Source organism: Vibrio sp. RE88 (genome assembly GCF_013113835.1).
GTDB lineage: Bacteria > Pseudomonadota > Gammaproteobacteria > Enterobacterales > Vibrionaceae > Vibrio.
On record NZ_VTYQ01000007.1, the window covers coordinates 57,672 to 288,357 of the forward strand.

Consider the following 230,686-nt stretch of genomic DNA (forward strand, 5'->3'; position numbering starts at 1 on the left):
TGAATGGTTCGCGATTTCCATTTGATTTAATCACGCGAGGCATCACCAGCTCAGCGGTTTCGAATGTGGTAAAGCGTTCGCTACAAGCTAGACACTGCCTGCGACGGCGAACCTGATGACCATCAGCCACCAGACGAGAATCGATCACTTTCGTGTCATTCTCAGAGCAAAAAGGACAATGCATATCACCTCCATAATATACTCAAACAACCTCTGCGCTTAACGCACATTGATAGAACCAATAAAGAGATTTTGTTCTATGCAAATATCAACGAGAATCCCTTTTAGGATAAGTTGTTAACGCGCAAACGAAGTCACTTGAGTATATCGCAGCTAGTGTAGCGGATTTGGTAAAGTGAAGAAAAGCAAAAGGGGCGAAATCGCCCCTTTTTCATATCGGAATACTGAGTTTTGTTAACTACGCGGTAGGTAGTTAGCCTTTCCTACCCATTTATAGCTGGTAAGCTCTTCTAACCCCATTGGGCCACGAGCATGCAGCTTCTGTGTCGATACAGCAACCTCAGCACCTAAGCCGAACTGCGCGCCATCGGTAAATCGAGTAGAAGCGTTAACATACACAGCCGCAGACCCCACTGAATTGATGAACAGCTCTGAATTTACCAGACTGTTCGTCATAATTGCATCAGAGTGGCTGGCATTATGGACTCGCATATGATCGATAGCTTGTTTGACATCCTTAACCACTTTGACACCTAAGGTGTAGCTGAGCCATTCTGTATCAAAGTCCCCTTCGCCACTATCACGTATCTGCTTAGCGTTAGCCATCAAAGCCTTTGCTTGAGGCTCTGCAACAAAGGTGACTTTCTCTTCCATACGAGCTTTCAACATTGGCAGAAACTCGGCTGCGACAGCTTCATGAACCAATAAAGTATCCAGCGCATTACAAGCCGAAGGACGCTGCACTTTCGCGTTTTCGACGACTTCTAGAGATTTCTGGAGATCAGCACTCTCATCGACAAATACATGGCTGATACCAAAGCCGCCAATAATGACAGGGATCGTGCTGTTTTCTTTACACATTTTGTGAAGACCAGCACCACCACGCGGAATGATCATGTCAACGTAGTCATCCAGCTTAAGCAGCTGAGAAACCAACTCTCGATCCGGCTTCTCAATATACTGAACCGATGCTGCAGGCAGCTCGGCTTTAGCAAGCGCAGACTGAATAACCTTGACCAGCTCCATATTGGAGAAAAATGTCTCTTTACCACCGCGGAGGATGCTTGCGTTACCCGTTTTCAAACACAAGGCTGCAATATCAATAGTCACGTTCGGGCGTGCTTCGTAGATGACGCCAACAACCCCTAATGGCACTCGACGGCGAGACAGAGACATGCCGTTTTCTAGGACTTTACTATCAATTTCGCTACCGACAGGATCGTTAAGGCTAATCACGTTACGTACGTCATTGGCAATTCCCGACAAACGAGCTTCGTTAAGCAGCAGGCGATCAAGTAGCGCTTCTGTCAGACCTGCTTCACGACCCAGTTCAATATCTTTCGCATTCGCCGCCAAAATCGTGTCTGCGTTGGCTTCAAGTTCGTCGGCGATGATCGCTAACGCTTGGTTTTTTTGCGCCGTTGATGCTGTTGCCAGTTGGAAAGCTGCGTCTTTGGCAGCTTGACCCATAGAAATCAGTTCCACTATCTTTCCCTCAATTATTCCTGAATTACGACCATATCGTCACGGTGCAGCACTTCGCTGCCATAGTCGTAACCCAAAATTCCTAAAATATCTTTACTGTGCTTACCAATTATCTTGGTCATGTCTTGGCTGGAGTAACTGGAAATCCCGCGCGCCACCAAAGCGCCGCTCTGATCAGTCACACGTACCACCTCACCTCGGGCGAATTCACCACTCACGTGAGTTACTCCCTTAGCCAGCAGACTGCTGCCTTTATCGATGACTGCTTTTACCGCTCCGTCATCAATGACAATATCACCTGACGCGGCTGGCCCAGCCAGAATCCAGCGTTTGCGACTTTCGAGCGCTTCTTCAATTGGCAGAAAGCGCGTACCTTGCGGTTCTTCACCTAATGAGTCGAATACCACATTAGGTGCGCTACCAGCTGCGATGATCACTTCAATTCCAGCTCGTCGAGCAATATCCGCCGCCTGAAGTTTGGTTGCCATCCCGCCAGTACCCAGCGTTGTGCCACTACCTCCAGCGATTTTGCGTAGCGTGTCATCAATGGTTTTTACTTCTTTGATCAATTCAGCATTTGGGTCTTTGCGCGGATCAGCGGTAAATAGCCCTTTCTGATCTGTCAGTAGGAGCAATTTGTCTGCGCCACAAAGAATGCCGACTAAGGCTGATAAATTATCGTTATCGCCCACTTTGATTTCACTGGTCGCTACCGCGTCATTTTCATTCACAATAGGAATGATGTCATTGTCGACCAAAGCATTGATGGTATCGCGGGCATTAAGAAAGCGTTCTCTGTCTTCCATGTCTGCACGAGTCAGCAGCATCTGACCAATTTTAATTCCGTAGATGCCGAACAGGGCTTCCCAGGTTTGAATCAATTGGCTCTGCCCCACCGCAGCCAATAGCTGCTTATTGGCCATAGAGTTGGGCAGTGCGGGGTAACCTAGGTGCTCTCGGCCAGCCGCAATTGCGCCAGACGATACCATGACCACAGAGTGGCCCAGTTTCTTCAGCTCAGCACACTGGCGCGCCAACTCAACCATGTGAGCGCGATCTAACGCCAATGTCCCACCAGTTAATACACTGGTACCCAGTTTCACAACCACAGTTTGGCGCTGTGTTGTGTTTCCGCATTCTTGATTCATTGTCTCTCTGCTATGAAATTAAAAGTCATCACCCATTGCTCTGGTTTGCATAGCAACACGCAGTAGCAGCAAAATGGTTATCAGACCTGATGTTTTAACAATCAAAGCATAAATTCACAAGCAGAAAAGGCGCCGTGAGGCGCCTTTTTCGTGGATAAAATAGATAGTGGAATAAATTTAGACGAACTCAACAGATTCTTTGTGCAAATCTAGCGTCATATCAAATTGTGTCTGTAGGGTTTCAATCAGCTTTTGATGAAAGCCTTCTTGGGTACGGTTAACTTCTTCAATGGCTTTTTTCGGTAACTTCTCGTCCACCCAATCCCCTTTAACATCATAGAGGCCTGTGCGGTAACGAGCAGCGAATGTCTGCCCTTCTTGTTCCAGCTCTAACCACCACCCCCAGAACTCTCTTTCTTCCGGCGATTTTTTGTCATTCACACAGACAGAAAGGCAATCAAACAAGTAACGACCTTCTTCACTTTGTGATTCTCTCAGATATGGGCCAATGGCCTTTAACGTAGACATCAAGCGGTAATGAGTTGGACTTTTTGGCTGTTCAGACATAATGAATCTCCATATTCAATATCTGTAATGATTATTCGTTGTAATTATGACGAGCAAATAAACAGGACTACTTAGTTTGGGTATTGCCCTTATATGAGTCTTGCCTAATTTATTAGATTTGTCATCTAATTAGCTCGCCCTCCAACCACTTAATCGCCAAATCGAGGGATTGCTCATATCCTTGTGTAATTGTTTTTGCACTGATTTTCTTCGCTTTTCCGTAATCACTAAACAAGGCAACCAGCTGGTTATCACTGTAGGGTGAAACGGGATCGCTTTCGAGGCTCATTGCCAGAATAGGCACCTTAGTTTTTCGGTTTGATAAAATGCCCTGAACCTTAAGCGACCAAGCCATCAACTGGCCCGCCAAACTGTTGACGTCTACCGCGTTCTTCCCTAAGCGCGACGCTAAAACATCAAGGTACATTTTCGGCATTTTCTTCAGCTTCTCCGGCGAAGAAAGCACATCATGAATCGGTGCACCTAAGCTGACACACGCCTTAATCTTGTCTGGCTCCATAAAAGACAGCCTGACTAGCGCATTGCCACCAAACCGGAACCCAATCAGCCCCACCCTATGGTGATCAACCCAAGGAATGTTAAACAGTTCGTTCAATACGGCCTGATGGAGGCAAGAGGTATCTTCCGTTAGTGTCCAATGGCTGCTGTGCCCAACTGAGGGCATATCGACAGTCAACATTGCGATGTCTTTCTTCGCTAAATGGTCACGGAACAACTTCCACATGTCGGTTTGTAAGCTGTCTAGCCCCGCACTGACCATGACCACAGGTTGCGGCTTATCGGTTTTAGTCAAATGAAGATGGGCAATTATGCGTTTATTCTGGTAGGGAACTTCTATCTGCTTAACGATGTATTTTGTTTTCTTGGACGCTTCCGTATAAGCATTGCTGGCAAGAACCTGAGCCTGAGTCGCCAAGTTATCATTCTTTAGATGCGGGTAACCGGCAATGCTAAAACATAAAGAAGCGTTAAACAGTTCATCCGCGGCCTCCTCACCCTTCAATTCATTTGAACGCTTGTGGTGAAGCATACCCAGCTTGGTCCACTCGTAAGTCCAGTTACCACTGTGATAACCCATTACGGTATCCAGCCACTCGTCGTGAGTACGTGAATGCTTTGAGGAGGCAATCTTTGCCAGAACCGCTTCGACTTCAATAGGATCTAAACCTTGCCATGCCCACTGCATTCGACGCAGGTTTCGATACCATTTAAAGCCATCTTGTTCGCGCTTTTCATCCAGCATCGACTGGCTGCTGGGCATGTATTGCGTCAGTGCGGAGGTTTCTCTGGCTTGTTTATGATTGGTGAACAGGGTTTCGGAGAGGTTTTTGCTCACTTCTTCAGACATAAGGAGGCCTAGTTAGAATAATTTTCTACATTGTATACCTGTCACGATGTAAAAGGCAGGCCAGAGTCAAGGTTCACTGGATTAGTTCACGAAAAGTGATGATAGGAAAATAGAAAAAAGAGAGGCAACATTGGGAAACTACAACAGGCAAATGACAGCCCAATAAAAAATGACCCATTAAGGGCCATTTCTCGTTTACTCAATAATCCAGTGAGGATTATTTTTGCTTGCGATTGATCGGCTCAGCGTACTGAATCGACATATCCCAAGGCTGCTCGATCCAAGTCTCCTGCGCGATATCAACCACGTAGTCATCAAGAAGAGCGGCGCCAGATGGTTTCGCACATACCGCAATCAGTTTTGCTTTCGGGTACAGCTCACGCAGCTTACGAGCGGTATCACCACTGTCTACCAAATCTTCAACGATTAAGTAGCCTTCACCGTCACCTTCTGGTGCTTTCAATACGCTCATATCACGTTGGTGATCGTGGTCGTAACTAGAGATACAAATAGTATCAACGTAACGAATACCCAGTTCACGAGCCAGAATTGCACCTGGAACAAGACCACCACGACTTACCGCCCAGATACCTTTCCACTGCTCTGCTGGCATTTGCTGCTCAGCAAGCTCACGACAATAACTGTGCATTTGATCCCAAGTAATAATGAATTTCTTACTCATTGTTCTAAACCTAATAATAAAAAGTTGAGGGCCAGTTCATTCAACTCAACGTAGAACGCACTACCCCTTGATGAAGCTCTTTAAGCAACAATGTACTTGAAGATAAAGATGGCCGACATTACCCACACACTGAGGGAAACATCACGACCTTTACCACTGAATAATTTGATAGCCGCGTAAGCGATGAAACCAAGAGAAATACCTTCCGCAATAGAGAAAGTCAGAGGCATCAGCAAACACGTCACAACAACAGGCGCCGCTTCTGTCAGGTCTCGCCAGTCAATGCTCACCAAGCCAGAAAGCATCAGAATCGCAACATAAAATAGCGCACCAGCCGTCGCATATGCTGGGATCATACCAGCCAATGGCGAGAAGAATAGAGCAAGTAGGAACAAAATACCAACCACAACAGCGGTTAGACCTGTACGGCCACCAGCGGCAACACCGGATACACTCTCAATGTAAGAAGTCGTGTTTGACGTACCCAACAGAGCACCTACCGAAGTAGCGGTTGAGTCCGCAAGAAGAGCTTTATTCAGGCGAGGAATTTTACCATCTTTATCCATCAGACCCGCTTTTTGAGACACACCCACTAGCGTGCCAGCAGTATCAAATAAGTCGACGAAAAGGAAAGCAAAAACCACTGAAATCATACCGATCTCAAATACTGCAGAAAAATCCAACTGCATGAAGGTCGGAGCAATGCTTGGTGGTGTTGACATGATGCCACCCCACTGCACATCACCAAACGCCAAACCTAAGCCAGTGACCGCCAAAATAGCGATCATCACCGCGCCTTTTACGCCACGATGAACCAGTGCAATAGTCAGGAAGAAGCCAATTGAAGCTAGTACTGCAGGTAATGAAGTAATCGAGCCAAGAGAAACAAGCGTCGCTGGGTTATCAACCACAATGCCTGCATTCTTTAACGCGATAAATGCTAAGAACAAGCCAATACCCGCCGAGATACCCGTGCGCAAAGAAAGTGGGATGGAGTTTATGATCCACTCTCGAATCTTAAACACACTCAATAGGATGAATAGCACACCGGATACAAATACTGCTGCTAGAGCAACTTGCCATGTATAGCCCATACCCAGAACTACGGCGTAGGTGAAAAAGGCGTTCAGACCCATTCCCGGTGCCTGAGCGATTGGGTAGTTAGCGACAAAACCCATGATGAAACAGCCGATAGCCGCTGCCAGACAGGTCGCCACAAAGACAGCTCCACGATCCATACCTGCATCAGCCAAAATAGCCGGGTTTACAAAGATGATGTAAGCCATGGTAAGGAAGGTTGTCATACCGGCTATGATCTCAGTTTTTACATTCGTGCCGTGTTCACTGAGCTTGAATATTTTTTCGAACATAATCGAATTCCAAAGGGTAAAAGTAAACGGTTGCGTAATCGATTGGCGGGATTATAGAGTCTACAAATGGCAAATTCCAGATAGAATTAGGACTCTAATCAATATTTCTATCTGTAAAACTCTGTCTCAAACACCCCACCTTAGTGAACATTAGTAAAAAATCCCCTAAGTTCAATAAATAACGTTGGTGTATCTCAGAGTTTGTGAAAGGTGATTTTTTCGACCATGTAGCAAACTTACATCGAAGAAAAAGCCCCGAAATGGGATTGGATATGTGTTTATGCGAATAAAAAGAAGCAAAGCTGATGAGAATAGAGAAATCATGCCATTGCAGCAGATCTTTTCAGCAGATAAAAAAACGCCACTCAAATTGAGTGGCGGTTGAATCATGTCAGCAAATTAGGAGCTGTAATAAAATTCCAATTATAGGGGTGAACAAACTTGTTCGAGAGTCACAAGCTCGGAATTAGTAACCGAAGCTCGTTGGGTATGCAAAATTGCCAGTGTAAACAGAGTTGTTTATCCAGAATGTTGCACTTGGTAAACCTTTCATAACTATCACCTTCTAAATCAATGAAAACAGATAACAAATATTGATTTCTCGGTTCCTTGGAGGCGACAAATCGGACTCATCCTTTGAGCATTTTCTCTTCGCTTTCGAAGTTGGTTACTAATATACCCCAAAGAAAATTAATTACAACAACAAAAGTGACAAAAGTCACATAAATTTCAAAAAATGACTTAAATCAAATGAATTTGGTAATTAAATTACAGGGAATATCAATTCCAATATTAATTTTATTACACTCAATAAGAACTTAGTCTCACATAGAAAAATCATTGAATCTAGGTTCTGTGATGACAGCGAAACATTTCGTTTCTGCTTTTACTACTACCTAACCTTAGGTAGTGCTATTCTGTGCCTCTCTACCCAATAGGTCAGATTTGGTTTTTTGTTCTGTTTAATTGACACAATTGCCTAACAAGATCTGGCATTATTATGATTAAGGAGTCATCCGTGTCTGAATTCCATTCTGAAATCAGCAACTTATCACCTGCACCATTATGGCAGTTTTTCGATAAGATCTGCTCTATCCCTCACCCTTCTAAACATGAAGAAGCGCTCGCTCAATACATTGTGGGCTGGGCGACTGAGCAAGGCCTAGATGTCCGTCGCGATCCGACGGGCAATGTTTTCATTAAAAAGCCAGCAACACCTGGCATGGAAAACAAGAAAGGCGTAGTTCTTCAAGCACACATCGATATGGTGCCGCAAAAGAATGAAGACACGGATCATGACTTCACTAAAGATCCTATCCAACCTTATATAGACGGCGAATGGGTAACCGCAAAAGGCACCACTCTAGGTGCAGACAACGGTATGGGTATGGCGTCTTGCCTAGCAGTGCTAGCATCTACCGATATCAAACACGGCCCGATTGAAGTGCTTCTGACTATTGATGAAGAAGCAGGTATGACAGGTGCCTTTGGCCTGGAAGCTGGCTGGTTAGAAGGTGAGGTTCTGCTAAACACCGACTCTGAGCAAGAAGGCGAAGTCTACATGGGCTGTGCGGGCGGTATTGATGGCGAAATGACGTTCGACATCAAGCGCGAAGCGATCCCTGCGGGCTACGTAACTCGTCAGCTAGTATTGAAAGGTCTGAAAGGCGGCCACTCTGGTTGTGATATCCATACTGGTCGTGGTAACGCGAACAAACTTGTCGCTCGTTTCCTAGCAGGTCACGCACAAGAGCTGGATCTACGTCTGGTTGAATTCCGTGGCGGTAGCCTGCGTAATGCAATTCCACGTGAAGCATTCGTGACTGTCGCAATCCCTGCTGAAAATGAAGCTAAGCTGGCTGAACTATTCAACTTCTACACTGACTTGCTGAAGCGGGAGTTAGGAAAAGTAGAAACAGACATCGTTTCATTCAACGAAGCCATCGAAACCAGCGAGCAAGTACTGGCCATCGCTGATCAGCAACGTTTTATCGCTGCCCTGAATGCTTGTCCTAACGGCGTGATCCGCATGAGTGACGAGATCGAAGGCGTGGTAGAAACATCTCTGAACGTGGGCGTTGTGACCACAGAGAGCGATAAGATCAACGTACTTTGCCTAGTTCGTTCATTGATTGACTCAGGTCGTCATCAAGTTGAAAGCATGCTGACATCCGTAGCGGAGCTGGCAGGAGCTAAGATTGTTTTCTCTGGCGCATACCCAGGCTGGAAACCAGATGCAGACTCTGAAATCATGGCTATCTTCCGTGATATGTACGAAGGCATATACGGCCATAAGCCAAACATCATGGTCATTCATGCTGGTCTAGAGTGTGGCCTGTTTAAAGAACCGTACCCGAACATGGACATGGTTTCTTTTGGTCCAACGATCAAATTCCCACACTCGCCAGACGAGAAAGTGAAAATCGACACGGTTGCTCTATTCTGGGATCAAATGGTCGCGCTATTGGAAGCGATTCCTGAGAAAGCTTAACCCGCTCGTCCTATAGAAAAACTAGTCAAAAGCCAGCGGGAAACCGCTGGCTTTTTTGTTATCGACTTTGATAATCAATTTTTGTCGTCACGGTGAAATTAATTCGTTAGTCACCCTCAACTCTCGCTGATACAGTCGCCGCCGTTGAAGCGCCATAGGCAATCCATCTTGCCCACTTCAACCCCTATAACAGATACACGCTATCCGTTATATCGGGGGATGCTCGGTTCTCAGAGCATCTTGATTACTTTCTCAATGTAAATGAAATGCAATGAACGAAAAACTGCTAGTGGGCTGGCGAGAAACCCTGAGCCTTCCTGAGTTAGGTATAGAAAAGATCAAGGCAAAAATTGATACCGGAGCCAGAACTTCGTGTCTGCACACATTCAAAGTCGAGAGTTTCCATAAGGATGCTGAGCTATGGGTCAGATTCTGGATTCATCCTTTGCAGCGTGATAACTCACAAGAGGTAGTGTGCGAAGCAAAAGTCATCGACCAACGTGTTGTGCGCGATTCTGGAGGCCATGAGGAAACACGTTATGTAATTGAATCGACAATCCGACTCGGTCAGCAAAGTTGGAAAGCGGAGTTGACGTTAACCAATCGTGAAAACATGGCATTTCGCATGTTGTTAGGCCGTACTGCAATGCACCATCGCATGCTTGTCGACCCTGTTAAATCGTTTTTAGTCCCCTTCGAGGAAAACCAACAATGAAAATCGGTATTCTGTCTCGCAACGCCAATCTGTACTCAACCAAGCGTTTGATCGAAGCGTGTCAGAAACGTGGTCACGAAGTAAAAGTGATCGACGCGCTACGCTGCTATATGAACATTAACTCGGATAAACCTGAGATTCACTTTAAAGGCGAAGAGTTATCGGGGTTCGATGCAATTATTCCACGTATTGGTGCATCCGTGACTTTTTACGGCACAGCTGTACTGCGACAATTTGAAATGATGGGGGTTTACCCAGTCAACGAGTCAGTGGCTATTACGCGCTCGCGCGACAAACTGCGTTCTATGCAGTTACTGTCTCGTAAAGGCATAGGCATGCCGGTTACCGGATTTGCTAGCAAACCCGATGATGTCAAAGACTTACTAGACATGGTCGGCGGAGCTCCAGTCGTGATCAAATTGCTTGAAGGCACTCAAGGCATTGGCGTGGTGTTAGCTGAAACACGTAAAGCAGCAGAAAGTGTTGTCGAGGCTTTCATGGGACTGAAAGCCAACATCATGGTTCAGGAGTACATTAAGGAAGCTGGTGGTGCTGACATTCGATGCTTTGTGATTGGTGATAAAGTGATCGCGGCAATGAAGCGTCAGGGCGCAGAAGGTGAGTTCCGTTCTAATCTGCACCGCGGTGGCAGCGCGTCACTCATCAAAATAACCCCAGAAGAACGTCGTACTGCGATTGCTGCGGCAAAAGTCATGGGGCTCAACGTTGCTGGAGTGGATCTACTAAGATCGGAACGGGGCCCTTTGGTGATGGAAGTCAACTCTTCACCAGGTTTAGAAGGTATTGAAGCAGCAACAGGCAAAGACATTGCAGGCATGATCGTCGAGTTTATCGAGAAAAATGCCTCAACCAAAAGGACTAGAACTCGTGGCAAAGGCTAAGATCAATCGCGTGTTTGACATTCTCGGCGAGCAAATCTCGCCGGGACAAAGAAAGGTGGTAGAGCTAGAGTCAGCAAAACTCTATACCCACTCTCCTTTGTCGATCCCAATCGAAGTCATCAATGGGAAATTTGCAGGGCCAACGCTGATGGTTAATGCCGCCATCCATGGTGATGAACTCAATGGCGTGGAGATAGTCCGTCAGTTAATCAACACCATTGATGCACAAAAACTAAAAGGCACTGTGATCGCAGTGCCTATCGTTAACGTGTTTGGCTTTATTCATAAATCACGTTATTTGCCAGATAGGCGTGACCTGAACCGCTGTTTTCCCGGCAGCGACAAAGGCTCACTGGCTTCTCGAATGGCAAGTGCTTTCTTCAATCAGGTGGCAAAACGTTGTGACTATATACTCGACTTACATACTGGCGCGATTCATCGCACTAACTTACCGCAGATTCGGGCGGACTTAAGCAATCCTGAAACACTGCGAATTGCACAGGCCTTTGCCACCCCTGTCATTGTTGATGCTCCTTTAAGAGATGGCTCACTGCGCAGTGAGGCCGAGCGTCTGGGGATCCCAGTGCTGACTTACGAAGCAGGAGAAGCACTGCGATTTGAGCCTATTTGCATCAATGCCGGTTTTATTGGCGTGAAACGTGTGATGCAAGCCATTGGCATGTTACGACCAGGCCGTAAAAAGCTTCCAGAGCCCGTGATCGCCAAGTCCACCAGTTGGATACGAGCGGAAAGCGACGGGATTCTGCGTACTGTAGTGACACTGGGTGAAAAAGTAGCGAAAGGCCAAACGTTAGCCTTCATAAGCGCCCCGCTGGGACACAGTGAGATTGAGCTTAAAGCCCATAAGGGCGGCATTGTGATTGGCCAACAAACTCTTCCCTTAGTCAATGAAGGGGATGCCGTGTTTCATTTGGCTTATTTTGTCGAAGATGACCAACAAGTGGAGCAGGTTGTAGAAGAGTTTATTGAAGAAGTTATCGACGCCGATCTGGAACCGCTGACAACAGGTCAAATTCAATCTTCAACCTAAGCAAAAAAACCGCTTACACCTTTTATGATGTAAGCGGTTTTCTCTTCAAGTATCGACTTTCAAGTTGATTAACCGAAAGACGCCCAGATCACCGTGGTAACCAATACAGGGCAGACAAATTTCACGTAAGCAGGCCAGAGCTTTCCAAACCAGCCTTGCGTAAATTCTGGGTAGCCATGCTCAAGTTCTTTGATTTTCGAGTGACGATTCCACACCCAACCACCAAACAAACAGAAGAGTAACGCTGCAGCAGGTTGAAGGTACTGGGTTGCGACGGTTGCGACCAAGCCAAACAAAGCACCAAAATTAAACACGATCACGAGACTCAACAGGGCAATTAAACCACCAAGCACCCAGCTTGTGGTACTGCGTTTAGTGTTAAAGCGCTCCCCCACCAGCGCGACCGGACACTCCAACATAGAGATGGAAGAAGTCAGTGCCGCAATCGTCAGCAGTAGGAAGAACACAATCGCAAATAGCTGGCCTAATAAACCAAGGCTATCAAACATCAAAGGCAATACGGTGAAAACCAAGGTATCTGAGCTGAGCAGAGAACCATCCTCAGCATAGATCTGCACGCCTTTCTGCATCGCTACAAACATCGCTGGCATAACCACCAAACCTGCGATAAACGCAACCGCGGTATCGACCAGAGTCACGTTCATCGCCATTTTCGGTAAATTCTCTTTCCTGCTGAGGTAAGAACCGTAGATCAGCATAGAACAGCCACCAATGGTCAGAGAAAAGAAGCCCTGCCCCATAGCAGCGAGAATCAATTTGCGATCCATCACCTTGTCAAAATCAGGGACAAGATAATGCTTAAGTCCTTCCATCGCACCGGATTGAGTCATGATATAGATGAACAACAAACCAAATAGAACGAACAAAGCAGGCATAAGGCGCGTTGACCATTTTTCGATGCCTTGTTTCACCCCGCCCTGCACGATGAGAATCGTCAGCACGTAGAAAACAACAGTACCAAACAGGTTACGCTCAACACTGAATCCCTTAAACCAGGCACTTGCGGCTTGCATACCTATCACATCAGCCACAGCACCAAGCAAAAAGCAGATCAGCCAGCCGCCTACAATGCTGTAAAACGCCAACACAGCGCTGGGCACACTTAAACCTATCCATCCTACAAGCCCACCGACTTTTTTCGCCAGAGGATTAGCGGTGAGAGAGCGCATGCTATCCACGGGGTTAGCCTGACCATGACGACCTATCGCCATTTCGACCACCAGCATTGGAAACGCCACCACCAAAATCATCACCAGATAAACCAGCAAAAATGCCCCGCCACCATTACTGGCAGCTTGAGTTGGGAAGCCCCAAATGTTACCTAAACCAACCGCAGCACCAGCTGCCGCCAGAATAAAGCCTAAACGAGAGCCAAAGTGCTCACGTGTTTGAAAATTGTCTGCTTGTGCCATACCGCTTAACTTGCACCCATAAACTAGTTGACTAGTACAATATTACAAAACTCTTATTCACTCCAGCTATGAGGTTATTAAGCAACCAGAATAAGGCAAATAAATAGGAAATTAAGCTGTAAATTAATTCATACAAAGAATTTTTAACTAACCAGTAAGCAAAAATTGAAGCGTGAAGTGCGCCGAACAACCAATGTAATGAAAGAATCCTACCAATTTTCACCGTGATATCCGACGAATAAAATCTAAATAATCATTAAGTTAGCGAGCAAAGTTCAGCATTTTCGCTATTGGTTATGAGTTGGTTTACTAAATCCATGAAGGAGAGAAAAATGGGTTCAAATCTGCTCAGAGGCGCCATCATCGCGGCGCTAGGGCTAAGCTACCAAGCGCACGCCTATGATTGTGCTGGCTTGGCGGTTTGGGATAGCACTGCGGTCTACACATCCGGAGATCTAGTTCAGACATCCAACCATGCTTATCAAGCCAGTCATTGGACACAAGGCAATGACCCCGTCAGCAACTCCGGTGATTGGGAAGCATGGAAAGACCTTGGACAATGTGACACTGGCGGTGGTAACGCAGCTCCAGAGGTATCCATATCTTCTCCTGTCAATAACGCCGAGATCCCCGAAGGCACAGTCACCACGATACAGGCTTCCGCCAGTGATAGCGATGGCAGCATCGCTCAAGTGGCCTTCCTGGTTGATGGCCAGAACATCGCGACGGTCACACAAGCGCCTTATCAAACAGATTGGACGGCGGTCGCAGGTGCGACCACCATTTCCGTTATTGCCACTGACAATGAAAACGCAACATCAGAAACGCAGATTGCAATCAGTGTCACCTTAGCTGGCGAGCCTATTCCTCCTTCTGTCGCTTTAACCAGCCCTTCAGGCAGCGAGCAATTGACGGAAGGCGACCTTCTCACATTAAGCGCAAATGCCTCCGACACAGATGGTAGCGTTGATAAAGTTGAATTTTTTGTCGATGGACAATTGATTGCCAGCGATACGTCTGCACCTTACGAAACCACGTGGACCTCAGTCAGTGGCACTCATAACTTCAAGGCCAAAGCCACAGACAACGACAACCAGACGACTTCAACACAAGAAGTATCGCTGGTTGTAGCCAGCAACGCATCAGGTGGCTGTGCAGGACTACCGACTTATACCGCAGGTACCAGCTACAGTGCAGGTCAGCTAGTACAGAACCATAATCAAAAATACCGTTGTGACATTGCTGGTTGGTGTTCTTCAGCCTCAGCTTGGGCATATGAGCCAGGACAAGGAGACTATTGGGATGAAGCCTGGACGGGGTTAGGCGCTTGTGCCGCTCCACCGGCGGTAACCATCACTAGCCCTAGTGACAGTCAAATATTGCTTGCAGGCAGCACAGTCAATTTCGCTGCTGACGCTTCGGATACTGATGGGACAGTAAGCCAAATCGAATTCTTCGCAGGCAGTAACAGCCTCGGTGTGGTGACACAGCCACCTTACGCAGTAAGTTGGACAGCGACTCAGGTTGGCCTAAATAGCCTCAAAGCCGTCGCGACAGACAATGAAAACAACACGGGCGAAGCGACGGTTTCGGTAACAGTCAGTGACCAAGACTTAGTGGTTGCATTGACATCGCCAGCACCGGGCCAAACCGTCGGGTTAGGTAAATCGGTCCAGTTTACCGCCGATGCAACATCGCTGTCTGCCAGCGTATCGCAGGTCGATTTCTTAGTGAACGGAGCGATTGTCGGTACAGATACCACTGCACCATACAGCTATAACTGGACTGCAGGTGCGGTAGGTAGCTATACCGTTGCGGCTAAAGCCACAGACTCGGCCAGCAGCGTAGTGACGTCCGATGCTGCGACGATTTCTGTCGTGGAGCAGACAGAAAAAACGCACAAGCTGATCGGATATTGGCATAACTTCGTCAACGGTGCAGGTTGCCCAATGCGATTGGCGGATATGTCGGACGCTTGGGATGTTATCGACATTGCATTTGCCGAGAATGATCGCAACAGCGATGGTACCGTCCACTTTAACCTTTACTCTGGTGATATCCATAGCAGTTGTGCTGCACTTGACCCAACGCAGTTCAAACAAGACATGGCAGCGCTACAAGCTAAAGGTAAAAAGTTTGTCCTTTCTCTTGGTGGTGCAGAAGGCACGATTACACTCAATACTGATCAGGATGAGGCCAACTTTGTCTCCAGCTTGACTGACATCATCAAAGAATGGGGTTTCGATGGTCTTGATGTCGACTTAGAGAGTGGTTCTAATCTGGTTCATGGCTCGCAAATTCAGGCACGCTTAGGCCGAGCACTACTGCAAATCGAGCAAAACATGGGTGGGGATATGTACCTGACTATGGCGCCAGAACACCCTTATGTTCAAGGCGGATTCGTGGCTTACAGTGGCATTTGGGGGGCGTACATTCCGGTCATTAATGACACACGCAGTACACTAGACCTTCTCCACGTACAGCTTTACAACAATGGCGGCCTGCCAAATCCTTACACGCAAGGTAGCGCTGCTGAAGGTTCTGTCGATATGATGGTTGCCCAATCTAAGATGCTAATTGAAGGTTTTGAGCTGGCAGATGGCACTCAGTTTGCGCCGCTTCGAGATGATCAAGTCGCTATCGGCTTGCCATCAGGTCCTAGCTCAGCGAACTCAGGGCAAGCACCGACTCAGAACATTCTTGATGCATTGGATTGTCTGACTAAAGGCACCAGCTGTGGCTCAGTTATTCCTGCCTTTAACTATCCTAATTATGCGGGTGTGATGACCTGGTCGATTAACTGGGATGAGCACGATGGCTTCATCTTCTCAGGTCCTGTCGGCGACAAGCTGACCCAGATGAATAACAGCCAATAAAAAAGAAGAGCGCCATTTGGCGCTCTTCTCTTATCGGGAGTTAAATAGTGAAAATCTGATAATCTTTTAGCTGTGGAATTTTCTTATGCAATTCCTGCTCTTGCTCAGCCATATTATCAAGTGAGTCACAGAATTCCTGACTCTGTTTCTCCACGTCAACGGAGTGTTCTTCAAGTCTTTTTGCTATTCGCTCTTTCAGCTCACTCATAGTGTCTGCCATTTCTGTCAAGTTCAGACCGCCTTCCGCTTTCATTTTTTCCGACATCGCATTGAATGCGCTGGTGATGAACTCTTCATTGAACAGCTTCTTCGCGCTTTCAAAATCTTCCGCCCACGTTTCGCGCAGTGAGCCAAAGCTGTCCGCTGGTAAAACCAAATCGCCATTCTGGTAATAACGGGCTTCAATATCAGCGTAAAACTGCTGCATGGAGGCTTTCACACTATCAAAAGCTTCCGGTGCATCGAAACTTTGGCCAACATCATCAATAATGTCGTTCGCCAAAGCCAGACCATCTTGAGCAATCTGCTTTGCTCGTGGCAAGTAATCATTTAAATTGCTGCGATAGTCAGCGATCGCTTGCTGCTGTGACGCATCTAAAGGAATGACCTCACCATGAATAGTCAAGGTGTTATCGGCATTCACGATCGCACTGTCACCACTGACTTGATGGATCTCTAACGTCTCACCATTGATGCGGATATCATTTTTCAAATCGACCTGACACTGAGCTGCGTATACCTGACTCGCCATCAGTAACGGGATGGTCATTAGTACTCGTTTCATTTTAATCTCACCGTATTGACTCTTCGCTACCCTAACAAAAACTCAACGCTCTTGCGTCAAATTATTGTATCTACCTCATAGCTAAAGGTGGTTGTCGCGACCTGATACTCTACTTCATCCCCCATAGACTTCCCTTTCATAGCAAAGCCAAGTGGTGAATCGAACGTGACTAACATGACTTCTTGTTGCTGATGCTGGACTTTCAAACCACCCGCGCAAGGCGCAACAAAAAACCATCGACGGTTATCCTCAAGATCAATCAAAGAAACCAGACTACCAAGGGTTATTCGCTCTGAATGCTGTGGTAGTTGAAGATGAGTCATGACATCCAGATCTCGCTCGCATTCCTGTACACGCATCGCCTGACCGTGAGCAAGGTAGGATGCCTCCAGCGCCAAAGTATCATATTTGTGCTCTGGAACAGTTTCTTCATCAGTGGCAGATTCAATCGCACGTTGAGTAGCACTGTTGGCCACTTCAAGAGAGTGTTGCATCGCAGTCAATATGGTTTGCAGTAACTCCGATTTATTCATACTAAAATCATGTTCCTTCCCGTCTAATCCCTCTAGAATACTACGTCAGGCACTCTCGTCATACTGGTAACAGGCAAATGCAAACATCAGGCAACCAAGATAAAATCCACGCTACATTACGCACCGCTTTCGGCTTTGAGCAACTCAGAGACGGGCAATATCAAGTAATAGATAAGGTTTTGGACGGCAAGTCCTGTGCGGCTATTTTCCCGACTGGCTCAGGAAAATCTCTTTGTTATCAGCTATCTGCTTTATGTTTACCACACCTGACCTTAGTCATTTCTCCTCTACTAGCATTGATGAAAGATCAGCTCGAATTCCTGCACAGCAAAGGGATAGCAGCAGCCTCTCTCAACTCCAGCCAAAGCAAGGAAGAAGCCCAACGGATCATGGCACAAGTGCGTAATGGTGATGTGAAGATCTTAATGGTGTCTGTCGAACGACTGAAAAACGAGCGTTTTCGTCACTTTTTATCTCAGCTCAGTATCTCGCAATTGGTTGTCGATGAAGCACACTGTATCTCAGAATGGGGGCACAATTTTCGCCCTGACTACCTAAAGCTTCCTCAGTTTCAACAAGAACTCGCGATTCCTCAAGTTCTCCTTTTAACCGCGACGGCAACGCAAGCGGTATTGGATGACATGAGTAAGAAATTCAGCATAGCGCCGCATGACATTACCGTCACTGGGTTTTATCGACCTAATCTGGACATTTCAGTCATGCCCTGTTCGCAAACGGAAAAAGATGACGCCTTGTTATCGGTCATCAGCCAAGCTCCAAAGTTACCTACCATTGTTTACGTAACTCAACAGAACAGTGCCGAGCGTATTGCCAAGTTATTAGCCGAACAAGGCGTTAAAGCAGCGGCTTATCACGCGGGACTAGACAGTGAAACCCGAGAACGAATTCAGCAGAACTTTATGTCTGGTCAGACAGATTGCATTGCCGCTACCATCGCTTTTGGTATGGGAGTAGATAAATCGGATATCCGCCGAGTGATTCATTTTGATTTACCTAAATCAATTGAAAACTACGCGCAAGAAATTGGCCGAGCAGGTCGAGACGGACAAACTTCACAATGCATTTTGCTCGCCAACGAGGATGGTGTGTGTACGTTGGAAAACTTTGTCTACGGCGATACTCCTGAATACGATGAAATCTATAACGTCATTCAGCAAGCCGTTTCGTCAGAGCAAAACTGGGAAGTGGTGATCTCTCGCCTCTCATCTGACAGCAATATTCGTCAGTTGCCACTGAAAACATTGCTCGTGTACATGGAGATGGCTAAGGTCATCACCGCCCAATACAGTTACTTCGCCGATTATCGCTTCAAATTCATTAGGCCTAAGCAGGATATTATTGAACACTTCGATGGCGAGAGGCGCCAATTCAGTGAAGCGCTGTTTCACTGTTCACCGCAAGCCAGACTCTGGTGTCAGGTTGATTTTGACGCTCTGTGGCAGAGCTACCAAGGCGAGCGCTCGCGTGCTGTCGCCGCACTGGATTATTTCCACCAAAATGGATGGATTGAGCTGGAAAGCAAGTTAATGACCGAAGTGTATCGGATCAGCCCACCTCAACAATCTATCGAAGACCTCAGTGAGCAGCTTTGGCAACTGTTTAACAACAAAGAGCGCAGTGACGTCGAGCGTATTCACAACCTGTTAGCGTTGTTCAAATCCAAACACTGTTTGAGTAAGGCGTTAGCAAACTACTTCTCTGACAGCCAAGCCCCTGAACAGTGTGGTCACTGCAGCGTATGTCGTGGAGAACAACATGCTTGGCCAGATGCGCTAAACCCACAGCTAGAACGCCAGCAGATTGCTGACTGGTTGGCGCCTCTACAAGGTAAATCCGCCTCACCATTATCCAACAACCTCAAAACGAAGTTCCTGTGCGGTATTGCTACCCCTTGGTTTACCAAAGTCAAAGCACGCAGCTTAACAGGGTTTGGCAAACTCAGTGACCATCCATATCAGCAAGTACTGAGAGAGGTTGAAGCACTTTAGTTGACGTCAGAAAAAGCTTAGCTGCTTGGTTTGCTCTTCAGGCTTAAGCATCACGTTTAAGCCTAATAGCCGGATTTCTCGCCCTTGTTGGCGTTTAAGAATATCACGCAGTAAATCTTTGAAGTAATCCAGTTCAAGTTCAGGGTGTATGTGTTCAATCGTCGTGAGCTGGAAGTCCGCAAACTTGAGTTTGATGCCCTGTTTGATAATGGCTTTCTCAGGAGAGGCTTTTATCAGCCGTGTTTCCAGCTCAGGAAAGAGCTTATGTTCAATCACCTGCCAACACTCGTCATAAGTACTGATGTTTTCACTGAAAGTTCGCTCAACGCCGACGGATTTTCGTTCACGCTCAATGACCACCTCTCGCCGGTCAATACCATGGCTCTTTTTCCACAGAGAGGCGCCTAATCGGCCAAAACGCAATAACAGTTCACGGTAATCACTGGTTTTGACATCCTCACAGAGGTAGAAGCCCGCCTGATGCAATTTTTCTAAGCTCACCTTCCCCACACCGGGAATTTTTTCTAGTGGCAGCTTATCAACAACCTGCTGGACTTTGTCCGGAGGTATCACGTACTGCCCATTGGGCTTATTCATATCCGAAGCGACTTTTGCTAGAAATTTTACCGGAGCGACACCAGCCGACGCTGTCAGTTGAAGTTCATTAAAAATATCTCGCCGGATGGCTTCTGCAATTAACGTCGCTGAGCCCTGACACTGCTCAGAATCTGTCACGTCCAAAAAGGCTTCATCCAAGGACAAGGGCTCAATCAATGTTGTATAGCGGGAGAAAATCTCACGAATATGCTGAGAGGTCTGTTTGTACACTTGCATACGCCCCGGGACGACCAGCAGTTGAGGACACAATTTTAACGCCTGCCCAGTAGGCATCGCGCTGCGGATGCCAAACTTTCTCGCTTCATAGTTGCAAGTGCTTAGAACGCCACGTTGTTTTTCATGCCCACCAACGGCCAGTGGCCGCCCACGATAGCTCGGGTTATCACGTATCTCCACCGCCGCATAAAAGCAGTCCATATCAACATGAATGATCTTTCTTACTTTTTCGTCGGACATAATTACACACATAAACTGTACATAAACACAGTATAGCTTTTATCCCTCCACTCGCCAACTGTGGCACGTAAAGCAAAACTTTTTTCCGCGTTTCTAATAGAACTATCAAAATATGCAGTTATTATTAATTTATAAGTTGCGATAAGGAGGACTCAGGTGAACCATAAAGTGTTGGTGGTCGAAGACAGCCGTGCTTATCGCAACTATTTGACACAGCAGTTGACCACTATTGGCTGTGATGTCATTGGATGTGAATCATACGCAGAGACTCAACAAGCGCTAGATGAGCATCGCAATTTCCATTTTGCCGTGCTCGATTACTGCCTGCCTGACGCACAGGATGGTGAAGTCATTGATCTTGTTCTTGATAATAAACAAAAGGTTATCGTACTTACAGCAACCTTTAGCGACAAGATACGCGAACGTTTTATCGCCAAAGGTGTGATGGATTATCTACTCAAAGACAGTATGGCTTCTGTCTCGTATCTGCTGCCGTTGGCAACGCGATTGATGAACAACGTCAATCATCATGCTTTGGTAGTTGATGACTCTCCAACTGTTCGAAAGCATGTTACGCAACTGCTTGAACACCAATACATTCGTACAACTCAAGCGCAAAACGGCTCGGACGCACTGCATAAACTCGCGGAAACTCCAGACATAACCTTCATCATTACCGACCACGATATGCCCAGCAAAGACGGTATTGTAATGACGCGAGAGATTAGGCAAATGTACGATAAGAATAGCCTAGCCATATTAGGGCTATCGGGCAGTGGCGACAGAACGCTGACTGCTAGGTTTCTAAAAGCTGGCGCCAATGACTTTTTGCACAAGCCATTTAACCAAGAAGAATTTTTTTGCCGAGTCAATCAACTCCTTGATATGAAAGAAGCTACTGACGAATTGTACAAGCTGGCTAATCAGGATACCTTGACTGGTCTTTGGAATCGTCGCTTTCTTTTCAATCAATCTTGCACTGAAGGCAGTGCCAGATACATCGCTATGTTGGATATCGACCACTTTAAATCCGTCAACGATACCTTCGGTCATGATGGCGGAGATGCGGCGCTTAAAACCATCGCCAATATATTAAAAATCTACTTTCCAGAAGATGTGGTGGTGCGCTTTGGGGGGGAGGAGTTTTGCGTGCAGTCATACGCAACACTGGATGAGTTTGTCACTCGCCTAGAAAAAATGCGTCAGAGAATAGAGAGTTCGATCATTAAGCATAATGGTCAAGACATCACGCTGACGATCAGTATTGGTGTATGCAGTTTAGAAGGTACCTTGGAACAACAAATTAAATTGGCTGACGATTGTCTTTATGTCGCCAAAGAACAAGGGCGCAATCAAATCATCGCGACAGAATAAACAAAGCCCAGAGTGAACTCTGGGCTTTGTATTTGATTAGGCAATACGGTCTTTTTCCCATGCCGCCAGTTTTTCCTCACGGGCTGCAAGCTTTTCTGCCCTTAAGGCTTCGCGGGCTTCTCGCTTTTTACGTGCATCACATGGTTCAGGGCAATTACACACCTTGTCGACACCCACAGCACCAAGACCACCACAACTGCCTTTTACCACTTTCTTCTGGAAAATGTAGCCGACAGACATGGCTGCGATAACGGCAATAAAAATGCCGAAAGTAATCAGAAATGTACTCATAATAACATGCTCACTTGATATTATTTGTTCATAAATGGCTTATACGCTTCCGATGCCATTTCTTTAAATCCATCTTCGGTTTTAACGATCATAAACACAGGGATATTATTCTCGTTGGCTATCTTCATTCCCTGCTCTTCGCCAAGTACCATCAATCCTGTCGCTAGACCATCAGCAGTCATCGACGATTTGTCTAGCACCGTCACAGACACAACTTTATGACGGATTGGTTTTCCTGTCTTAGGGTTAATGATGTGCGAGTAACGTACACCATCACGCTCAAAATAGATACGATAATCACCAGAAGTCGCAACGGCCATGTCCCCCGGCTCGATAATCTCCTGTACAGCACGTTCGTCCGTAGATGGTTTTTCTATCGCGATACGCCATTTCACGCCTTCACGATTGATGCCTTTAAGGCGCATTTCACCACCCACTTCCACCATGTAATTTTGAATGCCTTGTGATTGAATATAGTCCGCAACGACGTCTACCCCCCAACCTTTTGCAATTGTTGAAAGATCAACATACAGATTTGGGATGTCTTTAGTCAGTTGATTACCTTCTACAGTCAAATGCTGAATACCGGTATTGGCCTTACGCGCGGCCAGTTCTTCATCTGTTGGCACCACTTCAGGGCGCGCTTCAGGTCCAAAGCCCCATAAATTAACCAGCGGCCCAACCGTGACATCTAAAGCGCCTAAAGTAAGACCGTTCAAACGAATAGCTTCTTTCACAACCGTGGCAGTTTGTGGTGACACTTCGAATGGCGTTGATGTCTGGTTTTGATTGAAACGACTCAATTCGGAATCTTTACGGTAAGTCGACATCTGGTCATTCACTTCTTCCAGCAAGCGGTCAACTTCTTTCTGTAGGGCCTCAGGCGATGGGATACCCTCAGATTCTATGTATTTGATGTTGTAAGTTGTGCCCATTGTCGGGCCACTTAGGTGAATCTGTTCTACTGGCTTTTCACAGCCAGCAAGAACCAATAGAGAAGCAAATGCAACAAGCCACTTTTTCACTTGTTAGACTCCTTATAAGAGAAACGGAAATAGCACATGACTCTGTTTAAGAGCACATCGACTATGGCCATTTAAAAAATTAACAGCAGGAAAAAACAATGGCTGACTCTTACGAGTCAGCCATATATTTCAATCACTTAGGGAAATTAACCACCAAAGTCATCGAGTAGGATGTTTTCATCCTCAACACCAAGATCTTTTAGCATGCCGATTACAGCCGCGTTCATCATTGGTGGACCACACATGTAGTACTCACAATCTTCAGGCGCTTCGTGGTCCTTCAGGTAGTTTTCGTACAGTACGTTGTGGATGAAACCAGTGTAACCATCCCAGTTATCTTCAGGCATTGGATCAGATAGAGCACAGTGCCATACGAAGTTGTCGTTTTCCGCTTGTAGGCCGTCGAAATCTTCTACATAGAACATTTCGCGCTTAGAACGAGCACCGTACCAGAATGACATCTTACGAGAAGATTTCAGACGCTTAAGCTGGTCAAAGATATGTGAACGCATCGGCGCCATACCTGCACCACCACCAACGAATACCATTTCGTTGTCAGTGTCTTTCGCGAAGAACTCACCAAATGGACCAGAAATCGTACACTTATCGCCTTCTTTTAGTGACCAGATATACGAAGACATGATGCCTGGTGGTACGTCTGGGTTGTTTGGTGGCGGTGTAGCGATACGGACGTTCAGCATGATGATGCCTTCTTCTTCCGGATAGTTCGCCATTGAGTAAGCACGGATAGTCTCTTCGTTTACCTTAGACTCGTAACGGAACAGGTTGAACTTGTCCCAGTCTTCACGGTATTCCTCAGGGATATCGTAATCAGCGTATTTCACGTGGTGAACTGGTGCTTCAATCTGGATGTAACCACCAGCACGGAAAGGTACTGATTCGCCATCTGGGATCTGAAGCTTAAGCTCTTTGATGAATGTTGCCTTGTTATCGTTAGAGATAACTGAACATTCCCACTTCTTAACACCGAAGATTTCTTCTGGAAGTTCGATGTCCATGTCAGTTTTCACTGCCACCTGACATGCTAGACGCTCACCTTCACGTGCTTCACCTTTAGTAATATGGTCAAGCTCGGTCGGTAGAATGTCACCACCACCAGATTTAACTTTTACGCGACACTGGCCACAAGAGCCACCGCCACCACAAGCAGAAGATACGAATACACCAGCACCTGCTAGAGCACTCAGTAGCTTGCTACCTGGTTGTGAAACGATCGCTTTCTCAGGATCGCCGTTCACAGAAATTGTAATGTCACCTGTTGGTACAAGCTTAGACTTAGCGAAAAGAATCACTAGTACTAGCGCAAGTACGATCAGAGTAAACATCACTACACCAAGAATAATGTCCATTGACTATTCCTTAATTGTTGCGGTTTACCCGACTTACAGTTGAACACCAGAGAAAGACATAAAGCCCAACGCCATAAGACCTACACTGATAAAGGTGATACCAAGACCACGCAGACCAGGAGGCACGTCAGAGTACTTCATCTTCTCACGGATACCTGCAAGAGCAACGATTGCTAGCATCCAACCCACACCAGAGCCGAAACCGTAAACAACAGATTCAGCAAAGTTGTAGTCACGTTGTACCATGAAAGATACACCACCGAAGATTGCACAGTTTACTGTGATCAACGGTAGGAAGATGCCCAGCGCGTTGTACAGAGGTGGGAAGAAACGGTCTAACACCATCTCTAGAATCTGTACTAGTGCTGCAATTACACCGATAAAGGTGATGAAGTTTAGGAAGCTAAGATCCACACCTTCAACTAAAGCGTTTTCTTTCAGTACAAGGTTGTAAACCAAATTGTTAACCGGAACTGCGATAGTCAGTACCACAACAACAGCTACACCCAGACCGAAAGACGTCTTAACTTTCTTAGATACCGCAAGGAATGTACACATACCTAAGAAGAAAGACAGAGCCATGTTTTCGATGAAAATCGATTTAACTAATAGACTAATGTAATGTTCCATGACGCCCTTACTCCTTCGCTTCTACTTGTTCTGGTTTCAGAATACGGATTACCCAGATAAGGAAGCCGATTAGGAAGAATGCAGACGGTGCTAGAAGCATCAGACCGTTTGGCTGATACCAACCACCATTGCTCACTAGAGGTAGAACTTCCATGCCAAATAGTTTGCCAGAGCCAAATAGCTCACGGAAGAAACCAACAGTGATAAGAACGAAACCGTAACCAAGACCGTTACCAATACCATCAATTAGAGATGGTACAGGTGCAGACTTCATAGCGAATGCTTCAGCACGACCCATTACGATACAGTTCGTAATGATCAGGCCTACGAATACCGATAGCTGCTTAGAGATATCGTATAGGTATGCTTTCAGCACTTGGTCTACCACGATTACTAGTGACGCGATGATCGCCATTTGGACGATAATACGCACACTATTAGGAATGTGGTTACGGATTAGAGATACAGAGAAGTTTGACAGCGCAGTTACAAACGTTACCGCTAGTGTCATTACGAATGCTGTCTCTAGTTTAGTTGTTACTGCAAGAGCAGAACATACACCAAGAACCTGTAGCGCGATTGGGTTGTTATCCAACACCGGCGCCATAATGCTCTTTTTAATGTTTTGTGCGCTAGACATTAGTTCAGACCTCCGTCACGAACTTTTGCTAGGAACGGACCAAAGCCCATATCGCCTAACCAGAAGTCGAATGTACCTTGAACACCGTTACCAGTTAGTGTTGCACCTGAAAGGCCGTCGATACCATGCTCTGAACCTTCTGGAGCGCCACCTTTAACAATCTTGATTGCTGGCTTGTGGTTGTCGTCAAACAATTTCTTACCGACCCACTGAGCACGCCATGTTGGGTTCTCAACTTCACCACCAAGTCCAGGTGTTTCACCTTGCTCGTAGTAAGTGATACCAGACACAGTGTTACCATCAGTTTCGACTGCAACAAATGCGTACATCATAGACCATAGACCAGTACCATGAACTGGCAGGATAACTTTAGACACGTCATTGCCGTCTTTGACTAGGTATACAACACCTGTGTTAGCACGACGGATGATTTTCGCCTTGTCTTCTTCACCAGTTAGTTTCACTGACTCTGAAGGGTCTTTGGCTGCTTTGCGCTGATCGTAGTTTTGAGCTGTAGAACCATCTGCCGCTTCTTCAACAAAGTCACCAGTGTTGAAGTCAACCAGACGAGGCTCAATGTACTCAGCGAATAGATCAGTGACTTTTTTACCAGCAGTATCGATACCAGCAACTTCAATAATCTTAGTTTGCTTATCCAGTACCGCGTTAGCTTTTTGCTGATCACGTAGACCTACGGCTGCTGTTGATACGATGATTGAACAAACAAGGCTCAACCCGATAACAACACCCAGCGTCTTTTTAATGCTGTCGTTATTACTTGCCATAGCGTGCTTGTCTCCGCTTGATGTTCTTCTCGATAACTACATGGTCGAACAGAGGTGCAAATAGGTTCGCGAATAGAATCGCCAGCATCATACCTTCTGGGTAGGCTGGGTTAACTACTCGGATTAGTACACACATCACGCCGATTAGCGCGCCGTACCACCATTTACCTTTGTTAGTAAATGAAGCAGATACAGGGTCTGTTGCCATAAAGAACATACCGAACGCAAAACCACCTAAAACTAGGTGCCAGTGCCATGGCATGTTGAACAATGGGTTAGTATCAGAGCCGATAACGTTGAACAGCGTCGCGGTTGCAATCATACCCATCATCACACCAGCAATGATGCGCCACGAAGCGATTCGCATGTAAACGATCATCGCTGCACCAATCATTAGCGCTAGCGTTGATACTTCACCGATTGAACCTGGGATGTTACCTATAAACGCGTCCATCCAAGTGATCGGAGCACCTGTTACTGTGTTAACAAGAGCACCGTTACCACCTTGAGCCCATTGGCTAAGCGCAGTAGCGCCTGAGAAGCCGTCAGCAGCAGTCCAAACTACGTCACCCGAGATTTGAGCCGGGTAAGCGAAGAATAGGAAAGCACGACCAGCCAGTGCAGGGTTTAGGAAGTTACGACCTGTACCACCAAAGATCTCTTTCGCTACCACAACACCGAATGTGATACCTAGAGCCGCTTGCCATAGAGGCAGCGTTGGCGGAACAATTAGCGCGAACAAGATAGAAGTAACAAAGAAGCCTTCGTTAACTTCGTGCTTACGCACCATACAGAACAACACTTCCCAGAAACCACCAACAATAAACACCGTGGCGTAAATCGGTAGGAAGTAGGTCGCACCCAGTAGCATCTTAGTGCCAACCCCTGCATCGGCTGCAATGGTGCCGCCAAGCATTTCGGTTAGCCAGTAATGCCAGTTACCTGCGATAACTGCTGCTAGCTGTTCGCCAGCATACATGTGGTTAAGTGCTGCAATAGCTTGGCCACCTGCGTTGTACATACCCCAGAACATTGCTGGGAATACCGCGAACCAAACCATGATCATGATACGTTTTAGGTCAACGCTATCACGAACGTGCGAGCTTTTCTTTGTGATAAGACCTGGCGTGTAGAAAACTGTTGCTACAGCTTCGTACAGGGCAAACCATTTTTCATGTTTACCGCCAGGCTCAAAATGATGCTCGATGTCTTCAAGAAACTTTTTAAGAGCCATGAAAATTACCCTTCCTTCTCGATCTTATCTAGGCATTCACGAAGTAACGCACCGTACTCGTATTTGCCCGGACATACAAAGGTACACAATGCTAGATCTTCTTCATCCAGTTCTAGCGCACCCAGTGCTTGAGCACTGTCAACGTCGCCTGCACATAGATCACGAAGTAGCAGAGTTGGTTCCATATCCAATGGCAGTACGCGTTCATAGTTGCCAATCGGCACCATTGAACGATCACTACCATTCGTGGTTGTTGTCATGTTGAACAACTGACCTTTGAAGATATGACCAAGGAAAGCACGGGTTACCGAGAACTTGTTCTTACCAGGCATCGCCCAGCCAAACAGTTCTTTGTCACGACCTTCACGTAATACAGAAACCTGTACGTGGTAACGACCTAGGTAAGCGTGAGGACCAGTTGCATGAGTACCTGTCAGTACTGAACCAGAAATCACACGAACTTCACCTGGCATTAACTCACTGTCCGTCAAATCTTCTAGGTTTGCACCTTGAGTTGTACGAACTAGACGAGGGTTGTTCACTACTGGGCCAGCCAGAGATACAACACGATCCGTGTAAAGTTCACCAGTTAGGAACAACTTACCGAACGCAATAACGTCTTGGTAGTTGATGCTCCACGCCACGTTTTCTGCATTTACCGGGTATAGGAAATGCATGTGGGTGCCAGCTAGACCTGCTGGGTGAGGGCCATCAAAAACATGCTCTTCAACATTTGGCTGAGAAGAACGAGGTAGACTGGTACCAGATTTACATACGTAAACCTTACCGTCTGTTAGAGTTGAAAGCACATCTAAACCAGCAACGAACGCATCTTGCTGTTCATTGATGACCAACTCAGGCTGAGCTGCCAACGGATTAGTATCCATTGCAGTTACAAAAATAGCCTGTGTTGAAGACTCAATTGCTGGAACCTTGCTAAACGGACGAGTACGTAAAGCTGTCCAAAGACCTGAATCAACAAGCTGAGTTTTAACCGCGGTACGGTCAAGACCTGCTAATTGGCCGGCTTCAAACTTATCGAACGTTACCTGCTCCTCACCTGCCACTTCAATCACTACAGATTGAAGGACACGTTTAGCGCCACGGTTAACCTCGATCACTTTACCGCTTGCTGGTGAAGTAAATTTCACACCTGGGTTCTTTTTGTCTTCAAAAAGAACTTGGGCTTTCTTTACTTCATCGCCTACGCGAACATGCATAGTAGGACGCATGCCAACGTACTCTTCGCCAAGCAAGGCGACTTTCTTGATGGTCTTACCATCATTAATCACCTGGGTAGGAGTTCCTGCGATAGGAAGGTCCAGACCCTTCTTTATTGTAATCATACGCACTTGCACTACTTTTATCGGGAAAAAGATTCTTTGATTGCGTAACTTTTAGACACGACACTAGTGTCCGGTTTTGGCGCAGTTTAAAACACCAAAATCGCAACATCCTATTAAAAACCTCGCTACAAATTTAGTCGAGATTTATCAGGTGCGATAGTCTATCATCTTTTTAGAAGTCTATGCCATGACCAATGAAGGGAATCAGATAGATATTTCGAAGGATTTGAGTTTAAAAGGCTAAGTATTGGTCATAAGTTTGAACCATCGCACAATCACCAATAACCCTATATTTTTTGGTGTTTTTAATTATTCACATTGTGAAACATTTCTGGTTAAAACTAATTCAGCTGTTTATTTGTTTCTACATTGTTAACGTCTACTTAAATCGCAGCCAATAAAAAAGGCAGCAAACGCCACCTCTTTTCTTTCAACTATTTGGAGCCGCCTAAACACATTGGGCTATCTGGTGCCAACTCATTCTGCTCTTTCCACTCCGATGGCGTGTATGTGTGCATCGACAAAGCATGAATATGGTTAGCGAGTTCATCAGCCAGCACCTGATTAACCTGACGATGGCGCCCAATCAGGCGTTGACCTTCAAATTTGTCACTGACCACCACCACTTTAAAATGACTTTCCGAACCCGCTGGAACATTGTGCATGTAACTTTCGTTTAGCACGTTAAGAAATTCAGGCTCGAAGTGCTCCTGAAGTTTAGTTTCAATCACTTCTTGTAGCATTGTGTATCACCATCTAAATATGAACAGCATGAAAGAACAGATAATAATCGTCTTACACGTAAAGCAAAAGGTTTTAGTTTTCACACGCCCTACCTTCTGCGACAATTTACGTCATGAATTTGTCCAAGTGTTCCAAATATGAAAACTGAACTTGTGCTCCATGAGCGCACCTTAACTTTGCATCGATTCCCTCAACGCAATAATGAAACTCTTCAGGCCTGGGATGCTGGCGATGAATACCTTATTAATCATATAGAAGAACTTGGTCTCACTGGCAAACACATTCTGATTCTAAATGACAGTTTTGGCGCGTTGAGCTGTTGGTTGTCAGAGAAACATCAGGTCACTATGATGAGCGATTCCTACATTGCTCATCAAGGAACACTCTCCAACCTCAAACGTAACCACTGCAGTGATATCACCTTGCTTCACACCATGGATGAGATTCCACAAGGTGTGGATTGCGTTTTGATGCAAATCCCGCGAAACAACCGCCACTTAGTATGGCAGTTGAGTCAGTTAAGACAAAGGCTTGACGTTTCGGTACCAGTGATTGCGGTAAACAAAGCTAAAGAGATTCATACTTCTACATTAAATCTATTTGAAAAGTACCTCGGTACGACAACCACATCTCTAGCATGGAAAAAACATCGTCTGGTTTTCTCTCAGGCTAATAGCACGACGAATGTTACCGTCGATCCCACCACTCGCTGGAGTATCGACGAACACGGCTTTATGCTCGACAACCTACCCAATGTCTATTCAGGTGAAAAGCTGGATCAGGGTGCGAGATTTATGCTTGAGCACTTGCCTAAAAATCTCGGCGGTGAAAAGGTGGTGGACCTTGGATGTGGCAACGGTGTGCTGTCCGTAAAGATGGGGTTGTTGAATCCAGACATACAACTTACTTGTGTCGATGAAAGCTTTATGGCCGTTGAATCAGCCAAGAGAAACTTAACCCGCACACTTGGCAAAGACCGAAAAATTGAGTGTATTCCCAACAACTGCTTGGACGGATTTGAAAACGCCAGCGCTGATATCGTGGTATGTAACCCGCCTTTCCATCAGCAGCAAGCCATTACCGATCATATCGCATGGCAGATGTTCTGTGATGCAAAGCATGTTCTCAGCAACGGTGGGCAATTATTAGTTATCGGTAACCGTCACCTCGGCTACGATGTGAAGTTATCTAAGCTATTTGGAAAATCGAACGTAAAACTTGTCGCTTCAAATAAGAAATTTGTTATTTTACAAGCAACTAAATAGTTCACTATCATGTCTCTAATACGTATAGAGTTACGATTAAAGGAAATTACAATGAGAAAATTGGTTCTAGCCGCGTCAATGGCCTTACTTACTGCGTGTGCCGCACCGCAACAAGAACAGATCAACTTTATGCCTCAGCCAGTTCTGAGCAATAGCGACATCGTAAAAGACGCAAGTTTCACTCTGACAAGTAAAGACGTACGTTCAGCTCAATATGTCGCACTAATAGATAGCGGCCGTTCAAACATCGAGCCAATTCATTCTAAGCAAAATGTGCGTATTGCAATTGAAAACGCATTGCTGGAACAGTTCCAATCTCAAGGTTTCCGCAGCACTGTTAACAGTGAAAATTCAGTAAAGATTGAAGTGCAAGAAGCATTGGTTTCCGTCAAACACTCAGTGATGGAAAACGAGATGGATGGAAAAGTCGTCCTTGAAGTCACAGCAGAGACTCCTCAAGGTAAGCTAGTTAAGACTTACACAGGTACAGCGAAACGTACAGGCGCTTTAAGTGCTTCAAACGAAGAAATCGAAATCGTGCTTAATGATGTGATTAATCTGGTTCTGAAAGAAGTCGCCAGCGACCGTGAATTGAAGAATTACATGCAGGAGCGCTTCTAATGTGGAAAGTTGCTATTGCCTCACTGGCGTTAGTCAGCAATCTGGTATTTGCAGGCCCTAAAGTCGAATTTGAAACTACACTAGGTGCATTTACGATTGAACTCAATCAGGAAAAAGCCCCAGTAACAGTGGAGAACTTCCTTAAGTATGTCAAAGACGGCAGCTATGTGGGTACCCAGTTCCACCGAGTGATTCCGGGCTTTATGGCGCAAGGCGGTGGTTTTGATCAAGATATGAAGCAAAAACCAACTTACGCGCCTATTGAAAATGAAGCCTCTAATGGCCTGAAGAATGAAACGGCCACCGTTGCAATGGCAAGAACTAATAACCCTAACTCTGCAACGCGCCAATTCTTTATCAACTATGTCGATAACAATTTTCTTGATTACGACCAGCGCCCGCCGGGTTACGCCGTGTTCGGTAAAGTCACCAAGGGTTTCGACGTAGTGCAACAAATGGCGAAAAAGCGCACCAAAACAGTCGGTCGCTACCGTGACGTTCCAGCAACACCTATAGTTGTGACGAAAGTGACTTTACTCCCATAATCTAAAAAGGCTCCTACTTATCCAGTTGGAGCCTTTTCAATTCAACCTATTTTCCCTAACTTAACACTCACTATAAAACGAACAAGGAAGACTTTATGTCTGCCAACTCTCCTTCAATGTCTTGGCTAGAAACGATTCGTAGTTATTATGATAAACGCCTGCTATGGGTGTTTATGCTGGGTTGCTCGAGTGGCTTTCCATGGGTTTTGATCGGCTCCAACATGTCTGGTTGGCTAAAGGATGCTGGCTTAACGCGCGCTGCGATTGGCTACTTCGGCAGTGTTTTCGCGGTTTACGCGATTAATTTCTTGTGGGCACCACTCGTGGATCGGGTCAAACTTCCAGTTCTACACGCAGTACTAGGTCAACGCCGTAGTTGGATTTTTTTCTGTCAGTCACTGGTGCTGGTCAGCACTTTGTTTATTGCAGGTGTCGACCCGTCACAAAACTTGATGTTCACATCGATGTTGGCTCTGGGGATTGCAATTGCATCTGCCACTCAGGATATCGCCATCGATGCATTCCGTATCGATACTTTCCCTAAATCCGATTCATCCAAGCTACCTCAAGCCTCAGCAATGGCGGTGATTGGCTGGTGGACTGGCTATTCACTACCGGGTTACGTTGCCTTCATCAATGCAGATTCCATCGGTTGGAACGGTGTTTACTATGGAATGGCGGCTATCGTCGGCATTTTGATGCTGTTTACTCTGCTAGTTGGTGAACCAACAACCAATCGTGAAGCACTGCAACAACAAGCGGAAGCTCGCCACAACAAAATCGTCGGTTCTAAAACAGCATCTTGGATAAGCGTAACTGTGGTTGAGCCTTTCCTCGACTTCTTTAAACGCAATGGCGTCAAAGTCGCAATAACTCTATTGCTGTTCGTCTTCCTGTTTAAGATTGGTGAAGCCTTCTTAGGTAGAATGTCCATCGCCTTCTATAAAGAAGTTGGCTTTAGCAATGAACAAATCGGCTATTACTCTAAGTTGATTGGATGGGGAGCAACCATACTCTTCACCTTAGTAGGCAGCATGTTTAACGTTCGCTTTGGCATCGTACGCGGCTTAATGATCGGCGGTATCGCAATGGCGGGCAGTAACTTAATGTTTGCTTGGATTGCCTCTGTTGGGCCAAGTGAGCACTTGTTCCTCGCTACAATTATCGTCGATAACTTTACAACAGCATTCTCAACTGTTGCGTTTGTTTCCTTCCTCACGGTACTCACAGGCCAGGCCTTCTCCGCAACGCAATATGCCTTGCTGGCTTCTCTGGGGAATTTTGGGCGAACAACGTTAGCTTCATTCAGTGGAGAGCTGGTTGACTTCCTGAACGATTGGTCGCTGTTCTTTATCATCACTTCACTAATGGTCATTCCAAGCTTAATTATGCTCTATTCACTGCGTCATTACTTCACCGACCTTTTGAATAAAGCCAAAGAGCGAGATGAAGAAGAAGCAAAAGAAGTCAAATCCTCGTAAAAAAGAAAGGCTTGGCAAATGCCAAGCCTTTTTACTTTAAAGTCATTCTTATGGATACATACCTTTACCAAATAGGTTAAAGATACGCGCAACACCTTGGGTGAAAATCATTGGTTCTGTCAACACGGTAAGACACAAACAGTCCTCTCCTTTTTGCGTGTAAGGACTGTGTTTAATTGAAGCGTCTTTAACGAGGTAATCCCCTGCTTCATAATGACCGTCTTCATCACTAAACCCACCATGCAGTATCAATGTAGACTCGACTCCCTTGTGCGTATGCTGAGGTATCTTCACATCTTCTGAAATGTACATTAGATTCACTCTAACGCTATCGCCAATGTCGATTGGTGCACTATATACCTTGCCGCCATAGCTTTTCCAATCTCCTAACTTGTCTCGGAATCGAGATAGAGAAAGTGGCAACTGAAATGTTTTACCGTTGACTTCAATGCTTGTTGGTTTTCTGATTGGTCGGGCGCTTTCTGGAGCAGGTTCAGTCTGCAAGATATCGTTCAACATATCGTCGAAGTTGTTATCATCGAAAGCAACAAGCGACACTAACGCTTCACCATAACGACTCTCCAGCTCTTGGACCTGTTTTTTACAAGTAGGGCAGCTCTCCAAATGAGTGGCAACAGTAAAACCATCGACTGCATCCAGGCTGCCTTCAACATAAGCCTGTAACATATGCTGGTTTGGATGATAGCTCATAACCTTTCTACCTCTATTGAATGACGCAACTTCTCAACTGCAAGTCTCAGCCTAGATTTCACTGTTCCGACTGGAATATCGTACATATCCGCTACCTGCTGATGTGGAAGTTCCTCCAGATATACTGCTTGAACAACTTTTTTCTGGGCGTCAGGAAGGACATCTAAAAATTTTACGACCTGATCCTTAAGCATTTCTTGTTCAGGCGCATAGTGCTCAACTAAGTCTGGCGGACAGTAATCGTTTGGCCATATATCTTCAGAATGGATGTGTAAATCTTTACCACGCTGCTTTCGAAGAGTATCGAAACATAGGTTACGAGCAATTGTATAGATCCAAGTCGACAGCGAACTTTTCGAGCCATCGAATAGATGACTTTTTTGCCATACCGTCGTCATTGTTTCTTGCACTAGCTCTAACGCCACTTGCTCGTTACCCATGTGCTTGTAGGTAAACTGTTTCAAACGTGGTGCAAAATGCCTGAAGACCAACGCGTAAGATGATTTGTCTTTATCTTTAACTTTCTCCATACAGAGCAGCCAGTCTTGTTTTGCAAAAGATTCCGTGTCCGTAGAAGCCATGTTCAGGTCCTTGTCAGCACTTTTGGATTTTTACGTACGAAAGAAGTGAATGGATCACTCTGTAAGTTTAGCTTTCAATCGATCGAGAGAGAAATTCTATTGCTTCATTGCAATCTTTTTGTCTCAGGAGAAAATCAAACTGATGCTGAGGAACGGGAAGTAGCTCAAGCCAACGCTGGCTCACCCAGCTTGCATCGTCAAAGAAGCGTTGGTCGTACAATTCTCCAAGTTGAGGGAACTGCTTGTAAACGGTACGCAATTGATCGCTCAAATATTTGTGCTGCTCAGACAATCGAGAAAATTCCCAGCTTGTCCGCCATTCGACACGCGCTTTTCGCAACCCATCGAATTCCGTTCTAACTCTCTTTATTTCAAAGCATCTAAGTCCAACAACTGTCACCCCTAAAAACCCGTCTTCCAGCAATTCAAAGTCGACTATCTTAGCTAGCGATCCAACCGACGACAGTCGAGGAATGGAGGACAACTCATCATGCTCAACTAAGCATATACCGAACGTACCATCGGACAGACTCGCTTCTTTTATTAGTCTTTTGTACCTAGGCTCAAAAATTCGGAGCTTCATTTTCCCTTCAGGGAGAAGAATTGAACCTAGAGGAAACAGCATAATCTCAGACACTATTAATCACCCTTAATCAGTTTAAAATTAATTACGTGAAAAGTGAGAGTTCGATCAATCACCAAACGTGTTGATTATTTGACAAGCATAAAAATCAGCGCAAGCGCTTGCGTAAACGATACCCATATCACTTTCTGTGCAAAAAAATTATAGTTCCGTTACATTCCTGAAAAATGATCGTTAATGAGATCTCAGTCACTAGTTTTATGTATTTTTACACTCCGTATCACTATTAATTGAGATTTTTATCGTTATTATGCGCTCCAGTAAAAGCACAACACAGATTGTGCAACAACGGCTATATGAATAAGTTTTGGTATTGAATAAACATAGAGAGTCCCACTATGCGTAAATCACTTTTAGCTCTTGGTGTTGTAGCAGCAATGTCTGCACCTGCGATGGCAGCTGATTACTCCGACGGCGATATCCACAAGAACGATTACAAATGGATGCAGTTCAACCTAATGGGTGCATTCAACGAAAAACCAGGTAACTCAACGCACGATTACCTTGAAATGGAATTTGGTGGTCGCTCTGGTCTATTCGACCTATACGGCTACGTAGACGTATTTAACCTAACTTCAGATCCAGGCAGCGACAAAGCTGGGAAAGAAAAGATCTTTATGAAGTTTGCACCGCGTATGTCTCTAGATGCACTTACTGGTAAAGACCTATCTTTCGGTCCTGTTCAAGAGCTATACGTTTCTACACTTATGGAATGGGGCGGTAACTCAGGTGTAAACACTCAGAAAGCAGGTATTGGCTCTGACGTAAACGTTCCATGGTTTGGCAAAGTCGGCCTGAACCTATACGGTACTTACGATTCGAACAAAAAAGACTGGAATGGTTTTCAAGTTTCGACCAACTGGTTCAAGCCTTTCTACTTCTTCGAAAATGGTTCATTCATTTCTTACCAAGGTTACATTGATTACCAATTTGGCATGAAGAGTGAGTACTCTACGTCAAAAACTGGCGGTGCAATGTTTAACGGTATCTACTGGCACTCAGATCGCTTTGCTGTTGGTTACGGCCTAAAACTTTACCAAGATGTTTATGGTATCGAAGACACTCCGGGCTTCCGTTCATCAGGTGCAACTAACTACCTAGCGGTTACTTACAAGTTCTAAGCCACTAAAAGAACTTCATTGCCTTCAAAATGGTACCTTCGGGTACCATTTTTTATTTGCTTTCGCCCAAACGGTGATTATCCTTGTGGGAAATTATCTGTTTGGCAAATCAGTGTGAATATCGTCATTCTTGGCCCCGGTGCTATTGGTACGCTATGGGCAACTAAACTCTCGCTTTCAGGTCACAATATCGCTGTGTGGTCTACCTCAACAGATCGCCATCTGAGTCTACGGCTTGATGAATTACAGACGATTCAATTCGATAACCGAAATATCGCTTCTATTGAGCAGGCTGACTTATTGCTAGTCACAGTAAAAGCGTGGCAAGTTGAGAACGCACTTGAGCCATTAAAAGCGCATATTGCTCAAGAAACCATGATTACCCTGATGCACAATGGCATGGGGACCGCAGACTGGGTTTACGATACTTTTCCTGGCAACCCTTTGCTCCTTGCGACAACCACTCATGGCGCCTATAAGCCCACTAAACACCAAGTCATCCACACTGGCTTGGGCTTAACCCAAATAGGTGGTGTCAATCGTTCGGGGAAACAATGCCACTTTCTCCAACCAGTTTTGCAGCATGCGCTTCCAGAAGTCACTTGGTGTGACAATATTGAGCATGCTTTATGGTCTAAGCTGGCCGTCAACTGCGCAATCAACCCCTTAACGGCTATTTTCCAAGTTAAGAACGGTGAGTTGGCTTCCGAGCAATATAAAAACCAACTTACCAATGTCATCGAAGAAGTCTTTCAAGTAATGAGCGCCTGCTCCATCCCTGTCGAGAAGTCCACGTTGGAATCGACGGTTCAGCAAGTGATCAGTGCCACTGCCGAAAACTTCTCTTCAATGAGGCAAGACATTCACTATCAACGCAAAACTGAAATTGATTTTATTACCGGTTACTTGCTGAAACAGGCTAAAATTCACAATATTCAAGCCCCTGAAAATCAAGCTCTCTATACCCAGATCCATCACATCGAACAAAGCTGGAAATCACAATGAATAAAAAAGTACTGGTCCCGATTGCACCGGGTACGGAAGAAATGGAAGCCGTCACCATCATCGACATGATGGTACGAGCTGGCTACGACGTGACTGTGGCCAGTGCTGATTTTGCTGGCCAACTGACAATGAAAGCTTCCAGAGGCGTTACGCTCACTGCTGATTGTAAACTCGTCGATATCGCCGATGACGAATTCGATGCAGTGATCTTGCCTGGTGGCGTTGGCGGAGCGGAAACCTTTCGCGACAGCACGGTGTTAGTTGAGATTGTTCGCCAACAAATGTACGAAGGGAAGCTGGTTGCTGCGATATGCGCCGCACCAGCGTTGGTACTGGCTCACCATAAGCTTTACCCTGACGCTTTAATGACCTGCCATCCTAGTTTTGAATCTCATATCAGTAAGGAAAATTGGCGAGTTAAACGCGTCACTTACGATATTAATCACAACTTGTTGACCAGCCAAGGCCCCGGTACTGCACTAGAATTTGCGATGGAAATCATCATTAACCTTTCAGGAAAAGAACACGCTTGGACGGTTGCCGAACCTATGGTGACGATCCCAACCCTGCAATATCACAAGCTGGGTGGCCTTGAGTCATGCTAGATGTTCATGCCATCCGTTCACAGTTTCCTGCATTAACTCAAAACGTTAATGGGGAACAACTGGTGTATCTCGATAGTGCAGCGACGACACAAAAACCTGATTGCGTTATCAATGCGATTTCAGACTACTATCGCTCTCAAAACGCCAATGTTCATCGTGGTAGTCACAGTCTGACTGCACAAGCAACCAGCCACTTTGAAACCGCTCGTCAAACCGTCGCAACCTTCATCGGCGCGGAGAGCAGTAAAGAAATCATCTGGACACGCGGAGCGACAGAAGCGCTTAACCTAATCGCACAAACCCATGCTCGTAACACACTACAGCCCGGTGATGAAATGCTGGTTAGTGAAATGGAACACCACGCCAATATCGTACCTTGGCAAATCGTTGCAGAGCAGACTGGAGCAAAAGTCATCAAAGTGCCAATGACCGACGATTGCCAATGGGATATGAAGGCGTTTTCAGCTTTGCTATCCGATAAAACCAAACTGGTGTCGCTGGCTCATATCACCAACGTGACGGGAACACGTCTACCGATTGAGTCGGTGATAGCTCAAGCGCATCAAGTCGGAGCGACAGTAGTTGTCGATGGTGCTCAAGGCATTGTTCATGAAGCTGTTGACGTAAAAACGTTAGATGCGGACTTTTATGTTTTCTCTGGTCATAAACTCTACGCACCTGCGGGTATTGGCGTTTTATATGGAAAATTGTCGCTGCTTGATGCTATGCCTCCGTGGCACGGCGGAGGGAAAATGGTCGAAAAGGTGTCGTTTTCTGGAACCACTTTCAGCGAATTGCCTGGCAAGTTCGAGGCTGGCACACCCAATGTGGCAGGTGCGATTGCCTTAGCCACGGCGATAAACTGGTATCAGAGTTTTGAGCATACCGATGTAGAGAGTCATATTCATAGTCTGGTTCAGGACGCTTATCAAAGACTATCTAAAATCGAAGACATTAGAGTGTTAGGCTATCAAGCCAATGCTTCTGTGCTGTCGTTTATCATTGATGGTGTGCACCACCAAGATCTCGCAACATTACTTGATCAACAAGGCGTTGCCGTTCGTGCTGGTCACCACTGTGCTCACCCTCTAATGGACGCACTGGGAGTTAAAGGCACCGTGCGCGCTTCCTTTGCCATCTACAATACACAGCAAGACGTGGACAGGCTGATCGCCGCCGTAGAGAAAGCCGCGGATATGCTTTAGTAAGAAATAGAAAAGGGTTGACGATAAACGCCAACCCTTTTTAAAAGACTATAAATATAATCCGAGCTTAAAGTTCGTCAAAGGCCTCAATCGCTTCTGATAACTTCTTCACGCCGTGAATCTGCATTCCCTGAATACCGCCTTTAGGCATATTTGCAGCCGGAACGATGGCCTTTTTAAAGCCATGTTTAAATGCTTCATTCAGCCTTTCCTGCCCGCTAGGTACCGGACGAATCTCGCCGGCAAGACCCACTTCACCAAAAACCACTACGTCTTTTGGTAGTGCTCTATCTCTGAAGCTGGATAGCAGTGCCATCACCAAAGCTAAATCGGCACTGGTTTCCGTTACTTTAACCCCGCCTACTACATTCACAAACACATCCTGATCCGCCATCTGCAGACCACCATGTTTATGTAAAACGGCCAACAGCAGCGACAGTCGATTTTGTTCAAGGCCAACCGCTACACGTCTTGGGTTTGCCAACTGGGAGTAATCCACCAGTGCCTGAATTTCCACCAGCAGTGGACGAGTGCCTTCCCAAACCACCATAACGGAGCTGCCTGAGGTCTCTTCTTCCCCACGGGAGAGAAAAATAGCCGAAGGGTTACTGACTTCTTTCAGCCCCTGCCCTGTCATGGCAAACACGCCCAACTCATTCACAGCACCGAAACGGTTCTTATGACTACGAAGCGTTCTGAACCTGCTATCAGTACCGCCATCAAGCAGCACTGAACAGTCGATGATGTGCTCAAGCACTTTAGGCCCAGCCAACGTGCCGTCTTTGGTTACGTGGCCAACAATGAACACCGCGACATTGTTTTGCTTAGCATAGCGGGTTAGCGCAGTCGCTGACTCTCTTACTTGCGCCACACTGCCCGGCGAAGATTGAACATCCGCCACATGCATCACCTGAATCGAGTCAATCACCAAAATCTTAGGCTGTTCTTTTTCTGCAATCTGGCAAATACGATCAACATTGGTTTCTGAAAGCATTTTCAGATTGTCTTTAGGCAACCCCAGACGGGAAGCCCGCATCGCGACCTGCTGAAGCGATTCCTCACCGGTGACATACAAAGTCGGCATCTGAGATGCTAAATAACACATTGTCTGTAGCAACAGCGTCGATTTACCTGCACCAGGATTACCACCGATCAAAATCGCCGCTCCGGGTACAACCCCTCCACCTAAAACTCGGTCAAGCTCTTTAAAGCCGCTGGTAAAACGTGGAACTTCCTGTAAATCTATCTCGGATAAGGTTTGAACCTGAGTTTCACCCGAGTTTCCTGCGTAGCCAGTCAGTCGCTCATTTCTCGCCGCTGCAGGGGATGCAGCCAACCTGACTTCACTAATCGTATTCCATGCGCCACAAGCATTACATTGTCCCTGCCATCGCGGAAAATCCGCGCCACAGTCGTTACATACGTATGCTCTTTTTGCCTTTGCCATATCACCTCGGACCTGTATTTGTGACAATGCAGTTATCATTCGTCACCTATTCACCTTGATTCGGTGTAACATATCATTAAAGATCTTTATATCAAGGCCGATATTCAGAGTAAGGGACAAGCTAACAAAAATATATGCAGCAGCCAGAGATTTTATCTTTAGCAGAACGACTGATTCCTGCTTACAACTCCGATGATTTTGAATACCTTCTCGCCCAAATGACCGAAGGAGAGGCGCCATCGGTCAAAATTCTGGTTAAGATGGAACTTAACCGCGTGATGGCTCCCTGCACCAAAAGTGTTGATCTGCGCGGGCGCGTCAAGGGTGAATGCCGCGAATACGAGCTGGATGGTGTTAAACACTGGCTAGACGACGTAGCTTTTAATGCCTACCACAAAAATACCCGTAAGTTTGGCGGCTATACCGAAGGGGTTTGGGAAGCCTTGTGTAACACCCATAACAACTTCCGAGTCATGCAGAAGCGTGGCAAGCCACAGGGTATTGAGTTTTCAGAAAAAAGCACGGCCTACGACGTTGAAGCAATTAACTTAGGCTACGACCTTAAGAGACGTGAAAACCGCCTCAAGCTTTCCTCTCAAATAGAATTTCAGGTCAATAAAGACCAATTAGTCCACGCAACAACCGTGGATATCTCCCCGTCTGGCGCCAAATTTAAAGTCCCTTCTGCCTTTAGCTACAAGCTGGGTGAAATCATTGCCGTTCGCTTTGTTGAACTCGCAAGAAACAGCGAAGTCGAAGGATTGGATACACCGATTAACTACCGAATTGTCGGCATCGATGAGTCTTACGAGAACGATGCAGTGAAATACCTACGTCTGCTCAAACTTGATGAGTCGACGGTTGTTGAAGAGGTTATCGAAGATCAACTTAAAAATGATAGCCAGCGTTCTCGTCACGATAATCAAGACAAAGTCATCCGCGCCCGTTCAAGGGGGTATGAGCATACCTTCCTGAAACACACCTGCAATTTACCCGTGTTCTTCAGCGGCAATGAGCTCAAGCTGGCGTTGATGACTGAAAACAACCAACCTATCTGGCAGTACTGGCAGGATGAACGCAACCAACAAGCCCTGACGACCTTGTTTAACAAAGAAAGAATCGAGCATCTGACTAAGCCGGGCATGCGTGGCAGTAACAACGTGTTTTATTCGTTCACTCATGAACATCAGGGAAAAACCTTATTCTTCTCGATGATGATGCCAGAAGCCACCCGCCAAGTGCGTCAACTTTTCTGGCATGTGGGGGCGAAAAAAGAAAGCTGGCGCGCATTCCGCCTGCATGTTTTTGAGTTGTCAGACAGCGAACGAAGCGAGTTAGCCAATCACTCCACTGAGCTGGATTTTGACACCAAAACCTTGACTCATTGCGGTATCTTGCAGGAGCTTTCAACAGAGGCTACCAATCAGGATTATCTGTTAACGGAAAAACCTCGCTTGCCAAGTAGCGAATTAAATCGCTTCCGTCATGTTCGTAACCCAGAAAACAATCCGGTTTGCCTCTATTTCGATGCAAAGTCTCGCCGTAAAGAGCCCCGCTATCAGTTCCGCTCTCCTTTAGAACTCACAACCAGCGACAACACGGTTCACACCGGAGTCACGCTGGATATCTCTAAGCGCGGTATCAGTCTTGCGCTAACCTCGCCATGCGCGTTAAAAGCGGGTCATACTTGTAAGGTTAACTTCAAAGAGCTGAGCCTTTACGACAAGAAACTGCCGCTGGACAGCGTCCCTTATGATGTAATTAGAATCTCTCCGGGAGGGAAACGTCTGCAATTGGTGATGCTTGAAGATAGCAATACCATGCGTACTATCGCTTTCTTTGGTCGTCTAATCGAGCATAACCAAGACAAACTTATCGCTAAGAAAGAGTTACTGCCAAGCAATCTGTTGCTCGAAGGGCTACATGACATACTCTTGGATAAAATTGTCAGCTCACCAATTTTCGTCGAAAAGCGGGGTAAAAACCTCAAGCCTCGAGTTATTGGGGTCAACTTCCCTCTAGCTCCGCACTTAGTCGTATTGGCAAAGCTTGGACAGGAAGAGAACTTTTCTCTGGAACCTATCTATAAAGGCCACACCAATACCTTGCTGGCGCAGCCGATGCGTCGTATTGATGGTGCACAGCCAAAATTTCAGGAAGTCTATTTGTCGACCACTCAATTTGGTACACGCATTCAGTCATATGAGTCTAAATTGGTGAGTGAGTTTGATTCTCTCAAAGAGCGAGTGGCGTTTATTAAAAATGCTCAGTCTATGGGGGAATTTTATGCCCTGCGAGTATGCAGTGCCCCGGTATTCGACCCTATGAGCGCCCTGCTGCAAGAAGATATTAAAGAGCTGGCGCCAATCAGTATGCATCAGGCGAGAAGTTTGGAAAAAGAGATTAACGGCATTATGGGCTACGGCGAAATTACCGACATTACGGAAGAAGTGTTGATTCGTCTTGAACTGACTAAATAGAAAAGCGAGGGTATACCCTCGCTTTTTTGTGTTTGTTATGGTGTGGGCTTGAAGCTTATCTTCTTCTGTTTCACCAATGCCGCGGAAAGAATACACAACACGCCACCCAGCCCAGAATATCGCACCGCGGTTTGCGCCTGCTGCTCTACCTTAGGTTTAGCGTGATAAGCAATACCTAAACCAGCAGCTGACATCATAACGAGATCGTTCGCCCCATCTCCAACTGCAATGGTATTGTGTGGTTCAATCTCATATTGCTCCGCCAGCTCTTCAAGAATATCCGCTTTGGTTTGTGCAGAAACCACATCACCCAGTACCTTACCAGTCAGCTTACCGTCAATGATTTCCAGCTGATTGGATTGAGCATGGTCGAGCTTCAACGTCTCCTTGAGGTAGTCGGAGAAATAAGTAAAGCCGCCAGAAGCGATCGCCGTTTTCCAGCCAAACTGATGCAAAGTATGCACAAGTTCAAGCAGGTCTGGTATCAGAGGAAGCTCATGTCGGACACTGGATAAAATGCTTTCATCTGCACCGGCCAGCGCCGCTACTCGTTGACGCAGACTTTGTTCAAAGTCGAGCTCACCCTGCATGGCTCGCTCGGTTACTTCGGAGACTTCTTCACCCACACCAGCTAGCTTAGCGATTTCATCAATACACTCGATCTGAATGGCGGTCGAGTCCATATCCATCACGATCAAGCCAGGTTTCGATAGATCTGGCAGATCATTCAGCGGGGCATAATCAAGTTCAATACCTTGAAGAATTTTCTCGTGTTCCGCTGTCAACTCACCTTGCATCAGCGCCACTTCATATTGACCAACCTTCCACACGTCAACGACTGCGTTATAGTAGCCCGTAAAAAAGTCGATATCTTCAAACTGCTTTGGCGACAAGTATTCCGCAAACACAATCCAATTTGCTTTGGCTTTATCGAAGTTGTTCGCTAAGCGCGCTTCTGGTAGTCGGTTATAAAGTGAAGTATGCCTTTGAATAGAAAGAGTCTTAAACGTTTCCATGTAAATTATTCCTAAAAAATCTCCTCACACGTTAACCTATTGCAATTTAGCTGCGCAAGTATCAATATGCTCTATAGCAAAATTAACCTCGGTTTGGGTGTGTATGGAATCCTCTCTGTTTTCATTTCGTATGGCCTTAAGAGCACTCGCCATTCTTTCCCTGATTGCTATGGTGGCGGTCATAGGTGTCAACAGCGTTAAAATTACAAAAAGTAATGAGCAGATTCAGAAAAATCAGCTGGAAACGCTGATTAAAATTCTGGTATCCCAAGCCTCATTGTCAGCTGGCGATATGATCGTCAATCAAGATCAGGAACGGTTATTGAAACTGACTAACCAGTTGGCTCAGGATAATTTGGTATTTGATGCCACCATTTATGATGCGGAAGGTATTCGTTTAGCATCAAGTGACAAAGGCAAAAGTGTACGTGAAATTCTTGGCTTAGATACTCCGCTTGAAACCGCTCGGATCGGCAAGCAGCAACTGGTCGAACCGATCATGCACGATAACGCAGTTCTAGGTTTTGTACGCATTACTTTTGAAACAGGTAAAGTGACTGCGTTTTCTGATCATTATTACCGCAAGAGCGATCGTTACATGTATACCATGGTTGGGATGAGTTTTATTGCGGGTTTATTACTTGCGGTCGTCATCCGTCGCAAGCCAAAGAAAAAAGGTGAAAACCTGTTGTTAAAAGATATATAGAGCGATAAAGAAAGGGTTGACGCATTAGGTCAACCCTTTTTTATGTTTGCAAGGTCTGGCTAGCTCAGATGGCCAACAGCATCTTACGCTTCGTCACCAAGTAGTACTGAGTCTAGGGCAACGATCATCATGTCATTGAACGTCGTCTGACGCTCGTCCGACGTAGTCTGCTCACCCGTTTTGATGTGATCAGATACAGTACAGATAGTCAGTGCTTTCGCACCGTACTCGGCACAAACGCCGTAGATACCCGCCGCTTCCATTTCAACACCAACGATACCGTACTTGTCCATCACATCGAACATCTCTGGATCTGGCGTATAGAATAGTTCCGCGGAAAACAGGTTACCGACTTTCACTTCAATACCACGTGCTTTCGCTGCCTCTTCGGCTGCGCGAACCATTTTATAATCAGCAATTGCAGCAAAGTCATGACCTTTAAAGCGAATGCGGTTCACTTTAGAGTCAGTACAAGCGCCCATACCAATCACAACATCACGTACTTTGATGTCTTCGCTCACTGCACCACAGCTACCTACACGGATGATTTTCTTCACACCGTAGTCTTTGATTAGCTCAGTGGCGTAGATTGAACAAGATGGGATACCCATGCCGTGGCCCATCACAGACACTTTACGACCTTTGTAAGTCCCTGTGAAACCGAACATATTACGCACATCACAGACCTGAACGACATCTTCTAGGAAGGTTTCTGCAATGTACTTCGCGCGTAGCGGGTCACCCGGCATAAGAACGACATCTGCGAATGCATCCGTTTCAGCATTAATATGTGGAGTTGCCATGTCTGTTAATTCCTTAACTAAGTTAAACGTTGTCAGAGAGGCGCTTGCCTCTCTAACTGTCTCATTACAAAAAGTTTTTACCGTAATCCATTGGTGAGGTACCAAAGTACGTTGCCAATGATTGACCGATGTCAGCAAAAGATTCACGCAAGCCCAGAGAACCAGCAGGCACTTTCTGACCATAAACAATCACAGGGATGTGTTCACGTGTGTGGTCAGTACCCGGCCAAGTCGGGTCACAGCCGTGGTCGGCCGTCAGGATAAGAACATCATCCTCTTCCATCAGTTCCATCACTTCATGGATACGACCATCGAAATACTCAAGCGCAGCAGCATAGCCTGCAACGTCACGACGGTGACCATAAGCAGAATCGAAATCAACAAAGTTAGTGAAGACGATTGTATTGTCACCTGCTTCTTTGATTGCCTCTTTTGTCGCTTCAAAGAGTGCTGGAATGCCTGTTGCTTTAGTATTCTTGGTGATACCACAACCAGCGTAAATGTCAGAGATCTTACCGATCGAGTGAACTTCACCGCCTTTCTCTTCAACAAGCTTCTGTAGAATCGTCGCTGAAGGTGGCTCAACAGACAGATCGCGGCGATTACCAGTACGCTCGAATTGACCTTTACCCGGACCAATGAATGGACGGGCGATAACGCGGCCGATGTTGTAGTCTTCCAGCTCTTCACGTGCGATCTGACAAAGCTCAAGCAAACGATCTAAGCCGAAGGTTTCTTCATGACAAGCAATCTGGAATACCGAGTCCGCCGACGTATAGAAGATAGGTTGACCTGTCTTCATGTGCTCTTCACCAAGATCATCCAATACCTGGGTGCCTGATGCATGACAGTTACCAAGGAAACCGTCTAAACCAGCACGCTCAAGAATGCGATCCGTCAGCTCTTTCGGGAAGCTGTTGGCTTTGTCGGTAAAGTAGCCCCAGTCAAACAGAACCGGAACACCAGCAATTTCCCAGTGACCTGACGGCGTGTCTTTACCAGAAGACAGCTCAGCAGCATGACCGTAAGCACCGATGATTTCCGCTTCAGTATCTAAACCCGGCGCAAAGCGACCCGTTGACTCTTTGTGGGCCATTGCTAAGCCAAGCTTTGACAAGTTAGGCAATGTCAGTGGACCTTTACGATCAGCGTTATCCGCCAAGCCTTGATCACATTGATCTGCGATATGACCCAGAGTGTCTGAGCCAACATCACCAAATTTCTCAGCGTCTGCTGTCTCACCGATTCCAAATGAATCCAGTACTAATATAAATGCTCTTTTCATTGCTCTTCCTCAGGCCCACCGGTAATCTTTTTTTATATGGCGGGCCTTAGTGTAATTTTTGATTAAACGTCTTCTGCGCGGATCTGACGATAAACTTCAGGCGTTGGCGTATATTCACCACCGATAGTGATAGCCTGCTTAAGCGCTTCAGCCGCTTCAAGCCATTGCTCTTCACTACGGGCGTGAATCACAGCCAGTGGTTTGTCACTCGATGCTTTTTCACCAAGGCGGATAAACCCGTCAAAACCCACTGCATAGTCAATTTCGTCTGTTGCCACACGGCGACCGCCACCCATGGAAACAACCGCCATACCGATTGCACGAGTGTCCATTGCCGATACAACACCGTCTTCATCAGCGAAGACTGGTTTGATGATTTCTGCTTTTTCTAGGTAGTTGTCGTAGCTTTCTACAAAATCAGCCGGGCCACCTAAGCCTGCGACCATCTTGCCAAAGCACTGAGCAGCTTTACCGTTATCCAGAACTTCCATCAGTTTCGCGCGTGCATCTTCTGTGTCGTCAGCCAGTTTAGCCAACACCAACATTTCGGCACATGACGCCATCGTAACTTCAAGTAAACGAGAGTTGCGGTATTCACCTGTCAGGAACTGAACCGCTTCACGTACTTCTACTGCGTTACCCGCAGAAGAAGCCAGAACTTGGTTCATGTCAGTCAAAATAGCCGTTGTCTTGGTACCGGCACCGTTTGCTACTGCTACGATAGATTTAGCAAGCTCTTCAGATGCTTCATAGGTTGGCATGAATGCGCCTGAACCCACTTTGACATCCATAACCAATGACTCAAGACCAGCAGCCAGTTTCTTAGACAAGATTGAAGCCGTGATCAGTGAAATGTTGTCAACCGTTGCGGTAATGTCGCGGGTTGCGTAAACACGTTTATCGGCTGGCGCTAAGTCGCCTGTTTGACCAATGATGGCAACACCTGCGTCTTTCGTAACATCACCAAACACTTCATTGGTTGGTGTGATGTTGTAGCCCGGAATCGACTCCAGCTTATCTAGCGTACCGCCTGTATGGCCAAGGCCACGACCAGAGATCATTGGAACGAAACCGCCACATGCCGCAACCATTGGGCCAAGCATCAGCGAGGTCACGTCACCAACACCACCGGTTGAATGCTTATCTACAATTGGGCCGCCGAATTCTTTATGGCTCCAGTCGATAACCATACCGGAATCACGCATCGCACACGTCAGTGCAATACGCTCTGGCATTGTCATTTCATTGAAAAAGATAGCCATCGCAAATGCTGCGATTTGACCTTCAGAAACGGTGTTTTTAGCCACACCTTGGATAAAGAAATTAATTTCGTCGGCAGTCAGGACTTCGCCGTCGCGTTTTTTGCGAATGATTTCTTGAGGTAAATACATTAGAGCCTCCCACGCTAAAAGTAGCGGTGGTTGTAAGGTAAAGAGGTATTGTGGAGCAGCGATTCGCTACCCCACCAAACAGACTTAGTGATTGCTTACTCTAAACATTTGGCGTTGCAGCTAGGCGACAAATAAGTTCATTCCTATGAGCATAGGTTTTCTATGTGATTAGGATGAACTTATGCAGTCAACAACGCTGAAGCGTCAAATATGACGAGTAAATTAGTACGCTGCAGGGTCTGCAGTTTCGTCTGTTACTTCTAATGTATTTAGTAGGTTAGTTAGCAGGCTTGACGCACCAAAGCGGTAATGACGAGCGTCTACCCAGTTGTCGCCCAAAATCTCATCAGCCATTGCTAGGTACGCTGCTGCATCTTCAGCCGTGCGCACACCACCTGCTGGTTTGAAACCAACAGATGCTGCAACATCCATATCACGAATCACTTCTAGCATCATGCGTGCATATTCAGGTGTTGCATTGACTGGCACTTTACCCGTTGAAGTCTTAATGAAATCAGCGCCTGCTTTGATTGAAATTTCAGAAGCTTTCTTAATTAGTGCTTCTTCTTTCAGCTCACCGGTTTCGATGATGACTTTCAGAAGAATGTCGCCACACGCTGCTTTACATTGCTTAACTAGCTCGAAGCCCACTTCCTCGTTACCTGCCATTAGAGCACGGTATGGGAATACAACGTCCACTTCATCTGCACCGTAAGCAACGGCCGCTTTCGTTTCAGCAACAGCGATATCAATATCGTCATTACCGTGTGGGAAGTTCGTTACTGTTGCAATACGAACGTCTGGTGTACCTTGCTCGCGAAGTGTCTTCTTAGCAATAGGAATAAAGCGAGGGTAAATACAGATCGCAGCTGTGTTACCGACAGCTGATTTTGCGTCATGACATAGTGAGATCACTTTTGCATCAGTGTCATCATCATTTAGCGTAGTAAGATCCATAAGTTTAAGTGCACGTAGTGCTGCTGCTTTTAAATCGCTCATTTCTATCTCCGATCAATATTCATAAAAGTATCTGCTCAACCCAGTGTGGGTTGCGCAGTCATTAATGAACGGACTTGGTTCCCTGAAGACTTAGGAACAAACAGCGAATTTGCCCCCAATTGCTATCCTTGTCACCGCACAGTACCAGTTTGGTCTATGGCACAACAATCTGCGATTGCGGTGTCTAACGGTATCTGTAGCCAATTGCCCAATGTACAGGCAACGCTACAACCAACGCCAATCATACTCCTTGTATTAACAGGCGCTAGCTAAAAACTTCTCAATAATCCATTGATAAGTTACGCCACCAAGCTCAATCCTAACAACGCCGGCACACCAAAATACTGGTGAAATGGGCATGGATAGCTTAATAGCAGAAAACAGGACTCCAACGACTAAGCCCGTGAGGGCTGCGAGGAAAACTCCATTCATGAGTTTTACCCTACTCTCTATATTTACATACATTATAGATATTCGTCGCAGAACTGTAGTGGCTCATAGAGCGCAAACGGTTTGTATCTCAAAAAAGATTCCGTGCAACGTTTGTTCAATCTTCATGACCGACAAACGCTATGAATCCAGTTGTCTGAATCCACTCCAGACTCATCTCGAATCAAGCCAAACACTCAACCTGCTTGTATTCGAGCCTTTCCCTGCCAAGAGCCTACTAACAGGCTTAGGAAGCAATAATCAGGGAAAGAAAAACAAAAAAGCCCCGTAGCACACAAACGTGTGTCTACGGGGCTTTTTAAAACGGCGTCTATATAATCTTTCGCTTACTTAATTAGAAAGATAGGAAGAAGCCAGCGATTGTCGCCGCCATTAGGTTAGATAGCGTACCAGCACAAACCGCTTTAACACCCATACGAGCGATGTCGTGACGACGGTTTGGAGCTAGACCACCTAGACCACCTAGTAGAATCGCAATAGAAGAAAGGTTTGCGAAACCACATAGAGCGAACGAGATAATAGCGGCTGTCTTAGTAGACATTACTTCACCCGTTGCTGGGACAACTTGTGCTGCGTCACCAACGTAAGGTACGAAGTTTAGGTAAGCTACGAATTCGTTAACAACCAGTTTCTGACCGATGAACGAGCCAGCAAGCGTTGCTTCTTCCCATGGCACACCGATTAGGAATGCTAGAGGCGAGAAGATGTAGCCTAGTAGAATTTCAAGAGTTAGCTCAGGCATACCGAACCAACCGCCAACGCCACCTAGGATACCGTTAATAAGTGCGATTAGACCGATGAACGCTAGTAGCATTGCACCAACGTTTAGAGCAAGCTGTAGACCAACAGAAGCACCACCAGCCGCTGCATCGATAACGTTAGCAGGCTTGTCGTCGCCACCGTCGATGTCGCCACCTAGCTCTTCATCTGGAGCGTCAGTTTCTGGCTTGATGATCTTAGCGAATAGTAGACCACCAGGTGCTGCCATGAATGATGCAGCAACTAGGTACTCTAGAGGAACACCCATAGAAGCGTAACCAGCTAGTACACCACCAGCAACAGAGGCAAGACCACCACACATTACAGCGAATAGCTCAGATTGCGTCATCTTAGGAACAAACGGACGAACCACTAGAGGTGCTTCAGTTTGACCTACGAAAATGTTCGCTGCTGCAGACATTGATTCCGCACGTGAAGTGCCAAGTGCTTTCTGTAGACCACCACCAAGAATCTTGATTACCCACTGCATAACACCTACGTAATAAAGTACAGAGATAAGTGCAGAGAAGAAGATTAGCGTTGGAAGTACCTGGAACGCGAAAATGAAGCCAATACCGTCAACTGAGAAGTTAACTAGGCTGCCAAATAGAAAACCAGTACCGTCTTTACCGTAGTCGATTACATTCTGTACGCCAGCAGAGAAGCCAGCTAGAAGGTCACGACCCCATGGTACGTAAAGAACGAAACCACCGATGATGAATTGGATAGCAAATGCGCCACCCACAGTTCTTAGATTGATAGCTTTGCGGTTATCAGACAGTAGTAATGCAATTCCTAGCAATACTGCCATACCGACTAGGCTCATAAACAGGCTCATAGTTTATGATTTCCTTATATGTTATTTGTTGGCGTGTTACAAAATGGAGCTCTAAAGCGGAGGCAATTATACTCATCCGTCCAATGATAAAGTAATGCTGCCTTCACAGTTTCTAATAAGATTCATCATGCGTTCACTCATTTACGTGAAGGAGATCACTCTTCTTCATTCTGTAACTCATAAAAAGAACATTTTCTTTAGAAACTATTCACAAATACCGAACGCCGAATTGCTATTTTTCCAAACGTTTTCAGCAATCGTTTGCTCAGTAATACCCTTCAGTTTTGCAAGGCAGGACAAGGTTTGAGCTAACATTTCCGGATGATTAGGTTTGCCTTGATGACCATAAAGGGGCATGTCAGGTGCATCCGTTTCCAGCACAATACATTCAAGAGGTAAATCTATCACCGCTTGGCGCGTTTTCTGGGCTCTTGGGTAAGTTATAACGCCCCCAATACCAATATAAAAACCCAACTCGACAAACTGCATTGCCTGCTGATAGCTCCCCGAAAAGCCATGTAAAACCCCACCGTAAGGAAATTTATGGCGCTTCAGCAACTGAAGAACCGAATTGTGGGTTTTTCTCGCGTGAAGGATTAGCGGCAACTTGAGTGTTTTCGCCAGTTCAATCTGAGCAATAAACACCTGTCGTTGTATCTCTTCGTCAACATCGACCATCGCATCTAAGCCACATTCACCAATAGCTTTACAACGTTCAAGCTTTGTTTCAAACAAAGCGCGTAACTCTGGTAAATGCTGCTGGCTGGCTGCCGTTAGAAAATAGGGGTGCATCCCCAGCGCAATATAAAGAGATGAATATGAAGAAGACAGTGAGATTAATTGCTGCCAATTGGAGGGGCCAATGGCCGGAATCATGAACCGCTCAACACCTGTTCGCTTGGCCCGTTGAAGTTGAGCAGGGAAATCATCGGAAAAAGGGGGGAAATCGAAATGGCAATGGGTATCAAAAAGGCGCATTATCGCTGCGCCTTTTTATTGGATAGAGAAGCTTGATGAACGGGGTCTGTGCGATAAGGAACACAGCTGCGTTTATTCTCCGGTGTCAGCCCCATCGACTGACACCACGCATCGTATCGCGCAATCCACTGTTTAAACCAAGCTAGCATCTGTTGATTCCTTTATTGCTCTTCGCGTTTAAAGACCAATTCGGTCGGTGAAGACTCATCCTCAACAAAATAATAGCCTGCCGTGTCAAACTTAGTCAGATCCGCGACGCTCTCGATACGATTCTCAATGATGTAGCGCGCCATCATGCCACGCGCTTTCTTCGCATAGAAGCTGATCACCTTGTACTGACCATTTTTGCAATCTTTGAAAATTGGCGTAATCACCTGAGCATCCAGCGATTTTGGTTTTACGGCTTTAAAGTACTCGTTTGAAGCCAGGTTAATCAGAACATTATCACCTTGTTCTACAATGGCTTGATTAATCTTGTCAGTAATCACATTACCCCAGAACTGATACAGGTTACTGCCTTTTTCATTGGCAAGTTTCGTCCCCATTTCCAGACGGTAAGGCTGCATCAAATCAAGCGGTTTAAGTAGACCATATAAACCAGACAACATGCGTAAGTGCTGTTGAGCATAATCAAAGTCATCGTCCGACAAACTTTGTGCGTCTAAGCCCGTGTACACATCGCCTTTAAAAGCCAGAATCGCTTGGCGTGAGTTCTCCGTCGTAAACGTCTCACTCCACTCCTGAAAACGACCAACGTTCAGGTCAGCGATCTTATCACTGACTTTCATCAAGCTCGCGACATCGGCAGGCGTCAGCTTACGGCACACATCAATCAGTTGTTTTGAGTACTCGATCAGTTCTGGCTGAGTAAATTTCTCTGTGGCCAGTGGTGATTCGTAATCTAAGGTTTTCGCTGGTGAAACGACGATTAGCATGGCTTTACTCTATCCGTTCTGTTTTTGTTGGCTATAGGTTACAAAAAAAGCCATGCAATGTCTGCATGGCTTTTTGAATCGTTTTAATAGGCAAAAGTTATAACCTAAATAATTGGAGCTGTAGCTAGGCGGCAATTCAATTCAGCCCTATGAGCATAGTTTTCCCTATGTGATTAGGGCGGCCGGCGCTCCGGGGAATTTATGCGGCCAACGACGCTACGGCTTCAAGAAAGACGGTTATATTAATCTTTTTTGCTCTGATCCCAGATACCATCCTCAAGCTGAGATTTCAGCTCAGGAAAATCGTTCGAATCAAATGTTGGCACTTTGCCTTCTTTTAACTGACGGTTGTAATCTTTTGCCAGTTTAATCACGATGCCAGAAAGCAGCAGGATCGCCACCAAGTTGACAATCGCCATCATGCCCATGGAGACATCTGCCAGCGCCCAAACGATAGGTAGTGACGCAACGGCACCAAACATCACCATCGCCAGTACAACCAGACGGAACACGCCTAGACCTGCTTTATGGTTATGCTCAAGGAAAATAAGGTTTGTTTCCGCGTATGAGTAGTTGGCAATGATAGACGTAAAGGCGAAGAAGAAAATCGCCACAGCAACAAAGATACCGCCCCACGAACCCACCTGAGAGCTCAACGCTGCTTGAGTCAGCTCAATACCCGTGATCTCACCATGCGGTACGTATTCACCGGACATCAGGATAATCGCCACCGTCGCTGAACAGATCACGATAGTGTCCATAAACACACCTAACATCTGAACATAGCCCTGAGACGCAGGGTGTGGCGGATAAGGTGTTGCTGATGCTGCTGCGTTTGGCGCGGAACCCATACCAGCTTCGTTTGAGAACAGGCCGCGTTTGATGCCGTTAATCATTGCCTGGGCAATTGCGTAACCTAGACCACCCGCCGCTGCTTCTTGCAGACCAAAGGCACTCTTGAAGATCAAGCTCAGCACCGCTGGCAGCTTGTCGATATTCATAAACATAACGAACAGCGCCAGTATTAGGTAAAGCAGTGCCATCGCAGGAACAATCATTTCTGCTACGCGAGCGATACGCTTGATACCACCAAAGATAACCACAGCAGATAACAAAACAACGGCAATACCAACATAGGTTTCATCCCAACCAAATGCCGTATTCATTGCACCAGCAATTGAGTTAGCTTGAACCGCGTTAAATACCAAACCAAAAGCGATGATCAGGAAGATTGAGAACAATACGCCCATCCAGCGCATGCCCAAACCTTTCTCCATGTAGTACGCAGGACCACCACGGTAGTTACCGTCATCATCTTTGGTTTTGTATAACTGCGCCAATGTACTCTCGGCAAACGACGTTGCCATACCCAGCATGGCGATCAGCCACATCCAGAAAATTGCACCTGGGCCACCAGCCGTCAGAGCAACAGCAACACCCGCCATGTTACCTGTACCCACACGGGCAGCTAGGCTAGTACACAAAGCTTGGAATGATGAGATACCTGCTTTATCCGCTTTACGGCTGTTCTTAAGTACCGAAAACATGTGGCCAAAATGGCGGAACTGGATAAAGCCCAGTCTGAATGTGAAGTACACACCGACACCGACTAGGAGATAAACAAGAATAGAGCCCCAAAGTAGGTCATTCATCAAATTAATTAAATCTGTCATAAGATCCTCGTAGTGAGTTTTCGCTGATCTCTGCTTCCCAGCCTTCCATCCAGTTGCAAACCAAGTGTCAATTCTGCTTAGTATTATTGTGTAATTATTGTGCAACTCAGATATGTAAAACGCGCCTCATGCTTCCATTTTACGTACCAGCGTATTTTTTGACGGGCGGATAATGCAGTCAAGAATATCAAAAATCAATATGCAACCCAATTAATATTATTGTTATTTTTCACTATAAAATCACCATTAGTTAACACAAAAAAGAACATAAAAACCACAAATACAGAACATTAACATCAAAATTTAACAACAATACAGAACAGGCAACTCCATATGAAATGACATAGCCTCAAATATTTGACACTCCTTTGTCACCAAGGACTGAGGGAAGAGTTTGCCCAGACATTCAAATTGCAAAATCAGTTACTCAACTACTCTAAATAAATCTAATTGCATAGCAAAACGAACCGCTGATTTTTCACACACCGCGTTAACATTCATTTTTTCAGAATTTAATCGTTTTCGGTAAGTCGTTCGAACAAAAAAACACCAATCAACGCCCATTTTTCTGTGAAGCAAAGTCTAAAACAGCGTGAAAACTTCATTAAATCGTAACAAATGAGAAACGAATCAAAGTTACTCTCCAAACGGAATGGTATTTAAACAGTACCCCTTCAAAGAGTAATAATTAAAAGAGGTAGCTTATGGAAGGCTTAAACTTTGAAGAAATCATGGAAATGGATTTTCCAAAAACTCGGGCAACACGCTCTAAACCTGCAAAGCGTAAATGGCGAGAAATCGAAGCAATAAAGGATAGGCAGAGGCTTCAACGCGAATTAAAAGATATGGACATCGGATTCGACGATATCGACAACCTAGATTACTGACATTAAAAAAGAGGCGCTTATGCGCCTCTTTTTGTTTACCGATATCTAGGGTGTCAGACACACTCTTGATCGACTTGCCTAATGCGTTGCGCTAATTGCTGATACTGCTCAGCAATGGTGTCACCAAAAACAGGGTCGTCTTCCGTGACGCTCCAACGTTTTTCGACGGCTTGCCAATCGTGCAAAGTGAATCTCTTATTAATGAGAGGCAATATGGACTGCTCTTCAAGATCTAAGTGACGTTTTTGCGTCAGGATAAAATCTTCGAGTTGCTGTACAAACAGGTCTTGAGGGACTACTGCATCTTGGAGGATCATATCGACGGTATCGAGAAAAGAATGAGTCCGTTGCGATAGTGCCTCATGCTCAAGTTCAAGATTTTCGATATCCGTGTGATGGCCGTAATGCTCTAAGTAATAGTGGTAGAGAATATCCTCTTTAGGGTGATGGACACGCTCAGAGTGGTGAGCCAGATAGTCCACTATTTCTCTCACCAAGCTGTAATTGATGGTCTGTTCTTTCTTTAGTAAGGCAATCTTTTGCCTCAATACTGCCAGCAACCGAACCATGTAACCGTGCTCTCGCCGTATCCTTTCAATCATCATAGCGCTTCTCCTTTAACACCTACTTTTAGTAAGTGTATATAAGAAGCACCATTCAAGTCTTGATATTGCTCGAAAATTGAGCAATTAACTTCAGAGAAGGCTACACACTGACCTGAGCGGGAAGATGCCAGTCGATCGTTGGTTTACCTTGTGATTTAAGAATTTGATTTGCTTGAGAAAAGTGCCCACAACCGAAGAATCCACGATGCGCTGACAACGGGGAAGGATGTGGCGCAGCTAATACATGGTGCTTATTGCGATCGATAAAACGCCCTTTCTTTTGCGCATGAGAGCCCCAAAGCAAAAACACCACGCCAGACTGATGCTGATTAACCGCTTCAATGACTTTGTCGGTAAAGGCTTCCCAACCAGTTTTGGAATGCGAATGGGCTTTTCCCTGTTCGACCGTAAGAACAGTGTTGAGTAACAGAACACCTTGCTCAGCCCAGCTTTGAAGGTAACCATGCGCCGGAATCTGAAAACCATCAATGTCCTGTGCTAACTCTTTATACATATTGACTAAAGAGGGAGGAGTCTTGATACCTGGTAAAACAGAGAAACACAGACCATGAGCCTGTCGAGGGCCGTGATAAGGATCCTGTCCCAGAATCACGACTTTCACATCATTGAACTCAGTCGCCCGAAAGGCATTAAACACATCTTTTGCCGGGGGAAAGATCGCTTTACCTGCTGCCCTTTCCGATTCAACAAAATTTAACGTCTGCTGAAAATAGTCCTGCTGCTTTTCAGCCCCAATGACGTCTTGCCATGTCAGTGATGGGGTCATGTTTTGTTCCTTCTGCTATTTACGCTCAAGCAATTGTCGCAAAAAGTCATGAAGGAACAAAGCGATAAAGTGAACTAGCTTTTTTGTGGAATCCGATAATGCCCCTGCCCCGTCACATGGCGATTAGGAACAGGAAGGCGTGTCGAGCGAGCGGTAGTGTAAAAAGAAGTGTAAGGCATAGTGGCATCCTTGTTTGTCTGAGTACCTACACTCACTATGAAAAATTAGTGCCACTTTTAAACAGTCAGACCAGTTCCTTGAGCTGTGTAACATGGTGCTGACGTATAAACTCAATTTCGTCAGGCCAGCTTTCCGGCTCTATTGTTTCTAGAATCAATGGGATACGGTCGAATCGAGGATCTTTGGCGATATACTCAAAACATGCCCAACCAATTTCTCCTTTGCCTAATGCGTGGTGGCGATCGACCTTCCCACCTAGGGCAATCTTTGAATCATTAATGTGCATTGCCCTTAAGTAATGCATACCAACAACACGATCAAATTCAGCAAAAGTCGCCTCACAAGCATCAAAACTGGTCAGGTCATATCCAGCTGCGAAGGTATGGCAGGTATCAATGCAGACACCAACTCGAGATTTATCTTCAACCTGTTCGATGATCTCCGCGAGATGTTCAAATCGCCAACCTAAATTGGTGCCCTGACCTGCGGTATTTTCTATCACCGCTATTACGTTTGGTACGGATTGGTGGGCAAGGTTGATCGACTCAGCGATTCGAGCTAAGCACTCCTTCTCAGAGACCTTTTTTAAGTGACTCCCTGGGTGGAAATTTAGCAATGTCAGCCCAAGCTGATGGCAACGATGCATTTCATCTATAAATGCAGCTCGGGACTTCTCAAGCTTCTCTTCCTCTGGAGCACCAAGATTAATCAAATACGAATCGTGTGGGAGGATCTGCTCAGCAGTAAAACCTAGCTTGATACAGTTAGATTTAAATGCAGCGATAGTTTTTTCATCAAGCGGTTTGGCGTTCCACTGACGCTGATTTTTAGTAAATAGGGCAAACGCATTTGCGCCTATCTCTTTTGCCCTCAATGGTGCTTGATCAACACCACCTGCTGCGGAAACGTGAGCACCGATGAATTTATTACCGTACGAATTTTCTAACATTGTTGCTTTATCACTTTTGACTTTCAGTATGCGGCACGAATTACAACAAGTTATCAGTTTCATCTCAATAGCAATGCTCGAAATGTAGTTATTTTACAACAAAATGAGCATCATTAAATTCAATCCACATCTTGAGAAGTAGACACATGGTATTGCCATATAACCCATCATTGACTTACATCAAGATTCCAACTTCTTATAAATCAATATTATATGTAGTTAATTGACTTACATCAAAACCCCACAACTCAATTCGGGTTATATAATACTCAGCTCGACGAGATTCGGAAATTAACACCAATAAAACCACTAATGTGGATAGGAGACTGTGATGATTCAAGGCATTCAAATTACTAAAGCGGCAAACGATGCACTACTGAACTCTATTTGGTTACTTGATAGTGAGAAAAACGAGGCACGCTGTGTGGCTGCCAACTCAGGTTTTGAAACTGACCAAGTTGTAGCAATCAACGAACTTGGCGAATACGAAAGCCGCGAAGTTGCTATCGAGGCAGCACCTCGCATCGAAGGTGGTCAACACCTAAACGTAAACGTGTTAAAGCGTGAAACTCTAGAAGATGCGGTTGCAAACCCTGAGAAATACCCTCAGCTAACCATTCGTGTATCTGGTTACGCAGTACGTTTCAATTCTCTGACTACCGAGCAGCAGCGAGACGTCATTGCGCGTACATTTACTGAATCTCTATAATTCACTGAATGGTACATTGAACATGACGACGGCGCCTTAGTGGCGCCGTTTTTTGTGGCGGTAAAAAGAAGCAGTGCAGAAGGAAGTTTTTTCCGTTACATTGATTGACCCATTCCTAGTTTTCATCAGTAGCTATGTTACTTGAAGGCATCGAAACTTTATTGGTTCTTAGTAAAGCGAAAACCATGAGCCGAACTGGCAGCTTGCTGTATATCAGTCAATCAGCAGTCAGTAAACGAATCGCCAATCTGGAAAAAAAACTCGGCAAGAAATTGATCGAACCTTCTGGCCGTTCAATCAAACTAACGCCCGATGGACAGGCTCTTATTAACAATATCGGCCCTTCTTTTAATGAGCTTCGAGGTCTTATCTATGAACAACAAGAGTTGGAAGATACCTCCCTCATCAAACTCGATAGCTCAAAGTCTTTGATTGCAGGGTACTTGGGCAAGACCATCGGCGACTACATTAAAAGCGACCAATACATTACCATCACGACCAACCACACACCTCGCATTGTAGAACATGTTCAGTCTGGCAAAGCGACGCTGGGCCTCTGTGCGGGTTTACTGCCAGCCCACCATGGTTTGATGGCCTTTCATTTATTCGATGAGCCTTTCGCTATCGTCAACGACACACCGTTGAAGCAATTACCCGACAAGATCATCACCAACGATTTGACCAATCCGGCCAACAGCTACCAACTCATCACACTGGAAAAGCTCGGTATCAAGCCAATCATGGAAATGGATGCTTACACCGCTGCTGCTCAGTTAGCATTAGGTGGGACAGCACCAGCGTTGATCCCTCACTCAATCATTAAAGCGCTCAATATCCCTGACAAACACTGCTTTCATTTCAGCCAGTTACAGCACCTAATCCGACCTATCCATATTTGTGTTAGACAAAGTGTCTATCAGTCACCTCGGGTTAAAAAGCTGATAGCAACCATTGTTGATGCTGTTCCCAAAGCAGTTTAAATGCCATCGCCATCGACATTACGATCACCAAAGGACGGATCCATTTTTGGCCTTTGGTCACGACCACTTTCGCTCCCATACGAGCCCCAAAGAACCCACCGACCGCCATCACCAACCCTAACTCCCAAATCGGCAACCCTGCCAGAACAAAAAACAGTAACGCAGCGATGTTAGAGGTAAAGTTCAGCACCTTAGTACGAGCGGTCGCATCGACCAGTGAAAAATGCCCAATGGCAACAAAACACACAGTAAAAATAGAGCCTGTCCCTGGGCCAAAGAAGCCATCATAAAACCCAACCCCACCGCCTACGGACAAAGCAAACATCACTTCTGACAGCTTGGCTTGCCCCGAGTGTTGTTTCGTTTTCGGCATCAGTAAGAAGTAAAGCGAGATTGCCACAAGAAGAATGGGAATAAGACTGGTCAGGGTACTCGCGTCAATATACTGTACTGCTTCTGCGCCAATCGCCGAACCGATGAAAGTACACAAGATAGCTAAGCGCATCTCTTTAATACTGACAATGCCGTTGCGCACGAAATACCAGCTAGCAGAAAAACTCCCAAACGAGCTTTGCAACTTGTTTGTGGCTAAAGCTTGAGTCGGGGGAACACCCGCCGCCAGTAACGCAGGCAGCGTTAATAACCCACCGCCACCAGCCATGGCATCGATAAAGCCTGCAGCAGTAGCAACAAAGAAAAGTATGGTCAGTATTTCGAGAGAGATTTCCATGACGTTTGTCTAAACAGCGAAACAGTGGCCATAACCATAACACTGACCTTTCCAGTCGGATAAGGAAAGCATCGATATTGACCTATTCCATTTTTTCATCATTCTAATACACAGCATAAAAAAGCCCGCTCAGAAGAGCGGGCAATGAGGTTGTCATATAGGCTCTGTTGCGAGCCTACTGGTTTTTATTACGCTTCGTTCTGTGCCACTTTAGCGTGTAGCTCTTGAACTGAAGTCACTGACGTTTTAGCGTCAGCAGTGTGAGCCATACATACAGCAAATGCTGCATTCAGTGTCGTTGTGTAGTTCACTTTCTCAGCCAGCGCACCACGACGTAGTACTTTTGAATCCTCAATCGCTTGGCGACCTGCTGCCGTGTTGACGATGTAGGTGTACTCGTTGTTCTTGATACGGTCAAGAATATGAGGGCGACCTTCGTGCACCTTGTTCACTAGACGTGGGTTAATACCCGCTTCACCTAGAATGACTGCAGTACCGTGCGTTGCATCCAGTTGGTAACCAAGCTTCGTTAGCTTAGACGCCAGGTCTACTACACGCTGTTTGTCGCCTTCACGAACAGACAGTAGTGCGCGACCACCTTCTGGGTAAACTGCGCCACAACCGAGTTCCGCTTTCGCGTAAGCTTCTGCGAACGTTGCACCTACACCCATTACCTCACCAGTAGAGCGCATTTCTGGACCTAACAGTGGGTCAACACCAGGGAACTTGTTGAACGGAAGTACCACTTCTTTCACTGAGTAGTAAGGTGGGATAATTTCTTTAGTAAAGCCCTGAGACTCTAATGATTGACCCGCCATCACACGTGCAGCGATTTTCGCTAGTGGAGCACCCGTTGCTTTAGATACGAATGGTACGGTACGAGCAGCACGCGGGTTTACTTCAATTAGGTAAACTTCGTTATCTTTGACAGCGAACTGAGTATTCATCAGGCCGCGTACACCAAGTTCGAAAGCTAGCTTCTCAACTTGCTCACGCATCTTATCTTGGATTTCCTGACTTAGTGTGTAAGCAGGTAATGAACATGCCGAGTCACCAGAGTGAACACCCGCTTGCTCGATGTGCTCCATGATACCGCCGATAACTACGCGCTCACCGTCACAGATAGCATCGATATCAACTTCAGTTGCGTCGTCTAGGAAACGGTCCAGAAGCACTGGTGACTCGTTCGACACGCTCACCGCTTCGTTAAAGTAACGACGTAGGTCTTGCTCGTCGTATACGATTTCCATTGCACGACCACCGAGTACGTATGAAGGACGTACAACCAGCGGGAAGCCAATTTCTTTCGATTTCTCAACCGCTTGCTCGATTGTCGTTACGGTCGCGTTTTCTGGCTGTAGAAGACCTAGGCGGTCAACGGCAGCTTGGAAACGCTCACGGTCTTCAGCGCGGTCGATGGCATCAGGGCTGGTACCTATGATTGGTACACCTGCTGCTTCTAGAGCACGAGCCAGCTTAAGTGGGGTTTGACCACCGTACTGAACGATAACGCCTTTTGGCTTCTCAACACGTACGATTGAAAGCACATCTTCAAGTGTAACTGGTTCGAAGTACAGACGGTCTGATGTGTCATAGTCAGTAGAAACTGTCTCAGGGTTACAGTTCACCATGATAGTTTCATAACCATCTTCACGCAGTGCTAGTGACGCGTGTACACAACAGTAGTCAAATTCAATACCCTGGCCGATACGGTTTGGACCACCACCAAGAACCATGATCTTGTCTTTGTCAGTTGGCTGCGCTTCACACTCTTCATCATAAGATGAGTACATGTAAGCCGTATCAGAAGAGAACTCAGCCGCACAGGTATCTACACGCTTGTACACTGGGTGAATGTCGTACTGGTCACGTAGACGACGGATCTCACTTTCAGACACACCAAGAATTGAAGATAGACGAGCGTCAGAGAAACCTTTGCGTTTCATCTTGCGCAATACATCTTGAGTTAGACCAGCGAAACCACCGGCTTTAACTTGGTTTTCTAGGTTAACCAACTCTTCAATTTGAACTAGGAACCAGCGGTCAATTGCAGTCAGGTTGAATACGCCATCGACAGACATACCAGCACGGAATGCGTCTGCGATGTACCAGATACGCTCTGCACCCGCTTCTTTTAATTCGTGACGAATTGTTGTGAGTGCGTCAGGCGCATCCAAATCAACCATTTCGTCAAAACCATTTACGCCTACTTCAAGGCCGCGCAGTGCTTTTTGTAGCGATTCTTGTTGGTTACGACCGATAGCCATAACCTCACCAACTGACTTCATCTGAGTTGTCAGACGGTCGTTAGCACCTGCAAATTTCTCGAAGTTAAAGCGAGGAATCTTAGTTACTACGTAGTCGATAGTTGGTTCGAATGATGCCGGAGTCGCGCCCCCCGTGATGTCGTTTTGTAGCTCATCCAGAGTGAAACCAACGGCCAGTTTCGCTGCAATCTTAGCGATTGGGAAACCTGTTGCTTTAGAAGCAAGCGCAGAAGAGCGAGATACACGTGGGTTCATCTCGATGATAACCATACGGCCATCTTTCGGGTTAATACCAAACTGTACGTTTGAACCACCCGTCTCAACACCGATTTCACGCAGTACCGCTAGCGATGCGTTACGCATCAGCTGGTACTCTTTGTCGGTCAGAGTCTGTGCCGGTGCGACTGTGATCGAGTCACCCGTGTGGATGCCCATTGGGTCGAAGTTTTCGATAGCACATACGATGATACAGTTGTCCGCTTTGTCGCGAACCACTTCCATCTCATACTCTTTCCAACCGATGAGTGATTCATCGATGAGAAGTTCATTAGTTGGCGACAGGTCCAGACCGCGACGACAGATCTCTTCGAACTCTTCTTTGTTATACGCGATACCGCCACCAGTACCACCCATAGTGAAAGATGGGCGAATGATACATGGGAAGCCAACCATATCGAGCACTTTGTAAGCTTCTTCCATCGTCTTAGCCGTATCCGCACGCGGACACTCTAGGCCAATCGACTTCATTGCTTTATCGAAGCGAGAACGATCTTCGGCTTTATCGATAGCATCGGCCGTTGCACCGATCATCTCTACGCCAAACTCTTCGAGGACACCGTGCTTCTCAAGATCCAAAGCACAGTTAAGTGCCGTCTGACCACCCATAGTAGGCAGGACAGCATCTGGACGCTCTTTCTCAATGATCTTACGCACAACTTCCCATTGAATTGGCTCGATGTAAGTGGCATCCGCCATTTCTGGGTCCGTCATGATCGTCGCAGGGTTCGAGTTAACCAGAATGACTCGATAACCTTCTTCACGCAGTGCTTTACACGCTTGAGCGCCAGAGTAGTCAAACTCACATGCCTGACCGATAACAATCGGGCCTGCACCTAGAATTAGAATACTTTTTAAATCAGTACGTTTTGGCATTCTCTACTACTCCGAATTAAGCGCTGTGTTGTTTGATTAGTTCGATAAAGTGGTCAAATAGCGGCGCTGCGTCATGCGGACCAGGGCTCGCTTCTGGGTGACCTTGGAAGCTGAATGCTGGCTTGTCTGTACGGTGAATACCTTGTAGAGAGCCATCAAATAGTGATACGTGCGTTGCGCGCAGGTTCTCAGGCAGCGTTGCTTCATCTGCAGCAAAACCGTGGTTCTGAGAAGTAATCATCACAACGTTACGCTCTAGGTCCTTAACTGGGTGGTTCGCACCGTGGTGGCCAAATTTCATCTTAACGGTTTGCGCGCCAGACGCTAGCGCAAGGATTTGGTGACCTAAACAGATACCAAAGATTGGCAAACCTTTTTCCAAGAACACTTTGGTCGCTTCGATAGCGTAAGTACATGGTTCAGGGTCACCAGGGCCGTTTGATAAGAACACACCGTCTGGGTTAAGTGCCAAAACTTCTTCTGCACTGGTTTCAGCAGGAACCACTGTTAAGCGGCAACCTCGGTCAACAAGCATACGCAGGATGTTTCGTTTTGCACCGAAGTCATAGGCAACAACGTGATATGGCAATTCGCTGTCGTCTTGCGCCTCAGGAAGTCCACCTTCGAGCGTCCACGAACCTTGTTTCCATTGATACGCTTCTTTTGTTGTAACTTCTTTCGCAAGGTCCATACCTTTTAGGCCAGGGAATTCTTTCGCTTTAGCTAGCGCTAGAGCCTCGTCTAAGTTGTTACCCGCAACGATACAACCGTTCTGTGCACCTTTTTCACGCAGAATGCGAGTTAGCTTGCGCGTATCAATATCAGCGATGCCAACGATGTTTTGCGATTTAAGGTAATCGGAAAGGGATTGTTCGTTACGGAAGTTAGAAGCGATGAGAGGGAGATCGCGAATCACAAGGCCTTGTGCATGAATGGAAGAGGATTCTTCGTCTTCGGAATTGGTTCCGGTATTGCCTATGTGAGGATAAGTAAGTGTGACGATTTGCTGGGAATAGGAAGGATCAGTGAGGATTTCTTGGTACCCCGTCATCGAGGTATTAAAAACAACTTCACCAACGGACGACCCATCTGCTCCAATGGAAACTCCGCGGAACACTGTCCCATCTTCTAGGACTAACAGTGCTGATTTACTCAAGACAACCTCCAGAATAAAAATGCAAAAATAATAAATTAAACTGCAAACTTGCCTTCCTTCACGCAATAAAAAAGCGCTTTCAGGTTATTTAGACAAATTGGCGGTATTCTAATGAGGTGATAAAGAAGTGTCAACAGAGACGCGAAAATAAATTTAACATTTAGAGCAGTTAAAACCAAAAATGTTTTTAGATGGCTAAAATATACAGTTTAGTTCCACTAACAAGGAGATAAGGTGAACAATTTATGAAATGGAGTATTTTCAACATATCTGAGATCACAGTTTTTATTATCATTTTCGCGCAAACGTTGAACAACACACAGTTACCACAACTTTTAAGCAACTAAACAAAAATCCACACAGAAACAACCAAAACAAGCAATAAACTTAGATGCAGATATCGTACTTCAACTAGTTTATTGGATTGCCAATTTGAGCCAGATACAAAAAGCGCCGGGCAAGCCCAGCGCATAATTATTTATTTTTAGTTTCTAGCTTCACTTTAATACTAAGAAGCCGGGCAAATCCCTTCAAACTAAAGCTCGTTTAGACCCAATACATCTGTCATAGTGTAAAAGCCCGCTGGCTTCTCATTGAGCCAAACCGCTGCCTTAATTGCACCATTAGCAAAAGTCATACGATCTGTGGCTTTATGGGTCACTTCCACACGTTCGCCAATATCAGCAAACATTGCAGTATGTTCACCAATGATGTCACCGGCGCGGATGGTCGCGAAGCCAATTTCATCTTTAGTACGCTCACCTGTGATACCTTCACGTGCGTAGACCGCCACATCACTTAGCTTATTGCCCATAGCATCAGCAATTGCTTCTCCCATACCAATTGCAGTGCCTGATGGGGCATCTACTTTATGACGATGGTGTGCTTCAACAATTTCAATATCGCAGTAATCCCCCATCACCTTGGCGGCTTTTTCGAGGAGCTTAAAGACTAGGTTTACCCCCACAGAGTAGTTTGGTGCCATAACCACAGGTACGTGCTGAGCAAACGCATCAATTTGTTCACGCTCTTGCTCGGTAAAGCCTGTCGTACCAATAATAATGCCCTTTGCGTGCTGCTTGCAGAGCTCTAGGTTGGCAAGCGTGCTTGAGGGTGCAGTAAAGTCTACGATCACATCAAAGTTCTCGATGTCTTTTGCTAGATCATCAGTCAGTACGATGTCAAACTTCCCTTCACCACACAGTTCACCAATATCCACACCGACTAAAGATGACTCTGGTCTCTCGGAGCCTGCACCTACCTGAGCCTGCTGGTTCAAATAAGTGGCTTTAACTAAGTTTCGGCCCATACGGCCCGCAGCTCCTGCAATTGCAATACGTACCATTGCATCTCTCCATTATTATCATTACTTGTGCTTAGTGGATTAAAACTACCAACATTAAGCACTGCTGGCTAGGGTCGGATGATCTTTCATGACTAAATTTTTCTCAAAACGATCAACCCTTAGCTATCTCTATGCAAACTCGTTCATCACGCGACGTAAAATAGGCATGTTAGCTTCTGGGAATGCATAGTCAGCAAGCTCAGGTACTGGAACCCAGACCCCTTGTTGCCCTTCTTTACCATAAGGAGTGTTGTCAAATCTGGTCACGCTGATGAAATCAAACTTGAGTGATTTTTCTGGGTAGTCGTACTCAAGGTGCTCAAACAAACTCTGCTCTGTCACCTGAATTCCGACTTCTTCATCCAGCTCACGAACAATCGCTTGCTCTATGGTTTCACCCGATTCTACTTTGCCACCAGGAAACTCCCAGAAGCCTCCTTTATGCTTGTCGTCTGGCCTTTTGGTAATGAACACTTCCGACTGGTCGGAATTAAAAATGATGGCAGCAACAATATGAATACGTTTCATAGTAATTTTCCTTAAAAAAAGAGCCGCCTAAGCGACTCTTTACTTTTCATTGACGATTTCAAATTAGCTGTTAATTTGACCGTGGCATTGTTTGTACTTCTTACCGCTACCGCAAGGGCATGGCTCATTTCGACCAACTTTGCGTTCTTCACGAACCATAGGCTGATGTGCTCCGTCATTACTCTCTTCGTCAGAAAGCTGATTCTCAGCTGATGCATGTTGAGCTTGAGCACGACGAGCCGCTTCTTCCGCTTGGGCACGGCGCTGTGCTTCCATACGCTCAACTTCTTCTTGCTGTTGAACTCGTACTTTCGACAGAATAGTAATGACATCTGACTTAAGCGCATCTAGAAGACCTTCAAACAGCTCAAACGACTCACGCTTGTACTCTTGTTTCGGGTTCTTCTGCGCGTAGCCACGTAGGTGGATGCCTTGACGCAAATGATCCATTGCTGCCAAGTGCTCTTTCCAAAGCGTATCCAGCGTTTGTAGCATGACGGATTTTTCAAAGTTACGCAGAACCTGCTCACCCACCACCGCTTCTTTCTCTTTGTAGACAGCGATTGAGGTTTCAAGGATTTTCTCGCGCAGTGCTTCTTCATACAGCTTGTCGTCTTCTTCGAGCCACTGTTTAACTGGCGCATCCAGATCGAAGTCGTTTTTCAGACGCTCTTGAAGCCCTTCTACATCCCACATATCTTCCAGAGATTGTGGTGGAATGTACTCATCAATCACAGCGCTGATTACATCAGCACGGTTTTGCTCAATCATTTCACTGATGTCTTCAACACTCATCAGTTCATCACGAAGCTCGTAAACCACTTTACGTTGATCGTTCGCTACATCATCGTATTCAAGCAGTTGTTTACGGATATCGAAGTTACGGCCTTCCACCTTACGTTGTGCTTTTTCGATGGAGCGAGATAGCATCTTAGATTCAATCGCTTCTCCTTCTTCCATACCACTCTGGATAAGGCTGGCCATGCGATCAGACGTAAAGATTCGTAATAGTGAGTCTTCCATTGATAGATAGAAACGCGAAGAACCTGCATCACCCTGACGACCTGAACGGCCTCGTAGCTGGTTATCAATACGGCGAGATTCGTGACGTTCAGTACCGATGATGTGCAGGCCACCGGCCTCAAGAACTTTATCGTGTACTTCTTTCCAATCTGCTTTGATGGCTTCGATCTGCTCTTGCGTTGGATTCTGCATTGAATCCACTTTCGCCTGCCAGCTTCCGCCTAACACAATATCAGTACCACGACCTGCCATGTTCGTAGCGATTGTCACCGCGCCCGGCGTACCCGCTTCTGCAACAATTTCCGCTTCACGCTCGTGGAATTTAGCGTTCAAGACGTTGTGTTTGATCTTCGCTTTTTTCAGTGCGTTGGACAGCAATTCAGACTTTTCGATCGAAACCGTACCCACTAGAGAAGGTTGGCCTTTTGCGACACGCTCTTTGATATCTTCAATGATCGCATTGAATTTATCCGCTTCAGTACGATAAACCACATCTGGCATATCGTTACGAATCATTGGTTTGTTGGTTGGGATAACTACCGTTTCAAGACCATAAATAGACTGGAATTCAAACGCTTCCGTATCCGCAGTACCCGTCATACCTGATAATTTTTCGTATAAACGGAAGAAGTTCTGGAATGTAATAGATGCGAGCGTTTGGTTTTCGTTCTGGATCTTCACGCCTTCTTTAGCTTCAACCGCTTGGTGAAGACCTTCTGACCAACGACGACCAGGCATAGTACGGCCAGTATGTTCGTCAACGATCACCACTTCGCCATCTTCATTGACGATGTAGTCAACGTTCTTTTCAAACAGAACATGCGCACGTAGAGCTGCATTTACGTGATGTAACAGGCTAATGTTTGCCGGAGAATATAGCGTATCCCCTTCTTCCATTAGACCATTCTTGATCATCAGCTCTTCAACGAATTCTTGACCAGTCTCTGTCAGGTGGACCTGCTTCGACTTTTCATCAACCGTGTAGTGACCATCACCACGATACTCTTCTGAGTCTTCCTGATCTTGTTTCTGAAGATGTGGAATAAGGGTATTGATACGCGTGTATAGTTCAGAACTGTCTTCTGCTGGGCCTGAGATAATCAAAGGTGTACGTGCTTCATCGATAAGAATCGAGTCAACTTCATCCACTACCGCAAAGAAGCGAGCACGCTGTACACGATCCTCAGCACGGAAGGCCATGTTATCGCGCAGGTAATCAAAACCAAACTCATTGTTGGTTCCGTATAGAATATCTGCTAGGTAAGCTTGTTTCTTTTCTGGTGGTGGCATATTTGGCACGTTTACGCCAACTGTCATGCCAAGGAATTCGAAAAGAGGACGGTTTGTCTCTGCGTCACGCTTTGCTAGGTAGTCGTTCACGGTAACAACGTGAACACCCTTTCCTGCAAGAGCATTGAGATAAGCTGGCAATGTCGCTGTCAGAGTTTTACCTTCACCAGTACGCATTTCAGCAATCTGACCAGCATTAAGCACCATACCACCAATAAGCTGAACATCGAAGTGGCGCATACCATAGACACGCTTTGATGCTTCACGTACTGTCGCAAACGCTTCTGGTAATAGTTTATCTAGGGTCTCACCCTGTTCAAGACGCTGGCGGAACTCAACCGTTTTGGCTTTCAATTCTTCATCAGAAAGCGCTTCGAAGGTTGGCTCATAATTATTAATTTCTTTTACAATTTTTCTAAGGCGACGTAACGTGCGGTCGTTGCGACTGCCAATTACCTTTGTCAGTAGCTTAGTTATCATTTGCTATGCATCTCTCTTTACTTAGATCGGGCCCGATCTACATTCTATGCCTTCAGTCTCTAACAGTTTTGAACTAAGAATACTGAGATAAATCACTTTACTCAGATATTGCGATGAGAACTATAGATTTCAAGGCTTAAGTGGCGGTTAGTTTAAGGAATTTTGCCTCTAACGACCAATAACAAGGTGATTTGTTTGAAGCATTCTTTATTTTTGTTCGTTATATGATGGATGTTTATCCGCTGAGAATAAAAATATGCCCGTCAAACCGGATATATTTGTCGATTGGACCTAAAAACTCATTGTGATCGGCGAGATCTTTTCAGCCGTTCTGGGCAGATCTTTGCCACGCGGCAAACGGCGAAAACAAAAAAACCAGGCTTTCGCCTGGCTTTTTAAATTTTTTGCTTTTTACGCTACAACCATACTTGGTTCTGCGAAAGCGACTGGTGAAACCGCTTCTTCTTCAAACGTTACCCACTCCCACGCTTCTTGATCTGCTAGAACAGAACGCAACAGTTGGTTGTTTAAACCATGGCCAGATTTAAACGCACGGAACTCACCAATGATTGGGTGGCCACACATGTAAAGGTCACCAATAGCATCCAATACTTTATGAGTTACAAATTCGTTTTCGAATCGCAGACCTTCTTCATTAAGAATACGGTATTCATCTAATACGATAGCGTTATCAAAACTACCGCCTAACACCAAATTCTGAGATTGTAGGTATTCGATATCACGCATAAAGCCAAAGGTGCGAGCTCGAGAGATTTCCTTCACAAAGCCTTGTGAAGAGAAGTCAAACAATAAATGCTGCTCGTCAGCGTCAATCGCTGGGTGATTGAATTCGATTTCAAAGTCCATGCGGAAGCCGTTGAATGGAACAAACTCAGCCCACTTATCATCGTCTTCAAAGCGTACAGGCTTTTTAATACGAATAAATCGCTTCGGCGCGTTTTGCTCTTCAATTCCTGCTTGCTGAAGAAGGAAAACAAAAGGGCTAGCACTACCATCCATGATTGGAATCTCAGGGGCGTCTACTTCAACAATAATGTTGTCCACGCCCATACCAGCAAGTGCGGCATTTAAGTGTTCAACCGTTGAAATACGCACACCTTCATCGTTAACCAATGCGGTACAAAGCATAGTGTCACGAACGGATTCAGGATCTGCTGGAAAGTCGACAGGTGGATTTACATCCGTACGGCGGTAAATAATACCTGTGTTTGCAGCCGCTGGGCGAAGAGTAAGTGTCACTTTACGACCAGAGTGGAGACCCACACCAGTTGTTTTCACCATTTCTTTCAGAGTACGTTGTCTGATCATCTGCTTGCCTCAGTACTAATTGCTACAAAACACGGTCAATAAGCAATATTGACCGCGAATCGTACCATAATTTTGAACAGTGTCAAATTATGATTTAATTTTAGTCAGCCTGACGACGTAAGAATGCTGGAATATCTAGATACCCAGTGTCCTTATCAGCTTTCGGTGCAGCACTTTGTTGACCAGCACCAGAGCTCGAAGGAGCAGAACTTGTCGGCTGAGGAGTCACCTGAGGTTTCTCTTGCAAACTTGGTGCCGGTTTTTCTTCCACTTTATTGACAGCTGGCTGCTGAGTAGGTGCTGCTGGCTGAGTTTGTGGTTGAGCAACAGAGGCTACTTTCGTTTTTCCACCCGCCACCAATGTGATGTCCGGTTTCTTCTCTGTGCCAATACCAGTCGCAACAACAGTCACACGGATTTCATCAGCCATATCAGGATCTAACGAAGTACCAATAACAACTGTAGCATTATCTGAAGCAAATGCTTTCACTGTATTACCGACTGTTTCAAACTCATCCAGACGCATATCAAGACCAGCTGTAATGTTAACCAGAACACCACGAGCACCAGCGAGATCGATATCTTCTAGAAGTGGGCTTGAGATAGCCATCTCAGCTGCTTCTTCAGCACGGTCTTCGCCTTTGGCAACGCCGCTACCCATCATTGCATGACCCATTTCCGACATAACGGTACGAACATCCGCAAAGTCGACGTTAATCATGCCAGGACGAGTAATAAGCTCTGCAATACCTTGGACTGCATTCTTAAGTACGTCATTCGCGCTAGCAAAAGCTTCAAGTAGAGTGATACCACGACCCAGTACTTTCAGTAGCTTTTCGTTAGGAATCGTAATTAATGAGTCTACATGTTTAGATAGCTCTTCAATTCCTTGCTCAGCAAAAGCCAAACGCTTTTTGCCTTCAAAGCTAAATGGCTTAGTGACAACAGCGACAGTAAGAATGCCCAGCTCTTTTGCTACTTCTGCAATAACTGGAGCAGCTCCTGTACCTGTACCGCCACCCATGCCAGCTGCGATAAATACCATATCGGCACCATCGAGCTCTTCTTTAATTCTATCTCGATCTTCGAGAGCAGCGTCACGCCCAACCTGAGGGTTAGCGCCTGCACCCAGACCTTTGGTCATGTCACCACCAATCTGGATTACGCTATTAACGCTTGTTTTACGAAGCGCTTGCGCATCAGTGTTGATGCTAATGAACTCCACGCCTTCGATGGATTCACGTACCATGTGTTCAACGGCATTACCACCACCGCCACCAACCCCAACGACTTTAATTACTGCGTCGTCAGACATTTCCATCATCGGTTCAAACATGTGTTATCTCCGTTTATCCTGCTGCTCAGGTTAAAATTCTTTTTGTATCCAGTTACGCAAGCGTCCAAATAATGTCGTTACAGATTGGCGTTTCGGCTCATTGTATTCTGCATCGTCATTGATTTGGCTGTCTCTTGCATAATGAAGTAAACCCACCGCCGTCGAGTGATACGGCTCTTTTACATAATCTGTTAGCCCACTAACCTCAAGAGGCTTGCCGACTCGCACTTGATTGCGGAATACGCGTTCCGCACACTCTACCAACCCTTCAATCTGTGCAGCACCACCAGTCAGTACCACACCAGCTGCAAGGTGATGTTTAATCCCTTCTTCACGCAACTTTCCCTGAACGGTATCGATAGTTTGGTTAACTAGTCCCATCAACTCAGTATAACGAGGTTCAATCACCTCAGACAAAGTTTGTCTTTGTAAACTGCGCGATGGTCGACCTCCCACACTAGGAACGTTAACCGTGTCATCCTTGCTGACCAGCTCACTGAGAGCACAGCCATATTTAACTTTTATTTCTTCAGCATCACTGACTGGCGTACCAAAGGCAAAGGCAATATCACTTGTTACCGCATTACCTGCATAGGAAAAGACTTCCGTATGCCTCAGTGCACCACCCGTCCAAATCGATACATCCATAGTGCCAGCACCGATATCGACAACGCAAACACCCAGTTCACGTTCATCTTCAGTGATCACAGCATTACTCGCTGCTAAACCAGAATAAACCAGATGCTCAACTTTCAAACCGCAACGTTCAACAGCTTTGATAATGTTTCTTGCCATGTCATTGTGGCAGGAGATCAAATGCACGCTAACTTCCATCCTTACTCCTGATAAACCTAGCGGATTTTTAATCCCTTCTTGGTAATCAATCGTAAATTCTTGTGGAATTACATGCAGAATGCGCTGTTCGTCACCTATTTTGATAGATTTAGCAGTATGAATCGCACGGTCCATATCTTCTTGAGAAACTTCTTCGTCAGAAATAGTTCCCATGCCTTTTTCTATACGGCTAGCAATATGTCTACCAGAGATAGAAATAAATACATTACTGATTTGGCACTCTGCCATCAGTTCAGCTTGGTCAACGGCTCGTTGGACCGATTTCACTACCGACTCAAGGTCGTTAACACCACCTTTGTCCATGCCACGAGAAGGACTACTTCCAGCGCCAATAATATTTATCTGACCATCAGGCAATACTTCTCCAACCAGAGCCGATACGGTTGCAGTGCCTATATCAAGACCAACAATAATGTTGTCATCAGCGGTCTTAGTCATCTGTACTCTCTTGTTCTAACTCTTGCTCAGGGAACCAACCAACTGAGGCTCCCGTATCATACCTGAGGTCAATATAGCTGACTCTTTGCGAGTCACTACCTAAGTTTTTGTATAAAGAGAGGAATCTTTCCACCCTCTCTTCTAAAGATTCTTTGCCCAGCTCAAGTCGGATACCGTTATCAAGAATGATTTGCCAAGCTCTGCGATCATTTAGCAGCAGCGAGGAGATCTTCAGATTCAGCGCTGCAAACTCCGGGCTAATTTTTCGCCAAACCGCCAGTACTTCCTGACTTGTTTCAGCTGGGCCATAGAGCTTTACGCGCTCTTCTGACAACTTGCCAATATCACCGTTAAACACTCGTCCCTGACTATTTAGCAGCTCGTTTCCATTCCAGATAGCGACAGCTTTATATTCAGTTAGGAATACTTTCACAGTATCGGGCCATTGCTTGCGAATTGAAGCATGAGAAACCCAAGGGATCGCTTCAACCGTATCTTGGAGCACCTTTACGTCCTGAGACATAAAGGTCCCAACATGCTGCAATGTAGCAAAGGCACGTTGCACATCCAGAGCTGAAACGTACTTCAACTCTCCTTCAAGGACGATTTTGGAAAGCGGTAAACGCTGGTCATCCCACATCCAAGACAAAGTAGAGTGGAGGATTGAGCCTATCAACAGCAAAACCACCAGCAAAAATGCACCACCCAAGGTATGCTTTTTAACTAGTGGTGAATCAGTAAAACGACGGCTTTCATTTAATGCGCTTTCAATCAAGTCCGTTGTCCCTGCTAGTCGCTCGCAACTCTAATCCCTATCTCATTTTTCGTAAAAAAGGCAAAAGCAATTACTTTAACCTTCGGATTATACTGGCGTCATTGAAAGTATCAAACACTGAAATTGAGAAATCGCACTTTAATTGCATTAATTCGTTCAAATAATCGAAATCTCACGTTTTCAATCACGCCTTATGCATCTTATCGATATTTAACTCAAAAGCAGCCAATTGCTTTGCTACTTTGCCAATATCACCAGCACCTTGAGTTAAAACTAAGTCACCATCTTGCAAAACATTCGCTAAAACAGAGGGTAAGGTAGCGCTATCTGAAACAAAAATAGGATCAATTTTGCCTCGGCTACGAATGGTTCGGCATAGTGCCCGTCCATCAGCACCAGCAATTGGCTTTTCGCCCGCTGAGTAGACATCGAGCATTAACAACACATCAACTTGCTCTAGTACATTGGCGAAATCATCATATAAATCACGAGTTCGGCTGTAGCGGTGTGGCTGGAATATCATAACGAGTCGTTTATCTTGCCATCCGTTGCGAGCAGCATGAATGGTCACATCCACTTCGGTAGGATGATGACCGTAGTCATCGACCAACATGGCACTGCCATTACCTGTGTCAAACTCGCCTAGGTGATCAAAACGACGTCCTGTGCCTTGCGTGCCTGCCATCGCACGTAAGATAGACTCATCGTCAATATCGTCTTCTGTCGCAACCGCAATGGCTGCTGCAGCATTCAGCGCGTTGTGTCGGCCAGGGATATTCAAGGTGATATCGAGATTCGCACGCCCCTGACGTACCACAGTAAATTTGCCTTGCTGTCCTTCTTGGCGATAATTTTCAATTCGCACATCAGCATCTTCCGCAAAGCCATACGTAATCACTTGGCGGCTGATACGAGGAATGAGCTCACGAACCACCGGGTCGTCAATACACACAATCGCCTGTCCATAGAACGGCAAGTTATGCAGAAAATCGATAAAGGTTTGCTTCAGCGTTTCAAAATCACCACCATAGGTATCCATATGATCCGCTTCAATGTTGGTCACAATGCTTACCATCGGCTGCAAGTGAAGGAAAGAAGCATCACTTTCATCTGCTTCAGCAATCAGAATACGGCTAGAGCCCAAGCGAGCATTAGTCCCAGCACTTTTAACTAGGCCGCCATTGACAAACGTTGGGTCAAGCTCCGCTTCTGAGTAAATCTGTGTCACAAGGGCCGTTGTAGTGGTTTTGCCATGTGTACCCGCAACCGCAATTCCATGCCTGAAACGCATCAGCTCCGCCAACATTTCCGCTCGGCGGACAACAGGAACTCGCGCCGCTCTTGCCGCTTTAATCTCAGGATTTTCTTCATTGATGGCCGTCGAGACAACCACAACACTGGCTTGCTGCACATTGTTTTCAGCATGACCAATAAAGATCGTCGCCCCTTTTTTAGCTAACCGCTCTGTGACAGGGTTTTCTGCTAAGTCAGAACCGGTAATTTGGTAACCTTCATTAAGTAGGACCTCGGCAATCCCACTCATTCCTGCGCCACCGATGCCGATGAAATGGATACATTTAACTCGGCGCATTTCTGGCACCATGGCGCGAATTTGCGCTAAGTCTTGAGTATGTTGAATTGTCATGAATCTTTCTCGTTATTTCGTTAGCGCTATGATGGCATCAGCCACTTTAGTATCCGCGTCTAATTTTGCTACCGCTCGTGCTTTGTTCGCCATTTCAAGCAGCTTAGTTCGATCTAATTGCTGAATCTGATCCACCAACTTATCGACGGTCAAATCTGGCTGCTCGATCATTTTCGCCGCGCCACACTCCACTAAATGATCAGCGTTCAACGCTTGTTGCCTGTCTTTGTGCATAAAGGGGATAAATACCGCGCCGATACCTGCAGCAGACACTTCAGAGACGGTTAAAGCACCGGAACGACAAACGATGAGATCTGCCCATGCGTAAGCCTCTGCGACATTATCGATAAACTCTGTTGTGTCAGCCTTATCTACACCAGCCGTTTGATATGCCGCTGACACGTCAATCTGATTATTTTTGCCGGCTTGATGGCGTACTTCGTATCCTTCACCAAGTTTCGACATTGCTTCTGGCATGGTGCGGTTGAGAATTTGCGCGCCTTGGCTCCCCCCCATCACTAGGATGCGGATTGTGTCTTTGCGCTCGGCCATTCTTTGTTCTGGTTCAGACAAAGCAACAACATCTTCACGAACAGGGTTTCCGACCACCTCAGCGCTGGGAAAAGCACCGGGAAACGCTTGAAAAACCTTCGATGCGATACGGGATAACCACTGGTTGGTTAATCCTGCCACCGCATTTTGCTCATGCAGAACAACCGGAACCCCTAGCATCTTAGCCGCGATACCGCCGGGGCCGCTGACGTACCCGCCCATACCGAGTACAGCATCAGGCTGCCATTGCTGCATATGTTTCTTTGCTTGCAGTATAGCATTCGCAATTTGAAACGGTGCTTTGATAAGGCGACTCAGCCCTTGACCACGTAATCCTTTGACTTTAATAAAGTCAATGTCGATACCGTGCTTAGGTACCAGTTCCGCTTCCATACGATCAGCAGTGCCCAGCCAACGGATTTCCCATCCTTGTTGCTGAAGCTTCTTGGCAACCGCCAAACCCGGAAATACGTGACCACCGGTACCTCCGGCCATCACCATTAATCTCTTATTCTTTTTCATCTTCATCTTTCTGTTGCAGCTCGCTATGCGATGCGATCAATCGACATTCATGATCGATCCGGAGCAATATAGCAACGGCAGTCGACATTATAATCAGACTAGAACCACCGTAGCTAATCAAAGGCAGCGTTAGGCCTTTCGTCGGCACCATACCGGCCGCCGCGCCTACGTTGACCAAAGTCTGAAAAGCAAACCAAATCCCAATACCAAATGCGAGGTACCCGCCAAACAATAAATCATGATCAAACGCTTTTCGCCCAATCAAAATCGCTTTGACCACCAGACTAAATATCAGTATTAACACCAATACCACGCCGACAAAGCCAAGCTCTTCGGCTAATACGGCAAAGACAAAGTCTGTATGCGCTTCAGGCAAGTATTCTAATTTTTGAATAGAGTTACCTAGCCCCTGACCAAACCACTCTCCGCGACCAAAAGCCATCAGTGACTGAGTCAACTGGTAACCGCTACCAAACGGGTCTTCCCAAGGATCAAGAAATGACGTCACACGGCGCATTCGGTAAGGTTCGACCAAGATAAGGCCGACAACCGAGGCAATCCCGACTACCATCAATGCCAAGAACTGGGTGAGCTTGGCCCCAGCAATAAACAACATACCGAACAAGGTCACCAACATAACGATGACAGTACCTAGATCGGGTTGAAGCAGTAGCAAACTTGCTAAGGTTCCAAATACAATAATGGGCTTAATAAAACCGCCAAAGAAGCTAGAGCGCACTTCTTCATGCTTACGTACCAAATAGCCCGACATGAAAATGAATAGTGACAGTTTGGCGACTTCAGCAGGCTGAAGGTTAAACAGCCCGAGAGGTATCCAGCGCGAAGCACCGTTCACCGATTTACCCGCAACAAGTACCACGACAAGCAGGAAAAACGACAGCCCAAGTAATAAAGTACTGTACTGCGACCATTTCTTCAGTGGCACCTGGAGGATCACACTTGCCGTCGATAACGCTAACACTAAAAATATCGCGTGGCGGAACATAAAGTGGAAAGGTTGATCAGTTAAGCGCGAACTGATTGGAAACGAAGCGGATGTCACCATGACTAAGCCCGTCAACATCAATCCTAAAGATATCCACACCAGTTGACGGTCGAATAAAGCCTCTGGTGACGAAGTGGTCATCCAGTGTTTAGTATTCGCTAGCAAGTGTCGTATCTGCATTCCCGTTGGCTTATCTACGCATAATGTGTGGCTAGCGCAGTGAAAGCATCGCCGCGCACCATAAAGTTCTTAAATTGGTCAAAGCTGGCACAAGCTGGAGATAACATAATCATGTCACCGGCTTCCATTCTTGGGCTGGCCCATTTCACTATGTCTTCCATAGTCTCGAAACGTTTTGCATCGCGGTGCAAAGGAAGAAACTTGTCGCCATCAGCACCAAAGCAGCATAGCTGGACATCCAATTGGTCCAAAGAGGGCTGTAACTCTAAAAAATCAGCGCCTTTACCATCTCCGCCAACCAACAAGTAGAGTTTACCGGAGAGTGATAAGCCTGACAGCGCAGCTAAAGTGCTCGCTACATTGGTTGCTTTCGAGTCATTGACCCATTTAACACCGTTATTATCCGCAACCACCTGACATCGATGTGTCAGACCGTTGTAAGACTTAAGTGCATCTATTCCAAGAGAAACATCAACACCTGCTTGTTCGAGTAGAGCGAGTACGACCAGCGCATTAGCAACATTATGTCTTCCTACTAGGCTTAGCTCGTCAGACGCCAATATTTTTGCATCTTGGTGACACAAGTACTCTCTTCCCTCCACTACTTTGACATGGAAGTCGCAACTTTTTTCTAGGCTAAATTCGACTAGAGGGGCATCTTTCTTATCTGGGTAGGTCGCAGGATCATCTGCATTGACAATGCACGCCTGTGCCTGCTCAAAAATGCGAAGCTTTGCCTGACGGTATCCTTCCATATCGTCATAACGATCCATATGATCTTCCGATAAATTCAGGAATGCCGCGGCTTTTAGAGAAAGGCTAGAAGTGGTTTCTAGTTGGAAGCTGGAGAGTTCGAGCACATATAACTCAGCATCTTGATCCAGCAGATCCAGCGCAGGCACTCCGATATTGCCGCCAATCGCTGTCTTCACGCCAGCAGCATTGGCGACGACACCCGTCAGGTCCGTAACCGTGCTTTTCCCATTCGAACCAGTAATGGCCACAACTGGCTTATCCACCTGCCAAGCAAACAGCTCGATGTCTCCAACCACTTGTACGCCTGCGTTGAGCGCTTGTTGAATTTCAGTAGTAGCAAGCGCGATGCCTGGGTTCGCCACCACTAAATCCGCATTTAGCAACCAGTCGCTATTCCAGCCGCCAGCATGTAGCTCAACACTTTGAGGTAGAGCTTCGCTTCCCGGTGGATTTTCACGGGTATCGATGACGCGAATGGTGAGGTTGTAAGGCAATTTTGCTAAGTATTTAACGACTGAGAGCCCGGTAATACCGAGCCCTACAACGACAACACTCTCTATGTTCTGCCAACGATCCATAGTCAAATTCCGTTTTCCTTAACGTACTTTCAGTGTTGCTAAACCAACCAAAACCAGAACAATGGAAATAACCCAAAAACGCACTATCACACGAGGCTCAGGCCAACCTTTCAGCTCATAGTGATGGTGAATAGGCGCCATACGGAAAATACGTTGACCACGTAACTTGTAGGAACCAACCTGAAGAATCACCGACAGGGTTTCCATCACAAATACACCGCCCATGATCACCAACACAAACTCTTGACGAACAAGGACTGCAATTGTGCCCAGTGCGCCGCCTAGGGCAAGTGAACCAACATCGCCCATAAAGACTTGGGCTGGATAGGTGTTAAACCATAAGAATCCTAAACCCGCACCGACTATTGCCGTACAGACGACCACCAGCTCGGAAGCATGAGGGACATAAGGAATGTGCAGGTAGTTGGCGAAGTTAACATTACCTGTTGCCCAAGCAATCGCCGCAAAGCCTGCCGCCACCAAGACTGTTGGCATAATGGCCAAACCATCAAGACCATCGGTCAAGTTAACCGCATTACTGGTACCGACAATAACGAAGTAAGTTAATACAATGTACATCAGGCCAAGCTGAGGCATGATGTCTTTAAAGAAAGGCACAACCAGTTGAGTCGCCGAGGTGTCTTTACCATGTGCATACAAAGCAAACGCCACAACCAAAGCAATCGCCGATTGCCAGAAATATTTCCAACGCGCGATCAGACCATCGGTATTTTTGCGCACGACTTTTCGATAATCATCAACAAAACCGACAGCACCATAGCCAATCAGGACAGCCAGCACCGCCCAAACGTAAGGATTGGAAAGATCGGTCCAAAGTAAAACGGTCGTTACTATCGCCGTCAGGATCATGATCCCCCCCATTGTCGGGGTACCACGCTTACTAAAGTGTGACTCTGGACCTTCGTTACGTACGACCTGACCGATTTGCAGCATCTGCAAACGACGGATCATGCGTGGCCCCATCCATAACGATATGCCTAATGCGGTCAAAACACTTACGATGGCACGAAACGATAGGTACTCGAACAAACGGAAGAATGAAAAGTATGGCTGTAGAAGCTCTGCAAGCCAAATGATCATGTATACATCTCCTTCAAAGCAGCGGCGATCTTGCTCATTCCTGCACTATTTGCCCCTTTTACAAGTAATGTATGAGGGCCTGTTTGCTGGTTGAGCTGCTGCTCAATAAACTCAATCATATGGTCATGAGTATCAAAGTGCATTCCCTGACAAACGTCGCTGATCGCTTTAGTATCAGCGCCAAAGGTAAGCACATGTTCAAATTTAAATGGGGCAGCATGTTCACCGACTTGGCGATGAAGTGCAAGACTTTCTTCCCCCAACTCAGCCATATTGCCTAAAACAAGCCAACGTACTCCACCAAAGCTATTCAGCAGATCTGCAGCCGCTTTCATAGCCGGAACACTGGCATTATAACTGTCGTCAATCAGTCTTATGCTATCGGTTAGGTCGACAGTTTCAACTCGACCTTTCACTTTTGATAAGTTGGCGAGGCCAGAGGCGATCATTTCTGGTGTTGCACCCAATTCCAGTGACAACGCCGTCGCCGCCAATGCATTCGATACATTGTGTTGACCAATAATGCCAAGTTTGACGTCGAAAGACGTCTCTGGCATTTGGATGGTAAAAGACGCTTCACCATTCACGTTAAGTGTTACATTACGCGCATTATATTCCGCACTGTTATCAGACAGTGAAAATGTCTTCACTGTTTTGTCAGACAGCACCTCTCGCCAGTATTCTCCACCATTGCTGTCTAGGTTTACAATCGCGACAGAACCAGGTTTAAGCCCCTGATAAATTTCACCTTTAGCACGTTTAACGCCATCCATTGAGCCGAAGCCTTCCAAGTGCGCTGCCGCAACGTTATTAACCAATGCGACATCCGGGTTAACCAGTTGCGTCGTATAAGCGATCTCTCCAACATGGTTGGCGCCGAGCTCAATGACTGCAAAGTCATCTTCTGGTTGAGAACGCAACAGAGTCAGTGGAACACCGATATCATTGTTAAAGTTGCCAGCGGTATACAACACTTGGCCTTTCTGAGTCATGATACTAGCGACCATCTCTTTCACTGTGGTTTTGCCACAGCTCCCCGTAATCGCAACGGTTGGCGTTTGACACACTTGATGAACAAACTGGCCCAACTTACCCAGTGCGACTTTGGTATCTTCGACTAATAGCTGAGGCACCTTAGCGTCAACCGCTTTGCTGACCAACAAAGCGCTCGCTCCAGCCGCAGCAGCCTGTCCTGCAAAGTCATGGGCATCAAATCGCTCACCCACCAATGCGACAAACAGAGACCCCGACTCAATCGTTCTAGTATCCGTCGAGACAGATTCAATAGCGGTATCATCACCGATAAGTTGGGCATCCAGTACATCAACAAGCTGAGACAGCATCAGAGTAATCATAATGTTAGCTCCAGAAGTCGTTGGGCGGATTCTCGATCAGAGTAATGAACTGTTTCATTAGCCAGCACTTGGTAATCTTCATGGCCTTTACCAGCGAGCAAAATAATATCGTCGCCGTTACTGTGCTTTAGTGCATGTGCCAAAGCGTTATAGCGGTCATGTTCAACAATGGCATTTTCAGGTGAAGCCATGCCCGCAAGCATATCTTTTACTATCGCAGACGGCGATTCGCTACGAGGGTTATCATCGGTCAGGATCACCACGTCAGCTAACCTTTCGCCGATAGAAGCCATCATCGGGCGCTTACCTGTGTCTCTATCCCCACCACAACCAAATATGGCCCAAAGTCGTCCATTACAATGGACTTTCAGAGCTGATAGCGCTTTTTCCAATGCATCTGGTGTATGGGCATAATCCACCACGACCTTGGCTTTGCCTTGTGCATGAAACAGTTCCATACGTCCCAAAACTGGTTTAAGTTGGCTGGCACTTTCAACCAATATTTGCTTATCGATACCCAGTGACAACAAGGCAGCAAAAGCCACCAGCACATTGCTAGCGTTGAACTCTCCGATCAAAGGAACGGTAAAACGACCATCACCATACTGACCAGAAAAGCTCAGGGTAATACCCGCTTCAGAATATTGAACTTGTGTAGCGAAGACCCCTTTGCCCGTTTGAATCGGAGACAAAGAAACAGGAATACAATCATCAAGCAGTTCAACCCACGATGCACCGACCACATCATCAATATTGATCACCGCTTTAGCGCAATCATGCGCGGTAAACAGTGATAGTTTAGCTCGGGCGTATTCTTCCATCGTGCCATGATAATCAAGATGATCACGACTCAGGTTTGAGAACACCCCTACCGAAAAGCTGAGAGCCTTAACTCTATTTTGCACGAGGCCATGAGAGGAAATTTCCATCGCCGTGTATTGTGCGCCTTGGTCTTCTAATTCAGACAAGGTTTGCTGAATTTCAAGCGCATTACCTGTGGTGTTCAACGCAGGCGTCAACGACTCAAGAAAGCCATTGCCTGTTGTGCCTAATACAGCTGCGCGCTGGCCGGATAACTCCAACCACTGAGCAATCAATTGTGTGATGGTGGTTTTGCCATTGGTTCCAGTCACTGCGATCAACTGGTTATGGCTGAGTGGTTGCAAACGACTCGCCAGTTGAGACAGCTTCTGGTTCAGACCCGCAATATAAACTACAGGAACGCCTTCTAGCTGCTCAACTTTGCCATGCACGTTTTGTTCATCTGCTTCAGCGATAATCGCGTTCGCACCTTGCTGAATTGCAGCATGAATAAATTGTCGACCATCTACCGTATGGCCTTTAATCGCAACAAACGTCGAGCCCGTCTTTATTTTACGGCTATCGAGCTCTAGCCTTTGAATAGCAACATCATTGCCGACTTGGTGTGAAAGAGATACCCAAGGTGCAAGCAGATGAGTCAGTGTGAGTTCTTTGGACATTTAACGTCTCACTTATTCTTCTTTAAATCGGTTTTCATCAGGCGCTACATTCAATATCTGTAGTGTGCCTTTTAAAATCTCGGAAAACACAGGGCCAGCAACCGAACCACCGTAATAGTTATCCCCTTGTGGTTCGTTGACTACCACCACTACAGCAACTCGTGGATTACTCACAGGGGCAACACCTGCTGTATAAGCGAAGTATTCATCGCCATAACCACCCGCGATTGCTTTACGAGAAGTACCTGTTTTTGCCGCCACACGATAACCTGGAACCGCGGCCTTGGTCGCGGTGCCGCCTGGCTGAGTCACGGTTTCCAACATGTTCAGCACCATATGGGCATTATTTTCGTCAATCACCTGACGTGACAAGTCTTGCTGATTGTTTTCGATAATGTGAATCGGTTGGTATTTACCGTAGTTGCCTAGCGTCGCATAAGCATGTGCCAGTTGAAGAGGCGTAATTGTCAGACCATAACCGAACGCTAAGGTCGCAATCTCAAACTTAGACCAGCGACGTCGGTTGGGGAATATTCCCGGGGTTTCACCTACTAAGTTAAGCCCGGACATTTCACCAAATCCGACCGAACTGTACATACCAAGTAAGGCTTCTAAAGGCATGTCGAGCGCCAGCTTAGCGACACCAATGTTACTCGATTTCTTCAATATGGTAGTTAGATCCGCCTTCCCTACTTTGGATGTATCACGTACTCTCTGACCACCGATTGGCATAATGCCATTGCCAGTATCAATGACGGTGTCTTTATCCGCGACACCGTTATCCAGTGCAGCTAAGACAACAAAAGGTTTCACCGTTGAGCCAGGTTCAAACGCATCGGTGATGGCTCGGTTTCTCATTTTTGCCGATTGAAGGTCAGAACGGTTATTTGGGTTGTAAGACGGCGCGTTAACCATAGCTAGCACAGCGCCGGTTTTCACATCCAATATTACCGCAGTGCCCGAGGTAGCTCGGTAATCCGCCACGGCTTGCTTGATAGAACGATAGGCAATGGCCTGAATACGCTGATCAATTGTCAGCTCGAGCGGTTTGCCTTCTTCTCGCTCTTCCAATGAAATGTTTTCAACAACTCGACCATATCTGTCTTTACGGATAATGCGTTTACCTGCTTCACCCGTTAGCCATTTATCATAGCTACGTTCAACACCTTCTAATCCGTGCCCATCAATTCCTGTCACACCGACTAAGTGAGCACTAACCTCACCTGTCGGGTAATAGCGGCGAGATTCCGCTTTCAACCCAACACCTGCGAGCTTAAGCTCGCGGATATAGTTGGCCATTGCAGGGCTAACTTGGCGCTGAAGATAGACAAAACGGCGGGATTTATTGCTGCGGATTTTGTCGACCATTTCTTTACGATCGAGACCAAGTACATCAGCCAGCGCATACCAGCGATCCATATTAGCAAAGCCATTGCGTTTAAAGATGGTCGCAGGGTCTGCCCACACCGCTTCTACGGGCACACTGACCGCCAACGGCTCACCATTGCGATCGGAAACAATCCCTCGTGCAGAGTGAATGGTTTTTGCGCGGACGGAACGCAAGTCCCCTTGCTGGATCAGGTTATCGGGCTCAACGATCTGGATGTAAGCAATGCGGATGACCAGCGCAGCGAAAGCACTGAAGACAAAAAATAAAACCAGATAAAAACGCCAGCGGATCAAGCTCGGCGGCTCAACAACCGCTTTTTTCTTAGGCGCAGAGGAGGCTTTGTTTTTACTCATGGGAGATCAATCACCACTTCTTTATCTGAGTCCGGGCGCTTCATTTGCAGTTCGTCTTTAGCAATTTCTTGCACTCGGCTATGCTCAGCCAATGCCGTTTCCTCAATCAACAAGTTGCGCCACTCGTTATCCAGCCGTTCACGTTCCTGCAAGGCTTGATCTTTTTCGGTAATGGCCTGTCGCGTGTGGTGTGTGGTGAAAACCACTCCCATGGCTGATGCAAAGATCAAAATCAGCACCAGCAAAGGCACTCGCCCCACAGTAAGTAGGTCGAGAGCGATCAATTTGGCGAGATTAGGAGTGGGTTTGCTCATTACTATTAAAGTTTTTCCGCAATTCGTAGCACAGAGCTGCGAGAGCGAGTATTAATGTCAACTTCTTGCTTGGAAGGCTTAATCGCTTTACCGATCGGCTTTAAGTTAGCGCTGCCCAGTGCTTTAATTTGCGCTTCCGTCATTGGAATACCATGAGGCACTTCAGGGCCTTTGCTCTCTTTGCGAATAAAACGCTTCACCATGCGATCTTCAAGGGAGTGGAAACTGATCACGGACAAACGACCTTCCGGAGCCAAAATACTGGCTGCGCCTTTCAACGCGGTGTCGATTTCTTCCAACTCACTGTTGATGTAAATACGGAACGCCTGGAATGAACGCGTGGCTGGGTGCTTTTTCTCTTTAAAACTCTTTGGCGCCGCGTCAGAAATAAGTTTTGCAAGCTGACCTGTACGCGTCAGCGGCTCGTTTTCTTCATTTTCACGGTAAGCAATTATCGCTTTAGCAATGCGACGAGCATGCTTATCTTCACCAAACTCACGGATAACCCATGTGATGTCATCAAGATCGGCTTCCATCAGCCACTGCGAGACAGGAATACCCGATGTCGGATCCATACGCATATCCAGTGGGCCATCTTTCATAAAACTGAAGCCACGTTCGGCATCATCAAGCTGAGGAGAGGAAACACCAAGATCAAGCAAGACACCATCGACTTGGCCGACTAAACCTCTTTCTTCTGCATACTTAGCCATGCCGGAGAAAGGGCCGTGAATAATCGTAAATCTAGGGTCATCGATCGTTTGAGCTTCAGCAATGGCTTGCGGATCGCGATCAATACTGAAAAGGCGACCATGTTCACCCAGTTGGGAAAGAATTTGGCGACTGTGACCACCACGACCAAAGGTTCCGTCAATGTAGGTACCATCAGGCTTAATCGCTAAGCCATCGATAGACTCATGCAGTAATACAGAAATGTGCTTAAATTCTTCGGTCATGATTTTTTATCTCGCTCTCGCACCGACGCGCTCAAACTCTCCAGTGTACTGATTTAGAAGGTGATCGCCACCCATAGCGAACTGGAACACGTGATATTGCGCTAAGTTTAGTGCTTGCAGAATTAATTTCGTCAATAAAAAGCAAAAAACCCATCATAACGCTGAGGTTACGATGGGTCTCGAATAGGTGGAGCCGACATGTAAGCCGGGTTCTGTTCCGCTTGCGCGGTGGTAGCCATTCGTCTAGGCCAGCAATCGCTCACTGGCTCGAGCAACCTACCCGCTTCCTTACGCGAGCAACGCAATGTGGAAGCCTATTTGGTCTTGCTCCGGGTGGAGTTTACCCTGCAACGAACTGTTGCCAGTCGTCCGGTGCGCTCTTACCGCACCCTTTCACCCTTACCTGTGCTCTTACGAGCCATCGGCGGTCTTCTCTCTGCTGCACTTGTCGTAGGCTTGCGCCCCCCAGGCGTTACCTGGCACCCTGCTCTATGGAGCCCGGACTTTCCTCCCCTTCATCAGTCTCCCCAGCACAAGGCTAAAGGACATCAATGAAGCAGCGACTACCCAGTCAACTCCGAGGCGGATTGTATAGAGATTGAATCAAAGTGTCTAGCGAGATCACAGATTTGCTGTAAACGAGAGACTGAGTGGTGAAGAAATACACAGAAGAGCAACAAAACACAGAGTCGAGGTTACTTTCTCCAGACTCTATCATCTAGATTCACCTTCTTAATCGAGGTTATCTAATCCCCACTTATACAGCGCATTTTTTTTGAGGTTGTAGATTTCAGCAGCCATGGCAGCGGCTTTCTTTAATGGTAACTCTTTCGTCAAAATAGCCAGCGTGCGAGTCGCTTCTTCAGGTAGAGAGTCCATTGCAGCGGCGCGGTAACCATGAATCAGCAGTGCCATCTCACCTCTTTGTTGATTTTCGTCTGCTTTTACCCACTCAATCAATTCGCCAAGCGGTAAGCCCTGAATGGTTTCAAAGGTTTTCGTGAGCTCACGAGCGAGTACAACCTCACGCTCTGGGCCGAGAATATCCAGCATATCCTCGAGAGAGTCGACGATACGATGTGGAGATTCATAAAAGATACAAGTACGTTCTGCCTTTGCAATCTCAAGAAATTTATCTTTTCGACCCTTACTTTTCGCTGGCAGAAACCCTTCAAAGCTAAATCGGTCAGAAGGCAAACCAGACGCACTTAACGCAGTAATCACAGCACACGCGCCAGGAAGTGGCACAACTTTAACCCCAGCCTGACGACATTTTGTGACCAGATGATACCCTGGGTCACTGATTAATGGCGTTCCTGCATCTGAAACTAGGGCAATTGAGTGCCCAGCTAACAGTTTCTCAACCAAAACTTGCGCTTTTTGCTGCTCATTATGATCATGTAGTGCAAAAGTTTTGGTCGGAATGCCAAAATGAGACAGCAATTTGCCAGTATGACGCGTATCTTCGGCAGCTATCAGATCAACATTTGTTAAAACGTCGAGCGCTCGTTGAGTGATATCACCTAAATTGCCAATTGGAGTCGGGACAATATAGAGAGTTGGGACCTCAGTTGGTAAGGTTTTGTTATCTGTCATTTGTTTACCATCACTTCAACGATTAATATAGACACAATTTTATACGGAATTAGTTAATAACTCATGGCCATGAAAAACCAAAAGCGACTCAGTGTAACACGCTTACTGACTCCTGTAGCCCTTGCTGTCACACTGGCGGCCTGTTCTACTGCACCTTCAACACCGACTTATGTTGATATTACGCTTGACCCTAACCAGTCCATGCAGACTTACCTAATGCGTGCAGACAGCAGTGAAGGCAGTATTCAGAGTGATTGGTTAATCATGGCTTTAAAAGCCGCCATTGAATCAAATGATATCACTCAGGCTGAATTGTTAATAAAGCGACTCGGCCGACAAAACTTAGCCCAACTGCAGCAAGCAGAATGGCAACTGGCGCGTGCTGATGTGTTAATGAAACAAGAGAAATACGAAGAGGCACTCAGCAAACTTAACTTCAAGCCATCGTGGAATTTGGCCGATGAACAGTGGAAAGACTACCATCAGACACGAGCAAAACTCCTGACTCAACAAGGCCAGTTTTTCGAAGCAGCTCGCGAACTGACTAAATCATCAGAGTATGTTGACCAAGCAGAACAAGAAGTTATCGCTCAGGGTGTGTGGAGTAACCTCAATCAGTACAGTCAGTACCAAATTACCCAATATTCAGCTGAGCCGAATGAGGCCATCCTTGACGGTTGGTTGCAGCTAGCGATATACACAAAAACCTTATCTAGCAACATTCCTCAGCTGAAAAACACCCTAGAGAAGTGGCTAGAAGAAAATCCAGATCACCCGGCAGCAGCTTATACTCCGCAAGCGATTAGCGATATTCTCTCTCTCGAAATTGTCAAACCTGTCAGTACGGCTTTACTCCTGCCTTTATCCGGTAAGTTCGCCAAACAAGCTCAGTTGATTCGTGACGGCTTCATCTTAGAAATGATGAACGATACGCAACGTGATGAGAATGCCAACCTGACTGTGATCGACACCAACACTGTGACACCAGAGCAGCTGGAGCAAACTTTAGTAGAGAAAAACATCGACTTTGTCGTTGGCCCACTGATTAAAAGTAACATCGAAAAGCTACAGCAAGCACAAGCGAGCTTTTCGCGCCCACTGCCTACCTTAGCGTTAAACATTCCAGATGACCTGGAAGCGGGCAATAACACTTGCTATTTGGCGCTCTCACCAGAGCAAGAAGTTGCTCAGGCGGCAAAACACCTATTTGCTCAAGGATATCGCTACCCGCTAATTCTCGCTCCACAAGGCAGGCTTGGCACCCGTGTTGTTGAAGCCTTCGAAGGGGAATGGAAGAAATACAGTAAAGATAAAGTCGCGGTGAATCTATTTGGCGACAAACGCCAGCTTCAACGTGATATCAATAAAGTCTTTGGCTTACAAGAAAGCCAGCAGCATATCGCCCAGATGGAATCACTACTTGATATACCTCTCGAAAGCCAACCGCGCAGCCGTCGCGATATTGATGCAGTATACATAGTGGCAGGTAGTTCAGAGCTAACACTGATCAAGCCATTTATAGAAGTAGCAGTGAACCCAGATACCGCACCACCTAAACTGTTCTCAAACTCACGCAGTAACAGTGGCCGCCAGCAATATGAAGACCTCACAGGCGTGATGTACAGTGACATCCCGCTATTAATACAGCCAAATGCAGCATTGGAAGCGCAAATGGAGCAATTGTGGCCGAAAGATTCTAATGCAGAGAAACGCCTTCAAGCGCTAGGTATGGATGCATACCTGCTAATGGAACAATTGCCACAAATGAAAGTTGTCCAAGGCCATACTTTGCAGGGCAACACTGGTGTACTGAGCATCAACGAAGACTGCGTAGTACAACGAGAAATCAGCTGGGCCGAACATGGTGTGGCTAAGTAAACGCCAAAGTGGTGAACACTACGAAACTTTGGCGGAGCAATACCTCATCCGCCAAGGCCTGTCACCGATTGAGCGAAACTTCCATTCCAAAGGCGGTGAACTCGATCTTATAATGCAGGAAGGCTCGACCATAGTGTTTGTTGAAGTACGTTACCGCTCAAACCAACACTATGGCCACGCTGCAGAAACGGTTACCCAAAGCAAAATGCACAAGCTCATCAAAACAGCCAACGTCTGGTTGATGAAACAGGGTAAGTCCGCACACACAACCGATTTTCGATTTGACTTGGTGGCCATGCATCAGCAAGGTAAGCAAATCGAGTGGATAAAAAACGCAATAACTCAAGGATAATCAATGCTAGACAGCATTAAAGACAGCTTTACAGAAAGTATTCAGATTCAAATTGCCGCCGCAGAAGCTCTGCCAGATGCGATTACCCACGCCGCACAGGCCATGGTCGCCAGCCTACTCAATGGGAATAAGATCTTATGCTGCGGTAACGGTGGCTCTTCCTCTAATGCACAACAGTTTGTCTCGTGTCTGCTCAACCGCTTTGAAACCGAACGTCCAAGCCTACCTGCAATGGCGTTAACGGCCGACAATACCACCCTGACTGCGGTAGCCAATGATTACCATTATGAGGAAATCTTCTCAAAACAGGTCAGAGCTTTTGGCCAAACAGGAGATATCTTGCTGGCTATATCGACCAGTGGTAACAGTAAAAACATCATCAAAGCCATGGAAGCAGCCGTGACGCGCGATATGACGATCATTGCCTTCACAGGTAAGGATGGCGGCGAGATGGCGGGTTTACTGGGAGAAAACGATGTGGAAATTCGGATACCATCTCACAGAACGGCGAGAATTCATGAAGTGCATATGGTGACTCTACACTGCTTATGCGATCTTATCGATCAAGTATTGTTCCCAGCTCACGAAGAGTAAGTTATGAAACACCTTAAAGCTTTTGTCATAACCTGTATGCTACTCAGCACAACTGGCTGTGCAGGTTTGTTTGTTGCTGGCGCAGCAACGACCGTCAATGTTGTCACCGACACCCGCACGACACAAGAGATGTGGGATGACAACAATATCGAGTTTGAAGTGGCAGGCTTAGCGAATAAGCCACCTTTTCAGCGGGAGGTCAGAATTACCGCCAGTTCCTACGACGGCACAGTGGTACTAATGGGCCAAGCAAGTAATCAGGATCTGCTCAACCAGTTTGTCGCTAAAACCAAAGAGCTGAAAGGCGTAGAGACAATTCATAATCAAGTCCGTATTAAAGCTCCACTATCTGTTGGTCAAATCAGTCATGACAGCTGGATCACAACCAAAGTGAAATCCGCCTTACTCACAAATGGTGAGCTTAATGGCATTAAAGTGAAAGTGATTACAGAAGACAAAGAAGTCTTCTTGCTGGGCTATGTATCTCCTGAACAAGCGGATATTGCCGTGGATGTTGCACGTAACATATCCGGAGTCAAACAAGTCATCAAAGCATTTCAAACTGGAAGCTAGTCACTTCTCAAGGCACAAAAAAAGCAGCGAATTCGCTGCTTTTTTGTTTATTTGACTACTCGCAAACTTGGACGACCTTTCGGCCTTGGCGGCTCATCATCTGGAGTCGGTTCGTCATCATCAGATTCTGTCGCTAATGACAGGCCTGATTCTTCTTCTAACAAATCTTCGACATCCGCCATGTCTTCTTCTTCGAAGTCATCCATGTAAGCATCTTCTGGCTCAAACATCGTACCTGCACCGTTCTCACGGGCGTAGATGGCTTGCACGGCATACAATGGAACAATGACAGAGTGAGGACGACCTGAGAAGCGAGCACTAAATGTAATCGCTTCGTTGCCTAACTCTAAATTACCCACAGCTCGAGGAGCAATATTAAGAATAATCTGACCATCCTGAACAAACTCAACCGGCACGCGAACACCAGGAAGAGTAGCAGCTACGACTAAATGCGGAGTTAAGTCGTTGTCCACCAGCCAATCATAAAAAGCACGAAGCATGTATGGTCGGCGTGGTGTCATTTTTTCTATGTCCATTTCGCTTCCAATTAGCGACTCAGACGCATTTCACGTTCAGCTTCTGTCAAAGAGGCTAGGAAAGAATCACGCTCAAATACGCGGTTCATGTAAACCTTCAGCTCTTTAGAACCAGGACCGACAAGCTCGATACCTAGCTGAGGCAAACGCCACAATAGCGGAGCTAAATAACAGTCGATCAGACTGAATTCTTCGCTCATGAAGTATTCAAATTCAGCAAAAACCGGACCTAGAGTAAGAAGGTCGTTGCGTAACTTGTTGCGTGCAGCTTCTGCTTCTTCAGCATTGCCTTTGACAACTTTCTCTGCCAGTGAATACCAGTTTTTCTCAATACGGTAAATCATCAGACGGCTGTTACCACGAGCAACTGGGTATACAGGCATCAAAGGTGGATGTGGGAAACGCTCATCCAAGTATTCCATGATAATTTTTGAGTCGTAAAGGGCAAGCTCACGATCTACCAAAGTAGGTACTGATTTATATGGGTTCAGTTCAATCAGTTCAGCAGGAAGATTTGCTTCGTCGACCAATTCAACTTCAACACTTACGCCTTTCTCAGCCAGAACAATACGTACCTGATGGCTATACATATCAGATGCACTTGAAAATAGAGTCATCACAGAACGTTTATTGGCAGCTACAGCCATGGAGCCCTCCAGCACACTTACAGATATAAAAAATAATGGAGGCTAAGCCTCCATTATCAACAATAAAATTGGGAATTAGCACAGCATGATAGCACAATTAGTGCACATCACGCCAATACTCTTTCTTGAGCAGAACAACCACGATAGTGAAGATAACGAGGAATGCCATTACCCACCAACCTAGTGCATGACGCTCTAGTTTCACAGGGTCACCCGAGTATTCTAGGAAGTTCACCAAATCACGAACTGCATCGTCGTACTCTTCTTGGTTCAACTCACCAGTGCCATCACTTTCAACACCAACCACAACTTTATGCTCTTCGCCTTCTACGACTTGAGTCTCGTAAACCGGCTTAGGAATGCCCTGAAGCTCTTCCAATACGTGCGGCATACCAACACTTGGGAAAACAACATTGTTCACTCCAAACGGACGAGATGGGTCCTCATAGAAAGAACGCAAGTATGTGTATAGCCAGTCAGAACCACGAACACGGGCAACTAGTGTTAGATCTGGTGGTGTTGCACCAAACCATTTCGCTGCTGATTTGTCCGGGATGGCATTTTCCATCAGATCACCAACTTTCGCATTAGGATCGAAAATCAGGTTTTCTTTTAGCAACTCAACTGGAATACCGATATCACGAGCAACACGCTCGTAACGTTGATACTGCGCTGAGTGACAGCCGAAACAGTAGTTCATGAACAGCTTGGCACCATTTTGCAGTGAAGCTTGGTCACTTAGGTCGTTGTTTGCTTTATCAAGCGGTACATTTGCGCCCGCTGCCATTGCCAGAGAAGGCAGCATTGCAAACAAAATTACAATCCATTTTTTCATTTGAATGTCACCCTTTCTGGTAGTGGCTTAGTCGCTTCGTTCTTGCTGTAGAAGTACAGCAGTACGAAGAACATGAAGTAAGCTAAGCTGAAGATCTGAGCTAATAGCGTATATGTTGGTGTTGCTGGTAGCGCACCAAGAACACCTAGCGCAATAAAGCTGATCGTAAACTGGATGATATTGAATAAATGGAACTTACTGCGGTAGCGGTAAGAACGAACCTTACAACGGTCTAGCCATGGTAGAACAAACAACACGACAATAGACGCGCCCATCGCGATAACACCTAGTAACTTATCAGGAACGGCACGTAGAATCGCGTAGAACGGTGTGAAGTACCATACTGGAGCAATGTGCTCTGGTGTTTTCAGTGGGTTAGCGGCTTCAAAGTTAGGCGGCTCAAGGAAGTATCCACCCATTTCTGGGTTAAAGAACAACACGTAACAGAACAGGAATAGGAAACCTGCTACACCAACCATATCCTTCACCGTACCGTAAGGATGGAAAGGAATAGAGTCAATGATGTCGTATTTCTTCGTATAATCCTTATGGAATGGGAACTGAGTTTTGTAGTCATCGCCCATCGAACCTTTAGGTAGCTTAGTTTCGATACCGTCTGGGTTGTTAGAACCTACTTCATGCAGTGCCAAGACGTGCAAAACGATAAGCAGCAGAAGTACGATAGGAAGTGCGATAACATGCAGTGCAAAGAAACGGTTCAGGGTAGCGCCTGAGATCACGTAGTCACCACGAATCCATAGCGTTAGGTCATCACCAATAACAGGAATTGCACCAAACAGTGAAATGATTACCTGTGCACCCCAGTAAGACATCTGACCCCATGGAAGTAGGTAGCCCATGAAAGCTTCAGCCATCAACACAAGGAAGATAAGCATACCGAAGATCCACAGCAGCTCACGAGGCTTCTGATAAGAGCCGTAGATCAAGCCACGGAACATGTGCAGGTAAACCACAACGAAGAACGCAGACGCGCCCGTTGAGTGCATATAACGGAGTAGCCAACCGTACTCTACGTCGCGCATGATGTATTCGATTGAAGCAAACGCGCCATCGCCAGATGGAACGTAGTTCATTGTCAGCCAGATACCTGTCAGAATCTGGTTAACCAACACAAGCATTGCTAGTGAGCCAAACAGATACCAAAAGTTAAAGTTCTTCGGCATCGGATATTCAGAAAGGTGCTTCTTGTACGCATTCATTGCGGGTATGCGTTTTTCTACCCAATCAAGTAGAGCTTGCATTATGCCTCCCCTTCTTCGTCAACACCGATGATAATCTTAGTATCACTGAGATACATGTGCTTTGGAACAACCAGGTTTAGTGGAGCAGGTACACCTTGGAACACACGACCAGCCATATCAAACTTAGAGCCGTGACAAGGACAGAAGAAACCTGATTTAACACCCTGAACCTGTTCACTAAAACTGTCTGGTAAATAAGTCGGTGAACAACCAAGGTGGGTACAGATACCTACAGCAACAAAGTACTCAGGCTTGATGGAACGGTAGGCATTTTGAGCATATGCTGGTTGCTGCTCTTCGCCTGATGCTGGGTCACGAAGCTGACCGTCGATATTTTTCAGCGCGTCTACGATCGATTGTGCACGACGGACAACCCATACAGGTTTACCACGCCATTCGACACGAACCATCTGCCCTTCTTCAAGTTTACCGATGTCAACTTCAACAGGGGCACCCGCAGCTTTTGCTTTCTCACTTGGGTTCCAAGATTTAATAAAAGGAACGGCGACAGCAGCTGCTCCGAGACCACCCACAACCGCGGTTGTAGCTGTCAAGAAACGTCTGCGACCGTTATTTAAAGGCGCATTGCTCATCCAAACATTCTCCCATTTGCTCCTTTTGGATTATTGTTATTCCGCTTAAAGAGCATGGCTAACAAAATACGAATTTAGTTGTATTTATTTGATGGCAAATGATAAATAAAACCCTACTTTTTGACAAGATAAAGCTACCTTTTTGTAACAATCGTGAAGTAAATCGCCTATGAGGTCACAAAAGGGGAATAAGTAATATAAAAGTTCGCGAAACTGGTCTGGGAGAAGGGATTTTTTTGCGTAGAAAAACAAAAAGCCTGGCATGAAGCCAGGCTTTTGGGACCACATTCCGGTGAAAACACCGAAGGCCAATCTTTTCGAAAAAAGATTAACGCTTAGAGAACTGTGGACGACGACGTGCTTTACGTAGACCAACTTTCTTACGTTCAACGCAACGAGCGTCACGAGTAACGTAACCAGCTGCACGTAGAGTAGGACGTAGAGACTCATCGTATTCCATTAGAGCGCGAGTGATACCGTGACGGATAGCACCTGCTTGACCAGAAATACCGCCACCTTTAACAGTAACGTATAGGTCTAGTTTCTCAGTTAGTTCAACTAGCTCTAGAGGCTGTTTAACAACCATACGAGAAGTTGGACGACCGAAGTACTCATCAAGGCTACGCTTGTTGATTACGATGTTGCCGCTGCCTGGTTTAATGAAAACACGTGCAGCTGAGCTTTTGCGACGGCCAGTGCCGTAGTATTGATTCTCTGCCATTTTCGAAATCCCCGATTAGATGTCTAGTACTTGTGGTTGTTGAGCAACATGGTTGTGCTCAGCACCAGCGTAAACTTTCAGCTTACGGTACATAGCACGGCCTAGAGGACCACGTGGTAGCATACCTTTAACTGCTAGCTCAAGCGCCATCTCTGGCTTACGATCAATTAGCTTCTCGAAGCTGATTGATTTTAGGCCGCCAGGGAATTCAGTGTGACGGTAGTAAATCTTACCTTTAGCTTTGTTACCAGTTACAGTAACTTTCTCCGCGTTTACAACGATGATGTAATCACCAGTGTCAACGTGTGGAGTGTACTCAGCTTTGTGTTTGCCACGTAGGCGAGATGCAATTTCACTTGCTAGACGACCAAGAGTTTTACCTTCAGCGTCTACAACGTACCAGTCGCGTTTTACAGTTTCTGGTTTAGCAACGAAAGTTTTCATGCTAATAATAACCCGTTAATTTAAATTTACACTTCAGGAGCATTGCTCCCACTGACTAAGAGCCCAGTCATCACCCCTTCGAGTGGTTGGCACTCTCGACCCTAGATCCGCTATGGATTTGGTCTGCAGTAACGGTGGGTCGCAGGATTATAGAGAAGTCAGTTGAAAAAATCACCTCTTTTTGGGTAAAAAGTTTAATTTTTTTTTACTCCTCGTAGAAACACTCAAGCCCTTATGCCAAATGCTCTTTCGCCAGATAATCATGGCTTTGCATTTCTATCAATCGAGACTGACAACGTTTAAATTCAAACTCAAGCTGCCCTTGCGTGTATAACTCTTCTAATGCCACTTCCGCTGAAATAATTAATTTGACATTTCGCTCATAGAATTCATCCACCAGCGCAATGAAACGACGAGCCGCATCATCGATTGTCCGCCCCATTTGCTGGACGTCTGCGAGCAACACCGTATTGTAGATCCGTGATAACTCAATATAGTCATTCTGACTTCTGGCCGATTGACATAACTGGGCAAAGGTGGCGTGTAATACCCCTTCGTAAGAATTGACGACCTCTATCTGGCGATGATTAATTTCAATGCTTTTTTCACCTTGCTTGTTTTCACCAACCAGTTGTTCAAAGTAGTGGCACAGATTGGTATTAGCCTGCTTATCCAGAGGAAAATGGTAAATTTCTGCTTGCTCCAACGTTCTGAGACGGTAATCGATGCCGCTATCGACATTCAATATCAGGCAATTAGCGTTAATTAAATCAATAGCAGGCAAAAAGCGCGCTCTTTGTAAACCATTTCGGTAAAGATCTTGAGGTGGAATATTAGACGTAGCAACCAGCACCACGCCACGTTTGAATAACGCTTGGAACAAGGTGCCTAAAATCATCGCATCAGTAATATCTGATACAAAAAACTCATCAAAGCAGATAATTTCCGCTTCCGATTTAAATTTATCCGCCACTAACTCGAGAGGGTCATTCACATCCCCCAGCGCATTCAATTCATCATGCACCCGATACATAAATCGGTGGAAGTGTACGCGCATCTTTTTGTCGCTGGGCAAAGCTTCAAAAAAGGTATCCATTAAATACGTTTTTCCACGCCCTACCCCGCCCCAAAAGTACAGCCCTTTGGGCGCAGCGGGCAACGATGCTTTTTTACCAAACCAACTCTTCCACCCGGTGACAGGCTCGACCGAGGTGTTTATGTATTGAATAAATTCATGGTAGAGATTATCCAAAGCTCTCACCGCTTGAAGCTGTGCTTCATCTTGTTGAAAGCCATGTTCTTTTACATCTTTTGTATAGATCTCTAAGGGTGTCATCACTTCACTCACGTGCTATAGAAGGATTGAAACTGCTATGCAGAGCACACGCATTTTTCTTTATCGTCTCGAATTCTCATAGTAACATGTCCGATGAGCATGTGTAACCGACCGGTAAAAAACATGTTAAATAACAATGATAAGGAGCGAATATGCCTTGGATTTATGCCCTCGTAGGTTTGCTTGTTGGCGCTGTTTTAGGAATCATCATCTCGCGCATTACCACTCCGGGATACAAAAAACAGAAGACCATCCAGAAAGACTTGGAAACCGCCAAATTCGAGCTTGAGCAACAAAAACAAGATCTTGCTGATCACTTTGCTCAGACAGCCGAAATGTTAGATTCACTGGGTAAGGAATACACTAAGCTTTACCAACACATGACGAAAACGTCTGCAGAATTGTTGCCAAACATTCCTGAGCAAGACAATCCGTTCAATAAAAAAGTCGCTGAGCAATCTCAAACAGAAGAACCTGCTGAGCCTGAACAACCATCAGCGGTGCTAAGCGAAGCACCTAAAGATTACGCGTCAGGTGCAACAGGCATGTTAGCTGAAGAGAAAAAAGAAGTACTCAACTCAGCACAAGCGGTGACCGCTAAAGCGTCGTAACTCTATTTTACCTCTTGGTGAACTTTGCAAAGGTTTTTGAGTCATAACTCCCATAAGCGTCGATTGATTTCTTATTTTTCAAACAAATATTGAATCTCAGGCCTTAACTTAACTAGGAGTTATCAGATGAAAAAACCTTTGCTTGCTTTAACCGTCCTGTCCTTAAGCTTAAGTTCAATCATCACCCCCATACAAGCCACAGCGGCCCTTCCTCTGTCTGTAGATGGAGAGCAATTGCCTAGCCTCGCCCCTATGCTAGAAACAGTCACCCCTGCGGTGGTGAGTATTTCTGTAGAAGGCACTCAGGTATCCAAACAACGCATTCCTGAGCAGTTCCGTTTCTTCTTCGGTCCTGAATTTCCGACCGAGCAGTTGCAAGAACGTCCATTCCGAGGACTCGGTTCAGGTGTTATCGTCAATGCAGATAAAGGCTATATAGTCACTAACTACCATGTCATCAATGGCGCGGAAAAAATTCGCGTGAAACTGCATGATGGCCGTGAGTACGATGCTGAGCTAGTTGGCGGAGACCAGATGTCAGATGTGGCTCTGTTGAAGCTTGAGAAAGCCAAAAACTTAACGGAAATTAAGATTGCAGATTCCGATGCATTACGTGTCGGCGACTTTGCTGTCGCGATTGGTAACCCATTCGGTTTAGGCCAAACGGTGACTTCAGGGATTGTCTCTGCGTTAGGTCGAAGTGGTTTGAATATCGAAAACTTCGAGAACTTCATCCAGACCGATGCTGCGATTAACAGTGGTAACTCGGGCGGTGCTCTAGTTAACCTAAAAGGTGAACTGATTGGTATTAATACCGCGATTCTAGGACCTAACGGCGGTAACGTTGGCATCGGTTTCGCGATTCCATCCAATATGATGACTAACCTAACCGCACAAATCTTAGAGTTTGGTGAAGTTAAACGCGGTATGCTGGGTGTGCAAGGCGGTGAAATCACTTCTGAGCTTGCAGAAGCGCTCGGCTATGAGTCAAGCAAGGGGGCTTTTGTTAGCCAAGTAGTTCCGGACAGCGCAGCAGACAAAGCAGGTCTTAAAGCTGGTGACGTGATTGTATCAGTCAACGGCAAAGATATTCACTCGTTCAGTGAGCTGCGAGCCAAGGTTGCGACACTCGGTGCTGGCAAGAAGGTCTCACTCGGCATTATCCGTGATGGTAAGAAAGAGAGCTTTGACGTCACTCTAGGTGAGCAGCAAAATGTGAAAGCGTCAGCAGATAAACTGCATGAAGGTCTATCGGGTGCAGAGCTGACCAACACCACCTCAAATGATTCCGTGCAAGGCGTGAAAGTCGCTTCCGTTGAGAAAGGGTCGAAAGCCGAAGCTTATCAACTGGCGAAAGGCGATATCATCATTGGTGTGAACCGCAAACGAGTCAAAAATCTTGCAGAGTTTAGAAAAGTGCTTGAGAAACAACCTGGCGTACTGGCTCTGAATATTCAACGTGGTGAACGTACCATTTATCTAGTCGTGCGTTAAAAACGCGAGGTCAATGTCAAAGGATGGTAGGATCTCCTGCCGTCCTTTTGTTATTTTCTCATCTAATGCTATTCTTTCGCCACTTGTCTGAATTTTGAAGTGGTTAGGAAGATATGCTGCAATTCTTATTGCGTTCAATAGGTTTAGGGTTGGCGACAGCTGCGTTGTTGCTATTAGCTATCCCCTCTCTGCGTTCCACTATTCTTCCTCAGAATTTCCGCGACGAAATCAACATCACTTCAGCACAAGAAATCTCATTTAATAGTGCAGTCCGCAAAGCCGCCCCTGCAGTGGTGAATATCTATAGCCGAAAGTACAAAGAAGATGATCGCTCAAAGCTACTGACTCAAGGGCTAGGCTCAGGCGTGATCGTCAGTGATAAAGGCTATATCATTACCAACTACCACGTTGTCGCGCAGGCCGATCAAATTGTCGTCGCGCTACAAGATGGTCGCGTCGCTGCCGCGCAATTAGTTGGGACAGACAGACGTACTGATATCGCTATTCTGCGTGTCGAAGGCAACAACCTTCCTGTGATTCCACTTAACCCGAACTACTCACCGACAGTGGGAGATGTGGTATTGGCGATCGGAAACCCATACAACTTAGGTCAAACGACCACGTTTGGTATCGTGTCCGCAACGGGTCGCTCTTCAATCAGCGCCGGCGGCCGACAAGCCTTTATTCAGACAGATGCTGCCATCAATGAAGGAAACTCTGGCGGAGCCTTGGTGAACACACGAGGTGAATTGGTTGGCATCAATACGGCGTCCTTCCAACAAGCAACCGAGCTTGAAACTTACGGCATTTCTTTCGCGATTCCTTACACTCTCGCCAATAAGATCATGCAGAAGATCATTGCCGACGGTCGTGTTATTCGAGGCTATATAGGTATCGACGGTCAAGATATTAATTCCGTCACCTCACGTCTACTGGGTAATGAGCATTTAGGCGGTATTGTTGTACTCGGCGTTGATCCTAACGGGCCAGGCGCCGACGCAGGATTTCAAGCCCAGGACATTATTCTTAAAATCGATGGGCAAAAAATCAATGGTCGTCAAAGCGTAATGGATATAGTCACCGAATTGAGGCCGGGAACAACCGTCGATGTGCTCATCCTACGTAAGGGCAAAGAGCGAACCCTTAGCGTCACAATCGCAGAAGATACCCGAGAAATTTAAACATTGAATAATAAAAAAATCCCATGCTCTTTAGCATGGGATTTTTGTTTTATTCGCTTTCTTGTTCTGTCGTAGAGCTCTCTATTTCTATACGCGTCACTCGCTGCAACCCTCTCGGTAGTAAACTGCCTCGACGGCCACGCTCACCACGGAAATTGTCCAGATCTGCCGGTTTCAAACCTAACTTACGCTTACCTGCATAAAGGGTTACTGAAGCCCCCTGAGGCAACGACATCAGATGTGATACTACTTCTTCACGTTCTTTCGCTTTAGCTGCTGGAATATTGATAATCTTATTACCCTTACCTTTACCTAATTGAGGAAGGTCCTTAATCGGGAACAACAACATTCTGCCTTGGTTGGTAATCGCTAAGATTTCATCATTATCTAGGTTGCTAATGGTGTCGGGAGTCATCACTTCCGAGTTTTGTGGGAGTGTTACCAGTGCTTTACCACTGCGGTTTTTCGATAAAAGGTCACTGCCTTTACAAACAAAACCATAGCCCGCGTCAGAACCCACTAACCATAATTGGTCTTCTTCACCCATCACCACATGGCGAATGTTAGTTCCTGCATTAATGTTCAGGCGCCCGGTAATCGGTTCGCCCTGACTGCGCGCAGACGGCAGAGAATGCGACTCAAGCGAGTAACTTCGACCATCACTGCCGAGGAACACCGCTTGCTGGTTACTCTTACCGCGAGCATGGGCCAGATATTTATCCCCAGACTTATAGTTAAGCCCTTCGGCGTCGACATCATGCCCTTTAGCGTGACGAATCCAGCCTTTGTCTGAAAGCACAACAGTAATCGGTTCGCTCGGAACAAGGTCTCGTTCAGTCAAGGCTTTCGCTTCAGCACGCTCAACGAGAGGAGAGCGGCGATCATCACCGTATTTCTCTGCATCCGCTTTGATTTCTTTCTTCAAAAGCGTATTCAGACGGCGCTCAGAGCCCAATAACTGTTCAAGCTTTTCACGTTCTTTTTCTAACTCTTCCTGTTCACCACGGATCTTCATCTCTTCCAACTTGGCAAGATGACGAAGTTTGGTGTCCAGAATCGCGTCAGCCTGAATATCCGTAATGCCGAAACGAGCCATCAGTACGGCTTTTGGATCGTCTTCAGTTCGGATGATCTCAATCACTTCATCCAGATTGAGGTAGGCAACCAACAAACCTTCAAGAATATGCAGACGCGCAAGAACTTTATCTAAACGATGCTGCAAACGGCGGCGCACAGTTGCACGACGGAACTCAATCCACTCAGATAAGATCTGAACCAAACCTTTCACTTGTGGACGATTATCGAGACCGATCATGTTGAGGTTAACGCGGAAGTTTTTCTCCAGATCTGTCGAAGCAAACAGATGGTTCATCAACTGATCGCAATCGATACGATTTGAACGAGGAACAACAACAATACGCGTCGGGTTTTCATGATCCGATTCATCACGCAGGTCATCGACCATTGGTAGCTTCTTCGCTCGCATCTGGCTGGCAATTTGCTCAAGCAGCTTAGCACCTGAAACTTGATGTGGCAGTGCCGTTATAACAATGTCACCGCCCTCTTTATGCCAGACCGCGCGCATTTTAATGCTGCCACGCCCCGTGCGATAGATCTTCTCCAGTTCAGCTTTCGGCGAGATGATCTCTGCTTCTGTCGGGTAATCTGGCCCCTGAACAAAGTTCATCACATCGGCTAATTCTGATTTTGGATTGTCGATCAGATGAATGGTTGCCTCAGCAATTTCACGCACATTGTGTGGTGGGATATCGGTCGCCATACCAACCGCAATTCCCGTCACACCGTTAAGTAAAATGTGAGGAAGGCGAGCAGGCAGCATTTGAGGCTCTTTCATTGTGCCATCAAAGTTCGGCTGCCATTCAACCGTGCCCTGACCAAGTTCACCAAGCAGAACTTCTGCGAACTTGGATAATTTCGCTTCGGTATAACGCATCGCGGCGAAAGACTTAGGATCGTCCGGCGCACCCCAGTTCCCCTGACCGTCAACCAATGGGTAACGATAAGAGAACGGCTGAGCCATTAACACCATAGCTTCGTAACACGCCGAGTCTCCATGTGGGTGGTATTTACCCAACACATCACCAACCGTACGTGCCGATTTCTTATACTTTGCCGCTGCCGAAAGACCAAGCTCCGACATTGCATAAATGATTCGTCGTTGAACCGGTTTTAAGCCATCGCCAATGTATGGCAAGGCGCGGTCCATGATGACGTACATTGAGTAATTAAGATAAGCGTCTTCAGTGAACTTGCGCATTGGCAACTGTTCAACGCCATCGTATGTAATTTCCGTAGACATTCGTTAAACCTCTGCCAAATCACCGTTGTTCTGTAACCACGAGCGTCGGTCATCCGCGCGTTTCTTACCGAGCAGCATATCCATCATTTCCATGGTCGCTTGAGAATCGTCAATGGTTAACTGAACCAGTCGACGTGTATTCGGATCCATCGTGGTTTCACGCAGCTGAAGTGGGTTCATTTCACCCAGACCTTTAAATCGCTGAACGTTGATCTTGGCTTTCTTCTTCGATAAGCGCTCTAGAACGCCCTCTTTCTCATCATCATCAAGCGCGTAAAAAACTTCTTTGCCGCAATCGATTCGATACAGAGGCGGCATCGCCACGTAAATATGGCCTGCTTCGACTAACGCTTTAAAGTGACGGGTAAACAGCGCACACAGGAGTGTCGCAATGTGCAAACCATCCGAGTCCGCATCGGCTAAGATACAGATCTTGCCGTAGCGCAGGCTCTCTAGATTGTCGCTGTCAGGGTCAATACCCAAAGCAACGGAAATATCATGAACTTCTTGAGATGCAAGCACCTGATCTGCTGACACTTCCCAAGTGTTAAGGATCTTACCACGCAGTGGCATTACCGCCTGAAACTCGCGATCACGGGCCTGCTTTGCCGAGCCACCTGCTGAGTCACCCTCGACGAAGAAGATTTCGGTACGATTCAGATCTTGCACCGAGCAGTCCGTCAGCTTACCTGGCAGTGCTGGGCCTGAAGCCACTTTTTTACGTACCACTTTTTTGCTGGCACGCATGCGACGGTGAGCATTGGCAATACACACTTCCGCGAGGAGTTCAGCAAGCTGTGGCTTTTCATTCAACCACAGACTGAATGCATCTTTCACCACACCAGAAACGAACGCTGCTGTTTGGCGAGAAGAAAGGCGCTCTTTAGTCTGACCTGCAAATTGAGGATCTTGCATCTTTACCGACAAAACGTAAGAACAACGATCAAAAACATCGTCGCCAGTCAGCTTAACACCACGAGGCAGCAGGTTACGGAACTCACAGAACTCACGCATAGCATCAAGCAGGCCCTGACGCAGACCATTGACGTGCGTACCACCCTGTGCGGTAGGAATGAGGTTGACGTAGCTTTCGGTGATCATCTCACCACCTTCTGGCTGCCAAATCACGGCCCAGTTTGCGGCTTCCGTTTCAGCAGAAAACTCGCCAGTAAACGGTTCTTCAGGTAAGACGGTATAACCTTTCACACCCTCCGCAAGATAGTCTTTAAGACCATCTTCGTACAGCCACTTGTGCTCGTTACCATTGACCTTATCAGAGAAGGTGATTTCCAATCCCGGACAAAGTACAGCTTTAGCACGAAGGTTGTTAATCAGTCGCGTTACTGAGAAATTGACAGAGTCAAAATACTTAGCGTCAGGCCAGAAATGGACGCTGGTACCTTTGTTACGACGCCCACAAGTACCCGTCACCGTTAAGTCAGATACCTTGTCGCCATGCTCAAAGGCAATTTCATATACCTGACCATCTCGGCGCACCGTTACTTCAACACGTTTTGATAAGGCGTTGACAACCGAAATACCTACACCGTGAAGACCACCAGAGAATTGGTAGTTTTTATTGGAAAACTTACCACCGGCGTGGAGTTTACAAAGAATAAGTTCAACACCGGAGACTTTCTCTTCCGGGTGAATATCAACAGGCATGCCTCGACCATCATCGATCACTTCCAGAGATTGATCGGCATGCAGAATTACTTGAACTTTTGAAGCGTGTCCGGCTAGCGCTTCATCGACACTGTTATCGATGACTTCTTGTCCCAAATGGTTAGGACGCGCTGTATCCGTATACATCCCTGGTCGGCGACGTACTGGCTCCAAACCATTAAGAACCTCAATGGCCCCAGCATTATATTGTTCAGTCATAATACGGAATATCGTTATATAGAATAAATGGGTTACTGAGCCGGCAAGCTTTTGTTCTTTTTATTAATTAGTCTAAAAAGTAGCAAAAACGACCAAACTCTCGTCGTTCTGAATCCAGCTCAGTACAGGTGAAACATAGTCTGGAAGAGAGGGAATGATGTCAAGCGAGATAACTAAGTAACCGCTAAAATTATGACTCTTCCCTCAATGAATACTAGAGCTGAAGGAATTCGATAATTTGTTGAGGGTAACGCTCGAAGTTAACAAAACTATGGTCGCCTCCCTCTTCAACAGTCTGCTTAGCGCCTGAAAATTTCTCAACCGCCTGACGGTAGTCCAGCACTTCATCTTCAGTTTGTTGCAATAGCCAAAAGTCTTTAGCTTGATTAATGACGGGCGTATCTAACGCTTTCAGCTCATCAATATGGACGCTTTCCAGCACATAACGCTGGTGTGTATAAGGGTTTACCTGCTCACCAAGATAATCCGCTAACAACTCATAAGGCTTAACAGCTGGGTTGACCACAACCGCTTTAAAACCAAACTGCCTATTGAGCCACATTGACAAATAGCCGCCTAAAGAGCTGCCTATCAAACCAATACGATAATCATCTTTATGTTGTTCGATTATGTTAAGCAAACATTCAGCGGCTTGTTGTGGAAAACAAGGAAGTTGTGGGACTACAACTTTGATATCCGGCCTATGCTGTTGGCAGTACTCTTTCATAACATTGGCTTTGTGAGACAAGGGGGAGCTGTTAAAGCCATGGATATAAAGAAGTAACGAAGGTCGCATAGCTATCCTTAATTTAGGTGAATTCGAAATCAATAACCCGCAGAGTTAAAGTCTGGTTGGAAACTGCCAGCCGGTAAGCGCTTTACTTGTGCTTCCACCTCTCCGTTGTCTCGTAGCAGCAGCTCACGCCAACCTGGTGATTGATAATCCAGCGCAAAATCATCAGAGTTAGGCTTGAACTGCACGCAAGTGGAAGGTGTCGCCATGACGCGCACGTCATTTCTCATGACATTCATATCCTGGTGCACATGACCACACAGCACCGCTTTAACATTATTATGTTGATCAACGACTTGCCAGAAATCTTCTGAATCTTTCAAGGTATGCTGATCCAACCATGCGCTGCCCACCAGCAACGGATGGTGGTGCAATAAAATCAGGGTATATCGCTCAGGGTACTGCGATAGTTTTTCTTCCAGCAAATTCAGCTGCTTATCACTTAATCTGCCATGTGGGACACCCACGACTTGAGAGTCCAACATGATCATTTGCCATGTATCACCCAATAAGACATGGTCAATTTGCTGAATTTGCTGAGAAGGGATTACCGAATTCATACTCGGTTTAAAATCATGATTACCTGGTAACCAGAAGCATTTTTTCTTAAGAGGTACGATGCCCTGCTCGAAACGCTGGTAGGACACTTCGCTATGATCTTGGGAGATATCTCCCGTTGCCAACACTGCATCATAAGCGGGACTCTCTTCGACAATAGCGTCAACCACCGCATTAAAGCTGTCAGCAGTATTTACACTCAACAAGCTGCCATCTGTTGCTTCAAACAGGTGCGTATCTGTAATCTGTAGCAGTCTAATGCTGCCATCGGATGAGCATGACGTTACTTTCAAAACTAAAAACCTAAATATTGATCGGCGTCCGGCTGATACCATGCCTTAAACAAAAAGATAACCAATCCCCTAAAAAGCGGTTCAGTTGCACTTTTTCATCTTGTTGAACCATCTTGTCATTGGGGTACTCGTATCGAGCGTTGACTCTTTTTAGGTGCTCACATTCACACACTTCTGCAACGCGAGCATCGTGGTAGAGCCTGACAGACATTTTTGGTAATGGAAATACCGGGATATCATCACTTTGACAAATATCGACCAAAGTTGTGTACTTTGTGACTTCGCCCACTTGAATTTGATAGGTCATATTGGCGGCCTGATAGCAGCGCACGTCGCCCACCTTTGCCCGATGAGGAAGCAAAGCATTGAGCTTGGCGTAATTGGTTTCATAAGTCCGCATCAAATCTGATAAATCAACGTGATACGGCTTTTTTACTGCTACTTGTGCCATTGTTCTCTTAACGATTGGTGGTTTAGCTGCAACCATTGCAGTGCAATAATCGAAGCGCCATTTTCAAATTTACCTTCAACAACCCATTGATAAGCCTTCTCACGGCTCACCACATGAACTTGAATATCCTCACCTTCATAGTCTAAACCATGAATTCCGTGAGCGGTTGAAGCATCCACTTTTCCGACGTACACATCCAGCTTTTCAGAACACCCGCCTGAGGACGGATAATAAGATGTGACTTTAGCTAACTCATCAACCGAAATACCCGCCTCTTCAGAGGCTTCACGGCGAACTACTTGCTCTGGTGATTCATCGGTATCAATGATGCCCGCAACAATTTCCAGCTGCCATGGATGGGCGTGCTCCAAAGCACCGACACGGATTTGTTCAATCAGCACGACCTGATCACTCACTGGGTCATACGGTAACAACGCAGCAGCATGACCACGTTCAAACATCTCCCGCTCAATCACCTCACTCCAGCCACCTTCGAACAATTTATGTCGGAAGCGATACTTAATCATCCTAAAAAAGCCCTTAAATAGAATTTCTTTTGAGATAATTTCTACATCTTGTGGAGTAAATTCACTTTGTTGATTGTCAGATAGTTGCATTTGGCACCTCAGTGAGTGAATCTTATAGTTTACTCAGACAAAAGCTTAACTTCCAAGGACATGGCTCAACTTTTTATACAAATTTTGTATTCTGAGTTAAATTGATGAATAAAATATATTGCACAAGTGGATAGTTAAGTGTAAAAATTTGCAAAGTTTTGCGTGAATTAGCATCAGTATGAGTTAAACTCTCGATGAGTCACCTTTTTCATATTTTGGCAGGAATAGGACCTATGAAAAAACTGCTTCCACTATTTATCAGTGCAGCACTAGGCAGCTTAAGCAACAACGCTTTTGCTGACACACTGACGGAAATTTATAACCAAGCAAAAGAAAACGACCCAACATTACTTAGCGCAGCAGCTACCCGCGATTCTGCATTTGAAGCGGTGACTTCTAGCCGTGCCACCTTGCTACCTCAAATTGATCTGACAGCAGGGTACGATATTAATAAAGTAGAAACTGACAACAAGAGTGCAGATAATGATGCTTGGAGTGCAAAGTTAGGGTTCACTCAAGAACTCTATAATCGCTCTAGCTGGATCACGTTGGATACCGCTGAAAAGACCGCTCGTAATGCCGATGCAACCTATGCAGCAGCCCAGCAATCACTGATCCTGCGCGTTGCAACAGCCTACTTTGACGTACTAAAAGCTCAGGACAACCTTGTGTTTGTTCAGGCAGAAAAAGCCGCAGTTGGTCGCCAATTAGAGCAAACCAAGCAACGCTTTGAGGTGGGTCTATCTGCAATCACTGACGTACATGATGCACAAGCACAATACGACTCAGTATTAGCAGATGAAGTACTAGCACAAAATGATTTGATCAACAGCTACGAAGGCCTTCGTGAAATTACGGGTCTAGAGCATACAAATCTAAATGTGTTAGACATTGCACGTTTCTCAGCAAGCAAAACAGATTCCCCTGTTGAAGCACTAGTGGAAGAAGCACAACAGAAAAACTTAAGCTTACTCTCTTCTCGCATTGCGCAAGATATTGCCCGTGATAAGATTTCACTACAAAGCTCCGGTCACCTACCGTCATTGACGCTAGACGGTGGCTACACAATGAGTGAAACATCACCTGATTCGGGTAGCACTAGTGAAACAGATACGCTAAACGTGGGTTTGAACCTTTCAGTTCCAATCTACTCAGGTGGCGCTACTACCTCACTAACTAAACAAGCACAATTCGATTACGTTGCAGCAAGCCAAAACTTGGAAGCAACATACCGTAGTGTCGTTAAAGACGTACGCGCCTTTAACAACAACATCAGTGCTTCGATTGGTGCACTACGCGCTTATGAGCAAACTGTGGTTTCAGCTAAATCTGCTCTAGAAGCAACAGAAGCAGGCTTTGATGTGGGTACCCGTACTATCGTAGATGTTCTTGACTCAACTCGTAACTTGTACGATGCAAACAAGAACCTGTCTAACGCACGTTACGATTACATCCTAAGCGTGCTACAGCTTCGTCAAGCTGTCGGTACGTTAAGCGAGCAAGATATCCTAGATATCAACGCAGGTTTAAAAGAAGCTCCAGCTAACAGCTAACAGCTAACAGCTAACAGCTAACAGCTAACACGAAAAAGTAAAAAGGTTGATGCTTTCGCATCAACCTTTTTTCGTTCTTGGCTATCTCAATGACTAATATACGGTGTCTATCACTACATCTTTTTCTACTAGCCACTCTACTTTGTCGCCGTTCTTAAGCATCAAAGCGACATCGACTGGCTTGTCTGCATCCACCGCGAATTGCCACACAAAGGCGACTTCCCAATGGCTTTGATTATGAGTGCGTAAGTCGAGTAAATCACCATCAATAATCCAGCTATCTTCACCCTGCTTAATTGAGATGCTCTCTACTTCTAGAGTGGCTGGCAACACTTTGTCTGATTGTAGGTACAGTGCACCATGGAGCGTTTGATCTTGCACTTCACCTAAGGTCGGCATTTTATTCAGCCAAAGATTACTCTTTAAACGTACCGTCGCGTCTTCCACTGTAGCCTGATTATCCTGTTCCCAACCGACTGGTGCGGTTGAACACCCTGCTAAAAGCGCTGCGCCCAGCGCTACTAATGCTATTTTTTTCATTGTTATCACCTTTGAGCCAACCACTCTTTCAGAGTCTGAATATCATTCTGATATTCATTCTTTATTTCTTCAACCCAGTCATCAATGTTTTCCCACCAAGCGGGCAAATCTGGTGACTGCGCTTTCTGCGCGACTTTCTGAATGTGTTTAAGGCCAATAGAACCCGCTGCACCTTTAATTTTGTGCGCTTCAGAGACAATGCCTTCTTGATGTTTTGCCGTCATATTGGAATTCAGCACTTCAACATATTCAGGCATCATATTTTCAAACATTTCAATGCTATCCAACACTGGCTGTGAACCGACGATCCCTACATAAGACTCCAGCATTTCCAGATCCAACACCCGACTATACAGATCATTGCCTTCCGTACTTTCCACCACAGTGACTGGCTCTGGCTGTTGGTAATCTTCATCCGAGGTAAACTTGGCAATCACTTCCTGAACCGCGGTCACCGACAGTGGTTTGCTAATCGCATCGTCCATGCCTTTTTCGAGGTACTCATTTTTGTTCTTCAGTACATTGGCTGTAAGGGCGACCAAAGGCGGCAAATCTTTATAAGTTTTACGATAAAATTCAGCGACATCAAAACCTGTCATATCCGGAAGCTGTATATCGAGGAAGGCCAGATCATAGATCTCTGGATCGAACATTTCGATCGCATCTTGCCCGGTCATTGCCACGCTGACTTCATGCCCCATGCTCTCAAGTAACGAGCGAGCAACCGTAATGTTCAGCTCAATATCTTCAACCATAAAGATATTGAGTTCCTTACGCTCAGCCGGAGACACTTCGGGCTCTTCTTCGACCACAGAGAGTGGGACATGGATGGTCACGGTAAAGGTACTGCCAAAGCCTTCTTCACTGCTGACCGTAATATCCCCATCCATCATCTTAATCAGCTGTTTTGACACTGCAAGACCAATCCCAGTGCCAACGGCATGTAGATTATCTTTGCCCGACTTAACCTGATAATACATGGCAAAGATCTTATCCAATTCAGCTTCTGGTATCCCGATACCACTGTCTTCGATTTCCATCGTGATGTTGGCAAATTCTTCGTCGACCTCAGCTTCAACTGTCATCACAACGCCACCTTCTTTGGTGAATTTCATCGCATTACTGATCAGATTCCACAGCACCTGACGTAGCCTTGTGGCATCGACATCAATTGCAGTAGGCAGATCGCTTAATCGTTCCAGATCAAATCGCAGCCCCTTCTGAGAAGCCATTAGCGCGGAGATGCTTTCCATTTCCGCGACAAACTCTTCAAAATTCAGCGAAGATGGGAACAGCTCCAGTTTACGGCGATCAAATTTATCCATATCGATAATATCGTTGAAGATATTACCTAAGGTAATTGCACTGACATTAATGGTTTGCATGTGGTTGCGCTGCTCATCTGTCATCTGAGTATCAAGCAGCATGCGGCTCAATCCGACAATACCGTTCAGCGGTGTGCGCAATTCGTGGCTAATGGTCGAGATGAAGGTGGTCTTATCGCGACTGGCTTTTTTCAGTGATTCTTCATGGCGTTTACGTTCCGTGATATCGCGGCCAAAGCCTACTAGTCCCAAATGACGACCATCTTTGCTGTAAAAAGGGACTTTACGTAATTCAAAGTAGTTCTTACGGCCATCTGGGTATTCCAACCACTGCTCATAAGTCAGCGCCTGATTATCGGCAAAGACTTTTTCATCAGTATCGACAATTTTCTGAGCTTCCTCTTTGCTGTAGACGTCCCACGGCGTCAGACCAACCAACTGGTTCTCTTTTTTACCCGTCAGTTCTTCCATTGCCCGGTTACAACCTGAGAAAACACCTTCTGCATTCCGGTAGTAGATGAGATCCGGAGAAGCATCAATAAACGATCGCAATAAAGCCGTTCGCTCAGCTAACTCGAGTTGAGTCCGTTCGCGCTGATAGACCTCATTCTCGAGATCTTTCATCGCTTCTTCACGGGCTTCTTCTGCCTTAATCCGTTCCTCAATTTCCTGATTCAGCTTTGAGATGTTCTGCTGCAGTTTATGGTTCAGCTCCTGATCTCGTGAACGCATGTCTTTGAGTTTGGACACTAACTTAGACAATCGCTGGCGGGATTCTTCAAGCTGATCAACCACTACAGAAAGGAAGTACACAGCCCATGGTGTAATCAATAGACCGAAGAACACCGAGCGAACAATGTCTATGTCATCGACATGGCCACTTAGCACTAAGGTAATACCAACCTGAACCACGACGGCCAGTGCGACAAGAGCTAAAGCGAGAAGAATAGAGAAACGCAAAATGCCAAGCTTGACCAAAAGATCGACATAATACTGAGCGAGGTTTTTTATAGGTTTCATTAGGCGCTCCGTGCGATAAGAATAGGTAAATATTACCTGTTTTCAATACGCGCGGCTAAGAGAACCGAAAGTCTTGGCGGGTTAATTCTCGGATGTGTGATGAACACAAGTCTGATTACGCCCATTAGCCTTGGCTTGGTACAACGCGCTGTCGGCTAGGGCAATCAAGCTTTCACTGCTGTCATAAGGTTGCGGTATGATGGTCACGAGGCCGATGCTCACAGTTAACACCGTCGAGACTTCAGACGCTTTGTGTTCCAGTGCCAGACTGGCGATTTCATCATGGATTTTATCCGCCACTTGCTGAGCGCCTTCAGCAGTAGTGTTCGGCAAAATAAAACCAAATTCTTCGCCGCCGTACCTCGCGACACAGTCACTGGTGCGGGATAATACCGCTTTAAAGACGCCCGCCACTTTCATCAACGCCTCATCGCCATCCTGATGGCCATAGAAGTCGTTGAAGCCTTTAAAGTAATCGATATCACACAGCATAATGCTCAGTGGTTGACGTTCACGAACATGGAGTGGCCAGAGAGTGGCGAGCTGTTCGTCAAAGCGACGTCGGTTGCCAATTTGGGTCAGACTGTCGATAAAACTCAAGCGCTCTAATTCCTGATTCGCCTCTTCCAGCTTCTGCGCCGCTAAATATCGTTCAGACACATCCCTTGCCATGATCAACACCCCGTTAGTACCCGAGGCTGGGTCGCGGAAAGGCGATTTCACTACATCATACCAAGTGAAGTCACCGTTACTATTGATGGCTTTATCGATGTAACGTAACGATTTGCCTTCGTACAAAACCTTCTGATCGGTTTCAGACAAGCGATTGTAGACTTCATCTGGAATGACATCTTGAAGGCGTTTGCCAATTAACTCATCCACATCGGATATGCCCAGCGAACGTACAAATGGCTTGTTACACGCCTGATACACCATGTTTTCATTGAAAATACCAATGGAGTCTGGGCTAGACTCAAGAATGTTCTGCAAAATGGTATCGCGTTGAGCCAATGCTACTTCGGTATCACGACGTTTTTCCATCTCATCACGCAGGTTCTGCTGCATGTTGTGCCAATCCGTCACGTCATGGCTGATACCGATACTGCCCAGCTTTTCACCATTCGAGGTAATAAGAATGTTCTGATAAGTTTCAAGTAAGCAACTGCGACCGTCGGCGTCTGTTGTCCAACGGCGTTTGTTTGCCCGCCCTTTCACAACACCTTTGATATCCGCACTCCCCTCTAGCGCACGTTCCCCCCAAAAACGTTCGAACGCGCGGTTTGTCGAGATAAGTTCCCCTTCGTTATTTTTGATGAAAACCAGCTCGGCTAAATTATCCAAAGCACTGCGCACGACTGAGAGCGACTGAATTTCACGTGCCATTTCATCGTGAGATGCTTGATGGGAGGAAACATACAACAGCCAGGAAATACGCCCTCGATAAACGGTTTTACGCCCACTGATTTCCACTTTGATGCGGGTATTTTTAGATACACGCCACTCTATCGGGAAGCGATTGAACCCTTCGCCGGCAAACTGACTAATCGTGGACAACAAAAACTCTCGCGAAACCGTATCTGGCAACAGAAAGGACTTACCTACTCGGCGGATAGCCAGCAGCTGCATGGCATTCTTGTTAGATAGAAGGAGTTTACCGGATTGCGCTTCAACCAGAATCAAAGCGGTGGGGGCATCTTGAACCAACAACTCTATGTGTTTTTGCAATTGCGAGTAAACAAGCGCAGACAGCACAACAAAGAGTAGAATGACTACTAGGTCAAAACCATGTCCATGGGATGTATCCCACAACCAGTAAAACACCTGATCCATTCTAATACTCTATATAATGCTAACCTAATACTAAGGTTACAAAAGATATCAGTTTATTGGTGAGTTTTCTGTATTTATTAATGGTTTTACATATACAAAAGGACGACCAATTGATGAACCTTGTGCACCTTCACGCTTAAGTGCATGGCCAATTTCCGTCATTGCTAACCAACGATTTTCACACCATAAAGGGGCAAGTAAAGTGGGGCGTCGAGCTGCTGATGAAACGCGGTGGAACACGATATCAGGTGGCGTCATTCGAATCATTGCACTGGCTGTGTCCACGTATTGCGGCAAAGAGGGGGCACCGATCTTGCCAGCCTTCCAAGCCTTAGCCATGGTACTACCTTCAACAATATGCAAGCTGTGAAGTTTGATCCCATCAGTTCCCACATCAATAACTTTACGCATTGTTTCAATGTTATCTTGGTGAGTTTCTTTCGGTAGACCAACAATCAAATGGGTACAGACTTTTATACCCAATGCTCTCGCTCGTTTGGTGATGTTCGCATAGCAATCAAAATCGTGGCCACGATTTATGCGCTTCAAGGTGTGATTGTTCGCAGTCTGAAGGCCGAGCTCTAACCAGATCTCGAAACCTTGTCGTACATAACCAGACAGCAACTCCAACACGGCATCAGGCACACAATCTGGCCTTGTGCCAACACATAGGCCCACAATATCAGCCGCTTGGATTGCCTGTTCATACATACTCTTCAGAGTCTGAACTTCAGCATAAGTGCTGGTGTATGCTTGAAAGTAAGCCAAATACTTCTTAGCCCTATGCACTTCTCCGGCGCGATCTTTGAGTTGTTCGAGAATACTTTTTTTCTGACTCTCTTCATCCGAAAAAGAAGCCACATTACAAAACGTACAGCCTCCTCTACCTATTGTGCCATCGCGATTAGGGCAGCTAAAACCACCGTGTAATGTCAGTTTATGAACTCTCTCGCCATAACGACGTTGAAGATCTTGTCCAATCGTATTGACCAGCTCGTGTAACTGCATAGTTGTCCCACAACACAAATAATAATGAATATCATTTCTATTAATGTAATTAAATTACAGCAATGAAAAATTTGGAGGTTGGAATCTAGCGATTTAAAACAGCAAGAGCGTTAATCAAAGTCAATAAACATGCACAAAATGGAGAATAAAACCTACTTGTTAAGCAAAAGTTAAACATAATACCTACAATCACGGCTAAAAAAGTACTCCACGAGCTCGAATTTTGATTGCAATTCATCCTGACAAAATTGTAGGATAATTTCAGATTTTAGTTTTATTTGTGTAATAAATTACATAGTTAGTTGCTAAAACATCGGTGTTTTCCAACTCCCACCTATATAAATCACTAGATTGTGATACAAAAAACATGGATTTCACCAAGGATTGTTTTTCTCGCAATATTTTTCCTGCGAGATACGGAATGGAATCAAAGTCGCCAACCTAGGCAGGCTTCGAATCATAAAAATAAAGGACTGGACGCAAAACTAGTATCAGCTAGTACATTTGCGCCTACTGAACTGGAAGGATGTATCTATGGTAGATAGAGAGCAAAGTTCACAGGGTCTGTATACTCCTGAGCTGGAGCATGACGCTTGTGGTATCGGTTTTGTTGCTCACCTCAAAAACCGTAAATCGCACGAAGTAGTAACTCAAGCATTGGATATGCTGGCACGAATGGAGCACCGAGGCGGTCAAGGTTGTGACCCTTGCAGCGGTGACGGTGCAGGTATCTTATTGCAGAAGCCACATGAATTTCTGTTAGAAGAAGCCGTTAAACTAGGCATCAAATTGCCTTCTTTTGAAAAATATGGTGTTGGTGTCGTTCTATTTCCTAAAGATGAGTATAAGCGCGAGCAGTGCCGAGACATCTTAGAGCGCAATGCTAAACGTCTTGATCTTGAAATCATTGGCTATCGTATTCTGCCGACTGACAATTCGATGATCGGTGCTGATCCACTGAGCACAGAACCTCAGTTTGAGCATGTGTTTGTCACTGGTGGCCCAGGTATCACGCCAGAAGAGCTTGAACGTAAGCTGTACGTACTTCGCAACTATACTGTACGTGTTTGTCTAGAAAGCGTTTCAAATATTGGTGACGATTTCTACATTAACTCCATGTCTTACAAGACATTAGTGTATAAAGGTCAGCTCACAACAGAACAGGTGCCTCAGTACTTCTTAGACCTGCAAAACCCGACCATGGTGACCGCTCTGGCACTGGTACACTCTCGTTTCTCTACCAATACTTTCCCGAAATGGCGTCTTGCACAGCCTTTCCGTTACATTGCCCACAACGGTGAAATCAATACCGTTCGAGGTAACTTAAACTGGATGAAAGCTCGAGAAGCAATCATCGAATCGGACTTGTTTACTCAAGCTGAGATCGACATGCTGCTTCCTATTTGTCAGGAAGGCAGTTCTGATTCATCCAACTTCGATATGGCGTTAGAACTACTCGTTCTTTCTGGTCGTAGCTTACCGCACGCTTTGATGATGATGATCCCCGAAGCATGGCAAGAGAACAAAACTATGGATCCAACGCGTCGTGCTTTCTATCAGTACCACGCTAACGTCATGGAACCATGGGATGGCCCAGCTTCAGTATGTTTTACTGACGGTGTTCAAGTAGGTGCAACGCTAGACCGTAATGGCCTTCGCCCTTCTCGCTACACAGTGACCAAAGACAACTTCCTAGTGATGGCCTCAGAATCTGGTGTTGTCGATATCAAACCGGAGAACGTTGAGTTCCGTGGCCGTCTACAGCCAGGTCGTATCTTCGTAGCCGACCTAGAACAAGGTCGCATCATCTCTGACGAAGAAGTAAAAGATTCAATTGCTCAAGCTCAGCCTTATGAAAAATGGGTTGAAGAAAACCTGCTCAGCCTGAAAAAGTTACCCGACGCAAGCAACCAGTTCAGCCAGCCTTCTCCTGAGCGTTTGCTGCACCGTCAACAAGCTTTCGGTGTCAGCACGGAAGAAGTTAATGAGCTCATCGTACCTATGGCGAAAGATGGAAAAGAACCACTTTCAGCGATGGGTGCCGACTGGCCACTTGCGGTGCTTTCTCACCAATCTCAGCATCTTTCAAACTACTTCAAGCAGCTGTTTGCACAGGTCACCAACCCACCGATCGACCCGATCCGTGAGCGTATGGTGATGTCGCTCAACACTTACTTGGGTAAAGACCAAAACCTTCTGACTGAAACACCACTTCACTGTCAGAAAGTCGAATTGGAATCGCCTGTTCTGGCGAACTCTGAGCTTGAGAAATTGCGTGCGATCGACAACGAGCACCTACAAGCGAAGACGCTGGATATCGTATTCCAAGCCAATGAAGATCAAGGCAAACTTGAGCGCGCACTAAAACGTATCTGCCAATACGCAGAGGACGCGGTTATCGATGGTTACTCAATCATCCTGCTAACTGACCGCGCAGTGAACTCAAACCACGCGGCGATCCCAGCAATGCTGGCAGTTGGCGCAGTACACCACCACTTGATCCGTAAAGGTCTACGTGCGAAATGTGACATCGTAGTTGAAACCGGTGACGCGCGTGAAACGCACCACTTTGCAACGCTACTTGGTTACGGTGCGAATGCGGTTAACCCATACCTAGTGATTGAAACCATCATTGATCTTCAACGCACCAAGAAGTTGGATCCAGAAGCGAATCCACGAGAGTTATTTAATAACTACCGTAATGCAATCAATGGCGGTCTTCTGAAGATCTTCTCGAAGATGGGTATCTCGACGCTGCAGTCGTACCACGGCGCGCAAATCTTTGAAGCTTTGGGTATCCACAAGTCAGTGGTAGACAAATACTTCACTGGTACCGTTTCTCGTATCCAAGGTCTAACCCTTGATAATATCGCCAAAGAAGTGCTGATCCGTCACCGTATCGGTTACCCACAACGCGAAATCCCAATTCAAATGCTGGATGTTGGTGGTGTTTACCAATGGAAACAACGTGGTGAAAAGCACCTGTTCAACCCAGAAACCATCTCTCTACTGCAAGAGTCGACGCGCAACAAAGATTATGCGCAGTTTAAGCAATATGCCTCAGCAGTCGACAAGCAAGGCGATAACGCCGTTACTCTGCGCAGCCAGCTAGATTTTATCAAGAACCCTGCAGGCTCTATCTCAATCGACGAAGTTGAGCCAATTGAAAGCATCGTGAAACGCTTCGCGACAGGTGCAATGTCATTCGGTTCTATTTCGTACGAAGCACACTCGACACTGGCTGTTGCGATGAACCGCCTTGGCGCGAAATCGAACTCCGGTGAAGGTGGTGAAGACCCAATGCGTTTCGAGCGCAAAGAAAATGGCGATTGGGAGCGTTCAGCGATCAAGCAGGTCGCTTCAGGTCGTTTCGGCGTGACCTCTTACTACCTAACCAACGCTGATGAGCTGCAGATCAAGATGGCTCAAGGCGCGAAACCAGGTGAAGGTGGCCAGCTACCAGGCGACAAAGTCGATGACTGGATCGGTGCAACACGTCACTCCACGCCAGGTGTTGGTCTTATCTCACCACCGCCACACCACGATATCTACTCCATCGAAGATTTGGCTCAGCTGATCTACGACTTGAAGAACGCCAACCGTGCAGGTCGTGTGAACGTTAAACTGGTATCGGAAGCGGGTGTCGGTACCATCGCTTCGGGTGTTGCGAAGGCAAAAGCCGACGTTGTACTTATCGCAGGTTTTGACGGCGGTACTGGCGCGTCACCAATGTCTTCAATCCGTCATACTGGTCTTCCTTGGGAACTTGGCTTGGCAGAAACCCACCAAACGCTACTGAAGAACGGCCTACGTAACCGTATCGTGGTTCAAGCAGATGGTCAGATGAAGACGCCTCGTGACCTTGCAGTCGCAACACTACTAGGTGCAGAAGAATGGGGCGTAGCCACCGCAGCCTTGGTGGTTGAAGGCTGTATCATGATGCGTAAGTGTCATAAGAACACCTGTCCTGTTGGTATCGCTACTCAGAATAAGACACTTCGCGAGCGCTTTGATGGCCGCGTAGAAGACGTCGTAACCTTCTTCCAATACATGGCACAAGGTCTGCGTGAAATCATGGCTGAACTGGGTTTCCGCACTATCGATGAGATGGTAGGTCAAGGCCAGAAGCTTAAAATTCGCCAAGATGTATCGCATTGGAAATACAAAAACCTCGATCTGTCTCCAGTTCTACACGTGGAGCAAGCTCGCGAGGCGGATGGTGTATTCAACCAAGCTCAGCAGAACCACAATCTAGAAGACGTACTGGATCGTAAGCTGATTCAAGCAGCCATTCCTGCACTAGAGAAAGGCGAAGCGGTGAATGCCGAATTCCCTATCGTCAACACGGATCGCTCTGCAGGTACCATGCTGTCTAACGAAATCTCGAAAGTGTATAAAGACTCCGGCCTACCTCAACCAATGAACGTGAAGTTCAACGGTTCAGCAGGTCAGTCATTCGGTGCATTCCTAGCTAAAGGTGTGAAGTTCGAAGTCGAAGGTGACGCCAACGACTACTGGGGTAAAGGTCTGTCTGGCGGTACCTTGGTGCTCTACCCAGACGCGAAATCGAGCATTGTCGCGGAAGACAACATCGTGGTTGGTAACGTATGTTTCTATGGCGCAACCTCGGGCGAGTCTTTCATTCGCGGTATGGCTGGTGAACGTTTCTGTGTTCGTAACTCAGGCGCGAAAGTCGTCGTAGAAGGCGTTGGTGACCACGGTTGTGAGTACATGACTGGCGGTGCCGCTATCATCCTTGGTTCAACAGGTCGTAACTTTGCCGCAGGTATGAGTGGCGGTGTCGCTTACGTATGGGATAAATCAGGTGACTTCGAATCAAAGCTGAACCCAGAACTAGTTGACCTGGATCCTATCGAGCAAGAAGACAGAGAATTGTTACTCGACATGCTCACTAAGCATGTCCAATTCACTGGAAGTGAAGTCGCACAGTCTTTCCTAGACAACTTTGAAGCAAGCCTAGCCTCTTTGGTTAAGGTAATGCCGCGTGATTACAAGGCGGTGCTGCAAAAACGTAAGGCTGAAGCTCAGTCTCAAGGAAATGAAACTCAAGCGGAGGCAGTGTAATGGGTAAACCTACTGGATTTTTAGAGCATGGTCGTGAACTGCCACAGAAGATCGACCCAGCGGAGCGTATCAAGAACAACAAAGAGTTCGTTCTGAACGAGGAGTTTGGTAGCAAAATCAATACTCAGGCTTCTCGTTGTATGGATTGTGGTGTGCCGTTTTGTCATAACGGCTGCCCTATCGGTAACATCATCCCTGAGTTTAACGACGCGGTTTATCGTGATAGCTGGGAAGAAGCATGGAACATTCTAAGCTCGACGAATAACTTCCCAGAGTTTACTGGTCGTGTTTGCCCTGCTCCATGTGAAAGTGCTTGTGTACTTGGCATCAACCAAGACCCAATCACTATCTGTAATATCGAGAAAACCATCGTAGAAACGGCGTATCGTGAAGGATACGCTAAACCAAAAACACCGCGTTCTCGAACTGGAAAAACAGTGGCAATCATCGGCTCAGGTCCTTCTGGTCTAGCCGCTGCTGAGCAGCTAAACAGCGCTGGCCATTCCGTTACCGTATTCGAACGTGATGAAAAAGTCGGTGGTCTTCTGCGCTTTGGTATCCCAGATTTCAAACTGGGCATGGACGTGATTGATCGTAAGATCAACTTGATGGCAGACGCTGGCATCGAATTCAAAGTCAACCAACATGTTGGTGTTGATGTGAATGCCCAGCAACTACGTCAAGAGTTTGATGTAGTTCTACTGACTGGTGGCTCGACAGTGCCACGTGATTTACCTGTTCCAGGCCGTGATCTAAAAGGTGTTCACTTCGCGATGGAATTCCTGGGTCAAAACAACCGTCGCGCCAACGACATGGATCTTAAGACCGAAGAGATCCACGCGAAAGGCAAACACGTTGTTGTCATTGGTGGTGGTGATACTGGTTCTGACTGTGTAGGTACCTCTAACCGTCATGGCGCAGCAAGCATCACTCAAGTTGAAATCATGCCGATTCCACCGGAGAAGCGCCCAGCAAACATGCCTTGGCCACAATACCCAATGATTATGCGCACCTCGACGTCACACGAGGAAGGTGTCGATCGCCATTGGAATATCTTAACCAAAGAATTCATCGGCAACGACCAAGGCCAGGTAACGGGTCTACGTATTGCAGACATCGTATGGCAAGAAGCGAAGCCAGGTGAGCGTCCAAACTTCAAAGAAGTAGAAGGCAGCGAGCGTGTAATCCCGTGTGATATGGCATTTCTAGCGATGGGCTTCCTTCACCCAGAACCAACTGGTGTGCTTGCACAACTGGATATCTCGCTGGATGATCGCGGTAACGTAGCAACTCAAGGTTTTGCTACTAACCAAGAAGGCGTATTTGCTGCTGGTGATATGCGTACAGGCCAATCATTAGTCGTACGCTGTATCAATGAAGGTCGAGAGTGCGCGCGTGCGATCGATGCTTACCTAATGGGTGGAACTCATCTTGAAGCTAAAGCCGATTCATTGATGCTATCAGCGTAAACCGAATGAACCCCAGAATCAGGCAACAATGAATGATTCTGGGTATCAAACGAATAACTAATCAATCCTTCCAAACTTTCCATCTTGACCAGCACATTGTGCTGGTCTTTTTTATATCCACCGAATTCAATTGTTGCAAAAATGTAACAATCAAAAACCTATACATATGATATATAAGTACTTTTCTAGGTTATTGCTTGGTAAATCGAACATTGACGTGATATTTCACCAAAAACTTGACCTTTTCTATCATAAGCTATACGTTGTGAAGTCGATGAAAATGATTTCGTCTTATTTTGTAAAATAATAACAAAAGATTTTGTGTATATTTATGCAAAATTTAACAATTTGAAAGCATAGTTAGTCATAAATACCAACCCTTTTAATGTTGGTAGTTCTGTCTGGAAGACAGAGAAGCAAAGGGAGAATTGCAATGGCTTTATATGATCCTAGTCTTGAAAAAGACAACTGTGGATTTGGTTTGATCGCCCACATGGAAGGACAACCAAGTCACAAACTGGTTCGTACAGCAATTTCGGCATTGGATCGCATGACCCACCGAGGCGGTATCGCCGCTGATGGTAAAACCGGTGATGGTTGTGGTCTTCTATTACAAAAGCCCGACTCATATTTACGCCTCATCGCTGAAGAAAACGGCTTCAACCTCGGTAAGCAATACGCTGTAGGTATGATGTTTTTCAGCCAAGACCCAGTCAAAGCACAATCCGCTAAAGACATCATCAATAAAGAGTTAGCTCAGGAAACACTAACCGTTTCGGGTTGGCGTGACGTGCCGACCAACTCAGATGTTTTAGGCCCGATCGCACTGGATTCGTTACCTAACATTCAACAAGTGTTCATTTCAGCTCCAGCAGGCTGGCGTGAGCGCGACATTGAGCGTCGTTTGTATATCGCACGCCGCCGCATAGAAAAGCAAATCACACAAGACAGTGATTTTTATATCTGCAGCCTATCCACACAGGTGATTGTATATAAAGGTCTGTGCATGCCTGCAGACTTACCACGCTTTTACCTCGATCTTGCAGATTTACGCATGGAATCGGCTATTTGCTTGTTCCACCAGCGTTTTTCAACAAATACCCAACCACGTTGGCCGCTGGCTCAACCGTTCCGCTACCTGGCACACAATGGTGAAATCAACACCATTGAAGGCAACCGCCAGTGGGCACGCGCTCGTGCATACAAATTCGCTTCGCCACTACTGCCTGATCTGCAAACGGCCGCTCCATTTGTTAACGAAACGGGGTCTGATTCGTCCAGTCTGGACAACATGCTTGACCTTTTCCTCGCAGGGGGCATGGACGTCTTCCGCGCGATGAGAATGCTGGTGCCGCCTGCATGGCAAAACCACCCGGATATGGACCCGGATTTGCGTGCGTTCTATGACTTCAACTCAAAGCACATGGAACCATGGGATGGCCCTGCCGGCATCGTATTGTCTGATGGTCGTTATGCTGCGTGTAACCTAGATCGTAATGGCCTGCGCCCAGCTCGTTATGTGATCACCAAAGATCAGCTCATCACGCTGGCGTCAGAAGTGGGTATCTGGGATTACGCCCCCGACGAAGTGGCAGAAAAAGGCCGTGTTGGACCGGGCGAATTGTTGGTCGTTGACACACGCCGCGGGAAATTATGGCAATCAAGTGAAATTGATAACGATCTAAAAGGTCGCCACCCATATAAAGAGTGGATGGACAACAACGTCCATAAGCTCACACCATTTGCTCAGTTGCCTGAAGATCAGGTCGGTGAGCGCAATTTTGACAGCGATTTGCTCAAGACCTATCAGAAGCAATTCGCGATGACCAACGAAGAAGTCGATCAAGTCCTTCGAGTGCTTGGTGATATGGGACAAGAAGCCGTTGGCTCTATGGGTGATGATACCCCGATGGCCGTTCTTTCTTCTAAAGAGCGCCAAGTTACCGACTACTTCCGTCAGAAATTTGCTCAGGTCACCAACCCACCGATTGACCCGTTGCGTGAAAAACACGTCATGTCACTGGCGACCAGTGTTGGCCAAGAAATGAATGTGTTCTGCGAAACCGATGGACACGCTCATCGCGTAACTTTTGATTCTCCGGTACTGCTTTATTCAGACATGCAGCAACTGCTCGAACTGGCTGATGCGCACTACCGTAATACTATCTTGGATATCAATTACGATCCTGAGAGCAAAGACCTGCAACAAGCGATCAACGACTTATGTGACCAAGCAGTCGATGTTGTACGTGAAGGGACTGTATTGGTGGTTTTATCTGATCGCGCGTTAGTGAAAGGCAAGCTGCCAATTCCTGCTGCGATGGCAGTAGGCGCGGTGCAAACACGTTTGATTGAAGAGAATCTTCGTTGTGATGCCAACATTATTGTCGAGACAGCCACTGCTCGCGATCCACATCAGTTTGCTGTCCTACTTGGATTTGGTGCAACAGCGGTATACCCATACTTGGCTTATGAAGCCTTAGGTAAGCTGATTGATGATGGTGCACTTGGAAAAAGCTATCGCGATGTGATGCAAAACTATCAATATGGCATCAACAAAGGCCTCTACAAGATCATGTCCAAAATGGGTATATCCACTGTTGCCTCTTACCGTTGTTCTCAACTGTTTGAAGCAGTAGGTCTGAGTGAAGATGTCGTCGAACTTTGCTTCCGCGGTGTCACGACTCGTATCCAAGGCGCCAGTTTCGACGACTTCCAGCAAGACTTGTTTAACCTTTCACGTAAAGCCTGGGCCAAACGTAAAGCCATCGAACATGGTGGTTTACTGAAATATGTTCATGGCGGTGAGTATCATGCCTATAACCCGGATGTCGTTGGCACATTGCAACAGGCCGTTAAATCTGGTGAGAATAGTGATTATCAAAGTTTTGCCAAACAAGTAAACCAGCGTCCAGTTGCGATGTTGCGCGACTTGATGACGCTGAAAAAATCTGCGACGCCGCTGCCACTAGAACAGGTCGAACCAAGCACTGAATTGTTTAAACGCTTTGACTCTGCCGCAATGTCCATTGGTGCTCTAAGCCCAGAAGCCCATGAAGCTCTGGCAACCGCGATGAACCGCCTCGGTGGCTATTCAAATTCAGGTGAAGGTGGTGAAGATCCACGTCGCTTCGGCACAGAACGTAATTCTCGTATTAAGCAGATTGCCTCGGGCCGATTTGGTGTGACCCCACATTACCTAACTAATGCCGACGTACTGCAAATCAAGGTCGCGCAGGGTGCAAAACCGGGTGAAGGTGGTCAGCTTCCGGGGCATAAGGTTACAGCGGAAATCGCTAAACTACGCTATTCGGTACAAGGCGTTACGCTGATCTCTCCTCCGCCGCACCACGATATCTATTCGATTGAAGATTTAGCTCAGTTGATCTTCGACCTAAAGCAGGTTAATCCAAACGCCTTAGTATCAGTCAAACTGGTTTCTGAACCTGGTGTTGGCACTATTGCCACTGGTGTGGCAAAAGCGTATGCAGACTTGATCACCATCTCAGGCTATGACGGGGGGACTGCAGCCAGCCCACTGACATCGGTCAAGTACGCAGGTTGCCCTTGGGAGCTAGGCCTTGCCGAAACTCAACAAGCACTGGTGGCGAACGGGCTGCGTCACAAGATTCGCCTTCAAGTAGATGGCGGTCTAAAAACAGGTTTAGACGTCGTGAAAGCCGCGATACTCGGCGCTGAAAGCTTCGGCTTTGGAACAGCACCTATGGTAGCGATGGGCTGTAAGTTCCTGCGCATTTGTCACCTCAATAACTGTGCAACCGGCGTCGCTACTCAAGATGAAATGCTGCGCAAAGAATTCTTTAAAGGTTTACCTGAGCAAGTGATGAATTACTTTGTCGGTTTGGCTGATGAAGTACGTGCTTTGCTAGCAGAACTGGAAGTGGAAAAGCTCACTGATCTCATCGGCCGTACTGAACTGCTTGAGACAGTAGAAGGCATGACCGCCAAGCAAACCAAACTCGACTTAAGCAATATTCTTGAAGCGCCTGTATCACCAAAAGGTCATCCACTATTTTGGACAGAACCTAATACACCGTTTGATAAGGCCGAGTTGAACCAGAAGATCATCGATGATGCCCTTTCAGCCGTCGAGGCACGCGAGTCCGCTAGCTTCTTCTATAACGTCATCAATACCGATCGCTCGATTGGTGCGCGTCTATCAGGTGAAATTGCAAAACGTTATGGAAACCAAGGCATGGCGGCAACCCCCATTAAGCTGCATCTTGATGGCACCGCTGGGCAATCATTTGGTGTCTGGAATGCCGGTGGCGTAGAGCAGTATCTCACTGGTGATGCCAATGACTATGTTGGTAAAGGCATGGCTGGGGGCAAGTTGGTCATCAAACCGCATCAGGGAACAGCATTCCGTTGTAATGAAGCCACCATCATTGGTAACACCTGCTTGTACGGTGCCACTGGCGGCAAACTCTTTGCTGCTGGTACGGCTGGCGAGCGCTTCGGCGTACGCAACTCCGGAACCATCGCGGTCATAGAAGGCGCTGGCGACAACGCTTGTGAATATATGACTGGCGGTATCGTGGCAATACTTGGCGCAACCGGAGTCAATTTTGGTGCAGGCATGACAGGCGGATTTGCCTACGTTCTTGATAAGAACGAAGACTTCCAAGGCCGAGTGAACAATGAATCAGTCGAGGCACTGGCTCTGTCTGATCTCTATATCCATCAGGAGCATCTACGCGGCCTGATTGCAGAGCATCTTGAAGAGACAAACTCAGTTCACGCTGAAGATATTCTGGCGAACTTTGATGAATGGATTCCAAAGTTCTATCTGGTGAAACCTAAAGCTGCGGATCTTCGTACCCTGCTTGGTCACCAAAGTCGTAGTGCCGCAGAACTTCGCGTTCAAGCGCAGTAATCATGGAGGATGTTTGAATCATGAGCCAGAACGTATACCAATTTATTGATGTACAACGTGTCGATCCTGCAAAGAAACCGATTAAAGTTCGCAAGATTGAATTCGTCGAAATTTACGAACCCTTTACTAAACAGCAAGCCACTGCCCAAGCTGATCGCTGTCTCGACTGTGGTAACCCTTACTGCGAGTGGAAGTGTCCAGTGCATAACTACATTCCGCAATGGCTAAAGTTGGCCAATGAGGGGCGCATTCTTGAAGCCGCAGAACTCTCTCATCAGACAAACAGCCTGCCAGAAGTGTGCGGCCGAGTCTGTCCACAGGATCGATTGTGTGAGGGTTCTTGTACCCTCAATAATGATTTTGGCGCCGTTACGATTGGTAATATAGAGAAGTACATTACCGACAAAGCGTTTGAAATGGGCTGGAAACCCGATATGTCACAAGTCGAATGGACAGACAAAAAGGTGGCCATTATCGGCGCAGGCCCAGCAGGACTTGCTGCCGCAGATATTTTAGTGCGCAATGGCGTCAAGCCTGTCGTTTTCGATCGCTACCCTGAAATCGGCGGCCTGCTCACTTTTGGCATTCCATCGTTCAAGCTTGAAAAAGGTGTGATGGAAAATCGCCGCCGCGTCTTCACAGATATGGGCGTTGAATTTCGCCTCAACGTTGAAGTCGGTCAGGATATAACAATGCAGCAACTGCTCGATGATTATGATGCTGTTTTTCTGGGGGTCGGAACATACAAATCCATGCGAGCTGGATTAGAAAACGAAGACGCGCCGGGCGTATACGATGCACTGCCGTTTTTGATTTCCAACACTTACAAAGTCATGAACTTAGAAGACACACAACCCTTCGTAGATATGGCGGGTAAAAAAGTGGTCGTACTCGGGGGTGGCGATACCGCAATGGACTGTGTTCGCACGTCAATCCGACAAGGCGCCTCTAACGTCATTTGTGCCTATCGACGTGATGAAGCCAATATGCCGGGCTCTCGTCGAGAAGTAAAAAATGCCAAAGAAGAAGGTGTCGACTTTAAGTTTAACCTTCAACCTTTGGGTGTCGAAGTGGATGCCTCTGGCAAAGTGTCGGGTGTGAAAGTGGTTAAAACGGCCCTTGGAGAACCCGATGAAGCCGGACGTCGTCGCCCAGAGCCTGTTGAAGGGAGTGAACATGTTCTGCCAGCAGACGCTGTAATTATGGCGTTTGGATTCCAGCCACATAAGATGGAATGGTTAGCGCCTTATGATGTGGAGCTCGATCAGTGGGGAAGGATCAAGGCCCCTTCTGAGCAAGAGTTTCAGTATCAGACCAGCAATGAAAAAATCTTCGCGGGTGGGGATGCAGTGCGAGGCTCGGACTTGGTCGTGACCGCGATTGATGAAGGGCGCAAAGCTGCAGAAGGGATCCTTGATTACCTTGAAGTCTGATAAATGACCATTGATATAAAATTAGGGTTGACGTTTGTGCGTCAGCCCTTTTTTATAGAAGCTCTTTAACTAATACACTTAGACTATAACAATAAGGACATTGTGAATGAAAAGGCACGCGCTCTTAATCACTGCCGTGATGCTACTATCCGCTTGCAGCCAAGGAGTCCAAACTATGACAGATCGCACCTCATCACCATGTGGTGATAAACCGAACTGTGTTTCCACGCAAGACGACAGAGAAAAACACCAACTTGCCCCGTTCACTCTCACCAGCCATGCCAGTATCGACGCAATTGAAAATGCGGCACTTCAATTACCCGGTGCAAAAACAGCGGTAAAAGAAGAAGGCTATTTGAGGATAGAATGCACATCAAAAATCATGCGCTTTGTTGATGATCTTGAGTTACGCATAGAAGGAAACACCTTATTGGTTCGTTCTGAATCCCGCACGGGATACTCAGATTTCAGCGTCAATCGAAAACGCGCCGAACAACTGAGAGCATTATTGCGTAGCGCGGAGCAGGTTCAGTAACCAGACATAAAAAACCGAAGCGAACGCTTCGGTTTTTACTGTACTGCGCTATTTAATCGCGAAAAACAACCAGACGCTTAGGCGCGACCTTTCCGTCATCGTTCAATTCCGCAACACCAATAAAGGTACGCTCATCACCCGAGGTCATGCGCAGCGTTCCTTCTGGTACACCAAGAACATACACTGGCTGTCCGTGCTGAACTAAGTCAGTCTGCTCCGCATTGAGGTTCACTTCCGGTAAATCTTCCACCGCAGTGTCCATTGGCAACAGCAATGGGTCGAGTACCTCACGTGGCGCCACTTCATCAGAATGAGCTTGCTCCAGCAATTCATTAAGTTGCTCAAGCGTCACCATTTTTTCGTAAGGATAGTTAGCGACTGCCGTACGACGAAGCATGGTCACGTGCGCGCCACAACCAAGCATGTCACCAAGATCATCCACTATCGTACGGATATAAGTGCCTTTTGAACAATGCACTTCCATCTCGACTTCGTCACCTTCAAAACGGTGTAAGATGATTTCATAAACCGTGATCTTTCGAGCTTCACGCGGGACTTCGATACCTTGGCGAGCGTATTCGTATAAAGGCTTACCTTGATACTTGAGCGCGGAAAACATCGATGGCACCTGATCCGACTCACCGCGGAACTTGTCGATACATGCTTCCAGTTTCGTCATATCGACATCAACAGGGCGAGTTTCGACAACTTCACCATCCGAGTCCGACGTATTGGTGCGCTCGCCTAGCTTGGCGATAACACGATAACGCTTATCTGAATCGAGGAGGAACTGCGAAAACTTCGTGGCTTCTCCAAGACAAATTGGCAGCATGCCAGTCGCAAGCGGATCCAGAGCGCCAGTATGCCCAGCTTTCTCTGCAAAATAGATGCGTTTGACTTTTTGTAACGCATCATTGGATGAAATACCTGTCGGTTTATCTAACAGGATGACTCCATCAATTGGACGACCTTTACGACGGCGAGCCATTATGCGTTATCCTCTTCCGAGTTTTCGCCATCACGACCAGCATTTTGTTGCTTACGTTTATCTTCACTTACCACTTCGCTGACAAGGTTAGACATTCGCATACCTTCAACCAAAGTGTTGTCGTATTCGAAACGAATTTCAGGTGTCAGACGCAGACGAATGCGCTTACCTAGCATCATGCGGATATGAACTTCATGTTCACGAAGCGCTTTTAAGCATGACTCAGGTGTTTGTTCACCTACACATAAGAAGGTCACGAACACCTTTGCATACGCAAGGTCACGAGACACTTCTACGTCTGAGATAGTAACCATGCCCAAGCGTGAATCACGAACTTCACGCTGTAGGATCATGGCCAGTTCTTTTTGCAGCTGCTGCGATACTCGCTGCGTGCGGCTAAATTCTTTTGACATATCTTTTCTCTTATTAGAAAGAATGGGGGGATGGATAAATTCCAGCCCCCCATGGCGTATTCAACAACCTATTACCGACACTCACTGCCGGTAAAGTTAGTCAATTAGTCTAGAGTACGTTTAACTTCAACAACTTCGAAGACTTCGATTTGGTCACCAACGCGAACATCATTGTAGTTCTTAACGCCGATACCACATTCGTAGCCGTTCTTAACTTCTTGAACGTCGTCTTTAAAGCGACGTAGTGACTCTAGTTCACCTTCGTAGATAACCACGTTCTCACGTAGTACACGAATAGGGTTATTACGCTTAATCGTACCTTCAGTAACCATACAACCCGCGATAGCGCCAAGTTTAGGTGACTTAAATACATCACGTACTTCTGCAAGGCCGATGATTTCTTGCTTGAATTCTGGAGCAAGCATACCGCCCATTGCTTGTTTCACTTCGTCAATCAATTGGTAAATGATTGAGTAGTAACGCAGATCTAGGTTTTCCGCTTCGACTGCACGACGAGCTGTCGCATCAGCACGAACGTTGAAGCCTAGGATGATCGCGTTAGATGCAGCAGCTAGAACGGCATCAGTTTCTGTAATACCACCAACACCAGAACCAACGATGTTCACTTTCACTTCTTCAGTAGAAAGTTTACGTAGCGAGTCTGCGATAGCTTCCACAGAACCTTGAACGTCTGCTTTAAGTACTACGTTAAGCTCAGCCACTTCACCAGCAGCCATGTTAGAGAACATGTTCTCTAGTTTCGCTTTTTGCTGACGTGCTAGTTTAACATCGCGGAATTTACCTTGACGGTAGTTTGCAACTTCACGTGCTTTACGCTCATCACGAACAACAGTCGCTTCGTCACCAGATGCAGGCACACCAGACAGACCGATGATTTCTACTGGGATAGAAGGACCCGCTGTGAAGATCTCTTGACCATTCTCGTCACGCATTGCACGAACACGGCCGTACTCTTGACCACAAAGAAGGATATCACCTTTGTTTAGAGTACCAGACTGAACCAGTACAGTGGCTACAGGACCGCGACCTTTATCTAGGCGAGATTCAACAACCACACCAGACGCCATGCCTTCTTCTACCGCTGTCAGCTCAAGAACTTCAGATTGTAGAAGGATAGTTTCTAGCAGACCTTCAATGTTTGTACCCTGTTTCGCAGAGATGTGAACGAACATGTTCTCACCGCCCCACTCCTCAGGAATAACATCGTATTGAGCTAACTCATTCTTAACGTTATCTGGGTTCGCGTCTTCTTTATCGATCTTGTTCACAGCAACAATCAGAGGTACACCCGCCGCTTTCGCGTGCTGGATTGCTTCGATTGTCTGTGGCATTACGCCATCGTCTGCTGCTACAACAAGAACAACGATATCTGTTGCCTGAGCACCACGAGCACGCATTGCAGTAAACGCCGCGTGTCCAGGAGTATCCAGGAAGGTGATCATGCCGTTTTCAGTTTCAACGTGGTATGCACCGATGTGCTGTGTAATACCACCCGCTTCACCTGAAGCAACGTGTGCTTTACGGATGTAGTCAAGTGTCGATGTCTTACCATGGTCAACGTGACCCATGATGGTAACAACCGGAGCACGAGGAACTGCTTCTGCATTGCTGTCACGATCTGACAGTACTGCTTCTTCTAGCTCGTTCTCTTTACGCAGGATTACCTTGTGACCCATTTCTTCAGCAACAAGTTGTGCCGTTTCTTGGTCGATAACCTGGTTGATCGTCGCCATTGCGCCCATCTTCATCATTACTTTGATAACTTCTGTGCCTTTTACAGACATCTTGTTAGCAAGTTCTGATACAACGATGGTTTCACCGACAACAACGTCAGCTTTAGCAACGGTAGCTGTCTTATCGAAACCTTGCTGCATTGATGCAGGCTTCGCCAGTTTACCTTTGTTGCGGCCTTTGCCACCACGCTGGTTACGGCCGCCACGATTTTGATCATCGTTACCAGAAGTTTTCTTCTTCTTCTTACGACGACCACCTTCTTCTTTGCGGTCTGCTGCGTCTTCCGCTTCACGTGCGTATGATGAAGTCGTTACATGGTAGTCAGAGTTTTCCAACTCTTTCTTCTTCTGTTCCGCTTCAGTCCAACGAGCTTCATTTTCTTCCGCTAGTTTACGCGCTTCTTCAACAAGCTTAGCCGCTTCTTGTTCCGCTTTACGTTGGGCTTCTTCTTCCTGACGACGTTTAAGTTCGTCAGCTTCTTTTTTCGCTTGCGTGTTCACTTCCGCATTTTTTGCATTCATGTCTTTCTTAGCCTTATCAGCTTGTACGCGTTTGGCTTTTTCTTCAGCGTCACGTTTTGCGTCCGCTTCTCGCTTCGCTTTTTCTTCGGCCTCGCGTTGTGCTTTCTCTGCAGCTTCACGTTTTGCTAGCTCTTCAGCCTCACGCTTCGCAAGCTCTTCAGCTTCACGCTTTGCTGCTTCCTCAGCCTCGCGGTTTGCGTCGTCTTCGATAATGCTGCGCTTCACATAAGTTCGTTTCTTACGAACTTCTACTTGAACATCCTTACTCTTGCCGCCACCCGCGTTTACGCTAAGTGTACTGCGAGTTTTACGCTGTAGAGTTAAGCGAGTAGGCTCAGCTTCACCAGAAGTGTCGCCGTGCTCTTTCTTAAGGTGAGTCAGAAGTTTCTGTTTCTCTTCTTCAGAAACCTGATCTGTACCCGCTTTCGTCATACCGGCATCAGCAAGTTGCTCTAATAAGCGGTCCACTGGTGTACCAATTTCTTCACTCAGTGCCTTAACAGTAATTTTTGTCATGCCGCTTTCTCCTTGCTGAAAATTATGCGTCTTCGCCGAACCAACAGATGTTACGTGCTGCCATGATTAGCTCACCCGCATATTCTTCGGTTAGACCTTCAATACCTTCGAGATCATCGATACCCTGATCAGCCAAATCTTCCAGTGTTACAACACCTTTCGCTGCCAGTTTAAATGCCATTTCACGTTCTAGACCTTCCAGTGCAAGTAGGTCTTCTGCAGGCTCTAGGCCTTCAAAAGATTCTTCCTGAGCCAGAGCCAGTGTCGTTAGGGCATCTTTTGCACGATTACGTAGTTCGTCGACAAGGTCTTCATCCAGACCATCAACTTCAAGCAGTTCGTTTACTGGTACATAAGCCACCTCTTCAAGAGAAGAGAAGCCTTCTTCAACTAACAGCTGAGCGAAATCTTCTTCGATATCTAGGTACTTCATGAAGTTTTCAATTGACGCTTGAGACTCTTCTGCGTGTTTCTTCTGCAGGTCTTCAACCGTCATTACGTTCAGTTCCCAACCTGTTAGTTGAGAAGCTAGACGTACGTTTTGACCGTTACGGCCAATGGCTTGTGCTAGGTTATCGGGTTCAACCGCGATATCCATTGCGTGAGCATCTTCGTCAACGATGATAGAAGCCACATCTGCTGGAGCCATTGCATTGATAACAAACTGAGCTGGGTTATCGTCCCAAAGTACGATATCAATGCGCTCACCACCAAGCTCACCAGAGACTGCCTGTACACGTGCACCACGCATACCAACACACGCACCCACTGGGTCGATGCGCTTGTCGTTAGTCTTCACAGCAATCTTCGCACGAGAGCCAGGATCGCGAGCCGCACCTTTCAGTTCGATGATCTCTTCTGCAATTTCCGGCACTTCAACACGGAATAGTTCCGCCAACATTTCTGGCTTAGAACGCGTGATGAATAGTTGGAAACCACGTGCTTCTGGTGCTACGCGGTACAGAAGACCACGAACGCGGTCACCCGGACGGTGGTTTTCACGAGGAAGCTGGTCATCACGTAGGATTACCGCTTCAGCATTGTTACCTAGGTCAAGCACGATAGTTTCGCGGTTAACTTTCTTAACCACACCAGTAACCAGCTCACCTTCATTATCGATGAACTGCTCAACGATCTGTGCACGTTCAGCTTCACGAACTTTCTGTACGATAACCTGCTTCGCTGTTTGCGTAGTAATACGGTCAAACGTTACTGATTCGATTTCATCTTCTACGTAGTCACCAAGCTCAATCGTCTCATCATCAAACTGTGCAGCTTCAAGAGAGATTTCTTTTGTTGGGCTTTCCACTTCTTCAACTACTAACCAACGACGGAAAGTATCGAACTCACCCGTTTTACGGTCAATTTCAACACGTACATCGATTTCGATTTCGTGTTTCTTCTTCGTAGATGTAGCTAGAGCAATCTCTAGGGCTTCAAAGATGCGCTCACGAGGTACCCCTTTTTCGTTCGATACCGCTTCTGCTACCGCTAAAATTTCTTTACTCATTTTAAATAGCCTCTAAGACCTTAATTAAAATTTAGGGATCAGGTTAGCTTTTGAAATGTTGCTTAGAGCAAACTCTTCTGCGTTGCCGTCCACAGTAACTGTTACTGTTTCACCTTCGATTGCGTGGATAACACCTTTCCACTTACGACGGTTACCAACAGCCATTTTCAAAACGATGCTTACCTCGTGACCAATAAATTGTTCATAGTGTGCTGCTTTGAAAAGTGGTCTTTCTAAACCTGGAGAAGACACTTCTAGGTTGTAAGCCACGGTGATTGGATCTTCAACGTCCATTACTGCACTAACCTGACGGCTAACTTCTGCACAGTCATCCACAGAGATGCCATTTTCATGGTCAATAAAGATACGTAGCGTTGAATGTTCGCCTGCGCGAATAAATTCTAATCCAACTAACTCATAACCTGATGCTGCTACTGGCGCTTCAAGCATTTCAGTAAGTTGTCTTTCTAAACCAGTCATTTAAACCACTCCAGAAACAAAAAAAGGGCTCAGAGCCCAATTTAAATTCCAAGCAATGTCTGAACTTCTGCAATGCAGAAATTCAGATAACAAAAAACCCCGAAAGTCGGGGTTTTTTGATGCTGGACCCTGATGTGTTAAGCAATCAAAGTTTGCTTAACTCACAGTTGCTATTGCGACTGTGCAAACTTGTCCACATCCAGTAAAGGATTGGTTGCGGGGGCCGGATTTGAACCGACGACCTTCGGGTTATGAGCCCGACGAGCTACCAAGCTGCTCCACCCCGCGTCCGACTTGTCGAGCATTATACGCTCTCCAAGGTGTTTTACAAGTTTGTAAACAATGGTGCCGAGAGAGGGACTCGAACCCTCACACCTAAGGCACTAGCACCTCATGCTAGCGTGTCTACCAATTTCACCATCTCGGCAGCTAAATCTTTAGCTTATTGAGGAATTTCGTCGCCTGTTGGGGCTGGAACTTCACTCGCAGCATCATCAGCTTGCTGGATAACTTGACCTTGAGTCGGGTCAACCCACTGAGATTCAGTTTTATGAGTCGACATGTTACCTAGCACTAAGCTAAGGATGAAAAATACTGTTGCAAAAATTGCAGTCATTCGGGTTAGGAAATTACCTGAGCCGCTTGCGCCAAACACTGTGTTTGATGCGCCTGCACCGAATGAGGCTCCCATATCTGCGCCTTTACCTTGTTGAATCAGCACTAGGCCGATTACACCAACCGCTGCCAACAGGTAAATCACAAGTAGAACTGTAAACATGATTTCCACCTATGTTCCAAATTGTTGAGCCAGCGCCGCTCGAAAACTCATTTTTGATGTTTTTGAACAAGGCTAGCGACCTCCTTATCGAAGGCCGAGCAATACTAGCGAAACGTTATTACGCTGACAAGTAGAATTTTTCAAAAAAAGACGACTTGATGGCTAAGCGGTCAAAAAAAGGACAAAAGTCATACTTTTCTTTTTACTTGCCAGTACATTTTGTCTAAAACGCTGAAAACTCAGGGCTGTATTCAATTCGACCATTACGGTCGGTAAACTCATTCTCTGCCAGAGCTAACACTTGAAATGCGCCAGCAGGCACTTCCCACTGACAGCAAAAGCTGTACTTTTCACTCGCTTCAAAGCCAAAGCGAGAATAATACTCAGGTTCACCCAGTACCACACAAGCCGGGTAGCCAAACTCTTTTAGCGATTCCAGCCCTTCTTTAACTAACTCTGCCGCCAAACCTTGTCGACGGTAGTCTGTTTTTATAGCGAGTGGAGCCAAACCCTGCCAACTTAGGTCTTCACCATTTAATGTGACTGGGCTGAACATGACGTGCCCAACCACCTCTCCTTCATCATTACAGGCGACCAATGATAAGGTTCTACGTCCGTTTTCTCTTAGCCTCATCACTAAATCTGCTTCAGTTTCTGTTTCAAAAGCAGACTTCAGTAGTCTGTCGACGGCAAGAATGTCAGCCGGAGCTTCAGTTCGAATAAGCATTGATAACCTCACTTTGTGCGAGTGGCGATTGTAACCCTTTCTGCACAAAATCGGCTAGTTGATTTAATAGCGTTTGCAACGGTTTCGGCAGCTGCTCTAAATCGACACTGTCCATCAAGTTCTTTATCTCTAACCCCAGCTCCGTATCTCCTTCTATAGACAAGCGGCGCTGGAAGAACAAAGTATCTGGATCTTCTTTTCGCCCAGCAATCAGTACCAGATCATTGAGGCTACCTCGAAAAGCAACGTCTTCTTTAACGGCTGAATCCACAACCATCAGTTGGCTATCCTGATAGCTAACATACCAACTTAGCTGCATATCTTTTATCTCAATTTTCAGCCACTTACCTTCAAGGAACTCAAAATCACCATCTTCAAGAGATTCTCTAAAAACGCTTTTCAGCCCCTCTAACAAGGCTTTTTTTTGTACACTTTTAGGCAATAAGTGGACTGGAGATCGCAAAATTGATGCGGCATTTTCAACTAGCTGGGTGCGAATCTTGTTAATCACGAGCGTTATCCGTTACTTTGTAAATAGGAGACTCATCATAATGGATGATGATGGAGCGATTCCTGTTGTGTATCAAAAAATTAGTCTGATACCGCTAGCCCTTTAATCTAGCGGCAATCACAGTTATAGTTATTGGTATCGCTTCTATATCACAGCTCTGTGACTCGTATTGCTCTTTGGAGAGTCGGTAATACCCTTGATGCTTTCGCAACAACTACAGCATTGGTTCACGAAGATTACGGCAAACAGCCCGTTTTTTTTCGCCATTTTGGATAGCCAGCATAACTATGCCATGGTTAATGGTCGCTATTGCGATATCGCCGGCCTATCCAATCAAGAACTGGTCGGTATGAGCGATACGCAAACCTTAGGTAAGCATTTCTATAACCAACTCAAACCCTACTATGAGCGTGCCTTCAACGGTGAATCTCTCGAAGCAGAAATCACACTGAACGAAATTGACCTCGAAACCAGTCTGCATTTCAGCTTAGCTCCCATCGAAATCGACAATAAAATTGAATACGTTGCCTTCCATGCAGTCGATACATCAGAAAAACATATTCTGGTTCGTTCTCTAGAAGAGTCAGAAGGTAAATTCTCAACGCTCACCACTTTGTTGCCTGATGGCCTACTACTGGTCGAAGAGGATTGCATCATTTCAGCCAACCCAGCGGCAGTACGTTTACTCGGTTTTGAAGATAACAGTGATTTGTTAGGTGAAGAGCTTTCCCGCCTATTTGTCGATGAGAAAACCAAAACGGTTTTCAGTAAGTCGCTCAGCAGTTCACTGGCGAAAGCGCCCCTGACCTGTCTGACAGGGCCAAGGTGTGGCTTCGAGCGCCGTGTTCAGCTCCACGCTGATGATGCGATGGTACTAGGCAGCAATACTCAATTAGTGCTGATTCAAGATGCCGACGAGACACCAAAACACTTGAGTAACAAGCCGTTAGAAGATGCACACATTGATTCTTTAACTGGCCTCTACAATCGTTTTGGTTTTACCAAACGTCTTGAGCAGTTCATTCATAATGAAACACCACTATTACTGCTCTACCTCGATATCGATAATTTCAAGAACATCAACGACTCTTTAGGTCACCATATTGGTGATAAAGTGATTAAAGAAGTGTCATCTCGTCTTAAGCGTCTTTTACCGCAACATGCGGTAGTAGGGCATTTAGGAGGCGATGAATTTGGCCTGATATTACCGGAACCAGAAAACAATCGAATGGCGGAGATTCTTGCTGAGCGCATCATCTCACTCATTAACCAGCCATTTGATCTGCACCATTTCAGCAAACGCTTAGCTTGCTCTATCGGCAGTGTGACGTATCCGGGAGATGGCAATGACGCACGTATTCTGCTGCAAAATGCCGACACCGCAATGTACGAAGCCAAAGATCGGGGTCGTAATCGCCTGATTAAGTTCAATGATCAGATGAACAAAGAAGCGCGTATGCGTTTATGGCTGGAGATTGAGCTGCAAAAAGCCTTACAACAGAATGGCTTGGAAGTATGGTATCAACCTAAGGTCAATGCTCGTGATTTCAGCATTAATGGCGCCGAAGCCCTTATCCGCTGGAAACACCCTGTGGAAGGTTACATAAGCCCGGGCGCTTTTATCCCTGTCGCCGAACGAGCAGGCTTGATTGAACATCTCGGTCGAGTGGTCATGCGAGAAGTATTCAGCACAGTTAAGCGTTGGAAACTTCAAGGCATTCTGCCGGGGCGCGTCGCGATCAACCTTTCTCCAGAGCAATTTGGCAATCCAAAACTGATCGATTATATGGAGAAGTTACTGCGTACTACAGAGCTTGATCCTAGCTGCATCACGTTTGAGCTGACCGAAAGCGCTGTGATGAGCGACAGTGAGCACACCTTGCAAATGCTCAACGCCATTAAAAAACTGGGCTTTGCTTTATCGATTGACGACTTTGGTACCGGTTACTCATCACTTTCGTATCTTGCCCGTTTCCCGATAGATGAGCTTAAGATTGACCGCGCGTTCATTAATGACATCGATACGCTACCAAAGCAGGTAACGGTAATCGAAAACATCATTAATCTGGGGAAATCGCTTAACCTGACGGTGGTCGCAGAAGGGGTCGAAACCCAGCAACAAGCCACTCTGCTCTCTAACCTCAATTGTAATTCGATTCAGGGCTTCCATTTCTATCGCCCGCAACCAAAGCAAGAAGTCGAAGAGCTGTTTGCTCAGCATCGTCGCCATAAAAACTGATCACAACTCACTCCAAATGAGTATTTGACTCAGAAACTTACCTAAACCTGCCTTACATCAAACTTGCCGTTCATATTCCTTCATAAAATGCGGAGCAATTTTTCGCAAAGACAGATTGGAAGGCGCAATGGAACTCCTCTGCCCTGCAGGTAACTTACCTGCTCTCAAAACAGCCATCGACTGCGGTGCTGACGCTGTGTATATCGGCTTCAAAGACGATACCAATGCGCGCCATTTCGCAGGTCTTAACTTCACTGGTAAGAAACTGGACAAAGCGGTTCAGTACGTCCATGACCATAAGAAAAAAATTCACGTCGCGCTGAATACCTTCGCTCATCCGGATGGGTTTGATCGCTGGACTGACGCCGTCGATCGCGCCGCCCAAAGTGGCATTGATGCGTTAATTATCGCTGATATCGCCGTACTGGATTACGCCGCCAACAAATACCCTGAACTCGAACTGCATTTGTCGGTTCAGGCATCGGCGACCAATGTCGCTGCAATCGACTTCTATAAACGGAACTTCAATGTTAAACGCGTGGTACTGCCGCGTGTGCTGTCTATCCATCAGGTCAAACAGCTGTCACGCAACATTCCGCAAGATGTCGACCTAGAAGTGTTCGCCTTCGGCAGCTTGTGCATTATGTCTGAAGGCCGCTGTTACCTTTCTTCGTACATGACGGGCGAGTCTCCCAATACCGTTGGCGCCTGCTCGCCTGCGAAATTTGTTCGTTGGCAGGAGACAGACAAAGGACTGGAATCTCGGCTCAATAACATTCTGATTGATCGCTATAGTGACGGAGAAAATGCCGGCTACCCCACTTTATGTAAGGGACGATTCACAGCAGAGTTAGACGAGCACACTCAGGCTTATCACGCATTGGAAGAGCCCACCAGCCTCAACACCCTCTCTATGTTGCCTGACTTGTTTGCCGCAAATGTAGCTTCTGTAAAAATCGAAGGCCGTCAACGAAGCCCCGCTTATGTCGAGCAAGTGACTCGTACCTGGCGTGCAGCTATCGACCGCTACTTAGCTAACCCTGAAGCTTATCAAGTTGAAGCGGCCTGGGATGCTGCACTGGCTAACGTCTCAGAAGGCACTCAGACAACTCTCGGTGCTTACCACCGTAAATGGCAGTAAAGTATAGAAAGGAAAACACGATGAAATACGCACTTGGACCCCTACTTTACTTCTGGCCTAAGCAAGATGTTGAAGAGTTTTATCTGCAAGCCGCATCCAGTTCCGCCGACATCATTTATCTTGGCGAGAGCGTTTGTTCCAAACGCCGAGAAATGAAACCTGCACATTGGATGGATATTGCAAGATCGCTCAACCAGTCCGGCAAACAAGTGGTTCTGTCGACCATGGCTCTGCTTGAAGCGCCTAGTGAAGTCAACATCATGAAGAAGTACATTGATAATGGCGAATTCGCTATCGAAGCCAACGATGTCTCTGCCATTCAGCTGGCCTCTGAACACAAGGTCCCGTTTGTCGTCGGCCCTGCGGTGAATACCTACAACGCATACACGCTGAAACTGTTTCTTAAACAGGGCATGACGCGCTGGTGTATGCCAGTCGAGCTATCTAGAGAATGGTTAGGTAATGTACTTAACCAATGTGATGAGATTGGTATTAAAGGCAAATTTGAAATCGAGGTATTCAGCCATGGCTATTTGCCACTGGCCTACTCTGCTCGCTGCTTCACTGCTCGTGCTGAAAATCGTGCTAAAGACGATTGCGAAACTTGCTGTATTAAATACCCGACAGGCATAAAGGTCAGTAGTCAGGAAGGCCAGCAAGTGTTTAACCTCAACGGCATTCAGACTCAATCAGGGTATTGCTACAACTTGATCAATGATTTACCAAATATGAAAGAACTGGTCGATGTCGTTCGCCTCAGCCCACTTGGCATAGAGACCCTCTCAGAGTTAAACCATTTTCGGGCTAACGAATCTGGGCAAAGCCCGATGAAAATTGATAGCCGCCAATGTAACGGTTACTGGCATCAGCTCGCCGGGCTGGAAGTAAAAAACCTCTGATCTTTACATCATAAAAAAGGCCGATATCACCTCAGTGATATCGGCCTTTTCGCTATTTTTACACTAACAATTAAGCTTGTGGACGCATCGCTGGGAACAGAATCACGTCACGGATAGTGTGCGTGTTAGTAAACAGCATCGCTAGACGATCGATACCGATACCTTGACCTGCCGTTGGCGGTAAGCCGTGCTCAAGTGCTGTGATGTAGTCCGCATCGTAGTACATAGCTTCATCATCACCTGCATCTTTCGCATCAACCTGTGCTTTAAAGCGCGCATCTTGGTCTTCTGCATCGTTAAGCTCTGAGAAGCCATTCGCCACTTCACGGCCACCGATGAAGAACTCGAAACGGTCTGTGAAGAACGGGTTGTCATCGCTGCGACGAGCAAGAGGAGAAATATCCGCTGGGTAACCAGTGATGAACGTTGGTTGAATTAGCTGAGGTTCAGCAGTCTCACCAAAGATCTCTTCTAGAAGCTGACCACATGTCCAGAACGTTTCTACTTCCACGTGTACCGATTTTGCGATAGCAACCATCTTGTCACGGTTAGTAAGGTCTTGCTCTGTTAGTGCCTGGATCTCAGCGTGCTCTGGGTTGTAGTGCTTGATTGCTTCAAACATGCTCATACGAGCGTACTTACCACCAAACTCAACAGTCTCGTCACCGTAAGGCATAGACGTTGAACCAAGAACGTCCATCGCAACTGTGCTTAGCATTTCTTCAGTCAGATCCATTAGATCTTTGTAGTCAGAGTACGCTTGGTAGAATTCCATCATAGTGAATTCTGGGTTGTGACGTGGCGATAGACCTTCGTTACGGAAGTTACGGTTGATCTCGAATACACGGTCAAAACCACCAACCACTAGACGCTTCAGGTAAAGCTCTGGAGCAACACGCAGGTACATATCGATGTCTAATGCGTTGTGGTGAGTGATGAATGGACGAGCCGTTGCACCACCAGGGATCACGTGCATCATTGGCGTTTCAACTTCTAGGTAGCCTTTTGAGCTCATGAAGTTACGGATTGCCGATACCAGCTTAGAACGGATGATGAACGCTTCACGTGAGTCTTGGTTGACGATCAGGTCAACGTAACGCTGACGGTAACGCATCTCTTGGTCAGTTAGACCGTGGAATTTCTCTGGAAGTGGACGAAGTGCTTTCGTTAGCAGCTCGTAAGACTCCATATTCACGTAAAGGTCGCCTTTACCTGACTTGTGAAGAGCACCTTTCACACCGATGATGTCACCGATATCTAGGCCTTGGTACTTCTCTTTCAGCTCTTTTTGAACATCTTTTGCAGCATAAGCTTGGATACGACCAGAGGTTTCTTGAATCGCTAGGAAAGGACCACGCTTAGCCATGACACGGCCCGCGATAGCCACAACGTGGTTTAGCTCTTCTAGCTCTTCTTTCGTCTTTTCACCGAATTCCGCTTGAAGATCGCCAGCTAGGTGCTCACGACGGAAGTCATTTGGGTGGCCATTTGCTTTGCAGCTCTGACGGATATGATCCAGTTTAGCGCGGCGCTCAGCAATCAGCTTATTCTCTTCTTGTACATTGTCGTTTTGAACAGCATCAGTCATTTTTGATGTATCCTGTCTTTCTTTATGAAAATAGTTTTTCGGTGAAAAGCTTACAGGCCTGATTTCAGGCTAGCTTCGATAAATTTGTCTAGGTCGCCGTCAAGAACCGCTTGAGTGTTGCGGTTTTCAACGCTAGTACGCAGATCTTTGATGCGTGAGTCATCCAGTACGTATGAACGAATCTGGCTACCCCAACCGATGTCCGACTTAGCGTCTTCATTGGCTTGCTTCTCTGCATTTTGCTTTTGAATCTCTAATTCAAATAGCTTCGCACGAAGCTGTTTCATCGCCTGATCTTTGTTCTTGTGCTGAGAACGATCATTCTGACACTGAACCACAGTATTGGTTGGAACGTGCGTAATACGTACCGCCGATTCCGTGGTGTTAACGTGCTGACCACCCGCACCAGATGCACGGTATACGTCAATACGTAGATCAGAAGGGTTAATGTCGATGTCGATGTTGTCATCAATCTCTGGGTAGATAAACGCAGAAGCAAACGATGTATGACGACGGCCACTTGAATCGAATGGCGATTTACGAACCAAGCGGTGAACACCTGTTTCCGTACGTAGCCAACCGTAAGCGTACTCACCGGAGATCTTAACCGTTGCTCCTTTAAGACCAGCAACTTCACCTTCAGAGACTTCGATCACTTCCGTCTTAAAGCCTTTTGCTTCAGCCCAACGTAAGTACATGCGTAGCATCATCGATGTCCAGTCTTGCGCCTCTGTACCACCAGAGCCTGACTGCAAATCAATGTAGCAGTCAGATGCATCATGGTCGCCAGAGAACATACGGCGGAATTCGAGCTTTTCTAGCTTAGCTTCAAGCTCAGCAAGCTCTGGCTCAATTTCATCGAAGGTTTCTTGATCTTCTTCTTCAACTGCAAGCTCTAGAAGACCATCAACGTCCTCTACACCTTGCTCAAGTTGGTCAATCGTTTCCACAACCGCTTCTAGGGCAGAACGCTCTTTACCTAGCGCTTGTGCACGCTCAGGTTCGTTCCACACATCCGGTTGTTCTAGTTCCGCGTTGACTTCTTCTAGACGCTCTTGCTTAGCGTCATAGTCAAAGGTACCCCCTCAGGACATTAGTGCGCTCAGACACGTCCTTAAGGCGGTTTTTAATAGGATTGATTTCAAACATGTTTGCTCAACATTTATGAGTAGAATTTAACCGAAGAATTGTACTGAAAAGTGTGACGAAGATACAGGAATTTTTTGCACTGCAACCTGTCGGCGGTTCAACGAAAAACCCCCTGTCACACGAGGTATGACAGGGGATTTTTATCTATTGCGCGTTTCGGCTTAAGCCGCTTCTTCTGCTAGCTCTGATTGAGCTGATTTTCCAATGAAAAACATGCAGATCATGGCAGCAATTGTTGGCAGCAACCAACCCATGCCAATATCAAACAGCGGTAACATACTCAGCGCAGACACATCCACACCCGCTACTTTGGCTGCATCAATCAAAGCAAACAGCAGTGAGACAAGGATAACGACACGGTAAGCCACTTGTGGGTTTGGTAGCATCTTGCGAATAAATGTCAGTGCAACCAAAGCGATAGCCACTGGGTATAGCGCGAATAGCACAGGAACAGACAAGGCAATCAGTTGAGAAAGGCCTACATTCGCGACCACTGCACACGCGACACCGTTAACCACAACCCAAGTTTTGTAAGACACTGGAGTCAGCGAGCTAAAGTAATCAGAACACGCTGAGATAATACCGATAGCCGTCGTTAAGCACGCAAGAAGCACAATCACTGACAATACAATTTGACCATACGGGCCAAACAGAGATTGAACGTACACGCTAAGAATCACACCACCATTGTCTGCGCCAGCAGCCACAGCCGCACTGGTTGCACCTAGGTAGAATAAAGAGACGTATACGAAAGCCAAACCAGCAGCAGCAACACATGCGGCTCTGATCAGATATTTTGCAGTCGCCTTTTGATCAGAAATACCTTTTTGACGAAGTGCATCGACGATAAGCCCGCCAAACATCAGCGAGGCGAAGGTATCCATGGTGTTGTAACCTTCAAGGAAACCTTTTTGCAGTGGGTGCGTCAGGTATTCACCTTGTGCTGCGATCATTTCACCTTGAGGGTCAATAAACACAGCGACAGCAAGCACAATCAAACCTAAGAAAAGCACTGGAGTCAGTACTTTGCCAATCACATCAATCAGCTTACCTTGTGACCAAGCAAAAGACATGGCCACAGCAAAGAACAAGATAGAAAAAATCGTCAGGTGCGATTGAGCCGCATCAACAAAAAACGGCTTCACCGCCATTTCGTAAGCCACTAAACCTGTACGCGGCGCGGCAAATGCAGGACCGATAATGATAAAGATCAGTACCGCTATGGTCATCGCCACGCGTTTAGGCAAATCTTTGGTGAGATGATCCCAAGAACCACCAGCAACGGCGATAGCAACGATAGTAATAAGAGGGAGGCCTACCGCCGTTAGAAGAAATCCTGTCATCGCAGGCACAAGATTCTCACCTGCAAGCTGTCCTGCTAGTGGTGGGAAAATAATGTTACCCGCACCTAAGAAGAAAGCGAAAAGCATAAAGCCTACCGCGATAATATCTGTTAATTTTAAAGTCTGATTCACAAGAGACCCTTTAATTATTTTGATTGATGTTGTGCATGCTGAGCAGTCCGAGTTGGCTACCCAATCTATAAATTTGGAGGCGAATAATGACGAAACACACACCTAACCGCAACCCTAGGGCAAAAAACACCATATAAATTTATACTTTCAATCAAAAACCAGTGATATCAACCATAACAATATAAATAGACAGTTTAATATCTGGATCAATAAATCAAACAAATGCAACATAGATAGAACAAAAGACCATACAAAGATCCAACAATAGACTTAATCACTCAATTAATAACCACATGCAGAACAAAATGAAAAACACCCAATCGAAGACAAAAGACTTTTCATTCAAGCAGTTTAAAATTGCTGGTGGTTACTCGGGTATGCCTGTCAGTACCGACGGCGTCTTACTCGGTGCGTGGTGCGACATTAAACAAGCGAATACCCTTTTAGATATTGGAACAGGCACAGGTTTGTTGGCTCTAATGTGTGCACAGCGAAACCCTGACTGTGTCATTGACGCGATCGACATTGATCAGCACGCGTTGCAGGCCGCGAAAGAAAACTTCACCTCTTCTCCTTGGTCTTCCCGGCTGTCACTACTGGAAGGCGACGTACTCAGCTTTCCATTCGAAACAAGCTATGACGCTATTGTATGTAATCCACCTTATTTCAATTCAGGGGAGCACGCTCAAAATCAGCAACGAGCTACTGCAAGGCATACCTTAACCTTGAGCCACGAAGCTTTGCTTGAACGATGCTTTAAGTTACTGAGCGCTGACGGCCAAGCTTGGTTTGTTCTTCCTGAAGCAGAAGGACGTATGTTTATTTCCTTGGCAGAAACACTTGGTTGGCACCTAGCTGGTCTATGTGAAGTACAGCCAACAGCCAAGAAACCCGTTAGCCGCTTGCTGATTCAACTTAGCCAACACGCATCAAACGCCAAGATAGAAAAGTTGATAATTCAAAAGGATAATGGCTACAGCGATGAATTCGTCGCATTAACTAAAGCGTTTTATTTAAAGATGTAGAAATTAAGGTGTGATCCTTATCACCGAACCCTCTATAATACGTCCCCTTAAATTTATCGTTCTCACTTACCAGCTTGTGGAGACACCAGAGTGATCAAAAATTTTGCTGAACTAGAGCTAGATGAAAACCTGCTCGTTGCAATCGAAGAAATGGGTTATACCCGCCCAACCCAGATCCAGGCCGAAGCAATTCCACAAGCTTTGGACGGCAGGGACATTCTCGCTTCTGCACCAACTGGTACAGGCAAAACCGCCGCTTTTGTTCTGCCAGCTCTACAATACTTGCAAGACTTCCCGCGTCGTAAACCGGGGCCGGCTCGTGTGCTGATCCTGACTCCTACTCGCGAGTTGGCAATGCAAGTCGCCGATCAAGCTCGAGCTCTCGCAAAAAACACCAATCTGAACATCTTCACCATCACTGGTGGTGTGCAGTATCAAGAACACGCCGATATTCTCGCTAAGACACAAGATATCGTTGTTGCAACGCCTGGTCGTTTGATGGAATACATCGAAGCGGAACGTTTTGACTGCCGTGCCATTGAATGGCTGATCCTTGATGAAGCAGATCGCATGCTCGACATGGGCTTTGGCCCGACAGTTGATCGCCTTTCTTCTGAATGTCGCTGGCGTAAACAAACGTTGCTTTTCTCTGCAACGCTGGAAGGCAAAGGCGTGGAAGGATTCACCGCGGATCTGCTTAAAGAACCTGCGGAGATCGACGCTGAACCATCTCGCCGCGAGCGCAAGAAAATTGCCCAGTGGTATCACCGTGCCGATGATATGGCGCATAAGCTGGCGCTATTGAAAACGATCATCAACGACCAAGCCGAGCGCTCTATTGTCTTTCTGAAAACTCGTGAACGATTAGCCGAGCTGCGCGTTGAACTGGAAAAAGCGCAAATTCCATGTGCTTGGATTCAAGGTGAAATGCCGCAAGATCGTCGTAACAATGCCATTGCGCGTTTTCGTGACGGTACAGTAAACGTACTTCTGGCAACAGACGTCGCTGCCCGTGGTATCGACTTACCAGATGTTAGCCATGTCATTAACTACGACATGCCACGCAGTGCAGATGTGTACCTCCACCGTATCGGCCGTACCGCCCGCGCAGGTAAAAAAGGCAATGCGATCTCTTTAGTTGAAGCCCATGACCAAACCATGATGGACCGCGTGGCTCGCTACGTAAAAGAAGAGATCAAAGAGCGCTTTATTAAAGAGCTTCGACCGAAACACAAAAAGCCAGTGTTTAAGAAGAAGAAAAAAGACGACAAGAAAAAAACAGCTTCTAAAGGCAAAAAGAAAGTCGCGAAGAAGAAAAAGTAGTGACAAGCTAACGATGTTGGAAGGGTTGATGTGAAAGCATCAACCCTTTTTAGTTTCAATCGGCTAAAAGAGCATCCTCATTACTAAAAACAAAAATACCGCCTTAGATAAAGGCGGTATTTTTTTAATAAAAGTTCTCGAAAGATCTTCTAAGTAGTTGGGGGAAGAACAAGGCAACAAGCAAATTCATTCCCATGAGCATAGCTAACTATGTGATTGGGGTGAATTTGTGCAGTTAACGCAGTGCTCCCCCCAAATACGACGAAGATTAGTGTTCGCGAGTAGCTCGGAACTCCACATCTGGAAAACGCTCTTTCGCCAGATTTAAGTTAACCATAGTTGGCGCAATGTACGTCAGGTTATCGCCACCATCTAGGGCTAGGTTGGTTTGGTTCTTACGCTGGAACTCATCCAGTTTCTTACCATCTTCACATTCCACCCAACGTGCGGTTGCAACGTTAACGCTCTCATAAATCGCTTCAACGTTGTACTCGGCTTTTAAACGCGCAACGACGACGTCAAACTGAAGCACACCTACCGCACCAACAATTAGGTCATTGTTTTGTAGTGGGCGGAATACCTGTACAGCCCCTTCTTCAGACAGCTGTACCAGACCTTTAAGCAACTGCTTTTGCTTCAATGGATCTCTTAGACGAATACGACGGAATAGCTCAGGCGCAAAGTTTGGAATACCTGCAAATTTCAGTGCTTCACCTTGAGTGAAGGTGTCACCAATCTGAATGGTGCCGTGGTTATGTAAGCCAATGATATCGCCCGCGTAAGCGTTTTCAGCACGAGAGCGGTCACCAGCCATAAAGGTTACCGCATCAGAGATATTGATCTGCTTGCCAAGGCGCACGTGGTTCATCTTCATACCCTGTGTGTAGGTACCAGATACAATACGCATGAAAGCAATACGGTCACGGTGTTTTGGATCCATGTTGGCCTGAATCTTAAATACGAAGCCAGAGAATTTCTCTTCATTCGCTTCAACTTGACGCTCATTTGCTTGACGCGGCATTGGCGCAGGCGCCCATTCCGTCAAACCGTCCAACATATGGTCAACACCAAAGTTACCCAGTGCGGTACCAAAGTATACTGGTGTCAGTTCACCAGCAAGGAACAACTCCTGATCAAACTCAGGACATGCACCAATTACAAGCTCTAGCTCTTCACGTAGCTGCTCCGCTAGCTCAGCACCAACAGCCTCATCAAGCTCAGGGTTATCTAGCCCCTTAACTACCAGCTTATCCTGGATTGTGTGGCCTTGACCTGTCGAATAGAGAATCGTTTCATCGCGATGGATGTGGTATACGCCTTTAAACTCTTTACCACAACCGATAGGCCAAGTAATCGGCGCGCAGGAAATGTTTAGCTCACTTTCAACTTCGTCCAATAACTCCATTGGGTCACGGATATCACGGTCAAGTTTGTTCATGAAGGTGACGATCGGCGTATCACGCAGACGGGTAACTTCCATCAGCTTACGTGTACGATCCTCAACACCTTTCGCGGCATCAATCACCATAAGGCAAGAGTCTACCGCCGTCAGAGTACGATAAGTATCTTCCGAGAAGTCTTCGTGTCCTGGTGTATCCAGCAGGTTAACTAGGCACTCGTTGTATGGAAACTGCATTACCGAGGTGGTTACCGAGATACCACGCTCTTTTTCCATTTCCATCCAGTCAGATTTTGCGTGCTGCGCAGAGCCACGACCTTTTACTGTACCGGCGGTTTGAATAGCGCGTCCAAAAAGTAATACTTTTTCAGTAATGGTGGTCTTACCCGCATCCGGGTGCGAGATGATAGCGAACGTTCTGCGCTTAGAAACTTCGCCCATAAATGCTGTATTTGACATCAAAGGATCTTCTTCGGTCTGAACGCCAGATTGTAGCCAAAATTGGTCATGGCCTATAAGCTGGCAGATTGATTCGGTTTTGCGCGGTATTCTCCCTTATATTGCTCTTTGGAGCAACAGAGGCAAATAAAACCTCAACAATTCACATCCAAACAAGATACAAATTAAAATATCAATAAATTTGGGCTATAACTAAAGGAGTAGAAGGAACCATATAAAATTATGCCTGCGAGCAAGAAAATAAATTCATTAGCATTCCGACAAGCGAAAACTGTTTTTTTAGTATCCGTGATACTAGGGATAATTTTCAGCTTGTATCAAATTTTGGTGGATCTTCATCAGGAGCAAAAGCGGATTGAAGAACACTACCAATTTAAGTTGCTACAAAATTATTCCAATGCCAGTCAGGCAGCCTATCACCTGAATCAGCTACTCGCTGAGCAGGTCGCATCCAGCCTGATGATGGATGGGGCTATCTATCAGGTTTCGATCGTTGATGACTTTGGAGACACCCTGACCGAGCGGGAGAGAGGTGTGTCGCTTGAAAGTTCGTTTACGGAGGCGTTGTCACGCTACCTGACGCCAACCACCCCCGTGTATAAAACCGAATTACATCAACCCAATTCCCACGTTGTCGTCGGGACACTGAGCTTCTCGGTCAATGGCGCCAATATCGCCAAGGACTTTATCGCCAAGACCAGTCAGATACTCCTGTTTGACCTGTTCCGAAATATCTTGCTGACGACGATCTTATTGCTGTTCTTCTACCAGAAGCTCTCGAAGCCACTGGTGACGTTGATTGACTGGGTTCGCTCACTACAAGATAAAAAAGCCGAAGTTCCGATGCCGAATTTGTACCGAGATGATGAACTCGGACACTTGGCGAAAACCTTCCATAATTTATGGAAAGACAGAGAAGCGGCAGAAGCAAAACTGAATCAATTGGCTTATTACGATTCGCTCACAGGCTTAGCCAACCGTAGTTTACTGCTGCAAATGCTAGAAGAAGCGATCGATAATGCCAACAAGACCAATACATCTGGTGTGCTTTTCTACCTCGATTTAGACCGTTTTAAAACGATTAACGATTCGTTGGGCCACACGATTGGCGATCATCTGATAAAAGCGATTTCTAAACGCATTGAGGCGTGGCTAATTGATGATTACACAGCGGCTCGCATCGGTGGTGATGAGTTTGCCATCTTGATGCCTTCGATCTCTGCGGATAAAGCTCATGAGACCGCTCAACAGCTTCTGGCTTTGATCTCTAACCCTTACTCCATTGATGATCACTTGCTGTACTGCACAACCAGTGTTGGTATCTCGGTATTCCCATCCGTGAACAGCACCAACATTGATGTGCTGCGTCAGGCGGACACGGCGTTGTATCGCGCTAAGGTGGCAGGCAGAAACAAATACATGTTTTATGAGCCTGAAATGCAGGCGCAGGTTGAGTCTTTCCTAGAGATAGAGAAAGGCTTGCATGAAGCACTCAATAAAGGTCAATTAGAGCTCTATTACCAGCCTCAGGTTAATGGCGCACAACAAATCGTTGGCGTTGAAGCATTGATCCGCTGGAACCATCCAGAGAAAGGCGTTTTACCTCCCGGCGTATTTATGCCAATTGCTGAAGAAACCGGACAGATCTTACAAATTGGTAACTGGATCATCGAGCAGGCCTGCTACCAATACTCACGCTGGCGCAAACAAGGCGTGCTTCCTGATACCTTCCGCCGCTTGGCCATCAACATCAGTCCGCTGCAATTCTCGCAGAACAGCTTCGTGGAACACATTCACGATGTCCTCGCTCAGGCAGACATTGACGGAGAACACATTGAACTGGAGATTACCGAGAATTTACTTTTAGAAAACGTAGAAAGTGCGATTCAGAGAATGAGTGAGCTTAAGCAGCACAACCTCAAAATCTCAATTGATGATTTTGGTACTGGTTATTCTTCACTTAGGTATCTAAAACACCTAGCAGTCGATGTACTTAAAATTGACCGCTCATTTGTCACCCAACTTCATTTGGATGAGAGTGACCAAGCGATCGTCGATACCATTATCATGACCGCACAACGGCTCAATCTGGAAGTCATAGCGGAAGGTGTGGAAGATGCGAACGAATTGAATACACTCAAACAACTCGGTTGTGATCAGTTCCAAGGCTATCTGTTCGACAAACCTTTGCCTGCTTCCGAATTGATTTCACGTTTTGAAGCAAATTTCTATCCGGTAGAAGGGTCTCCTACCATCAAAGCGGTACAGAAATAATCTAGAAGAAGATGTAACTCATGATAATGGCATCTTCTTTTCCGGTCGCCGTTGGGTAGTAGTTAACACGGCGATCAACCTCATTAAAACCTACCGCCTCATACAAGTTAGCCGCGCGAGTATTACTTTCCCTCACCTCTAACCACGCGCTTTCCGCTTTTAACTGTTCACACATAGTTAAAAACGACTCAATCAGTTGTTTGCCGTACCCTCTACCTTGCTGAGCGGGGTCGACGGCAATGTTCAGAAGAGTCACCTCACCCACTATATTCTGAGCATAAAAGTAACCAACCACCTTATCGTCATCCATCAACACATGATGGCACGCCCCTCTGCTTGTCACATCGCGAATCATCGTTTCTGACCAAGGGTGGGTATGAGCCTGAATTTCTATTGAATACACCGAATCTAGGTGTGCGTTTGCTAAAGGAAGTAATGTCATACTATTTTAAAGCTTGGATTTGCTGCCAAAGCGCGCGTTTGTGTTGCTGATTGCCGTCAATTTCACTTAGGCTTGGAGATTGAAGCGTTTTGAGACCAAGATCCATCTGGGCTTCACTGCCTGCAAACCAGATCCAGTCAACCTTAGTAGCGCTGAGTAAAACCAGATGTTCAGGGGCTAGATAACGAGTTTGATCCAACGTCAAATTGATCGTTTTTAAGATGTTCTCAAACAAAGTCGCAGTCACACCTGACGGTTTTTGAGGCGAAACCAAGAGCATTTTGCAGTCATCAGGCAAACGAATACCTTCAGCACTGTAGCCTTGCAATCTCTCTGGGTGAGTCAGCTCATAGGCTTGAATCCCCATTTCGTGTAAGTATGTAAGCTCTCGAGTCGACATCATTGGCAAATCGCTAGAATAAAAAAACGGTGCCATGCTATCACAAGCAGGCACCGCTATTATATGACTAAACGAAATGAAAGGCCCTAGAAGCTAGCTTTCACTGCGTCTGCAATTTTTAATGCTGATGATTTTACAAGCTCAGCGTCTTCACCTTCCACCATGACGCGGATTAGCGGTTCAGTACCTGATTTACGTAGTAGCACTCGACCTTTATCACCAAGTTCCGCTTCAACGGCAACGACAGAGGCTTTTACCGCTTCAGCTTCTAGTGGATTAGAATCCCCAGAAAAACGGACATTCTCCAGCACTTGAGGGTATAACGTCATACCTTGAGAGAGTTCATTCAGGGACATATCACTGCCAACCACTGAAGCTAAAACTTGCAGCGCTGCCACAATAGCATCTCCGGTCGTCACCTTATCAAGTAAGATCACATGGCCTGAATTTTCCGCACCGATCTTCCAGCCTTTTTCAAGCAGTTGCTCCATCACATAACGGTCACCTACTGCCGCACGAACAAAGGGTATACCTAATTGCTTGAGGCCATTTTCCATACCCAGGTTCGTCATCAGAGTTCCAACCACACCACCTTTCAGCTCACCGCGACGCAAGGCATCACGAGCGATGATGTAAGCAATCTGGTCGCCATCGACTTTATTACCAAGGTGATCGACCATAATGATGCGGTCACCATCGCCATCGAATGCCAGACCAAGATGAGCTTGCTCTTCCACGACTCGTTGCTGTAGCGCTTTAACATCCGTCGCACCCACTTCGTGGTTAATATTCGTGCCGTTAGGTTCAATACCCATAGCAATAACATCCGCGCCTAGCTCGCTAAAAACAGCTGGAGCAATGTGGTAAGTCGCTCCATGCGCACAGTCCACCACAATTTTCAATCCAGCAAGGCTCAACTCAGAAGGATATGTGCTTTTACAAAACTCGATGTAACGACCAGCAGCATCATCAAGACGACTGGCTTTGCCCAACAATGAAGACTCGACACATTCAATGTCTTTATCAAGTTCCGCTTCAATCGCGAGTTCGATATCGTCAGGAAGCTTAGTACCTTCCGAAGAAAAGAACTTAATGCCGTTATCGTAGTAAGGGTTATGAGAAGCCGAAATCACAATGCCAGCTTCTGCGCGGAATGTCTGGGTCAGGTAAGCCACTGCTGGTGTTGGCATTGGACCAGTAAAGGTAGCTTTCAAGCCAGCGGCAGCAAGGCCTGCCTCAAGTGCAGACTCCAGCATGTAGCCAGAAATACGGGTATCTTTACCGATAATTACTTTTTTGGTGCCCTGCTTTGCCAGAACACGTCCTGCTGCCCAACCAAGCTTAAGTACAAAATCAGGTGTAATTGGGTACTGACCCACTTTTCCTCGTACACCGTCGGTACCAAAATAACGTCTTTTATCAGACATAATTATTCCTTTTTATAATCTATTTCTCAGTGGTTACTTTGCACCATAGAGACAATCTTTACAGCATCAAGCGTTTGTTCAAAGTCGTGAACTCGGATGATCTGAGCACCTTTCATTGCAGCAATTGTCGCGCAGCTGACACTAGCGGCAACACACTCGGCAGGCGCTTTATCCAGCAACTTAAACAACATCGATTTACGAGACATACCAGCCAGAAGCGGTAAACCAAATTGATGAAATTGCTCAAGGTGAGCCAACATGTGATAGTTGTGCTCAAGCGTTTTTCCAAAACCAAAGCCCGGGTCAAGGATCAACTGACTCTTTTTCATCCCTTTGGCTTCACATGCTTGTACTCTTTCTTGCAGGAATTCACCGACTTCTTTAAGTAAATCGTCGTAATGAGGATTTGCCTGCATGGTTCTTGGCTGTCCTTGCATGTGCATCAGACACACCGGCAACCCCGATTCTGCAGCAACCTCAAGCGCACCTGGCTCTTGCAGTGCCCGAACATCATTAATAATGTCCGCACCCGCTTCAACGGCCTGACGCATGACTTCGGCTTTGCTGGTGTCAATTGAAATCCATACGTCAAAGCGTTCACGAATCGCTTTGATCACCGGAATCACCCGACTAAGCTCTTCTTCCAAAGCCACATCAGGTGCACCAGGGCGAGTCGACTCGCCGCCGATGTCGATAATACTAACGCCTGCGTTAATCATCTTTTCTACCTGAATCATCGCATTCTCTAGTGAATTGTATTTTCCACCATCAGAGAACGAGTCAGGCGTGACGTTGAGAATACCCATAACTTGAGGCGTTGATAAGTCGAGGGATTTATTATTTGCTGTAATAATCATAAAAAATACAAAAACCCCGAGTTTCCTCGGGGTTTATTTTATTGGTTAGCGTTATTCAGAATCTTTCTTTTCTGTCGTCTGCTCTTCGGTAGACTCAGAGGAAGAAGCGGATTCTTCTTTCACAGGCTCAGCTTTCGCTTCTGGTTGCTCTGCTTTAGCTTCCGGCTTGCTGTCGGAGTTATCACCCCAGCCCGCTGGCTCACGAATATCTGATTTGCGATCCATCAGGTCATCAATTTGACCTGCATCGATGGTTTCGTACTTCATCAACGCATCTTTCATTGCATGCATGATATCCATGTTGTCTTCAAGGATCTCTTTTGCACGCGCGTAGTTGCGGTCAATGATCTTACGTACTTCGTCATCAATCAGCTTGGCGGTATCGTCAGACATGTGTTTAGTCTGAGTTACGCTACGACCCAAGAACACTTCACCTTCTTCTTCTGCATAAAGAAGTGGACCCAGTTTCTCTGAGAAGCCCCATTGAGTCACCATCTTACGCGCAATATCAGTTGCACGTTCGATATCGTTAGAGGCACCGGTCGATACTTTGTCTGCACCGTAGATAAGCTCTTCAGCAAGACGGCCGCCGTACAGGCTAGAGACCATAGACTCAAGGTGCTGACGCGACATGCTCACGCGGTCTTGCTCTGGCAAATACATCGTCACACCCAACGCACGACCACGTGGAATGATAGAAACTTTGTAAACTGGATCATGTTCAGGAACCAAACGACCAACGATCGCGTGGCCTGCTTCATGGTAAGCCGTTGACTCTTTCGTTTCTTCAGACATCACCATAGAACGGCGCTCAGCACCCATCATGATCTTGTCTTTGGCCAGTTCAAACTCGACCATAGAAACGTTACGCTTATTACCACGCGCAGCAAACAATGCCGCCTCGTTTACTAGGTTAGCCAAGTCAGCACCAGAGAAGCCTGGTGTACCACGAGCAATTAGAGATGGTTCTACATCACCGGCTAGTGGCACTTTACGCATATGAACTTTAAGAATCTGCTCACGACCACGAACGTCTGGTAGACCAACCACAACCTGACGGTCAAAACGACCAGGACGAAGTAGCGCTGGGTCAAGAACGTCAGGGCGGTTAGTTGCCGCAATCACGATGATGCCTTCGTTACCTTCGAAACCATCCATCTCAACGAGCATTTGGTTCAGTGTTTGTTCACGTTCATCGTGACCACCACCAACACCCGCACCACGTTGACGACCTACTGCATCAATCTCATCGATAAAGATAATACAAGGGGCAGCTTTCTTTGCTTGCTCGAACATGTCACGTACACGAGATGCACCCACACCTACAAACATTTCAACGAAGTCAGAACCTGAAATAGTAAAGAAGGGTACCTTCGCTTCACCAGCAATCGCTTTAGCAAGCAGCGTTTTACCCGTACCAGGAGGACCAACCATCAGAACACCAGTTGGGATTTTACCGCCCAGTTTCTGGAAGCGGCTAGGATCACGCAGGTAATCAACCAGTTCTTTTACGTCTTCTTTCGCTTCATCACACCCAGCAACATCACCGAATGTGGTTTTGATTTGTTCTTCGCTCATCATGCGAGCTTTGCTCTTACCGAAAGACATAGCGCCTTTACCGCCGCCGCCTTGCATTTGACGCATGAAGAAAATCCATACACCAATCAGTAAGATCATTGGGAACCAAGAAATGAAGATAGTACCAAGTAAGCTCTGCTCTTCCGGCGGAGTACCTTGCACTTTCACATTCTGGTTAATCATGTCATCCAGTAGTTTCTGGTCATAGACCGGCATGTAAGTAACATAACGCGAGCCACCGCCACGACGAGTGAAAGTGATTTCCTCGCCCTTAAATGTTGCTTCCTGAATCTGGCCTTGGCCAACTTCCTGTACAAACGTGGTGTAATCAACCGCTCTGCCGTTACTTTCCCCAGGGCCAAAGCTCTGGAAAACCGACATCAAGACTACGGCGATCACAAGCCACAGAATTAAATTTTTTGCCATGTCACTCAAGGTGTCAGCCTCGCGATAACTAATTGTAATTAAAGGTAGGGTACTACAGTTTGTTGACTGTAGCTACAGTGTTAACTGCCGCTCGATTGAGCAAATAGTTAACCTTTGTAACCAGTGGCTACAATAAAAACTTCTCGGGAACGAGCCCTTGAAGAATCAGGTTTACGGATTTTCACGACTTTGAACATGTCACGAACGTCTTTTACGTATTGATCGAAGCCTTCGCCCTGAAATACTTTCACAACAAAACTACCATTGGGCGCAAGAACTTGTCGACACATATCTAAAGCTAATTCGACCAAATACATTGCACGTGGCTGATCGACCGAATTGTTGCCTGCTATATTAGGCGCCATATCAGACATCACCACATTCACCATAGAAGGTTGAATTCGATCCAGCAAAGCTTCAAGCACAGCGTCTTCACGGAAGTCACCTTGTAGAAAGCTCACGCCAGCAATTGGATCCATCGGAAGTAAATCACACGCGATGATTTTACCTTCGCCTCCTACTATCTTAGCAGCATATTGAGACCAACCACCGGGAGCCGCACCTAAATCGACGACAGTCATCCCAGGTTTCAATAGTTTGTCTTTGGTTTGAATCTCTTCCATCTTGAAGTAAGCACGAGAACGATAGCCCTTTTTACGCGCTTCATTGGCGAACTTATCGTCAAAATGTTCTTTCAACCAACGGCCTGAGCTCGCCGAATGTTTTTGTTTACTCATTCGATTCCTAACTAATAGAGGGACCAACTTGCCCAATAAATTATAGTCTTCAAGGGTAGATGGCGTTAAAATGGTATTTTTCAACCCTTATAGTAAAGAAAATTGGCCGCGTAATGAACCTAAGCACCAAACAAAAGCAGCATCTAAAAGGCCTAGCGCACAGTCTAAAACCTGTTGTGCTTATGGGCGCAAATGGACTAACTGAGGCTGTTCTAGCGGAAATAGAAATCGCTCTTAATCACCATGAACTGATTAAAGTGAAAGTTGCCTCTGAAGATCGCGAAACGAAAAACCTGATTATTGAAGCTATCGTACGCGAAACTGGCGCAGAAAAAGTACAAGTGATCGGTAAAACACTGGTTATGTACCGTCAGACTGAAGAGCGTAAAATCGAGTTGCCACGTAAATAAGCAAACCTCGGTTTCAATGCTATAAAAAAGGTCGCACTATGCGACCTTTTTGGTTTCTCAAATAGTCAATCTACGACTAAACGTATTCTACACTGTCAATTTCAAAGTCACGATCGCCGCCTGGTGTAGAAATCACCACTTCATCGCCTTCCATCTTGCCAACCAAGCCACGAGCGATTGGCGAGCTAACAGAAATACGGCCAGCTTTGATATCCGCTTCATCGTCGCCGACGATTTGGTAGGTTTTCTCTTCTTCGGTATCACAGTCAATCAAAGTGACGGTTGAACCAAAGATGACCTTGCCTGAATTATCCATCTTAGTAACGTCAATAACCTGAGCTACAGATAGCTTGTACTCAATATCACGGATCTGAGCTTCGCAAATACCCTGCTCTTCACGTGCGGCATGATATTCAGCATTCTCTTTCAGATCGCCTAATTCACGCGCTTCCGCAATAGCTTCAGAAATCTGTGGGCGAAGCTTTAGTAGTCGGTCTAATTCTTCACGCAGCTTTTGTTCGCCACGCACTGTCATTGGGACTTTTTCCATTGTTTACCTCATTGCCAAAGCTATCTTTGGACAAAACAAAACTACCCAATCCGGTGGATTAGGTAGTGAGTTAACTAATCAATTTCCTTTAGTGTAAACAAAGTTAGCGAGTAAATCATCTGAATTCAATATTCGATATTTTTGCGTCTTATATATGATAGTTCAATCAACTAAATTGCCTTCTCAAGTCTTTTTATAGTTAACCCATTGAATAAAAAGATCTAAATAATAGAAACATAAACAAACGATAAAAAAGCAACATGAACCCTTTAAAAACAAACAGTTGAGTATTTTTTACATTAAATAAAACAGTGTTCATTAGTCCGATTTATATCATTTTACTAACTCATCGAGGAACTTTGGCGGTACAACAATGCTCACCAAATGCTCTATGACACTCAATGTGTGTGACGTTTCTTATTGATTATGCACTTGAAACCATAGAACGGAAGAAAGAGAAAGGCGAAGCCATGGCGGAGCGTTTTCTCAAAAAACTATTTATGGACAGTAAATTAGGACTTATAAGATGAACAAAACTCTGATCGCTCTAGCAGTTTCTGCAGCAGCAGTGGCAACTGGCGCAAACGCGGCGGAAATCTACAACCAAGACGGTAACACTATCGAAATGGGTGGTCGCGCGGAAGCACGTCTAGCTCTTAAAGATGGCAAAGCAGAAGACAACTCTCGCGTACGTCTAAACTTCCTAGGTACAGCTCAGATCACTGACAGCCTATACGGTGTGGGTTTCTACGAAGGTGAGTTCACTACTAATGACAACGGCGGTGCTACAGATGGCAACAACAGCTCATCTGATCTAACTAACCGTTACCTATACGGTGGTATCGGCGGTGCTTTCGGTGAAGTAACTTACGGTAAGAACGACGGTGCGCTAGGTGTTATCACTGATTTCACTGATATCATGGCTTACCACGGTAACTCTGCAGCGTACAAAATCGCAATTGCTGACCGTTCAGACAACATGATCTCTTACAAAGGCCAATTTTCTGACCTTGGTGTAAAAGCTAGCTACCGATTCTCAGACATTGATACAACATCTGGTTCTGGCTCAAGCGACATCTCTGACAACGATGCTGACGGTTACTCTCTATCTGCAATCTACGCTATCGGCGAAACTGGCGTTAAGCTAGGTGCAGGTTATGCAGATGGAAACGAAATCGTTAGCAATGTAGTAACAGAACGTAACCAGTACATGTTAGCGGCTTCTTACACAATCAACGATCTGTACTTCGCTGGTACATTTGTTGACGGTGAAGATCAAGAAAAAGGTTCTAGCTCAACAACTGATAAGACAGGTTACGAACTAGCAGCAGCTTACACTATGGGCCAGACTGTATTCACAACCACATACAACACGTTGGAAGCAAAGACCTCAGGTACTAAGTACGATTCTGCCGATAATATCGCAGTTGATGCAACTTACTACTTTAAGCCTAACTTCCGTGGCTACGTATCGTACAACTTTAACCTACTTGACCAAAACGACAAGACTGCAACAGGTACTGTTGGCAAGCTAGGTTCTGAAGACGAGCTAGCTCTAGGTCTACGTTACGACTTCTAATTTGTGACTTAATGTCATGATCTCTAAACGCCCGCTTCTAGCGGGCGTTTTTTTTACTGGCTATACTGCTTTCTTGTCTTTAGATCTCACGGCGCTTTGCTATGCAGCTTTCCAAACTGTTTCTGTTGTTTTTTACCTCTTTGTTTTCTCTATCAGCTTTTGCCTATGCGCCCGTGGGTCAACTGCCCGATGGCAGTCGAGCAGCCCTACTTGTCGAATCACTCGACCAGCAAAACTCCTTACTTGATACTCACAATAGTGATCAGTACTTTCCTCCGGCGAGTACACTCAAGCTCGTCACTGCCTTGGCTGCAAAGCTCGAGCTCGGTGATAATTTCCGCTTTGAAACCCAACTTGAGCAAATCGGTAAAGATGTTGTCATCCATTTTTCTGGCGACCCGACTTTGGCGACAGAGGATTTGAAGCAACTATTTGTCGTCGCCAAAAGAAATGGACTTAGCCGAATTGATGGCGACATCTGGTTAGATAACAGTGCGTTTACTGGATACGACCGTGCTGTCGGCTGGCCATGGGATATACTGGGCGTTTGCTATAGCGCGCCGGCAACTGCCATTTCGCTTGATGGTAACTGTGTTCAAGCCTCCATTTATACGCAAGATGATGGCAACACGCGCGTTTACGTACCGGAACACTTCCCTGTCTACGTAACAACGCAAGCATCAAGTGTCAGCAAAGACCAGCAAGAAAGCACTCAGTGTGATTTAGAGCTTATCACCTCTCCAGATAACCATTATCAACTTCAAGGTTGTTTAACCGAGCGCAGCAAACCACTGCCACTCAAATTTGCGGTACAAGATCCTGAGCTTTACACTCAACGAATGTTAAACAGCGTGTTGAACCAACTAAATCTGCCTTTCTCAGGAACGGTACGAATTGGACAGCCTGCTCATTCAACCAACAAGGCCCTTCTAGCCACTCATAGCTCCTTACCACTCACAGAGCTACTTGAAACCATGCTGAAAAGATCGGATAACCTGATCGCTGACAATCTCACCAAAACACTTGGGGCCAAGTTTTATATACAGCCCGGCAGCTTCAGCAATGGTACTGAAGCCATTAAGCAGATTATTTTTTCTAACACCGGAATAAACTTAGAAGCTACCCCAATGGCCGATGGTTCCGGTTTATCACGCAACAACCGTTTTACCAGCCAGGCGATGTCGAAAATCTTGCGCTATATCTGGCTTAACGACAGCACATTAAAGATGATTGATTTAATGCCCAAGTCGGGTGAATCTGGCACGCTAAAATATCGCCGAAGTATGCGTAAAGATCCGATAAAAGGTGCATTCATCGCTAAAAGTGGCTCACTTTACGGCAGCTACAACATGGCTGGATTTGGGCTCGATAGCTCAGGGAAGCCTGCCACCTTGTTCGTACAGTACGTGGCGGATTATTTGCCGCCAAAGAAAAAGAGCGATGATAAACCTACCATCGCTCCCATCACACAATTTGAAACCCTGTTCTATCAGGACATCGTAAAGTTCAGTCAGGCAATACCTAAAAAGTAATTCACAACGGTGAAGTAAATCCACATACCGGATATATCGACAATCGAAGCTAACACTGGGCTCACCAATACGGCTGGGTCCAGTTTGAATGCCCGAGCGAGAATCGGTAGCAAACCACCTAAGGTTGTCGACATCGTCACCTGAATAAACAGTGCGACCGCAATCGCCAGTGCGATATTACTCAGTTCAAAGCCGCCCGTTGACGCCCCATCACTGAACAACATCACCCTGCCAACAATGACCAAAGCGATAGCTAAAGCCAAACACAGTGCGACACGACTTTCTTTCCAGAATACCGCCAACCACTGGCGCTTTTTCAGTTCCCCTGTTGCTAAGGCTCGTATCACCAAAGTCGCTGCTTGAGAGCCAGTGTTGCCACCAGCCGCAGCAATGACGGGCATATAAACCGCCAACAATACCAGCTGACTCAAGGTATCCTCATACTGGGCAATGATCAGCCCAGAAACGATACCCAGCAACGCTAAGGCAATGATCCAACCAATGCGTTGTTTTACGTGCCCCAATACGGACGTACTAAGATAACTGTTGGATGTTTCCACCTCTGAATGAATCAGGCCTAACTGGTGCGCGTAATGACGTGCGAGTTTGTCATGGCCTTCATTTTCCAGCACAGAAATCAACTGCTGGACATAGCCAACTGAACAGTGGTGCAAGATAGCCACCGCTTCTTCAATAGGCATCACTGTCAACAGGTGAACCTGCTGGTGTTGCTCGTATTGCAGAAATGCATTACGAGCTGCCCCAATCTCTTCAGAAGAAAAGTTTAGGGTGTTTTCAATGTATGTATTGCTCATTACCGTCATGGCGAATCTCCCGATTGGCAGTAGGTAACGACCATCCAGTTACAGCACGCACAACAAGTCGAACGCATACTGAGTATGAGTCTGTAACTGAATACTAGATAGGAAGGAGAAAAATCTGAGATTACTTTAGAAAAGAGTCACTCTGCCACTTAGGCAGAGACGAAGATCGCCAATACCGAAGCGGTTTATTTTTCTCCCTTCATACTAGGAGGATGGTCGGTATTGTTCATAAAAATCTCCGAATGAACTGCCAGTTTGGCAGCGCGGGCATGATAACAAAGCGCAGACTTTTTTACAGTCAATTTAATGAAAAAATCTCTGATTATTCGCCAAATTTCTCGTATTAAAAAAGCGCCACGGAGGCGCTTTTGGTTATCGATTTTCAGCAGACGCTTACTTAATCGTAATACGAGCAAATTTACGTTTACCAACTTGGAATACGTACGTACCTGCTTGCGGCGCAAACTTAGAATCGGCGACTTTCTCGCTATCAATCTTCGCAGCACCTTGCTTGACCATACGCATCGCTTCAGAGGTCGACGCACATAGGCCTGCTTCTTTCAAAAGGTTGCTAACCGGAAGGCCTGCATCAAATTCAAACTCTGGCATTTCATCTGGAATTTGATTCTTAGCGAAACGATTCACGAACTCTTGCTCGGCAGCCTCTGCATCCGCTTCGCTATGGAAGCGAGCAATGATCTCTTTTGCCAGCAAGACTTTAATGTCACGTGGGTTCTTACCTTCAGCAATACTTGCTTTGAACTGTTCGATTTCTTCCAAAGGACGGAACGACAGCAGCTCGTAGTAACTCCACATCAAATCGTCTGAGATTGACATGATCTTGCCGAACATTTCACTTGGCGCTTCACTGATACCGATGTAGTTGTTAGCAGACTTCGACATTTTTTTCTCGCCGTCCAGACCAACAAGAAGTGGCATCATTAGTACCGCCTGTGGCTTCTGACCATTGGCTTTTTGCAGCTCGCGGCCCATCAGTAGGTTAAACTTCTGATCGGTACCACCTAGCTCAACGTCAGTTTCCATAGCGACGGAGTCCCAACCTTGCAGCAATGGGTACATGAACTCATGGATAGCGATTGGCTGACCGCCTGCGTAACGCTTTTTAAAGTCATCACGTTCAAGCATGCGAGCAACGGTTTGGTTCGCAGCAAGACGGATCATACCTTCTGCGCCTAATTCAGATAGCCATTCCGAGTTGAACTGAATCTTAGTTTTCGCAGGATCAAGGATCTTAAACACCTGTTCCTTGTAAGTTTCAGCATTTCGAAGTACATCTTCACGGCTCAGTGGTGGACGAGTACTGTTCTTACCCGTTGGGTCACCGACCATAGCGGTAAAATCACCGATAAGGAACGTCACTTCATGGCCAAGCTCTTGGAACAAGCGTAGCTTATTGAAAATAACCGTGTGACCCAGGTGAATGTCTGGAGCGGTTGGATCGGCACCCAACTTAATACGTAGAGGACGATTCTCTTTCAGCTTTTCAATCAGCTCTTCTTCTGGAATTAGCTCTTCAACGCCGCGTTTAATCTCGGCCAGTGCAGCTTCAATGCTCGCCATTCTTGTTCACTCCCACAGATTTGGCAAAAATTTGGTAATTTCCCATCTTACTTGAATAGCGATGCTTTTTGAAACCAGTTAGACTAAACAGCTAGCTATTTTTACTGAATTTTTTAGAACGAACATAAATGTTGTCTATTTTCGCTCGACTTCCATGGATGCACCGAGCCTGTATCGCCTTATTTAGTGCACTGATTGTCATCGCACTGTTTCTGCCATCACCTCAAGATCTCAGACCGGATGAGAAGCTTTATGAGGTTGGTGAACACTACCCTATTGCTATCAATGCTGAGGCGTTGATCTCTTCTGATTCAGAAAACACGGCAGCGTCACTGCGCTGGGAGAAACACACCATAGGTTCTGGTGACAGCATGGCTCTGCTTTTTCAACGAGCAGGCCTGTCCTCCCGTCTACTTTATGATCTGACCACGACCAGCAAAGAAATTAAACAGCAGCTCACGCGTGTCCGCCCTGGTGACTCATTTCAGTTCGGTTTCGACACCGATGATCAACTGGTTCAGATAAAACGTCAGCTCAATGCTTACGAAACCTTTTTAATTACCCGCTCTGAAACTGGTTTTACTTCGCAGCTAGACAAAAAAGAAGTCCATTACCAATACAACTACGCAGAAGCAGACATCACATCCAATTTCTGGAACGCGGGGGTTGGCGCAGGTCTCACTGCCAATCAGATTATGGAGTTGGCGGGTATTTTTGGTTGGGACATAGATTTCGCGCTCGACATCCGTAAAGGCGATCATTTTGAGATCCTGTATCAGGAACGCGTGGTAGAGGGAGAAGTGGTTGGACGTGGTAAGATTATCGCGGCAATTTTTACCAACCAAGGCGATACCTTCAAAGCGATTATCAATGACAAGAATGGCAACTACTACGATGAAAATGGTCGTGCGATGAAGAAAGCTTTCTTGCGTTCGCCGCTGGATTTCCGCCGTGTCTCTTCGAACTTTAATCCTCGCCGTCGCCACCCAGTGACAGGAAAAGTACGTGCACACAGAGGAACAGATTACGCAGCCCCAGTAGGAACACCAATTTGGGCTGCTGGTGATGGTATCGTGCAAAAATCCAGTTACAACCAGTTCAATGGTAATTACGTGTTCATCAAGCACAGCAATACTTACATTACCAAGTACTTGCACTTAACCAAGCGAACGGTGAAAACCGGTCAGCGTGTCAAACAAGGCCAAACTATTGGTACTTTGGGCGGAACAGGACGAGTGACTGGCCCGCACCTGCATTATGAGTTCCTAGTCAATGGTGTTCACAAGAACCCAAGAACCGTTAAGCTTCCGCAATCTAAGTCATTAACTGGTAAAGATAAGGCCACCTTTATCGCCAACGCCAAGTTAAGGCTGGAAAAACTTGATCGCTACGGTGAACTGCTCGCGACTCGTTAAATTGTTTTAAGAAAAAGCCCGCAACTGCGGGCTTTTTTAATCTTCGACTATGATATTCGCGTTTTCTTCAACCTTGTGCTGTCGACCCAGCATCAGCAGGCATGGCGTCAACACCAAAGTTAACACTGTTGCAAACGCTAGCCCCCCAGCAACAGCGGTTGCCAATTGCGACCACCACTGGGTACTTGGAGCGCCGAACTCAACCTTCTGGTTAATTAAGTCGATGTTCATTTCTAGTACCATAGGCAGCAGGCCTAGGATTGTCGTCACTGTGGTTAACAGAACTGGACGTAAACGCTGCATCCCCGTCCTTAAAATCGCATCTCGCTTATCCATACCTCGCTTGAGAAGCTGATTGTAGGTATCGATCAAAACGATGTTGTTATTCACCACAATGCCCGCCAAAGCAATCACGCCAATCCCCGACATGATGACGCCAAATGGCTTTTGGAAAATCAACAAACCGACAAAAACGCCCACGGTGGAGAACAACACCGCACTGAGGATCAAAAACGCCTGATAGAAGCTATTAAACTGAGTGATCAAGATTAACGCCATCACCACTAAAGCGATCAAAAATGCCTTCTGTAAAAAAGCGGAGGAGTTTTCTTGTTCTTCATTCTGACCACGAATCTTAAACTCGACCCCATCTGGCAGGTTCAGATCGGCAAGTGCTTGATCTACGTTAGGCAGCTCCAGCGCTAAGTTGTAGCCTTCTTTCATGTCGGCAAAAATATTGATCACTCGATGCCCGTCTATACGCCGGATCGTGTCCTGCTTATGATCAGGAATAATGCTGGCAAAGTTTGTGATAGGAACCATACCTGCGGCGGTTTTGACTTTAAGCTGATCAAAACGGCCAATATCACGCTTATCTTCTGGGTAACGCACCAGAATATCGACCTCTTCAGTGGCATCATCAGGTAGGTAATCCCCTAATTTGAGGCCATTGGTGACAAACTGAACCGTATTGCCCACCAATGTTGCGTCAGCGAGAAAGCGGGAGGCATCGTCACGACGAATATCTATCTGCCAGTCGATGCCTTCTTTGCTCGATGTATCACTAATATTGGTGAAAGCAGGGTACGCATCTGCCCAGTGACGAACCATTTTAGCCGCGCGATCTAGTTCTCCCGGAATACGCGTCGACATTTCAATAACCAGATCATGCTCCACAGGCGGCCCAGCATCTGGGAACTTGTATTCGATTTCTACCCCAGCATATTGGTCGGTCGTTTGCTTTAGTTCATCAATAATGGTTTTCACTTTACGCCGATACTGCCAATCCACGGGCGTGATCTGAATCTGTCCGATTTCATCATCACCACCCGTTTTGGTATAAACGCTTTCAAATTCATCATGACCAAGCAAGACAGACTCGATATCACGCATGATGACGTCTTTTTCGTTTATCGACAGGTCGCCATAAGAACGTACTTTGACAGTAAAGAATGGCGGATCCACTTCAGGGAAAAACTCAGCACCTAAGCCCGCTTTGGCGTAGGTGAAGCCGACTCCCACAGCAAGTAAAATCGCGCTTAACAGAATTTTTAGTGGATGGCGCAAAGCGATGTTAAGCGTTTCAAGATAGAGTTTGGTTAGCCCAGTGGCTTTGGAAAAATCACCATCATGCAGAGCGACCATTTTCTCACGTTGCTGCTTAGTAACGTGTTGCGGCTTACCAATCAAACCGCCGAGTACAGGGACAAACAACAATGCCATCGCCAACGACGCTGCCAATGTAGCAATCAGAGTCAAAGGCAGGTATTTCATAAACTCGCCAGTAATATCTGGCCAAAACAACAACGGAGCAAATGCCGCTAAGGTTGTCGCGGTAGATGCGGTAATCGGCCATGCCATACGTTTAGCGGCATCCCGGTATGCGTCTCGGCGCGGTGTTCCTTCTTGCATGCGGCGATCAGCAAACTCCGTCACAACAATCGCCCCATCCACAAGCATACCGACCGCCATGATCAACGAGAACAACACCACGATATTAACCGTCAGGCCAAACACAGAAAGAACCAATAGTCCCGTGAGGAATGATCCGGGAATGGAAATGCCCACCAATAATGCCGTTCGGACACCCAAGATAGCAATGATCACCACAACAACCAGAATGATCGCTGACAGAATATTGTTTTGTAGATCATTGAGCATCATTTTGACGTCTTTAGACTGATCCCAAGTGTATTTCACTTGCAAATTATTCGGCCAGTCGGCGCGCTTTTGACCTTCCTCCATCACCTGCTTGATCAAAGCGACAGTCTCAATAATGTTTTCACCCGCGCGCTTTTTCACATCCAAAACAATCGCAGATTTGCCATCAAGGCGTGCATAGCTTTCAGGGTCGCGAAACGCCCTGCGCACCGTTGCCACATCACCAAAAGTTATCACTTGTTTTCCGTCAACCTTAACTGGCAACTCAAGAACATCTTTCAACGAATCAAATACGGATGGGACTTTTACGGAGAAGCGACCATAACCAGTGTCAACAAATCCTGCAGCCACGACTCGGTTATTGAGGGCAATCAGATTATAGATATCCGCTTGGTCTAATCCGTAGCTTTCCATCAATAAAGGGTCAACAATGATCTCGACAATGTCTTCCCTATCACCAGCGATATCGACTTCTAAGATCTGACGAAAACTCTCCAGCTTATCTCGGAGTTGACGGGCTATTTGCACTATGGTGCGCTCGGGCACCGTACCATATAAAACCACTGTCAAAGCCGGTTCTTCTGAAGCGAACGTTACCTCATTGACCGTCGGCTCATCACTGTCTTCCGGTAATTTGGGCTTCGCTAAATCAACAGCTTCTCGCACATCCGCCATGGCTTTATTCAGATCCACACCGACACTGAATTCCAACTGCACAGAAGCATGTCCTTCAGAAGCGGTTGAGGTCATTTCCTTAACCCCTTCAATCGAGCGCAACTCTTGCTCGATTGGGCGAACTAATAGACGTTCGGCATCGGTAGGTGAAATCCCCTGATGCCCCACGGATACATAGATAATTGGAATGGTAATATCCGGGCTGGATTCTTTCGGTACCGTCAGATAAGTCATAACACCAGCTATCAGGACGAAGACCAATAGCACCAGCATGGTTCGGGTACGGGATAAGGCCGCATCTATTAAGGCGTACATAATGACTCCTTACTATTGCTGCTCGACAGCGATCACTTGGTCGCCGTCTCGTACAAAACCTTGCCCGGTGGTGATAATACTGACCTGCTCACCCAACCCTGTCAGCCACACGCCGTCCTGCTCTGCTTTTACTAGCTGAATCGGAATAAAGTGCACTCGTTCATCAACAAGCGTTTTAACCCCTAAATTGCCAGATTCGTCCAAGGCCAACATTGCTGGAGTCACTTTCACCGCCAGTTGCTGCTTAAGATTGAGTTCCACTTCGGCACTGATTCCTGCAGGGATTTTTTGCTGTGGATTAGGCAGAATGATTTCTATCGGAAAAGTATTGGTTGAAGCTGAAGAAATCCGAGAAATGTAACGAACCTTACCCTCGACTCTTTCGCCACCAATAAAACTGACTGACGCAGGCTGGTTTAGCGTGAGGTCTTGGATATGCCGTTCGCTCACATCGGCTTCAATCACTATCTGACTAAGGTCAATCAAACTAGCGACCGGATCACCAACGCCAACAAAATCGCCGAGTTCGATATCTAAACTGTCGACAATACCGCTAAATGGTGCTGTAACCGCGGTGTTTCTCAGAGCAATCTTGGCATTGCTCACCATTGCTTTGGCTTCAACTAAGGCTGCCTGCGCATTACTGAAAGCCACCTCACCTTGTAATCCTTTATCCTTAAGTGACTGAGCTGCTTTATATTCTTTCTCACGCACTTTAAGCATGGCCCTGGCACGCTCAAGCTGGATCTCTAAATCCCCTTTATCAATCAAAGCAATGACTTGTCCCTGCTTGACGCTATATCCCTTACGTACTTTCAACTCAACGATTTTCCCCGCGATCTCTGCGCCGAGCTTGGCCTGTTTTTCTGGTGCGGTTCTGCCGTATAAGTCCATGGATTTATGAGTACTTTGAGCAGTAAAGGTCTGAAAGGCCACTTTCGCTAATGGCACTACCTCTTGTTGATGCTCAGGCTGACCATCGTCCGCTTTAAGTGTGCCAAGGCCAAGCCAAATCGATAAAATGAGAATAATAACGAGTGAAACAATGTAGGGTCTGACCGCGAAAAAACGGAATAATGAAAATCTGCCCATAACAATCCCTTGCTAAGTAAAAGCACCAACTCTTATAATCTCAGGATATAAATTAACCAATAAAAAATAAAATACAGTTGGACAGTAATTTAGCCGAGGTCTCAGTTCTGACCTGGTTGCATAGGTATTTGGCAGAAAAGAAAAAGCCGCGACTTAGCGCGGCTCTACAAATTAGACTTCTAATTTAGACACTAAATGAAGCGCCACAGCCACAAGTTGTTGTCGCATTAGGGTTATTTACGAAGAAACGTGAACCTTCCAATCCCTCGGTGTAATCCACCTGCCCCCCAACAAGATATTGTAAGCTCATTGGATCAACCACAAGCGTTACGCCACTATTTACAATCGTCGTATCGCCGTCATTGACACTCTCATCGAATGTGAAGCCATACTGAAAGCCGCTACAGCCCCCACCCGTAATGTAAACACGCAACTTCAGGTTTGGATTTTCTTCTTCAGCGATTAGCGCGCCAACACGTTGTGCCGCTGCATCTGAAAATGTTAGTGGGATATTTAGTTCGCTCACGATGACCTCTCTCACTCATGTAAATCCAATCACTGTGTACAGTTTTGGATAAATCATCTTTCTATAATCGGTCCATTATCTAATACCTGAGTTATGCGTTCAAGTATTCACCACCTTTCGTGGATTTTTTTCATAAAAACTCCGCTTTCTTGATGGAAAACTGCCCATAATGTGGTGCAAAGCGTTTTCTTGAACCGGAATCGACAGGTACAATGCCAGCCAAATTGGTCCGAGCAATCAAAAGAGGATATATCCATGACCAAATCAGCAGAGCTTTACGAAAAAGCACAACAGACTATTCCTGGTGGCGTTAACTCTCCAGTACGTGCTTTCAATGGCGTTGGCGGTGCACCTATCTTTGTAGAACGTGCAGATGGCCCGTTGATTTTCGATGCTGATGGTAAAGCTTACATTGATTATGTTGGCTCTTGGGGCCCGATGATCCTTGGCCATAACCACGCAGTCATTCGCGAAGCTGTGATTGAAGCAGCGCAGCGCGGTCTAAGCTTTGGTGCGCCAACTGAAATGGAAATCCAAATGGCTGAGCTGGTCTCTGAACTCGTGCCATCAATGGAGCAAGTCAGAATGGTCAGCTCAGGTACAGAAGCTACTATGAGTGCTATTCGCCTCGCACGTGGTTTTACCAACAGAGACAAAATCATCAAGTTTGAAGGCTGCTACCATGGTCACGCCGACAGCTTGCTGGTAAAAGCAGGTTCCGGTGCACTGACGCTTGGCCAGCCGAGCTCTCCAGGTGTTCCTGCAGACTTTGCTAAGCACACGCTAACAGCCACGTTTAATGACTTAGATTCTGTTCGCGAGCTGTTTGCTGCTAATAAAGGTGAGATCGCTTGTATCATCGTTGAACCCGTCGCGGGCAACATGAACTGTATCCCACCAGTCGCAGGTTTCCACGAAGGCCTACGTCAAATCTGTGATGAAGAAGGCGCACTGCTGATCTTTGATGAAGTCATGACAGGTTTCCGTGTCGCTTTAGGCGGTGCTCAAGGTCATTACAACATCAAGCCAGATATCACGACGCTAGGTAAAGTCATCGGTGGTGGTATGCCAGTGGGTGCCTTTGGTGGCCGTAAAGATGTGATGCAATACATCGCGCCAACAGGTCCGGTTTATCAGGCAGGTACGCTGTCTGGCAACCCAGTCGCGATGGCTGCGGGTTACGCTTGTTTAAGCCTACTGAAAGAGGAAGGTAACGAAAAACGCCTCGCTTCAAAGACCAAGCAATTGGCTGATGGCTTTAAATCTCTTGCTGAGCAACACGGCATTCCAATGGTCGTGAATCAAGTGGGTGGCATGTTTGGTTTCTTCTTTACTGAACAGAAAGAAATCACGTGTTACGAAGACGTCACTAAGTGCGATATCGAACGCTTTAAACGCTTCTTCCACCTAATGCTAGAACATGGTGTTTACTTAGCACCTTCGGCATTTGAAGCGAGTTTCACTTCGCTAGCACACGGCAGTAAAGAATTTGAAGCGACATTAGAAGCGGCTGATCGCTGCTTTGCGATTCTAGCCAACGAAGCGTAATTCACCGTTGTAATAAATAGCAAAAGGCTGCGCATGCAGCCTTTTTTATTGCCAGTTAAATACGACTAAAACCACCAAAAGAAAAAGAATCAGTGAAAACCAAGGAATTTTGCGCTTAGGTTTCGTACTTCCGCAACAGGACTTGTCATCATTACAGCATCCCATAATTTTACCCTCCGCTGATAACATTTTGATTTTGCGTTGAAGACTCAGTAATTTACAGCCATTATACTTCTATCACGATGAATAATTGGACAACAAACGTGTCAGAAAAACTCAAAATAACTTCCAGCCATTGGGTATTGATTGTTGCTCTACTTGCTGCTGGCTTTGCCTGCTTCTTATTAGTTGAGCCTTACATAAACTCAATTGTGATGGCGTTTATCATTTCTCTGCTGATGTTTCCTATCCATGAGTGGATCGAAAACCGCATGCCGAATCATAGAAACATCGCATCGTTGCTGTCTTGTACCTTACTCACCGTCATCATAGTGCTACCCCTTCTTTTTGTTTTCGCCGCCATTGTTCAACAAGGTTCAGCATTTTCACAAAACGTCTATCAGTGGGTGACTCACGGCGGCATCCAAGCCCTGTTTGAACACCCATGGGTGGTAAAAGGCTTGTCTATCATCAATACCTACTTACCGTTTGATGAGATTCAACCTCAGGAAATCGGTCAGAAAGTGGCTCAGTTCGCCACGTCATTTGGCTCGAACTTAGTCGGTATCAGTGCGAAAATTCTTGGCGATGCGACCAACTTCCTACTCAACTTCTTCCTGATGTTGTTTGTATTGTTCTTCTTACTTCGTGACCACGACAAAATTATTGCCGCGATTCGTCATATTCTTCCGCTGTCTCGCAGCCAGGAAGACAAACTGCTGGATGAAGTTGAGCAAGTGTCTAAATCCGCCGTAATGGGTTCATTCCTAACCGCAATCGCGCAAGGCTTTGCTGGTGGTATCGGTATGTGGCTCGCAGGCTTCCCTGGATTGTTCTGGGGCACCATGATGGGCTTCGCCTCCTTTATTCCTGTGGTCGGCACCGCATTGATTTGGATACCTGCGGCGGCCTACCTATTCTTGACTGGAGATACTACATGGGCGATTTTCCTGACCATCTGGAGTGTCGCTGTCGTTGGGTCAATTGATAACCTGCTCAGACCACTGTTAATGCAAGGCAGTGCAGGAATGAACACTCTAATGATCTTCTTCTCTCTATTAGGCGGCCTTCACCTGTTTGGCTTAATTGGCCTGATCTACGGCCCTTTGATCTTCGCCATCACCATGGTGCTGTTTAATATTTACGAAGAAGAGTTTCAGGACTTCCTCGACGAGCAAGATCAAAACTAAGATCTAAGGAACAGGAAAACTTCAAGAATGCGGGGGATTATGCGAAAATCCCCCGTCTTTTTTCAGCCAGAGTCCATTATGTCTGCCTATATTGCACCGAGCCAAATTGCACAACGACAACTCGCCTACTTTAAAGGTAAACATGTTCTTGTTGCTGGGGAATCAGAAGACCTGTTCCCAGTAGAGCTCAGCAAACACTGTGAATCCGTCACCGTGTTTACCACCAACTATGGTTACTACCGTCAGTTAGAGTCTAACACTCAGCTAACGGCTGTGTTTGGCGCGGAGTTTATTGAGCAGACTCAAGCCGACATGATTCTACTCTATTGGCCAAAAGCGAAAGCCGAAGCCGAGTTTTTGTTGGCGATGTTGCTGGCCAAGCTAGGGCCACAAACTGAAATTGTCGTTGTCGGTGAAAATCGCTCAGGTGTAAAAAGCATCGAAAAGATGTTTAAACCCTACGGGCCAATCAATAAATTCGACTCTGCGAGACGTTGCTCTTTTTACTGGGGACAATGCCTTGAGCAGCCTGCTGAGTTTAATCTTAATGATTGGTTTAAGCAGTATCAGGTCAGCTACCAAGGGCATGAACTGACGATCAAAAGCTTACCAGGGGTATTCAGTCACGGTCAGTTCGATATCGGCAGTCAACTGCTGTTAGATACTCTGCCAGCGCTGTCAGGGAAAATATTGGATTTTGGCTGTGGTGCCGGAGTGATTGGCTCTGTCATGGCAACGCTCAATGCTGAGATTGAACTTGAAATGTGCGATATCAGCGCACTGGCGGTCGAATCTAGTAAAGCGACATTAGCAGCCAATGGCCTCAAAGGGCGAGTGTTTGCTTCAGACATCTATTCTGATACCAGCCAAGACTATCAGTTTATTATCAGTAACCCACCTTTTCATGCAGGTCTGGATACCAGCTACAGTGCAACCGAAACTTTGTTAGCCAAGGCACCAAAGCACCAAAGCTCAGGTGGCCAGCTACTGATAGTTGCCAATAGTTTTCTTAAGTATCCACCTATTATTAAGCAAGCATTTGGTAATTGTGAGACGCTAAATAAGACCAATAAATTCGCAATATACTACGCAAAAAAATAGTCATTCAGCCCGATATGATGCTTCATATCGGGCTCTGCTTCTCTCCTTCCGCAAAAATTGCGCATTCATCCACGCTTTAACTCAGACTTACTTGTCAAAGTAAAAAAACTCGTTAATTTTGTCATTCTAGGATAGTCACGTTTTTTACTGGGCATGTTATTGCCTGCCTTCATTACGGAAAGTCTAGTTAGCTCATGTTTAAGTTGTACCGAAAACAAAGATTTAAGCGCCTGCAACACACTTTAATGCTGGCATTTCTTGTATTGAGTATTACGCCACTCACGATCATCGCGATCTTTTTCCTCCAGTCTCATACCAAAGATTTGCAGGAGCAAAGTACTTCGCACTTAATGTCCGTACGAGACAGTAAACAGCAACAAGTCACTGACTACATGTACGCCAAAGAATCGGAAGTTATGGGCTTTGTTCGCTCTGAACTGGCTTATGCCAGTGGCGGGCGTTTCTACGGATTAGTCAATGCGTTTCGCAGCTTAGGACTGGATATGGCTCAGGCACGCGAATACGCTCAGCGGCGTTACATTCCTGGCTCAGGCGATCAGATCAAAACCTCAATACTGCCTCAGTCCAATGTTTATACTGGTACGGAGCGATATCGACTGCTGCATAAACGCTATCACAGAGCCTATCTAGAACTGCTCAAACGCTCTGACTTTGACGATGCTCTACTGGTTGATTTAGAAGGTAACGTCACCTATTCCATCTTTAAACACGACAACTACGGCACCAATCTGCTGACTGGACGCTTTCGCGATACCAATCTAGGTCGGACCTTCCACAAGCTAAAAACTCAGGTCACTGAAAAGCGTAAATCCAATGAAGATTACACACCGGTGATCATTTCAGACTTTGAGATGGACAGAGGTAAACCTGTCGCGTGGCTCGGCGCTCCCATCGTTCAGCAAGGTTATCTTCACAGCTATGCTATGTTCCGTTTGCCAAACAATGGCATCACTAAACTAATAGCCGATACTAACAACGCTTCAGCAATGAAAACTTTGCTGGTCGGCGCTGACCATAAATCAAGAACCATGGCTTATGAGCAAGAAGACATCGATAAGAGCCGCGAAGTTGTTGATTTAGCGTTGGAAGGAAAAACCGATGTCGGGACATACACAAACACGCTCGGAGAAGCGACCATCGCCGCTTACAGCCCTATTTCGTTTAAAGGTGTCGACTGGGCCATTGTGGTAGAAGTGCCAGAAAAAGAAGCTTTTGCACGCGTCCACCAACTCGAAACTCTGTTCGTATTTGCCATGCTATGTGCAATTGTACTGGTGGTTGCCGCGTCCCATTACTTATCTAACTTTATTACCGCACCTTTATTGAAGCTGACGTGGGCGGCAGAAAAAGTCTCGGCTGGCGATCTCGATACGGACATCATCAATACAGAGCGAAAAGATGAGATAGGCCGACTGGCCATCAGTTTTGAGCGCATGCAACGCTCCATTCGCGACAAAATACTGCTTATAAAACAGCAAAATGAAGAGCTGGAAAGCAACCTAAAGCTGATCCAAAAGCAAAATGACGAGCTGCAATTGGCGAACAAACTCAAAGATGAGTTCCTCGCCACCACCTCTCATGAATTGCGAACTCCACTCCATGGCATGGTAGGTATCGCAGAAGCGCTAATCTCCGGAGCCAATGGACCAATTACCGCGGATCACAAGTACCAGCTCGATATCATCATCAGTAGCGGCCAGCGCTTGGCCACCTTGGTTGATGACCTGCTTGATTACCACAAAATGCGTTACGGTAATCTCGACATTGAAACCCGAGCTGTGGATATCTCCGGTGCAACGCGCTTGGTGCTCGAACTGTCGACTCATTTAGTGGGCAACAAACCCATTCGCATCATTAATCAGGTTCCTAACGATCCGCTATGGGTATGCGCCGATCCTCAACGCTTAGAGCAGGTGCTATACAACCTCGTTGGCAACGCCATCAAATACACCAGTGAAGGTAAAATCGTCATTTCCGCCACTCAGGTCGACGACAACATCCGCGTTCAAGTAGTAGATACTGGTCAGGGGATCCCTGCTGAGCAACTTGAACACATTTTTGAACCCCTGATTCAGGCTGGCAGTGATAGCAGCTGTTATCGCCAAGGGGCCGGCCTTGGTCTATCTATCAGCCGTCAGTTGATTGATTTGATGCAAGGCACGCTCTACGTCAGCAGCCAACCTATGGTTGGTACGACATTTAGCTTCACTTTGCCAATCGCCTCAACCGAGCAAATAGGCCTCGCAAGCCATATCGAAGGCGCGCATTTCATTGCTCCAGAAAACAATGACCTAGAGATAATCGAAGGCTCAAATTTACCGGAGAATCCAGACGGGCCATTGCTGTTAGTGGTCGATGATGAACCGGTCAACCTGCGTGTCTTAGATAGCTTCCTTCGCCTTGAAGGCTACCGAGTACGCACCGCGAAAAATGGTGAAGAAGCCGTTGAATCCGTTGGTCATGAAAAACCAGAGCTGATGCTACTCGATATCATGATGCCGGGAATGAGCGGCTATCAGGTGTGTGAAGTGCTGCGTAAAGACTATGATCATGCTCAGCTCCCCGTCATCATGCTTACAGCATTGAATCAGCCCGATGACCGAGTTCGAGGTTTCGAAGCCGGAGCCAATGACTACTTATCAAAACCTTTTAACAAACAAGAGCTCGCCGCACGAATTACGGCGCATCTAACCGCAAGCAAAGCCGAACAACGCCGGATTGAAAACCAGCAGCTACAAACGGAACTTAAACAGCGCGCCATGGTTGAAGCCAGTTTACTAGAAACTCAGGGGCGTTTATTAGAGCAATTAGAGTCAGCCCCAGAAGCGATTATCTGTGTACGTGACGACAATAAAATCCGCTTCACCAATGATGCCGCCTCTCGTCTATTTAAGCGCACCACAGAACAATTACGCCGTTCTAATGCGGATGAATTGATTGCACCAAAATTCCTTAACGTCGAACAGCCGCACTACTGTGGCGTCATTGATGTTTATGTCGAAGATGTACGTCAGCACTTGTCTGCAGACATTCTCAAACTACCACAAGGCTCTGGCCTCAAATCCATGTACATCTTTAACGTGGGTGGCAGTGTCAACGCCGCGCGGATCAATAACCTCGAAACCGCGGTTGAAGCCTTGTCCAGCTACGCGTTTGAAGGTGATAAAGCCAAACTGCAAGAGTTAAAAGAGCTAGGTGGAGAGTTTACGCGGTTAGCCGATCGAGCCACCACTGATAACAAATCCAAGCAAGAAGTCATGCGTGAAGTCTTAGTCGATGCAATGACAAGTGCGCTAACTTATTGGGAAAGCGTTACTGGTCAAAGCAAGTTTGCTTTCGCAGAGCAAAGCGGCTTATGGCGTGTGTACCTCGACCGTAGCACCTTACAGACTCGGACTCTGGACAAATACCTGCGAGTCGAAACGTTACCAAAAACACCGCGCTGGCGAACGGTACTGAGCTCTCTGGAGTACATCCTTGAACACTGTAAAGAGATGAGCCCAGAGCGCACTCATATTGAGAGCCTACGCGATAAGCTGCAACACCTCCTAACCAGCTAAGTAGTCCCCATATTCCATATAAACCCGCTTTAAGCGGGTTTTATTTTGTCTCTCGCTACCTTTCTTTAAATGGCTCTGTCCCACCAATAGCCCGCTGCACTTTTTAGCCTTATAAAGTTTTTACACAATAGAAAACAACCCGATTCAGGCTCCGCTAAGACACGCTAATTACATCGGGAGAGCCACTTTAAAACCGCCTATTTAGCGTTATCGAGAAGAAAAGAACTCAGTTTGCGAACACAATCACAACAAGACGGCAGAATTAATTTTCCGCAAGAAAATAACCTTGATAAAGACTAGTGACAATGATCTCATATAGCTAGCAGCTTCTACATGCCACTAATATAAATGAGCAGCAAGGTAAGTAAACACTAACAAACAATAAGTCATAGCTATGGTAGTGCGAGTGAGTTCAAATTTAGGAATAGCTCGATTGTTGATTAAAAAAGGGGCTAATTAACGTTATTGACGTCAATAAGGTACTTTTTAACGTTTTTGACGAGATAGGCAATTGCCAAATTTAACGTAAAGGTGTTTTCTTAACTTGCCTAAGGCCTACAGGCCACTCAATTTCCCTGCTCCTCCGGCATGGTGAAATAATACTTGAGGTAGGTTTTAGGGAGTGTCTATCAGTTGATGACATTCAATTCCATAAGTGAAATGAAAGCAAATAGTAAGGAACAGCTATGCTTGCCAACATTAAAAGAACAACACTAGCAACAGCAATTATTGCTGCAGCGACAACAGGATTTACTTCTGTCGCTACCGCCGCTGAACGCAGTGAACTAACAGTACACCCTAAAGAATTCACCACTTTTGTACGTAACTTTAACCCGTATTTAGGTGCCACTAACCTTCACACAACAACAGACTTCTTATACGAGCCTCTTGTTGTGTTTAACGAAATGCATGGTAACACTCCTGTATTCCGTTTGGCTGAAAGCTTCAAAATGTCTGATGACCTAATGAGCGTTACTTTCGATATTCGTAAAGGCGTGAAATGGTCAGATGGCGAAACCTTTGATGCTAACGACGTTGTTTACTCTTTTAACCTAGTAAAAGAGAAGCCAGAACTGGACCAAAGTGGTATCAACTCTTGGGTGGCTGGTGTTGAAAAACTGAACGACTACCAAGTCAAATTCCGCCTAACGGAAGCGAACTCTAACGTACCTTACGAAATTGCTAAGGTGCCAGTTGTTCCTGAGCATATTTGGAAGGATGTTAAAAACCCAGCGACCTTCACTAACGAAAACCCTGTAGGTTCCGGCCCGTTCACTGAAATCGATACCTTTACAGCGCAACTGTACATTCAGTGTCGTAACCCGAACTACTGGGATGCAGACAACTTAGAAGTAGATTGTCTTCGTGTGCCTCAAATCGCGAACAACGATCAGTTCCTAGGTAAAGTGGTTAACGGCGAAATGGATTGGACGTCATCTTTCATTCCAGATATTGACCGTACATATGCAGCTTCAAGCCCTAGCCACCAATACTGGTATCCGCCAGCGGGTACTCAGGCATTCGTCATCAACTTCAAGAACCCAGATGCCGCTAAGCATGAAGCGTTGAACAATGTTGATTTCCGTCGCGCGTTCTCTATGGCACTGGATCGTCAAACCATCATTGATATTGCTTACTACGGTGGCGGTACAGTGAACGACTTTGCTTCAGGTCTTGGCTACGCATTTGAAGCTTGGTCTGACGAAGATGTTCACAATAAGTACAAAGCGTACAACACCTACAATGTTGAAGGTGCAAAAGAGCTGCTAAACAAAGCGGGCTTCAAAGATGTCAATAAAGATGGCTTTGTAGACACGCCATCAGGTAAATCATTTGAGCTTCTGATTCAATCACCAAACGGTTGGACAGACTTCAACAATACAGTTCAGCTAGCGGTAGAACAGCTCGCTGAAGTGGGCATCAAAGCCAAAGCTCGTACACCAGATTTCTCTGTGTATAACCAAGCAATGCTGGAAGGCAGCTACGACGTCTCGTACACCAACTACTTCCATGGTGCGGATCCATACACTTACTGGAACAGTGCTTACAACTCAGCATTGCAATCTGGTGATGGCATGCCTCGCTTTGCCATGCACTTCTACAAAAATGACCAGCTAGATGGCCTACTTAACAGCTTCTACAAAACAGCTGATAAAAACGAGCAGCTAGAAATTGCTCACGGCATCCAGCAAATCATTGCCGCAGATCAAGTGACTGTACCTGTGATGTCTGGTGCTTACATGTATCAATACAACACAACTCGCTTCACTGGTTGGTGGAATGAAGAAAATCCGAAGGGCCGTCCAAACATTTGGGCTGGTATCCCTGAGCGTCTACTTCACGTGCTGGACCTAAAACCAGTTAAGTAAGCGTTCTATCTATGCGGCGTACATTCCGTACGCCGCTTTATCCCCAAAAGCTTTGACCTATTAAAGTGTGGCGCCAGTCGTCAGGGGATTGTTCGCTCTCAATTTTGACTTTCGCTAGGAGCGACCTGAAACCAGAAACAGGGAAAATCTGGGTGAGTAAGGTGTAAGTTATGGGTTATTTTTTAAGACGTTTGTCATTTTACTTTGTCGCACTTTTAGTTGCCGCGACACTTAATTTTATTATTCCGCGTGCAATGCCGGGTGATCCGGTCACCATGATGTTTGCTAACGCATCTGTCCAGGTGACGCCTGAGCGCATTGCCGCCATGAAAGAACTACTGGGCTTTGTCGATGGTGGACTCTTTGTCCAGTACATCGCCTACATGAAGAATATACTCAGTTGGGAACTGGGCACCTCAATCCAGTTTTACCCACTCGCTGTTAATGACTTGCTAGGCAGTGCCTTTGGTTGGTCACTGTTCCTTGCGGGCACAGCGGTCATCCTATCTTTCTCGATCGGCTCTATTCTAGGTATCTACGCAGCTTGGAAGCGCGGTAGCAAATACGACGCATTCATTACACCGGGCATGCTCATCATCCAAGCCGTGCCGCAAGTCGTTATTGCCATGATTGCGATGTTCATTTTCGCAATTGGCTTAAAGTGGTTCCCTACTGGCTACGCTTATACCGCAGGCACATCTCCAGATTGGACGAGCTGGGCATTCATTAAAGATGTGGCTTATCACGCAGTCCTACCTCTTTTCTGTGCGTCTGTAGTTCAGATCGGTGGTTTCCTTGTCAACATGCGTAACAACATGATCAACCTACTCGCGGAAGACTACATCACAATGGCCAAGGGTAAGGGATTAAGTGAAAACCGTGTGGTCTTCAATTACGCAGCACGAAATGCCTTGCTACCTAGTGTAACCGCCTTATCCATGGCGCTAGGTATGGCGATTGGTGGTCAGTTGATCATCGAAATCATCTTCAACTACCCAGGTTTAGGCTCAGTACTTTTCAATGCAATTAAAGCTCGTGACTATCAAGTTCTTCAGGGCCAGCTGCTGATCATGACGCTATTCATGCTGTTCTTTAACTTATTGGCTGACATGCTTTATGTCGTGCTTGACCCTCGCCTACGTAAGGGAGGCAAATAATCATGAAGGGATTCATCAAACTCATTATCGGTAATCCAATCGCTTTGATTGGTAGCATTATCATCGGCATCTTCTTGTTTATTGCACTTGCAGCACCTCTGCTCACTAAACACGCACCGGACAAGCGTACAGGTAATCCACACGAGTACCCAGCGTTCATTGTGAAATCAGCCCAAGCCAACCCAGACGGTTGGGTGGCAGAAAACCTGGCGACAGACCGCCGAACGCTGTTGATGTCGAAAAAAGCCGATCACACACTTGGCACCACCCGTATGGGACGCGATGTCTGGTCGCAATTTGTCCATGGTGCCCGAGTATCACTTGCCGTAGGTTTTGGTGCCGGTATTACCGTGTGTTTCCTTGCGACTGTGATCGGTATTTCCGCAGGTTACTTCGGTGGTCGTGTCGATGACTTTTTAACTGCAGCTATGAATATCATGCTGGTCATTCCACAGTACCCTTTACTATTCGTACTAGCCGCTTTCATTGGCGAAGCCGGGCCATTAACCATCGCGTTGATCATTGGCCTGACTGCCTGGGCCTGGGGCGCTCGGGTAATTCGTTCACAAACTCTAGCTCTACGTGAGAAAGAGTTCGTTAAAGCCGCAGAAGTACTCGGAGAATCGTCTTGGCGCATCATCTTTGTCGAGATCCTACCTAACCTAATCCCAATTGTGGGCGCAAGTTTCATTGGTTCAGTGATGTACGCCATCATGATGGAAGCGACGATTTCCTTCCTAGGATTAGGTGACCCTAACACCGTCAGCTGGGGCATCATGCTCTATAACGTTCAAACCTCCTCCTCAATGCTAATTGGCGCTTGGTGGGAACTGTTTGCACCATGTGCGGCCCTTATCCTACTCGTTACTGGATTGGCATTACTTAACTTCGCTGTAGACGAAATTGCTAACCCGCAGCTGCGCTCGCACAAAGGGATGAAGCGTTGGAAAAAGCTAGCCCAGCAAGACAAAAAAGAACGTGAGCCAGAACTGGCACCACAAAATGCACTTTGGAGCGGAGATAAATAATCATGACAGCACCACTCATTTCTATCCGTAACTTATGTGTTGATTACATCACAGCAGCAGGCGACGTTCGCGCCTGCAACAATGTCAGCTTTGATATCGCTCCCGGTGAAGTCTTTGGCTTAGCGGGCGAATCAGGCTGCGGAAAATCAACGGTCGCGTTCTCGTTAATGCGACTGCACAAGCCGCCAGCATTTATTACCGGTGGCGAAGTCATCTTCAATGGCGAGAACATCCTCAATTACAGCGATGAAAGAATGCAAGCCTTTCGCTGGAGTGAGATGTCCATGGTGTTTCAGAGTGCGATGAATGCGCTGAACCCAGTGTTGCCAATGGAAGAGCAATTTTGCGACGTGATTATGCGTCATACCAACATGACGCGTGAGCAAGCACGTAAACGCGCAGAAGGGTTACTGGAGATCGTAGACATTCATCCGAGCCGTTTGACTGACTACCCTCACCAGTTCTCTGGCGGTATGCGCCAGCGCTTGGTCATCGCCATTGCCCTCGCACTGAATCCTAAAATGATCATTATGGACGAGCCAACCACTGCTTTAGATGTTGTGGTACAACGCGAGATTCTTCAGAAGATCTACGCTCTGAAAGAAGAATTTGGTTTCTCTATTTTGTTCATTACCCATGATCTTTCACTGATGGTCGAATTCTCAGATCGCATCGGCATTATGTACTCCGGTGAGTTGATCGAAGTGGCGCCATCGAAGCAAATTTTAGAAAGCCCTTACCACCCGTACACCAAAGGGCTGGGAAGCTCTTTCCCTCCACTCACTGGTCCAAAAACGAAGTTGACCGGTATCCCTGGCAACCCACTCAACCTGCTGGAAATTCCACAAGGTTGTCGATTCCAAGCACGATGCGATCGTGTCCACGAAGCCTGTACCAAGATACCAACTCAACTGAAACAAATAGAGCCAAGTCGTTTCTCAAACTGCCACCTATATGGTGAGCCAATAGCCCAAGCCAAACTCTAGCGCTGGAAGACAAAAACATAACGATTACTGGAGACAATGATGAGCAAAGAATTTGGTGAACTACTGGTGGAAGGGAAAAATCTAGTTAAAGACTTCCCGATTAACAGTAATGCGCTGCAACAACCCATGATGCGCGCGATAAACGACGTATCTTTTAAAATGTACAAAAGCCGAGGCTTGTCAGTGGTTGGCGAGTCAGGCTCAGGCAAATCGACTACCGCCAAGATGATCGCCAAGATGTATGCCCCAACCAGCGGTACCATTGAATACAAAGGACGTGATATCCAGACCATTGGCTCTCGTTCTGATCTGATGGCCTATCGCGAAGGCGTGCAAATGGTCTGGCAAGACCCATTTGGATCTCTAAACCCAACCCATAATATTTTCCATCATATTGCCCGCCCATTACTGATCCATAAAAAGGTCAAACCGGGGAATAAAAAGGAATTGGAAGAGCGTGTCTACGACTTACTTGAACAAGTGGGACTCATTCCTCCTAAGGAAACCGCGCAAAAATTCCCGCACCAACTTTCTGGCGGCCAACGCCAAAGGGTCAACCTAGCGCGCAATATTGCCGTGGGTGCTGAGGTCGTGCTCGCTGATGAACCGACATCCATGTTGGATGTCTCGATTCGCGCGGGCGTGCTCAACCTGATGGAAGAGATGAAATTTGAAAAGCAGATGTCACTGCTCTACATCACTCATGACATCGCAACTGCGCGCTACATCGCTGAAGACCTTGCCGTAATGTACGTCGGTCATATGGTCGAGTGGGGAGATACAGAAGAGATCATTCACAACCCTCAACATCCATACACTCAATTACTGGTTTCCGCTGTACCGGATCCAAGCAAATCGATCCATGAGCAACTAAAAGGCAATAAAGGTGAGATCCCTCTTTGGACACCCAATTCCTTAGGCTGTCCGTTTGCTGGACGCTGTCAGCATGCAACTAACCAATGTCGTGAACAGTTGCCAGAAGTCACTCAACTATCAGACAACCACTTTGTGCGTTGTTACCTATATCAAAGCTAAAACCATATTGAAGCCAGCCTAAGAAGCTGGCTCATCAGATTCACTCGGAGATTTTAATGCTGCTACTTACTAACCATATTGGTTATGAATCCCTGGGACCAAAACAGGCTATTCTGATGGCAGATGTACCCAACCTACCATCTTCCACTGCCCTTTTGGTGTGTGCAGATAGTCATCAGACTGTTGCGTCACTGGATGTCGAGACTGGCACTCGAGTCGCAAATTGGCACCAGGGATATTTTTTTCGCATTGATTTTTCCAACGTGAAAACACTAGGGCGCTACTACCTCAAATACAATAGTTGTCAGTCCTCTATTTTTTTGATCGATCAAGATCTGCTCTTCACCTCCACGCTTTCAGACGTACTGCACTATTTTAAATCCCAACGCAGCAGCGGCATCTATGATCGTCAGGATCAAAACATACCGCTATTAAACAGCAGTCAAACTGTCGACGTCCGTGGCGGATGGTACGATGCCTCTGGTGATGTCAGCAAATATTTAAGTCACCTCTCTTATGCCAACTACTTGAACCCACAACAAGTTCCAATGGTGGTGTGGAATATACTCAAAGGTCTTGAGCTATGTGAGACCAGCTCAAAGCTGGCAGCATTTACGCAGTTACGTCTCAAAGAAGAGGCTTTATTCGGTGCCGACTTTCTAGTTCGGATGCAGCACGAGTCCGGATTTTTCTATACCACTGTATTTGATAAGTGGTCGAAAGACCCAGAGCAACGTGAGATATGCTCTTACGCAACGCAAGACGGCCACAAATCAGACGACTTTCAGGCCGGTTTTCGTCAAGGCGGTGGGATAACCATCGCAGCATTAGCGGCAGCAGCACGTTTGGATACCCATGGCGAATTTACCACTCAGCAACACCTTGATGCTGCTGAGTCCGGTTACCACCACCTGAAAGAACTCAATTGCCACTACCTCAATGATGGCAAAGAAAACATCATTGATGAGTATTGCGCACTGATGGCCTGCGCTGAACTGTACAAAACGACACAAAGGCATTTCTATCTTGAAGAAAGCCGATACTGGGCGGCACGTTTAACGCAGCGACAGCAGTCGGATGAACTTATCCAGAAGTTCTGGTCAGCGAATAACGATGGCTCACGCCCTTATTATCATGCGGCGGAGGCCGGATTACCTGTCATTGCTCTGTGCCTGTATTTAGAGATCGAAGATGATCCACAACGACGCCAATCAACAGTCGACACCATCACACATGCCTGTCAATTTGAGCTGTCGATCTCCACTAAAGTCGCCAACCCTTTTGGCTACCCGCGTCAGTATGTAAAAGGCGTCAACCAAGCAAAACAAGACGCTTTCTTCATCGCTCAGGATAATGAGAGTGGCTATTGGTGGCAGGGAGAAAATGCCCGTTTAGCGTCATTGTCCGTGATGGCGTACCTCGCTCAGCCACATCTATGCGACGCCGAGCAAAAACATAAGCTCAACCAGTTTTCCCAAAATGCTCTCAATTGGATTCTCGGCCTCAACCCGTATGACATGTGCATGTTAGATGGGCACGGACGCAACAACCCTGACTACTTACCACACCTTGGATTTTTTAATGCCAAAGGAGGGATTTGTAACGGCATAACGGCAGGGTTCGAGGATTCAGAGGATATTGCATTTAACCCGGTCGGACAAAAGGACGACATGCTACAAAACTGGCGCTGGGGCGAGCAATGGATTCCTCATAGTGCGTGGTACTTACTTGCCATCATGGCTCAGCAAGCTCATTTCAGTCGCGTAGAGGAGCAGTAACATGACTCAGTATTTTGTCGGAATTGATGGTGGAGGTACATCTTGCCGAGCACGCATCAGGGATCAACACGGTAAGCGACTTGGAGAAGGTAAAAGTGGCAGCGCCAATATTCTTTTAGGGGTCGATGTGGCACTTCAGTCGATTGTCGACGCGGTCACAATCGCTGCACAAGAAGCCGGACTCGACTCATCTCAGCTAAAACACATGCATTTAGGATTGGCTTTGGCTGGTGCAGAACAAAAATCTGCTTGGCAGGAGTTTATGGCTCAAGCTCATCCTTTCGCTTCCATCGTACTCAATACCGATGCTTATGGGGCTTGCTTAGGCGCACACAATGGCGACAGTGGCGCGATCATGATTGCTGGAACAGGATCTTGTGGCATTTATTTGTCCGGCAATGAGCAGCATGTTGTAGGGGGACGAGAGTTTCCTATTTCCGATCAAGGCGGTGGCGCCGTGATGGGCCTGACACTGATTCAAAAAGTGCTCCTTGCTGAAGATGGTATTGGTGAAAAAACACCTTTATGCCAAGAAGTTATGACCCACTTCTCCAACGATGTCGACCAAATTGTTAGTTGGTCGAAAAACGCCTTACCCCGTGACTATGGCCAGTTTTCGCCAATGATTTTTCGCCATGCGGCCCAAGCCGATTCATTAGCTATCTCGTTGCTTCAGCAAACTGCAGCCGACATTGAAATGTTCATTCTCGCCTTACATAAAAAAGGTGCCAACCGAATCTGCCTAATGGGCAGCATAGCAGAACGTATGCATGACTGGCTTTCGCCTCCCGTTCAACAGTGGATTGTTGAACCCCAGTTTGATGCCATTGAAGGGGCATTAATGTTGGCTGGCAAACCAGAGCATAACCTGTATTAAAGGGGATACCATGAGTTATCGTATTGACCTCACCGTTCTGTCAGAGCATAAGCAATACTGTCGATTTGGTCTGACGCTACACAATCTGTCGGATCAAGCACTAAACAATTGGCATTTGCAGTTCATCATTGACCGCTACATCCTTCCTGATAGCTTTAGTCATGGTTCGATCAAACAAACAGGCAGCTTTTGCGTTGTTACTCCGGATAGCCACACACTCGACGCAAATCAGCATTATTACTGCGAATTTAGCATCAATACAGCGCCATTGCGCTTTTACACTGACGGCCTCAAAGATGCTTTGATTGTCAGTGACAATGGTGCCAGTGAGTTAGCTGTGACGTTGACGCCTATTGCTCTCGCCTCCCCCTATCAAGAGCGCACCCAACTTGACCCGATACCTGCTGCGGAGCACTCAATGATCCCGGCACCCAACCAGATCAGTTATCAGGGTGGTAGCTTTCATTTATCGACCACCAGCCAGATTACCCTGCAAACTGCGCAAGCCGAAAAAGCCGCGACTTGGCTGGAGGAAGAGCTGACCAATCTATTCGGCTATCAGGCCAAGGCCATTGGTCAAAGCGAAATCCTGTTTCGCAATAATCCAACGCTGGATGAAAGTCAGTATCAGCTTATCGTATCCGCTACAGGTGTCAGGATTGAATCGGCATCGGCAGCAGGTTTCGTACATGCCAGTGCCACGTTAATGCAACTTATAACACAAGGTAACGACCAGTTATCAGTACCTTATGTCAAGGTAGTGGATAAGCCTCGCTTTAAATACCGAGGCATGATGCTCGACTGCGCTCGCCATTTCCATTCAATCGACGATATCAAACGGTTAATTAACCAACTCGCTCACTACAAGTTCAATACTTTTCACTGGCATTTAACCGATGATGAAGGCTGGAGACTGGAGATCAACGCTTTTCCTCAGCTCACGCAAGTAGGGGCATTTCGGGGAAGAGAATCGAAACTCAAGCCGCAGTTTAGTCATCTTTCGCCAGTATATGGCGGGTATTATTCTCAGCATCAGGTAAGAGAAGTGATTGCTTATGCTCAAAAGCGAGGCATTACCGTGATTCCTGAAATTGATATTCCGGGTCACTGCCGAGCAGCGATTAAAGCCCTTCCTGAATTGCTTCTCGACCCGAGCGACAAATCGGAATATCGCAGTATTCAGCATTACACCGACAATGTTCTCTCTCCTGCAATACCGGGGACTTATGAGTTTCTCGATAAAGTGCTTGAAGAGGTCGCCAGTCTATTTCCAGCCCCTTGGGTTCATATCGGTGCAGATGAAGTGCCTGATGGCGTTTGGCTTCAGAGCGCAAATTGCCAAGCATTGATGGAATCTGAAGGTTACCAGAATACCAAAGAACTTCAGGGGCACCTGCTGCGATATGCCGAGCAAAAATTACGCTCTTTGGGCAAGCGCATGGTCGGCTGGGAAGAAGCTCAGCACGGAGATAAAGTCAGCAAAGATACCGTGATTTATTCTTGGTTGAGTGAAGAGGCAGCCCTCAAGTGCGCCAAACAAGGTTTCGATGTTGTCCTACAACCGGCCCAATCCACCTATCTGGATATGGCACAGGATTATTCCCCGGAGGAACCAGGCGTCGACTGGGCGAATGTCATTCCTCTCGAAAGCGCGTATCGCTATGAACCTCTGGCCGATGTTCCAGAAGAAGACCCAATCCGTAAACGTATTCTCGGTATTCAGTGCGCTCTATGGTGCGAACTTGTCTCCCACCAGCAACGGCTGGACTACATGGTGTTCCCTCGCCTAACAGCAATAGCTGAAGCTTGCTGGACAATGAAACAACATCGCGACTGGCACGACTATCAAGCAAGGCTGAAAGGCCACTTATCTTTACTCGATAAACAAGGCATCAATTATCGCAACCCTTGGAAGTAACTTTTGCTGACGGCCATAGCCCTTAGCAGTTTTCTCTAGCAAATACATTAGGCCGCTGTCTCAGTGGCTGTAGGAAAAGGAATAAAACATGAAATACGGCTATTTCGATAACGAGAATCGTGAATACGTCATCACTCGCCCTGACGTACCTGCGCCATGGACAAACTACCTAGGCACTGAGAAGTTCTGTACGGTTATCTCGCACAATGCGGGGGGCTATTCGTTCTACAACTCGCCAGAATACAACCGTGTTACTAAATTCCGCCCGAATGCGACCTTCGATCGCCCAGGACATTACGTTTATCTGCGTGATGATCAGACAGGGGATTACTGGTCAATCTCATGGCAACCAGTGGCCAAAAGCCTAGATGAAGCAAACTACGAAGTCCGTCATGGCTTGTCATACTCTAAGTTCAAGTGTGAATACAGCGGCATTACCGCGACGAAAACACTCTTCGTCCCTAAAGGCGAAGACGCGGAAATTTGGGATGTGGTGATCAAGAACACCTCTGACAAACCACGTACCATCAGCGCTTTCTCTTTTGTTGAATTCTCTTTCAGCCATATCCAATCTGATAACCAAAACCATCAGATGTCTCTGTACTCCGCAGGTACGACTTACAATGAAGGCGTAATTGAATACGACCTGTACTACAACACCAACGACTTCGAAGGTTTCTACTACCTTGCTTCGACGTTTTCTCCAGATTCTTACGATGGTCAGCGTGACAGCTTCCTAGGTCTTTACCGCGACGAAGCTAACCCAATCGCCGTCGAAATAGGCCAATGCTCCAACACGGCCCAGACTTGTTATAACCACTGTGGTTCTCTGCACAAGCAATTCACCATCCAACCGGGTGAAGAAGTTCGCTTTGCTTACATTCTAGGTATCGGCAAAGGCAATGGTGAGCGCCTGCGTGCTAAGTACCAAGACCTAGCAGAAGTCGACAACGCCTTCGCTGGTATCAAAGCCCACTGGGATGAGCGTTGTGGCAAGTTCCAAGTGAAATCGCCAAACGAAGGTCTAGATACCATGATCAATGCATGGACACTATACCAAGCTGAAACCTGTATCGTATGGTCTCGTTTTGCATCCTTCATCGAAGTGGGTGGTCGTACTGGCCTTGGTTACCGCGATACCGCACAAGACGCAATTTCAGTCCCTCATGCCAACCCAGCAATGACACGCAAGCGTATCGTTGATCTACTGCGCGGCCAGGTGAAAGCGGGTTATGGCCTGCACCTATTCGATCCAGACTGGTTCGATCCAGAGAAAGCAGACGTGAAACCGTCTAAGTCACCAACGGTTGTTCCTACGCCATCCGACGAAGACAAGATCCACGGCATTGAAGACACGTGTTCGGATGACCACCTATGGTTAGTGCCAACCATCTGTAAGTACGTAATGGAAACCGGCGAACACAGCTTCTTCGACGAAACGATCCCTTACGCAGATGGTGGCGATGCAAGCGTTTATGACCACATGAAAGCAGCATTAGACTTCTCTGCAGAGTACGTGGGTCAAACCGGCATCTGTAAAGGCTTACGCGCAGACTGGAACGACTGTCTAAACCTAGGCGGTGGCGAATCTTCAATGGTGTCGTTCCTCCATTTCTGGGCTCTGCAAGAGTTCATCGACCTAGCCAAGTACCTAGGTAAAGACGCTGACGTTGAGAAATACACCGAAATGGCGGCAAATGTCCGCGAAGCGTGTGAAGCACACCTTTGGGATGACGAAGGCGGTTGGTACATCCGAGGTCTCACCAAGAGCGGCGACAAAATCGGTACAGCGCAACAAGCGGAAGGTCGTGTCCACCTTGAGTCAAACACACTAGCTGTACTCTCTGGCGCGGTATCTCAAGAGCGCGGTGAGAAAGCAATGGATGCCGTAGATGAGAACCTGTTCTCTGAATACGGCTTACACCTCAACTCACCGTCTTTCGCCACACCTAACGATGACATCGGCTTTGTTACACGCGTTTATCAAGGCGTGAAAGAAAACGGCGCTATCTTCTCACACCCAAACCCGTGGGCTTGGGTCGCAGAAGCGAAATTAGGTCGTGGTGACCGTGCAATGAAATTCTACGATGCACTCAACCCATACAACCAAAACGACATCATCGAAAAACGGATTGCAGAACCTTACTCCTACGTACAGTTCATCATGGGTCGTGACCACCAAGATCACGGGCGTGCGAATCACCCATGGCTAACTGGCACATCGGGTTGGGCTTACTTCGCAGTAACCAATTTTATCCTTGGTGTACGCACAGGTTTCGATGGACTGACGATTGATCCGTGTATCCCAACCAACTGGCCGGGTTTCGAAGTGACTCGTCAATGGCTAGAGGCAACGTACAACATCAAAGTAGAAAACCCAGACTCAGTGAGCAAAGGGGTCAAATCGATCCTAGTCAATGGAGAAGCAGTGTCTGGCTCCGCGATCCCCGTACAGCCAAAAGGCAGCGTAAACGACGTCGTCGTTGTACTTGGTTAACCACCCAATGAGCCTATCTCGCAGAGGCTCTTTTGTTGAATAAAGGATTAAAGCAATGATTAAGTTTGGTACTGGTGGCTGGCGCGCATTTATCGGTGAAGAATTTACCAAAGATAATGTTCGCTTGGTTGCCCAAGCGCTGGCAAACATCATCAACCATGAGAAAGTCGCCGACAAAGGGTTCATTATTGGTTACGACCGTCGTTTTTTATCTGACAAAGCGGGTCGCTGGTTCGCCGAGGTGCTTGCCGCTAACAATATTCCCGTCAGCTTCATCGACAAATTTGTTCCGACTCCAATTGTGATGTTTAAAGCCAAAGCGATGGGCTGTGCCTACTCGGCATGCATTACCGCGTCCCACAACCCAGCAGATTACAACGGCATTAAAGTCTTTATTGAAGGGGGCCGTGATGCGGATGAGATAATCACTGAAAAGATCGAAACTCAAATTGCAGCTTTAACTGGCGATAAAGTGCAAAGCGTAGAGTTTGATCAGGCGGTTGAAGATAAACTGATTACGATCATTAACCCAATGAACGAATTCGTTGACTCGATCATCGACTTTATCGACATAGAAGCGATCAAAAAAGCCAATTTACGCGTATTGATTGATCCTATGTTTGGGGTTGCTAAAAACGCGCTGCAAACAGTATTAATCAATGGCCGCTGTGACGTCGATGTGATTAACGATGGCAAAAACCCCGACTTTGGCGGCTTGATGCCCTCTCCCAGCGCTGCCACGTTATATCGTCTAAAGCATCTTGTTGCAGAGCAGGGTTACGACATTGGTATTGGCACCGATGGCGATGCTGATCGTCTCGGCATCATCGACGAAAAAGGCCACTTCATTCACCCTAATGAAGTGCTGATCCTGCTTTACTACTACTTGCTTGAGTACAAAGGCTGGTCTGGCTCCGTAGTTCGTAACATTGCGACCACTCATATCCTCGACAAAATAGCAGCAGACCACGGTGAGAAAAGCTTTGAAGTACCCGTCGGCTTTAAGCACATCAGCTCGCAAATGGAAGCCGACGATTCGTTGATCGGTGGGGAAAGCTCGGGCGGTTTGACCATTCGCGGCCATATCAAGGGTAAAGATGGCGTGTTTGCTTCCAGTCTGCTGGTTGAGATGATTTCAGTGACAGGCAAAAAGCTTTCTGAGCTGCTTGATGAAATCTATACCAAATACGGCTACGCCTATACGGCTGAAGGAGATTGTAGCTTTAAAGCAGGACAAAAGCAGGCACTGCATCACAAGATATATGTCGAGAAGCAACTACCACAGTTTGAGTTTGAAATTGAACGTGTGAGCTACGAAGATGGCGCTAAAGTCTATTTCAAAAATGGCGGCTGGGTAATTGCCCGCTTCTCTGGTACCGAGCCTCTTCTGCGTATCTTTGCAGAGATGGCGGACAAGGAGACCGCAGAAGGCATCGTTGAACAGTTCAAAACATTCTTACAGCTTTAAGCAGCCTAGAAATCAAACACCCAGCGATTTGCTGGGTGTTTTGTTATTTAAAAAGCCAATACGCCTTGCGTTTCAACTTTGACCGAGACAGGCTGACCTATCGACAGTGGCTCCGCTGAGCTGGCCAACAATCGGCTACCGCTGGCATCAATCACATAACGGCAATGGTCACCCATAAACTGTTGCTCCAAGACCGTCACACTGCTCTCCTCAGTCGCACTGATCTGAACATGCTGTGGACGAAGCAACAGCTCACATTCCGCTTGTAGCTGAATTTCTTGCTGAGCTTGTGCTTCAACCAAACCTAACTCAGTTTCAAACTCAGACTCAGACACTCGCTTCGCGATCAGATAGCTGCCACCACCCAAGAAATCTGCGACGAATTTGCTCGAAGGCTGATAGTAAAGCTCACTCGCCGTGCCGTATTGTTCAATCACACCGTGGTTCATCACGGCCATCTTATCGGCAAAGGCAAACGCCTCTTCCCGACTATGAGTGACAAAGATCGCCGTGACGCCATGCTTCTTGAAGATCTTGCGGATTTCCGCGATCAACTCGTGGCGAACCTGAGTATCAATGTTAGAGAAGGGTTCATCTAACAGCAGTAAGTCTGGCTTGTACGCCAATGAGCGAGCGATAGCAACACGCTGCTGCTGTCCACCGGACAACTGATGCGGGTAACGCTCTCCAAATCCAGTCAGATGAACCAGATCAAGCATTTCCGCGACTTTGGCTTTTCTGTCACCGTTAGTCAGCATTTTGAGGCCGAACGCCACATTTTCCTCAACCGTTAAGTGCGGAAAGAGCGCGTAATCCTGAAAGATCATGCCTATATTGCGCTGCTCTGGCGGCAGCCAGTGTTTACCGTCGTCAATCGTCATACAGTTCAAACTCATTGAGCCTGAACTGAGCGGCAGCAAACCCGCAATCGCTTTAAGTAAAGTGGTCTTCCCGCAGCCACTCGCGCCTAGTAAGCAAACAATCTCACCGTGTTCCACCTCTAGCGACAGAGATTCCAGCACCGTTGTCTGTTCGTCGTACTTACAGGTTAAGTTATTGATTGATAATGCACAGCTCATCAGTGTGTATGCTCCAGTGAACGGTTAACCATAACTAAGGGAATCAATCCGACTAATACCAGCAGCACCGCAGGTAGAGCTGCCAATTCGAGTTGTTCGTCAGAGGCAAAGTTGTAGACATAGGTTGCCAATGTTTCAAAGTTGAAAGGCCTAAGCAGCAGCGCAGCATTCAGCTCTTTCATTGATTCAATAAAAACCAACAAACCGGCAATCAAGGCACCACGGCGAATCAGCGGGAAATGCACTCGCCACAACATCTGATTGGAATTGCACCCCATAGTGCGGGAAGCCATATCCAGAGAGGGCGAAACCTTATTTAAGCTGCTTTCAATACTGCCGATTGCAACCGCAGAGAATCGGACGACCAAGGCAAAAATAAGTGCAAACATTGAGCCTGAAAAAACCAGCCCCGGCCTACCCCATTGCATAAATTTGGCAATGTCATTGACCAAGTGGTCCATAAACAAAACCGGGACCATTACCCCAATCGCCAACACTGTCCCCGGTACCGCATACCCCATCGAAGACAAGCGCATAAACGCCAGCCCCTGACGGTTGGTTGATAAGCGATTATAGAAATTCACAATGACCGCGACAATCACACCAATGACGGCCGCCGATAGCGAAACGTAGAGGCTATTAAGCGCATACTCTCGGAATTCCGGTGTCCAGCTCTGTGCAAAATACTTATAAGCGTAGATCACCAGTTGCATCAACGGGAACAAGAATGCAATCGCGACCAGTCCCCAGCACCAGGTCAGCGCCAGCCACTTCTTCCAACCAGTTAACTCGTAGCGAAAGTCTTCTCGGCTACTGAACTGATTCTGGAATAGTTTTTGTTTGCGGCGGCTGTAACGCTCTGCGCTAAGCAAGAGAATCACAAACACCAACATAATGGCGGAAATTTTAGCGGCCGCAGTCAAGCTTGAATAACCAAGCCAGGTATCGTAAACCGCCGTAGTCAGCGTGTTGACGGCAAAATAGCTCACCGTACCAAAGTCACCAATGGTTTCCATTGCGACCAGCGAGAGGCCAACGGCGATTGAAGGGCGAACAAGTGGAAGCGAGATACGACGGAAACTTTCCCAAGGAGAACATTTCAGCAAGCGCGCTGATTGCAGCAAAGAGACGTTCTGCTCCATAAATGCAGCACGACACAACAGATAAACATAAGGGTAAAGCACTAATGCCAGCACGATGATAGCGCCAGTCAAGGTTCTGATATCAGGAAACCAATAATCTCCTGGGCCCCAACCTGTTAAATCACGCAGCAAGATTTGCACTGGTCCGGCAAAGTCGAGCCAATCAGTAAAGATGTAACCAACGATGTAGCCCGGCATGGCCAGAGGCAACACCAAGGCCCATTGCAGAATCCGCTCGCTGGGTAACCGACACATGGCCATAATCCAAGCCGAAGGAATACCAAAAACTAGGGACAAAGCCATCGTACCTGCGGCCAAGACTACCGTATTAAAGGTATAGGTTGGCATTACCGTCAACATCAGATGCGAGAACAGGTCATCCGTCTCGCCGATAGAGGTAAGGAATATCGCTAAGATCGGCAAAACCAGTAGCAGGGCTAACGTCCCACTACTGGTTTTCCATAAATAATTATTTTCTTTCATCGCCTAACAATCACAGGTATACATCACTCAAATGCACTTGCTAATACATCTCATATACCTTTAATACGCTTAAGGGTCTGTTATACCCTTATAAACAAACAACCTCAAGTTACCCTTGTAAAAGAGCGACTTGAGGCTGTGTATATAAAGCGTCGAACGATTACAGGTCGAACTTCACTTCATCAAGAAGCTTGATTGCTGCTGCATGGTGGTCAGCAATTTCATCTAGAGAAATCGTATCAGCTTTGAAGTCGCCCCAAGACGCTACTAGGTCAGAACGCTTAACGCCTTCTTTCACTGGGTATTCGTAGTTCACTTCAGCGTACATGCTTTGTGCTTTATCACCGGCTAGGAATTCCATCAGCTTAAGTGCATTCTCTTTGTTTGGAGAGTACTTAGCCATTGCCATACCAGAGATGTTTACGTGAGTACCGGTTGTGTTCTGGTTAGGGAAGTTAATGTAAACAGCATCAGCCCATGCTTTCTGCTCTTTATCGTTAACCATCTTACCTAGGTAGTAGCTGTTGCCCAGAGAAACGTCACATAGGCCTTCTTTGATCGCTTTAACCTGTGCACGGTCGTTACCTTGAGGTTTACGCGCTAGGTTAGCTTTAACGCCTTCTAGCCACTCTTTAGTTTCCGCTTCGCCTTTATGAGCAATCATAGAAGAAACTAGAGAAACGTTGTAAGGGTGCTTACCACTACGAGTACAGATTTTGCCTTTGAACTCAGGTTTAGCAAGATCAGCGTACGTGAAATCATCACCTAGTTTACCAACACGGTCACGTGAAGAGTAAACGCTACGAGTACGAGTTGTCAGAGCAAACCACTCATTGTCAGTATCTTGGTACTGAGCAGGGATGTTCTTCTCAAGAACGTCACTTTCTACAGACTGAACCAGACCTTGCTTAGTCAACTCAGACAGACGGCTGATGTCTACCGTTAGAATCACGTCAGCTGGGCTGTACTCGCCTTCCTGAGCTAGCTTCTCTGCTAGGCCTTTCTTCGCGAACTTGACGTTTACTTTGATACCAGTTTCTTTAGTGAACTCGTTGAACATAGGTTCAACTAGGAAAGGTTGACGATAAGAGTAGACGTTCACTTCTTCAGCAGCCATCGCGGTTGGTGCTAATGTTGCACATGCTAGAGCAGAAAGAGTCAGCATTTTTTTCATTGGTTCAGTCCTTTAACTTCGTAATGATAACGTTTATCAGTTGCGTTATTATATTCACCACCGTTTAGAAAACAATGCTGTAAAACGCAAAAACCTGCCGGAGTTAGCAGGTTTTTGAGTATTTTATTTGTAACAGTCTGTGTCTTATTTTGGCTTACTTCACAGTCACAAATTCAGGGTAAGCACCAACACCACAATCGTGCATATCCATGCCTTCCAATTCTTCATCTTCAGACACTCGAATACCAATCGTTGCTTTAAGCACAGCCCACACCGCAAGACTTGCACCGAACACCCAAGCAAAGATAACCGCCGCACCGAATAGTTGAGCACCAAACGTTGCATCACCATTACTCAGTGGCACAACCATTAGGCCGAAGAAACCACACACACCGTGCACCGAAATCGCACCAACTGGATCGTCAATCTTCAGCTTATCAAGAGCAATGATGCTGAACACGACTAGTGCACCTGAGACTGCACCAATGGCTACAGCATAGATTGGCGATGGAGACAGAGGATCCGCTGTGATGGCAACTAGGCCAGCCAGCGCACCGTTGAGGATCATCGTCAGGTCCGCTTTACCCCACGTCGTTTTACACACGAGAAGGGCTGCAATTGCGCCAGCCGCTGCTGCTGCATTTGTGTTGAGGAATATTTGACCAACTGCCGTTGCATTCTCAAAGTCAGAAACCATCAGCTGAGAGCCACCGTTGAAACCAAACCAACCGAACCAAAGGATAAAGGTACCCAGTGTTGCAAGAGGCATGTTCGAACCCGGAATTGGGTAAATCTCACCATTTTTTCCGTATTTACCTTTACGAGCACCTAGTAGCAGTACGCCTGCTAATGCCGCGGCTGCACCCGCCATGTGTACGATACCTGAGCCAGCAAAGTCACTGAAGCCCGCTTCTGACAGGAAGCCACCACCCCAAGTCCAGTAACCTTCCATTGGGTAGATAAATGCCGTAAGTACCATTGAGAAAATCAAGAATGACCACAACTTCATTCGCTCAGCAACTGCACCAGACACAACAGACATGGCTGTAGCTACGAACACCACTTGGAAGAAGAAGTCAGATTCTAATGAATGATCAGCACCTTCGCCTTGCGTTCCAATCAGCGCACCAAATGAAGGTAACCAGCCGCCTTCACCATTGTCGACATACATGATGTTGTAGCCAACTACCAAGTACATGGTACATGCGATCGCGTATAGACAAACGTTTTTAGTTAGGATCTCAGTGGTGTTCTTTGAACGAACCAAGCCCGCCTCAAGCATGGCAAAACCGGCTGCCATCCACATTACTAACGCACCTGAAATGAGGAAGAAAAAAGTGTCCAGTGCGTAACGTAATTCCGTTACTGTAGTTGTTAATTCCATTTTAATGTCTCCAGTCCTTTGAATTCTTAAAGTGCCTCAGCGTCCATTTCGCCAGTACGAATGCGCACTGCCTGGCTCAGGTCGTAGACAAAGATTTTTCCGTCACCGATTTTTCCGGTGTGCGCCGCTTTAGATACAGCTTCAATCACGCGGTCTACATTTTCAGCTTGTGTCGCGATTTCTAGTTTTACCTTGGGTAAGAAATCCACTTGATACTCTGCACCACGATAAAGCTCGGTATGGCCCTTCTGGCGCCCAAATCCTTTCACTTCTGATACCGTCATACCTTCGATACCGACATCAGCAAGTGCTTCTCGAACATCGTCTAATTTGAATGGTTTGATAATCGCATTAATAAGTTTCATCGCATCCTCTCTGAAGCTGTCATCCTTTTTATTTTTATAATCCAAGTGACATGCCAACTTATTAAGAGACTGATAAATAATGATTTATTCATTACAAGACGCCAAATACGCAAAAAGGCGCACCGTTATGGTGCGCCTTTATCACAATAATGAGGCAATGATTTTATTCTTCCCTATATCAGTGCAGATCTATTTGGTGGTCAGAAACTCTTTCCATTGTTCAATCAGCAGCTCAAAGTCATCTAAGCCACAACTGGCCTTACTCTCACTGTCATAAAAATCAAACTCGCTGTCTTCCGCCATCGCTTCTCCATGCGCCAACACATTCTCCTGAATGGTGACTTCATCACCATGAATAGAGATGGAAATCTCAGTACCCAGCATGGTGTGCTCCTGAAGTGGAGACTGGTGTACAGCGGCCAGCATAGACTCGACCTGCTCTATCTTCTGCCAATCCTTGCTAATCTCTTCCTGCAACCAACGACCAACAATTTCATGGCCCATACTCGACTTCACGTAGTACTCGCCCATCAATGTATTGCGGATAAATTCAAATTCCATCGTGCTGCCTCATGAAAACGGAGCGCAGATTATATAGAGAGTGTATTCAAAGCACAAAAAAAGCGCCTGCCGAGGCAGACGCTTTTATCATTCCTTCCAAAGCGCTTATGCAGGCTCTTGGAAAATCACTGAATCCGCTTTCTTGGTGTACTGATCCATCTTATGGAAGTTCAAGTAACGGTAGGTGTCTGCTGCTGTCGCATCGATCTGCTTAGCGTACTCTAGATACTCTTCCTTGGTTGGAATCTTACCTAGAATCGCACCAACTGCCGAAAGCTCAGCAGAAGCAAGATAAACGTTAGCACCAGTGCCTAAACGGTTTGGGAAGTTACGTGTCGAAGTCGACATTACTGTCGCCTTATCCGCCACACGTGCTTGGTTACCCATACATAGTGAACACCCTGGCGTTTCAATACGCACACCAGCACGGCCGTAAATACCGTAGTAACCTTCTTCAGTTAGCTGGTCGCGGTCCATCTTCGTTGGAGGCGCAACCCATAGGCGGGTATCCAACTGACCACCGAATTGCTCTAGCAGCTTACCTGCAGCACGGAAGTGGCCGATGTTAGTCATACAAGAACCGATGAAGACTTCATCAATGTTCGTACCCTGAACGTCAGAGAGTAGACGCGCATCATCTGGATCGTTTGGTGCACACAGAATTGGTTGATCAATTTCTGCTAGATCGATTTCGATGACGTGAGCGTATTCTGCATCTGCGTCTGCTTCCATCAACTCTGGATTCGCCAACCACTCTTCCATCGCTGTAATACGGCGTTCGATAGTACGACGGTCACCGTAGCCTTCCGAAATCATCCACTTAAGCATGGTGATGTTCGAGTTTAGGTACTCTTCAATCGACTCTTGAGACAGCTTAACGGTACAACCTGCCGCAGAACGCTCTGCAGAAGCATCTGAAAGCTCAAACGCCTGCTCTACTGTTAGGTGCTCAACACCTTCAATTTCCAGTACGCGACCTGAGAACTCGTTGATTTTGCCTGCTTTTTCTACTGTCAGTAGGCCTTGCTTGATACCGTACAACGGAATAGCGTGTACCAAGTCACGTAGCGTGATACCTGGCTGCATTTCGCCTTTAAAACGAACCAAGATTGATTCTGGCATATCCAGCGGCATAACACCTGTTGCTGCCGCAAACGCGACTAGACCAGAACCCGCTGGGAATGAAATACCCAGAGGGAAACGAGTATGCGAGTCACCACCTGTACCGACAGTATCAGGAAGAAGCATACGGTTTAGCCATGAGTGGATAACGCCATCTCCAGGACGAAGAGAAACACCGCCACGGTTCATGATGAAATCAGGCAGCGTGTGGTGCGTGTTTACGTCGACTGGTTTTGGATAAGCAGAAGTATGACAGAAAGACTGCATCACTAGATCAGCAGAGAAACCAAGACACGCAAGGTCTTTTAGCTCATCACGCGTCATTGGGCCTGTTGTATCCTGAGAACCTACGGTCGTCATCTTAGGCTCACAGTATTGACCTGCGCGAACGCCTTCTACGCCACACGCTTTACCGACCATCTTCTGAGCCAGTGTGTAACCTTTGTTAGAAGCAGATGGGTCTACAGGTTTAGCAAACAGATCTGTCTCTTCAAGGCCTAGTGCGGTACGAGCACGGCTTGTTAGGCCACGACCAATGATCAGTGGAATACGACCACCAGCACGCACTTCATCAAGAAGTACCTTGCTCAGCTCGAAGCTTGAAATTTCTGCGCCATCTTTACGCACAACACCTTCGTATGGGTAGATTTCAATCACATCGCCCATGTTCATGTCTTGTACGTTCAGTTCGATTGGTAGCGCTCCAGAATCTTCCATCGTGTTGTAGAAGATTGGCGCAATCTTACCGCCTAGACAGATACCGCCTGTGCGTTTGTTTGGAACGTAAGGGATATCTTCGCCCATGAACCAAAGCACTGAGTTTGTAGCTGACTTACGTGAAGAACCTGTACCCACGACATCACCAACATAAGCCAATGGAATGCCATCTTTTTGCAGGTCTTCAATTTGGTTGATTGGACCAACGCTACCCGGCTGATCTGGGTTGATGCCGTCACGCTCCATTTTAAGCATTGCTTTCGCGTGCACTGGGATATCTGGACGGGACCATGCATCAGGTGCTGGAGACAAGTCATCAGTGTTCGTTTCACCAGTGACTTTGAATACTTTAACGGTAATTTTTTCCGCTACTTTTTCTTTAGAGGTAAACCACTCAGCATCAGCCCAAGATTGCAGTACTTGCTGTGCGTAAGTGTTACCTGCTTTCGCTTTCTCTTCTACATCATAGAAAGCATCAAACATCAGTAGAGTGTGAGATAGTGCTTTTACAGCAATAGATGCCAAAGCGTCATCATCAAGAAGGTCAACTAGCGGAGCAATATTGTAGCCACCCTGCATCGTACCCAATAGCTCAGCTGCTTTTTCACGACTCACCAGCGGTGATTCCACTTCGCCTTTGGTAATAGCCGTCAGAAAACCTGCTTTAACATATGCAGCTTCATCTACGCCAGGTGGGATACGATTCTCTAGTAGGTCAAGAATTACGGCTTCTTCACCTTGAGGGGGATTTTTCAGAAGTTCGACAAGACCAGCAACTTGCTCGGCGTCTAGTGGTTTAGGAACAACTCCTTCAGCAGCACGCTCTGCGACGTGTTTACGGTAGGCTTCAAGCACGACTTTTTCCTCTCATTGCGGTTCCTTCGTTATTATTACTATTATTCAACGTAACGAAGTGAACATCCTTGGAAACTTGGCTCTCCTTTTTGCCATATTTTTCATTCATTTTGAGTGAGAAACAGTGCCAAAGAGGCCAAACTGTGGGCGGTAGGATAGCAAATTTAACCTTAAATTAAAATCTCATCATTTTGACCAACATAGCAACTTAAGACTAAAGTTCTATGATTTTCCTTGCTTAATTTCGTCAATTCCCTGCTTTGAGAATGGAGAATTGACGAAATCAATTATTGAATAACTATTTAAAACTCGTTCCTATAATCAGGTAGATAGAATCGAAGTTTTGTTCTGTTCGACCATAACCAAACATGATTGGCCCAACGGGGGAGTCAACCCCCGCAAACACTGAGCCCGCAGCATATAGTGGTGCCGTATCAAGCTTGATGCTTGGATCTGACCACACACCGCCGTATTCAAACGATGCTCCTAAATAAAACGGGGAAGAGAACAGACCAAAGTCATTGTCGAACCAGCGATAACGGTACACCAAACTGCCAAACGCTTTGTTATGACCAATCAAGCTGTTACGTGGAATACCTGATAAATTGAGAAAGCCGCCGAGCTCTTTGGGATCAATAATAAGAGAGGAATTTTTACTTTCTACCACTCCAACGTCGAGGTTTGCGACCAAAGTATGGCGAGAAAAGCTATTGGCGTAGATGATCTTAGCGCCATATTCATAAGCCGTATCTTCGTCATGACCATCGAAGACACTACCTTGACTGCCAACGCTTTCATCATGCGACACTAAGTAATCCAGATTCAGGTACAAACCCCGACTGGGCAAACTGTAGTTATCTAAGGTGTCGATGCGATAATTGGCAAATGCGCCTAATCGCTTAAATGACACATCACCTAGTGATGGCAGCGACGCGAGTTCTCCAGAACCATCGGTGTATCTGACACCGACTTTAAATCGGCGCCACAAAGTATCTTGGTAACCAACCGCCCACTCCGATTCCCACTCAGTGAAAGATATCGGGATAAAATCTTGAGTCGCTTTTAGTGACGGTACGTCGCCCCCATCTGGTGGCACATTGACCTTCTCATTGCTAAAAGTAATGCCCAAAGTGGTAAAGAGATCTGAACTGGAAAATAGCGGGCTATAAAGCGTACCTTCGATTAGCTTGTCGGTACCCATTTCAATATTGAGGGCAAACTCCGCACCATACTCATTGAGATCAGTGAAATTGGTCGATACCCCTATCGCGTACTGACTGTCAGTGTCAAAGTCATCCTCAAGGAAAAAACGGAAGTTCACATAGTTTGGGCCCCAGGATTTTTCTTTGACGTTAACAATCAAGGCATCCTGATCGTCAATTTTATCATAGCGATAAGTGATCAATTCAAAGCGATCCAACGCATAAAGATTCTGAATACTCTGCTCGACTTCCGACGTTTTGTAGCGATGACCAGCATTCAAGCCCAAATGTTTTTTCAGTACGTCATCACTGTAGTGAGTGTGGTTATGGACAACAATCTTATCGACCGTGATTTCGTCGCCATACCTCAGCTTACGACGGACATCTTCTTTGTGATCAACGTAATCCTGATACTCTGAAGAAGACACGCTGTAGCGTTTGAGTAATTCTTGGTTTTGAATGGCAATTTGATAACCCTTTTTAAACGCTTCGGGCATCTTGTCAAACTCTGTCGTTTCCATATCACCAACTTGAGGCTTAAGAAAAACATCGTCTTCCGTCAGCGTTTTGGCTTGACGATTAGTCGTGCTGCGCACTAAATAATTCGACAGTTGATCCGCTACAGTGAACAACGTTGTGAAGTCTTCTTCGTCTTTGTAATCGGTACTAATATCAACCGCAATAACGATATCTGCGCCAAGGTCTCTTGCGACATTGACAGGCATATTGTTGGTTACCCCACCATCAACCAGAAGCTGATCATTGAGTTCATAAGGTGGTAACGCCCCCGGAACCGACATACTGGCCATCATGGCATCAACGAGGTAGCCACTTTTGATGACGACAGGTTCAAGCTCAAGAATATCGGTTGCGACCGAACGGTAAGGAATGGCGAGTTCATCAAAAGATTTAAATGGAGGAAGGTTACCCGACGATTCACGTAGAATTCTTAGCATTCCCTGCCCTTGCACAATACCGCGCGCGGCACGCACATCCCCCCAGCCGAGACCTAAATCTGTCGTCAATTGGAATCTGTCTTCATATTCTTTGTCACGTACACGACGGTGGCTGCGGTCAACCCGGTCACGATAACCACTGTTCCAATCTATGGTCTCGATCAAGCCTTCAATTTCATCGGCACTCATGCCTGTTGCGTACAAGCCGCCCACGTAAGCACCCATGCTGGTGCCCGTGATATAATCGACCGGAATTCTGAGCTCTTCCAGCGCTTTAAGGACACCGATATGTGCCGCCCCTTTGGCACCGCCACCGGCGAGAACCACCGCGATTTTTGGCCGTTCTGGTTCAGCACTTTCCCCTGTATCAGAGAACGCTGTTCGTGGTAGCACAAACGTACAAGTAAATAGAAGCCAGACTAGTTTTTTCACTCTAGAGTTCCCGTCTCATTCATATACGTACATAAGTCGATAGTTTTATATTATTGACACAACCAACTGTTTACCAACTAAATATTTTCTTTATCCATTGTGTGGGTTGGCTGTCACACTGCTGCTTAAGTACATTGTTGGCATCCCAAACTGGCAGTTTAAACTGATTATCACAGTCCAGTTGCAGACTGCCTTGCTCAGTATGTTCAAAGCCAAGCGTGCTGATCCCTTTTGGCCAAGGTAACGTCAGCTTTTCCGGTATACGGTGATTGAGATATTCTGCATAAACTCGTAACGCACCACTGGAGCCCGTGAGTTTGGTCGGTTTATTGTCATCACGACCTAACCAGATGGTCGTCACTTCACGTCCATCGACGCCAACAAACCAGCTGTCACGCGTATCATTACTGGTCCCGGTCTTCCCTGCTAACGCCGCCCAGCCAAACTGGCTATTGAGATAGCGGCCTGTTCCCTCGAGAACGCCGCGCTTCATTGCATAGGTTGTCAGCCACGCAGCTTGTTGGTCGATGGTTTGAGACATGCGAGGCAGTGACTGATACAGGGCATTACCTTCTAAATCGACCACTGAGCGCAACGCAGACAAGGGCGCTCTCTTGCCCGAATTGGTCAACGTCTGATACATCTGTGCGACCTGAAATGGCGTTAATGTGAAGGAACCAAGGAACATTGACGGCACAGGACGAATTTCATTTCGATCAACACCCAGCTTCTCCAAGGTATTAACAACATTTGGTATACCGAGCTGCATGCCCAACTGAACAGTCGGTACATTGAGGGATTTTGCCAATGCAATGTACAAAGGCACATCTCCTCGGAACTTACGGTCATAGTTGCGCGGCGACCAAACACTGCCTTTAGAACCTTTAAGGCTGATCGGTTTATCGTGTAAAGTCGTCGCCAGATTGTATTTGTCAGGCTGCTCTAAAGCGGTGAGATAGACCGCCGGTTTGGCTAACGAACCTATCTGACGACTGGCGTTAAGCGCACGATTGAATCCGTCGTACCCTGTCCGTTTACCTCCGACCATAGCGCGAATTTCTCCGGTATGGCGGTCAACGGCGATCGCTGCCCCTTCAAGTGACTTGCCAGCGACTTTGCTTAGCTGAGGTATTTTCTTGGCAATGGCCTGTTCCAGCTCTTGTTGAGAAACTGGATCGAGAGATGTAAACACCCTGAGACCAATATCCGACTGAAACGCATCACCAACTTTCTCTTTGAGCTCTATCTTCAGTTGCTGGAAGTAAGCCGGCTGACGGCTGGCAATGCGCGGATTATCCTGAATATCCAGCGGGCGACTGGCTGCCATATCGTACTGGTTAGCACTCAGGATCCCCTGCTGCATCATCAGACGAAGCACTAAATCTCGACGCTCTTTGGCGCGTTCAGGGAAGCGTACTGGGTTGTAGTAAGATGGCCCCTTTACCATGCCCACCAGCAAGGCGAGCTGGTCAATACGCAGTTCTTGAATCGGCTGTCCAAAATATAAACGGGAAGCCAACCCAAAGCCGTGAATGGCTTCCCCGCGGCTTTGTCCTAAATACACTTCATTCAGGTAACCTTCCAGAATACGGTCTTTGCTGTAGCGGTAATCAATGATCAATGCGATATAGGCTTCACGGATCTTACGCCACAGCGTTCGATCACTCGAAAGGAAAATGTTCTTCGCAAGCTGCTGAGTCAGGGTACTGCCCCCCTGCACCGTACGACCCGCTTTGACATTGGCGACCAATGCTCGGGCAATCGCAAACGGTGAGACTCCGTCATGCTGATAAAAGTCTCGGTCTTCGGTAGCCAGTAATGCATCAACCATGACTTCAGGAAACTGATCTCGCCTCAAGAATAAGCGCTGCTCATCATGATTTTTCTCCAGCATGCCCAACATCTTCGGTTCGATCCGCAAATAGCCAAGATCACCCGAGGATTCGAGCGACTGAATACGAAGTAAGCCAGAACGGTCAAAATGCAGCATCACGTGACGATCAGGCTCAGGCCCATCGGTAAACTCAAACGGACGGCGAATCAGTTCAATTTTGGTTGACGACGACGAATACTCACCAGGATAACGGGGCTGGCGTACTTTACGGTAGTTGAGCACATCGAGTTCGTTGCGAACTTCCTGAATCGAAATCGAATCACCCGGAGAAAGGTTAAGAATGCGAGCGTAAACCACGGTCGGCAGATCAAACAGCTGACCTTCGAAACGCTGTTTAACCACACTGTCTAGGTAAATACCGACAAACAGCAGCAAGGCAAACCCAGCTAAACCGAGCTTCCAGGTCACTCCCCATAACATTTTTAACCAGCTACGTTGGCCTTTTTTGGTTGGCTTGCGTCTCGCTGTCGCCCGTTTGCGAGCAGGCTTCTTGGTTGTTTTGGTTTTGCTGCTCACAGGTGTTTTTTTCTTGGTCATTATTTCAGTTGTCGCTTAGTTTTGGTCGTTGCCATATGGTTAGCCGGATCGTCCGGCCAAACATGCTTGGGGTAACGCCCTTTCATTTCTTTTTGCACTTCCCTGTACGCTCCCGCCCAAAAGCTGGCTAAATCGCGCGTCACTTGCAGCGGTCGTTGTGCTGGGGATAGTAGCTCCATCACCAAGGTTTTACGCCCGTCAGCAATGTGAGGCGACCTCTGCTCACCAAACATTTCCTGCATTCGCACCGAAAGTACCGGATCTTGACCTAATTGATAACGTATTTTCTTCTTTGAACCTGTGGGAACAATGTAGTGCGTTGGTAGCCACTGGTCGATTTCCTGATTGAGTGGCCAAGCAATATATGCCATCAAGGCAGGCTCCAAATCCACTTTAGCTAGCGCTTTGAGTGAACTCACCCCAACCAGATAAGGCTCTAACCACTGCTCAAGATTATCCAATAATTCTGCATCAGAAACACCGGGCCATTGATGTTCTGGTAACCACTCTGCAGCGCAGCGAATCCGCTCTAAGGTTTCTAGGCTGCTTGGCGACCAGTTTAGTACGCCCAAGCCTTTTCGACGGACACAGTTGAGTAAAGCCTGAGTAATTTTTTGTTTATCTGGCTCAGGAAGTGGACGACGTTCAATCACTAATCGCCCTAAATTTCGTTGATGTTCTGCTATCAATCGCCCTTTGCTGTCGTCCCAATCGACACTCTCTTTCTCTTCAATCAATTGAGGAAGCCATTTCTCGATTGCAGTCATGTCCAGTTCTGCGGCAAGAAAAACTCTCGAGGCATCCGAATGACTACGCATCAAATCAGCCACCACCAAATATTCAGCGGTCGCGAGACGTTCGTCATCGGCCATTTCTGCGCCATGACCATTCGCCAATAAGAACTTACCCGCCTGCCCTTTTCTTAGTTGGCCAACCCGGTCCGGATAAGCCGTCGCCAGAATCACCGCGACTAAAGGCTCTTCAACATCATTAAGCGAAAAGTTAACAGATAGCTTTCGCGCCAGAGCTTGTCCGCGCTGCAGCACGATTTTCTGTTTGCTGTGAAGGCCGCGCTTAAAGCGATCAATACTGTGCATGAAATCAAGCACGTTGCGCTCAGGTTCCTCTAGCAGAGCAGCCACCGCCGAGGCGGTATTTTTCCAGCGTTGTTGTTCAGAGTGCATCAGCATCGCAGCGATTCGCGGCTCAACACCAAGCTCGCTTGCCAGCCGACCATGTTCGGTTAACTGGTGTTTGTCATCTAAAAGCCCCAATTTATTCAGTAAACGGCGAGATTGATTCAGGCTACTCTGAGGAGGGACATCGAGCCATTTCAGCTCAGCGGCATCCGCTGCGCCCCACTGTGCTAACTCTAATGTTAATGCTGCCAAATCTGAGTGAAGAATTTCCGCCGAAGGCACTTCTGGTTGCTGATCCAACTGGCTTTCACTGTACAGACGCAGGCAAATCCCCGGCTCAATACGCCCGGCACGCCCTGCACGTTGCTCGGCTGAAGATTGCGCAATTCTACTTTGATCCAGTTTTGTCACACCGCTTTTTAAATCAAACTTCGCCACTCGTTCTAACCCTGCATCCACAACCAAACGAATGCCTTTGATAGTTAATGACGTTTCCGCAATATTGGTCGCCAGCACCACCTTACGTTTACCCTTGGGTGCTGGCTGAATTGCCGCTTGTTGCTGAGCAAAGCTAAGTTGTCCGTACAAAGGGCACACTTCAACGTTGTCCGGCAGCTCACTCATTCTCTCAGCAACACGCTTTATTGCCGCAACGCCGGGCAAAAAAGCCAAAACAGAGCCAGATTCTTTGCTGAGCAGTGAAGCAATTTGCTTAGCCATCACCTCTTCCAATCGCTCATTCGGTTTTAGCGGCTGATAGTGATACTCAACAGGATAACTGCGACCTTGAGATTCTATGTATGTCGCGTCTGGCATCAGTTGGCTCAACGCCCGCTGATCAAGTGTTGCCGACATCACCACCAGTTTTAGATCCTCACGAAATGCTTCTTGAATCTCGAGGCTGAATGCCAATGCGGTATCAGCATGAATGCTACGTTCATGAAATTCATCAAAAATTAGCAATGAGATACCATCGAGTTCAGGATCTGACTGGATCATTCGGGTCATAATGCCCTCAGTCACAATCTCCAACTTAGTATCTGGGCCTACTTTGGTTTCTCCCCGCACTCTATAGCCCACCTGCTGACCGACATTTTCTCCCAGTTGCTGAGCCAAATAACGAGCGATATTACGCGCGGCCAGACGTCTGGGCTCGAGCATGATGATTTTCCCTTCAACAACATTCTCACGAAGCAATTGCAGAGGAAAGTAGGTGGATTTACCGGCACCGGGCGCAGCTTTGAGGATAACTTGAGAACGAGTTCGCACGCTTGAGAGTAGCTCATGCATCACGCTCTCGATAGGCAGCTGTGACAATGGAAAAACCTTATGGTGTAATGATGTGAATATTGTACATAAATCCAGTTCTAAATGAAGTTTGATCCCCCACTCGAATCTGCAATCTTAATTAAGCGCTATAAGCGATTTCTGGCTGATATTACCTTGCCAGATGACAGCGAACGTACCATTCACTGTGCCAACACAGGGGCAATGACCGGCTGTGCGACTGCTGGTAACACCGTTTGGTACTCCACATCCGATAACCCTAAACGCAAATACCCCAATAGTTGGGAGCTAACACAAACTTCGAATGGGCATCGTATTTGCATCAATACTGCACGTGCCAATCAATTGGCGGTTGAAGCAATTGAAGCGGGTGTTATTGAAGAATTACAAGGTTATGAGCAACTCAAAACAGAGGTCAAATACGGTAGTGAAAATAGCCGGATTGATATCTTGCTCAAATCACAACACCAACCAACGTGCTATATAGAGGTGAAAAGCGTTACGCTACTTGATGAGGAAAAACAAGGACAAGGCTACTTTCCCGATGCTGTGACCACCCGTGGTCAAAAGCACCTGAGAGAGCTCACAGAAATGGCGCAAAATGGAAGCAGAGCGGTACTTTTGTTCACTGTTTTACATTCAGGGATTGAAAAAGTCTCTCCAGCACACCATATAGACGCAAAATATTCACAATTGTTGAAAAGCGCACAGGAACAAGGGGTGGAAGTTTTGTGCTACAAAGCGGAGCTTTCAAACACCGAGATGAAGCTGGTGGAACGTATCAATTTCACCTATTGAGAGAAAAAATGATGTCACCTTCACATAGGCAGCAAGTTTACTCTCTAGAGTTTGCCTCGAATTGTTCTTTTTGCTATAGATAGCCGCCTTAAAATTTAACTGCGAGCGCAGTTGACTAGGTGTTAGTAGGAGATGCTGCATGCCAGAATCGAAGAAAAAAGCGCTAGGCATCCTAGCCATTGCAGGGGTTGAGCCATACACAGAGAAAGTTGGTGAAGAGTACATGTCACCAGAACAACTGGCTCATTTCACGAAAATTTTGACAGCATGGCGCAACCAGCTCAGGGAAGAAGTTGATCGCACCGTTCACCATATGCAGGACGAAGCGGCAAATTTCCCAGATCCAGTTGACCGTGCGTCTCAGGAAGAAGAATTCAGCCTAGAGCTGCGCAACCGTGACCGCGAACGTCGTCTAATCAAGAAGATCGAGAAAACGCTGAACAAAATCGAAGAAGATGAGTTTGGCTTCTGTGACTCTTGTGGTATCGAGATTGGTATTCGTCGTCTGGAAGCTCGCCCAACCGCAGATCTGTGTATTGATTGTAAGACACTGGCCGAGATCAAAGAAAAGCAGATGCAAGGCTAAACCACTGCTTTTGACCAAAGAATCAAGGGAGCGTATGCTCCCTTTTTAGTTTTATTGCGACAAAAAGTGTATGAGTTATATAGGACGCTTTGCCCCGTCACCTTCAGGCCCGCTTCATTTCGGCTCTTTGGTTGCCGCGCTAGGCAGTTACTTGCAGGCCAAATCTCAACAAGGACAATGGTTGGTTCGAATCGAAGACCTTGATCCACCGAGAGAAATGCCCGGAGCTTCCGACTTAATCCTCAACACGCTCGACGCCTATCACCTTCACTGGGACGGTGAGGTGGTCTATCAAAGCCAGCGACACGATTTGTATCAAGAACAGATAGAGCGATGGCTAGACGCACAGCAAGCGTATTACTGCCAATGCACGCGTAAGCAGGTGAAAGCAATGGGTGGCTTTTACAACGGAACCTGCCGTCAGCTCACACTGACGAATCATTCTGAGTGTGCGATTCGCCTCAAGATGACGCATCCAGTCTACCATTTTGATGATCGCAAACACGGCCGACTCAACATTCCCTCGCAACTGGCAGATGAAGATTTTATTATAAAGCGCCGAGACGGATTATTTGCGTATAACCTTGCAGTAGTATTGGATGATATTGAGCAAGGGGTGACTGAAGTCGTCCGTGGCGCCGATTTGATCGAACCAACGGGGAGACAGCTCAGTCTCTATCAGATACTGGGAAAAACACCCATTCGTTATCTGCACCTGCCTTTAGCACTCGATGAACATGGTCATAAGTTATCCAAGCAGAACCATGCGCCAGCGATTGATAATGGCAACCCAAAACCCGCTTTGATTGAAGCCATGCGCTTCTTAGGTTTTGATATTAATAGGGAAATTGAACAGGCTGATATAGAAGATATCATAGAGTGGGGAGTCAAAAACTGGCATATCAACCAGTTACCTGACACGACTGAAATCAAAGCAAGATTCTCAAACCGCTCACTGTAAGCTATTATTAGCCGCAAATTCGCCCCAAGGGCATAAACGGAATCATCAGCAAGTCCTATACAGGCATACTCAACACTAGGTATTTCAAGACATGCCTCGCTAATGAGTAACAGATGCACATGACTAAAAACGACTATACACCAAGCGAAAAAGACAGTTATCCAGAGTTATCTCTGAACATTATTACTCGCCAAGAGCATAATATCTCTCGCAAGCAAATCAGCGACAATGCATTGAAGGTGCTATACCGACTTCATGGTGCAGGCTTTGATGCCTTCCTTGTCGGTGGAGGCGTGCGCGATCTGCTACTTGCACAGAACCCAAAAGATTTCGATATCGCAACCAATGCCACACCTGAGCAAATTCGCCAGTTGTTCAAGAATTGCCGCCTGATTGGCCGCCGTTTTCGTCTGGCGCATATCATGTTTGGCCGCGATATTATTGAAGTAGCGACTTTCCGTGGTCACCATCAAGAAACCAGCAAAAATATTTCTCAGCAATCGAAAGAAGGCATGCTGCTGCGCGATAACGTCTATGGCACCATTGATGAAGATGCGGAGCGTCGTGATTTCACCATCAATGCGATGTACTACAACATCGGTGATTATGCGATTCATGACTATGCTGGCGGTAATGAAGACTTAGAAGACAGATTAGTGCGCCTGATTGGCGACCCTGAAACGCGTTATCGTGAAGATCCAGTTCGCATGCTGCGTGCCATTCGTTTTGCCGTAAAGCTAGACTTCGATATCGAGGAAGATACAGCAGCACCTATTGAAGAAATGTCACCACTGCTACGTGATATTCCATCGGCACGCCTGTACGAAGAATCACTCAAGATGCTGCAATCAGGTTATGGTTTAGAAACCTACCACCTGATGCGTGAGTACAACCTATTCCAGCAACTCTTCCCTGTCATCTCTGAAGACTTCACAGAGGAATACTCCTCAAAAACCGAGCAGATGCTGGATCTCGTTTTAGATTCTACCGATCAACGCATCGAAGAAGGCAAACGAATTAATCCTGCTTTCATGTTCGCGGCTATGTTGTGGTACCCGCTGCAAGCCCGTGCCGAACTACTGATGGAGAAGCGTAAACTCTCTGCATACGATGCGATAATGGAAGCCAGTAATTACATCCTCGATGAACAGGTTCGTACTATTGCCATCCCTCGCCGCCATACCGCAACGATTCGCGAAATCTGGCAATTGCAACTTCGTATGCCACGTCGTAATGGCAAACGCGCTTTCCGCTTAATGGAACTTAACAAGTTCCGTGCTGGCTTTGATTTTCTTGAAATGCGCGGTGAAGTTGAAGGTGGTGAAACTGAACAATTAGCCAAATGGTGGGAAACCTTCCAAAATGCAGGGCGTAACATGCGTCAGTCCATGGTGGCAGATTTGGACGCAGAGTCTCCTGAACCGGGCAAAAAGCGTCGTCGTAAACCATTTCGCAAGAAAAAAACCAAGGCTTCAACATCATGAACACTGTTTTTATTGCGGTGGGCAGTAATCTTGCTGATCCCGTTACACAGGCGAATGATGCTATCGAAGCGCTTAAGCAACTGCCAAAATCCCAGTTTAAGCAAAGCTCAAACTTGTATAGCAGTACCCCAATGGGGCCGCAAGACCAACCGGATTACATCAATGCGGTGGTCGAAATCACAACTGAATTAACGCCACTTGAACTGCTCGATTGCACTCAAGCTATCGAGCAAGAGCAAGGGCGTGTCCGTAAAGATGAGCGATGGGGCCCAAGAACCCTGGACTTAGATATTGTTCTTTACGGCAATGAGGTGATGGATTCCGAGCGTCTGACTGTTCCTCACTATGGAATGAAGGAGCGCGAATTCGTGCTCTACCCGCTCGCGGAAATCGCACCAAATTTAACCCTCCCATGTGGGACCAGACTGGAAGACCTATTAAAAGTCGTTGAGCAAAACGGTCTGCGTATTTGGCAATCATAGCCAACTCCTTAAAAGGAAAAATCATGAAAAAAATCACCATAAACGACCTAATGAACTGGAAGCAGGAAGGTCGTAAATTTGCTACTTCTACAGCTTATGACGCGAGCTTCGCTCAACTGTTCGAAAGTGAAGAAATGCCAGTACTACTGGTTGGCGATTCACTGGGCATGGTTCTGCAAGGCACACGTGACACACTCCCAGTGACAGTGGAAGAGATTGCTTACCATACTCGCTGTGTGCGTGCTGGCAGCCCTAACTGCCTACTGATGGCTGATATGCCATTCATGAGCTACGCGACACCTGAGCAAGCGTGCGAAAGTGCCGCTCAGATCATGCGAGCTGGTGCAAACATGGTCAAAATTGAAGGCGGCGATTGGCTAGTCGATACAGTCAAAATGCTAACCGAGCGTGCCGTACCTGTGTGTGCTCACTTAGGTCTGACGCCACAATCGGTCAATATCTTTGGTGGTTTTAAAGTTCAAGGGCGTGATCAAGACAAAGCAGACCGTATGGTTCGCGACGCATTGGCACTTCAAGAAGCGGGTGCGCAGGTGATCTTGCTTGAGTGTGTACCACGTGATCTTGCAGCGCGCATTACTGAAGTATGTGACGTACCTGTCATCGGTATCGGTGCTGGCAATGCCACCGACGGCCAGATCTTAGTCATGCATGATATGTTTGGAATTTCAGCCAATTACATGCCGAAGTTCTCAAAGAACTTCCTTGCTGAAACGGGCGACATGCGTAAAGCTGTAGCTATGTACAAAGACGAAGTTGAAAGTGGCGCATTCCCAGGTGAAGCCCACACAATTGCGTAAGGATTTGACTGATGCAAACTTTTGCTGAAATTGCCGCTCTTCGCGAGCAAATCAAACAGTATAAGCGTGACGGCCGCAAAATCGCCTTTGTTCCGACAATGGGGAACCTGCATGAAGGTCACCTCACTCTAGTTCGTAAAGCGCGTGAGCACGCTGACGTCGTCGTGGTAAGCATTTTTGTCAACCCGATGCAGTTTGACCGCAGTGATGACCTAAACAACTACCCACGTACCCTGGAAGATGACCTCAGCAAACTGAGTGGTGAAGGCGTTGAGATTGTTTTCACACCAACCCCAGAAGTAATTTATCCAGAGGGTCTAGACAAACAAACTTCAATCGAAGTCACTGGGTTGTCGAATATCCTTGAAGGTGCCTCGCGCCCCGGTCATTTCCGTGGTGTTGCGACAGTGGTAACCAAGCTATTTAATATTGTCCAACCCGACGCCGCTTGCTTCGGTGAGAAAGACTTCCAACAGCTGGCTGTCATTCGCAAAATGACTGAAGATTTGGCAATGGACATTAATATCGTTGGCGTCACTACGGTACGTGAAATGGATGGTCTAGCGATGAGCTCACGCAACGGCCTGCTGACGATTGATGAACGACAACGTGCGCCGGTACTCGCACGTACAATGCGTTGGATCAGCAGCGCTATACGTGGTGGACGTGATGATTACGCTTCTGTGATTGAAGATGCCAGCGATCAGCTTCGTGCTGCTGGGTTACAGCCGGATGAGATTTTTATTCGCGATGCACGCACTCTCCAAGCCGTCACAGCAGAGACGACTCAAGCGGTGATCTTAATGTCCGCTTTCTTAGGCAAAGCCCGTTTGATCGATAATCAAGTCGTTGAAATGGTGGTAGAGGCGAAGGAAGAAGAAAACACTGAAGCCTCGTCAGAAAGCGCTGAATAGCGAAAAGCAAGCACAAAAAAGGGTTGACGTTAAAGCGTCAACCCTTTTCTTTTTGTTCAATAAGCGATTTGACAATTAGCTTCGCAGACCAATGCCTTTAGTCACCAAGTAGTGGGCTACTGCATATAAGGCAACGACAAATACACCAAGCACACCGAATGAGGTCACAATCCCAACATCCGAAACACCCAAGAAACCATAACGGAACGCATTAACCATATAGACAATTGGATTGATTTTCGACACGCCTTGCCAGAATTCAGGCAACAAGCTAATCGAATAGAAGACACCACCGAGATAAGTGAGCGGAGTCAGCACAAAAGTGGGAATGATCGAAATATCATCGAACGTCTTCGCGTAAACCGCATTGATCAAGCCACCCAATGAGAACACCACTGACGTCATAAACACAGTAGCGATGATGATTCCCCAGTGATCTACTTGCAGATCAACAAAGAACAGCGACACAAAAGTCACAATGGTACCGACCAATAAACCACGCACCACTCCCCCCATGACAAAGCCCAAAATAATCACATAGTTAGGAACGGGGGCGACCAACAGTTCTTCGATATTTTTCTGGAATTTAGCACTGAAAAAGGACGACGCCACATTGGAATATGAATTGGTGATCACAGACATCATGATCAAGCCCGGCACTATGTATTCCATGTAACTAAAGCCATTCATTTCACCAATTCGAGAACCAATCAGGCTACCAAAAATAATGAAATACAGAGTCATTGTGATCGCTGGCGGCACTAAGGTCTGAACCCAAATTCGAGTGAAGCGATTGACCTCTTTGGTCAGTAGGCTACAAAAAGCCGTCCAATAAATACGGTACATTTTACTGGCCTCCTTCGCGGACAATATTCACGAACAGCTCTTCGAGTCGATTGGCCTTATTGCGCATCGACAGTACTTTGATGCCCTGCTCTGTCAATTGGCTAAAGATGGCATTAAGCCCTTCACTCTTCTCGATTTCAATTTCCAGTGAACCGTTAACGACACTCTGGCTGTTCACGCCTTTCAGAGGAGGCACTTCGACCCCATCTTCCAAATCAAGTATGAAGGTTTCCACATGAAGTTTGTTCAACAACGCTTTCATTGTGGTATTTTCTATCAGCTCACCTTTACTGATGATCCCTATGTTACGACACAGCATTTCAGCTTCTTCAAGGTAATGGGTCGTCAAAATAATCGTGATGCCTTCTTGGTTGATTTCCTTAAGAAATTCCCACATAGAACGACGCAGTTCAATGTCGACTCCCGCAGTAGGTTCATCCAGAATCAACAACTTCGGCTCGTGGACCAAAGCGCGGGCAATCATCAGGCGACGCTTCATTCCGCCCGATAAGTTTCGTGCACGTTCGTTACGTTTTTCCCACAGATCGAGCTTGGTTAAATACTTTTCGGCTCTTTGTTTCGCTAAAGTGCGTGATACTCCGTAGTACCCTGCCTGCTGTAGTACGATTTGTTCAACCGTTTCAAACTGATTGAAGTTGAACTCCTGCGGTACTAAACCTAAATTCTGCTTGGCCAGTTCCAAGCTCTGATCAATGTCGTAGCCAAACACTTTGACCTTACCGGACGTTTTGTTAACCAGAGAGGAGATGACACCAATGGTCGTCGACTTACCGGCACCATTAGGCCCCAGTAAGGCGTAAAAGTCGCCTTTGGCGACATTGAGGCTAATACCTTTCAATGCCTCAAATCCCCCCGCATAGGTTTTACGGAGCTGTTCAATTTCTAATGCGTACATAGTTTCAGTGTAATTGTTGGTTTTGTGCGGATGTGGGTAACGTGCGTATGCCGTTAGAGCGCCGCGAATGTAATTCAGTTTATCGTTGAATAACGATGAATACAATTACACGATTCGATTTATTTGGAAATATGAAGTGTTGTAACTCTGTTGCAAAAACGCCGCTGAGAGTCAGCGGCGTGGGTAGATATTTGTCAGTTTAAACAGCTTGAAACTGATGCTCATCACTCTCGACGTGTTTCAAGGCTGCTTTGAGAGCCTCGTAACGGAACCTGTAGGTGTTGTCTTGAGGTACTAAATCAATAACATGGAACTTTTCCAATTGTTGGCGAGTGCTTTCATTCGGACACAGAAGATAAACTTCGCAATTCGCTTCAAGAGCATCTTTAATCGCATTTTCCAGTGCCAACCCGACCGTTACATCAATCATAGGCACGTCCGTCAGGTCGAGGATCATCACTTCGTAATCGGAAATACTGCTATGCTGGCGTGAGATCGCTTTCGAAACGCTAAAGATCATCGGCCCAGACAAATAGAAGAACAGTACTTTATCATTCGCTCTATCCAGTAAGCCTCGCTCACTATCCGTAAGAGGAACATCATCTTCGTCGGCATCACTGATGGCTTTGACCTGACGCGCTTGCTCACGGCTCAAACGTTCGATGATGATGATGTTAGAAATGAACACCCCAAGTCCAACCGCCACTATCAAGTCGACAAACACCGTCAGTAACATCACACCATACATGATCGCCATACCGGCAAAGCTGACTTTGTGCGCACGCTGGATGAAACTCCAATCTAGGATGTTGAAACCAACGTAAACGGCGATACCAGCCAAAACTGCCATTGGAATCGGCTCTGTGAGTCCTCCAGCGACCAAAACTACCAACGCCAGCATCAATGCACGAATAACACCGGACAGAGGAGAGCGAGCACCGACTTGGATGTTCGTCACGGTCCCCATGGTTGCACCAGCACCCGGTAGTGCGCCAAACAGGCCTGAGATCATATTTGCCAAACCTTGGCCACGCAGTTCTTTATCCGAGTTGTGTTCTTTACGCGTCAGTGAGTCACCAATAACCGCGGTCAACAGAGTATCAATACACCCGAGTGTCCCCAATACCAGCGCATCAATGACCATCTCAGTAAACATTGAAGCATCGATATGCGGAATCACCAGCGACGGTAAACCCGCCGGTATCTCACCAATGCGGCGGATAGCCTCAGTATCGAAGATAATGACGGATAACAGAGTAACGGCAATCAATGCCACTAGCTGAGCAGGAACGTATCTACGGTATTTTTTCGGGAAGAAGAACAAGATTCCTAAGGTCAGCAGGCCAAGAAATAGCTCGCTAAACTTCATGTTAGCAACGGTATCAGGGAGCGCGGACAACGTGCCGAGTACACCTCCAGAAGGAGCCGCATGACCAAGCAGTGGCGATAACTGTAGGATAATGAGAATCACCCCAATCCCTGACATAAAGCCAGAAATCACACTGTACGGCATCAAGGTGACGTATTTTCCGAGCTTTAATGTTCCAAGCAAGATCTGAAATGCACCGGCCATCATCACGACCGTGAAGGTCATCGCCATCCCTGTCTCAGGGTATTTGGCCATCATACTGGTAAGGACGGCTGTCATGATCACCGTCATTGGGCCTGTAGGCTCAGAAATCAGCGAGTTGGATCCACCAAATAAAGAGGCGAACAAACCGACCAAGATAGCTCCCCAAAGGCCAGCTTCGGCGCCAGCACCAGAGGCCACACCAAACGCCAGTGCCAATGGCAGAGAAATGATAGCGGTGGTCACTCCACCAAAGACATCTCCTTTTAGATTGATATCTTCAAAACGACTTCCAAACACAACTCGGCTCCACTGCTTAAAAAATGCTATTTTGATACTCGGTAATGAAAGTTACTCATAAAACGAACGTTTTCTGAATAACCTTATTAAAAGTGGTTAATTTAAGTAAATATTGACGCTATCTTCGGAGAAATACCATCAAACCTCGAACTTTAACAAATACCCTAGCTCAAAGTTAGTGCGATTCTAGTCCCAACAGGCACACGTTATAACTCTTTGTTAGGTTCGCGACTAAGTTTATGGTTTTTAACGATAGAACACGTCAGATGAGTACCTTTTTACACAGTTTTGACAGGAACGAAATTGTAACATTGTGTATAGTAGCGAAAGAATTGTTAAGGATTGATTGTAAGATGCCGGAAATAAAACAGCTTTTTGAAAACAACTCAAAGTGGTCTGAATCCATTAAGGCTGAACGACCAGAGTACTTTGCAAAACTTGAAGAAGGCCAGAACCCTGGATTCCTTTGGATCGGTTGTTCGGACAGCCGAGTACCTGCTGAGCGCCTCACTGGCCTGTATTCAGGCGAGCTATTCGTTCACCGAAATGTCGCAAACCAAGTGGTCCATACGGACCTGAACTGTTTGTCTGTGGTTCAGTACGCGGTAGATGTACTGAAAGTGAAGCACATCATCATCTGTGGTCACTATGGCTGTGGAGGAGTGAACGCAGCAATCGATAACCCGCAATTAGGGCTGATTAACAACTGGTTGCTGCACATTCGCGATAACTACCTCAAATACAAAACAGAAATCGAATCATTGCCACGCGATCAGTGGGGCGACAAACTGTGTGAAATCAACGTGGCTGAGCAGGTATACAACCTCGGTAACTCAACGATCTTACAAGGAGCCTGGGAACGCAGTCAGGAGATTCAAATTCACGGCGTTGTCTACGGTATCGGTAATGGCAAACTGCAAGATTTAGGTGTGCGCTGCTCAAGTCGAGAAACGCTAGAAAGCAGCCATCAGGAAGCCTTAGACAAAATTCTATCTTCACCTGTATTAGGCTAGATAATAAAAGACCCGCATAAAGCGGGTCTTTTTACATTCGTATCGGATAACGTCCGTTTATTCCTGAGGAACCACTTTACCAATGTATGGTAAATGACGGTATTTCTGCGCGTAATCAATACCGACGCCCACAACAAACTCATCTGGGATAGCAAAGCCGATCCAATCAACAGGCACTTCAACTTCACGACGAGAAGGCTTATCAAGCAGCGTACAAATCGCAATTGACTTAGGTTCACGCAGAGTCAGGATTTCTTTAATTTTGTTCAGCGTGTTGCCCGTATCAATGATGTCTTCAATGATCAGTACATCTTTACCTTTGATGTCATCATCCAGATCTTTCAGAATGCGCACATCTCGCGAGCTTTCCATCGTATTGCCGTAACTAGAAGCAGTCATGAAATCAACTTGGTGAGTCAATTCAATCTTTCGAGCCAAGTCTGCCATAAAGACAAATGAGCCACGTAGCAGGCCAACCAGCACCAAATCTTCGCTGCCTTGGTAGTGAGCGGTAATCTCTTTACCTAATTCACTTACGCGTTCCTGAACTTCTTGCTCAGAAATCATTACTTCTACTGTATGTTTCATACCAATCTCATTTTCTGCATTAGCGAATACCCACTAAATACTAGTTTATATACCGCCAGATGATTTTAAGCGCGTAGTTTAACACCACTATGCAGCAGGAGAAACGTTTGCTTGATTAAAGGCTGCAATAAACATATGCAACTACATGATCATTAGCACGGTATTAATAAAAATGATTATTAAATGAACTGAAATCGTTGACCTAATTCATATGCACCATTACACTCATTACTGCGAAAGCAATAATAAAATACTAATTAGGGCAAAAGCCCACATATACAACTCAATTGGCAAGGAAATATAACTATGGATTCTATAGCTAAGAGACCGCGTACGCGTCTTTCACCACAAAAACGTAAACAACAACTGATGGAAATCGCATTAGAGGTGTTTGCTCGTCGTGGTATTGGTCGCGGTGGTCATGCTGACATTGCAGAAATCGCTCAGGTTTCTGTGGCTACTGTTTTTAACTACTTCCCAACCCGTGAAGATCTGGTTGATGATGTACTTAACTACGTAGTTCGTCAGTTCTCAAACTTCCTATCAGACAATATCGACCTTGATATTCATGCAAAAGAAAACCTGCGCAACCTGACTTCGGCGATGGTTGACCTTGTTGTCAACGACTGCCACTGGCTTAAAGTTTGGTTCGAGTGGAGTGCATCAACACGTGATGAAGTATGGCCGCTGTTTGTAACGACAAACCGCACCAACCAGCTTCTGGTTCAAAACATGTTTATCAAGGCAATCGAGCGTGGTGAAGTATGTGATGATCACGATCCAGCAGACCTAGCGACACTGTTCCACGGTATCTGCTACTCACTGTTTGTACAGGCCAACCGTACTCAAGATGATGAGTCTGTAAGCCGCCTGACACAAAGCTACCTAGATATGCTTTGCATCTACAAGTAAGCTAACCAGTGTCATATGAAGCCGGTTATCCACCCGGCTTTTTTGTGCCTGATGTAACCCCTCAAATATAAAAAAACCGCTGATTACTCAGCGGTTTTTATCATTCAATCTTTAAGAGAAGTTACTTCTTCTTTTTAACTGCTTTTTTGTTTGGAAGGTCGGTGATAGAGCCTTCGAATACTTCAGCAGCCAGACCAACAGACTCGTGTAGAGTTGGGTGAGCGTGGATAGTCAGAGCGATATCTTCAGCGTCACAACCCATCTCGATAGCCAGACCGATTTCACCTAGTAGTTCGCCACCGTTAGTACCAACGATCGCACCACCAATTACACGGTGAGTCTCTTTGTCGAAAATAAGCTTAGTCATACCGTCAGCACAGTCAGATGCGATTGCACGGCCTGATGCAGCCCAAGGGAAAGTCGCCACTTCATACTTGATGCCTTCTTCCTTCGCTTCTTTCTCAGTCTTACCAACCCATGCCACTTCTGGCTCAGTGTAAGCAATTGAAGGAATAACTTTAGGATCGAAGTAGTGCTTCTTACCAGCAATAACTTCAGCAGCAACGTGGCCTTCATGCACACCTTTGTGAGCAAGCATTGGTTGACCAACGATATCACCGATAGCAAAGATATGAGGTACGTTTGTGCGAAGCTGCTTGTCTACATTGATGAATCCACGCTCATCAATTTCTAGACCCGCTTTCTCGCCGTCGATAAGCTTACCGTTTGGTACGCGGCCGATAGCCACTAGAACTGCATCATAGCGCTCTGCTTCAGCAGGTGCTTTCTTGCCTTCCATTGACACGTAAATACCGTCTTCTTTTGCTTCAACTGCTGTCACTTTCGTTTCTAGCATTAGGTTGAACTTGTTCTTCACACGCTTAGTGTAAACTTTAACGATATCTTTATCTGCCGCAGGGATAACCTGGTCAAACATCTCAACAACGTCAACTTTAGAACCTAGTGACTGGTAAACTGTACCCATTTCTAGACCGATGATACCACCGCCCATGATAAGTAGTTTTCCAGGAACTTCTTTCAGCTCTAGTGCATCTGTAGAGTCCCAAATACGTGGGTCTTCATGCGGGATGAATGGCAGTTTAATAGGACGAGAACCAGCAGCAACGATAGCGTTATCGAAGTTTACAGTTGTTGTTTCACCTTCGCCTTCTACAAGGATAGAGTTAGGACCAGTGAATTTACCGTAACCGTTAACAACCGTCACGTTACGCATCTTAGCCATACCGCTAAGACCACCAGTCAGTTGGTTAACAACTTTCTCTTTCCAGATACGAATTTTGTTGATGTCAGTTTGCGGCTCACCGAATACAACGCCGTGATCTGCCATAGCTTTCGCTTCTTCAATAACTTTAGATACGTGAAGAAGTGCTTTAGATGGGATACAACCCACGTTTAGACATACACCGCCAAGAGTGGTGTAGCGCTCGATAATTACAGTCTCAAGACCTAAGTCTGCACAACGGAAGGCAGCGGAGTAACCAGCAGGACCAGAACCAAGTACAACAACTTGGGCTTTAATTTCTTTGCTCATTTTGACCTCTTGTAGTCATTATCCCTAACAGGCTGAGTGGGTATTGATTCTTTTGTTTAAGAGTGGTTGGTTTTAAACAGTTATTTTCAGACCGCCAACAGTTTACAGAGATGTTAATGGTGTGAAAAGCAATTCCATTTAGCCTGTGAGCTAGCCAACAATTCAGTAAGGAAAACGTTCTCCTTCACTCAATCGTCAGATGTTTCTATTAACAGAGGCGGCTAAAAAGGCCGCCTCTCAATCATCTCAATTCAATTAAAGAACCAGACGACGGATGTCTGATAGCGCACCGTTTAGGAAGGTAATGAAGCGCGCACCTTCAGCACCATCGATCACACGGTGGTCGTATGATAGAGATAGTGGAAGCTGTAGGCGAGGTTCGAACTCTTTACCGTTCCATACAGGTTTCATTTCAGACTTAGACACGCCAAGGATACCGACTTCTGGTGCGTTTACGATTGGCGTGAACGCAGTACCGCCGATGCCACCTAGGCTTGAGATAGTGAAACAGCCACCTTGCATGTCAGCCGCAGTTAGCTTACCTGCACGTGCTTTCTTAGAAACAGCCATTAGCTCTTCAGATAGCTCGTAGATGCCTTTCTTGTTCACGTCTTTAAAGACAGGAACAACCAGACCGTTTGGCGTATCTACTGCGATACCGATGTTCACGTATTTCTTCAGAATGATGCTTTCGCCATCTTCAGACAGAGAAGAGTTGAACGCTGGGAACGCTTCAAGCGCTTTAGCAGCCGCTTTCATGATGAACACAAGTGGTGTGATCTTCATGCCAGTGTCTTTCTTCGCTTCGATAGCGTTCTGCTCTTTACGGAACGCTTCTAGCTCAGTGATATCAGCGTTGTCCCACTGTGTAACATGAGGGATCATTACCCAGTTACGGTGTAGGTTTGCACCTGAGATCTTCTTGATCTTAGAAAGCTTCTGAACTTCAGTTTCACCGAACTTGCTGAAATCAACTTTAGGCCAAGGCAGTAGACCAAGCGCTGCGCCGTCGCCTTTACCAGATGCTGCTGCACCTGCGCCAGACTCAAGACGCTTAAGTGCGTCTTTCACGTAGGCTTGAACGTCTTCTTTCAGGATGCGGCTCTTACGGCCAGAACCTTTAACTTTAGACAGGTTAACGCCAAACTCACGCGCTAGACGACGAACAACAGGAGACGCGTGTGCGTACTCGTTGTTCTCTTGGAAATCGCCAGTCGTTGCTGGAGCTGCTGCCGCTGGTGCTTCTGCTTTAGGAGCTGCTGCAGGTGCCGCCGCTTGAGCTGGAGCCGCTGCAGGAGCAGGTGCTGCACCCGCCACTTCGAAGACCATGATTAATGAGCCAGTAGACACTTTGTCGCCAGCTGCAATCTTGATTTCTTTAACCGTACCCGCAAATGGTGCTGGAACTTCCATTGAAGCTTTGTCGCCTTCTACAGTGATTAGAGATTGCTCTTCTTCCACTGTATCGCCAACTGCAACCATGATTTCAGTCACTTCAACTTCATCGCCACCGATATCTGGAACGTTCACTTCTTTCGCTGCAGACGCCGCTGGAGCCGCTGCTACTGGAGCTTCTGCTGCAACAGGTGCCGCTGGAGCGCCAGAGCCTGCTGTTTCGAATACCATGATAAGTGAGCCAGTCGATACTTTATCGCCTGCTGCAATTTTGATCTCTTTCAGCGTACCAGCAAATGGTGCAGGTACTTCCATAGATGCTTTATCGCCTTCTACAGTGATTAGAGATTGCTCTTCTTCGATGCTGTCGCCAACTGCAACCATGATTTCAGTGACTTCAACTTCATCGCCGCCGATATCTGGTACGTGAACTTCTTTCAGTTCACTTGCAACAGAAGGGGCCGCAGCTGCTGGAGCTGGAGCCGCTGCTGGTGCAGCCTCTGCCGTAGCAGGTGCAGCGTCAGCTGCACCCTCGGCTTCGAAAATCATGATTAGAGAACCAGTAGAAACTGAGTCGCCTTCAGCAACTTTGATTTCTTTAACGATACCCGCTTGAGATGCAGGAACTTCCATAGAAGCTTTATCGCCTTCAACTGTGATCAGAGACTGCTCTTCTTCAACCTTGTCGCCAACGCTTACAAGAATTTCAGTAACTTCAACCTCATCCGCACCGATGTCTGGTACATTAATTTCGATTGCCATTTCTTATTTACCTTCTCAATTAAGCGTATAGCGGGTTAGTTTTTTCAGTGTCGATGTCGAATTTAGCAATCGCTTCAACGACTACTGACTTCTCAACATCACCACGCTTAGCCAGTTCACTTAGCGCTGCTACAACAACGTAACCTGCGTTCACTTCGAAGTGACGACGTAGGTTCTCGCGGCTGTCTGAACGACCAAAGCCATCAGTACCCAGCACTTTGTAAGACTCAGAAGGCATGAACGCACGAACTTGTTCTGCGTAGTTCTTCATGTAGTCAGTCGCTGCGATTGCTGGCTCGCTGCCCATCACTTCTGCGATGTAAGGCACTTTTACGTCAGCTTCTGGGTGTAGCATGTTGTCACGCTCTACCGCTTGGCCGTCGCGAGTCAGTTCGTTGAATGACGTTACAGAGAACACGTCAGACGCGATGCCGTACTCTTCACTTAGGATAGTCGCTGCTTTACGTACTTCGTTCATGATAGTACCAGAGCCCATTAGCTGAACTTTAGACTTGTCACCTGCGTAAGACTCAAGCTTGTAGATACCCTTACGGATGCCTTCTTCAGCGCCTTCTGGCATTGCTGGCATTGCGTAGTTTTCGTTCATTACCGTTAGGTAGTAGAACACGTTCTCTTGGTTCTCACCGTACATGCGACGGATACCGTCTTGCATGATTACCGCAACTTCGTACGCGAATGTTGGGTCGTAAGAGATACAGTTAGGAACTGTGTTCGCCATGATGTGTGAGTGACCGTCTTCGTGCTGTAGACCTTCACCGTTTAGCGTAGTACGACCAGCAGTAGCACCTAGTAGGAAGCCACGAGCTTGTTGGTCACCCGCCATCCATGCCATATCACCTACACGTTGGAAACCAAACATTGAGTAGTAGATGTAGAATGGAATCATTGGCAGATCGTTGGTGCTGTAAGATGTCGCAGCAGCAACCCAAGAAGCCATTGAGCCTAGCTCGTTGATACCTTCTTGTAGAACCTGACCAGATGTCGCTTCTTTGTAGTAAGAAACAATGCCTTTATCTTCTGGCGTGTATTCCTGACCGTGCGGGTTGTAGATACCGATCTGACGGAATAGACCTTCCATACCAAACGTACGTGCTTCGTCACAGATGATAGGAACGATGTTCTTACCGATGTTCTTGTTCTTAAGCAGGATGTTAAGCGTACGCACATAAGCCATTGTTGTAGAGATATCACGCTTCTGCTCGCTTAGTAGCGGCGCGAACTCTTCTAGCTCAGGTACTTTGAATTCTTGAGTAAAGTTAGGTAGACGCTGTGGCGTGTAACCTTTTAGCTCTTTACGACGAGCGTGTAGGTATTCGTATTCCGCTGAACCTTCTTCAAGTTTCAGGTACGGAAGTTCTTTAACCGCTTCGTCAGTTAGGATGTCTTGAAGACCTAGACGATCACGTAGGTGTAGTACGTGAGTCATGTCCATCTTCTTAACTTGGTGCGCGATGTTCTTACCTTCAGCCGCTTCACCCATGCCGTAACCTTTAACAGTCTTAGCTAGGATTACTGTTGGACGACCTTTAGTTTCTGCCGCGTTTTTGTATGCTGCGTACAGTTTAGAAGACTCGTGACCACCACGCTTAAGTGCGAAGATTTCGTCGTCTGTCATGTCTGCAACGAGTGCAGCTGTCTCTGGGTATTTACCAAAGAAGTGCTCACGTACGTATGCGCCATCTTTAGATTTAAATGTTTGGTAGTCACCGTCTACAGTTTCGTTCATTAGCTGTAGAAGTTTGCCAGACGTATCTTTAGCAAGTAGTGCATCCCAGTTGCTACCCCAGATAACTTTAACAACATTCCAGCCAGCACCCTTGAATAGGCCTTCTAGCTCTTGGATGATGCTACCGTTACCCATTACAGGGCCGTCTAGACGCTGTAGGTTACAGTTAACTAGGAAACATAGGTTGTCTAGTTTCTCACGCGCAGCGAAAGACAGTGAACCACGTGATTCTGGCTCATCCATCTCACCGTCACCTAGGAACGCGTATACACGTTGAGCTGTCGTGTCTTTCAGACCACGACCGTCAAGGTACTTAAGGAAACGCGCTTGGTAGATCGCAGAGATTGGGCCTAGACCCATAGATACCGTTGGGAATTGCCAGAACTCAGGCATCAGTTTAGGGTGCGGGTATGATGGAATACCTTTACCGTCTACTTCTTGACGGAAGTTGTCTAGCTGCTCTTCAGTTAGACGACCTTCAACGAATGCACGAGAGTAGATACCTGGTGAGATGTGACCTTGGTAGTACACTAGATCGCCACCGTCCGTCTCGTTTGGAGCGCGGAAGAAGTGGTTGAAACATACTTCGTAGAATGCAGCAGAAGACTGGAAAGACGCCATGTGGCCGCCTAGCTCTAGGTCTTTCTTAGATGCACGTAGAACGATCATGATTGCGTTCCAGCGGATGATGGAACGAATACGGCGCTCAAGTGTTGTGTCACCTGGGTAAGCTGGTTCTTGATCTGCAGGAATCGTGTTGATGTAGTTGGTTGTGATTCCAGTTGGCATGTCAACACCGTCTAGACGTGCTTTGTCCAGAACTTGCTCTAGTAGGAACTGAGCACGCTCTACACCTTCTTCACGTACAACTGACTCAAGGGCTTGTAGCCATTCTTGAGTTTCCAGTGCGTCTACGTCATGCTTCATATCAGACATGGCGATCTATCCTTCTGTTGGTTGGATCTACTTATTTAAGTAACGCTCTTACGAGTCGTTACCCTGCTGAATTCGACGCAAAGATCGCTCACGGCGAGACTCTTCACGACTCAAATCCAACAATGTTTCTTCAATATAAGCTAAGTGTGAGTGCGACATTTCACGCGCCTTTTCTGGCTGACCAGAAACGATCGCATCAACGATATTAGCTCGGTGTTTACTTACTTTTTCCACCACTTCATCGCGGCGATGTAAGAGCTTAAGATTCTGAAGGACGTTTTGCTCCAGCAAAGGGGCCAAACTGCGAACAATATGAAGCAGGACAACGTTGTGCGCCGCTTCAGTCAAAGCAATCAGAAACTGCATGACTGCAGCCGCTTCCGCTTCAACATTCTTCTTCGTTTGCTCTTCGCTGATGTTTTTCAGGCAAGCCTGAATACGGGCAAAGTCCTCATCGGTGCCACGAACTGCTGCAAAATAAGCAGAGATACCTTCCATCGCATGGCGCGTTTCCAGTAAATCCAGCTGTGTTTCCGAGTGGCTAGACAATAAATTTAGCAGAGGATCTGAAAAACTCGTCCAGATATTCTCACTAACAAATGTGCCACCACCCTGGCGACGAGTAAGAAGACGTTTGGCTTCGAGGCGTTGAATCGCTTCACGGATTGAAGGACGAGACACATCAAACTGCTTTGCCAGTTCGCGCTCTGGTGGCAACTGCTGCCCCGGAGACAATGTTCCTTCCACAATCAGCCGTTCTAACTCTTGTTCAATTACATCAGAGAGTTTTGGCTGACGAATCCTTTGATAAGCCATAGTTGTTGTTCTTCTACTCTTTGCAGTCAATTGGTATTACCAATTTTAAGTTGGCGACGAAATTAACATAATTAAAACGCAAGTTCCAGTCATAAATTGACCCACATCATAGAACAAGCCACGCGTCAACACTTTGATAACATTAGCTGATTAAAACAGCAATCAAATTGGTCTGACCAATTACAAAATATAAACAGATGGGAATAAATCGTGCTAGCAATCACACTTTAATTGGCTAGTTTTAAAGGAGTATGAACAGAATATGTCGGTAAAAGATGGGAAATTTCGGGATGCGGGATGCGGGATGCGGGATGCGGGATGCGGGATGCGGGATGCGGGATGCGGGATGCGGGATGCGGGATAATTCTATCCCTTTAGTGAAAGGTGCCGTCAACCTCTTCCGATAAATCTACAACACCTTACTCTCAAAGGACGCAGACCGTTCCCGCTTCCAGCAGCGAAGCACTCTGTTATCCACAGAGCGCTGCCCGTGCCTTTATTTCGCTTCGATATGGTCAATCATCAATTGCAACGACTGATTACCGCGAAACTCGTTGATATCCAGCTTGTAAGCCAAACGTACGGTTTTCACTGACGCATCTGGCCAGCGACGCAGATCGACATTAAAAGCAATACCATCAATCATGATGTTGGTCGGATGACCTTTA

At 46.5% G+C, this 230,686-nt stretch carries 186 protein-coding genes, 2 tRNA genes and 1 other RNA gene (2 of these 189 only partly in view); 66 read left to right on the forward strand and 123 right to left on the reverse strand.

Translation table 11 applies throughout. The features are described from left to right. The 7 genes from nrdR to F0265_RS16945 all read right to left on the reverse strand — a co-directional run. A protein-coding gene (gene nrdR, locus F0265_RS16915; protein ID WP_006957923.1) for a transcriptional regulator NrdR crosses the window boundary here: on the reverse strand, positions 1-184 show its beginning. The gene continues 266 nt to the left of window position 1, outside the view; 184 of the gene's 450 nt are visible here — the first part of the coding sequence; the start codon lies at positions 182-184; the stop codon falls past the left edge of the window. Between the two features lie 230 nt (positions 185-414). Continuing rightward, positions 415-1,665: a glutamate-5-semialdehyde dehydrogenase gene (locus tag F0265_RS16920; RefSeq protein ID WP_171749785.1), complete on the reverse strand. Its 1,251-nt coding sequence runs from the start codon at positions 1,663-1,665 to the stop codon at positions 415-417. 14 nt (positions 1,666-1,679) lie between these two features. After that, positions 1,680-2,813: a glutamate 5-kinase gene (proB, locus tag F0265_RS16925; RefSeq protein WP_019277477.1), complete on the reverse strand. Its 1,134-nt coding sequence runs from the start codon at positions 2,811-2,813 to the stop codon at positions 1,680-1,682. A gap of 177 nt (positions 2,814-2,990) precedes the next feature. After that, positions 2,991-3,380: a sigma factor-binding protein Crl gene (gene crl / locus F0265_RS16930; RefSeq protein ID WP_064487950.1), complete on the reverse strand. Its 390-nt coding sequence runs from the start codon at positions 3,378-3,380 to the stop codon at positions 2,991-2,993. A gap of 121 nt (positions 3,381-3,501) precedes the next feature. Then, positions 3,502-4,749, reverse strand: a complete 1,248-nt coding sequence (frsA, locus tag F0265_RS16935; protein WP_171749786.1) for an esterase FrsA — start codon at positions 4,747-4,749, stop codon at positions 3,502-3,504. Between the two features lie 217 nt (positions 4,750-4,966). Further along, the gene (gene tet(34) / locus F0265_RS16940) at positions 4,967-5,431 is read right to left on the reverse strand and encodes an oxytetracycline resistance phosphoribosyltransferase domain-containing protein Tet(34) (protein ID WP_006957928.1); all 465 of its coding nucleotides are present in this window, start codon (positions 5,429-5,431) and stop codon (positions 4,967-4,969) included. Between the two features lie 80 nt (positions 5,432-5,511). Then, on the reverse strand, positions 5,512-6,801 hold the full coding sequence (locus tag F0265_RS16945) for an NCS2 family permease (RefSeq protein WP_006957929.1): 1,290 nt from the start codon (positions 6,799-6,801) through the stop codon (positions 5,512-5,514). 1,018 nt (positions 6,802-7,819) lie between these two features. Between F0265_RS16945 and F0265_RS16950 the strand changes: the two genes are divergently transcribed. The 4 genes from F0265_RS16950 (at position 7,820) to F0265_RS16965 (ending at position 11,960) form a co-directional block, all read left to right on the forward strand. Further along, on the forward strand, positions 7,820-9,292 hold the full coding sequence (locus F0265_RS16950) for a beta-Ala-His dipeptidase (RefSeq protein WP_171749787.1): 1,473 nt from the start codon (positions 7,820-7,822) through the stop codon (positions 9,290-9,292). A 271-nt stretch (positions 9,293-9,563) separates the two neighbouring features. After that, the gene (locus F0265_RS16955) at positions 9,564-10,007 is read left to right on the forward strand and encodes an ATP-dependent zinc protease (protein ID WP_095665958.1); all 444 of its coding nucleotides are present in this window, start codon (positions 9,564-9,566) and stop codon (positions 10,005-10,007) included. Further along, a complete protein-coding gene (gene rimK, locus F0265_RS16960) occupies positions 10,004-10,909 on the forward strand; it encodes a 30S ribosomal protein S6--L-glutamate ligase (protein ID WP_021458598.1) in 906 nt (301 codons plus the stop codon). The genes F0265_RS16955 and rimK overlap by 4 nt, the downstream gene beginning before the upstream one ends. After that, entirely contained in the window at positions 10,869-11,960 is a 1,092-nt protein-coding gene (locus F0265_RS16965; protein WP_171749788.1) for a succinylglutamate desuccinylase/aspartoacylase family protein, read from the forward strand. The genes rimK and F0265_RS16965 overlap by 41 nt, the downstream gene beginning before the upstream one ends. 68 nt (positions 11,961-12,028) lie before the next feature. Here F0265_RS16965 and F0265_RS16970 read toward each other — a convergent pair whose 3' ends face one another. Then, a complete protein-coding gene (locus F0265_RS16970; RefSeq protein WP_171749789.1) occupies positions 12,029-13,393 on the reverse strand; it encodes a sodium-dependent transporter in 1,365 nt (454 codons plus the stop codon). Between the two features lie 332 nt (positions 13,394-13,725). Here F0265_RS16970 and F0265_RS16975 point away from each other — a divergent pair, with 332 nt between their 5' ends. After that, entirely contained in the window at positions 13,726-16,269 is a 2,544-nt protein-coding gene (locus F0265_RS16975; protein ID WP_171749790.1) for an Ig-like domain-containing protein, read from the forward strand. A gap of 40 nt (positions 16,270-16,309) precedes the next feature. Here F0265_RS16975 and F0265_RS16980 read toward each other — a convergent pair whose 3' ends face one another. Together F0265_RS16980 and F0265_RS16985 are read right to left on the reverse strand one after the other, a co-directional pair. Further along, on the reverse strand, positions 16,310-17,053 hold the full coding sequence (locus tag F0265_RS16980; RefSeq protein ID WP_038163547.1) for a YggN family protein: 744 nt from the start codon (positions 17,051-17,053) through the stop codon (positions 16,310-16,312). Between the two features lie 56 nt (positions 17,054-17,109). Next, positions 17,110-17,586 (reverse strand): GreA/GreB family elongation factor, encoded by a 477-nt coding sequence (locus F0265_RS16985; protein WP_171749791.1) that lies wholly within the window; start codon positions 17,584-17,586, stop codon positions 17,110-17,112. Between the two features lie 77 nt (positions 17,587-17,663). Between F0265_RS16985 and F0265_RS16990 the strand changes: the two genes are divergently transcribed. Continuing rightward, positions 17,664-19,595: an ATP-dependent DNA helicase RecQ gene (locus tag F0265_RS16990; RefSeq protein WP_171749792.1), complete on the forward strand. Its 1,932-nt coding sequence runs from the start codon at positions 17,664-17,666 to the stop codon at positions 19,593-19,595. Between the two features lie 6 nt (positions 19,596-19,601). On the opposite strand, the gene dinB is transcribed toward F0265_RS16990, so the two are convergent. Next, a complete protein-coding gene (gene dinB / locus F0265_RS16995) occupies positions 19,602-20,669 on the reverse strand; it encodes a DNA polymerase IV (RefSeq protein WP_171749793.1) in 1,068 nt (355 codons plus the stop codon). Positions 20,670-20,825: 156 nt separating this feature from the next. Between dinB and F0265_RS17000 the strand changes: the two genes are divergently transcribed. After that, positions 20,826-22,043 carry a diguanylate cyclase gene (locus F0265_RS17000; RefSeq protein WP_171749794.1) on the forward strand — a complete coding sequence of 406 codons (1,218 nt, stop codon included), beginning with the start codon at positions 20,826-20,828 and terminating at the stop codon, positions 22,041-22,043. A 36-nt stretch (positions 22,044-22,079) separates the two neighbouring features. Here F0265_RS17000 and nqrM read toward each other — a convergent pair whose 3' ends face one another. From nqrM to bolA, 9 genes are all read right to left on the reverse strand, one after another. Next, positions 22,080-22,334, reverse strand: a complete 255-nt coding sequence (gene nqrM, locus F0265_RS17005; RefSeq protein ID WP_006957941.1) for a (Na+)-NQR maturation NqrM — start codon at positions 22,332-22,334, stop codon at positions 22,080-22,082. Between the two features lie 20 nt (positions 22,335-22,354). Next, a complete protein-coding gene (locus F0265_RS17010) occupies positions 22,355-23,359 on the reverse strand; it encodes an FAD:protein FMN transferase (RefSeq protein WP_171749795.1) in 1,005 nt (334 codons plus the stop codon). A 146-nt stretch (positions 23,360-23,505) separates the two neighbouring features. After that, positions 23,506-24,729: an NADH:ubiquinone reductase (Na(+)-transporting) subunit F gene (gene nqrF, locus F0265_RS17015; protein ID WP_065741263.1), complete on the reverse strand. Its 1,224-nt coding sequence runs from the start codon at positions 24,727-24,729 to the stop codon at positions 23,506-23,508. A gap of 33 nt (positions 24,730-24,762) precedes the next feature. Continuing rightward, the gene (gene nqrE, locus F0265_RS17020; protein ID WP_006957944.1) at positions 24,763-25,359 is read right to left on the reverse strand and encodes an NADH:ubiquinone reductase (Na(+)-transporting) subunit E; all 597 of its coding nucleotides are present in this window, start codon (positions 25,357-25,359) and stop codon (positions 24,763-24,765) included. Positions 25,360-25,366: 7 nt separating this feature from the next. Then, positions 25,367-25,999, reverse strand: a complete 633-nt coding sequence (locus F0265_RS17025; protein WP_012128720.1) for an NADH:ubiquinone reductase (Na(+)-transporting) subunit D — start codon at positions 25,997-25,999, stop codon at positions 25,367-25,369. After that, positions 25,999-26,784, reverse strand: a complete 786-nt coding sequence (locus F0265_RS17030) for a Na(+)-translocating NADH-quinone reductase subunit C (protein ID WP_171749796.1) — start codon at positions 26,782-26,784, stop codon at positions 25,999-26,001. The genes F0265_RS17025 and F0265_RS17030 overlap by 1 nt, the downstream gene beginning before the upstream one ends. Then, complete coding sequence (locus tag F0265_RS17035) at positions 26,774-28,018, reverse strand: NADH:ubiquinone reductase (Na(+)-transporting) subunit B (protein WP_171749797.1); 1,245 nt, start codon at positions 28,016-28,018, stop codon at positions 26,774-26,776. Before F0265_RS17035 ends, F0265_RS17030 begins: the two co-directional genes overlap by 11 nt. Positions 28,019-28,023: 5 nt before the next feature. Next, complete coding sequence (locus tag F0265_RS17040; protein ID WP_171749798.1) at positions 28,024-29,364, reverse strand: Na(+)-translocating NADH-quinone reductase subunit A; 1,341 nt, start codon at positions 29,362-29,364, stop codon at positions 28,024-28,026. Positions 29,365-29,798: 434 nt separating this feature from the next. Then, positions 29,799-30,107 (reverse strand): transcriptional regulator BolA, encoded by a 309-nt coding sequence (bolA, locus tag F0265_RS17045; protein ID WP_019277459.1) that lies wholly within the window; start codon positions 30,105-30,107, stop codon positions 29,799-29,801. Between the two features lie 138 nt (positions 30,108-30,245). Between bolA and F0265_RS17050 the strand changes: the two genes are divergently transcribed. The 4 genes from F0265_RS17050 (at position 30,246) to F0265_RS17065 (ending at position 34,020) form a co-directional block, all read left to right on the forward strand. Beyond that, the gene (locus F0265_RS17050) at positions 30,246-31,373 is read left to right on the forward strand and encodes a methyltransferase (RefSeq protein WP_171749799.1); all 1,128 of its coding nucleotides are present in this window, start codon (positions 30,246-30,248) and stop codon (positions 31,371-31,373) included. A 51-nt stretch (positions 31,374-31,424) separates the two neighbouring features. Then, a complete protein-coding gene (locus F0265_RS17055) occupies positions 31,425-31,994 on the forward strand; it encodes a YajG family lipoprotein (protein ID WP_006957954.1) in 570 nt (189 codons plus the stop codon). After that, complete coding sequence (locus F0265_RS17060; RefSeq protein WP_171339959.1) at positions 31,994-32,539, forward strand: peptidylprolyl isomerase; 546 nt, start codon at positions 31,994-31,996, stop codon at positions 32,537-32,539. The genes F0265_RS17055 and F0265_RS17060 overlap by 1 nt, the downstream gene beginning before the upstream one ends. A gap of 95 nt (positions 32,540-32,634) precedes the next feature. Continuing rightward, positions 32,635-34,020, forward strand: a complete 1,386-nt coding sequence (locus F0265_RS17065; RefSeq protein ID WP_171749800.1) for an MFS transporter — start codon at positions 32,635-32,637, stop codon at positions 34,018-34,020. A 48-nt stretch (positions 34,021-34,068) separates the two neighbouring features. Here F0265_RS17065 and F0265_RS17070 read toward each other — a convergent pair whose 3' ends face one another. From F0265_RS17070 to F0265_RS17080, 3 genes are all read right to left on the reverse strand, one after another. After that, entirely contained in the window at positions 34,069-34,731 is a 663-nt protein-coding gene (locus tag F0265_RS17070) for a ChrR family anti-sigma-E factor (protein ID WP_171749801.1), read from the reverse strand. After that, positions 34,728-35,312: an RNA polymerase sigma factor gene (locus tag F0265_RS17075; protein WP_171749802.1), complete on the reverse strand. Its 585-nt coding sequence runs from the start codon at positions 35,310-35,312 to the stop codon at positions 34,728-34,730. The genes F0265_RS17070 and F0265_RS17075 overlap by 4 nt, the downstream gene beginning before the upstream one ends. Positions 35,313-35,379: 67 nt before the next feature. Then, positions 35,380-35,949, reverse strand: a complete 570-nt coding sequence (locus F0265_RS17080; RefSeq protein ID WP_171749803.1) for an LON peptidase substrate-binding domain-containing protein — start codon at positions 35,947-35,949, stop codon at positions 35,380-35,382. A 344-nt stretch (positions 35,950-36,293) separates the two neighbouring features. Here F0265_RS17080 and F0265_RS17085 point away from each other — a divergent pair, with 344 nt between their 5' ends. The 4 genes from F0265_RS17085 (at position 36,294) to csdA (ending at position 39,891) form a co-directional block, all read left to right on the forward strand. Next, entirely contained in the window at positions 36,294-37,076 is a 783-nt protein-coding gene (locus tag F0265_RS17085; RefSeq protein WP_021457973.1) for an outer membrane protein OmpK, read from the forward strand. Positions 37,077-37,190: 114 nt separating this feature from the next. Continuing rightward, the gene (gene panE, locus F0265_RS17090; RefSeq protein WP_171749804.1) at positions 37,191-38,081 is read left to right on the forward strand and encodes a 2-dehydropantoate 2-reductase; all 891 of its coding nucleotides are present in this window, start codon (positions 37,191-37,193) and stop codon (positions 38,079-38,081) included. Then, entirely contained in the window at positions 38,078-38,686 is a 609-nt protein-coding gene (locus tag F0265_RS17095) for a DJ-1 family glyoxalase III (RefSeq protein WP_171749805.1), read from the forward strand. The genes panE and F0265_RS17095 overlap by 4 nt, the downstream gene beginning before the upstream one ends. Then, positions 38,680-39,891, forward strand: a complete 1,212-nt coding sequence (csdA, locus tag F0265_RS17100; RefSeq protein ID WP_171749806.1) for a cysteine desulfurase CsdA — start codon at positions 38,680-38,682, stop codon at positions 39,889-39,891. The genes F0265_RS17095 and csdA overlap by 7 nt, the downstream gene beginning before the upstream one ends. A 67-nt stretch (positions 39,892-39,958) precedes the next feature. On the opposite strand, the gene radA is transcribed toward csdA, so the two are convergent. Continuing rightward, positions 39,959-41,338 (reverse strand): DNA repair protein RadA, encoded by a 1,380-nt coding sequence (gene radA / locus F0265_RS17105; RefSeq protein WP_171749807.1) that lies wholly within the window; start codon positions 41,336-41,338, stop codon positions 39,959-39,961. A gap of 134 nt (positions 41,339-41,472) precedes the next feature. Between radA and F0265_RS17110 the strand changes: the two genes are divergently transcribed. Next, complete coding sequence (locus F0265_RS17110) at positions 41,473-43,818, forward strand: PilZ domain-containing protein (protein ID WP_171749808.1); 2,346 nt, start codon at positions 41,473-41,475, stop codon at positions 43,816-43,818. Positions 43,819-43,853: 35 nt separating this feature from the next. On the opposite strand, the gene serB is transcribed toward F0265_RS17110, so the two are convergent. Continuing rightward, a complete protein-coding gene (serB, locus tag F0265_RS17115) occupies positions 43,854-44,834 on the reverse strand; it encodes a phosphoserine phosphatase (RefSeq protein WP_171749809.1) in 981 nt (326 codons plus the stop codon). 103 nt (positions 44,835-44,937) lie between these two features. Between serB and F0265_RS17120 the strand changes: the two genes are divergently transcribed. Beyond that, positions 44,938-45,540: a YtjB family periplasmic protein gene (locus F0265_RS17120; RefSeq protein WP_171749810.1), complete on the forward strand. Its 603-nt coding sequence runs from the start codon at positions 44,938-44,940 to the stop codon at positions 45,538-45,540. 83 nt (positions 45,541-45,623) lie between these two features. Here the strand turns inward: F0265_RS17120 and deoD are convergent, their stop codons facing one another. The 9 genes from deoD to F0265_RS17165 all read right to left on the reverse strand — a co-directional run bounded on the left by deoD (position 45,624) and on the right by F0265_RS17165 (position 55,651). Continuing rightward, positions 45,624-46,343 carry a purine-nucleoside phosphorylase gene (gene deoD, locus F0265_RS17125; protein ID WP_171749811.1) on the reverse strand — a complete coding sequence of 240 codons (720 nt, stop codon included), beginning with the start codon at positions 46,341-46,343 and terminating at the stop codon, positions 45,624-45,626. A gap of 64 nt (positions 46,344-46,407) precedes the next feature. After that, complete coding sequence (locus F0265_RS17130; RefSeq protein ID WP_171749812.1) at positions 46,408-47,628, reverse strand: phosphopentomutase; 1,221 nt, start codon at positions 47,626-47,628, stop codon at positions 46,408-46,410. A 62-nt stretch (positions 47,629-47,690) separates the two neighbouring features. After that, entirely contained in the window at positions 47,691-49,019 is a 1,329-nt protein-coding gene (gene deoA / locus F0265_RS17135; protein ID WP_171749813.1) for a thymidine phosphorylase, read from the reverse strand. Between the two features lie 222 nt (positions 49,020-49,241). Continuing rightward, complete coding sequence (gene deoC, locus F0265_RS17140; protein WP_171749814.1) at positions 49,242-50,018, reverse strand: deoxyribose-phosphate aldolase; 777 nt, start codon at positions 50,016-50,018, stop codon at positions 49,242-49,244. A 784-nt stretch (positions 50,019-50,802) separates the two neighbouring features. Beyond that, positions 50,803-52,065 carry a NupC/NupG family nucleoside CNT transporter gene (locus F0265_RS17145; RefSeq protein WP_171749815.1) on the reverse strand — a complete coding sequence of 421 codons (1,263 nt, stop codon included), beginning with the start codon at positions 52,063-52,065 and terminating at the stop codon, positions 50,803-50,805. A 204-nt stretch (positions 52,066-52,269) separates the two neighbouring features. Continuing rightward, on the reverse strand, positions 52,270-53,043 hold the full coding sequence (locus F0265_RS17150; RefSeq protein WP_171749816.1) for a TatD family hydrolase: 774 nt from the start codon (positions 53,041-53,043) through the stop codon (positions 52,270-52,272). Then, positions 53,043-53,192, reverse strand: a complete 150-nt coding sequence (locus F0265_RS17155; protein WP_171749817.1) for a DUF5363 family protein — start codon at positions 53,190-53,192, stop codon at positions 53,043-53,045. Before F0265_RS17155 ends, F0265_RS17150 begins: the two co-directional genes overlap by 1 nt. Before the next feature lie 12 nt (positions 53,193-53,204). Further along, on the reverse strand, positions 53,205-53,978 hold the full coding sequence (yaaA, locus tag F0265_RS17160) for a peroxide stress protein YaaA (RefSeq protein ID WP_064487974.1): 774 nt from the start codon (positions 53,976-53,978) through the stop codon (positions 53,205-53,207). A gap of 242 nt (positions 53,979-54,220) precedes the next feature. Further along, positions 54,221-55,651: a sodium:alanine symporter family protein gene (locus tag F0265_RS17165; protein WP_045987047.1), complete on the reverse strand. Its 1,431-nt coding sequence runs from the start codon at positions 55,649-55,651 to the stop codon at positions 54,221-54,223. A 704-nt stretch (positions 55,652-56,355) separates the two neighbouring features. Between F0265_RS17165 and F0265_RS17170 the strand changes: the two genes are divergently transcribed. Beyond that, positions 56,356-56,538 (forward strand): DUF3545 family protein, encoded by a 183-nt coding sequence (locus F0265_RS17170; RefSeq protein WP_006957979.1) that lies wholly within the window; start codon positions 56,356-56,358, stop codon positions 56,536-56,538. Positions 56,539-56,591: 53 nt separating this feature from the next. Here F0265_RS17170 and F0265_RS17175 read toward each other — a convergent pair whose 3' ends face one another. The 3 genes from F0265_RS17175 to nfo form a co-directional block, all read right to left on the reverse strand. Then, the gene (locus tag F0265_RS17175; protein WP_171749818.1) at positions 56,592-57,143 is read right to left on the reverse strand and encodes a hemerythrin domain-containing protein; all 552 of its coding nucleotides are present in this window, start codon (positions 57,141-57,143) and stop codon (positions 56,592-56,594) included. Between the two features lie 100 nt (positions 57,144-57,243). Next, positions 57,244-57,930, reverse strand: coding sequence for a uracil-DNA glycosylase (gene ung / locus F0265_RS17180; RefSeq protein ID WP_171749819.1), 687 nt, complete (start codon positions 57,928-57,930; stop codon positions 57,244-57,246). Between the two features lie 244 nt (positions 57,931-58,174). Continuing rightward, positions 58,175-59,059: a deoxyribonuclease IV gene (nfo, locus tag F0265_RS17185; RefSeq protein WP_171749820.1), complete on the reverse strand. Its 885-nt coding sequence runs from the start codon at positions 59,057-59,059 to the stop codon at positions 58,175-58,177. 331 nt (positions 59,060-59,390) lie between these two features. Between nfo and grcA the strand changes: the two genes are divergently transcribed. After that, positions 59,391-59,768 (forward strand): autonomous glycyl radical cofactor GrcA, encoded by a 378-nt coding sequence (gene grcA / locus F0265_RS17190; RefSeq protein ID WP_171749821.1) that lies wholly within the window; start codon positions 59,391-59,393, stop codon positions 59,766-59,768. A 134-nt stretch (positions 59,769-59,902) separates the two neighbouring features. Continuing rightward, positions 59,903-60,748: a LysR family transcriptional regulator gene (locus tag F0265_RS17195; RefSeq protein ID WP_171749822.1), complete on the forward strand. Its 846-nt coding sequence runs from the start codon at positions 59,903-59,905 to the stop codon at positions 60,746-60,748. On the opposite strand, the gene F0265_RS17200 is transcribed toward F0265_RS17195, so the two are convergent. The 23 genes from F0265_RS17200 to rsmI all read right to left on the reverse strand — a co-directional run bounded on the left by F0265_RS17200 (position 60,699) and on the right by rsmI (position 89,237). Continuing rightward, entirely contained in the window at positions 60,699-61,478 is a 780-nt protein-coding gene (locus F0265_RS17200; RefSeq protein ID WP_171749823.1) for a TSUP family transporter, read from the reverse strand. The genes F0265_RS17195 and F0265_RS17200 overlap by 50 nt on opposite strands. Positions 61,479-61,666: 188 nt before the next feature. Then, on the reverse strand, positions 61,667-64,897 hold the full coding sequence (carB, locus tag F0265_RS17205; RefSeq protein ID WP_065741245.1) for a carbamoyl-phosphate synthase large subunit: 3,231 nt from the start codon (positions 64,895-64,897) through the stop codon (positions 61,667-61,669). Positions 64,898-64,913: 16 nt separating this feature from the next. After that, complete coding sequence (carA, locus tag F0265_RS17210; protein ID WP_065741244.1) at positions 64,914-66,053, reverse strand: glutamine-hydrolyzing carbamoyl-phosphate synthase small subunit; 1,140 nt, start codon at positions 66,051-66,053, stop codon at positions 64,914-64,916. A 535-nt stretch (positions 66,054-66,588) separates the two neighbouring features. Beyond that, complete coding sequence (gene dapB, locus F0265_RS17215) at positions 66,589-67,398, reverse strand: 4-hydroxy-tetrahydrodipicolinate reductase (RefSeq protein WP_006957988.1); 810 nt, start codon at positions 67,396-67,398, stop codon at positions 66,589-66,591. Between the two features lie 129 nt (positions 67,399-67,527). Beyond that, a complete protein-coding gene (gene mutT / locus F0265_RS17220) occupies positions 67,528-67,926 on the reverse strand; it encodes an 8-oxo-dGTP diphosphatase MutT (protein WP_095560779.1) in 399 nt (132 codons plus the stop codon). Between the two features lie 63 nt (positions 67,927-67,989). Continuing rightward, positions 67,990-70,719, reverse strand: a complete 2,730-nt coding sequence (gene secA / locus F0265_RS17225; protein ID WP_045987040.1) for a preprotein translocase subunit SecA — start codon at positions 70,717-70,719, stop codon at positions 67,990-67,992. Positions 70,720-71,130: 411 nt separating this feature from the next. Then, positions 71,131-72,048, reverse strand: a complete 918-nt coding sequence (gene lpxC, locus F0265_RS17230; RefSeq protein WP_095664462.1) for a UDP-3-O-acyl-N-acetylglucosamine deacetylase — start codon at positions 72,046-72,048, stop codon at positions 71,131-71,133. 100 nt (positions 72,049-72,148) lie between these two features. After that, positions 72,149-73,384 (reverse strand): cell division protein FtsZ, encoded by a 1,236-nt coding sequence (gene ftsZ / locus F0265_RS17235; protein ID WP_006957992.1) that lies wholly within the window; start codon positions 73,382-73,384, stop codon positions 72,149-72,151. Between the two features lie 30 nt (positions 73,385-73,414). Beyond that, positions 73,415-74,677, reverse strand: coding sequence for a cell division protein FtsA (gene ftsA, locus F0265_RS17240; protein WP_006957993.1), 1,263 nt, complete (start codon positions 74,675-74,677; stop codon positions 73,415-73,417). Beyond that, entirely contained in the window at positions 74,670-75,452 is a 783-nt protein-coding gene (locus F0265_RS17245) for a cell division protein FtsQ/DivIB (protein ID WP_171749824.1), read from the reverse strand. The genes ftsA and F0265_RS17245 overlap by 8 nt, the downstream gene beginning before the upstream one ends. A 184-nt stretch (positions 75,453-75,636) precedes the next feature. Then, the gene (gene murC, locus F0265_RS17250; protein ID WP_171749825.1) at positions 75,637-77,097 is read right to left on the reverse strand and encodes a UDP-N-acetylmuramate--L-alanine ligase; all 1,461 of its coding nucleotides are present in this window, start codon (positions 77,095-77,097) and stop codon (positions 75,637-75,639) included. Positions 77,098-77,109: 12 nt separating this feature from the next. Then, positions 77,110-78,171 (reverse strand): undecaprenyldiphospho-muramoylpentapeptide beta-N-acetylglucosaminyltransferase, encoded by a 1,062-nt coding sequence (murG, locus tag F0265_RS17255; RefSeq protein ID WP_171749826.1) that lies wholly within the window; start codon positions 78,169-78,171, stop codon positions 77,110-77,112. Then, the gene (gene ftsW / locus F0265_RS17260) at positions 78,158-79,357 is read right to left on the reverse strand and encodes a cell division protein FtsW (RefSeq protein ID WP_029235986.1); all 1,200 of its coding nucleotides are present in this window, start codon (positions 79,355-79,357) and stop codon (positions 78,158-78,160) included. Before ftsW ends, murG begins: the two co-directional genes overlap by 14 nt. A 14-nt stretch (positions 79,358-79,371) precedes the next feature. Then, positions 79,372-80,691, reverse strand: coding sequence for a UDP-N-acetylmuramoyl-L-alanine--D-glutamate ligase (gene murD / locus F0265_RS17265; RefSeq protein WP_171749827.1), 1,320 nt, complete (start codon positions 80,689-80,691; stop codon positions 79,372-79,374). Positions 80,692-80,709: 18 nt separating this feature from the next. After that, positions 80,710-81,792: a phospho-N-acetylmuramoyl-pentapeptide-transferase gene (mraY, locus tag F0265_RS17270; protein ID WP_171749828.1), complete on the reverse strand. Its 1,083-nt coding sequence runs from the start codon at positions 81,790-81,792 to the stop codon at positions 80,710-80,712. Further along, a complete protein-coding gene (murF, locus tag F0265_RS17275; RefSeq protein WP_171749829.1) occupies positions 81,789-83,147 on the reverse strand; it encodes a UDP-N-acetylmuramoyl-tripeptide--D-alanyl-D-alanine ligase in 1,359 nt (452 codons plus the stop codon). The genes mraY and murF overlap by 4 nt, the downstream gene beginning before the upstream one ends. Beyond that, positions 83,144-84,628 carry a UDP-N-acetylmuramoyl-L-alanyl-D-glutamate--2,6-diaminopimelate ligase gene (murE, locus tag F0265_RS17280; protein WP_171749830.1) on the reverse strand — a complete coding sequence of 495 codons (1,485 nt, stop codon included), beginning with the start codon at positions 84,626-84,628 and terminating at the stop codon, positions 83,144-83,146. Before murE ends, murF begins: the two co-directional genes overlap by 4 nt. A gap of 12 nt (positions 84,629-84,640) precedes the next feature. Beyond that, positions 84,641-86,371, reverse strand: coding sequence for a penicillin-binding transpeptidase domain-containing protein (locus tag F0265_RS17285; protein WP_171749831.1), 1,731 nt, complete (start codon positions 86,369-86,371; stop codon positions 84,641-84,643). Then, positions 86,368-86,685, reverse strand: a complete 318-nt coding sequence (gene ftsL / locus F0265_RS17290; RefSeq protein WP_006958010.1) for a cell division protein FtsL — start codon at positions 86,683-86,685, stop codon at positions 86,368-86,370. The genes F0265_RS17285 and ftsL overlap by 4 nt, the downstream gene beginning before the upstream one ends. A 5-nt stretch (positions 86,686-86,690) precedes the next feature. Further along, positions 86,691-87,641 (reverse strand): 16S rRNA (cytosine(1402)-N(4))-methyltransferase RsmH, encoded by a 951-nt coding sequence (rsmH, locus tag F0265_RS17295; protein WP_171749832.1) that lies wholly within the window; start codon positions 87,639-87,641, stop codon positions 86,691-86,693. A gap of 6 nt (positions 87,642-87,647) precedes the next feature. Further along, complete coding sequence (locus F0265_RS24700; RefSeq protein WP_006958013.1) at positions 87,648-87,776, reverse strand: hypothetical protein; 129 nt, start codon at positions 87,774-87,776, stop codon at positions 87,648-87,650. Positions 87,777-87,826: 50 nt separating this feature from the next. Further along, an RNA gene (rnpB, locus tag F0265_RS17300) (RNase P RNA component class A) lies at positions 87,827-88,220 on the reverse strand. A 153-nt stretch (positions 88,221-88,373) separates the two neighbouring features. Further along, complete coding sequence (gene rsmI / locus F0265_RS17305; RefSeq protein ID WP_043009110.1) at positions 88,374-89,237, reverse strand: 16S rRNA (cytidine(1402)-2'-O)-methyltransferase; 864 nt, start codon at positions 89,235-89,237, stop codon at positions 88,374-88,376. A gap of 63 nt (positions 89,238-89,300) precedes the next feature. Here rsmI and F0265_RS17310 point away from each other — a divergent pair, with 63 nt between their 5' ends. Genes F0265_RS17310 through F0265_RS17325 form a run of 4 tightly spaced genes read left to right on the forward strand, consistent with a single transcriptional unit; the run spans position 89,301 to position 92,634 of the window. After that, positions 89,301-91,115 carry a penicillin-binding protein activator gene (locus F0265_RS17310; protein WP_171749833.1) on the forward strand — a complete coding sequence of 605 codons (1,815 nt, stop codon included), beginning with the start codon at positions 89,301-89,303 and terminating at the stop codon, positions 91,113-91,115. Next, positions 91,099-91,467: a YraN family protein gene (locus F0265_RS17315; RefSeq protein WP_171749834.1), complete on the forward strand. Its 369-nt coding sequence runs from the start codon at positions 91,099-91,101 to the stop codon at positions 91,465-91,467. The genes F0265_RS17310 and F0265_RS17315 overlap by 17 nt, the downstream gene beginning before the upstream one ends. Before the next feature lie 3 nt (positions 91,468-91,470). Then, positions 91,471-92,061, forward strand: coding sequence for a phosphoheptose isomerase (locus F0265_RS17320; RefSeq protein ID WP_006958019.1), 591 nt, complete (start codon positions 91,471-91,473; stop codon positions 92,059-92,061). A 3-nt stretch (positions 92,062-92,064) separates the two neighbouring features. Then, positions 92,065-92,634, forward strand: coding sequence for a BON domain-containing protein (locus F0265_RS17325; protein WP_171749835.1), 570 nt, complete (start codon positions 92,065-92,067; stop codon positions 92,632-92,634). A gap of 47 nt (positions 92,635-92,681) precedes the next feature. Here the strand turns inward: F0265_RS17325 and sspB are convergent, their stop codons facing one another. The 8 genes from sspB to zapE form a co-directional block, all read right to left on the reverse strand. After that, on the reverse strand, positions 92,682-93,170 hold the full coding sequence (gene sspB / locus F0265_RS17330) for a ClpXP protease specificity-enhancing factor (protein WP_171749836.1): 489 nt from the start codon (positions 93,168-93,170) through the stop codon (positions 92,682-92,684). Positions 93,171-93,181: 11 nt separating this feature from the next. Next, the gene (gene sspA, locus F0265_RS17335; protein WP_006958022.1) at positions 93,182-93,817 is read right to left on the reverse strand and encodes a stringent starvation protein SspA; all 636 of its coding nucleotides are present in this window, start codon (positions 93,815-93,817) and stop codon (positions 93,182-93,184) included. A gap of 97 nt (positions 93,818-93,914) precedes the next feature. Further along, positions 93,915-94,652, reverse strand: coding sequence for a cytochrome c1 (locus F0265_RS17340; protein WP_006958023.1), 738 nt, complete (start codon positions 94,650-94,652; stop codon positions 93,915-93,917). Further along, positions 94,649-95,914 (reverse strand): cytochrome bc complex cytochrome b subunit, encoded by a 1,266-nt coding sequence (locus F0265_RS17345; RefSeq protein WP_006958024.1) that lies wholly within the window; start codon positions 95,912-95,914, stop codon positions 94,649-94,651. The genes F0265_RS17340 and F0265_RS17345 overlap by 4 nt, the downstream gene beginning before the upstream one ends. Continuing rightward, entirely contained in the window at positions 95,914-96,507 is a 594-nt protein-coding gene (petA, locus tag F0265_RS17350; RefSeq protein WP_006958025.1) for a ubiquinol-cytochrome c reductase iron-sulfur subunit, read from the reverse strand. The genes F0265_RS17345 and petA overlap by 1 nt, the downstream gene beginning before the upstream one ends. 328 nt (positions 96,508-96,835) lie before the next feature. Then, the gene (rpsI, locus tag F0265_RS17355; protein WP_005436094.1) at positions 96,836-97,228 is read right to left on the reverse strand and encodes a 30S ribosomal protein S9; all 393 of its coding nucleotides are present in this window, start codon (positions 97,226-97,228) and stop codon (positions 96,836-96,838) included. Positions 97,229-97,243: 15 nt separating this feature from the next. Then, positions 97,244-97,672: a 50S ribosomal protein L13 gene (gene rplM / locus F0265_RS17360; RefSeq protein WP_006877363.1), complete on the reverse strand. Its 429-nt coding sequence runs from the start codon at positions 97,670-97,672 to the stop codon at positions 97,244-97,246. A gap of 232 nt (positions 97,673-97,904) precedes the next feature. Further along, entirely contained in the window at positions 97,905-99,008 is a 1,104-nt protein-coding gene (gene zapE / locus F0265_RS17365; RefSeq protein ID WP_171749933.1) for a cell division protein ZapE, read from the reverse strand. 152 nt (positions 99,009-99,160) lie between these two features. Between zapE and zapG the strand changes: the two genes are divergently transcribed. The 3 genes from zapG (at position 99,161) to degS (ending at position 102,294) form a co-directional block, all read left to right on the forward strand. Then, on the forward strand, positions 99,161-99,619 hold the full coding sequence (gene zapG, locus F0265_RS17370) for a Z-ring associated protein ZapG (protein WP_171749837.1): 459 nt from the start codon (positions 99,161-99,163) through the stop codon (positions 99,617-99,619). Between the two features lie 126 nt (positions 99,620-99,745). Continuing rightward, positions 99,746-101,113: a DegQ family serine endoprotease gene (locus tag F0265_RS17375; protein WP_171749838.1), complete on the forward strand. Its 1,368-nt coding sequence runs from the start codon at positions 99,746-99,748 to the stop codon at positions 101,111-101,113. 113 nt (positions 101,114-101,226) lie between these two features. Continuing rightward, complete coding sequence (degS, locus tag F0265_RS17380; RefSeq protein WP_038509798.1) at positions 101,227-102,294, forward strand: outer membrane-stress sensor serine endopeptidase DegS; 1,068 nt, start codon at positions 101,227-101,229, stop codon at positions 102,292-102,294. Between the two features lie 49 nt (positions 102,295-102,343). Here the strand turns inward: degS and parC are convergent, their stop codons facing one another. The 6 genes from parC to nudF form a co-directional block, all read right to left on the reverse strand. Further along, on the reverse strand, positions 102,344-104,614 hold the full coding sequence (parC, locus tag F0265_RS17385) for a DNA topoisomerase IV subunit A (RefSeq protein WP_038509796.1): 2,271 nt from the start codon (positions 104,612-104,614) through the stop codon (positions 102,344-102,346). Positions 104,615-104,617: 3 nt separating this feature from the next. Continuing rightward, the gene (gene parE / locus F0265_RS17390) at positions 104,618-106,498 is read right to left on the reverse strand and encodes a DNA topoisomerase IV subunit B (protein ID WP_171749839.1); all 1,881 of its coding nucleotides are present in this window, start codon (positions 106,496-106,498) and stop codon (positions 104,618-104,620) included. 214 nt (positions 106,499-106,712) lie between these two features. Continuing rightward, on the reverse strand, positions 106,713-107,294 hold the full coding sequence (gene yqiA / locus F0265_RS17395) for an esterase YqiA (protein ID WP_171749840.1): 582 nt from the start codon (positions 107,292-107,294) through the stop codon (positions 106,713-106,715). 29 nt (positions 107,295-107,323) lie between these two features. After that, entirely contained in the window at positions 107,324-108,142 is an 819-nt protein-coding gene (gene cpdA, locus F0265_RS17400; protein WP_171749841.1) for a 3',5'-cyclic-AMP phosphodiesterase, read from the reverse strand. A gap of 10 nt (positions 108,143-108,152) precedes the next feature. Then, positions 108,153-108,593 carry a DUF1249 family protein gene (locus F0265_RS17405; RefSeq protein ID WP_038163453.1) on the reverse strand — a complete coding sequence of 147 codons (441 nt, stop codon included), beginning with the start codon at positions 108,591-108,593 and terminating at the stop codon, positions 108,153-108,155. Then, positions 108,581-109,210: an ADP-ribose diphosphatase gene (gene nudF / locus F0265_RS17410; RefSeq protein WP_171749842.1), complete on the reverse strand. Its 630-nt coding sequence runs from the start codon at positions 109,208-109,210 to the stop codon at positions 108,581-108,583. The genes F0265_RS17405 and nudF overlap by 13 nt, the downstream gene beginning before the upstream one ends. Before the next feature lie 233 nt (positions 109,211-109,443). Between nudF and tolC the strand changes: the two genes are divergently transcribed. Then, positions 109,444-110,763, forward strand: a complete 1,320-nt coding sequence (tolC, locus tag F0265_RS17415; protein WP_171749843.1) for an outer membrane channel protein TolC — start codon at positions 109,444-109,446, stop codon at positions 110,761-110,763. A 93-nt stretch (positions 110,764-110,856) separates the two neighbouring features. Here the strand turns inward: tolC and F0265_RS17420 are convergent, their stop codons facing one another. From F0265_RS17420 to F0265_RS17435, 4 genes are all read right to left on the reverse strand, one after another. Continuing rightward, complete coding sequence (locus F0265_RS17420) at positions 110,857-111,303, reverse strand: hypothetical protein (RefSeq protein WP_171749844.1); 447 nt, start codon at positions 111,301-111,303, stop codon at positions 110,857-110,859. A gap of 5 nt (positions 111,304-111,308) precedes the next feature. After that, complete coding sequence (gene arcB, locus F0265_RS17425; RefSeq protein ID WP_171749845.1) at positions 111,309-113,648, reverse strand: aerobic respiration two-component sensor histidine kinase ArcB; 2,340 nt, start codon at positions 113,646-113,648, stop codon at positions 111,309-111,311. 81 nt (positions 113,649-113,729) lie between these two features. Continuing rightward, the gene (locus tag F0265_RS17430) at positions 113,730-115,478 is read right to left on the reverse strand and encodes a diguanylate cyclase (protein ID WP_171749846.1); all 1,749 of its coding nucleotides are present in this window, start codon (positions 115,476-115,478) and stop codon (positions 113,730-113,732) included. A 48-nt stretch (positions 115,479-115,526) separates the two neighbouring features. After that, positions 115,527-116,486, reverse strand: coding sequence for a TIGR01212 family radical SAM protein (locus F0265_RS17435; protein WP_171749847.1), 960 nt, complete (start codon positions 116,484-116,486; stop codon positions 115,527-115,529). A 534-nt stretch (positions 116,487-117,020) separates the two neighbouring features. Here F0265_RS17435 and gltB (F0265_RS17440) point away from each other — a divergent pair. The 5 genes from gltB (F0265_RS17440) (at position 117,021) to F0265_RS17460 (ending at position 129,905) form a co-directional block, all read left to right on the forward strand. Beyond that, on the forward strand, positions 117,021-121,571 hold the full coding sequence (gene gltB, locus F0265_RS17440; RefSeq protein ID WP_171749848.1) for a glutamate synthase large subunit: 4,551 nt from the start codon (positions 117,021-117,023) through the stop codon (positions 121,569-121,571). Next, on the forward strand, positions 121,571-123,040 hold the full coding sequence (locus tag F0265_RS17445) for a glutamate synthase subunit beta (protein WP_171749849.1): 1,470 nt from the start codon (positions 121,571-121,573) through the stop codon (positions 123,038-123,040). Before gltB (F0265_RS17440) ends, F0265_RS17445 begins: the two co-directional genes overlap by 1 nt. A 433-nt stretch (positions 123,041-123,473) precedes the next feature. Next, on the forward strand, positions 123,474-127,937 hold the full coding sequence (gltB, locus tag F0265_RS17450) for a glutamate synthase large subunit (RefSeq protein ID WP_171749850.1): 4,464 nt from the start codon (positions 123,474-123,476) through the stop codon (positions 127,935-127,937). Positions 127,938-127,957: 20 nt separating this feature from the next. Next, positions 127,958-129,370 (forward strand): FAD-dependent oxidoreductase, encoded by a 1,413-nt coding sequence (locus F0265_RS17455; RefSeq protein WP_099607638.1) that lies wholly within the window; start codon positions 127,958-127,960, stop codon positions 129,368-129,370. Positions 129,371-129,476: 106 nt separating this feature from the next. After that, the gene (locus F0265_RS17460; RefSeq protein WP_171749851.1) at positions 129,477-129,905 is read left to right on the forward strand and encodes a DUF1499 domain-containing protein; all 429 of its coding nucleotides are present in this window, start codon (positions 129,477-129,479) and stop codon (positions 129,903-129,905) included. A gap of 52 nt (positions 129,906-129,957) precedes the next feature. On the opposite strand, the gene truB is transcribed toward F0265_RS17460, so the two are convergent. The 10 genes from truB to F0265_RS17510 form a co-directional block, all read right to left on the reverse strand. Beyond that, positions 129,958-130,893 (reverse strand): tRNA pseudouridine(55) synthase TruB, encoded by a 936-nt coding sequence (truB, locus tag F0265_RS17465; RefSeq protein ID WP_171749852.1) that lies wholly within the window; start codon positions 130,891-130,893, stop codon positions 129,958-129,960. Further along, positions 130,893-131,306, reverse strand: a complete 414-nt coding sequence (gene rbfA / locus F0265_RS17470; RefSeq protein ID WP_171749853.1) for a 30S ribosome-binding factor RbfA — start codon at positions 131,304-131,306, stop codon at positions 130,893-130,895. Before rbfA ends, truB begins: the two co-directional genes overlap by 1 nt. Positions 131,307-131,410: 104 nt before the next feature. Next, positions 131,411-134,098 (reverse strand): translation initiation factor IF-2, encoded by a 2,688-nt coding sequence (gene infB, locus F0265_RS17475; protein WP_171749854.1) that lies wholly within the window; start codon positions 134,096-134,098, stop codon positions 131,411-131,413. Between the two features lie 22 nt (positions 134,099-134,120). Next, positions 134,121-135,608, reverse strand: coding sequence for a transcription termination factor NusA (gene nusA / locus F0265_RS17480; protein WP_045987006.1), 1,488 nt, complete (start codon positions 135,606-135,608; stop codon positions 134,121-134,123). Between the two features lie 24 nt (positions 135,609-135,632). Beyond that, positions 135,633-136,088 carry a ribosome maturation factor RimP gene (gene rimP / locus F0265_RS17485; protein WP_006958050.1) on the reverse strand — a complete coding sequence of 152 codons (456 nt, stop codon included), beginning with the start codon at positions 136,086-136,088 and terminating at the stop codon, positions 135,633-135,635. A gap of 211 nt (positions 136,089-136,299) precedes the next feature. Continuing rightward, a tRNA-Met gene (locus F0265_RS17490) sits at positions 136,300-136,376 on the reverse strand. A gap of 55 nt (positions 136,377-136,431) precedes the next feature. Next, positions 136,432-136,515: transfer RNA gene (locus F0265_RS17495), tRNA-Leu, on the reverse strand. A 15-nt stretch (positions 136,516-136,530) separates the two neighbouring features. Further along, entirely contained in the window at positions 136,531-136,866 is a 336-nt protein-coding gene (secG, locus tag F0265_RS17500; RefSeq protein WP_006958051.1) for a preprotein translocase subunit SecG, read from the reverse strand. A gap of 223 nt (positions 136,867-137,089) precedes the next feature. Continuing rightward, entirely contained in the window at positions 137,090-137,593 is a 504-nt protein-coding gene (locus tag F0265_RS17505) for an N-acetyltransferase (RefSeq protein WP_171749855.1), read from the reverse strand. Continuing rightward, positions 137,577-138,104: an SCP2 sterol-binding domain-containing protein gene (locus tag F0265_RS17510; RefSeq protein ID WP_171749856.1), complete on the reverse strand. Its 528-nt coding sequence runs from the start codon at positions 138,102-138,104 to the stop codon at positions 137,577-137,579. Before F0265_RS17510 ends, F0265_RS17505 begins: the two co-directional genes overlap by 17 nt. A gap of 199 nt (positions 138,105-138,303) precedes the next feature. Between F0265_RS17510 and F0265_RS17515 the strand changes: the two genes are divergently transcribed. The 3 genes from F0265_RS17515 to F0265_RS17525 all read left to right on the forward strand — a co-directional run bounded on the left by F0265_RS17515 (position 138,304) and on the right by F0265_RS17525 (position 142,383). Further along, a complete protein-coding gene (locus F0265_RS17515; RefSeq protein WP_171749857.1) occupies positions 138,304-140,343 on the forward strand; it encodes a bifunctional diguanylate cyclase/phosphodiesterase in 2,040 nt (679 codons plus the stop codon). Between the two features lie 127 nt (positions 140,344-140,470). After that, positions 140,471-141,484, forward strand: coding sequence for a peptidase U32 family protein (locus F0265_RS17520; RefSeq protein ID WP_064488007.1), 1,014 nt, complete (start codon positions 140,471-140,473; stop codon positions 141,482-141,484). A gap of 20 nt (positions 141,485-141,504) precedes the next feature. Continuing rightward, complete coding sequence (locus tag F0265_RS17525; protein ID WP_171749858.1) at positions 141,505-142,383, forward strand: U32 family peptidase; 879 nt, start codon at positions 141,505-141,507, stop codon at positions 142,381-142,383. 70 nt (positions 142,384-142,453) lie between these two features. Here the strand turns inward: F0265_RS17525 and lysS are convergent, their stop codons facing one another. The 3 genes from lysS to brnQ all read right to left on the reverse strand — a co-directional run bounded on the left by lysS (position 142,454) and on the right by brnQ (position 146,595). Continuing rightward, positions 142,454-143,971: a lysine--tRNA ligase gene (gene lysS / locus F0265_RS17530; RefSeq protein WP_006958058.1), complete on the reverse strand. Its 1,518-nt coding sequence runs from the start codon at positions 143,969-143,971 to the stop codon at positions 142,454-142,456. Positions 143,972-144,021: 50 nt separating this feature from the next. After that, a protein-coding gene (gene prfB, locus F0265_RS17535) for a peptide chain release factor 2 (RefSeq protein WP_096000866.1) occupies positions 144,022-145,120 on the reverse strand; the annotation gives its coding sequence in 2 pieces (ribosomal slippage) (positions 144,022-145,044 and positions 145,046-145,120; 1,098 coding nt in all). Between the two features lie 161 nt (positions 145,121-145,281). After that, on the reverse strand, positions 145,282-146,595 hold the full coding sequence (gene brnQ, locus F0265_RS17540) for a branched-chain amino acid transport system II carrier protein (protein ID WP_045987001.1): 1,314 nt from the start codon (positions 146,593-146,595) through the stop codon (positions 145,282-145,284). 305 nt (positions 146,596-146,900) lie between these two features. On the opposite strand from brnQ, the gene F0265_RS17545 reads away from it, so the two are divergent. Further along, positions 146,901-147,620 (forward strand): methyltransferase, encoded by a 720-nt coding sequence (locus F0265_RS17545; RefSeq protein WP_171749859.1) that lies wholly within the window; start codon positions 146,901-146,903, stop codon positions 147,618-147,620. A gap of 90 nt (positions 147,621-147,710) precedes the next feature. Continuing rightward, on the forward strand, positions 147,711-148,943 hold the full coding sequence (gene srmB / locus F0265_RS17550) for an ATP-dependent RNA helicase SrmB (RefSeq protein ID WP_171749860.1): 1,233 nt from the start codon (positions 147,711-147,713) through the stop codon (positions 148,941-148,943). Between the two features lie 268 nt (positions 148,944-149,211). Here srmB and prfC read toward each other — a convergent pair whose 3' ends face one another. Further along, positions 149,212-150,801 carry a peptide chain release factor 3 gene (gene prfC, locus F0265_RS17555; protein WP_019274456.1) on the reverse strand — a complete coding sequence of 530 codons (1,590 nt, stop codon included), beginning with the start codon at positions 150,799-150,801 and terminating at the stop codon, positions 149,212-149,214. 222 nt (positions 150,802-151,023) lie between these two features. Between prfC and F0265_RS17560 the strand changes: the two genes are divergently transcribed. Next, on the forward strand, positions 151,024-153,075 hold the full coding sequence (locus F0265_RS17560; RefSeq protein WP_021455782.1) for an EAL domain-containing protein: 2,052 nt from the start codon (positions 151,024-151,026) through the stop codon (positions 153,073-153,075). Between the two features lies 1 nt (position 153,076). Here F0265_RS17560 and rimI read toward each other — a convergent pair whose 3' ends face one another. From rimI to rlmE, 6 genes are all read right to left on the reverse strand, one after another. Next, complete coding sequence (rimI, locus tag F0265_RS17565; protein ID WP_171749861.1) at positions 153,077-153,517, reverse strand: ribosomal protein S18-alanine N-acetyltransferase; 441 nt, start codon at positions 153,515-153,517, stop codon at positions 153,077-153,079. A gap of 1 nt (position 153,518) precedes the next feature. Further along, the gene (locus F0265_RS17570; protein WP_171749934.1) at positions 153,519-153,917 is read right to left on the reverse strand and encodes a DNA polymerase III subunit psi; all 399 of its coding nucleotides are present in this window, start codon (positions 153,915-153,917) and stop codon (positions 153,519-153,521) included. A gap of 86 nt (positions 153,918-154,003) precedes the next feature. Continuing rightward, positions 154,004-155,344 carry a phosphoglucosamine mutase gene (glmM, locus tag F0265_RS17575; RefSeq protein WP_021455779.1) on the reverse strand — a complete coding sequence of 447 codons (1,341 nt, stop codon included), beginning with the start codon at positions 155,342-155,344 and terminating at the stop codon, positions 154,004-154,006. 26 nt (positions 155,345-155,370) lie between these two features. Further along, entirely contained in the window at positions 155,371-156,201 is an 831-nt protein-coding gene (gene folP / locus F0265_RS17580; RefSeq protein ID WP_171749862.1) for a dihydropteroate synthase, read from the reverse strand. 51 nt (positions 156,202-156,252) lie between these two features. After that, positions 156,253-158,205, reverse strand: a complete 1,953-nt coding sequence (ftsH, locus tag F0265_RS17585; protein ID WP_171749863.1) for an ATP-dependent zinc metalloprotease FtsH — start codon at positions 158,203-158,205, stop codon at positions 156,253-156,255. 107 nt (positions 158,206-158,312) lie between these two features. Then, entirely contained in the window at positions 158,313-158,942 is a 630-nt protein-coding gene (gene rlmE, locus F0265_RS17590; protein WP_171749864.1) for a 23S rRNA (uridine(2552)-2'-O)-methyltransferase RlmE, read from the reverse strand. A gap of 113 nt (positions 158,943-159,055) precedes the next feature. Here rlmE and yhbY point away from each other — a divergent pair, with 113 nt between their 5' ends. Next, positions 159,056-159,352 carry a ribosome assembly RNA-binding protein YhbY gene (gene yhbY, locus F0265_RS17595; protein WP_006958071.1) on the forward strand — a complete coding sequence of 99 codons (297 nt, stop codon included), beginning with the start codon at positions 159,056-159,058 and terminating at the stop codon, positions 159,350-159,352. Positions 159,353-159,428: 76 nt separating this feature from the next. On the opposite strand, the gene greA is transcribed toward yhbY, so the two are convergent. After that, complete coding sequence (gene greA / locus F0265_RS17600) at positions 159,429-159,902, reverse strand: transcription elongation factor GreA (protein WP_006958072.1); 474 nt, start codon at positions 159,900-159,902, stop codon at positions 159,429-159,431. A gap of 526 nt (positions 159,903-160,428) precedes the next feature. On the opposite strand from greA, the gene F0265_RS17605 reads away from it, so the two are divergent. Both F0265_RS17605 and dacB read left to right on the forward strand, forming a co-directional pair. After that, a complete protein-coding gene (locus F0265_RS17605; protein WP_171749865.1) occupies positions 160,429-161,481 on the forward strand; it encodes a porin in 1,053 nt (350 codons plus the stop codon). A 101-nt stretch (positions 161,482-161,582) separates the two neighbouring features. Further along, the gene (dacB, locus tag F0265_RS17610) at positions 161,583-163,013 is read left to right on the forward strand and encodes a serine-type D-Ala-D-Ala carboxypeptidase (protein WP_171749866.1); all 1,431 of its coding nucleotides are present in this window, start codon (positions 161,583-161,585) and stop codon (positions 163,011-163,013) included. Here dacB and F0265_RS17615 read toward each other — a convergent pair. Then, a complete protein-coding gene (locus tag F0265_RS17615) occupies positions 162,992-163,837 on the reverse strand; it encodes a magnesium transporter (RefSeq protein ID WP_171339908.1) in 846 nt (281 codons plus the stop codon). The genes dacB and F0265_RS17615 overlap by 22 nt on opposite strands. A gap of 393 nt (positions 163,838-164,230) precedes the next feature. After that, the gene (tyrS, locus tag F0265_RS17620) at positions 164,231-165,418 is read right to left on the reverse strand and encodes a tyrosine--tRNA ligase (RefSeq protein WP_019274447.1); all 1,188 of its coding nucleotides are present in this window, start codon (positions 165,416-165,418) and stop codon (positions 164,231-164,233) included. Between the two features lie 128 nt (positions 165,419-165,546). Between tyrS and F0265_RS17625 the strand changes: the two genes are divergently transcribed. Then, positions 165,547-166,833: a peptidoglycan DD-metalloendopeptidase family protein gene (locus tag F0265_RS17625; RefSeq protein WP_006958078.1), complete on the forward strand. Its 1,287-nt coding sequence runs from the start codon at positions 165,547-165,549 to the stop codon at positions 166,831-166,833. A 36-nt stretch (positions 166,834-166,869) separates the two neighbouring features. Here F0265_RS17625 and F0265_RS17630 read toward each other — a convergent pair whose 3' ends face one another. The 3 genes from F0265_RS17630 to erpA form a co-directional block, all read right to left on the reverse strand. Continuing rightward, positions 166,870-169,983, reverse strand: a complete 3,114-nt coding sequence (locus F0265_RS17630) for an efflux RND transporter permease subunit (RefSeq protein ID WP_171749867.1) — start codon at positions 169,981-169,983, stop codon at positions 166,870-166,872. A 12-nt stretch (positions 169,984-169,995) separates the two neighbouring features. Beyond that, positions 169,996-171,075, reverse strand: a complete 1,080-nt coding sequence (locus tag F0265_RS17635; protein WP_171749868.1) for an efflux RND transporter periplasmic adaptor subunit — start codon at positions 171,073-171,075, stop codon at positions 169,996-169,998. 184 nt (positions 171,076-171,259) lie between these two features. Next, positions 171,260-171,601 carry an iron-sulfur cluster insertion protein ErpA gene (gene erpA / locus F0265_RS17640; RefSeq protein ID WP_019276906.1) on the reverse strand — a complete coding sequence of 114 codons (342 nt, stop codon included), beginning with the start codon at positions 171,599-171,601 and terminating at the stop codon, positions 171,260-171,262. 255 nt (positions 171,602-171,856) lie between these two features. On the opposite strand from erpA, the gene hemL reads away from it, so the two are divergent. The 14 genes from hemL to F0265_RS17710 all read left to right on the forward strand — a co-directional run bounded on the left by hemL (position 171,857) and on the right by F0265_RS17710 (position 194,293). Continuing rightward, positions 171,857-173,149 (forward strand): glutamate-1-semialdehyde 2,1-aminomutase, encoded by a 1,293-nt coding sequence (hemL, locus tag F0265_RS17645; RefSeq protein ID WP_171749869.1) that lies wholly within the window; start codon positions 171,857-171,859, stop codon positions 173,147-173,149. Between the two features lie 263 nt (positions 173,150-173,412). After that, entirely contained in the window at positions 173,413-174,498 is a 1,086-nt protein-coding gene (locus F0265_RS17650; protein WP_043009179.1) for an AI-2E family transporter, read from the forward strand. 78 nt (positions 174,499-174,576) lie between these two features. Beyond that, a complete protein-coding gene (gene rsmC / locus F0265_RS17655) occupies positions 174,577-175,599 on the forward strand; it encodes a 16S rRNA (guanine(1207)-N(2))-methyltransferase RsmC (RefSeq protein ID WP_171749870.1) in 1,023 nt (340 codons plus the stop codon). 194 nt (positions 175,600-175,793) lie between these two features. Next, complete coding sequence (locus tag F0265_RS17660; protein WP_171749871.1) at positions 175,794-179,180, forward strand: response regulator; 3,387 nt, start codon at positions 175,794-175,796, stop codon at positions 179,178-179,180. A gap of 686 nt (positions 179,181-179,866) precedes the next feature. Then, a complete protein-coding gene (locus tag F0265_RS17665; protein ID WP_006958092.1) occupies positions 179,867-181,549 on the forward strand; it encodes an ABC transporter substrate-binding protein in 1,683 nt (560 codons plus the stop codon). Between the two features lie 170 nt (positions 181,550-181,719). Beyond that, a complete protein-coding gene (locus F0265_RS17670; RefSeq protein WP_006958093.1) occupies positions 181,720-182,706 on the forward strand; it encodes an ABC transporter permease in 987 nt (328 codons plus the stop codon). Positions 182,707-182,708: 2 nt separating this feature from the next. Then, a complete protein-coding gene (locus F0265_RS17675) occupies positions 182,709-183,734 on the forward strand; it encodes an ABC transporter permease (protein WP_006958094.1) in 1,026 nt (341 codons plus the stop codon). A 2-nt stretch (positions 183,735-183,736) separates the two neighbouring features. Continuing rightward, a complete protein-coding gene (locus tag F0265_RS17680; protein ID WP_019276910.1) occupies positions 183,737-184,720 on the forward strand; it encodes an ABC transporter ATP-binding protein in 984 nt (327 codons plus the stop codon). A gap of 39 nt (positions 184,721-184,759) precedes the next feature. After that, a complete protein-coding gene (locus F0265_RS17685; protein ID WP_019276911.1) occupies positions 184,760-185,755 on the forward strand; it encodes an ABC transporter ATP-binding protein in 996 nt (331 codons plus the stop codon). Between the two features lie 56 nt (positions 185,756-185,811). Further along, positions 185,812-187,533 carry a glycoside hydrolase family 9 protein gene (locus tag F0265_RS17690; RefSeq protein ID WP_171749872.1) on the forward strand — a complete coding sequence of 574 codons (1,722 nt, stop codon included), beginning with the start codon at positions 185,812-185,814 and terminating at the stop codon, positions 187,531-187,533. A 1-nt stretch (position 187,534) separates the two neighbouring features. Continuing rightward, entirely contained in the window at positions 187,535-188,410 is an 876-nt protein-coding gene (locus tag F0265_RS17695; RefSeq protein WP_171749873.1) for an N-acetylglucosamine kinase, read from the forward strand. A gap of 10 nt (positions 188,411-188,420) precedes the next feature. Beyond that, a complete protein-coding gene (locus F0265_RS17700; RefSeq protein ID WP_171749874.1) occupies positions 188,421-190,328 on the forward strand; it encodes a family 20 glycosylhydrolase in 1,908 nt (635 codons plus the stop codon). A gap of 88 nt (positions 190,329-190,416) precedes the next feature. Further along, positions 190,417-192,825, forward strand: a complete 2,409-nt coding sequence (locus F0265_RS17705; protein WP_171749875.1) for a N,N'-diacetylchitobiose phosphorylase — start codon at positions 190,417-190,419, stop codon at positions 192,823-192,825. A gap of 55 nt (positions 192,826-192,880) precedes the next feature. Further along, on the forward strand, positions 192,881-194,293 hold the full coding sequence (locus F0265_RS17710) for a phosphoglucomutase/phosphomannomutase family protein (RefSeq protein WP_064488025.1): 1,413 nt from the start codon (positions 192,881-192,883) through the stop codon (positions 194,291-194,293). Between the two features lie 47 nt (positions 194,294-194,340). Here F0265_RS17710 and F0265_RS17715 read toward each other — a convergent pair whose 3' ends face one another. The 10 genes from F0265_RS17715 to hrpB form a co-directional block, all read right to left on the reverse strand. Beyond that, positions 194,341-195,372 (reverse strand): ABC transporter ATP-binding protein, encoded by a 1,032-nt coding sequence (locus F0265_RS17715; protein ID WP_171749876.1) that lies wholly within the window; start codon positions 195,370-195,372, stop codon positions 194,341-194,343. Next, complete coding sequence (locus F0265_RS17720; RefSeq protein WP_171749877.1) at positions 195,372-196,997, reverse strand: iron ABC transporter permease; 1,626 nt, start codon at positions 196,995-196,997, stop codon at positions 195,372-195,374. Before F0265_RS17720 ends, F0265_RS17715 begins: the two co-directional genes overlap by 1 nt. Positions 196,998-197,157: 160 nt before the next feature. Beyond that, the gene (locus tag F0265_RS17725; protein WP_171749878.1) at positions 197,158-198,171 is read right to left on the reverse strand and encodes a Fe(3+) ABC transporter substrate-binding protein; all 1,014 of its coding nucleotides are present in this window, start codon (positions 198,169-198,171) and stop codon (positions 197,158-197,160) included. Between the two features lie 154 nt (positions 198,172-198,325). Then, complete coding sequence (locus F0265_RS17730; protein WP_038509691.1) at positions 198,326-199,555, reverse strand: ammonium transporter; 1,230 nt, start codon at positions 199,553-199,555, stop codon at positions 198,326-198,328. 26 nt (positions 199,556-199,581) lie between these two features. Further along, positions 199,582-199,920 (reverse strand): P-II family nitrogen regulator, encoded by a 339-nt coding sequence (gene glnK / locus F0265_RS17735; RefSeq protein ID WP_004742633.1) that lies wholly within the window; start codon positions 199,918-199,920, stop codon positions 199,582-199,584. A 189-nt stretch (positions 199,921-200,109) separates the two neighbouring features. After that, positions 200,110-200,481, reverse strand: coding sequence for a YacL family protein (locus tag F0265_RS17740; protein WP_171749879.1), 372 nt, complete (start codon positions 200,479-200,481; stop codon positions 200,110-200,112). Positions 200,482-200,586: 105 nt separating this feature from the next. After that, a complete protein-coding gene (gene acnB / locus F0265_RS17745) occupies positions 200,587-203,175 on the reverse strand; it encodes a bifunctional aconitate hydratase 2/2-methylisocitrate dehydratase (protein WP_171749880.1) in 2,589 nt (862 codons plus the stop codon). 298 nt (positions 203,176-203,473) lie between these two features. Continuing rightward, positions 203,474-205,726 (reverse strand): patatin-like phospholipase family protein, encoded by a 2,253-nt coding sequence (locus tag F0265_RS17750; protein ID WP_345775875.1) that lies wholly within the window; start codon positions 205,724-205,726, stop codon positions 203,474-203,476. Between the two features lie 109 nt (positions 205,727-205,835). Next, positions 205,836-208,196, reverse strand: coding sequence for a penicillin-binding protein 1B (mrcB, locus tag F0265_RS17755; protein ID WP_171749882.1), 2,361 nt, complete (start codon positions 208,194-208,196; stop codon positions 205,836-205,838). After that, entirely contained in the window at positions 208,196-210,652 is a 2,457-nt protein-coding gene (gene hrpB, locus F0265_RS17760) for an ATP-dependent helicase HrpB (protein WP_171749883.1), read from the reverse strand. Before hrpB ends, mrcB begins: the two co-directional genes overlap by 1 nt. A gap of 54 nt (positions 210,653-210,706) precedes the next feature. Here hrpB and sfsA point away from each other — a divergent pair, with 54 nt between their 5' ends. From sfsA to panC, 7 genes are all read left to right on the forward strand, one after another. Then, a complete protein-coding gene (gene sfsA / locus F0265_RS17765; RefSeq protein ID WP_021457062.1) occupies positions 210,707-211,420 on the forward strand; it encodes a DNA/RNA nuclease SfsA in 714 nt (237 codons plus the stop codon). 139 nt (positions 211,421-211,559) lie between these two features. Further along, positions 211,560-212,006 carry an RNA polymerase-binding protein DksA gene (gene dksA, locus F0265_RS17770; RefSeq protein WP_171749884.1) on the forward strand — a complete coding sequence of 149 codons (447 nt, stop codon included), beginning with the start codon at positions 211,560-211,562 and terminating at the stop codon, positions 212,004-212,006. Positions 212,007-212,076: 70 nt separating this feature from the next. Continuing rightward, positions 212,077-212,967: a tRNA glutamyl-Q(34) synthetase GluQRS gene (gene gluQRS / locus F0265_RS17775; protein ID WP_006958113.1), complete on the forward strand. Its 891-nt coding sequence runs from the start codon at positions 212,077-212,079 to the stop codon at positions 212,965-212,967. 113 nt (positions 212,968-213,080) lie between these two features. Further along, a complete protein-coding gene (gene pcnB / locus F0265_RS17780) occupies positions 213,081-214,451 on the forward strand; it encodes a polynucleotide adenylyltransferase PcnB (protein ID WP_065741179.1) in 1,371 nt (456 codons plus the stop codon). After that, positions 214,448-214,933, forward strand: a complete 486-nt coding sequence (gene folK / locus F0265_RS17785; protein ID WP_065741178.1) for a 2-amino-4-hydroxy-6-hydroxymethyldihydropteridine diphosphokinase — start codon at positions 214,448-214,450, stop codon at positions 214,931-214,933. Before pcnB ends, folK begins: the two co-directional genes overlap by 4 nt. 23 nt (positions 214,934-214,956) lie before the next feature. Next, entirely contained in the window at positions 214,957-215,751 is a 795-nt protein-coding gene (gene panB, locus F0265_RS17790; RefSeq protein WP_006958115.1) for a 3-methyl-2-oxobutanoate hydroxymethyltransferase, read from the forward strand. Positions 215,752-215,762: 11 nt separating this feature from the next. Further along, positions 215,763-216,665, forward strand: coding sequence for a pantoate--beta-alanine ligase (gene panC, locus F0265_RS17795; protein ID WP_019276929.1), 903 nt, complete (start codon positions 215,763-215,765; stop codon positions 216,663-216,665). A gap of 75 nt (positions 216,666-216,740) precedes the next feature. On the opposite strand, the gene F0265_RS17800 is transcribed toward panC, so the two are convergent. The 3 genes from F0265_RS17800 to F0265_RS17810 form a co-directional block, all read right to left on the reverse strand. Then, on the reverse strand, positions 216,741-217,511 hold the full coding sequence (locus tag F0265_RS17800) for an ABC transporter permease (RefSeq protein ID WP_019276930.1): 771 nt from the start codon (positions 217,509-217,511) through the stop codon (positions 216,741-216,743). Between the two features lies 1 nt (position 217,512). After that, on the reverse strand, positions 217,513-218,427 hold the full coding sequence (locus F0265_RS17805; protein ID WP_171749935.1) for an ABC transporter ATP-binding protein: 915 nt from the start codon (positions 218,425-218,427) through the stop codon (positions 217,513-217,515). Positions 218,428-218,626: 199 nt separating this feature from the next. Beyond that, positions 218,627-220,297, reverse strand: coding sequence for a SulP family inorganic anion transporter (locus F0265_RS17810; RefSeq protein ID WP_171749885.1), 1,671 nt, complete (start codon positions 220,295-220,297; stop codon positions 218,627-218,629). 353 nt (positions 220,298-220,650) lie between these two features. Between F0265_RS17810 and can the strand changes: the two genes are divergently transcribed. Beyond that, complete coding sequence (gene can, locus F0265_RS17815; RefSeq protein ID WP_171749886.1) at positions 220,651-221,310, forward strand: carbonate dehydratase; 660 nt, start codon at positions 220,651-220,653, stop codon at positions 221,308-221,310. Between the two features lie 57 nt (positions 221,311-221,367). On the opposite strand, the gene hpt is transcribed toward can, so the two are convergent. Next, positions 221,368-221,898, reverse strand: coding sequence for a hypoxanthine phosphoribosyltransferase (gene hpt, locus F0265_RS17820; RefSeq protein ID WP_171749887.1), 531 nt, complete (start codon positions 221,896-221,898; stop codon positions 221,368-221,370). Positions 221,899-222,204: 306 nt separating this feature from the next. Here hpt and F0265_RS17825 point away from each other — a divergent pair, with 306 nt between their 5' ends. Continuing rightward, positions 222,205-222,810, forward strand: a complete 606-nt coding sequence (locus tag F0265_RS17825) for a LuxR/HapR/OpaR family quorum-sensing transcriptional regulator (protein ID WP_171749888.1) — start codon at positions 222,205-222,207, stop codon at positions 222,808-222,810. Between the two features lie 121 nt (positions 222,811-222,931). Here F0265_RS17825 and lpdA read toward each other — a convergent pair whose 3' ends face one another. From lpdA to recJ, 5 genes are all read right to left on the reverse strand, one after another. Further along, a complete protein-coding gene (lpdA, locus tag F0265_RS17830; protein ID WP_038163319.1) occupies positions 222,932-224,362 on the reverse strand; it encodes a dihydrolipoyl dehydrogenase in 1,431 nt (476 codons plus the stop codon). A 255-nt stretch (positions 224,363-224,617) separates the two neighbouring features. Then, on the reverse strand, positions 224,618-226,519 hold the full coding sequence (gene aceF, locus F0265_RS17835) for a pyruvate dehydrogenase complex dihydrolipoyllysine-residue acetyltransferase (RefSeq protein WP_038163316.1): 1,902 nt from the start codon (positions 226,517-226,519) through the stop codon (positions 224,618-224,620). A 19-nt stretch (positions 226,520-226,538) separates the two neighbouring features. Further along, positions 226,539-229,202, reverse strand: coding sequence for a pyruvate dehydrogenase (acetyl-transferring), homodimeric type (gene aceE / locus F0265_RS17840; RefSeq protein WP_171749889.1), 2,664 nt, complete (start codon positions 229,200-229,202; stop codon positions 226,539-226,541). Positions 229,203-229,250: 48 nt separating this feature from the next. Further along, positions 229,251-230,018, reverse strand: a complete 768-nt coding sequence (gene pdhR / locus F0265_RS17845; protein ID WP_006958126.1) for a pyruvate dehydrogenase complex transcriptional repressor PdhR — start codon at positions 230,016-230,018, stop codon at positions 229,251-229,253. A 496-nt stretch (positions 230,019-230,514) separates the two neighbouring features. Then, on the reverse strand, positions 230,515-230,686 hold the 3' end of the coding sequence (gene recJ, locus F0265_RS17850; RefSeq protein WP_171749890.1) for a single-stranded-DNA-specific exonuclease RecJ. 1,565 nt of this gene lie beyond the right edge of the window; the window shows 172 of its 1,737 coding nt (coding positions 1,566-1,737); its start codon lies beyond the right edge, outside the window; the stop codon is at positions 230,515-230,517.

Coding starts and splice junctions, on each gene's coding strand:
- proB (WP_019277477.1), bottom strand. CDS start 2,813: ATGAATCAAGAATGCGGAAACACAACACAGCGCCAAACTGTGGTTGTG.
- crl (WP_064487950.1), bottom strand. CDS start 3,380: ATGTCTGAACAGCCAAAAAGTCCAACTCATTACCGCTTGATGTCTACG.
- frsA (WP_171749786.1), bottom strand. CDS start 4,749: ATGTCTGAAGAAGTGAGCAAAAACCTCTCCGAAACCCTGTTCACCAAT.
- F0265_RS16945 (WP_006957929.1), bottom strand. CDS start 6,801: ATGTTCGAAAAAATATTCAAGCTCAGTGAACACGGCACGAATGTAAAA.
- F0265_RS16955 (WP_095665958.1), top strand. CDS start 9,564: ATGAACGAAAAACTGCTAGTGGGCTGGCGAGAAACCCTGAGCCTTCCT.
- rimK (WP_021458598.1), top strand. CDS start 10,004: ATGAAAATCGGTATTCTGTCTCGCAACGCCAATCTGTACTCAACCAAG.
- F0265_RS16965 (WP_171749788.1), top strand. CDS start 10,869: ATGCCTCAACCAAAAGGACTAGAACTCGTGGCAAAGGCTAAGATCAAT.
- F0265_RS16970 (WP_171749789.1), bottom strand. CDS start 13,393: ATGGCACAAGCAGACAATTTTCAAACACGTGAGCACTTTGGCTCTCGT.
- F0265_RS16975 (WP_171749790.1), top strand. CDS start 13,726: ATGGGTTCAAATCTGCTCAGAGGCGCCATCATCGCGGCGCTAGGGCTA.
- F0265_RS16980 (WP_038163547.1), bottom strand. CDS start 17,053: ATGAAACGAGTACTAATGACCATCCCGTTACTGATGGCGAGTCAGGTA.
- F0265_RS16985 (WP_171749791.1), bottom strand. CDS start 17,586: ATGAATAAATCGGAGTTACTGCAAACCATATTGACTGCGATGCAACAC.
- F0265_RS16990 (WP_171749792.1), top strand. CDS start 17,664: ATGCAAACATCAGGCAACCAAGATAAAATCCACGCTACATTACGCACC.
- dinB (WP_171749793.1), bottom strand. CDS start 20,669: ATGTCCGACGAAAAAGTAAGAAAGATCATTCATGTTGATATGGACTGC.
- nqrM (WP_006957941.1), bottom strand. CDS start 22,334: ATGAGTACATTTCTGATTACTTTCGGCATTTTTATTGCCGTTATCGCA.
- nqrF (WP_065741263.1), bottom strand. CDS start 24,729: ATGGACATTATTCTTGGTGTAGTGATGTTTACTCTGATCGTACTTGCG.
- nqrE (WP_006957944.1), bottom strand. CDS start 25,359: ATGGAACATTACATTAGTCTATTAGTTAAATCGATTTTCATCGAAAAC.
- F0265_RS17025 (WP_012128720.1), bottom strand. CDS start 25,999: ATGTCTAGCGCACAAAACATTAAAAAGAGCATTATGGCGCCGGTGTTG.
- F0265_RS17030 (WP_171749796.1), bottom strand. CDS start 26,784: ATGGCAAGTAATAACGACAGCATTAAAAAGACGCTGGGTGTTGTTATC.
- F0265_RS17035 (WP_171749797.1), bottom strand. CDS start 28,018: ATGGCTCTTAAAAAGTTTCTTGAAGACATCGAGCATCATTTTGAGCCT.
- F0265_RS17040 (WP_171749798.1), bottom strand. CDS start 29,364: ATGATTACAATAAAGAAGGGTCTGGACCTTCCTATCGCAGGAACTCCT.
- bolA (WP_019277459.1), bottom strand. CDS start 30,107: ATGCTACAAGAAGTGATTGAAACTAAACTTCAGGAGCACTTCGAGCCT.
- F0265_RS17050 (WP_171749799.1), top strand. CDS start 30,246: ATGAAAACTGAACTTGTGCTCCATGAGCGCACCTTAACTTTGCATCGA.
- F0265_RS17055 (WP_006957954.1), top strand. CDS start 31,425: ATGAGAAAATTGGTTCTAGCCGCGTCAATGGCCTTACTTACTGCGTGT.
- F0265_RS17060 (WP_171339959.1), top strand. CDS start 31,994: ATGTGGAAAGTTGCTATTGCCTCACTGGCGTTAGTCAGCAATCTGGTA.
- F0265_RS17065 (WP_171749800.1), top strand. CDS start 32,635: ATGTCTGCCAACTCTCCTTCAATGTCTTGGCTAGAAACGATTCGTAGT.
- F0265_RS17070 (WP_171749801.1), bottom strand. CDS start 34,731: ATGAGCTATCATCCAAACCAGCATATGTTACAGGCTTATGTTGAAGGC.
- F0265_RS17075 (WP_171749802.1), bottom strand. CDS start 35,312: ATGGCTTCTACGGACACGGAATCTTTTGCAAAACAAGACTGGCTGCTC.
- F0265_RS17085 (WP_021457973.1), top strand. CDS start 36,294: ATGCGTAAATCACTTTTAGCTCTTGGTGTTGTAGCAGCAATGTCTGCA.
- F0265_RS17095 (WP_171749805.1), top strand. CDS start 38,078: ATGAATAAAAAAGTACTGGTCCCGATTGCACCGGGTACGGAAGAAATG.
- csdA (WP_171749806.1), top strand. CDS start 38,680: ATGCTAGATGTTCATGCCATCCGTTCACAGTTTCCTGCATTAACTCAA.
- radA (WP_171749807.1), bottom strand. CDS start 41,338: ATGGCAAAGGCAAAAAGAGCATACGTATGTAACGACTGTGGCGCGGAT.
- F0265_RS17110 (WP_171749808.1), top strand. CDS start 41,473: ATGCAGCAGCCAGAGATTTTATCTTTAGCAGAACGACTGATTCCTGCT.
- serB (WP_171749809.1), bottom strand. CDS start 44,834: ATGGAAACGTTTAAGACTCTTTCTATTCAAAGGCATACTTCACTTTAT.
- F0265_RS17120 (WP_171749810.1), top strand. CDS start 44,938: ATGGAATCCTCTCTGTTTTCATTTCGTATGGCCTTAAGAGCACTCGCC.
- deoD (WP_171749811.1), bottom strand. CDS start 46,343: ATGGCAACTCCACATATTAATGCTGAAACGGATGCATTCGCAGATGTC.
- F0265_RS17130 (WP_171749812.1), bottom strand. CDS start 47,628: ATGAAAAGAGCATTTATATTAGTACTGGATTCATTTGGAATCGGTGAG.
- deoA (WP_171749813.1), bottom strand. CDS start 49,019: ATGTATTTACCTCAAGAAATCATTCGCAAAAAACGCGACGGCGAAGTC.
- deoC (WP_171749814.1), bottom strand. CDS start 50,018: ATGAGCGATTTAAAAGCAGCAGCACTACGTGCACTTAAACTTATGGAT.
- F0265_RS17145 (WP_171749815.1), bottom strand. CDS start 52,065: ATGAGCCTGTTTATGAGCCTAGTCGGTATGGCAGTATTGCTAGGAATT.
- F0265_RS17150 (WP_171749816.1), bottom strand. CDS start 53,043: ATGCGCCTTTTTGATACCCATTGCCATTTCGATTTCCCCCCTTTTTCC.
- F0265_RS17155 (WP_171749817.1), bottom strand. CDS start 53,192: ATGCTAGCTTGGTTTAAACAGTGGATTGCGCGATACGATGCGTGGTGT.
- yaaA (WP_064487974.1), bottom strand. CDS start 53,978: ATGCTAATCGTCGTTTCACCAGCGAAAACCTTAGATTACGAATCACCA.
- F0265_RS17165 (WP_045987047.1), bottom strand. CDS start 55,651: ATGACAGATTTAATTAATTTGATGAATGACCTACTTTGGGGCTCTATT.
- F0265_RS17170 (WP_006957979.1), top strand. CDS start 56,356: ATGGAAGGCTTAAACTTTGAAGAAATCATGGAAATGGATTTTCCAAAA.
- F0265_RS17175 (WP_171749818.1), bottom strand. CDS start 57,143: ATGATGATTGAAAGGATACGGCGAGAGCACGGTTACATGGTTCGGTTG.
- ung (WP_171749819.1), bottom strand. CDS start 57,930: ATGACCCCATCACTGACATGGCAAGACGTCATTGGGGCTGAAAAGCAG.
- nfo (WP_171749820.1), bottom strand. CDS start 59,059: ATGTTAGAAAATTCGTACGGTAATAAATTCATCGGTGCTCACGTTTCC.
- grcA (WP_171749821.1), top strand. CDS start 59,391: ATGATTCAAGGCATTCAAATTACTAAAGCGGCAAACGATGCACTACTG.
- F0265_RS17195 (WP_171749822.1), top strand. CDS start 59,903: ATGTTACTTGAAGGCATCGAAACTTTATTGGTTCTTAGTAAAGCGAAA.
- F0265_RS17200 (WP_171749823.1), bottom strand. CDS start 61,478: ATGGAAATCTCTCTCGAAATACTGACCATACTTTTCTTTGTTGCTACT.
- carB (WP_065741245.1), bottom strand. CDS start 64,897: ATGCCAAAACGTACTGATTTAAAAAGTATTCTAATTCTAGGTGCAGGC.
- dapB (WP_006957988.1), bottom strand. CDS start 67,398: ATGGTACGTATTGCAATTGCAGGAGCTGCGGGCCGTATGGGCCGAAAC.
- mutT (WP_095560779.1), bottom strand. CDS start 67,926: ATGAAACGTATTCATATTGTTGCTGCCATCATTTTTAATTCCGACCAG.
- secA (WP_045987040.1), bottom strand. CDS start 70,719: ATGATAACTAAGCTACTGACAAAGGTAATTGGCAGTCGCAACGACCGC.
- lpxC (WP_095664462.1), bottom strand. CDS start 72,048: ATGATCAGACAACGTACTCTGAAAGAAATGGTGAAAACAACTGGTGTG.
- ftsZ (WP_006957992.1), bottom strand. CDS start 73,384: ATGTTTGAACCGATGATGGAAATGTCTGACGACGCAGTAATTAAAGTC.
- ftsA (WP_006957993.1), bottom strand. CDS start 74,677: ATGACTAAGACCGCTGATGACAACATTATTGTTGGTCTTGATATAGGC.
- murC (WP_171749825.1), bottom strand. CDS start 77,097: ATGACAATTCAACATACTCAAGACTTAGCGCAAATTCGCGCCATGGTG.
- murG (WP_171749826.1), bottom strand. CDS start 78,171: ATGAAAAAGAATAAGAGATTAATGGTGATGGCCGGAGGTACCGGTGGT.
- ftsW (WP_029235986.1), bottom strand. CDS start 79,357: ATGCAGATACGACACTTGCTAGCGAATACTAAACACTGGATGACCACT.
- murD (WP_171749827.1), bottom strand. CDS start 80,691: ATGGATCGTTGGCAGAACATAGAGAGTGTTGTCGTTGTAGGGCTCGGT.
- mraY (WP_171749828.1), bottom strand. CDS start 81,792: ATGATCATTTGGCTTGCAGAGCTTCTACAGCCATACTTTTCATTCTTC.
- murF (WP_171749829.1), bottom strand. CDS start 83,147: ATGATTACTCTGATGCTGTCTCAGCTTGTTGATGTACTGGATGCCCAA.
- murE (WP_171749830.1), bottom strand. CDS start 84,628: ATGTCCAAAGAACTCACACTGACTCATCTGCTTGCACCTTGGGTATCT.
- F0265_RS17285 (WP_171749831.1), bottom strand. CDS start 86,371: ATGAGTAAAAACAAAGCCTCCTCTGCGCCTAAGAAAAAAGCGGTTGTT.
- ftsL (WP_006958010.1), bottom strand. CDS start 86,685: ATGAGCAAACCCACTCCTAATCTCGCCAAATTGATCGCTCTCGACCTA.
- rsmH (WP_171749832.1), bottom strand. CDS start 87,641: ATGACCGAAGAATTTAAGCACATTTCTGTATTACTGCATGAGTCTATC.
- rsmI (WP_043009110.1), bottom strand. CDS start 89,237: ATGACAGATAACAAAACCTTACCAACTGAGGTCCCAACTCTCTATATT.
- F0265_RS17310 (WP_171749833.1), top strand. CDS start 89,301: ATGGCCATGAAAAACCAAAAGCGACTCAGTGTAACACGCTTACTGACT.
- F0265_RS17315 (WP_171749834.1), top strand. CDS start 91,099: ATGGTGTGGCTAAGTAAACGCCAAAGTGGTGAACACTACGAAACTTTG.
- F0265_RS17320 (WP_006958019.1), top strand. CDS start 91,471: ATGCTAGACAGCATTAAAGACAGCTTTACAGAAAGTATTCAGATTCAA.
- F0265_RS17325 (WP_171749835.1), top strand. CDS start 92,065: ATGAAACACCTTAAAGCTTTTGTCATAACCTGTATGCTACTCAGCACA.
- sspB (WP_171749836.1), bottom strand. CDS start 93,170: ATGGACATAGAAAAAATGACACCACGCCGACCATACATGCTTCGTGCT.
- sspA (WP_006958022.1), bottom strand. CDS start 93,817: ATGGCTGTAGCTGCCAATAAACGTTCTGTGATGACTCTATTTTCAAGT.
- F0265_RS17340 (WP_006958023.1), bottom strand. CDS start 94,652: ATGAAAAAATGGATTGTAATTTTGTTTGCAATGCTGCCTTCTCTGGCA.
- F0265_RS17345 (WP_006958024.1), bottom strand. CDS start 95,914: ATGCAAGCTCTACTTGATTGGGTAGAAAAACGCATACCCGCAATGAAT.
- petA (WP_006958025.1), bottom strand. CDS start 96,507: ATGAGCAATGCGCCTTTAAATAACGGTCGCAGACGTTTCTTGACAGCT.
- rpsI (WP_005436094.1), bottom strand. CDS start 97,228: ATGGCAGAGAATCAATACTACGGCACTGGCCGTCGCAAAAGCTCAGCT.
- rplM (WP_006877363.1), bottom strand. CDS start 97,672: ATGAAAACTTTCGTTGCTAAACCAGAAACTGTAAAACGCGACTGGTAC.
- zapE (WP_171749933.1), bottom strand. CDS start 99,008: ATGACACCCTTAGAGATCTATACAAAAGATGTAAAAGAACATGGCTTT.
- zapG (WP_171749837.1), top strand. CDS start 99,161: ATGCCTTGGATTTATGCCCTCGTAGGTTTGCTTGTTGGCGCTGTTTTA.
- F0265_RS17375 (WP_171749838.1), top strand. CDS start 99,746: ATGAAAAAACCTTTGCTTGCTTTAACCGTCCTGTCCTTAAGCTTAAGT.
- degS (WP_038509798.1), top strand. CDS start 101,227: ATGCTGCAATTCTTATTGCGTTCAATAGGTTTAGGGTTGGCGACAGCT.
- parC (WP_038509796.1), bottom strand. CDS start 104,614: ATGTCTACGGAAATTACATACGATGGCGTTGAACAGTTGCCAATGCGC.
- parE (WP_171749839.1), bottom strand. CDS start 106,498: ATGACTGAACAATATAATGCTGGGGCCATTGAGGTTCTTAATGGTTTG.
- yqiA (WP_171749840.1), bottom strand. CDS start 107,294: ATGCGACCTTCGTTACTTCTTTATATCCATGGCTTTAACAGCTCCCCC.
- F0265_RS17405 (WP_038163453.1), bottom strand. CDS start 108,593: ATGGCACAAGTAGCAGTAAAAAAGCCGTATCACGTTGATTTATCAGAT.
- nudF (WP_171749842.1), bottom strand. CDS start 109,210: ATGCAACTATCTGACAATCAACAAAGTGAATTTACTCCACAAGATGTA.
- tolC (WP_171749843.1), top strand. CDS start 109,444: ATGAAAAAACTGCTTCCACTATTTATCAGTGCAGCACTAGGCAGCTTA.
- F0265_RS17420 (WP_171749844.1), bottom strand. CDS start 111,303: ATGAAAAAAATAGCATTAGTAGCGCTGGGCGCAGCGCTTTTAGCAGGG.
- arcB (WP_171749845.1), bottom strand. CDS start 113,648: ATGAAACCTATAAAAAACCTCGCTCAGTATTATGTCGATCTTTTGGTC.
- F0265_RS17430 (WP_171749846.1), bottom strand. CDS start 115,478: ATGGATCAGGTGTTTTACTGGTTGTGGGATACATCCCATGGACATGGT.
- F0265_RS17435 (WP_171749847.1), bottom strand. CDS start 116,486: ATGCAGTTACACGAGCTGGTCAATACGATTGGACAAGATCTTCAACGT.
- gltB (WP_171749848.1), top strand. CDS start 117,021: ATGGTAGATAGAGAGCAAAGTTCACAGGGTCTGTATACTCCTGAGCTG.
- F0265_RS17445 (WP_171749849.1), top strand. CDS start 121,571: ATGGGTAAACCTACTGGATTTTTAGAGCATGGTCGTGAACTGCCACAG.
- gltB (WP_171749850.1), top strand. CDS start 123,474: ATGGCTTTATATGATCCTAGTCTTGAAAAAGACAACTGTGGATTTGGT.
- F0265_RS17455 (WP_099607638.1), top strand. CDS start 127,958: ATGAGCCAGAACGTATACCAATTTATTGATGTACAACGTGTCGATCCT.
- F0265_RS17460 (WP_171749851.1), top strand. CDS start 129,477: ATGAAAAGGCACGCGCTCTTAATCACTGCCGTGATGCTACTATCCGCT.
- truB (WP_171749852.1), bottom strand. CDS start 130,893: ATGGCTCGCCGTCGTAAAGGTCGTCCAATTGATGGAGTCATCCTGTTA.
- rbfA (WP_171749853.1), bottom strand. CDS start 131,306: ATGTCAAAAGAATTTAGCCGCACGCAGCGAGTATCGCAGCAGCTGCAA.
- infB (WP_171749854.1), bottom strand. CDS start 134,098: ATGACAAAAATTACTGTTAAGGCACTGAGTGAAGAAATTGGTACACCA.
- nusA (WP_045987006.1), bottom strand. CDS start 135,608: ATGAGTAAAGAAATTTTAGCGGTAGCAGAAGCGGTATCGAACGAAAAA.
- rimP (WP_006958050.1), bottom strand. CDS start 136,088: ATGACTGGTTTAGAAAGACAACTTACTGAAATGCTTGAAGCGCCAGTA.
- secG (WP_006958051.1), bottom strand. CDS start 136,866: ATGTTTACAGTTCTACTTGTGATTTACCTGTTGGCAGCGGTTGGTGTA.
- F0265_RS17505 (WP_171749855.1), bottom strand. CDS start 137,593: ATGCTTATTCGAACTGAAGCTCCGGCTGACATTCTTGCCGTCGACAGA.
- F0265_RS17515 (WP_171749857.1), top strand. CDS start 138,304: ATGCTTTCGCAACAACTACAGCATTGGTTCACGAAGATTACGGCAAAC.
- F0265_RS17520 (WP_064488007.1), top strand. CDS start 140,471: ATGGAACTCCTCTGCCCTGCAGGTAACTTACCTGCTCTCAAAACAGCC.
- F0265_RS17525 (WP_171749858.1), top strand. CDS start 141,505: ATGAAATACGCACTTGGACCCCTACTTTACTTCTGGCCTAAGCAAGAT.
- lysS (WP_006958058.1), bottom strand. CDS start 143,971: ATGACTGATGCTGTTCAAAACGACAATGTACAAGAAGAGAATAAGCTG.
- F0265_RS17545 (WP_171749859.1), top strand. CDS start 146,901: ATGAAAAACACCCAATCGAAGACAAAAGACTTTTCATTCAAGCAGTTT.
- prfC (WP_019274456.1), bottom strand. CDS start 150,801: ATGTCAAATACAGCATTTATGGGCGAAGTTTCTAAGCGCAGAACGTTC.
- F0265_RS17560 (WP_021455782.1), top strand. CDS start 151,024: ATGCCTGCGAGCAAGAAAATAAATTCATTAGCATTCCGACAAGCGAAA.
- rimI (WP_171749861.1), bottom strand. CDS start 153,517: ATGACATTACTTCCTTTAGCAAACGCACACCTAGATTCGGTGTATTCA.
- F0265_RS17570 (WP_171749934.1), bottom strand. CDS start 153,917: ATGTCGACTCGAGAGCTTACATACTTACACGAAATGGGGATTCAAGCC.
- glmM (WP_021455779.1), bottom strand. CDS start 155,344: ATGTCTGATAAAAGACGTTATTTTGGTACCGACGGTGTACGAGGAAAA.
- folP (WP_171749862.1), bottom strand. CDS start 156,201: ATGATTATTACAGCAAATAATAAATCCCTCGACTTATCAACGCCTCAA.
- ftsH (WP_171749863.1), bottom strand. CDS start 158,205: ATGGCAAAAAATTTAATTCTGTGGCTTGTGATCGCCGTAGTCTTGATG.
- rlmE (WP_171749864.1), bottom strand. CDS start 158,942: ATGAGTAAACAAAAACATTCGGCGAGCTCAGGCCGTTGGTTGAAAGAA.
- yhbY (WP_006958071.1), top strand. CDS start 159,056: ATGAACCTAAGCACCAAACAAAAGCAGCATCTAAAAGGCCTAGCGCAC.
- greA (WP_006958072.1), bottom strand. CDS start 159,902: ATGGAAAAAGTCCCAATGACAGTGCGTGGCGAACAAAAGCTGCGTGAA.
- F0265_RS17605 (WP_171749865.1), top strand. CDS start 160,429: ATGAACAAAACTCTGATCGCTCTAGCAGTTTCTGCAGCAGCAGTGGCA.
- dacB (WP_171749866.1), top strand. CDS start 161,583: ATGCAGCTTTCCAAACTGTTTCTGTTGTTTTTTACCTCTTTGTTTTCT.
- F0265_RS17615 (WP_171339908.1), bottom strand. CDS start 163,837: ATGACGGTAATGAGCAATACATACATTGAAAACACCCTAAACTTTTCT.
- tyrS (WP_019274447.1), bottom strand. CDS start 165,418: ATGGCGAGCATTGAAGCTGCACTGGCCGAGATTAAACGCGGCGTTGAA.
- F0265_RS17625 (WP_006958078.1), top strand. CDS start 165,547: ATGTTGTCTATTTTCGCTCGACTTCCATGGATGCACCGAGCCTGTATC.
- F0265_RS17630 (WP_171749867.1), bottom strand. CDS start 169,983: ATGTACGCCTTAATAGATGCGGCCTTATCCCGTACCCGAACCATGCTG.
- F0265_RS17635 (WP_171749868.1), bottom strand. CDS start 171,075: ATGGGCAGATTTTCATTATTCCGTTTTTTCGCGGTCAGACCCTACATT.
- hemL (WP_171749869.1), top strand. CDS start 171,857: ATGACCAAATCAGCAGAGCTTTACGAAAAAGCACAACAGACTATTCCT.
- rsmC (WP_171749870.1), top strand. CDS start 174,577: ATGTCTGCCTATATTGCACCGAGCCAAATTGCACAACGACAACTCGCC.
- F0265_RS17660 (WP_171749871.1), top strand. CDS start 175,794: ATGTTTAAGTTGTACCGAAAACAAAGATTTAAGCGCCTGCAACACACT.
- F0265_RS17665 (WP_006958092.1), top strand. CDS start 179,867: ATGCTTGCCAACATTAAAAGAACAACACTAGCAACAGCAATTATTGCT.
- F0265_RS17670 (WP_006958093.1), top strand. CDS start 181,720: ATGGGTTATTTTTTAAGACGTTTGTCATTTTACTTTGTCGCACTTTTA.
- F0265_RS17675 (WP_006958094.1), top strand. CDS start 182,709: ATGAAGGGATTCATCAAACTCATTATCGGTAATCCAATCGCTTTGATT.
- F0265_RS17680 (WP_019276910.1), top strand. CDS start 183,737: ATGACAGCACCACTCATTTCTATCCGTAACTTATGTGTTGATTACATC.
- F0265_RS17685 (WP_019276911.1), top strand. CDS start 184,760: ATGAGCAAAGAATTTGGTGAACTACTGGTGGAAGGGAAAAATCTAGTT.
- F0265_RS17690 (WP_171749872.1), top strand. CDS start 185,812: ATGCTGCTACTTACTAACCATATTGGTTATGAATCCCTGGGACCAAAA.
- F0265_RS17695 (WP_171749873.1), top strand. CDS start 187,535: ATGACTCAGTATTTTGTCGGAATTGATGGTGGAGGTACATCTTGCCGA.
- F0265_RS17700 (WP_171749874.1), top strand. CDS start 188,421: ATGAGTTATCGTATTGACCTCACCGTTCTGTCAGAGCATAAGCAATAC.
- F0265_RS17705 (WP_171749875.1), top strand. CDS start 190,417: ATGAAATACGGCTATTTCGATAACGAGAATCGTGAATACGTCATCACT.
- F0265_RS17710 (WP_064488025.1), top strand. CDS start 192,881: ATGATTAAGTTTGGTACTGGTGGCTGGCGCGCATTTATCGGTGAAGAA.
- F0265_RS17715 (WP_171749876.1), bottom strand. CDS start 195,372: ATGAGCTGTGCATTATCAATCAATAACTTAACCTGTAAGTACGACGAA.
- F0265_RS17720 (WP_171749877.1), bottom strand. CDS start 196,997: ATGAAAGAAAATAATTATTTATGGAAAACCAGTAGTGGGACGTTAGCC.
- F0265_RS17725 (WP_171749878.1), bottom strand. CDS start 198,171: ATGAAAAAAATGCTGACTCTTTCTGCTCTAGCATGTGCAACATTAGCA.
- F0265_RS17730 (WP_038509691.1), bottom strand. CDS start 199,555: ATGGAATTAACAACTACAGTAACGGAATTACGTTACGCACTGGACACT.
- glnK (WP_004742633.1), bottom strand. CDS start 199,920: ATGAAACTTATTAATGCGATTATCAAACCATTCAAATTAGACGATGTT.
- F0265_RS17740 (WP_171749879.1), bottom strand. CDS start 200,481: ATGGAATTTGAATTTATCCGCAATACATTGATGGGCGAGTACTACGTG.
- mrcB (WP_171749882.1), bottom strand. CDS start 208,196: ATGACCAAGAAAAAAACACCTGTGAGCAGCAAAACCAAAACAACCAAG.
- sfsA (WP_021457062.1), top strand. CDS start 210,707: ATGAAGTTTGATCCCCCACTCGAATCTGCAATCTTAATTAAGCGCTAT.
- dksA (WP_171749884.1), top strand. CDS start 211,560: ATGCCAGAATCGAAGAAAAAAGCGCTAGGCATCCTAGCCATTGCAGGG.
- gluQRS (WP_006958113.1), top strand. CDS start 212,077: ATGAGTTATATAGGACGCTTTGCCCCGTCACCTTCAGGCCCGCTTCAT.
- pcnB (WP_065741179.1), top strand. CDS start 213,081: ATGCACATGACTAAAAACGACTATACACCAAGCGAAAAAGACAGTTAT.
- folK (WP_065741178.1), top strand. CDS start 214,448: ATGAACACTGTTTTTATTGCGGTGGGCAGTAATCTTGCTGATCCCGTT.
- panB (WP_006958115.1), top strand. CDS start 214,957: ATGAAAAAAATCACCATAAACGACCTAATGAACTGGAAGCAGGAAGGT.
- panC (WP_019276929.1), top strand. CDS start 215,763: ATGCAAACTTTTGCTGAAATTGCCGCTCTTCGCGAGCAAATCAAACAG.
- F0265_RS17800 (WP_019276930.1), bottom strand. CDS start 217,511: ATGTACCGTATTTATTGGACGGCTTTTTGTAGCCTACTGACCAAAGAG.
- F0265_RS17805 (WP_171749935.1), bottom strand. CDS start 218,427: ATGTACGCATTAGAAATTGAACAGCTCCGTAAAACCTATGCGGGGGGA.
- can (WP_171749886.1), top strand. CDS start 220,651: ATGCCGGAAATAAAACAGCTTTTTGAAAACAACTCAAAGTGGTCTGAA.
- hpt (WP_171749887.1), bottom strand. CDS start 221,898: ATGAAACATACAGTAGAAGTAATGATTTCTGAGCAAGAAGTTCAGGAA.
- F0265_RS17825 (WP_171749888.1), top strand. CDS start 222,205: ATGGATTCTATAGCTAAGAGACCGCGTACGCGTCTTTCACCACAAAAA.
- lpdA (WP_038163319.1), bottom strand. CDS start 224,362: ATGAGCAAAGAAATTAAAGCCCAAGTTGTTGTACTTGGTTCTGGTCCT.
- aceF (WP_038163316.1), bottom strand. CDS start 226,519: ATGGCAATCGAAATTAATGTACCAGACATCGGTGCGGATGAGGTTGAA.
- aceE (WP_171749889.1), bottom strand. CDS start 229,202: ATGTCTGATATGAAGCATGACGTAGACGCACTGGAAACTCAAGAATGG.
- pdhR (WP_006958126.1), bottom strand. CDS start 230,018: ATGGCTTATCAAAGGATTCGTCAGCCAAAACTCTCTGATGTAATTGAA.